The sequence below is a fragment of the Cobetia sp. SIMBA_158 genome, assembly GCF_046566945.1.
Classification (GTDB): domain Bacteria; phylum Pseudomonadota; class Gammaproteobacteria; order Pseudomonadales; family Halomonadaceae; genus Cobetia; species Cobetia amphilecti.
The window spans coordinates 113987-344672 of the sequence record NZ_JAWJYL010000005.1 but is presented as its reverse complement, the minus strand read 5'-3'; the positions used below and the strand labels follow the sequence as shown (position 1 = coordinate 344672).

The window sequence follows — 230686 nt, the reverse complement described above, 5'->3', positions numbered from 1 at the left end:
CAAGCGGGCAGCGCCGGCAATCAGATCGTGCTGGAAGTCCACGACAACGGCCCCGGCCTCGAGCCATCGCAACTGGTACGCGTGTTCGAACCCTTCTATACCCAGCGTGCCGACGGCCAGGGACTCGGGCTGGGGTTATCGATCAGCGCGCGTATCGTCGCCGACCTCGGCGGCACCCTCGAGGCGTATCCCTCGCCGCTGGGTGGCGCACTGTTCCGGCTGACGCTGCCGGCACTCTCGATGCACTCACTGGCGATGCCCTCACATCAGCCGTCGCCCTCACAAACCCCGATGCCCTCACAAACCCCGATGCCACCCACCGCCAACCATTCACAGGAGCCGTCATGAGCGACGTCACGAATACCGACATGCAGGTGCTGGTGGTGGATGACGAACCGCACCTGCGCGACAGCCTGAGCCAGAGTCTGATGCTGGCCGATTACCGCACTCGCCCGCTGGCCAGTGCCGAGCAGGCACTGGCGATCCTGCGCGCCGAAGCGCCCTTCGAGGGTGTGGTGGTCACGGACATTCGCATGCCGGGCATGGATGGCCTGAGCCTGCTGCACGCGGCGCATGCCGTGGATGACGAGCTGCCGGTGATCGTGATGACGGGGCATGGCGACATCGATACCGCCGTCGCGGCCATGCAGGCCGGTGCCTGGGATTTCATCGAGAAGCCCTTCGATCGCGAGCGCATGCTCGATGGCGTGCGGCGTGCGGTGGCCGCCCGCCGGCTAGCGCTGGAGAACCGCTCGCTGCGCGAACAGCTGGATACCCAGCGCAACAGCGCCGGCCCCAGGCTGGTGGGCAGCAGTGACATCATGCAGCGCCTGGATGCTCAGGTATCACGCCTGGCGGCGGTCGATGCCGACACCCTGCTGTATGGCGAGACCGGCGCCGGCAAGGACCGTGTCGCCCGCTGTCTGCACGAACGCAGCGCCCGCGCCAGCAAGCCCTTCGTGGCGCTCAACTGTGGCGGCATGCCGGAGACATTGATCGAGTCGGAACTGTTCGGCCATGAGAAAGGTGCCTTCACCGGTGCCAGCGAGCGCCGCATCGGCAAGCTGGAACACGCCGACGGCGGCACCCTGTTTCTCGATGAGATCGAATCGATGCCGATGTCGTTGCAGATCAAGCTGTTGCGGGTGCTGCAGGAGCGCAGCATCGAGCGGCTCGGCAGCAATACGCCACGCCCCATCGACATCCGCGTCATCGCCGCCACCAAGCGGGATCTGCGTGAAGCGGCCAGCGCCGGCGAGTTTCGCGAAGACCTCTACTACCGCCTGAACGTGGTCACGCTGTATCTGCCGCCACTGCGCGAGCATGCCGAGGACATCCTGCAGCTGTTTCGGCACTTCGCGATTCTGGCCAGTGAACGCACCAGTCTGGAAGTCCCGCCGCTGGATGCCACCACCCTGCAGGCACTGCTGGCGCATGACTGGCCGGGCAACGTGCGTGAACTGAGAAACTGTGCGGAACGCCATGTGCTGCTGGGCGGGCTGGAAGGCAACATCGGCGACAGCATGGCGGAAGGGCGACCGCTCACTGCGGACACGAGTGGCCCGGCCGTGAACAGCACGGAAGCCGCAAGAGAGGCGGACAGAGTAGACATCACCGCCGGCACGGGCGAGCGGCATGCTTCAGGCGCACCGGGGGAATCAGGCGAGCTGGGGGAACTGGAGCACAACGTGAAGGCAGCCACGCAGGCGCAATCGCTGCCGCAGCGCATGGAGGCGTTCGAGGCCGCGCTGATTCGCGAAGCCCTGGCGGCCAGCAAAGGTCAGGTGGTGATGGCCTGCGAACGACTGGGACTGCCGCGCAAGACACTCTACGACAAGCTCAAGAAGCACGGCCTGAGTGCCGAGCCCTATCGTGCCTGATGCATCACAACCAATCACAACAGCAACTGAGATTCGCGCCGGCCTTCAGCCAGACGGCATCAGACGCCGGCCATCAACCGCGACAGACCCGCCCCGAACACGGACAGCGGCCCCTGCAGATGCATGATGTCCACCAGCACCGACAATGGTGGCAGCCAGGGCGTCATGGCGGCGATCACCGCCACCATCGCCAGCGAGTTGCCCGGCTCACGATAATCGAACAGCTTGAAGGCGGTGCCGAAGCTGCGTTTCAGGCGTGCGCCGACCATGTCGACGCTGTACATCTCATCGAGCAGCAGGTGAATCATGGCGCCGAACAACAGGGCCGCGCCCTGCCACCAGGCCTGCTCTTCACTCTGGCCCAGCACATGCAGGCTGGCGGCCGTCACGCCCAGCGAGCACAGCAGTGACGCCAGCAGCGAGTGCCAGATACCGCGATGGACGGTGAAGCGCTTGAAGATGGCGCTGGCCACATAGCGCACGCCCAGATAGGTGGCGCCGCCCGCCATCATCAGCGGCCCCGCCAGCAGACGGTCCTGCAGCAACAGCACGCAGGCCATGGTCGCCAGTACCGCAAACAGCGTGAACAGGATACGGATGGCACGCGAGTTGTCGGAGTCGATATCCGGCAGGATACCGCCGAAGGTGGTCAGGCTCGCCAGCGGAACCCCCTCCGCCAACGACCACAGGCCGCCCTGCCAGCCCGCCGCCGCGACGATGCCGCCGGCAAAGGCCGCTACGGTGATATGGGTACGAAAATTGGCCATGAAATACGGGTCGCGAGCCCTCGACGATGTCACTGGACCAGACGCCACACGCAGGCACTGGATATACGTCCAGATTATGACGCAAGCATTTCATGAAAAACAATGGCTTGTCCTGGTTTGTGCGCGCCACTGCCACATCTGCCTTCTTAAGCTCGTGGAAAAACCGATCCTGGCTTGTGGAAAATCCGCCCCTGGCTTGCGGCAAATCCGGCCCTGAAACGAGCACTCCCCCGCCGGCCTGAGCCAACGGGGGAGTGATCATTGCTACGTCTGCCGCTCTGTGCGAGGGAGATTCAGTCGACGTAGTCTTCGGCCAGATGCTGATCCTTCAGCTTGACGTAGTTCACCGCCGAATAGGTGAAGAACTCACGCTCACTGTCCTTGATCGGGCGCAGTGCCTTGGCCGGGTTGCCGGCATACACATGCCCGCCCTCGAGGCGCTTGCCCGGCGGCACCAGCGCACCCGCCGCGATGATGACTTCATCTTCCACCACCACGCCGTCCATCACGATGGCGCCCATGCCGACCAGCACGCGGTCGTGAATGGTGCAGCCATGCAACACGGCCTTGTGACCGATGGTGACGTCATCGCCGATTTCCAGCGGGTAGCCGCCCGGATTGAAGTCACTGGCGTGGGTGATATGCAGTACCGCGCCATCCTGCACGCTGGTACGCGCACCGATACGGATACGGTGCATGTCGCCGCGAATCACCGCCAGCGGCCATACTGAGCTGTCATCCCCGAGGGCGACATCACCCAGCACCACACTGGCCGGATCGACGAAAACCCGCTCGCCCAGTCGCGGCGTCAGGCCCTTGAAGGATCTAATGCTCATGCCTTACCTCCTGAATTAGGCAACCAGCCTACTGCGCCAAACACCGGGATGCCAATAGCGCAACGGCCTGACTCGCGTTGCGATGTTTTCGACACCCCGTCCCGACGCCCCGCTTGCAGGCTCGCCATGCCCCACGCATCGCGCCACGCCGTGCGCTGACTCAACGCCAGATTCACGCACCGATTGCGCAAGCGCGCTTACTTGAAGAAGCTCCAGCCCAGCACGACGACGACCAGCGGAATCGAGATCCAGCGCAGCACCCAGCGCCAGGTACGGAAGAAGCCACGCGAGGTGCCGAGGCCTGCCAGCGCACGATTCTGCGGCATCACCCAGGCCGCGAAGATGGCGATCAGCAGCCCGCCGATCGGCAGGAAGAAGTCCGGCGGAATCGTCGTCACCGCATCGAAGACATTCATCCCGCCCAGCACGTGCACGTCCTTGAGGCTCGAGAAGGACAGCACCGACAACAGCCCCATCGCCCACACCGAGACACCGACTGCCAGTGCCGCGTGGCGACGCTTGAGCCCCCAGCCCTCCAGCACCTCGACGATGGGCTCGGCGATGTTGATCGAGCTGGTCCAGGTTGCCAGCAGCAACAGCAGGAAGAACAGCGCCAGCAGCACGCTACCGCCCGGCAGATTGGCGAAGGCGATCGGCAGGCTGACGAACATCAGGCCAGGGCCGGAGGCCGGGTCCATGCCCTGGCTGAAGACCGCCGCGAAGATGGCGATACCCGCCAGCAGCGCCACACCGATATCCAGTGCCGCCACGGCGATCGCGGCCGTCGGCAGACTCTGGCGCTCCGGCATGTAGGCGCCGTAGGCCATCAGGGCACAGGCGCCGACCGCCAGAGTGAAGAAGGCATGCCCCATGGCATTGAGCATCACATCCAGCGTGATGGCGCTCGGGTTGGGCATGAACAGCCAGCTCAGTGCGGGGCCGAAGCCGGGCGTGCTGATGCTGTAACCGGCCAGCGCCAGCAACAGCACGTAGAGCAGCGGCATCATCAGGTTGTTGAGGCGCTCGAGCCCGGAAGAGATGCCGGCGGCCACCACACTCATCGTCATCAGCATGAAGACGGTGTGGTTGAAGGTCATCGTGACCGGGTCTTCCAGGAAGGCACCGAAGGAAGCGCCGATCTCCGGCGGGCTCATGCCGCTGAAGTCACCCTTCAGCGAATCGACCAGATACTCGATCGACCAGCCCGACACCACCGAATAGAACGACAGGATGAAGAACATGGTGATGGCGCCGAACAGCCCCAGCCAGCGCCAGTGCGGGGTGCGTCCACCGCTGACGGCCAGATGGGCCAGCGCCTGCATCGGCCCACGACGTCCGGCGCGCCCGATCATGATCTCGGCCATCATCACCGGCAGGCCCAGCAACAGCACGAAACCGATATACAGCAGCAGAAACGCGGAACCGCCGTTCTCGCCGGTCATGTAGGGGAAGCGCCAGATATTGCCCAGCCCTACGGCGGCGCCGGTCACGGCCAGAATGAAGGCTCGGCGACTGCCCCAGCGTTCGGTGGTTTCGCTCATGTCTGCTCTCGTGGTCTCGGTACGGGGGAAGGATACGGGCCCCACTCAGGGGCCAAGGCCAGCAAGATAGCAGCCGTACCGGCCTCGGCCAATGCGACATGCGCGTGGCAACGCCCGCCTATCGAGGCGATAGATTGAATAACACGCGCCGAGGCCTCACATTCTAGGTATCCCCGCGGCAGCGGTGACGCCGTTTTCACGGCGCAATCGATGCGCAAGTTCTCCTTTACCGCTCACCGCTGCCGCCCACCCGAATGACGCGAGGTACATGATGTCGATCAATCCCCTGCTGGAACGCAACACCCTGCCCCCCTTCGACACCCTCAAGGCCGAGCATGTCGAGGACGCGATCAGCGAGCTGCTGGAGCACAACCAGCAGGAGATCGAACGCCTGATCGAGGCCACCCGCGATGACACGCGCTGGGACAACTTCGCCGCGCCGCTGGAAGCGCTGGGCGATCGCCTGAGCCAGGCCTGGTCGCCGGTCTCGCACCTCAACTCGACCATGAACTCGCCCAAGCTGCGTGAAGCCTATCAGGCCTGTCTCGCCAAGCTGTCGGCCTACTCCACCTGGGTGGGTCAGAACAGCGACCTGGCCGCGGCCTATCAGCGCCTCGCGGACAGCGATGAGTTCGCAAGCCTCGATGAAGCCCAGCAGAAGGCGATCACCAACAGCCTGCGCGACTTCCGCCTCGCCGGTGTCGACCTGCCGCAAGACAAGAAGCAGCGTTACGGCGAGATCCAGGCGCGCCTGTCCGAGCTCTCCAACACCTTCTCCAACCATGTGCTGGATGCCACCCAGGCCTGGCACAAGGATGTCGGTGAAGAGGCACTGGCGGGCGTACCGGAAAGCGGCCTTGAAGCGCTCAAGGCCAATGCCGAAGCCAAGGGCCTGGAAGGCTATCGCATCACCCTGGACTTCCCGAGCTTCTTCCCGGTGCTCAGCTATGCCGACAACCGCGAGCTGCGCGAGGAGGTCTACACCGCCTTCGTCACGCGCGCCTCGGAGAAGGGCCCCAACGCCGGTGAGTTCGACAATGGTCCGGTGATCGAGGAGATTCTGGCCCTGCGTCAGGAGCTGGCCGCGCTGATCGGCTTCGACGACTACGCCTCGCTGTCGCTGGCGACCAAGATGGCCGACTCGCCGGCGCAGGTCATCGCCTTCCTGGATGACCTCGCCACCCGCGCCGTGCCGCAGGCGCGTGAAGAGTTCAACGAGCTGGCGGCCTACGCCACCGAGAGCCTCGGCATCGACGACCTGCAACCGTGGGATGTCGGCTATGCCAGCGAGAAGCTGCGCGAGTCGCGCTACGCGATCAATCAGGAGCAGCTGCGCCCCTACTTCCCGGCGCCGCAGGCCATCGACGGGCTGTTCGAGGTCGTCAACCGCCTCTACGGCATCACCTTCAAGCAGCGCGAGGTGCCGGTCTGGCACGAGGACGTCAGCTACTACGAGGTGATCGAGAATGACACCCCGATCGCCGGCTTCTATCTCGATCTCTACGCACGTGAAGGCAAGCGAGGCGGTGCCTGGATGGATGAGTGCCGCGTCCGTCGTCGCCGCGAGGATGGCAGCCTGCAGTTGCCGGTCGCCTACCTGACCTGCAACTTCACCCGCCCGGTGGGCGATCGCTCGGCGCTGCTGACCCACGATGAAGTGGTCACGCTGTTCCACGAGTTCGGTCACGGCCTGCATCACATGCTGACCCGTCAGGAAGTCGCCGAAGTCTCCGGTATCAATGGCGTGGCCTGGGACGCCGTCGAGCTGCCCAGCCAGTTCATGGAGAACTTCTGCTACGAGCGTGAAGGGCTGGATCTGATCGCACGTCACGTCGACACCGGCGAGCGTCTGCCCGATGACATGCTCGAGCGCCTGCAGGCAGCCCGCAATTTCCAGGCGGCGATGACCATGGTCCGCCAGCTGGAGTTCTCGCTGTTCGACTTCCGCCTGCATCATGAGCTCGACAAGCCGTCGGCCAGCGATGTCCAGGCACTGCTCGACGAGGTGCGCAGCAAGGTCGCCGTGGTGCCGGCGGTCGAGTTCAATCGCTTCCAGAATGGCTTCAGCCATATCTTCGCCGGCGGTTACGCCGCGGGTTACTACAGCTACAAGTGGGCCGAAGTGCTGTCGGCAGACGCCTTCAGCGCCTTCGAGGAAAGCGCGGTCTTCGATACCGCCACCGGCCAGCGCTTCCGTGACGAGGTACTGGCACGCGGTGGCTCGCGTGACGCCGCCGAGCTGTTCCGCGCCTTCCGTGGCCGTGACCCGCAGGTCGATGCCCTGCTGCGTCACTCCGGCATCGGTGCCCAGGCGGCCTGATCTCGCCCCATCTCGTGATGGCGCAAGCCTGACCACGAGCTGCTGAGCTTTCGCCGCGGATCGTATGCCACGAACCATGCGCCCCTGACCTTTACCGGTCGGGGGCGTATCATATGGCGCATCATCCGCCCGAGGCGGGATTGCCAGACCTACCCTGACCCTGACTGGAGGCACCATGTCTACCATCAAGCGCTTCATCGCCGGTGCCGTCTGCCCGCGCTGCGGAGCAATGGACCGCCTGCGCACCTGGGAGCAGAACGAGACCCGCTACCGTGACTGCGTGTCCTGCGACTTCTTCGAACAGCAAGCCATCGAGGAACCGCCGACCCTCGCCGAGATTTCCACGCGCGTGAGCGACCCTCGCGAGACGCCGGCGAGCGATGAGGTTCAGCCGGTGCGCATTCTGGATCCCGGCAAGCTGCACTGACATCTGCTGTAGCGCTGCGACATGAAAAAGCCCCGCCAATTGGCGGGGCTTTTTCATGTCATCTCGGCAGGATGATCAATTGATCACAGATCATTTATCACAGGTCAGTCGACCACACCGCAGGCGACGCGCGAGCCGCCACCGCCCAGCTTGGGCGTATCGGTATAGTTGTCACCGCCGGAGTGGATCATCAGCGCATGGCCGCTGAGATCGCTTTCCTTGAGGCGCGGTGCCAGCACCGGCAGCGCGATCTTGCCATCGGCATCGACGCTCAGCGCCGGAAGGTCACCGAGGTGGCCATCACCGTAGGGGCCTTGGTGGGTGCCGGTCTCTTCTGGATCGAAGTGGCTACCTGCCGCGGCGGCGGCGACGGTCTCGCCATCCTTCTCGGCCGGTTCGCAGCTGGCATTGGCATGCAGGTGGAAGCCGTGGATGCCGCTCTCGAGCCCCTCGATCTTCGGCGTCAGCAGCAGACCATCATCGGTATCCTCGGCCATGACACTGCCGACGGTCTCACCGACGCCATCACTGCTGACGCGATGCATTTCCACCTCGGTGGCGGCCTGGGCGACACCGCCGAACAACCAGGCGCCGAGCGCCACCATCGCGGCGGTCTTGAGGGGCTTTCTGGACGAGGTCGTAAAGGATGCCGTGTGCTGTGTCTCGTGATTCATGAGCAATCTCTCCATCACTGAGGCCGGCGTCACTGCCGACGCCTTGAGTGGCTTGCGGGCCGCTGTCACTAGCGGCTACCCGTCAGACCTCAGGGCGAGCGACGTCACATTCAATGGCGCTCTTCCAATTACTTGCCGTGCACGCCCGGCGCGCGTGACTCAACGAGAAGAGATCCCCAGATTTTCCAGCACCTTGAGACACGGTTCGGCCTGATTGAGGGTATAGAAGTGCAGGCCCGGCGCGCCGCCATCCAGCAGACGCTGACTCATGCGCGAGATCACCTCGGTGCCGAAGGCCTGAAGGCTCTCGCTGTCATCGCCATAGCTCTCGAGCTGCCGGCGGAGCCAGCGCGGGATGTCCGCCCCGCAGGAATCGGAGAAACGCGCCAGCCGGGTGTAGTTGGTGATCGGCATGATCCCCGGGATGATCGGCTGCTGAATACCGGCGGCACGCGCGCGCTCCACGAAGTGGAAGTAGGCATCGGCATTGAAGAAGTACTGGGTGATGGCGATATCGGCGCCGGCCTGCATCTTGCGCGCGAAGTTCTCGAGATCGCTGTGGTAGTTGTCGGCCTGCGGATGGCACTCCGGATAGGCCGCCACCGCGATCTCGAAGTGATCGCCGGTCTCCTCGCGCACGAACTCGACCAGCTCGTTGGCGTAACGCAGCTCGCTGCGCGAGCCCATTCCGGAGGGCAGGTCCCCGCGCAACGCCACCAGGCGCTTGACGCCCTGCTCGCGGTATTGCGCCAGGATCTCGCGCAGCTCGCCGCGGTCGCTGCCGACACACGACAGGTGCGGCGCAGTGCAGATGCCGCTGGCGCTGACCGACTGCACGGTGTTGAAGGTGCGCTCACGCGTGGAGCCACCCGCGCCATAGGTGACGGAGAAGAACTCCGGCTCCAGCGCCGCCAGCTGATCGCTAACCCCCTTGAGCTTTTCACGCCCGGCCTCGGTATTCGGCGGGAAGAATTCGAAGCTGATCCCTGACGGATGTTCGCTTGCACTCATGGGGCGGCCCTCGTGGTCGTCGTGTCCGGCATTGATGTCGTTATCGCCGCACACTTCGCGGTGCGCGTGCAGCAATACACGTCCGGCGCGTCACGCCACCGCCCCTGTACTGCATGTCGAGCATTCTGACCGCCGCCGCCGACCCCGGCCAATGAAAGGTTTTCGCCTCAACTTCAATACCATTCATATAAGAAAGTGCGTGTTTATAACCATTGCTGACAGTGGCGTCCTGCCCCTTAGTCCTGTCCCTCAGTCCTGCCCCTCACCAGCCGCGCAACCACGCGATCCGCAGCCGAATAAGGAAAGACGCAATGCGCGACATTCATGGGATGACGCTGACAGGGGCCACACGGCATGATGAGCCAAAAGGACAATGACGCTTCACAAGGAACCGTGATGGACCACATCGATCTGCAGCAACCGCTCTGGATGCTGATCACCTTCGTCGCCCTCGGCGCCCTCTGTGCACGCCGCCTCGCGATCGACCCGCGCCCCATCGCCACCTTGCTGATCTACGTGATCGCGCCGCTGACCTTCTTCCGCGGGCTGGTGCTCGGCGAACCATCGCTGAGTGATCTGGGCCTGACACTGGGACTGTTCTCGCTGGCCAGCAGCATCTGCCTGCTGGTGCGCCCGCTGGCCGCGAAGTTCTTCCCGCCGCAGGAGGCCGCCCTGCTCGCCTTCTCCTCGGGCACCGGCAATACCGGCTACTTCGGCCTGCCGGTCGCGATGCTGTTGCTGCCGCCGGAAGGCGTGACCCAGTACCTGTTCTGCCTGCTCGGCATCACGCTGTATGAGTTCACGCTGGGCTTCTACGTCAGTGCGCGCGGGCAGTTCTCGATGCGCCAGAGTCTGGTCAAGATCGTGCGTCTGCCGCTGATCTACGCCTTTCTGGCCGCCCTGCTGGTGGGGACGCTGGGGCTCGAGGTACCGGGGGCGGTGATGGAGGGACTCGACTACTTCAAGTACAGCTACACGGTGCTGGGCATGATGATCATCGGCATGACGCTGGGCGGTGTCAGCCTGCGCGAGATCGACCCGCGCTTCATTCTGGCGGCAACCGGCCTGCGCTTCGTGATGTGGCCACTGCTGAGTCTGGGCAGCGTGATGCTGCTGGGCAGCCTGTTCGCCCTCGACCCGGTGCTGGCGCAGGTGTTGCTGCTGCTGGGCGTGGTGCCGATGGCCGCCAATGTGGTCGTGCTGGCCATCGAGCTGAATATCCAGCCGGCCAAGGGCGCGATCGCGGTGATGCTGACCACCCTGGCGGCGCCGCTGATCATCCCGCTGTATCTGTCATGGATGCTGGCGATCAGCGGCCTGGGGTGAGGCTCAGGCGCCAGCCATCTCGGGCGTGACGGCGTCGGGCGTCGCGGCCGGCGCCGGACGCGGCATCAGATGGCGCGGCGCCGTCTCGAGGATCTGACCCTGCCAGTCGATCAGGTGCAGCGCGCCTTCGGCATCTTCCGCCAGCGCGGTGCAGTGCTCGACCCAGTCGCCGTCGTTGCAGTAGAGCACGCCTTCCTCGACCCGGAAGCCCGCCTGGTGGATATGCCCCCCGACATAGCCATCCAGCCCTTCGAGACGCGCCTGGCGCATGGCGGCTTCCTCGAACTGGGCCACATAGCGCTGGGCGGTGCCGCTACGACGCTTGAGCGCGCTGGCCAGCGACCAGTACGGCAGCCCGAACATGCCACGCGCGCGGTTGCACCAGCGATTGAGCGACAGGATGAAGCCGTGCATGCCATCGCCCAGCTTGAGCAGCCACGGCGCGATGCGCACATGGGTGTCGAATTCGTCGCCGTGGGAGACCAGCAGGCGGCGACCGCTGCCGGTGGTATGGATCGCGCGCCGCTCGATGCTCACGTTGTGCAGCTTCAGGCCGCACAGGCGACGGAAGGCGGCATCATGATTGCCGGGAATGTAGATGACCTCGCAGCCACTGCGCGCCAGACGCAGCACCCGTGCCACCAGCGCCTGCTGGTCCTTGTCGAGCACCGCACGCTTGCGCATCGCCAGCAGGTCGACGATATCGCCGACCAGATACAGGCGTTCGGGGCGCACACGACGCAGCAGCTTCGCAAGCAGCGCCGCCTGGCAGTCCGGGGTCCCCAGGTGCACATCGGAGATGAACAGCGTGCGAACCTGACCGAGAGCGTCGGGAGCAGGCGGCATTTCAGCACGGGGAGCCGATTGCGGAGCGGTCATGTCAGTCACCTCTGGGTTGCCAGGCGGAATCGACAGGCGAGGCCCAGATGGCCCCTGTCGTTGCCCAGCAAGACTGAGGGGAGGCGATGACATACCCGTAACAGCGACATGAAAAAGCGATGACAGCCATTGCCATCAATCACTTGCAGCATGAAAGAAGGGAAGATCGCGGGCTTTTTTACGCCTGAGGGTCGTTGGCGCCCGCCATGGTCCGCCGCCGAGCGCGCTTCTGACGATACATGCGGTCATCCGCGATATGGATCAGATCATCGACATCCACATCGCCCTGCAATACCGGGTCGTGGGTGACGCGCCCGATGCTGACCTCGACCGGGAAGGGAATTTGCTGCTCCAGGCGTTGCTCCTGAAGATGGCGCATCAGCTGGGTCGTCGCCTGCTGGCTGGCCATATCACAGGCACCGGGCATCACGACCAGGAATTCATCGCCGCCCAGGCGGCATGCCAGCCCGTCTTCACCGGCCGCCTGGGCGACACTCCGGGCCACCAGCTGGATCAGGCGATCCCCCTCGGCGTGCCCGAAGCTGTCGTTGACGTGCTTCAGGCGATCGACATCCACGAACAGGATCGACATGCATTGCCGAGTGCTCGTGCTCTCGGCCAGCATCCGCTCGAGAAAATCAAAGCCGAAACGGCGATTGGGCAGCCCCGTCAGCAGATCATGATTGGCGCGATATTCCAGCTCGTTCTGCTGGGTGAGCAACCGCTGATTCATGTCGTGCAATTCGAGATTGCGCGCCTCCAGCGTGCGCTGCAGCCGGATGGTGCGATGGAAGGTCGAGGCTCGGGCGTGCGCCAGTGCCGGCGCAATGAAGAGGGTTCCCAGGATGTAGGCACCGCCAGCGCCGGCCAATGTCGTCAACGACAAGGGACTCAGCCACACATAGATGGGCACATAACACAGTATCAGCGGCAGGCTGCTGGCCAGCTGGTAGCGCCAGCCCCACACCAGCCAGGCGGGCATGGCGATCAGCATGCAGGTCGAGAAACTCAGGTTCCACAACGTCAGTGTCAGCGCATCCGGAATCAGCGCGGCACCGAAGCAGAAGAACAGGTTGGCGGGTATCGCACCGGCCAGCAGGATTCTATCCGCGTACGCATCGCCGCGGCGCAGCTGGAGGATGCATAGCAGGCAGCAGAGGAAGATGATCAGCCGCCCCACCCACAACGCCTGCCAGGCAGACGGCACCTGGAAATAGTCAAACAGCAGGAAGCAGGCGAAGCACGCCATGGCGAACATGATGAAGGTATTGTTGATTCGCGTGCGATAGTGCTGCGCTTCGATATCCGAACCGTCCCTGCCCGGCAATATCAGATGTTCATGAAGCGGCATGTTCCATCCTCGACACTCGGTAGCATCAACCAATGTTACACCGCGCGCAGAGCACACCTCACTGGAATAAAGAGTTGATCAGTAAACGCAAGATTACCGTCTGCCTGATAGAACAATGTGCTGCGTCATCAGGCCGGCCAGGCGAAGCAAGGGCAAAGAGGTGTCGGCAACAAGAATGTGCCGGCAACACGAACGAAAGCGCCCTGCTGTCGTCATCCATCTCGGTGGCGACAGCAGGGCGCTGAAGGTAAAGCCAAGGCAATACCAGGTCACGGCCAGGTCATGGCCTGAGCGTCATGACATCTTCTGGCGTACCCCAGCCGGCACATAGATGCGTGCAGAGGCGGCATCTCCCAGCCAGTACCCCGAGAAGATGCCATACAGCCCTGCCGCCATCAGCCCGCCGATGAACAGCGTGAAGTGGGTGATGTCGCCCAGCGGCAGGAAGCTGATGATCAGCGTCACCGCCGAGGAGACCAGCAGCGCCTTGACCGCCGCGACGTTGACGCCCTTCTCGAAGAAGTACTCGCCTTCCGCGCTGTCGGTAAACAGCGCCTTGGTGTTGATGCCGCCCTTGTTGACCAGATAGTGGTCAAACAGGATCACGCCATACACCGGGCCGATGGCCGCGGCGAGGATGCCCACGGTGTACTGGATGATCTCCGGGTTGTTGAACAGATTCCACGGCGTGATGAAGATGGAGCCGACGGCGGCGAGCATGCCGCCCATGCGCCAGCTGATGCGGGACGGTGCCACATTGGAGAAGTCGAACGCCGGGGACACGAAGTTGGCCACGATGTTGATGCCGATGGTCGCCAGCACCAGGGTCAGGATGCCCAGCGCTGCCGCGACGCCATTATCGATGCGGGCGACGGTTTCCATCGGGTCATGCAGCATCTCGCCGAAGATGGGCTGCGTGCCGGACACCACCACCACGGTGATGACGGCAAACAGCAGGAAGTTGACCGGCAGGCCCCAGAAATTGCCACGTTTCACATCACCGGGGGTAGCGCAGTAGCGCGAGAAGTCCCCGAAGTTGAGCGTCGGACCCGCGAAGTAGCCCGCCACCAGTGCCGCGGCGATCACCATCTGCCACAGGGCGTCGCTGCCAGAGAGCGTCTTGCTGCCCAGCGTGAAGCTGATGTTGTCCCAGCCGGCCTGCCAGACGATCCAGCCCGCCAGCGCGAACATCACCACATAGACGGCTGGCCCGGCGAAATCGATGAAGCGCCGCACCGCATTCATGCCCCACCAGAACACCAGCGCCTGCAGCACCCACATGAACAGGAAGCAGTACCAGCCCAGCTGCGAGAGCCCGAACAGCTGGGTCTCGGTCAGCCCTTCCAGCGACGGCACGTAGCGCAGCAGCACCAGCATCAAGGCATGCGCCGCCAGATACGTCTGGATGCCGTACCACACCACCGCGATCAGCCCGCGGATGATCGCCGGAATGTTGGCACCATAGATGCCGAAGGACTGACGGCAGACCACCGGGAAGGGCACCCCCGTCTGCTGGCTGGGCCGCGAGATCAGATTGGCGAACACCTGCACCACCAGAATGCCGACCAGCATCGAGACCAGAATCTGCCAGCTGGCCAACCCCAGGGTGAACAGACTGGCGGCAAAGACGTAGCCACCGACGCTGTGCACATCGGACATCCAGAACGAGAAGATGTTGTACCAGTTCCAGTTCTGCTCGCAGGGGGCGAGGTCCTCATTGATGAGCCGCTTGCTCGCGTTGCTCAGATCAGGGGGAGTCTGGGGTGTCATTGTTGTCTCCAGAGGGGCTTGTGGGCCATGGGCCAGTCACGAGGCGTCATGCCTCGCCATACCCTCCCCTTATCAACAAGCGTGCCAGTGAAACACTTGTTGCGGATTTTCAATCTCCAAGCGTTTTCCCCAGGGCCCGCTCTGCGCAACACCCCTGCCAGTAATGCCATGCGCGCGGCAACCCCTGAGACATCAGGCACCATCAACTTCCGCTGTATTAGCCATATGCACCACTGAAGCGCGCCGCCAATGAAACGAACGTTGCGACAGCGGGTACCCCCGGACTGGCACGGATGCTGCTCGTGTTTTGTGTGCTCCGCTCGCACAGCCTCGCATCCGGCGCGCGCCGTCACGAGAAAGCCCATCACGAGAAAGCCCGTCACGAAAAAGCCCGTCACGCGAAAGTCCATCACGAGCCCACCATCATGAGAGAGCCCGCCATGTTGCGTCTCAAGGTCATCAATCCCAACACCAGCCAGGCGATGAGCCAGCAGATGGCGCACTCGCTGCAACGGCAGCTCGCCCGGGACGTCCACCTCGAGGTGCTGACTGCCGAGCATGGCGCCCCCAGCATCGAGACCGCCGTCGAGGAAGCCATGGCGGTGGTCGCGCTGCTGGCGCTGATCGCCCGTGATCGTGAGGGCTTGCTGAAGACTCCGCCCGCCGATGGCTATCTGCTGGCCTGCTTCGGTGACCCCGGCCTCGAGGCCGCACGCGAACTGAGCCCCGTGCCGGTGATCGGCATCGCCCAGGCCGCCATGCACATGGCCACGCTGGCGGCCCCCTCCTTTGCCATCGTCACCAGCATGACCAGCACGCTGCCGATGTCCGAGCAGCTGCTGGAGCGCTATGCGATGCGCCCTCTGTGCAAGGCGCTGCTGGCCTGTGACGTACCGGTACTCGCGCTGTCCGAGGCGCGCACTCCCCCCGTGCCATTGCTGGAGCGCTGTGAACACGCCAGAGCCAGCGGTGCCGGCAGCATCGTGCTGGGCTGCGCTGCGATGGAGCCGCTGCGTGATGCCATCGCATCAGAGATCGGCCTGCCGGTGGTCGACCCGCTGCTGGCGGGGCGCGACCTGCTGCTGACCCTGATGCGCCAGCCCGCTGTCGCTCGCACGAAGCAAGCGGGTGAGGTGAAACCCCTCAGCGGTGTCTTTGCCCAAGGCCTCGCGGCCCTTTGACCCGCAGGCGAGCTGCCCTTGGCTGGCGCCTCGCGACCGAAACGCAAACGCCCCCTCACTGCTGCCAGTGAAGGGGCGTTTGCTTTGGCAGGCTCTGACTCAGTGCTTGTCGTTCGACTCTCCCGAGTGGCTGCGATCGCCGACCACCGCCGTCACCAGCTTGCCGATGCTCAACCCCTGCACGAGGATCGAGAACAGCACGATGATGTAGGTGGTGACCACCAGCGGCTCGCGGAAGTCGCCTTCGGGAATCGCCAGCGCCAGCGCCACCGAGATGCCGCCGCGCAGGCCGCCCCAGGTGAGCACGCGCGTGGTGCCGGGGCGGAAGGTGTACCAGCGACGCAAGAGGCTCAGCGGAAGACCGATCAGCGCCAGACGCGAGAGCAGAATCACCGCCACCAGCACCAGCGCGATGCCGATCGAGGTCAGCGTGATCGGCATCAGTACCAGTTCGAGGCCGATCAGCACGAACAGCACCGCGTTGAGGATCTCGTCAACCAGCTCCCAGAAGCCGTCCAGATAGCGGCGGGTGTTGTCGGACATGGCGCCATCACGCGCCATGTTGCCGATGATCAGCCCCGCCACCACCATCGCGATGGGGCCGGAGACATGCAGCGCCGAGGCCAGCGCATAGCCGCCCAGCACCAACGCCAGACTCAGCATCACCTCGACCTGATACTGGTCGATGCTGCGCATCAGCTGGTAGACCAGCGCGCCCAGCGCCAGCCCGAGCAGAATGCCGCCGCCGGCTTCCTCGAGGAACAAGAGCCCCATGTGGCCAAGTTCGACCTCGCCGCTGCCGGCCGACGCCGCGCTCAGCAGCGCGGTGAACAGCACCACCGCCACGCCATCATTGAACAGCGATTCGCCGACGATGCGGATTTCCATGTCGGCAGGTGCGCCGGCACTGCGCATGATGCCGAGCACGGCGATCGGGTCGGTGGGCGAGATCAGCGCACCGAACACCAGGCAATACAGGTAGGGCACCTCGATACCGGCCCACTGGAACAGCCACCAGGCAGCGGAGCCGATCACCAGCGTCGAGATCAGCACGCCCAGCGTGGCCAGCAGGCCGATGGAGCGCCGGTAGGCCTTGAGGCGCGAGAGGTCCACGTGCAGCGCGCCGGCGAACAGCAGGAAGGACAGCATGCCGTCCATCAGCAGGCTGTTGAAATTGATGCGCCCCAGCCAGTCTTCCGCGGTATCGGCCACGACGGTGGTCACCGCGAAGTGATCGAGCCCGATCACGCCCAGCGACAGCACCAGGCCGATGGCCATCACGCCGATGGTCGGCGGCAGGCGCAGAACGCGATGATTGAACCACATGCACACGGCAGTGATGGTGATGAACAGAGCAGCGAGATTGAGCATCCGAAAACGGTCCTTTGCAGTGGCGCCGATACCCCTGATGGCATGACGTCCTTGTCATTCATTCCAGTTCTTCTGTCGCGTGAGCGGCCGCGTGGCTGTCTGAACGCATCGTGGCTGCCCAGAGCGGCTCATGGCTACCAGAACGGAGCGCGGCTACCAGAGATCGCCGTGGCGTTCACGGTGGCAGAGATAGAGACGCAGCTCGAACTCACGTTGATGATACTCCGGCTGCATGTGACAGCAGAGCCGGTAGAACGCCTTGTCGTGGGCCTTCTCGCGCAGATGCGCCAGCTCATGCACCACGATCATGTTGAGCAGTGGCTCCGGCAGGCGCCGGAACAGCGACGAGATACGGATCTCGTTCTTGGCCTTGAGCTTGTTGCCCTGCACCCGCGACACGAAGGTGTGCAGACCCAGGGCGTTGTCGATGACGTGAATCCGGTCGTCGTAGATCACCTTGCTGATCGGCGCCGAGCTGCGCAGATACTGATTCTTCAGCGCCATGGTGTAGTCATGCAGCGCCCGCGCACCCTGCAGCTGATGAGGCTCGGGATACTTGCCGAGAAAGAAGGCTGCCGTCTTGCCCGACGCCAGCAGTTCACTCGCCTGCTGTTGGATCTCGGGGGCGTAGCCCTTGAGATAGCGTAGATCAGCCACTGGGCATCTCTCCTGTTGCTGTCCGAAGGAGGGCCAGAGACAAGAAAACCCGCCGAGGCGGGTTTTCTTGTCATGGCGCCGAAAGCGAGGGGCGGGACGTCCGCCACCTGCCAGGCCTGTCGAGCTAGCGAATTTACAGGCCAGCGGCAGCCTTGAGGCCAGCGGCACGATCGGTCTTTTCCCACGGGAAGGCGGTGAAGGTTTCGGTCTTCTGCTCGCCGCTCACGTCGGTCCAGCTGTAGCTGTGCTCGAACGGCTCACGACCGAAGTGGCCGTAGGCAGCGGTCAGCTGATACATCGGGTGCGCCAGGTCCAGCATGGTGGTGATGGCGTACGGACGCAGGTCGAAGTGCTCGCGCACCAGCTCGACGATCTTGGCATCGCTGATCTTGCCGGTGCCGAAGGTGTTGATCGAGACGGAGGTCGGCTCGGCGACGCCGATGGCGTAGGAGACCTGGATCTCGCACTTGTCGGCCAGGCCACTGGCAACGACGTTCTTGGCCACGTAGCGACCGGCATAGGCGGCGCTGCGGTCGACCTTGGACGGGTCCTTGCCGGAGAAGGCACCACCACCGTGACGGGCCATGCCGCCGTAGGTGTCGACGATGATCTTGCGACCCGTCAGACCACAGTCACCCACCGGGCCGCCGATGACGAAGTTGCCGGTCGGGTTGATGTGGTATTCGGTGGTCTCGGACAGCCACTCGGCCGGCAGCACCTGCTCGATGATCTCGCGCTTGACCATCGCGCGCAGGTCTTCCTGGGACACTTCCGGGTCATGCTGGGTCGACAGCACGACGGCTTCGACGGCGACCGGCTTGCCGGCTTCGTCGTAGCGGAAGGTGACCTGGCTCTTCGCATCCGGACGCAGCCACGGCAGCATGCCGTTCTTGCGCAGTTCCGCCTGACGCTCCACCAGACGGTGAGCGTAGTGGATCGGCGCCGGCATGAAGGAGTCGGTCTCGTTGGTGGCGTAACCGAACATCAGGCCCTGGTCGCCCGCGCCCTGATCTTCCGGCTTGGTGCGATCGACGCCCTGAGCGATATCGATGCTCTGCTTGCCGATCAGGTTGAGGACACCACAGGTCTCGCCGTCGAAGCCAACGTCGGAAGAGGTATAGCCGATATCGGTGATGACACGACGTACCAGCTCCTCGAGATCCACCCACGCGCTGGTGGAGATCTCACCGGCCACGATGGCAACGCCTGTCTTGACGAGCGTTTCGCACGCCACGCGTGCCTGCTTGTCGCGCGCGATGATGGCATCGAGCACGGCGTCGGAAATCTGGTCGGCAATCTTGTCCGGATGCCCTTCGGACACGGACTCGGATGTGAAGAGTGAGTATTCGCTCATTGGTCCTCGACCCTCTTTTCGGATGCGGGGATGATTCGGCCACTGACGGCAGACTGCGTTGACGACCGAGTAGAAACACGCTTGCGGCGCACGATGAAGCTCAACACGGGCGGTTGAGCCTCGGGGGGGCGAGTTTACACGCCACTTATGTGAGTTCCTAGCGCAATGGGGCCCATGGGGCCGTCCAATCGAGACCTTTTTGCGACAAGCGCTGCACACAGGGTAATAAGCCGTTGCCACCTTTGGACGAGCGCACATCCCGGATGCGATTTGCCGCGCCCTGTCATCTCGGTGACAATACCCGCCCGGAGATCACGCTCGGACGCGAGTCCGCGCGTACAAGGTTCACGCGACGCACTGTCCTTTCCGGCGCACTGTTTCAGGCGCACAGTCCTGAAGGAGACCCAGGCAGCAGCATGCCCTGGCTCTCGGGATGCACTGAGCGTCCGGCGCAGCACGCCGTGATTCATTGCCCCACTCTTGACGCCCGCAGGCGAGGAGCTACTGCATGCCTTCCCGTTTTGACCTGGCCAACGCCATCCGTGCACTTTCCATGGACGCCGTTCAGAAGGCCAAGTCTGGCCACCCCGGCGCCCCCATGGGCATGGCCGACATCGCTGAAGTGCTCTGGAACGACCACCTCAAGCACAACCCGGCCAACCCGAACTGGGCCGATCGTGACCGCTTCGTGCTGTCCAACGGCCATGGCTCCATGCTGCTCTACTCCCTGTTGCACCTCTCGGGTTATCAGCTGAGCCTTGAAGACCTGCAGAACTTCCGCCAGCTGCACGCCAAGACCGCCGGTCACCCGGAATACGGCTACGCGCCGGGCATCGAGACCACCACCGGCCCGCTGGGTCAGGGTCTGGCCAATGCCGTCGGCATGGCGATCGCCGAGAAGACACTGGCGGCGCAGTTCAACCGTCCGGGTCACACCGTCGTCGACCACACCACCTGGTGCTTCCTGGGTGACGGTTGCATGATGGAAGGCATCTCCCACGAGGTCGGCTCGCTGGCCGGCACCCTGGGTCTGGGCAAGCTGATCGCCCTGTATGACGACAACGGCATCTCCATCGATGGCGAAGTCGAAGGCTGGTTCACCGATGACACCGCCAAGCGTTTCGAGTCCTACGGCTGGCACGTCGTCTCCAACGTCGACGGCCACAAGCCGGAAGAGATCAACGCTGCCATCGCCCTGGCCAAGAGCCACGACGACAAGCCGAGCCTGATCATCTGCAAGACCGTGATCGGCTTCGGCTCCCCGAACAAGGAAGGCACCGAGTCCTGCCACGGCGCGCCGCTGGGTGATGACGAAGTCGCTGCCACCCGCGAGAAGCTGGGCTGGACCCACGCGCCCTTCCACGTTCCGGAAGACATCTATCAGGGCTGGGACGCCAGCGAGCGCGGCGCCAAGCTCGAGAGCGACTGGGATGCACGCTTCGCCCGTTACGCCGACGCACACCCGGAACTGGCCGCCGAGTTCACCCGTCGTCTGGAAGGCAAGCTGCCGCACGCCCTGACCAGCGAGAAGATGATCGAGGATGCTCAGGCCGCCGGCGACAGCCCGGCCTCGCGCAAGGCCTCCTTCGAGTGCCTGAACCAGCTCGGCCCGCAGCTGCCGGAACTGCTCGGCGGCAGTGCCGACCTGGCTCCGTCCAACCTGACCTTCTGGAAGGGCGCCCAGGCGATCACCCGCGAAGACTTCAGCGGCAACTACCTGCACTACGGTGTGCGTGAGTTCGGCATGGGCGCGATCATGAACGGCGCCGGTCTGCACGGCGGCTTCATCCCGTACGGCGCGACCTTCCTGATCTTCATGGAATACATGCGCAACGCCGTTCGCATGGCCGCCCTGATGGGTCAGCAGGCCGTCTACGTCTTCACCCACGACTCCATCGGTCTGGGCGAAGATGGCCCGACGCACCAGCCGATCGAACAGCTGACCAGCCTGCGCACCACGCCGAACCTGTCCACCTGGCGTCCGGCGGATGCCGTGGAGACAGCGGCAGCGTGGGATGCGGCCATCAAGCGTCACTCCGGCCCGACCGCGCTGATCCTGTCGCGTCAGAACCTGCCGCACCAGAACCGCGACAAGGCCCAGCTGGCCAACATCAGCCGTGGCGGTTACGTGCTGAAGGACGCCGCCAACGGCCAGCCGGAAGTGATCCTGATCGCCACCGGCTCCGAAGTCGGCCTGGCGATGGATGCCGCTGCCGAGCTGGAAGCCGCCGGTCGCGCCGTGCGTGTCGTGTCCATGCCGGCCACCGACCTGTTCGATGCGCAGGACGCGGAATACCGCGAATCCGTGCTGCCGTCTTCCGTCACCGCGCGCGTGGCGATCGAAGCCGGTCATCGTGACTACTGGTTCAAGTATGTCGGCCTGAACGGCGACATCATCGGCATGGAGACCTTCGGGGAATCCGCGCCGGCTGGCGACCTGTTCAAGCACTTCGGTTTCACGGTCGAGAACGTGGTCGAACGCGCCAACAAGCTGCTGGGCTGATCACCGCCTGACCCACCCTGTCGATGACGGAGTGGGATGCAGATCGACGCCGCCGCCTCCCGCTGGGAGCGGCGGCGTTTTCGTCTGTGCGACACTCGAGGAGCCCTCAAGCGTCACCGGCTGTCGCCTGTAGTCGACGTGGCTCACACGAGTCGCGTCTTGATGACACGATTCATCCTGCATGAGCGGTCATTCTCCGGCGATCATGCCCGCGACAGACAGCGCAGACGGCGACTACACAACCCCTCCAGTTGGGTAGTGTGACTACGTGTCCTTAGACGAAAAAAACCAGAAATCAGGCGCTTGCGCGCCTTTCGCTCCCTCCGCCCAGCAAAGCGATGCGCTACCATGGACCCCCTGAAAAACACTCGGAACACGACATCCTTGAACCACCAGCCGCCTCTGCCCACCGCCGATGCTCCCCAGGGAGACAAGGCGTCCCGACGCCAGGGAAACGCTCCCTTGCGAGTGGCCATCAATGGCTACGGACGCATCGGTCAGTGTGTGCTGAGAGCGCTGGTAGAACGTGAAGCACGCAGTGAGGCACTGCCGCTGGAAGTGGTCGCGATCAACGAGCTGTCAGACCTGGACACCATCACCTATCTGACCCGCTACGACACCACCCACGGCCGCTTCCCCGGCACGGTGGAACAGCGCGACGGCCAGCTGGTCGTCAACGGCCATGCGATCAGCATCCTGTCCGAGGCCAATCCAGATTGCCTGCCCTGGCGGGCATTGGGGATTGACCTGGTGCTGGAGTGCTCCGGCAGCTTCAAGGACCGCGCCACCGCCGAGCGTCATCTAGCGGCAGGCGCCGGACGGCTGCTGTTCTCCCAGCCCGGCGATACCGACGCCGATGTCGATGCCACCATCGTGTGCGGCATCAACCAGTCGGCGCTGGCCCCCGCCGAGGCGGGACAGGCAGGCAGCGGCATGCGCATCGTCTCGGCGGCGTCGTGCACCACCAATTGCCTGATTCCGATTCTGACGGTGCTGGAAGAGGCCTTCGGACTGGAGCGCGGCGTCACCACCACGGTGCACTCGGCGATGAACGACCAGCCGGTGATCGACGCCTACCACCAGACGGACCTGCGCCTGACGCGCTCGGCGATGAGTTCGATCGTGCCGGTGGACACCGGCCTGGCCAAGGGCATCAACCGCCTGATGCCGCACCTGGAAGGACGCTTCGAATGTCTGCACCTGCGCGTGCCGACCATCAACGTGTCCTGCATGGACATGTCCATCGAGGTGAAGCGTGACGTGAGCGCCGCTGAGGTCAATGACCTGCTGCGCGAGGCCTGCGCCCAACGACTGCAGGGCCTGATGGGATTGAGCGAGGAGCCGACGGCCTCCATCGACTTCAACCACGATCCGCGCTCGGGTATCGTGGATGCGACCCAGACCCGTGTTGCCGGCGGCCGGCTGATCAAGATGCTGTGCTGGTTCGACAACGAATGGGGCTTTGCCAATCGCATGCTGGACGTCGCCACCCATTGGCACGCCTGCGAGATGACAACGCCTCTGGCGAGGGAAGCTCTCTCCACCGATTCACGACCAAGGAACCCGTCATGAACGTGCAAACGATGACCGCCCTCGACCTGTCCGGAAAGCGTGTGCTGATCCGCGAAGATCTCAACGTGCCGATCCGCGACGGTCAGGTGACCAGCGACGCGCGCATCCGTGCCAGCCTGCCGACCATCAAGGCGGCACGCGACGCCGGCGCACGCGTGATGCTGATGAGTCATCTGGGCCGCCCCACCGAGGGTGAGCCGGAAGACCAGTTCTCGCTGGCACCGGTCGCGGCACATCTGGGCGAGCTACTGGGCAGCCCGGTGCGCCTGATCAACGACTACCTCGACACGGCACCGGATGTCGCCGAAGGCGAGGTCGTGCTGCTGGAGAACGTGCGCTTCAACAAGGGCGAGAAGAAGGACGAGGAATCCCTGTCCCGCGCCTACGCCGCGCTGTGCGATGTCTACGTGATGGATGCCTTCGGCACCGCGCACCGTGCCCAGGCCTCGACCCATGGCGTGGCACGCTTCGCCCCGGACGCCTGCGCCGGCCCGCTGCTGGCCGCCGAGCTGGAAGCCCTCGAGAAGGCACTCGCCGCACCGCGTGCGCCGATGGTCGCCATCGTCGGTGGCTCCAAGGTCTCCACCAAGCTGGACGTGCTCAAGGCGCTGTCCGACAAGTGCCATCAGCTGATCGTCGGTGGCGGCATCGCCAACACCTTCATCGCGGCGGCCGGTTACAACGTCGGCAAGTCCCTCTACGAGGCTGACCTGCTCGATACCGCTCGCGCACTGATGGACAAGGTCGAGATCCCGCTGCCGACCGACGTCGTCGTCGCCACCGAGTTCTCCGACAAGGCCGAAGCCGTCGTGCGCGCCGTCGCCGACGTCCAGGACGACGAGATGATCCTGGATATCGGTCCGGAGACCGCCTCGCGCTTCGGTGCACTGCTCAAGGACGCCGGCACCATTCTGTGGAACGGCCCGGTCGGCGTGTTCGAGATCGAACAGTTCGCCAACGGCACCGAACAGCTGGCGATGGCCATCGCCGAGAGCGACGCCTTCTCCATCGCCGGCGGTGGCGACACCCTGGCGGCCATCGACAAGTACGACGTCGAGTCGCGCGTCTCCTACATTTCTACCGGTGGCGGCGCCTTCCTCGAATACGTGGAAGGCAAGGTACTGCCGGCCGTTGCGGCATTGGAAGCCGCAGCAAGCTGAACCCGCCTGTGTCCTCATTGGCGCAGGCTTAGAGTCACGGCCACAAGGTCGCTCCCCGTCAGCTGACGGGGGGCACCCGACGCTTCTCCACTCGATTCCTCAAAAAGACAGGTGATGTCATGGCATTGATCAGCATGCGCCAGATGTTGGACCACGCAGCCGAGTACGGATACGGCATCCCGGCGTTCAACGTCAACAACCTCGAGCAGATGCGCGCCATCATGGAAGCCGCCGATCACACCGATTCTCCGGTGATCGTCCAGGCCTCCGCCGGCGCACGCAAATACGCGGGCGCGCCGTTCCTTCGCCACCTCATCCTGGCTGCGGTGGAAGAATTCCCGCATATCCCGGTGGTCATGCACCAGGATCACGGCACCTCGCCGGCAGTCTGCCAGCGCTCCATCCAGCTGGGCTTCAGCTCGGTGATGATGGACGGCTCGCTGGGCGAAGACGGCAAGACCCCGACCAGCTACGAATACAATGTCGATGTGACCCGTCGCACCGTCGAGATGGCCCACGCCTGTGGCGTGTCCGTCGAAGGCGAACTGGGTTGCCTCGGCTCGTTGGAAACCGGCATGGCCGGTGAAGAAGACGGCATCGGTGCCGAAGGCAAGCTGGACCACGACCAGATGCTGACCGACCCGGAAGAAGCCGCCGACTTCGTCAAGAAGACCCACGTCGATGCCCTGGCCATCGCCATCGGTACCTCCCACGGCGCCTACAAATTCACCAAGCCGCCGACGGGTGACACCCTGTCCATCCAGCGCATCAAGGAAATCCACGCCCGCATCCCCGAGACTCATCTGGTGATGCACGGCTCTTCCTCCGTGCCGCAGGACTGGCTGGAAATCATCAACGAATACGGCGGCAAGATTCCGGAAACCTACGGCGTGCCGGTCGACGAGATCGTCGAAGGCATCAAGCACGGCGTGCGCAAGATCAACGTCGACACCGATCTGCGTCTGGCCTCTACCGGTTCCATCCGTCGCTTCATGGCGCAGAACCCGTCTGAATTCGACCCGCGCAAGTACCTGAAGGAATCCGTGAAGGCGATGCGCGACATCTGCATCGCCCGCTACGAAGCCTTCGGTGCCGCCGGTCATGGCAGCAAGATCGACCCGATCAACCTCGAAGCGATGTTCGAGCGTTACAACCGTGGCGAGCTGGACCCGAAGATCAACTGATCGGGCGGCACCCGCCAAGGTCTCCCTGCCAGCCTGCCCGCACGCAAGCAGGCTGGGAAAGAAGAGAAAGGCGACCCTTCGGGGTCGCCTTTTTTATGCGCCTCAGGGTGCCAGCCTCTCGCGCACGCAGGTATCCTTTCGAGATTCCGTTTGGCATTGATCATTCATCACCGTATCGCAGGAGACATCATGGCCTCGCTCAAGGATCAACTGTCCGGGCTTGTCTATTCCACCGAACATGGCGCAACCTGCCCTGAGTGTCGGCGTGCCGAAGCCGAGTGCGAATGTGCCGACCTCGCCGAGCGTGAGCGCCTGGCAAGCCTCGATGGCGTGGTGCGTATCCGTCGCGAGACCAGCGGTCGCAAGGGCAAGGGCGTGACCACCGTGAGCGGGATTCCGCTCGCCGAGAAGGAACTCAAGGCCCTGGCCAAGACTCTCAAGCAGCGGTGCGGCACTGGCGGCAGCCTCAAGGATGGCATCGTGGAGATCCAGGGCGATCACCGCGAGACGCTCAAGGCTGAACTCACGCGGATGGGCTATACCGTCAAGCTGGCCGGTGGCTGAACGCCTGCTGCACGCACCTTTGCCTTCCATCTCGCTGCACAAGGGATTTCCATGCTGAACTTCATCACGCCACGCCGGCCTTCGGCTCGCACGCTCTCGCTCTCTGGCCTGCTGCTGGCCACGCTCGGGCTGGGTGGCTGCATGACCGGCCCGGACTTCACGCAGCTGGAGGCACGCGTGGTGCCACAGCAGACCTTCACCGCACCACCGGATGCGATGCTGGAAGTGCGCCTGGTGGATGTCTCCCGCGCCGACGCCGAGGCCGGGCTGATTGCCAGTACCCGCTATGGCGGCCTGCGTGAAGGGCCTTTCCCGGTCAGCCTGCAGTACGACCGCAATGCCATCGAGGAGGGCCATCGCTATGCGCTGCAAGCCGATGTGCGCAGCGAGGGTCGCCTGTATTGGATCAATGACAGCGCGGTGCCGGTGCTGGGTGACACCAGCACCTCACAGGGCGAGGTCGAGATCCCGCTCACGCCGCTGCCGCGTGCGCTGGGCCACTGATGGCGCGTGCGCCCGGCCCGATCAGTACGTTCGACTTGACCAGTACGTTCGACTTGACCAGTACGCTCGACTTGACCTGTAGGCCCGTCTCTCACCGATAGGACACCCCAATGGATTGGCTGGAATACCTGTTACCTGTCTTCTTCCTTACCCCTCTGGGTGCCATCGCACTGGTGGTGCTGGGCATGCGCGGCCTGCATGAGCGGCGCATCCAGTCGCCGCTGACCCGCCGCCAGCTGCGTGAACCGGGCCAGAGCCTGCGCGATCGTCTCGACGAGGCCTTCCAGGCGCTGTTTCTCGACGGGGCGCTCGGGCCGCTCATCACCTTGAGTCCGCTGGTCTACGGCATGGGGCGCATGGTGTTCGGCGAAGAGCAGAACTGGCTTGAGTGGGCCGCCTACGGTCTGGCCTGTGCGCTGCTGGTGCTGGTGTTCGCGCTGCGCCTGACGCGTCACTTCCAGCGCATCCGCAAGCTCAAGCTGGGGCTGGCCTGCGAGCTGTCCATCGGTCAGGAACTCGACCAGCTGATCCGCCCGGAACAGCTGACCAGCATGGTCTATCACGACGTGCCGGCCGATGGCTTCCATATCGATCATCTGGTGGTCACCCCCGCCGGCGCCTACGCCATTCGCACCAAGGCGCGCTCGCGGCCGCTGGATGCGCTGGGCGCACTCAAGGATGAGGTCAAGCTCAAGGATGGTCGCCTGTACTTCCCGGGCTATCGCGAGCGCAAACCACTGCGCGAGACACGTACCGCACGCGACTGGACGGCCGCCTGGCTGAAACGTGAATGCGGTGTCGACGTACCGGTGCAGGGGCTGCTGGCACTGCCGGGCTGGCAGATCGTGCGCGAGGGAACCCAGCGCGAGAATGACCCCGAGGTCGTCAATGGCGAGGGCCTGGCCGAGTGGCTGAGCACCCATTGCATGGCCCCCGAAGAGGGGTGCCCGAGCCTGGATGACGCCCTCAAGCAGCGCATCAACGAGGCGATTCTCGACCGCGTTCAGGCCGAGCGCCTCGCCACCAACTGATCCTCCGCCATGCTCCGGCCCCTCGGAGCATGGCCGCGCCAGACAAAGGCTTGCCAAGGCGCCCCGCCCGGCGTTAAATACGCGCCGGTCCAGCCTTGGCAACCTTATAGCGCTATCGCAATGATGGCGCTCTTGGCGACATATCCCGCATGAAACTCATCACCTTCGACGCTTTTCGTACCCTCGGCATTCCCGGTGTTCGTTATATCAAGCCGGAGCGCATGCTGGATCACCTCGACGAGATCCGCGCCGCCGATATCCTGCTGTTTCCCGAATACTGGCAGATCACCACCCTGGTCTACGGCCTCGGCAAACGCATCTTCCCCAGCCTGCCCAGCTACGCGATCGGCCACGACAAGGTCGAGCAGACACGCGTCTTTCAGGCCATCTGCCCGGACAATGTGCCACCGACCGAGATTCGCGGCGCCAGCCGTCAGGCAATCGACGATATCGAAGCGCGCTTCGGCTACCCGCTGATCGTCAAGGAAGTCAAAAGCTCGATGGGCGTCGGCGTGAAGCTGATCCAGTCGCGTAGCGAACTGGAAGCACATGCGGCGGAGCATCCGGTGCTGTATGCCCAGCCGCGCCTGGAGATCGACCGCGACCTGCGCATCGTGGTGGTGGGTGGCGAAGTCATCACCGCCTACTGGCGCGTCACGCCGCTGGGCGGCTATCGCTCCAATGTCAGTCAGGGCGGCGAGACGGCCTACGACAATATTCCGGCGCCCGCCATCGCCCTGGCCCTGCACCTGGCCGAGGCATTGAGTGTCGATCATGCCGGCTTCGATATCGCGATGGTCGATGGCCATCCGCTCGTGTTCGAGTTCAACCGCCTGTTCGGCAATCAGGGCATCCCGGACAGCTCGCGGCGCATCGGTGCCGCCATCCTCCGACATCTGGCGCTCGACAGCAGCGACAACGACCCGACACCACCGCTACTGACGTCGCGCCGGGTGCGCCGCGCGACACTCGAGGAAACCGGCTGACATCTTGCGGGCGTGCCACGCGCTGCGCCCTTGCCTGCCCTGAACGACAAGACGCCGCCCAATGGGCGGCGTCTTGTCGTCTGGTACTGGCCGTTCAACCGGCCAGGCGGCTCATCTCCTCAAAGGCGTGAGGGACGGCTGTGCGGGTCGCCTTCGATATGATCCTTGGGCGGGTCCTGCACCGGCTTGCCGGCGGCGGGAATGTCATCTTCCGGCAGATCCCATGAGCCCTCTTCCGTCCAGGGGTCATCTGCCGGGAATTCCTCGATGTTGATTTCCTTGACCGTGTAATCCGGCTGGTAGCGCAGGTCATAGTGCGCGGCACGCACGATGGAGATGCACAGCATCAAGGCCACTGCCAATAGCGGCACACCCCCGATGATGGAGGCCGTCTGCAGGGTCTCCAGCCCGCCGATGAACATCAGCACGATGGGCATGAACGACAGGGCGAAGGCCCAGAACAGGCGGTTCCAGCGCATCGGCTCTTCATCGACTTCCTTCTGGACCACAGCGGCCAGAATGTAGGAGATGGAGTCGAAGGTGGTCGCGGTGAAGATCAGCGCCAGCAGCGTGAAGGCGAAGATCACCACGTAGTCCAGCGGCAGCGTGTGCAGCATCGCGAAGATGGCTGCGGTCGGGCTCTGGTCATTGAGGATGGTGACCACGTCCAGCTCACCGGACAGCTGCAGGTAGAGGCCGTAGTTACCCATCACCATGAAGAACAGGAAGCAGCCCATGGTGCCGAAGAACATCGAACCGGCGACCATGGCGCGGATGGTGCGGCCCCGCGAGATACGCGCGATGAACAGCCCCACGCTGGGCGCGAACACCAGCCACCAGGCCCAGTAGAAGATGGTCCAGTCCTGCGGGAAGTGCGTGTCCTCGAAGCCCTTGAACTCGGCGAACGGTTCAAGCCAGGTGGCCATGTGGATCAGATTGCTCATCACGCGGCCCAGCGCATCCAGGCCGGTATTGGCCATGAACAGGGTCGGCCCCGCGATGAAGATGAACAACAACAGGCCGACCGCCAGCCAGAAGTTGATGTCTGACAGCAGCTTGATGCCCTTCTTGAGGCCCACGTAGGCGCTGTAGCCGAACAGGGCGGTACACACCAGCAGCACCACGATCTGCGTGGTCAGCGACTTAGGCACCCCGAACAGCTCGTGCACCCCCTCGTTGATCATCGGTGCCGCCAGACCCAGGGTGGTCGCACCGCCGCCCAGCATGCCGAAGATGAAGCTGATATCGATCAGCTTGCCCAGCCAGCCATGCGCCAGCTTTTCACCCAGCACCGGCATCAGCGCCTCGGAAATCTTCAGCACGCTGTGGTGACGCACGTAGTAGAAGTAGGCGATCGGCACGGCGGGAATCAGGTAGATCGCCCATGCCAGCGGGCCCCAGTGGAAGATGCCGTAGGCCGCGGCCCATTCCGCTGCCTCCGGTGTCTGGCCTTCCACATGGAACGGGGGCGACTGATAGTAGTAGACCCACTCGATCATCGACCAGTACAGGATGGAGGCCCCGATACCGGCACAGAACAGCATCGCCGCCCATGAGACGATGGAGAATTCGGGCTTCTCCTCGGCATCACCGAGCTTTATCTGACCGATATCGCTGAAGATGATGTAGATCATGAAGCCGCCGGCCCCCACGCCGAGCAGCAGATAGAGCACGCCGAGCTTGCTGGTGACGAAGTTCTTGGCCGCCGATACCCACATCGCGCCCTGCTCGGGGAAGATGACCAGGGGCAGCGTCACTGCCAACAGCAGGAAGATCGAGCCGAAGAAGGTCGGCTTGTCGATCATGTCGAAGGGCTTTTCCGGCCGATCCCCCGCCGCCCTGGCGGATACCTTTCGGGTTTCCTTGCTCATATATAAGCCTCACTTATCGTTATTGCTATGCATGATAACAGCTTATCATGAGTGATTGCGATACACGCATCCCCACTGCGTACAATCCTAGTACAACGATCCAAGCGCCTACGTAAAGTTAATTTAACGCAAGCAAGTCATTTATTAGCGCTTGGCAGGCCGTGGCGTTCAGGCCAAGAGAAGAGCAGGAAGCACGACGACAGGGCTGGCAGCGACAGGCAAATCAGCGGGAAAGGCACAGTCAGCACGACCCAGAACAGGCAGCGCAGAGGTGGATAGCAGCAGGAGAGAAGGCCCATAGGGGTCAGACGCAGGAAAAGCGGCAGATGTCAGGCCGGAAAGCAGGCATCCACCAGGGAACGGCACGGCTGCCGTTCCCTGGTGGGAGTAATCAGACTGGAGATGATCGGGCTGATGGCGCCTCGGGCTCAGTCGCCGCGCAGGCGCCCGCCCATCTCCTGGGCGAGATCCACCGCGAAGTGATCCGTCATGCCGCCAATGAAATCGAGCATGCGCCGATAGCTGCGGTAGAGATCCCAGTCCTTGCTCGGCGTGTTCTCGCCGATCAATGCCAGCACACGTTGATGCTTGAAGCTGGAGCGCCCCTTGGTATGCAGCTCATGCGCAGCGCCGATGAAGGCCTCGAGCAGGATACCCAGCGTGGTGTAGGCGCCGATCTCTAGCTTGGCCTTGCGCTCGTTGCGGAAGATCTTCTGGCGCGCCAGATTCTTGGCTTCCCGCACGCCCCAGCCGAGGTCGGGGTGGCAAAGGTCGAGCAGGTCTTCACTGAGCGTGCCGGCCAGCAGTTCCGTCTCGCGCTGCACGAAAGCCTCGGCGACATCATTGACGGCACGCTCCATCGCCGCGCCTCTCAACGCCGCCACCTTGCGACGCTGGGAGGTGCCGCGGGCGACCATCTCCTGGTATTCGCGCGGCTCGCCACCGCTGATGCCGGTGAGAATCTCGAACACTTCCTCGAACTGCAGGATGCCCATCTCGAGGCCATCTTCCAGGTCCAGCAGCGCATAACAGATGTCATCGGCGGCCTCGACCAGCCACGCCAGCGGGTGACGGCACCAGCGGCCATCGGCCCGCGCCAGCAACCCGCAGCGCTCGGCGACCTGATCCAGCAGCACGCGCTCGCTCTGATAGCAGCCGAACTTGCCGCCCGCCGTGGCGTGCTCCACCGTCCACGGGTACTTGAGCAGCGTGCCCAGCGTCGCCGCCGTCAGGCGCATGCCGCCATGGAACTGGTTGTACTCGATCTGAGTGACGATGCGAAAGCCCTGGGCATTGCCTTCGTAGGTGAGCAGATCCTCGCGCTCGGCATCGCTCAGCCCGGCCAGCCGACCGTGATCACTGGCGGCCTCGGCGGCGAACCAGTCGCGGATGGCGTACTCCCCGGCATGCCCGAAGGGCGGGTTGCCGATGTCATGTCCCAGGCAGCCGGTCTGGACGATGACGCCGAGATCCGACGGCGTGATCCAGTCGGGCAACTGCTCCTTGAGCTTCTCGCCGACCATCATGCCCAGCGAGCGACCGACACAGCCGACCTCCAGCGAGTGGGTCAGTCGCGTGTGGATGTGGTCGTTGTCGGTCAGCGGGTGGACCTGGGTCTTGCGCCCCAGGCGACGGAAGGAGCCCGCGAACACGATGCGGTCGTGGTCCTTGTGGAAGGGAGTCCGCCCCATCTCACGCGATACGGTGCCCGGTGCGTCATGCAGGCGACTCGGTTCCAGCAGTCGCTCCCAGCTCATCGATGACATCAGGCAACTCCTTGGCAGGCGCCAAGCACTGGCGCCGGCGAGCAGATAACAGGTGAATGACGCGCATAAAAAAGAGAACAGGGATTGTGGCACCCTGTTCTCCTTGTCTCCAGCCCGCTCAGGCCTTCCTCAAACCCGCTCAGGCTGTCCTCAGTCCTCGGCCAGCGCCGGCAACAGCACCTTGAGCTTGCGGGTCAGGGTGTTGCGGCCCCAGCCCAGCAGCTCGGCGGCTTCGCCCTTGCGACCACCGGTATGCTTGAGGGCCGTCTCGATCAGGATGCGCTCGAAATCGGGCACCGCCTCTTCCAGCAGATGGGTGTGGCCGGCGGCGAGTGCGCGGTCCGCCCACTCGCGGAAGGCACCACGCCAATCGCCGGAGGCCGCCTCGGTGCCGCTGGCATCGCGCAGCTCCGGCGGCAGGTCCTCGATCATCACTTCACGCCCCGAGGCCATCACCGTCAGCCAGCGACAGGTGTTCTCGAGCTGGCGCACGTTGCCCGGCCAGTCGAAGCGCGTCAGGTGTTTCTCCGCGGCCTCCGTCAGCACCTTGGGCTCGGTCGACAGCTCACGCGCGGCCTCGCCCAGGAAGTGGCTCATCAGACGCGGAATGTCTTCGCGGCGCTCCGACAGGCGCGGCAGATGCACGCGAATCACGTTGAGGCGGTGGAAGAGATCCTCACGGAAACGCCCATCCTCGACCAGCTTTTCCAGGTGCTGGTGCGTCGCGGCGATGATGCGCACGTCGACCTTGACCGGCGTGATGCCACCGACACGATAGAACTCGCCATCGGCCAGCACGCGCAGCAGGCGAGTCTGGGTCTCGGCGGGCATGTCACCGATCTCATCGAGGAACAGCGTGCCGCCATCGGCCTGCTCGAAGCGCCCGCGGCGCAGCGCCGTGGCGCCGGTGAAGGCGCCCTTCTCATGGCCGAACAGCTCCGATTCCATCAGGTCCTTGGGAATCGCCGCCATGTTGAGTGCGATGAACGGCTTGGCGGCGCGCGGCGAGTGCTGATGCAGCGCCTGGGCCACGCGCTCCTTGCCGGTACCGGACTCGCCGTTGATCAAGACGGTGATATGCGACTGAGACAGGCGGCCGATGGCGCGAAAGACTTCCTGCATCGCCGGCGCTTCGCCGATGATTTCCTTGGTCAGCCCTTCCGGCACGGCGGCGGGCGCCTTGGATTCACGGGCATGCGCCACGGCGCGCCGTACCAGCGCCAGCGCTTCATCGACATCGAACGGCTTGGGCAGGTATTCGAAGGCGCCGCCCTGATAGGAGGCCACGGCGCTGTCGAGGTCGGAATGCGCCGTCATCACGATGACGGGCAGGTCCGGGTACTTCTCGCGCACGCGCGCCATCAGGTCGAGACCATCGGTTCCGGGCATGCGGATATCGGTGATCAGGACATCCGGGCACTGACGCATGATGCTGGCTTCGGCCTGATCGGCACGCTCGAAGGTTTCCACCTCGAGGTCGGGTTGTGCCAGAGCGCGCTCCAGCACCCAGCGAATGGCACGGTCGTCATCGACGATACAGACGCGGGCAGTCTCGCTCATGTGTGATCTCCAGAAGTGCCGGCTAGCGGAATGAGTAATCGGAATTCGGTATGGCCGGGGCGCGAGTCACACTCGATCAGCCCCTGATGCTGGTGCAGGATGCCCTGGGCGATCGACAGCCCGAGCCCTGAGCCTTCGGCGCGCCCCGAGACCATCGGGTAGAACAGCGTCTCGCGCAGGCTCTCCGGAATGCCGGGGCCGTTGTCGATGATCGCCAGCTCGCAGACCAGCCGGTGGCGCTCATGGCCCAGCGTGAACTGACGGCGAGCGCGGGTCCGCAGCGTGATCTCGTAGGGAGCGGCGTCAGGCTGCGGTGAATCGGGCTGTGGCTGCTCATTGAGGGCCTGGGTGGCATTGCGCGCGATGTTGAGCACCGCCTGGATCAGCTGACCTTCGTCGCCGATCACCTCCGGCAGGCTCGGGTCGTAGTCGGCGCTCAAGGTGATGGCGCTGCCTTCCGCCTGCAGCAAGGCCCGCACCCGCTCGGTCACCGCATGCACATTGACCGGCGCCTGCAGCGGCGGCCGGTTCGGCCCGAGCATGCGATCGACCAGATCACGCAGGCGGTCCACCTCCTCGATGATGATGCGCGTGAACTCCACCATCTGCGGTTCGGGCAGGTCACGTTCGAGCAGCTGGGCGGCGCCACGAATGCCGCCGAGCGGATTCTTGACCTCATGCGCGAGACCACGCGTCAGCACCTTGACCGCCTCCTGGCGGGCGATCAGCGCTTCTTCGCGCGAGATCTGCATCAGGCGGTCACGCGGTTCTATCTCGACCAGCAGTTCATTGGCGCTGATGGGCGTCGCGGTGAAATCCACCGTCAGCGCTTCATTGGCCGCGTTGATGATCTCGGCCTCACGCTGGGTGTAGGGGTGCTGCTCCTCCAGCGCCTTGCGCAGCACATTGATCAGGGTGTCATCCAGCCCGGTCATGTTGTCGGGCGTACTGCCCTTCACGCGCACCAGACTCACCGCCAGCAGCGTCTCCGCGGCGGGATTCATCCAGACCATCTGCAGCTGTGAGTCCAGCACCACCACGGCAGTGTTCAGGTGTTCGAGCAGTCGTTGATGCATGGGTTTGTTCGCCATCTGCAGTACGTCTCCCTGTTCTGCAATAACCGCGCCAGTCTGGTGCAGGCACCGAGAACACGGCGTCCGATGCTGTGCAACCATTTCTGGCCCCTCATATTGGCACCAAAATGGTGCAGACGAAAAATCGCGCTCGAACTCGCGTTGCCTCGCTTCACCGCCAGGCGGCCCGACATCGACTGTCCCAGACACGAAAAAGCCGCCCGAAGGCGGCCTGTCAGCGAAGGAGAAACGCGCGAAGAAAAAGGCCGCCCAGACGCTGCTAGCCACCGCCAGCATTGGCAGGGTTGTTGGGGTTGCGAGGCAGATTGACGCTGGCGCGCTGCACATAGACCACCTTCGGCTCGCTGGTCTGGCGCACGCGGCCGGTGGAATCCAGCAACTCCGCCTGGATGACATGCTTGCCACGCTCCAGCGCCGGCACCATGAAGACGGTGCTGTGCATGGCGGATTGAGACGGCGCACCGTCCACGGTCACGCGCACCTTGTCTTCCGGGCGCAGCTTGGGCTCGATCCCCAGGCGCACCGCCAGATTGCCCGCCTGCCCGGTCTGCAGCGTCTCCTCGTTGGACGGGCTCTGGATGGTGAAGGTGGTATAGCCACGGAAGGCCACATCCACCGCAGGCGCCCGGGTGCGGGTGCTCTCGCTGGATGAGGAAGAACTCACGCGCGACGGCGTGCTGCGCCGCGGCGGCAGGGATTCCGTCGACGGCACCACGCTGAGCGGCGTCAGCTGCACCTTGCTGCCGCCCGCAGGCTGATCACTGAAGACCACGTTGCCGTTGGCATCGACGTGACGATAGACCTGGGCCGCCTGAAGATCGAACGACAGGCTCGACAGCATCAGCGTCGCTGCCAGCAGCAGGCACTGCAGTGGCTCGGGGCGCGCTGCAGGCAGTGCACGCGAGTCAGTCGCGGGGTTCGCGACGCGCAGGGAGGATACGAAGGGCCACATCCGAAGATTCCTGAAGAGAGTCATGGGAGGCCAGAAGCCGCAGGCAGCTCCAGCGGGTTGGGTCTATCGACAGGCGATCCTGCTGCCTGATGACAAGGCTAACAAGTTACAAAGCTTACCGCGTTGATGCCAGCATTTGGGGCCTTCGACAAGACGCCTGTGTGCATTGACTGTCACGCAAGGCTACCACCGCGCCCTGCATATCTGTCAGCAGCATGGCCGTTCTCAGGGAAAAGGATCAGGGGCAGAGCAAAGGATCAGAGCAAAGAGATAGAACGAAACAGGGCCATGATGAAAAACAGGGCCACAACGAAAAACAGGGCCACACCTGTCGGTATGGCCCTGCTGTCGTCATCGTCCGGGGCTTGCCTTCACCGGGAAGGCACTCCGTCAGATGGCGTGGCTAGCGAATGGCTGCCTCAACCTCTGCAGCGCTTGGACGCTGCTGTACTTAGGCGTTGCAGTACTTAGACGCTGTAGTACATGTCGAATTCGAGCGGGTGAGTCGCCATGCGCAGGCGCTGGATGTCTTCGCCCTTCAGCTCGAGGTAGGCATCGATCATGTCGTCGGTGAAGACGCCGCCCTGGGTCAGGAACTCACGATCGCCGTCCAGCGCGGTCAGGGCCTGTTCGAGGCTCTCGGCCACGGTCGGGATGGACTTGGCTTCTTCGGCCGGCAGGTCGTAGAGGTTCTTGTCCATCGCGTCGCCCGGGTGGATCTTGTTCTTGATACCGTCGATACCGGCCATCAGCATCGCGGAGAACGCCAGGTACGGGTTGGCCGTCGGATCCGGGAAACGCGCCTCGACACGCTTGCCTTTCGGGCTGGCGGTGTACGGGATACGGATGGAAGCGGAACGGTTGCGGGCAGAGTAGGCCAGCATGACCGGCGCTTCGAAGCCCGGCACCAGACGCTTGTAGGAGTTGGTGGACGCATTGGTGAAGGCGTTCAGGGCACGAGCGTGCTTGATGATGCCGCCAATGTAGTAGAGGGCCATTTCGGACAGACCCGCGTACTCGTCACCGGCGAACTGGTTGTCGCCATCCTTCCAGAAGGACTGGTGAACGTGCATGCCGGAACCGTTGTCACCGACCAGCGGCTTGGGCATGAAGGTCGCGGACTTGCCGTAGGCGTGAGCCACGTTGTGGATCACGTACTTGAGTTCCTGAACCTCATCGGCCTTCTTGACCAGGGTGTTGAACTTGACGCCGATCTCGTTCTGGCCGGCGTTCGCCACTTCGTGGTGGTGAACTTCGACTTCCTGACCGATGGCTTCCAGGGTGTTGCACATGGCAGCACGGATATCGTGGAAGCTGTCGATCGGCGGGACCGGGAAGTAGCCGCCCTTCAGACGCGGACGGTGACCCAGGTTGCCGCCTTCCGGCGTGGAATCGGTCGCCCAGGCACCTTCTTCGGAAGAGATCTTGAACATGGAACCGTTCATCTCGTTCTTCCAGTGCACTTCGTCGAAGATGAAGAATTCCGGCTCCGGACCGAAGAAGGCGGTGTCGCCCAGACCGGTGGACTTCAGGAATTCCTCGGCGCGCTTGGCGACGGAACGCGGGTCACGCTCATAGCCCTGCATGGTGGCCGGCTCGATGACGTCACAGCGCAGCACCAGGGTGGTGTCTTCGGTGAACGGGTCGAGGAAGGCAGTGCCGTCGTCCGGCATCAGGATCATGTCGGATTCGTTGATGCCCTTCCAACCTTCGATGGAGGAACCATCGAACATCTGACCGTTCTCGAAGAATTCCTCATCCACTGTACGCGCCGGGATGGAGACGTGCTGCTCCTTGCCCTTGGTGTCGGTGAAGCGCAGATCAACCCACTTGACTTCGTGTTCTTCAATCAGGGCAAGTGTCTTCTCAGCCATGGTAATTCTCCGATGGAGCCGGCGGCTCTGGTTACAGTTGGTGTCAGCGTTGTCTGGGGTTATTGCTCTATTTTGTAAGCCTTTTCTCTCATGGTCGGCGTCGTTATGCCAGCCATCAGACAGGATGCTCTAACAATGCAGCGAGCGTGCCAGAATGGCGCACGCCACATCGCTCATTTCAGTAAGCTCATGAATATGCTGAAAAAAAACATCACCATCTTCATGCATGCAGCACGAAAACCCGACCAAAGATGGGCCGACAAGGTGCAAAAATTCTTGCCGCGCAGTGCAGATTCATCATTTGAGTGCACCAAAAAACGCCATTGCTCCACATTGGTGCAAAACGCTGAATCCCGGGAATTTCTCCGCTCACATCCGATGATCACGTCAGCATCACATCGCGGTCATTTCTTTCTTTCATCCTCATGTTTGCCTCGACTCACAAGTTTTTTTCATCCGCGACAAGGGCGCGGAAAAGACTTGAGAGACAACCATTTGGGCACTTCAGGCCAATTGAAGGCACTCGCTGACTCGCCTCGTGAATGCACGATGCTGGCAGGAGGCATGCCATGCCCCCTATAATGCGCCCCAAATCACAAGCGCCCGGTACGCGAGCGCCCATTTTCCGCACAGGTTCCCGTCGTGATCGAGAAACTTCGCAACATAGCCATCATCGCCCACGTTGACCACGGTAAAACTACCCTGGTCGACAAGCTCCTGAGTCAGTCTGGCACCCTGGACCGCAAGGCCGAGGGTCAGGAACGCATCATGGATTCCAACGACCAGGAAAAAGAGCGCGGCATCACCATTCTCGCGAAGAACACCGCGATCCAGTGGAATGACTACCACATCAACATCGTGGATACCCCTGGGCACGCTGACTTCGGTGGCGAAGTCGAGCGCGTGATGTCCATGGTCGATTCCGTGCTGCTGCTGGTCGATGCCGTCGATGGCCCGATGCCGCAGACTCGCTTCGTGACCCAGAAGGCATTCGCCCAGGGCCTGAAGCCGATCGTCGTCGTCAACAAGATCGACCGTCCGGGCTCTCGTCCTGACTGGGTCGTTGACCAGATCTTCGATCTGTTCGACAACCTGGGCGCGACTGACGAGCAGCTCGACTTCCCGATCATCTACTGCTCTGCCCTCAACGGCATTGCCGGTATGGATCCGGAAGACCTGAAAGACACCATGGACCCGATGTTCCAGTCCATCGTCGACATCGTCGAGCCGCCGAAGGTCGAGCTGGACGGTCCGTTCCAGATGCAGATCTCCGCACTGGACTACAACAGCTACGTCGGCGTCATCGGTCTGGGTCGCATCAAGCGCGGCGCCGTCAGCCCGGGTCAGCAGGTTTCCATCATCACCAAGGAAGGCGCTGTCCGTAAGGGCAAGATCGGCCAGGTCATGACTCACATGGGTCTGGACCGCGTGCAGACCGACAAGGCGACTGCCGGCGACATCGTCTGCATCACCGGTATCGAGAACCTCGCGATCTCCGACACCATCTGCGACACCGCCACTGTCGAGGCGCTGCCGCCGCTGACCGTCGATGAGCCGACCGTCTCCATGACCTTCCAGGTCAATGACTCTCCGTTCGCCGGTCAGGACGGCAAGTTCGTCACCAGCCGCAACATCCGTGAGCGTCTGGACCAGGAACTGATCCACAACGTCGCACTGCGCGTCGAACAGGGCGAGACTCCGGAGAAATTCGTCGTCTCCGGTCGTGGTGAGCTTCACCTCTCCGTTCTGATCGAATCCATGCGTCGTGAAGGCTTCGAGCTGGCCGTGGGCCGTCCGGAAGTGATCATCAAGGAAATCGACGGCAAGAAGCAGGAGCCGTACGAAGAAGTCATCATCGACTGTGAGGAGCAGCACCAGGGCTCCATCATGGAAGAGCTGGGCTACCGCAAGGGCGAGCTGACCAACATGAACCCGGATGGCAAGGGTCGTGTGCGTCTGGACTTCATCATCCCGTCTCGCGGTCTGATCGGCTTCCGTGGTCAGTTCCTGACCCTGACCTCCGGTACCGGCATCCTGACCAGCCGCTTCGATCACTACGGTGATCTGAAGGAAGGCGCAGGCGTCGAGCGTCGCAACGGCGTCATGATCTCCATGGTGCCGGGCAAGGCGCTGTCCTACGCCCTGTACACCCTGCAGGAACGTGGCAAGCTGATCATCGGTCACGGTACCGAAGTCTATGAAGGCATGCTGGTCGGTATCCACAACCGCGCCAACGACCTGGTCGTGAACCCGACCAAGGCCAAGAAGCTCGATAACATGCGTTCTACCGGCAACGATGAAAACATCGTGCTGACGCCGCCGATTCGCTTCACCCTGGAACAGGCGATCGAGTTCCTGGATTCCGATGAGCTGGTGGAAGTCACTCCGCTGCACATCCGTATCCGCAAGAAGTACCTGAAAGAGAACGAGCGCAAGCGCGCCAGCAAGTAAGCTGGCCCAGCCTGCCCCCTGCCCCCTGCCCCCTGCCCGATGGCAGGGGGCATCGTGCTCAAACGCAAAAGACCCGCCAACTCGGCGGGTCTTTTGCGTTTGAGCACTTTTCACTGTTGCCGCAAAGGGCAGCATGACCATCTCTCTAATACTTATGAATGTCATTGCAGGAAGTGCGTCGCTATTAGGGCTCGCAGAATAAGGGAACTTTGCGCGATACCTTGGCCTGAGGCATCTCTAACACTTAAATGAGGGTTATATGAGGCATATTCGTGTTGCGCATATAGCGTCTTCATTCAGAGCATGCCACACGCGGCCAACGCCCCTGCGCAACGTAATGTCTTGATCTATTGATAGCGCGCAATCACACGTCACCGAGCGAGGATAAATCGTCGAATTCTAATGATGCGTCGCGTTTGGACGACGCAAAAACGAGACGTCGATGCGCAGTCACTAGGGTCAACGCAACGGAGCAGGTATCTTCTGCCGGAGCTTTCTTTATGCATATCCTGCAGTTAACGAAGACTTGTTCGCCACACGCCACCCGGAGCAGGGTCCTCTTACCGATCCTCGTGAGCACTCGCCATGTGTCGCCATTGCCAAGCCCGGTGTGTGCAATGCGTCACGAATACGCTCCAGAAGACCCGTATGAAAGGATTCAGCAATGAGCATCAAGCAACGCCTCGAAGTCCTGCCATGGGACACGCTGGCGCGTTACCGCCTGATCGAGATCATCGCCTTGTGGGAGGGGCGAGTCACTTCGCGCCATCTGGGCAACGCCTTCGGTATCGCCAGACAACAAGCCTCGCGCGTCATGAAGACCTACCGCGAGACGGTCGCCGAGAACAATCTCGAGTATGACCCCGTCATCAAGGGCTACCGTCCGTCGGCGAATTTCTGCCCCATGCTGACGCGGGGTGAGGTCGATGAATACCTGCAATTGCTGGGCAATCACGACAATCTGAATCCGCATTTCACCGGGTTAGGGCTAGGCCAGGCAAACACCGAGGCCCTGCGCCTGCCGTCACGCAGCGCCAGTCCGCCGGTGGTCAGGGCCTTGATCGAAGCCGCCAGTCAGGGCGCGCGTCTCGAAGTGACCTATGCCTCTCTCAACTCTCCCCAGGGGGAGGAGCGCATCCTGTGTCCGCATACGCTGGTCTACGCCGCTGGCCGCTGGCATGTGCGCGCCTTCTGCGAGAAGAACCGGGCTTTTCGTGACTTCGTGCTGTCTCGATTCCGCGCGGTGCCGGAGCTATTCGGTGAAGCCCTCGAGGGCAGCCAGCGCGAGTGCGATGAAGGCTGGGAGACGCGCGTCACCTTGAAGCTGGGCGCCGACCCGCGCCTGACACCCGCCGAGCGCGGCCTGATAGAGCAGGACCACGGCATGGTGGATGGCGAGCTGCACCTGCCGACACGCGGCGCTCTGGTGCAGTACGTCCTGCGCGAGCTGGGCATCAATCCGGACCATCTGGAAGAGTCTCCGCGCGCCCAGCAGCTGGTCGTGCTCAATCGCGACGAGATCACTGACTGGCTGTTCGTCAGCTCCAGCGCCTGACGCGGGAGTGAGCGGGTCTGCCCTCGCGCTGACCTCAGTTGCCTGAATGGGCTATCCATCGCCGAGCGAAGTTTATATGATGACTTCTGCACACAGTCCTTCGCCCTTCCCGGCGGAGGGCTGTTTTTTTGGTGTCCCGCAAGGCCTTGCTCGCAAGGGGCTGACACCACGACTGACAGGAGGTCTCATGGCCACACTTCCCTCGATCATCATCAATCGTCTGGACGCCGAGCGCCTCGAGCGCCTGATTGATCACGTTTCCGCCGCCGACCGTCAGGTGGCAGAACAGCTTGAGGATGAGCTGGAGCGCGGCGAGGTCGTCGAGCCTCACGAGGTGCCCGCCGATATCGTCAGCATGAACAGCCGCGTAGAGTTCACGGACCTGACCCGCCAGCAGACTCTGGTGCGCACGCTGGTCTATCCGCACGCGCTGCCCGGCCAGCAGGATGGCCTGTCGGTGCTGGCGCCACTGGGGGCTGCCCTGCTCGGCCTCAAGGTCGGCAGCCTCATCGAGTGGCGGCTGCCGGATGGCAGCCTGCATGAGGTGCGTATCGAGGCGCTGCATTACCAGCCGGAAAGTGCTGGCGACCTGCACCGCTGACAGCGCCTAGCGCATCAGCAGGCGGCGGATAAGACCATGGATGGCGCGCGCAGTCGGCCCATCGGCATAGGGCGGATACATCAGTCGCGCGCCATTCATGCGCCCCTTGGCGAAGATTCCCTTGGCCTTGCTGAGCGCCTGGAAGCCTTCCTTGCCATGGTAATGGCCCATCCCGGATGGCCCGATACCGCCGAACGGCATGTCATCCTGCGCCACATGCAGCAGGGTGTCGTTCAGACACATTCCGCCCGCATGCGTGCCTTCGGTGACCCGCTGCTGTTCGTGCTTGTCGTGGCCGAAGTAATACAGCGCCAGAGGCCGGGGCCGGGCGTTCACATAAGCCATCGCGACGGACAGCGTATCCGCCGGTGCCTCCAGCAACGTGTCCTTCACACTCGTCTCGCCCTCCGCCTCATCCACTGCCCCCGGGTCCGACAGGCCGACGATCGGCAGCAGCGGGCCGAAGATTTCCTCCTGCATCACGCGCATCTCATCCGTCACATCAAGCAACGCCAGCGGCGGCATCAGACGCTTCTCGGCCAGCTCCGGGTCATTCCAGTCGGGGCTGTCGACCAGCGGCCTGAGTGTCGCGCCCTTTGCCAGGGCGTCCTCGAGCACCTCTCGCAAGCGCTGGTACTGACGCTGATTGATGATGCGCGAATAGTCCTGCGTCTCGCAGAAGCGCGGATAGAAGCGCTGGAAGGCCTCGCCCAGCGCCGTGACCAGCAGCGGGACCTGGTCCTCACTGCACAGCACATAGTCCGGCGCGACGCAGGTCTGGCCGGCGTTCATGCCCTTGCCGAAGGCCAGCCGCCCCGCCGCTTCACGACGCTGGGCCTCATCCGCCATCAGCTCACGCGACATGATCACCGGCGACTTGCCGCCCAGCTCCAGCGTCACGGGGGTCAGGTTGTCCGCCGCGGCGCGCATCACATGCTTGCCGACCGCCGTGCTGCCGGTGAACAACAGGTGGTCGAAGGGCAAGGCCGAGAAGGCCGCCGCCACATCGGCCTCACCGATCACCACGGCCACCTGCACCTCATCGAAGGCATCGAGCAGCATCACGCGCAGCGCCTCGGCGGTCTCGGGGGTGAACTCGCTCATCTTGATCATCACCCGATTGCCGGCACTCAGGGCGCTGATCAAGGGGCCGATCGCCAGATAGAGGGGATAGTTCCAGGGCGCGATGATGCCGACCACGCCCAGCGGCTGATAGACGACGCGCGCAGAGGCCGGCTGGAAGGCGGCGCTGACATGGCGCTTCGAGGGCTTCATCCAGCCCTTCAGGTGACGGCGTGCATGACGAATGCCTTCGTAGCTCGGTACCAGTTCGGCCAGACGCGTCTCATGGGCGCTGCGGTGACCGAAATCGGCGCTGATCGCCGCGATCAGGGCCTCCTCGTGTGACTTGAGCGCATCACGCAGCGAAGTCAGCCAGGCTTGGCGCTCGTCGGCACTGGGCATCGGCGACAGACCGTAGGCGGCGCGCTGGTCTTCCAGCAGCGCCTGCATACGCGTGATTTCCCGGGTAGCAGCCTCGCTGATCTCATTAGACGAGCCAGCAGACGGGACAACAGACTCAGGCGAAGCAGGATCAACAGGGGCGGCAGTCGTCATGAGAACATCCAGTGAGGGCCGGCGAAGCCAGCAGCGAAGGCAGACAGCCACGAGTATGGCGTACCAGGCGGTAGCGACCGGCGCGAGCAGAAGCGCCGGCGTAGCTCATCCCGTTTTAGAACACTCGTTTGATGACGTCAAAGAAAGTCGCCTGCGCCGCTGCCGCACGCCGCAATGCAAAAAGCCCCCGCACCGTGAGGTACGAGGGCTTTTCGGGTGTCGACCGGCAATGGTGCCGGTGACAGGAATTCGTTGGCGCGCCCAGCAGGATTTGAACCTGCGACCCCTGCCTTCGGAGGGCAGTACTCTATCCAGCTGAGCTATGGGCGCGCATGCCAGGGTTGCAGTGAACCGAGGCGCGCTTATGGTAACGTCTTGATTCTACGATGTCGAGATATCCCGCCAGCCACGCGGTTGCTGCGCCTCCGGCGAGCGCTATACTGGCTCGATACACAGCCCCAAAAGGTGCACGCCATGCAAGCTCGCCGGCCAGCTGCTTTTCCCCTCAAGCGCTCTTCCCTGTCACTCTCGTTGAGCGCGATGCTGTTCAGCGTGCTTGTGAGCGCGTCCGCACAGGCCGCAGACAACTCCCGCGAGGCGATTGCCGAGCGACTCAAGCCGGTGGGCGAGCTATGCGTGAAGGGCGATGCCTGCGCCGGTGATGGCTCGGCAGCGAGCTCGCCGCCGGCGGACAGCGGCGCTGGTGGGCAAGCCAGTGCCGCCAGCGCGATAGACGGCGAGAAGGTCTACGGTGGCATCTGCATGGCCTGTCACACCACTGGCGCTGCCGGTGCCCCGCGCCTGGGCGAGGCCGGCGACTGGGAGGGCCGCCTCTCCAAGGGCGACGAGACGCTCTACACCCACGCCATCGAAGGCTTCAATGCCATGCCGGCCAAGGGCGGCAACCCGGCGCTTTCCGATGAGGAAGTGAAGGCCGCGGTGGATTACCTGCTCGACTCCGTGCGCTGAGTCTCAGCGCACAGTACCCGACAATCAACATCAGCCCAGCAGCGAACGCAGGCCCGCGATGGCATCCCGCCCGCGGGCCACTTTCTTCTCCTGATCCTGCGGCTTGTCGGCCCGCCCTTCCCACTCGAGGTCTTCCGGCGGCAGCTCATCCAGGAAGCGGCTCGGCACGCAGTCCATCATCTCGCCGTAGGTCTTGCGCTGGCGCGCCAGCGTCAGCACCAACGTACGGCGGGCACGAGTGATACCCACGTAGGCGAGGCGGCGCTCCTCCTCCACTGTCTCCATCTCGATGGAGTTGCGGTGCGGCAGCAGGTCTTCCTCCAGCCCCAGCACGTAGACATGCGGAAACTCCAGGCCCTTGGAGGCATGCAGCGTCAGCAGCTGCACGCGGTCGGAGTCATCTTCCTCGGCCTGCTGCTCGAGAATGTCGCGCAGCACCAGGCGTGAGATGGCCGCCGCGACATCGCCAGTCTCGGTATCGCCGATCATCGCCTCGCTGCCCTCCAGCTCCTCCACCTCTTCCTGTGGATTGCCGCTGATCGACTTCTCGAGCTGATCGACCAGGATCCAGACGTTGGCCATGCGCCGCTCGGCGATCTTGGGCGCACTGGCGTTCTGATACAGCCAGCCTTCGTAATCCACCTCGCGGAACAACTCGCGGATCGCGCTGATCGACTGGCCGGCGTCCATCTCGCGGCGCACGCGGTCCAGCGTATGGGTGAAGCGGCCGAGGCGGTCCAGCGCACGCTCGCTCAGCTGCTCGCGCAGGCCCATCTCGCTGCAGGCGGCGTAGAGCGACACGCCACGCCCGGTGGCGTAGTTGGCCAGCTTCTCCAGCGTGCCCGGCCCGACTTCCCGCCGCGGCACGTTGACGATGCGCAGGAAGGCGTTGTCGTCCGCCGGATTGATCAGCAGACGCAGGTAGGCCATCGCGTCCTTGATCTCGTTGCGTCCGAAGAAGGAGGTGCCGCCGGAGAGCTTGTAGGGAATCTGGTAGTGCTGCAGCTTGAGCTCCAGCAGGCGCGCCTGGAAGTTGCCACGATAGAGCACCGCGAAGTCACGCCATTCGGCGCCTTCCTTGATACGCCGCGTGAGAATCTCGCCCGCCACGCGCTCGGCCTCGGCCTCTTCGTTGCGATTCATGATGATGCGGATCGGGTCGCCATCGCCCATCTGCGACCACAGCGTCTTGTCGTAGACGTGGGGATTGTTGGCGATCAGGGTGTTCGCCGCGCGCAGGATGATGCCGGTGGAGCGATAGTTCTGCTCCAGCTTTATCAGGTTCAGGCGCGGGAAGTCCTCACCGAGGGTGACGAGGTTCTCCGGGCGCGCGCCGCGCCAGGCGTAGATCGACTGGTCATCGTCGCCCACCACCGTGAAGGTCTGGCGCTCCTGCATCAGCATCTTCACCAGCAGGTACTGGCTGATGTTGGTGTCCTGATACTCATCGACCAGCATGTAGTGGATGCGCCGCTGCCAGCGCGCCAGCACCTCGGGGTGATCACGGAACAGCACCACCGGCAGCAGGATCAGGTCATCGAAGTCGACCGCGTTGTAGGCCTTGAGGTGCCGGTTGTAGGCCTCGTAGATCACCGCGGCGTACTGGGCGTCTTCGTCCTCGGCATGCGACAGCGCCGCCCCGGGCAGGATCAGGTCATTCTTCCAAGTGGAAATCTGACTCTGCACCGCGTTGATCTGCTCGGCGTCGGTGTCGGCTTCCTTGTGCATCAGCTCCTTGATCAACACCTTGGCGTCATCGGTGTCGAACAGCGAGAAGCCTGGCTTGTAGCCCAGTGTCTTCAGCTCGCCGCGGATGATGGTCAGACCGAGGGTGTGGAAGGTCGAGACGATCAGCCCGTGGCCCTCGCGACCCTTGAGCATCTTGCCGACACGCTCCTTCATCTCGCGCGCCGCCTTGTTGGTGAAGGTCACGGCGGCGATGTTGCGTGCCTTCATGCCGCATTCCTGCACCAGATAGGCGATCTTGGTCGTGATCACGCTGGTCTTGCCTGATCCGGCACCGGCCAGTACCAGACAGGGGCCATCGATGGCGCGCACGGCTTCCTGCTGGCGGGGGTTGAGCTTGGCGAGGCGATCACGGATCTCGGTCATCACGGTGTCCTGCTGGGCGAGGGGAAGTAGGTCATCTCAAACACGATGCGTTTGATCAATCGAGCTGTACGGCACCGGAAAAATCCAGCTGACGCCAGCTTTCGTAGACAACCACGGCGACGGCATTCGACAGGTTCATGCTGCGGCTGTCGGCCAGCATCGGCAGGCGCAACACCTGCTCGCGGGGCAGGCTGTCGAGCATCGCCTGTGGCAGACCGCGTGTCTCGGGGCCGAATACCAGCGCATCACCGGCCTGGAAGCTGGCCTCATGCGGCGCGGTGCGACCACGCGTCGAGAGCGCGAAGACCCGCGAAGGTGTCACGCTCGCCACGAAGTCATCGAGGCTGGCATGGCGCTGCACACGTGCCCACTCATGATAATCGAGACCGGCACGGCGCAGGCGCTTGTCATCCAGCTCGAACCCCAACGGCTCGATCAGATGCAGGCGGTAACCGGTGTTGGCACACAGCCGGATGATATTGCCGGTATTGGGCGGAATCTCGGGCTGATAGAGCACGATATCGAGCATGAGCAGACTCGCGGCAGAAGGCGAAAACAGGGAGCTGGCCGGCGATTCTCACCTGGCCATGACAACGCAAAGCGGGCCCCGAAGGGCCCGCCATCTTACCGCAATGCGTGACTCACGCGGAGCACGCGTTGCCGAGAACCCGCCTCAGAACTGCAGACGCATGCCGACCAGCGGGCCGGAATCCAGCGTGCGTTCGTCACGGTTCTCGAAATCAGCCTTCACCTTGCGGTAGCCGACATAGCCTTCGACGTTGTCGATGACCTGATACCGTGCGCGCAGGCCGTATTCGTAGCTGTGCTCGAGGTCGTTGCTGGTCGCGACGTCCGGGGTCACGTAGCCATAGCCACCCAGCGAGACGCGCGGTGCGCCCGGCAGGTAGTAGTAGCCGTAGCCGCCGAGGCCCAGACCGCCGCCGTCACCGTGGTCGGTGTCGTACTGACTCCAGCGTGCGCCGAGGCCCACGTCGTATTCACTGGTGCGCTCGGTGCCCAGCAGCTGGACGTGACCAGCCGTGACGTCGTCGTGGTCATCGCTGGACAGGATACCGCCGCCGAGCTGGACGCCATTGCCGATCTCGCCATTGATTTCGCCCTGAACGGCTTCAGTATTCAGGTTGAGGTCAGCGTTGCCGGCCATGGCCGGGGCGGACAGACTGGCAGCGAGGATGGCTGCCGAAAGGCCGAGAATGTTACGGTGAGCTGTCATGTATGCACCTCTGTACGTGACTGGGAAGGTAATGCTGCGCGGGTCATGAACGCTCTCAGGCGCCCTGGAGACCGTATTGCGCACGGTAGTCGCGAATCGCGACCGCATGCCCAGACAGTTCCTGCTGTGCGTATTGTTCCAGATATTCGAGCACCTGGTCGAGCGTCACGATACTGACCACAGGCATGGAGAAACGTGCCTCCACTTCCTGAATGGCGCTGTTCGCCTTCAGGCCTCCCTGGCCATCGGGAGCGCGCTCCTGACGGTCCAGTGCGATCACGACGCCCGCCGCCTTGGCACTCTCGGCGTGGATGATCTCCATCACTTCGCCGATGGCGGTGCCGGCGGTGATGACATCGTCGATGATCATCACGCGGCCTTCGAGGGGCGCGCCGACCAACGAGCCCCCTTCACCGTGGGTCTTGGCTTCCTTGCGATTGAAGGTGAACGGCATGTCACGATCATGATGATCAGCCAGCGCCACGGCCGTCACTGCACCCAGCGGGATACCCTTGTACGCCGGGCCGAACAGCACATCGGCCTCCAGGCCTGATTCGACGATGGCACGCGCATAGAAGCGTCCCAGACGCGCCAGGGCCTGTCCGGAGCGGAATAGACCAGCATTGAAGAAGTAGGGGCTCACCCGCCCGGACTTGAGCGTAAACTCGCCAAACCGCAGCACGTCCTGCTCGATGGCAAACTCAATGAACTCCCGCTGGTAGTCCTGCATCCGATATCACCTTTGAATTCGTTAGCCATTTACCAAATCGTCTAAAGCTCGGGTATCATACAGGCGCGACGAACCAGGGACCACGTATGAAAATCGCTACAGTTAACGTCAATGGTATTCGAGAAGCGGTCAGCCGCGGCTTCCTCGACTGGCTTGCCAGTCAGGACGCCGACGTCGTCTGCATCCAGAACCTCAAGGCCAAGAGCTTCGAGCTCGACGACAGCATCCTCTACCCGGAAGGGTACGAAGGCTACTTCCTGGACGCCGAAAAAGACGGCTTCTCAGGGGTTGGCCTCTATTGCCGCCAGATTCCCAAGGCCATCATGTATGGACTGGGCTTCGAGCAGTGCGATAACGAAGGCCGCTACCTGCAGGCCGATTACGACCGCTTCAGCATCTGCTCTTTCCTGATGCCTGACGGAAGTGATCCGGCTGCCAAGGGCGCCTTCATGGAGCAGTATCAGGAATACCTCAGCAAGCTGCGCCGCAAGCGTCGTGATTACATGATCTGCGGCACCTGGCATGTGGCCCACAAGACTGTCGACCTCGCCAACTGGTCCGACAATCAGATGACGCCGGGCTTCAAGCCGGAAGAACGCGCATGGATGGATCAGGTCTTCGGCCCGATCGGCTTCATCGACGCCTTCCGCGAAGTCAATCGCGATGCCGACCAGTACTCCTGGTGGCCAGCGCTGGACAGTGACCAGCCGCGCGCCCGTCAGGAAGGCTGGCGCCTCGACTATCAGGTCATCGACCCGAACCTGCGTCGTCACATCAAGGACGCCTGGATCGACACCGATGCCACCTTCAGCGAGTTCGCACCGGTCATCGTCGAGTACGACCTCGAGCTGTGATGCACGCTGTCACCCCTTGAGCGTTCGGCCTCGGGCCACCCTGCCAGTCGCATGATGTGCCTTCGGGCACTGACGAAAACGCCCCCATCGCGCAAGCGGTGGGGGCGTTTCTGTCTGGCATCAAGCGCTCATGACGCAGCGCTCATGACATGACACTCTCGACACAGCACTCATGACATGGCACTCATGACACAGCGGCCGTGTCGCAGGGCTCAGGCGTCGGCCGGCATGCCGAGTGCGGCGCGCTGCGCGGCGAACAGCTGCTCACCGGTACGCTCGGCGAGATCCAGCAGGGCATTGAGCTCGGCGCGATCGAAGGCCGCGCCTTCGGCAGTGCCCTGCACCTCGATCAGCCCCTTGCCTTCGGCCATCACGACATTCATGTCAGTATCGGCCTTGCTGTCTTCCGGGTAGTCGAGGTCGGTGACCGGCACACCCTTGTAGATGCCGACCGAAACGGCGCTGACCAGACTCACCAGCGGGTCAGTCTTGATCTTGCGCTCACGCTGCAGGCCCTGCAGCGCATCGACCAGTGCCACACAGCCACCGGTGATCGCCGCGGTACGCGTGCCGCCATCGGCCTGCAGCACATCGCAATCGATGGTGATGGTGTATTCGCCCAGCTTCTTGAGATCTACCGCGGCGCGCAGCGCACGGCCGATCAGACGCTGGATCTCCACCGTGCGGCCACCCTGCTTGCCACGCGCCGCTTCACGATCATTACGGGTATGGGTCGCACGCGGCAGCATGCCGTACTCGGCGGTCAGCCAGCCCTTGCCGGAACCACGCAGCCAGCGCGGCACGCCCGCCACGACAGAGGCGGTGCACAGCACGCGGGTCTCCCCGAACTCCACCAGCACCGAACCCTCGGCGTGACGAGTGAACTCACGGGTCAGGCGGATCTCGCGCGGCTGCTCCGGGGTACGGCCACTGGGACGGGTCACGTTGGCTTCGCTCATGGGGATTCCTTGTTGCAGTATTCGGGAGGCCAGAGTCTACACGCCGCAGCCACGGGCGACGACCTTCGCGCCGCGCGGGCCAGACCGGCTCCTGATCACTGGGCGCTCAAGAGCGGCACGCGTACACTTCAGGCTATCAGCGCGGTCGCTCATGCACCGCCTCTCTTCTGACAGCCAACCGACAAGGAGCACGTCATGGTCCACAGCATGACCGCCTTCAGCCGCCAAACCCATGAAGCCGACTACGGCACCCTGACGCTGGAGCTGCGTTCGGTGAACCAGCGCTATCTCGAACCGCACTTCCGCCTGCCCGACAGCCTGCGCGAACTCGAAAGCGCCTTCCGCGAAGGCCTGCGCAAGCGCCTCAACCGCGGCAAGGTCGAACTCTCGCTGCGCTTTGACGCCGAAGCCGGTGCCGACAGCCTCGCCGTCGATGCCAGACGCCTGGGCGAACTCAGCCGCGTGCTCGCCGAAGTCGGCCAGCACTGCCCGGACGCCCCGCAGCCCTCACGCCTCGCCCTGCTCGACTACCCCGGTGTGCTGGTGCGCGAAGGCGCCGATCAAGAACGCATCAAGGCCGATGCCCTCAGCCTGTTCAAGCGCGCGCTGGACGAACACATCGAAGGCCGCGCCCGCGAAGGCGAACGCCTCGCCGAACTGATCAGCGCACGCCTCGATGGCGTCGACACCCATGTCGCCGAAGTCCGCCGCCTGATGCCCGACATCCTCGCCCGTCAGCGCGAGAACCTGCTCGCCCGCCTCGAAGAAGTCCGCGCCACCCTCGACCCGCAACGCTTGGAAGCCGAACTGACCCTGATGGCCCAGAAGGCCGACGTCGACGAAGAGCTGGACCGCCTCGACACCCACGTCGGCGAAGTCCGTCGTCAGCTCACCCAGAAAGGCCCCATCGGCCGCCGCCTCGACTTCCTAATGCAGGAACTCAACCGCGAAGCCAACACCCTCTCCTCCAAGTCCGTCGTTGCCGACACCACCCGCTGCGCCGTCGAGCTCAAGGTACTGATCGAACAGATGCGCGAGCAGATTCAGAATATTGAGTGATATCCCGCCAAAGGAGTTAGCCGGATGAGCAGACCCGAACCATGGAGTGGTGAAGAAGTCACAGCGATTGTCGAAACGTACAAGAAGATGCTGGTTGCAGAACTTTGCGGCCAGCATTACGTGAAAACGGACCACAATCGTGAGCTTGCCAAGAAATTAAATAATCGCTCAAAGGCTTCTATCGAATTTAAGCACCAAAATATTAGTGCCGTGCTGCGCGATGCCGACTGCCCCTATATCAACGGCTACAAGCCGATGAGTAATTATCAGGGCATGCTGGTCGATGTTGTTGAGCGCCACCTACTGAGTACTGAGCTATTCGATCAGGCAGCACGCAATGCAGCAGACCGACCGGTCATTGATGCACCGGCCCCAAAAGATACTTCCATCATTGTCACACCACCGGAATCCAAGACGCCTCAGTCCAGCGTGCAGGAAGCCAAACAGCGTTACGCGCCGCCCACACCGGTTAAGCGCGATTACCTGGCGCGAGAAGCCCGCAACCATGCACTGGGGAGTGCTGGCGAACGCTTTGTGGTGGCCTTTGAGAAGATGCGCCTTAGAAAAGAAGGCCTGACATCGCTGGCCGAGAAGGTCGAGCATGTGGCGGAAACCCTGGGCGATGGCTTGGGCTATGACGTCCTGTCCTTTGATGCGGATGGACGAGAGCGTTGGATCGAGGTGAAGACGACGGCATTTGCCAAAGAGTGCGCTTTTTTCATCACGCCAAATGAACTCAAGTGCTCGCAGGCCAATCCTGAGCACTACCACCTTTTCCGTATCTTTAGCTTCTTAACCCAACCCAACATGTACTGCTTGAGGGGTGACCTCTACCCGCAATTGACGCTCAACCCGCAGAGCTATCGCGCGCACCTGCTGTGAATGTCTGGCGCCCGCCTCTCATCAATTGAAACTCTGCCCGACAGGCGCCATCTTGTCTGCATCCCTCAACTGAGGGCTTTTCCGCTCAAGGAGTCAGGCATGTCTATCGAACAAGTGCTGTACCGTGCAGAAGCCACTACCACTGGGGGGCGTGAAGGCAAGTCGCGTTCTTCCGATGGGGCGCTGGATGTCACCCTGAGCACGCCGAAGGAGCTGGGCGGTGGTGGCGGTGAAGGCACCAACCCGGAGCAACTGTTCGCGGCTGGTTATTCTGCCTGCTTCATCGGTGCCATGAAGCACGTGGCCAGCACTGACGGCGTGACACTGCCGGAAGGCCTGGAGATCACCGGCAAGGTGGGCATCGGCCAGACTCCGGCCGGTTTCGGTATCGAGGTGGCGTTGGATATCAGCCTGCCGGGCATGGACAAGGCCGAGGCGGACGCGCTGGTCGAGAAGGCGCACCAGGTGTGCCCGTACTCCAACGCGACGCGTGGCAACATCGATGTGACGCTGAACGTCAGCGTCTGATGACTGACGACTGATTGCCAGACACGAAAACGCCGCCCCTCGGGGCGGCGTTTTTGATGGTGCGAGACGCGCATTGCTTTCGAGCGCGCGGGCCGATCAGACGCCCTGCTCGCGCGCCATGCGGCGGGCAATCAGCGGAGCGTTCCACAGGCTGGGCAGCAGAATCAGCGACACCGGCACGGCGGTGACGACGATGAAGGATTGCAGCGCGTTGATGCCGCCATCGCCCATCGAGATCAGCAGCGCCGCGACCACGCCCATCATCAGGCTCCAGAACACGCGCACGCCACGCGGCGGATTGTCGTGACCGCTCATCACCATCGAGACCGCATAGGTCATCGAGTCACCGGTGGTGGCGACGAACAGCGTGGTCAGCACCAGGAACAGCACCGAGATGGTGAAGCCGAACGGCAGCTGCTGGGTGATGGCGATCAGCGCTGCCGGCAGATTGAAGCCGGTGAACGGGCCGGAGACGCTGCCCGGGTTGCTAAGCTCGAAGGCCAGGCCGCTGCCACCGATGATGGTGAACCACAGGCAGGTGACCAGCGGCGAGATGACCGCGATCAGCAGCACCATCTGACGCAGGGTGCGGCCACGCGAGATACGCGCGACGAACATCGCCATCAGCGGACCATAGCCGATGAACCAGCCCCAGAAGAACAGCGTCCAGCCATTCAGCCAGCCATCGTCACCCCGGAAGGAGGACATGGCGACGAAGTCACCGACGTAGCGCACCAGGCCCTGCGGGAAGGCTTCGAGCAGGAAGCCGGTCGGGCCCATGATCAGGATGAACAGCAGCAGCGCGCCGCCGAGCAGGACGTTGGTGCTGCTCAGGAACTGGATGCCACGGGTCACGCCGCTGACGGCGGACAGGGTGTAGATGACCGTCAGCACGAGCAGCAGCGTGAGCTGGGTTGCGTAGGTGTCGGGAATGCCGAACAGCGCATTGAGGCCATAGCTGACCTGCAGACCGAGAAAGCCGATGGGGCCGACGGTACCGGCCACCACTGCCAGCACGCAGCAGGCATCGACCAGCGCACCGATGGGGCCACGCATGACGCGGTCGCCGAACAGCGGATAGAGCAGCGTGCGCGGCTTGAGCGGCAGGCCCTTCTCGTAGTGCAGGTACATGAAGATGATGCCGGTCAGGCTGCCGAGCATCGCCCAGGCCAGAAAGCCCCAGTGCATGAAGCTCTGCGCCAGCGCGTTGTAGGCGGCATCGGCATTGCCTGTCGGGGCGTCCGCGCCGAACACCGGCGGCGGCGAGGTGAAGTGAGCGATCGGCTCTGCCGCTGCCCAGAAGACACCACCGCCCGCCAGCAACGTGCACAGGATGATGGCCATCCAGCGCAGCGTCGAGATATCCGGCGCCGCCAGCCCGCCCATACGCACCCGTCCGGTACGGCCGATGGTCAGCACGATGGCGATGACGAAGGTCGCCAGCATCAGCGCTTGCCAGTAGGCACCGAAGTATTGGGTCGAGACACCGAAGGCACTCTGGATGAGCGCGGAGACAGCGTCGAGATCCACCAATGCGGCGATGGCAAACACTGCCAATACGCCACCACTGATGATGAAGACGGGCCAGTCGATACCTTGCGGGGTGTGTGCGGGTTCAGCGGGGGGATTTACCGGTGTGGCGGAGCCGGACGAAACAGTCCGGGAAGAATCCGTCATTAGTCAGCCTCTGGGCATGATCTGAGTGACGGTGCAGTGTATCAGCCGTAAAACGCTGAACTATGACACAAGCCGTTGTTTTTACACCTATGTAACGCGACGTATCACCAAGCCTACAGCCGTTTTACATCCGGGCATCGGTGATAACAACTCATGACCTCCCTCGGCTGCCATCTTCGGGCCATGCCAGACTGATCCGTGCATGACGACATGAAAAGGCCGCCCGAGTGGGCGGCCTTTTTCACATCAGCCAGTTACAGCCCTTGCTCACGCGCCATCTGCCGCGCGATACGTGGGGCATTCCACAGACTGGGCAACAGCACCAGCGAGACAGGCACCGCGGTCACCACGATGAAGGATTGCAGCGCATTGATGCCGCCATTGCCCATCGAGATCAGGATCGCCGCCACGACACCCATGATCAGGCTCCAGAACACACGCACGCTGCGTGGCGGATTGTCGTGCCCACTCATCACCATCGAGATGGCGTAGGTCATCGAATCCCCGGTCGTGGCCACGAACAGCGCCGACAGAATCAGGAACAGCACCGACATGATGAAGCCGAACGGCAGCTGCTGGGTGATGGCGATCAAGGCCGCCGACAGATTGAAGCCGCTGAACGGGCCCGAGACGCTGCCGGGGTTTTCCAGCTCGAAGGCCAGGCCGCTGCCGCCGAGAATGGTGAACCAGACACAGGTCGCGAGCGGCGACAGGATGGTGATCAACAGCACCATCTGACGCAGGGTGCGCCCCCGAGAGATACGCGCGACCAGCATCGCCATCAGCGGACCGAAGCCGATGAACCAGCCCCAGAAGAACAACGTCCAGCTATCCAGCCAGCCGCTATCGCCGCGGAAGACCGCCATCGGCACGATATTGTCCAGGTAGTCGACCATGCCCAGCGGGAAGGCCTTGAGCAGGAATTCGGTCGGCCCGAAGAGCACGATGAAGAACAGCATCGCGCCGCCGATCAGCACGTTGGCACTGCTCAGGAACTGGATGCCACGCATCACGCCACTGACGGCGGACAGGGTGTAGACGAGGGTCAGGATGGCCAGCAGTACCAGTTGCGTCGCGTAGGTATCGGGAATGCCGAACATCGCATTGAGACCATAACTGACCTGGATGCCGAGGAACCCGACCGGCCCCACGGTGCCCGCGATGACGGCCAGTACGCAGCAGGCATCGACCAGCGCGCCGATCGGCCCACGCATCACGCGTTCTCCGAGCAGCGGATAGAGCAAGGTGCGCGGCTTGAGCGGCAAGCCCTTCTCATAGTGCAGGTGCATGAAGACGACGCCCGTCAGACTGCCCAGCACCGCCCAGCCGAGAAAGCCCCAGTGCATGAAACTCTGCGCCAGCGCATTGTAGGCCGCATCGAGATTGCCGACCGGTGCCTCCGGCCCGAAGACGGGCGGAGGCGAGGCGAAGTGCGCGATGGGCTCTGCGGCGGCCCAGAACACGCCACCACCGGCCAGCAGGGTGCACAGAATGGTCGCCATCCAGCGCGGCGTGGAGATGTCAGGCGTCGCCAGCCCGCCCAAGACCACGCGCCCCGTGCGCCCGAAGGTCATGCCGACGGCGACGAGGAAGGTCACGATCATCAAGCCCTGCCAATAGGCACCGAAGTAGGTGGTCGAGAAATCGAAGGCGTGATTGATCAGGGCCGACACGCCGTCCAGGTCGATGAGCGCGGCGGCGACGAACAGCGCCATCACGCCTCCACTGAGGAGGAAGACCGGCCAGTCCAGACTGCGGGAGCTGTTGAGCGCTGTGAGCTCGGAATCAGGAAGTGCTGCTGCTTGATCGGGAGAGGATGTGGTGTGATCAGCAAGAGATGCGGCGTGATCGGAAAGGGGAGCTGCTTGGGTTGCGGAGCCGGACAAGGCAGTCCGGGTGGTATCCGTCATTAGTCAGCCTCGGGGCATGATCTGAGTGACGGGGCAGTCTAACAGGCGAGAAAGCGCCGAATATGACACAAGTGATTGTTTTTACACCCATGTAACGCGACGTATCATCAAGCCAACAGCCTCATTACATGCCTGCCACCCCGTAACTGCCAGCGAGAGGCTCGCCGCGGGAGCGCGCAGCTGCGAGGATGGAGTCTCACGGTGGCCAGCCTGCCGGTCGCCTTCGATCCACTGCCGCTCGCGGCCCCTGCAACGAACGCAAGCCATGACCTCGCCCCGTCGCCGCGACTTCACCCCCGCGATGAAGCGTCGCAACCAGCATCTGCTCAAGGATGTGACCTGTGCCCAGAGCGCACCGCTCAATGTCGCCTTCATTTTACTGGAGCACTTCTCGATGCCCGCCTTCACCAGCGCCCTCGATGTGCTGGTCACGGCCAATCTGCTCCGCGATATCCCCTTCTATCGCATTCACACCTTCGGGGTGACGGCGGGCAGCGTACGCAGTGATCTGGGCATCGACATCATGGCCAGCGCCGGGCTCGAGTCGCTGGGGCAGGCACAGATCGACATGATCATCGTGTGCGGCGGCTACCGGGTGCAGCTGGACGAGATTCCCTTGCTGAGCGAGGTCTTGCGGCGAGCCGACCACCAGAGCTGTCGCCTCGGCAGCCTGTGGAATGGCAGCTACTTTCTGGCAGCCGCCGGCGTGATGGCGGGCCATCGCTGCACCATCCATCCCGAGAATGCGGCGCTGTTCAGCGAGTCATTCCCCCAGCTGGAGCTGTCGCGTGCCCCGCTGGTGGTGGAAGCGGCACGCTTCAGCTGCACCAATGCCGGCAGCGCGTTGAACATGATGCTGGAAGCCATGCGCCAGCGTCACGGCGATGACCTGGCGCGCAGTGTCGAGGAAATCCTCGCCTGCGAGCGCCCCGCGACGCCCAGCCCCTGGCATCCGGACCAGACGCTGCCCGCGCCGGACAGCCAGCACCCGGAGGCCCTGCGCACCATCCTCGAGCTGATGAGCAACAACCTCGAGGAGCCTTTGAGCATGAGCGAGATCTCGCACTGCGTGACGCTGTCACGCCGCCAGATCGAGCGCCTGTTCACCCGCCATCTGGATACCACGCCCTCGCGCTACTATCTGGAGCTGCGCCTGACCCGGGCACGCCAGCTGCTGACACAGGGCAGTGCCAGCATCACCGAGGTCACCGTGGCCTGTGGCTTCGTCAGCACCACCCACTTCAGCCACTGCTTCCGTGATTACTTCGGCATGTCGCCGACACGCGCGCGTCAGCAGCGCTGACGATGCCCTATCGCTGACTTGCCGGCGCCGCTCCACAGACATTCCGCCACGGAAACGCAAGACGCCGCCCCGAAGGGCGGCGTTTTGCGTTTCGGCTTGTGCTCACGGGGGGGCTTGCCCCGCGCTCACAATCTCGCTTCAGGCCCACATCAGGCAGAAGCCGTCTGCAGCTCGCGGCGCTCATGACGCTGACCGAGCAGGAAGACGATCAAGCCCGCGATGGCCATCGCCACCCCGACCAGGCCGATGGAGGAATGCGACGGGCCATAGGCGAAGGCCATGCCGCCACACCAGGCGCCCAGCGCATTGGCGATGTTGAAGGCCGCATGATTGAGCGTCGCCGCCATGGTCTGGGCGTCTTCCGCCACATCCATCAGGCGCATCTGCAGCGCCGGTGCCAGGCCGATGCCGGTACCGACCAGCCCGACGAACAGGATGCCGCTCCAGACGCCATCGGCGGCGAAGTAGAAGCCGCCCTGCACCAGCGCGCTCCAGATCAGCACGGCAGGAATGGTGCGCATCAGGTCGATGTCCGCGGCACGGCTACCGATCAGGTTGCCGATGATGGTCCCCACCCCGAAGACGGCCAGCACCATCGGCACCAGGTTCTGGGACAGCCCGGCCTGGACATTGAGCGTCTCCACCGCATAGCTGTAGACACTGAACATGCCGCCGAAACCGATGCAGGCGATGCCGAGGGTATAGAGCACCCGCGGCTTGATCAGCGCTGCCAGCTCGGTGAGCGGGGTCGCGTCCTGATTGCCGGCCTGATAGGGCACGAAGCCGCGCACCAACATCGCCGTGGCCAGCGCCAGCAGGCCGACGACGAGGAAGGCGGAATGCCAACCGAACAGGCTGCCGAACCAGGTCGCCGCTGGCGCCCCGATCAGAATCGCCACCGTCAGGCCCAGCATCACGCGACCGACGGCCCGCCCGCGCTCGCCGGCGGGGGCAGCATCCGCCGCCACCAGGGCCGCGACGCCCAGATAGACCCCGTGCGGCAGGCCGGCGATGAAGCGCAGCGCGGCAAAGCTGGTCAGCGACGGTGCCAGCAGGCTGGCCACGTTGCTGACCGCGAACAGCAGCATCAGGCCGATCAGCAGCCCGCGACGCGGCAGGCGTGCGCCCAGCGCCGAGATCAGGGGCGCACCGACCACCACGCCCATCGCATAGGCACTGATGGCGTAGCCGACCTGCTGCGAGGTCACATTGAAGTCCGCCGCGATGTTGGGCATCAGGCCCATGATCACGAATTCGGTAGTGCCGATGGCAAAGGCACCGAGCGCCAGCGCCAGTTCAGCGATGCGCGGATGGCGCGCAACGGGGGAGGCAGACATGTCCAGGTCTCCTGAAACTTGAAAAGGGGGTATCACCCGTGGCCGTACTCAGCCGTGGCGCCGCTGTCAGGGGCAGGCCACGGCTGACATTGCCCGCGCATGGCTGGCGCTACGCAGGGCAAAAGACCGCGCGCCATTCATCATCAGCCGGAAGGCGGGAATGAATGGCGCGCGGGACAGGTAACGGGTGATGCGCTCGTGCGCGGCCTCTCTGGCGGAGGCCTGCGGCACGTCTGGCGCTGCTCTATCGACTTATGTACGCGGCTTGCGAAGCACGGTTCACGAACCTCGTCTGACAAGACGCGAGGGGAATCACGGGAGTGCGTAAGCTCAGGCCAGCGTGGCGAGGCGGCGGCAACCGTGTGTCCCTTCAAGACCCCAGGCCGGCGCGAGAACTTGCTGACGCGAGAACTTGCTGACGCGAGAACTGGCCGACGCTTGAGTGATAACTGAAATATACGACCATTGTTGCAGATAACGCCACGCCAACCCAGCCACTTCGCGACGACAACTGTGATGCCCGAGCTGCAACATTGCATCACGGGACTGTCATGCGCGCGTGCAGCGGAAGCGGGGTGGATTATGCGATAATGCCGCGATTCAGCGACAGCAAGCGGATCACTTCCATGTCTTCGACTTCTTCAGCATCTTCCTCGGCGGCCAGCAACGCACGTGGCACGCTCTACATCATTTCCGCGCCGTCCGGCGCCGGCAAGACCACCCTGGTCAAGGCACTGCTGGAGCGCATGGACGGTATCGGCGTGTCCGTCTCGCACACCACCCGCGGCCAGCGCCCGGGCGAGCAGGATGCCGTCAACTACCACTTCGTGGATGTCGATCACTTCAAGACCATGATCGAGCAGGGCGACTTCTTCGAGCACGCCCAGGTCTTCGACAACTTCTATGGCACCTCGCGTCCGGCGGTCGAAGCTCGCCTGAGCAAGGGCGAGGACGTCATCCTCGAGATCGATTGGCAAGGCGCCCAGCAAGTGCGCGCCCAGGTGCCGGAGGCCGTCTCCATCTTCATCCTGCCGCCGTCGCGTGAAGCGCTGCTCGAGCGTCTGTCCGGCCGCGGTACCGATGGCGAGGACGTGATCGCGCGTCGCATGCGCGATGCGGTCAGCGAGATGTCCCACTACGACGAATACGACCTGATCGTCATCAATGATGACTTCGAGCAGGCCCTCGACGAGCTGTGCGGACTCGTCAATGCCCAGCGTGCGCGTCTGCCGCGCGTGCAGCATCGCCACGCGGCACTGCTCGATTCCCTGCTGGCCGACTGATGACGGCAGCGGGAATCCCGCTGCTCGCTCAGACGCTCAGTCAGCCGCGCGGCCGGCCGTTCTGACAGCAGTCCGGACAGCCTGACAGTCGGGCAGGACTTGCCGGCTTTCGTCCTGATCATGCGCGCTGTGGTCGCGTACGCCGCCGACAGACGCGTCAGGCGAAGGAGTTGATCGCGCCTGACTTGTCATGTAACAACGGCGTCGAGTAGACTCGATTCCCTTTCAGAATCATTGGCCGCTGAGCCGTCTCGCCCCTGGCGGGCCGGCTCAGCGGCATTGTGCTTGCGTCGTGTGCGAGATACTGTCAGATGATCAGGGTAAGTGACCCCTAGCGGTCGCGGCACTCTGCGCTGATTACACGCCGACAGCGAACCCCGAATATCCCGCTATTGATAGGTGCACCGCCATGGCTCGCGTAACCGTAGAAGATTGCCTCGAGAACGTCGACAACCGCTTCCAGCTGGTGATGATCTCCACTCGTCGTGCCCGTCAGCTGTCACGCGGCAGCCGCAACGCCCAACTGCCGTGGGAAAACGACAAGCCCACCGTCCTCGCCCTGCGCGAAGTGGCGGCGGGTCTGGTCGGTCGTGACATCCTGAATGAGCCGGTCGAAGCTCCGATCCAGCGCAAGCCGGTAATGCCGCAGATCGAAGACTGAGCCCACGCTCAACCTGCCGACTGCATGTGTGCTTCCGCACCTCTGCCACTCCCGCCCTCGCGGCCGGAGCACGGGGTGCGGGCCCGGAATCACTCTGAGCCAAGGCCGCTGAATGTTCACGATCGATGACCTGGCAGACCGCCTGGGCGGTTATCTTCCCGAGGAAGAGATCCGTCAGGTTAGGCGCGCCTTCTATTACGCCGAGCAGGCCCACGACGGCCAGCGCCGGCGTTCCGGTGAGCCCTATGTGACCCACCCGCTGGCGGTGGCGAACATTCTCGCCAATATGCACATGGACCATCAGAGCCTGATGGCCGCCATGCTGCACGATGTCATCGAAGACACCAGCGTGACCTTCGAGGCACTGGCAGGCCAGTTCGGCGAACCCGTCGCCCTGCTGGTGGATGGCGTCTCGAAGCTGACCCAGATCACCTTCGAGGACAAGGCCGTCGCCCAGGCCGAGAACTTCCAGAAGATGGTGCTGGCGATGTCCCAGGACATCCGCGTCATCATCGTCAAGCTGGCCGACCGTCTCCACAACATGCGTACCCTCGGCGCCCTGCGCCCCGAGAAGAAGCGTCGCATCGCCCGTGAGACGCTCGAGATCTACGCCCGCGTCGCCAACCGTCTCGGTATCAACACCATCCGCGTCGAACTGGAAGACCTCTCCTTCCAGGCGCTGCACCCGATGCGTTCCGAACGCATCAAGCGTGCCGTCACCGCCGCGCGTGGCAATCGTCGTACCCTGATGCGCGAGATCCAGGCCAGTCTGCAGAACGCGCTGGAGCGCGATCAGCTGCCCGGCTCGGTGATCGGTCGTCAGAAGCATCTGCTGTCCATCTATCGCAAGATGCGTGACCAGCAGAAGCCCTTCAATGAATTGATGGACGTGTTCGGCTTCCGCATCATCACCGATGACGTGGACAGCTGCTATCGCATCCTCGGCGTGGTGCACAATCTCTACAAGCCGGTGCCGGGTCGCTTCAAGGATTACATCGCGATCCCCAAGGCCAACGGCTACCAGAGTCTGCACACCACGCTGTTCGGCATGAACGGCATGCCCATCGAGGTACAGATCCGTACCCGCGAGATGGAAGCGATGGCCAACAACGGCATCGCGGCGCACTGGCTGTACAAGGCCGGCCAGACCGACCGTCCCATCGGCGCCGGCAGCCATGCGCGTGCCCGCGAATGGGTGCGGGGTCTGCTCGAGATGCAGCGCCATGCCGGCAACTCCCTCGAGTTCATCGAGCACGTCAAGAACGACCTCTTCCCCGACGATACCTACGTGTTTACCCCCAAGGGCGACATCATGGAATTGCCGCGCGGCGCGACGGCGGTCGATTTTGCCTATGCGGTGCACACCGATGTCGGCAACAGCTGTATCGCCTGCCGCATCGATCGTCATCTGGCGCCACTATCCTCGCCGCTGGAGAGTGGCCAGACCGTCGAAGTCATCACCGCGCCGGGCGCCAAGCCCAATCTGGCGTGGCTCAACTTCGTCACCACGGCCAAGGCGCGTTCTGCCGTGCGCCATTACCTCAAGCATCAACAGCGCAGCGAATCCGTGACCCTGGGCCAGCGTCTGCTCAACAAGGCGCTCTCCGGGCTGGACTCTTCCCTCGAGCAACTGCCGCCCAGGCGTCTCGATACGCTGGCCGCGGAGCTGGAGCTGGAAGGCGGGCGTGATGATCTGCTCGAGTCCATCGGGCTCGGCACCCGCGCCGCCTACAGCGTGGCCCAGAGCCTTCTGAGCGACACGACTAGCACCACGGCCCAGCAGCCCAAGTTCTCGGCCAAGGACGGCAACGTCCAGGCGGAGAACAGCGGCAACAGCCCGATGCAGGTCAGCGGTGGCAACAGCATGGTCACCAGCTACGCGCGCTGCTGTCACCCGCTGCCCGGCGAGCCGATCATGGGCCATCTGTCGGCCGGCAAGGGCCTGGTGGTCCATCGCCAGGAATGCAGCAACATCACCGAACTGGCCAGCGATCCGGAACGCGTCTTCCCGCTGACCTGGGCCGATCAGGTCGAAGGCGACTTCACGGTGGCGCTGCGTATCGAGGCACAGACCCAGCGCGGCCTGATCGCCGAGCTGGCCGAACTGGTCACCGATGCCGAAGCCAATATCGAACGCATCGGCATCGAGGAACGCGACGCCCATCTGGCCATCGTCAATCTGACGCTGGCCGTGCGTGATCGCATTCATCTGGCGCGCATCATCAAGCGCATGCGCAACCTGTTGCACGTGGAGCGAATCACCCGCGTCCTCAGCTGATCTACCGTACTGGCCGCGTCGTCCGCCACTGGCGGGCGGCGCGGTTTTTGTTTTCAAGGCTGCCGCAGAGCGGCCATCGGACACGTTCTTCTGAACACCCGTGTCGCGGCCAAGGCCGACTGCAGTGCAGGACCTTGACCGCGACCGAACTCGCCGTGGACGGCGAGACCCTATAACCACAATCGTAACCCGCTGCTGAAGGCCGCCACCGCACAACACTCGCAACCGGCAAGGCTTGAGCGCAGTCACAAGGAGCATGTCATGAGCAATCGCGCGATCATCAACACCGACAAGGCCCCTGCTGCCATCGGTCCGTATTCCCAGGCGATCAAGGCGGGCAACACCGTCTATCTGTCCGGCCAGATTCCGCTGGACCCGCAGACGATGGAAGTCGTCGAAGGTGGTATCGAGGCGCAGGCGCGTCAGGTCTTCACCAACCTGAATGCCGTGTGCGAAGAAGCCGCCGGCAGCCTGGGCGACATCGTCAAGCTCAACCTCTACCTGACCGATCTGGACGACTTCGCGCGCGTCAACGCGGTGATGGAAGAGTTCTTCACCGCGCCCTTCCCGGCGCGTGCCGCGGTCGGCGTCAAGGCGCTGCCCAAGGGCGTGGCCTTCGAAGCAGAAGGCGTGATGGTCATCGGTGACTGAGCACCCGCTCACTGACGATGGCAGGTCATCCGCGAGGAGTGGCTGACGCAGAGACGACAGTGCCCGCCCCGGGATTCCGGGGCGGGCACTGTCAGTTGGCGCTTCATCTGGGCACTGCGTCGCTCAAGAACTGGCCGCTCGTCAGCCAGTCTCGGCGAGCAACTTATCCACACCCGGTCAGACGGCTCGGCGCGCAACCGCATGTGGATAAGTGGAAGCGGCGGTGATCAGCGGCCCGACAATTCGCTCCTCGGCACCGTCACGCCGTGCTCCTTGAGCACCTCGGCATAGCCTTCGCGGAAGGTCGGGTAACGGAAGGTGTAGCCGCTCTCGAGCAACAGGGCATTGCCGCAGCGCTTGCTGGAACGCCGCCGCAGCGGTGACTGGATCACCTCGGTGGACTCGACCTTGAGCTGACGCGCCAACCAGGCCATCACTTCGTGCAGCGGTGCGCCATCGCAGTCGGTGGCCAGATAGATCGGCTCGACCGGCTTGCCCTCGAGGCTAAGCGCGATCAGGTGCGCCAGCACGCCCGCGCAGTCGTCACGGTGGATGCGGTTAGAGTAGAGTGGCGGGTTGCTGGCGGCGATGCGACCATCACGCGCCTGGCGGATCAGCATGTCGCGGCCCGGCCCGTAGATGCCGGAAAAGCGCACCACGGTGCCGTTGAGCGAGGAATCGAGCAGTGCCTGCTCGCCTTCGCGCATCAACTGGCCCGAGAAGCTGGTGGCATCGGTGGGCGACTGCTCGTCGACTTCCTCGCCATCCTTCTGGGCGTAGACGGAGGTCGAGGACACGAACAGCACGCGGGTCGGCGGTTTGGCGCGCGACTCGAGCTCCGCCACCAGCGCCCGAATGCCATCGACGTAAGCGGCGCGATAGGCCTCTTCGTCGAAACGGTCGGCGCTCAGCACATGTACCACCGTGTCGGCATCTGGCAAGCTGGCCAGTGCACCTTCGGCAGTGATGTCCAACGCCAGCGTCTCGATGCCGAGATCCGCGAGCTTGGACACATCACGCCTGACACCAATTACGTGCTGACCGGCCTTGAGCAGTTCGCGCGCCAGCGCGCTGCCAACGTCGCCACAACCGAGGATGAGACTCGTCTTCTTCACCTTTGCCGTGCTCCTTGGTAAAACGAATCGGTACCCACCGCATCCCAGGATGCCAGTTCCGGGCAGGAATCATGACTCTAACAGAACTCCGCTACATCGTAACCTTGGCCCAGGAGCGTCATTTCGGACGCGCCGCAGAGCGCTGCTTCGTCTCGCAGCCCACCCTGTCGGTGGCCGTCAAGAAGCTTGAGGAAGAGCTGGGAGTCGCACTGTTCGAGCGTTCCAAGTCCACCGTACAGGTCACACCGCTCGGCGAGAAGATCGTTCAGCAGGCTCAGCGCGTGCTGGAGCAGTCCAGCGTGATCAAGGAACTGGCCAATTCCGGCAAGGATCAGCTCTCCAGCCCGTTGCGCATCGGCGCCATCTATACCATTGGACCGTATCTTTTCCCGCACCTGGTGCCGGAACTGACGCGGCGTGCGCCGAAGATGCCGCTCTACATCGAGGAAGGCATGACCGGCGACCTGCGTCGCAAGCTGCGCAATGGCGAGCTGGACGTGATCATCGTCGCACTGCCGTTCACCGAGACCGACGTGCTGACCAAGATCCTCTACGAAGAGCCCTTCGAAGTCCTGCTGCCGGCCGGCCACCCCCTGCTCGAGCAGGACAGCATCGCCAAGGAGCAGTTGATCAACGAGCGTCTGCTGATGCTCGGCGAGGGCCACTGCTTCCGTGATCAGATTCTCGAGGCCTGCCCGGCCATCGGCAATCAGATCAACAACCCCGAGAATACGCTGATCGCCGAAGGCGGGTCGCTGGAAACCATTCGCCACATGGTCGCCTCCGGTCTCGGTATCACCGTGCTGCCCTACTCGGCGACCGGTACCGGTCATTACGAGAGCGGCGTGCTCGAGACGCGTCCCTTCAAGGACCCGGCGCCCAGCCGCAGCGTGGCGCTGGCATGGCGGGCCAGCTTCCCGCGCCCCAAGGCGATCGACGTGATCAGCCAGGCGATCGCCGAGTGCTCCAATCGTGCGCGCCAGAGCAATGAGAACGGCATGCAGGGCTCCGCTTCCCAGAGCCACGAACCGGCATGAGCAGGGCGGGCACGGAAGCCTCATCTGCCGGGCCCGCCAGCGCCGGTGTCTTTGCCACCGGCGCGCTGGCCCAACCGCTGGACAGCCTGAGCGGCGTCGGCCCCGCGCTGAGCGAGAAGCTGTCGCGCCTCGGACTGGAGCGCGTCGCAGACCTGCTGTTCCATCTGCCACTGCGCTATCAGGACCGGACCCGCGTCACGCCCATCGGCACGCTCAAGAGCGGCATGGAAGCGGTGGTCGAAGGCGAGGTGACGGCCTGTGACATCGTCAAGGGCCGTCGCCGCAGCCTGCTGGTACGCCTGCGCGATGGCAGCGGCATCCTCAGTCTGCGCTTCTTCCACTTCTCCCCTGCCCAGCAGCAGCAATTCCAGCGTGGCCACAGCGTGCGCTGCTTCGGCGAGGCACGCGCCGGGGCCACCGGTCTCGAGATCTACCATCCGGAATACCGCCTGCTCAGCCAGGGGGCCGCGCCGGTGGAAGACCACCTCACGCCCATATATCCGGCTACCGAAGGTCTCAATCAGGCGCGCCTGCGTGCCCTGATCGCCCAGGCGCTCAAGCAGCTCGAGGAGACGCCCCATGAGCTACCGGACCTGATCCCCGAGGCGCTGCGCACGCGCTTTCGCCTGCCCGGCGTGATCGAGTGCCTGCGCTTTCTGCACGAGCCACCGCCGGATGCGCCCGTCGACCAGATGAGCGACGGCGTGCACCCGAGTCAGCGCCGCCTCGCCCAGGAAGAATTGCTCGCCCACCAGCTGAGCCTGCGTCAGGTGCGCGCGCGTATCCAGCAGGATGGCGCGCCCTCGCTGAGCGCCAGTGGCGGCCTCAGCACGCGCTTTCTCGCCCAGCTGCCCTTCTCGCTGACCGGCGCCCAGCATCGCGTGCTGGAAGATGTGCGCCGCGACCTGGCGCGCGAAGTGCCGATGCTGCGCCTGGTGCAGGGCGATGTGGGGTCGGGCAAGACGGTGGTCGCCGCACTGGCGGCGCTGATCGCGATCGGCGGCGGCTGTCAGGCGGCCTTGATGGCGCCTACCGAGATTCTCGCCGAGCAGCACTATCGCAACTTCCGCGAATGGCTGGAGCCGTTGGGCATCGAGGTGGCGTGGCTGGCCGGCAAGCTCAAGGGCAAGGCGCGGCTGGATGCCAAGGCCGCCATCGCCGATGGCCGGGCCCGCATGGTAGTCGGCACGCATGCGCTGTTTCAGGCCGATGTGACCTTCCAGCGCCTGGGGCTGGCGATCGTCGATGAGCAGCACCGCTTCGGCGTGCATCAGCGCCTCGCCTTGCGGGCGAAGGGGGAAGCCGGTGGCCTGACACCGCACCAGCTGATCATGACCGCGACGCCGATTCCGCGCACCCTGGCGATGAGCGCCTACGCCGACCTCGATCTGTCGGTGATCGACGAGCTGCCGCCGGGACGCACCCCGGTGCAGACCGTCGCGGTGGCCGACCCGCGCCGCCCCGAGGTGGTCGAGCGCATCCGCGCCGCCTGCTCCGAGGGCCGCCAGGCCTATTGGGTGTGTACGCTGATCGAGGAATCCGAGGTGATGACCTGCCAGGCCGCCGAGGTGACGCGTGACGAGCTGACCGAGGCGCTGCCGGAGCTGTCCATCGGCCTGGTCCATGGCCGCATGAAGGCAGCCGAAAAGGCCGAGGTGATGGCGGCGTTCAAGGATGGCGAGCATGACCTGCTGGTGGCGACCACGGTGATCGAGGTCGGGGTCGATGTGCCGAATGCCAGCCTGATGGTGATCGACAATCCCGAGCGTCTCGGCCTGTCGCAGCTGCACCAGCTGCGTGGCCGTGTCGGGCGTGGCAGCACCGAGAGCTTCTGTGTGCTGCTCTATCATCCGCCGCTGTCGCAGCACTCCAAGCAGCGCCTGGCGGTGATGCGCGAGACCACCGACGGCTTCAAGATCGCCGAGAAGGACCTGGAGCTACGCGGGCCCGGCGAAGTGCTGGGCACGCGTCAGACGGGGCTGGCGGGGATGAAGATCGCCGATCTCGAGCGTGACAGTGACCTGATCGCCCCGACCACCACACTGGCCGATGCCATCCTCAGCGAGGCCCCGCAGGCCGCGGAGCCCTTGATTCGCCGCTGGCTGGGCGAGGCGGCCGGGCAATACGGCGCCGTCTGAGCGCGCTGCCCGCTGCTTCTCTGTTCATCCAGGCACTCGATCACCCGACCCGCCGCGCCAGTCGCTCAGACAGTACTTGTCTTACAGCACTTGTCTTTCAGTACCGGTCAGTCAGGACAGGTCAGCTGGCGCGGCTGGCCTTGATCAGCTGGGTGCCGGCGCTTTCCAGTGGCTGCAACAGCCGCAGCACCAGAATCAGCTGTGACAGCGCCAGGCGTCCAGTGGTGGATTCGACCTGCTCGACCTCGGCTTCCAGTGCCGCGATCTCATCTTCGCTGTCCAGCGTGACGGCGATCTCACCGCCCGCCTCCAATTGCTCTCCCAACGCCGTCAGCTGCTGACTCAGGCGCTCGCCATGGCGCAGCAGCGTCTCGATGCCACTGCTGGCCGAGGCGGTCGATTCCAGTTCGCCACGATGCGCTGCCAGTGCCGAGAGATAGCCGAGCACGGTATGCGCGTGGAGCAGGAAGCCGAAGCCCGGCTCGACATCGCGACGGAAGTGGCCGGGCTCCTTGCGCGCGGTGGCCAGCAGATTGGAGAAGGCCGCGTCGGCGTTGTGGGCATTGCGCCGCGCCAGACGGTAGGCCAGATCATCGCGCTTGCCATGGCGGTACTGGGATAGCACCTCGCCCAGATAGCGGCCGCTGGTCTTGAGGCTGACGCCGGCCTGACGGTAGAGCTTGCGGCCCTGCCAGTCCGGCAGGATCAACACCACCGACAGCCCGGCCAGCAGGCCACCGACCAGCGTATCGAACAGCCGCGGCCAGATGAGATCGAAGCCATCGCCGACCTGGTTGAAGCACGCCAGCACCATCAGCGTGATGGCGGCGGTGGCCAGGGTATAGCGCGAGCCACGGGTGGCGAAGAACAGCACCCCCGCGACCACGGCGATCCCGGCCTGGATCGTGGGCGCCGGGAACAGACTGATCAGCGCCCAGCCGGCGACCAGACCGATCAGCGTGCCCAGAATTCGCTGCGCCAGCGTGCGGCGCGTATCACCGTAGCTGGGACGACACACGAACAGCCCGGTCAGCAGTATCCAGTAGCCCTGGGTCGGGTGTACCGCCAGCAGCACGCCATAGCCGGCCACCAGCGTCGCGGTCAGGCGCAGCGCATGGCGGAAGATCGGCGAGCGCGGCGTCAGGTGGCTGCGGATACGCTCGAACATGTCGCGCGTGCCGTGGGGCGAGCGGTCCAGCAGGCTGTTGTCGCTTTCATTGCTGACGGCTTCGAGATCATTCAGGCGCGCGATCTGGCCTTCGATCAGGCGCAGGTTGCTGGCCAGTGCCTCCAGCGCCTGCATCAGATGGTGCCACTCGGGCCGCTGCTGTTGCTTGAGATAGACGAGCGAGGCATTGAGGTCTTCCAGCGCCTGCTGGCTGTCACTGGCATCGAAGAGCTGGCGCATCAACAGCGCCTTGCCGAGCCCGCGACAGGCGCGCCCCTGCTGCTCCAGCAGGCGCTGACAGCGGAACAGGATGTCGTGATGGAAGAAGGCGTCGGTGAGCTGGCCGTAGGGATAATGACTGGAGCTGGCGCGCTCGTGGAGGTCCTGGGCGATGAAGTAGAGGCGCAGGTAGCGGTCGAGCTTGGTGGTATCGCGCCGCCCGGCGAGACGCCGGAAGACCATCTCCTTGGTCTGGTTGAGCGCCACCACCACGCGACCGTTCTGCTCGGCCAGCGCCAGACGCCGGGCAGACTGGTCGACATTGCGCAGCGGCTCGAACAGCTGCGCCTTGAGAATCAGGTAGCGCCCCAGCTCACGATAGAGCGTCGCCATGCTGTGCTTGAGCGGCTGGCGCGAGAACAACGCGCACCACACGACCGAGAGCAGGCCATACCAGGTCGCGCCCACCACCAGCAGCAACGGCTGAACCAGATTGATGCCCAACCCCGGCTCCCGCAGCCATTCGGGCAGGCTGCGCTCCAGCACCGCGATCTGACCATCTCCATGCTGCTGCTCGAGGCTGATCATGGTGTAGACAGCCAGAATCAACGAGGCGCGCGCGATGGCGCCGTAGCGGGCATCGATGGCGCCCAGCATCGGCATCGCGAAGGTGGCCAGCGCCAGCCCGATCACGAAGGGCAGCGGCATGCCGAACAACAGCTCCACCGAGACGGCGGCGATGCTGAAGCAGGCCAGCGTCATGCCCAGCGCGCGCAGTCGGCCGCGCCAGTGATCATCGGTTTCCGCCAGCCCCGAGGCGATCACGCCCAGAAACAGCGGAATCACCACCGCCATCTCGTCGAGCCAGAACCCCACCGCCATCACGCCACCCAGCGCGATCAACATGCGTAGCGAATAGCTGAAGGCATCCAGCGTCCACAGACGACGCAGGGAGTGCATGAGGGAGTCCAGGAGAGAGCGTGTCATGAAGTGTTCCGTGACCAGGGCGCCGGGCAGCGCATTAGACTTTAGATTTATATCGCTAGCATAACACCCCGTTCTGCCGTGTCCGAGAGCCATGGCGCATGCAAGCGTTGGCGGGCGCGTCGAATGTCGAATCGCCGCGACGTGCCACTCTGAAGACTCCTGACCTCATTGGCTTTCATGGAGAATACCGATGCATCCTCTAATCGAACGCGTCACTGGCTCCCTCGGGCTGTCACCGGAAATCGCCGAGCAGGCGGTCGGCATGGTTCTCAAGTTCGTGCGTGAGCAGGGGCCGGATGGCCCGGCCGCTTCACTGCTGGGCGCCATTCCGGGGGCGGAAGGCCTGATCGGCAGCGCAGGCGAGGAAGCCGCCGAGTCCGGTGGCGGTGGCCTCATGGGCGGCCTGATGGGCGCCGTCAGCGCCTTCACCGGCGGCAGCGGTGGCGGTGCGCTGGAACTGGGCCAGAAGCTGATGGGGCTGGACCTGAACATGGACCAGGCGCGCGGCGTGGCCGATGAGACGCTGAGCTATGCGCGCGAAGAAGCCGGCGATGGCGTGGTCGACCAGGTGCTCGAAGGCATCCCGGGCCTCAAGCAGTTGCTGTGACGCCTCGAGGGCGTTGAGAGGGTCTTCTCGAACAGCCCCTCGCAAGTAAAGGCTCGCAAGAAAGGCTCGCGACAACTGCTCGCGACAACTGCTCGTGACAACTGCTCGTGACAAAAGAACGCCCCGCTGATTCTCTCAGCGGGGCGTCTTTCGTTCATGCAGGCACGGCACAGGATCATTCAGCGAATGCGCTTGAGCAATGACTGCAAGCGGTTGAGCTGGGCCGAATCGCCGACCAGACGCACGCGCTGGTCCATCAGGCCTTGCAGGAAGGCACGCGGCGAGGGCTTGAGCAGAAAGGCCACCGCACTGTCGCTATCGGCGAAGCGCAGCTCAAGCTCGGTATCCACCGGCAGGCCACTGCCCGTGCTGACGCCCGCGTGGGACATGCGGTAGTGACGCGCGATGCTCATGTCTTCGGTCGCGACACCCCAGTCCAGCGGACGCTTTTCCAGCTCGGCACGAAATTCGGGGTCGCGCTTGAAGGCCCGCTTGAGCAGCAGACCCAGCACCCACAGCAATATCTTGAGCTTCATGGTGTCATTCCTTGAATCGCGAAGCGTCGGTCACGCAGGCCATATGAAAATGCCACCGGCCCCGCAGGGCGGAACCGGTGGCATCAGCATGACAGCCGACAGGGCTTTTGATGACGACGATTGAAAGCCATGGCGACAGCCACCCCGGGTCTGCGCTGAAGCACGAGCCGAGGTTACTTGGTCACTGCATCCTTCAACGACTTGCCGGGTTTGAAGGCAACGGTCTTGCTGGCCGGAATGGTCAGCGGCTTGCCTGTCTGAGGATTCTTGCCGGTACGCGCCGCACGCTGGCGCACGGTGAATGACCCGAAACCGATCAGTGAGACGTCATTGCCTTTGGCCACGGTATGAGTGATCTCGTCGAGAATCACGTTCAGTACCTGACTGGCCTTGTCCTTGGATAGATCCGCACGCTCGGCGATGGCCGCAGCGAGTTCTGGCTTGCGCATGAAAAGCCCTCCTGGTTTGGCATTCTGCACGGGCGGCCAAGCCGCCGTTTCCATTGTTGTTCTTGCACTTGCTAGCGGTGGCGTATGGCGGCGACGCAATCCGCTCCCGGCAAGCTTTGCCGTATCAAACCTGTCGATGGCAGCAACCTGTCAGACGACGCTCGCTGAGCAGCATGTCTGACGGAGCATTCACTATCGTGCCTGACCGCGCTGGCAGCAAGGGATTTACGACCATCGATCATGGCATCGCCTAGCCTAGCAACGGCGGCGCCTGCCGCGCTAGCTCGACTTTCCTGCGAACGGCGGCGCCTGTCAACGCATATCCAATCAAGCGTTCGTTCATATCCAGTGCACGCGCTTCGAGGTCATCGCCTTCACCGGTGATTTCCCAGCGCGCCACGGCCGAACGCGGCGGATAGGCCACCACCGGCAAGACCGGTGTCTTGACCAGCACCGGCCACGCCTTCCAGTCGAGTACGCTCGGCTCACCACACAGGTTGGCCGCCAGGGTGCGCGCGGCCATCTGCAGCGGCTGGACATACATGGCATTGACGCCCTCGACGCTGGCGCAATCGCCCAGCGCCCAGATATGCGGCTGGGAGGTGGCCAGGTGGCGGTCGACACGGATGCCGTCGCCGCCGGCGCTCAGGCCCGCGGCCTGCGCCAGACGAATGCGCGGCGCCAGCCCGGTGGCCAGCAGAACCACGGAGCCCGTCAGGCGACGACCGCTCTGCAGGCGCACCTCGACCGGCGCGGCCTGACGCTCGGCCTCCTCGCCCGAGCTGGCGGCGATGGTCTCGACCATCTCGCCCTGGCGACGCGTCACACCGAGCCCATCCAGCGCCGCGCCCAGACGCTGCCCCAGTGCTTGCGGCAGCAGCCCATCCAGCGGAGTTTCCTCCGGCGCGACCAGCGTGACGCGGTGGCCGGCGGCCGTCAGATCATTGGCGTATTCACAGCCGACCAGTCCGGCACCGACAATCACCACGTGCCCGTCTTCCCCACGCTCGCGGGCCTTCGCCAGCGTCGCGCAGAAGGCCGCATAGTCGTCGAGATCATTGATGCTCTGCACGCGTGAGGCCACTTCCGCGGCGACGGGGAAGGGACGACGCGGCGCGGCGCCGAGTGCCAGCACCAGCTCGTCATAGGCCAGACACTCCTCGCCCAGCCATAGCTGGCGGGCATCACCGTCGATGGCAGTGACGCGTTGATGGGTACGCAGCTCGGCATTCAGCTCGTCCACCAGCGCCACCGGCGCCTGACGCGACAGATCGGTGGCCGACATCTTCTTGGCGAAGGCGGTGGACAGCATGGGCTTGGCGTAATCGTGGCCGCTGTCCTGGCTGATGAGGATCAGCCGGCTGTCCTTGTCACGCGCACGCAGCGCGCGCGCCAGACCAATGCCCGCCATGCCGGTACCAATGATGACAAGGGTGCGAGGGTCGCGCATGGCACCATCTCCTGAGATCGATCCGAGGGAAGCGCTGATGAAAGAGCGCCAGCAGCGTCCGTCATGAACGCCGATGAATGCGCCCAGCATACCAGCCCGCCAGCAGTGCAGGCATGCCTGAGCGGGAGGCCTTGCCGCCCGGCCATGCTAGACTCGCCATTTCGTCATCCTGACAGGGAATTCACCGTGGTCCGATGCCCAGCAGGCGAGCCTCATCGCGCAGCGCTCACGCCACAGACCTCCACCTGTGAGGCGCCTCATTCGTCAACCGAGACTCTATGCCAGCCTGCGCCTCGCTGGCCTTCGCACATGCGCGCCGCACCCGCTGCTTCGGCGGCGGTGCGCCGCCATTGGCAGCCGGCTGCCACGCTGCAAGGTGTCATGCCGGCCGGCTGGTGGGCGTGGCTCTCCTCGACGGACTCGCTGACCCAGCGTCTTGCCAGCGCCATGCAGCAGCAGGATGAACGCGATGGCCAGCCAATCCAGGGCCTGCGCGTGCGCCTGCTGCTGCAGGACACCGGCCCCGCGCGGCTGGATGAGGCACGCCTGCTGGGCATCGGCTCACGCCGGCATGTCTGGCGGCGCGAAGTGGCGCTCTGTCATGGCGATACGCCATGGGTGATCGCACGCTCGCTGGCGGCGCTGGACCTGACCCACGGTCATCGCCTCTCGACGCTGGGTGAGCGCTCGCTGGGCCATTGGCTGTTTCGCCAGCCCGACCTGACCCGCAGCGCCATCGATGTCAGCCGTGCCCCGCTGGTGCTTTCGAGCCCCAGGCCGCTGGCCCGCACCACCAGCCTGTGGATGCGCCGCTCGATGTTCTCGCATGGTCGCTTCAAGGTGCTGGTGCAGGAGGGCTTCACACCGGCCTTCCAGCACGCGCTGCAGCTGGCCTGAGCCTTGCGCCCGACTGGCCTCGTTTCCCTCTCTTCCCTTGCCCACTACCACCCGCCCAGGAGCCCCGATGACCGCGTCATCCACTTCCGCCGCTTCGCGTCCTTCCAGACTGGCCGACTACCTCGCCCTGACACGGCTGGACCGCCCCATCGGCACCTGGCTGCTGATGTGGCCGACCCTGTGGGCACTGTGGCTGGCGGCAGATGGCATTCCCGAGCGCACGACCCTGCTGATCTTCATCGCCGGGGTCTATCTGATGCGCGCCGCCGGCTGCGTCATCAACGACTACGCCGACCGCCATTGGGACAAGCATGTCGAGCGCACGCGAGACCGGCCGCTGACCTCGGGTCGCATCTCGGAGCGCGAGGCGCTGACGCTGTTCGGGGGGCTGGTCGCGGCCGCCTTCGTGCTGGTGTGCTTCACCAACCTGACCACGGTGCTGCTGTCGATCGTCGCCGTGCTGCTGGCGGCCAGCTATCCGTTCATGAAGCGCTTCCATCATCTGCCCCAGGTGGTGCTGGGCGCCGCCTTCGGCTGGGCGATTCCGATGGCCTTCGCCGCGACGCTGGAGGAGGTACCGACCTACGGCTGGTGGCTGTTCGCTGCCAATCTGATGTGGACGGTGGCCTACGACACCGCCTATGCGATGGTCGATCGCAACGACGACCTCAAGGTGGGCATCAAGTCCACCGCCGTGCTGTTCGGGCGTGCCGACAAGCTGATGATCGGTCTGTTGCAGCTGGGCATGCTGGCGGTGTTGATCGGCATCGGCCTGCAGCTGGTGCTAGGCATCTTCTACTGGCTGGGGCTGGCCGCCGCCGCCGTCACCTTCGTCTGGCAGCAACGTCTGATCCGGGAGCGTGAGCGTGCGCCCTGCTTCCAGGCCTTCCTCAACAATCATTGGACGGGTCTGCTGATCTTCGCCGGTATCGCCCTGGCGACCTGGCCGATGAGCTGACGCCTGCATAAACATTAGTATTATTTAATTTAAAGCGACCCCTGCCCTCTGTTGCTCCCCAGCCCACGGTTCATGCCTGCCTGCCGCGCCTCCAAGGTGGCTGGCAGGCTTGCGTGCAAGCTGCCATGCTGGCAGTTGTCATCTCGTTGTCATATAAGCGGGTTGTAATCGTCATCGACTTGTCATTCTGGCGCGTGCGCCGACTGCTGCATGGGATCTAGCGATGAGCTCCAAGACCGTACTGATTGTCGACGATGAATCCTCGATTCGCGAGATGATCGCCGTTGCCCTCGAAATGGCGGATTACCGCGTGCTGGAGGCAGACAATGCCCAGGACGCCCACGCCATCGTCGTCGATGAAAAGCCCGATCTGCTGTTGCTGGACTGGATGATGCCGGGTACCAGTGGCCTGGAGCTCGCGCGGCGTCTCAAGCGTGACGAGACCACCTCGGAGCTGCCGATCATCCTGTTGACCGCCAAGGGCGAGGAAGACAACAAGATTCAAGGCCTGGAAGCCGGTGCCGACGACTACATCACCAAGCCCTTCTCGCCGCGCGAGCTGGTCGCCCGTCTCAAGGCCGTGCTGCGTCGCACCACTCCCAAGGGGGTCGAGGAGGCGGTGGAAGTCGAGGGCCTGATGCTCGACCCGGCCAGCCACCGCGTCACCGCCCATGGCAACTCGCTGGATGTCGGCCCGACCGAATATCGCCTGCTGCAGTTCTTCATGACGCATCAGGAGCGTGCCTACACGCGCAGTCAGCTGCTCGATCAGGTATGGGGCGGCAACGTCTATGTCGAGGAGCGCACCGTGGACGTGCACATCCGTCGCCTGCGCAAGGCGCTGGGCACAGGCCATCAGCATCTGATCCAGACCGTCCGCGGCACCGGTTACCGCTTCAGCGCTCAGGCCTGAGGGATTCATGCGCTATTGGACCAACGAGCTATGGCGCCTCGGCTACCTTGCCGGTGGCTTCGGCCTGATCGGTGGCCTGCTGGGCCATCTGGGCTGGGGCCTGGCGCTGGGTCTTTCGCTGTATCTGTTCGTCCATCTCAAGCACTTGAAGAGCCTCTACACCTGGCTGATCACCAATCCCCATGAAGAGCCGCCGCCCGGCGATGGCGTCTGGGGAGACCTGCTCGATCGTCTCTACCGCTACCAGAAGGGCCAGCGTCAGGCTCAGGAGCGACTGCGCAGCATCCTCAACCGTATCCAGGAATCCTCCGAGGCCATGCGCGACGGCCTGGTGATGCTGGACAACCACGGTGACATGGAATGGTGGAACAGCGCTGCCGAGCAGCTGGTCGGCCTCAAGGCCAGCCACGACCGCGGCCAGCACATCACCAACTATCTGCGTGACCCCGTCTTCATCGACTACTTCAATCGGCTGGCCTACCGCGAGCCGCTGACGCTCCAGTCGCCGCTGTCTGACAACCTGACGCTGCAGATCTCCATCACCCTGTTCGGTGACAACGAGCGTCTGGTCATGCTGCGTGACGTCACCCGCCTCTATCGTCTGGAAGAGATGCGCCGCGACTTCGTGGCCAATGTCTCCCATGAGCTGCGCACGCCGCTGACGGTACTGGCCGGCTATCTCGAGACCTACTCCGATTACGCCGATGACCTGCCACCGCGCTGGCAGCGTGGACTGGGCCAGATGCAGAGCCAGACCGACCGCATGCAGCACCTGGTCGAGGACCTGCTGACCCTGTCACGCCTGGAAACCGACGAGCTGTCCGACAATGGTCGCTGCATCGACATGAGCGCCCTGCTCGGCCATATCCGCGACGACGCCGAAGGCCTGTCCCAGGGGCGCCACACCTTCTCCATCGAAGCCGATGCCAGCCTGTCACTGCGCGGTGAGGAGCAGGAACTGCGCAGCGCGATCTCGAATCTGGTCTTCAATGCGGTGCGCTACACCCCCGAAGACTGCCATATCACCCTGCGCTGGAAGGCGGATGACCAGGGCCTGCTGGTCGAGGTGGAAGATGACGGGGATGGCATCGACCCGGTGCACCTGCCGCGCCTGACCGAGCGCTTCTACCGCATCGACAAGGGCCGCAGCACCGCCACGGGAGGCACCGGCCTCGGGCTTGCCATCGTCAAGCATGTGCTGATTCGCCATCAGGGCCATCTGGAGATCGACAGCCACCCCGGCGAGGGTGCGCGCTTCCGCTGTCACTTCCCCGACGAGCGCGCCTGTCAGGCAAGCGCTCCCCAGGCCAGCAGTGCGCTAGCCCAGTGATGGGCTGATTCCGTGATGATCTGACCCGGACGCCAGCCCAACGCAGAACGCCCCGCAGCCACCTCGAAAGGAGGCGACTGCGGGGCGTTTCGTTTGGTCAATCAGACGACACTGCGGCTATTTCAGCGACGTGCCAACCTAGCGACGAGTCAGTTCAGCGACAAGCCAGCTCTGCGACAGGCTGTCTCAACGACGCGGCGCCGGCAACTGACGGTAGTGGCTCTGCCACATCAGTACCGCCCCGGCGACGGCGCCCGGGATGAACAGCAGATTGGCCAGCGGCACCAGCGTCATGACGAACACCGCGGCGCCGAAGGTCAGTGAGGGCCACCAGCGCGCCTTGAGGCGCTGCTTCATGTCACCGAAGCTGACCTGATGGTTGTCCATCGGGTAGTCGAGGTACTGGATCGACATGCTCCAGGCCGAGAACAGCCCCCACAACAGCGGCGAGAGCAGGTTCAGGCCCGGGATGAAGCCGATGATGAACAGCGCGATCATGCGCGGGATGAAGTAGCCCAGCTTGGCCATTTCACGCCCCAGCGAGTCGACGCCGATCTTCATCAGGCCGCGATCATCATCGATCAGGGTGCCATCCAGACGGTGCTCGACCTTCTCGGCCAGAATGCCGTAGAAGGGCGCGGCGATCAGGTTGGTCACCAGGCTGAAGGTGAAGAACACCACCAGCAACAGACTCACCACCAGCACCGGCCAGATCAACCAGCTGAGCCAGTCCAGCCACGCCGGTACCTTGAGCATCCAGTAATCGATCCAGCCACCGAACTGGTTGAACAATACCCACAGCGTGATGCTGTAGAGCACCAGGTTGATCGCCAGCGGTACGAATACGAAGCGGCGCAGCCCGGGGGTATAGACCATGCGGGTCCCGCGGACCAGCGCCGATACGGCATCAATCATGCGACGTCCTCGTCATCTCAAAAGAACCGGCCAGCCAGCGGGCTGACCGGAGCCACACCCTAGCACTCCCGCCTGCGCGGCGCAGCTGTCGGCCGCCTGACATCGCTCGCGCTCCCACGACGCAATCGCCCCGCGGCCTGCCGGTGGGCAGGTGCGGGGCGAAAGAGGCGACACAGGGGCAGAGAAGCGCGTCAGCTCACTTCTTGTCCAGGTCCTGCGGCTTCAGGTCATGGGTATCGGTGTGACGCACGTCCACGCCCTTGACCAGGAAGATGACGTACTCGGCCAGGTTGTCGGCGTGGTCACCGATGCGCTCCAGCGCACGCAGAATCCACATCACGTTGAGCACCGGCGTGATCTGGCGCGCGTCTTCCATCATGAAGGTCATCAGCGAGCGCATCGCGCTCTGATATTCCAGATCCACCGAGGCATCTTCACGCAGCACCTTGAGGGCAAGGTCGGTATCGAAGCGCGCGAAGGCCGTCAGGGAGTCACGCACCATGCTGCGCACGTGCTGGCTGAGATGACGCACCTCGACCATGCCGCGCGGGCTCTGGCCATTCTCGACCAGCGAGATGGCATTGCGTGCGATCTTGCTCGATTCATCACCGATACGTTCGAGATCGGAGGTGGCGCGGATGACGGCCAGCACCAGGCGCAGGTCGGAGGCCGCCGGCTGACGGCGGGCCAGCACCCGGGTGCACTCGTCATCGATCTTGAGCTGCATGTCGTTGACAGCCTTGTCGTTGTCGCGCACCCGCGTGGCGGTTTCACTGTCGCCTTCCAGCAATGCCGTGACGGCATCCTGCAGCTGCTTCTCTACCAGTCCGCCCATGGCCAGCAGGTGTGTCTTCAGTGCATCCAGCTCGTGATTGAACTGCTCTGAGATATGCTTGCCGTGCGAATCGCTGGTGATATCCATTTCCCTCTCCCGGAAAGTCGCCCACCGAGTCAGGGGGCGTGACATGAATGACGTGACAAGTATGGCCCACTACTGACTGACACAGCGGGCTCCCCCTCAGCATGCCGACACTTGATTGCAGTTATGTTTCACCCATGGCGCAAAGGCGGTATCTGGCCGCCATCGTCAGCAATATCAGGGCGAAAAGGCTACCTGGCTGCACGTTCGCGCATGAGAGCGCTAACCGAAACGCCCCGTGATGTAGTCTTCCGTCTGGCGGCGCCGCGGGTTGGTGAACAGCTGATCGGTCGGGGCGAATTCCACCAGGCGGCCCTCATGCAGGAAGGCGGTATCGTCTGACACCCGCGCGGCCTGCTGCATGTTATGCGTGACGATGATCAGCGTCAGGCGCGAGCGCAGCGATCGGATCAGCTCCTCGATCTTGAGGGTCGAGATGGGGTCCAGCGCCGAGGCCGGTTCATCCAGCAGCAGCACCTCCGGCTCGACCGCCAGTGTCCGCGCGATCACCAGCCGCTGTTGCTGGCCACCCGAGAGCCCCAGCGCGCTGTCGTGCAGGCGGTCCTTCACTTCTTCCCACAGCGCCGCGGAGCGCAGGCAGGATTCGACCTTGTCATCGAGGTGGCGCTTGTCATTCTCGCCGACCAGCCGCAGCCCGAAGGCCACGTTCTCGTAGACCGACATCGGAAAGGGATTTGGCGTCTGGAAGACCATGCCTATCCGGCGGCGCAGCATCGGCACGTCCACGCCGCGCGCATGAATGTCCTCGCCCTCGAGCAGTACCTTGCCGGAAAGACGTGACTGTTCGTCGAGATCGGTCATGCGATTGAAGGTACGCAACAGACTCGACTTGCCGCAGCCGGAAGGGCCGATGAAGGCCGTCACGCGCTTGCGTGCGATCTGCAGGCTGACATCCTCCAGTGCGCGTCGCGTCTGGTTCTCCTTGCCGACACGTGCCTGATAATCGAGGCTCAGGTGGCGGGTTTCCAGGCAGATGTCCTCAGCCGGCCGCGCAGGCGTCTCCTGAAGAAACAACTGGGGCTTGGGCTGTTCAGAGTCACGCCTCATTCGGTGGCTCCCTTGTAACGTTGTGCCAGCATGTGACGCAGGCGAATGGCACTCAGATTGAGGCATAGAATCACGACCACCAGCACCAGCGCGGTCGCGTAGACCAGCGGCCGACTGCTGAAGGCATCGCTGCTCTGGAAGGCCAGATCATAGACCTGATGCCCCAGATGCATGAATTTGCGGTCCAGATGCAGCCACGGGAAGCTGTCATCCAGCGGCAGGTCCGGGGCCAGCTTGACCACTCCGACCAGCATCAGCGGCGCGACTTCACCCGCCGCACGCGCCACGGCCAGAATCAGCCCCGTCATCAGCGCCGGCGAGGCCGCCGGAATCACCACGCGCTTGAGCGTTTCCAGACGTGTCGCCCCCAGCGCCAGCGCGCCTTCGCGCAGACGACGCGGCACGCGCGCCAGCCCCTCTTCCGTGGCGACGATCACCACCGGCAAGGTCAGCAGGGCCAGCGTCAGCGAGGCCCACAGAATGCCGCCGGTCCCGAAGGTCGGCGTCGGCAGCCGCTCGGAATAGAACAGCTCGTCAATTCCGGCGCCCAGCCCATAGACGAAGAAGCCGAGACCGAACACGCCGTAGACGATGGAGGGCACCCCGGCCAGGTTGCGCAGCGCGATGCGCGTCAGGCGCGTCAGGCGCCCCTGATGGGCCACCTCGTGCAGATAGAGCGCCGCCATCACGCCGAAGGGCATCACCATGATCGACATCAGCACCACCATCAGTACGGTGCCGAAGATGGCGGGCCAGACGCCACCGAAGCCCTCGGTAGGCGCGCCGGCCACGAAGTCGCGGAAACGCTTGAACGTCATCATCAGCCGGCCGCTGAAGCCCATCGCATTGGGCCGCCAGGCATTGCGGATATCATCGAGCGCGATGCGGCCTTCGTAGCCGCCATTGCCGCCCAGCAGCAACTGACCGCCCGCCAGGGCATCACGCAGGGCACTCAGCTGACCTTCACGCTCGATGAAGGCGCTGCGCACCTCTTCCAACTCCTCCTGCATCTCCTGCTCGAGCTCAGCATCCTCATGAGTCTGCGCCGCTGCACCGTCAGCAGTGGCGCTGCGCCGGGATTCGAGCGACTGCTGCAACGCCTGATAGCGACTGCTCAAGACTTCACTGTCCAGGCGTAGCGCCTGCAGCTGACGGCGCTCGCTCTCGATCATCTTCAGGCGGGAAAACAGTGGCTCGGCGTCCTCGGACAAGGGCCGTGCAGGCCCGTCGCCGACATCGGGCGTGTGGTCCATCTCCCCCGTCATCGGGTCACTCAGCGCCCGTGGCATGCCGTAGAGAGTGCGGCCATCGCGCATTTCAAGCATCAGCGCCTGGCTGGGGAAGGTCATCCTGTCGAGCAGCGTCTCCGGCAGCCACTGCCAGCTGGCCGCGGCCCCGTCACGTGAGGATGTCTGCAGCAACCACCATTGCTGGCGAGCGTCATCCCCCTCACCCGAGGCGACACGGCGCACCTCCTCGTGCATCAGCTCGCCGAGCAGATGGCGATTGTCGGCCGCCGGCTCACCGCGCGTGGTAGTCAGGGCCGTGGGACTCTGGCCCGGCTGTGCCGTCAGCTCCACCTCGACCAGCCGTGAGGGCCAGAAATGACTGAAGGAGCCCACCACCAGCAGGCTGAGCAGGCCCAGCACCAGCACCAGCGAGACACTGACCGCCATGGCATTCAGCCAGCCCCACGGGCCGCCGTCGCGCCAGTAGCGCTGCAGGCGCCCGACCAGCGGCTCGCGCGGGCGCAGCAATGAGGAGCTGGCGCGATTGGTGTCAGGGTGACTCATCCCCAGCTCCCCTGATTGGGCGGCGTGAAGCGCTGTCGCAGCACTTCCGCCAGCGTGTTGACCACGAAGGTGAAGACGAACAATGCCAGGGCAGCGAGGAACAACAAGCGGTAGTGGCTGCTGCCGACCTCGGCCTCCGGCAGCTCGATGGCCAGGGTCGCGGCCAGTGAGCGCAGGCCCTCGAACAGGCTGGCATCCACCAGCGGCGTATTGCCGGCCACCATCAGCACGATCATCGTCTCACCGACGGCGCGCCCCATGCCGATCATCATCGCCGAGAACAGCCCGACGGCGGCGGCAGGCAGGATGACGCGGCGCAGACTCTGCCATGGCGTCGCGCCAAGCGCCGCGGAGCCGGCGGCCAGACCGCGCGGCACCGACGAGAGGGCGTCCTCGCTGAGCGTGAACAGGGTCGGCATCACCGCCAGCCCCAGCGCCATGCCGGTCACCAGGGTGTTGCGCTGGGCGTAATCGATGCCGTAGTGGCTGAACAGCCACTGACGGAGGTCGCCGTCGAACCACCACTGCTCGACCTGGCCGGCGATGGTCACATCCAGCCACAGCAGCACGAACAGCAGCGGCAACAGCCCGAAGGCCGCCATGTTTTCCGGCAGCAGATTGCGCCATATGCGCGGCGACAGGGTCCACAGGAAGCCGGCCACCATGGTGCCCAGCGGAATCAGGACCAGCCCCAGCAACACCGCCATCAGCTCACGCTCGACGAAGGGCGCGACCACCAGGGCGGCGATGAAGCCGATCACCACGGTCGGCAGTGCCTCCATCATCTCCAGCAGCGGCTTGATGCGGGAACGCTGGCGCGGCGCCATGAAGCAGGCGACATGGATGGCACAGCCGAGCCCCAACGGCACGGCAAACAGCAGCCCCACCAGCGCCGCCTTGAGCGTGCCCCACATGATGGGCACCAGCGACAGACGGGGTTCGTGGGTACCGGTGCTCTCCAGCTGCCAGATCCACTCCGGCGCTGCGCGCCCCTCATACCAGACCTTGCCGAAGATGGCGTCGAGCCCGACGGCCTGATGAGGATCGTGTATCGCAAGCCCGGCATAGGCCTTGCCGAGCGCCCCCAGCGGCGCGTCCTGAGCGAGCTGCCCGGGCAGCCTTGCTTCCCGGGCCGCCGACGCCAGCAAGCGGCGGTCATCACTGTCAAATTCCAGCGCCACGCCTGCCGCGACCCGAGAGGCATCCAGCCAGTCCAGCACCTGACGGCGACGCTCGCTGGTGGCCAGATAGAGGCCAAGGCGGCCGTTGGCGTCCAACGCGGCAAAGCCGAGGCTGTGATGGGCGGCCGCCATCGTCACCACCGGCGCCGACAGGCCACTGTCAAAGACGCCGGCCTTGACCAGCGGCTGCGCGTGCGCCGGCAACAGGTAATGGGTCAGGCCACCTGCGGCGTCTCCGACGATCAGGCTTCTACCGCCACGCAGGACGCTGATCGCGGTGATCGCCGGCGATGACGCGGAGGCAGAAGAGCTCACAGCGTGATGTGCCAGCTTGCGCGCCAGCGGCTTGGTTCCGGTGGAGGCCTCGCTCAGTTGCCACTGGGTGAAGCCATCGCGGTCAGCGGTGACCAGCAGACGCCCCTGCTGCGAAGACAGCCTGGCCGTGCCCGGCAACCACTGCTGCTGCCACTCGGAGAGCGGAGTCTGGCTTGCTGCATCGTCCTCCAGCGCGCCTGCGGAGGCGTGTGGAGATGACAAGGCCAGACGCGCCAGCCACAGGCCATCGCCCTCCTCGTACGGAATGCGCAGCCACAGCTGGTCACGGCTGAGCACCAGGCTTGCCTGGCGGCGCTCAAGCCCTGCGGGAACCTCGATGGCACTGCCGCGCAGGCGAACGCCAGCGGCGGACTGCTGAACCACCTGCAGGCGATCATCCGCGAGCCAGACACCTGCCAGCGGCGAGGTGCGCGAATCCGCCGTCGAATCATCACTGGCCAGCACGGGAGGCAGCCCGTCACGCGCGGCAAGCGGCATGTCAGGCAAGGCGCTCAGCCAGTCAGGATCGGCCAGCCAGTCAAGGTCGGTCTGAGCGGCAGGCATCTGCTGGTCGCTCGCTTGCTGTTCGAGCGCCTGCTGAGGAAGCGACGTGACGCTGGCGGGCTTGAGCAGCGGCCACGACACGCTGACCAGATAGGCCAGCATCACGACGACGATGACCATCACGCCCAGCCCGGCCGCTGTCAGCCACAGACTGGCAAGACGGTCATGCCGCAGACGACGACGCTGCATTCGGGAGGCATCAACTGCCGACATGAAATATCACCACGAAAGGATTCGCGCCCTGGAGTGTCGACTCCGCAGACGCATGAAGCGGGTATGGCACCGAGATTATGTCCAAGTGATGACAGAGAGATGACAAAGGCGAATCAAAGGGCATCCACATCCTCCAGCCCCAATTGCTGACGCCAGTGCAGCAGCTGCTTTTCCGGCAGTGGCACATAGCCATCGCGCAGGATGGCCTGCTGGCCCTGACGCGACATGATCAATGACAGGAAGGCCTGCTCCAGCGCCGGGAGCGGCTCGTCAGGCACGCGATTGACGTAGATATACAGCGCGCGGGTCAGCGGATAGCGGCCATCGCGAATGCTGGCCCGGCTCGGGAAGACGGCGTGGCCACCCGCCTCACGGCTGACGGACAGCTGCTTCACCAGCGGCGAAGAGGTGCTGAAGCTGGCATAGCCGATGCCATTGGGCGAGGAGCCCACCGCACCGATGATGGAGGCCGAGCCCGGCTGTTCGCTGACATCGAGGCGGAAGTCGCCATCGCACAGCGCGATACGGCGGAAGGCGCCGTAGGTGCCCGAGGTGGCACTGCGCCCGAAGCGCGTGATCTGGCGGTCATTCCACTCATCACTCAGCCCGAGCTGGCCCCAGCGATTGGCCGCCTGGCCACCACAGTTGTGCGTGGCGGAGAAGATGGCATCCAGCTGCGCGATGCTGATCTCCTCCAGCGGATTGCTGCGATGCACGATGATGCCCATCGCATCCAGCGCCACGGGCACCCCCAACGGCGGATAGCCGAATTCACGCGTGAAGTCCTGACGCTCCTGATCGCTCATCGGACGCGACATCAGCCCGATGCGGGTGGTGCCGGCGATCAATGCCGGCGGTGCCGTCGAGGAGCCCGCGGCCTGCAGCTGCACGCGCACCCCCGGATGATAGCGGCGCAGCTGGGCAGCCCAGCGCGTCACCAGCACCGACAGGGTATCCGAGCCCACCGCCGTCAGGTTGCCCACCACCCCGGACACCGGGCGATATTCGGGCACCTTGTCGGCCAGTGCCGGAGCCGAGAGCGTCGAGAGCCCCAGCAGGCAGGCAAGCGACATCAGCCGCAACGACGGCAGCCCTGAGCGCAGGCGGGGCGCGCATGAGGAGGGCATGCGTGAGGAGGACGCGGATGACCCGCGACGCGACGCGAACACGGCGCGAAAGCCTGAACGGACAAGCGACCCGACGGAAACTGACATGGCGACTTCCCACCAGAGAATGAACAAGATGACGATGCGACACGGAGCTGGCCGCTGCTTGCCACGCCCGTGGTGACGGGCAGGCGACGGTGGAACAAGGCGGCCCATGCAGCATGGCGAAAGACAGCGAGTATCCGTCATTGCTGCGTTGAGTAACGATACTCCATGCTGCAGCGCAAAAAATCTCCTGACAGTCCCTTGTCAGTGAGGACAGTGCTTTGTCCGCCGGAGTAGGATACAGGAGATGATGAAGCCGCTGCGGCTCATCCGCCATGGTCTGCGTCGCGCTGATGCTATCGATGGCACCCGGTGACTTTCTTCGGCGATTGCCGAAGTGCCCTGTATAAGGCCCCCTGTACAAGGCAGCGCCCTGCGCCAAAAGACGCACCTTTTCAGACGCAAGGGTGCAGAAATGAAATGACCATTTTATAACAACAAGATAGCGAGTCATGACATGCAAGCTCTGGATGATATCCCGACGCCGAACGGCACACTGACGCTCAAATTGATCGCCCAACGCCAGGACACCAATCTCTATGGCGACATCAGCGGCGGCTGGCTGATGCACCGCATGGACGAGGCCTGCGAGCTGGCCGCCGGGCGCGTCGCCCACGGTCGCACTGCCACCGTGGCCGTCGAAGGCCTCGATTTCCTGTCGCCGGTGCGTATCGGCTCGGTGGTCAATATCTTCACTCAGGTGGCCGAGGTCGGGCGCAGTTCGATCAGGCTCTCCGTCGAGGTCTGGATCCGCCCGCCGCAGGAGCGCAATCAACACGCACTGACCAAGGTGACCGAAGCCTGCTACGTGATGGTGGCACTCGATGACAATGGCCGCATCCGTGCCGTACCGGAGCAGGCCAGCACCGCCATCATCGAGGAGCAGGACTGATCCTGAGCAGGACTGAGCCTGGCGCCTCGCCTCTCTTCCTGTCAGCCACACGCCAAGAAAAAGCCGCCCTCGAGGGCGGCTTTTTCGTCAACAATCAGTCACGCAGTCAGGCAGTCAGGCAGACAGTGCGGCAGGCAGTCCGAAAGAGACTCGCTCAGGCTTCGCCGAGCACCCGACCACGCGCATCCAGATAGGCCTGCTCACCGATACGCGACCAGGGGGCGACCTGCTGCTGGAAGGCGCGGTAGGACTCATAGACGCGCCTGGCGTCCTCATCCTTGGCGATGAACTCGTCCAGCACCTCGTTGGAGGCATCGAACAGCGCTGCATAGACGTCCTGGGGGAATTCACGCAGCTCTACACCGTGCTCCTCGACCAGCGAGGTCAGCGCGGTGGCGTTGCGCAGCGCGAATTCATCCACCATGGCGTGATTGGCGATTCTGGCCGCCTGGATCACCACCTGCTGCAGGTCTTCCGGCAATGCCTGCCAAGCCTCGAGATTGACGGTGCCTTCGAGGATGGCGGAAGGCTCGTTCCAGGCCGGCGAGTAGTAATACTTGGCCACCTGATGCAGGCCGAAGGCCAGATCATTGTAGGGGCCGACCCAGTCGGTGGCATCGATCACGCCGGTTTCCATCGCGGTGAAGATCTCGCTGCCCGGCAGATTGACCGCGCTGGCGCCGATGCGATTCATCACTTCGCCCGCCAGCCCCGGCAGGCGGATCTTCAGGCCCTTCATGTCCTCGAGACTGTTCACTTCCTTGTTGAACCAGCCGGCCATCTGGGTGCCGGTGTTGCCCACCGCCAGCGGCTTGAGGTTGTGGCGTGAGTAGATCTCGTCCCACAGCTTCATGCCATCGCCGTGATACAGCCAGGCGTTGGTCTCGGTGGTGTTCATGCCGAATGGCACCGCAGTGAAGAACTGGGCCGCGGGCACCTTGCCCTTCCAGTAGTAGGAGGCCGAGTGGCCCATCTGGGCGGTACCGGAGGACACGGCATCGAAGACTTCCAGCGCCGGTACCATCTCGCCGGCACCATAGACCTTGACCTGCAGGCGACCACCGGAGAGCTGGCCGATCAGGCTGGCGAATTCATTGGCACCGGTGCCCAGTGCCGGGAAGTTCTTCGGCCAGGAGGTGACCATCTTCCAGTGGATGGTCTCGCCCTCGGCGGCATTGGCGGTGGACACGAAAGGCGCGGCGGCGAGACCGGCAGCACCGGCCCCCAGAGCAGAGAGAAAACGGCGGCGTTGCATGGGACTTTCCTTGTTCGAGTTGTGGGCAATGCATGACGCGGCATCAAGACAGCATGTCTGCCACTATGCCGCGACCCATGGATGGCCCACAACTGCACCAAGGCCGTAATGGCGAACGAATACCGCGCCCCCTGCCCCGCGCTACACCTCTTGCCAGCGCCTGCTGTCAGCGCCTCATGGCTGCGTCTGCCATCAATGCAGGATCAGCTCAGCACTTCCAGCTTGGCAAAGCCCAGCACCAGCCACTTGTCGCCTTCGCCCTCGAAGCTGATCTGCACGCGCGCACGCTCGCCCTGGCCTTCGGCATTGATGACCACGCCTTCCCCGAACAGCGGATGCCGCACCAGGCTGCCGAGCGAGAGTGCCGGCATGTCGCCATTGGCCTCGACACTCTCCTGACGCGGACCGGAAGGACGGCGATTCGGCGTGGCGCGCTGGGTCGAGACCGGACGCGAGACCTGGCCACGCAGACGCACCTCTTCCATCAGCTCTTCCGGCAGCTCACGCAGGAAGCGCGACGGCCGCTGGAAGGTCTCCTTGCCGTGCATGCGACGCAGCTCGGCGTAGGTCAGGTAGAGGCGCTGCATGGCGCGGGTGACACCGACGTAGCACAGGCGACGCTCTTCCTCGAGACGCCCCGGCTCTTCCAGCGACATCTTGTGCGGGAACAGCCCCTCCTCGACCCCGGCGACGAATACCACCGGGAATTCGAGCCCCTTGGCGGAGTGCAGCGTCATCATCTGCACGCATTCCTCGCCTTCGGCGGCTTCGTGATCGCCGGCATCCAGCGCGGCTTCGGCGAGGAAGGGCTCCAGCGCCTCGGCCCCTTCGCTGGGGGCTTCCGGGTCCATGCGCTCGCCCTGACTGAAGGCACGGCAGGCGTTGACCAGCTCCGAGAGGTTCTCGAGGCGCGCCTGGCCCTTCTCGCCCTTCTCGGCGGCGTGATGCTCACGCAGGCCGGAGACGTGGATGACGTGCTCGACCAGCTCATGCAGCGCCATGCCGGCGGTGTCGTTGTCGAGGCCATCGATGATGTCAGCGAAGGCTCGCACGGCGGTGGCGGCGCGTCCCTTGAGGGCGCCATCGGAGACCGCATCGCTCATCGCCTGCCACATGGTCAGGTTGCCGTAGCGTGCGCGCTCGCGCAGCTGCTCGACGGTGCGCATGCCGATGCCACGCGCCGGCACGTTGATCACGCGCTCCAGGGCGGCATCGTCCTCGCGGTTGTTCATCAGGCGCAGATAGGCGAGCGCGTTCTTGATCTCGAGACGCTCGTAGAAGCGCTGGCCGCCATAGATGCGATACGGCATGCCCTGGCGGATCAGCGTCTCCTCCAGCACGCGTGACTGGGCGTTGGAGCGATACAGGATCGCGATCTCGTCGCGGCTGTAGCCATGCTCATTGACCAGTTCACGGATGGTGTCGGCGATGTAGCGCGACTCGTCGATGTCATTGAAGCCGGCATAGACACGAATGCGCTCGCCGCGGCCGCTGTCGGTCCACAGCTCCTTGCCCATGCGCCCGCCGTTGTGGCTGATCAGGGCGTTGGCGGCCTCCAGAATGGCGCTGGAGGAGCGGTAGTTCTGTTCCAGACGCACCACGCGGGTGTTGGCGAACTCCTCGGTGAAGCGCTGGATGTTCTCGACCCGCGCGCCACGCCAGCCGTAGATGGACTGGTCATCATCGCCGACCACGGTCATGCACTCGCGATCACCGGCCAGCAGCTTCAGCCAGGCGTACTGCAGGGTGTTGGTATCCTGGAACTCGTCGACCAGCAGGTGGGCGAAGCGCTCGCGGTAATGCGCCAGCAGGTGCGGCGTATCGCGCAGCAGCTCCAGCGAGCGCAGCAGCAGCTCACCGAAATCGACCAGGCCGCCGCGTTCACAGGCGAGCTGATAGAGCTCATACATCTCGACCATCTTGCCCATGTAGGCATCGCCATGGGTCTGCACCTGATGGGCGCGCAGACCTTCCTCCTTGCAGCCGGCGATGAAGTACTGGACCTGCTTGGGCGGCCAGCGCTCGTCATCGACGTTGTGCTCCTTGAGCAGCCGCTTGACCATGCGCAGCTGGTCATCGCTGTCGATGATCTGGAAGTGCTCGGGCAGGCGCGCCTCCTGCCAGTGGGTGCGCAGCAGACGGTGACTGATGGAGTGGAAGGTGCCGACCCACATATGGCGCAGGCTGCTGCCATTGAGCGCCTCGAGACGCGTGCGCATCTCCCGCGAGGCCTTGTTGGTGAAGGTCACCGACAGGATGGCGTAGGGCGAGAACTGATATTGGTCCATCAACCAGGCGATGCGGTGAACCAGCACGCGGGTCTTGCCGGAACCGGCCCCCGCCAGTACCAGCATGTTGCCCGGCGGCGCGGACACGGCCTCACGCTGATGCGTGTTGAGGTGATCGAGGAGGGGCGATTCGGACATGCAGGGCTCACCACAGGGCAGAGGAGTCGAGGAGCGGAGCAGCGTGAGATTCGCTGCCCCTGTTCAGGCATCCACCTTATCACAGCGGCCTGCCCTGCTCTTCCCCGCGCCGGCCTTCCTTGCACATACGTACCTTGCACTTGCCTTCAAGACAGATGATGCCCGGGCGGTGCTCAGTGGGTATCGAAGTCGTGGTCGTCGATGCGCAGGGTGGCGAGGCTCTTCTTGACCGCCTCCAGCTGCTCCTTGAGCTTGGGTCCGCGCGCCTTGGCGACACCGACCGCCAGCGTATCGACGATCACCAGGTGCGCGATACGCGAGCTCATCGGGGTGTAGATCTCGGTGTCTTCGTGCACATCGATGTGCAGCGGCAGCGTGACTTCATCCGCCAGTGGCGAGCCACTCGGGCACAGCCCGATGACGGTCGCGCCGGCGTCCCGCGCCAGACGCACGCTGGCGATCAGCGCCTTGGTGCGGCCGGTCTGGGAGATGGCCACCACCACGTCGCGCGGCCCCAGCGTCACCGCTGACATGTTCTGCATGTGCGGGTCGGTGTAGGCGGCGGTGGAGATCTGCAGGCGGAAGAACTTGTGCTGGGCATCGTGAGCCACGGCGCCCGAGGCACCATAGCCGTAGAACTCGACCCGGCTGGCGGAGGCCAGCGAGTGGATGGCGCGCGCGACGGCTTCGGCGTCCAGGCGGTCACGCACCGACAGCAGGGTGCCGATGGTGGAATCGAACAGCGAGTGCGAGAACTCGGCCACGCTGTCGGAGTCATTCATGGAGAACTGGGCGAACTGGGTGCCGGTGGCGAGGCGTTGCGCTAGCTGCAGCTTGAAATCCTGAAAGCCGGCAAAGCCCATTGCCCGACAGAAACGCACGACCGTCGGCTCACTGACCGATGACTCGCTGGCCAGATCGACGATCCGCATGTGAATCACTTCCTCCGGATGGCGAAGGACATAGCGTGCGACCTTTTGTTCAGAGCGGCGGAAATTCTCCATCCGGCTCCTCAGGTCGTCGAAGATGGCATGGCTCACGGCACACTCCTTGCAGACTTCATGGGCATGCCTGAGCTTACGTCATCCCCCCAGGGGTGTCGCCTGCACAGGCAGGCTATAGTCACAATTTTGTCAAGTGAGCTATAGTAAAACGGTGTGGCGCCAGTGAAAGCCCACATCCTTTGGATGCCATGGAGGTCGAATCATGCGTAATTCAGAGCAGGTAGATACGCTCAAGAAAGAGCTTCTCGATATTTTCATGACTCTCGGTGCCGACGAACATCAGGCCCGCAAGAAACAAAGCGCAGTCCGCCATCTCCGCGCCCGTCGTGGAATAGAATTGCACAACGAAATCAAGCGCCTAAGCGAGGATTTAAGCGACATCGAAGTGCTGGAAATGGATACTGAAAGCGATATCGACACCCACTGATTCCAGGCGGGGAGGCGATACGCTCCCCGCCGATCAGTGATGTTTTCACGCTCTGATCCGCCAGGGTTCGGGCTCCATGCGGCACCCTCCACCATCTCTTTCGAGCATGGTCGTACCCCCCTCTCGCGCAATTTCAGCATCATCACCCCTGACTGAAGTGCCTTCTTCGCTGTCATGCCCGGTGTCCTGCTCATCAATCCCGAAATATTCGTTTTTTCTCACCTCATTTTCCGCCCCACCGCTCTTCTTTTGTTTGTCACATTTCTCCTCTATCGCGTGCCGCCATCATCCTTGATGCACCATTTCAGTGCGTATCCGCCGCCATGCGCCTCTCAATACCTGAAACCAGGCTCACGCCTGATGGCGACTTTTCCTCTCGAAAAGGATGAATCTTCTACGTCAAACGAATGACAGACAACGGCCACGCAACGCAGCGCTACCCAGCCATGACGCCTGCCAGGCAAGCGCGCGACCGGGTTGAGATTCTCCAGGCTCAGAAACAGGAAAGGCCCGCCGGATGGCGGGCCTTTCGCATTGCCTGCCATGACAGGCCTGAGGCATGTCATGGCAAGTGTTTCACGAGATCTCTCTATATCTCTCGAGATCTCACGAGACCTACAGGCTGGACGCGAACACCACGACCACACCGATCGGGGCGATATAGCGCGCCACGAAGCTCCACAGCGAGAAGGCCGAGTCGCTCATGTTGAGCTGGCTGCGCACTTCGTCACGGCCCATGAACCAGCCGACGAAGACGATGGTCGCCAGACCGGTCAGCGGCAGCATCAGCTTGCTGGTCGCGTAGTCGAGCAGGTCGAAGATGGTCATGCCTTCGAACTTGGCGAACATGCCCAGCGGCGCCACGTCACTCCACAGGTTGAAGGACAGGATGGTGGCGATGCCCAGCAGCCAGGTGGCGATACCCGCGACCCAGGCCGAGCCGACGCGCGACATCGGCGTCTTCTCTTCCAGCCATTCGACGATGGGCTCCAGCAGCGAGATGCCCGAGGTCCAGGCCGCGAATACCAGCAGCACGAAGAACACCACGCCGAAGACTTCACCGCCCGGCATGTGGCCGAAGGCCAGCGGCAGGGTCTGGAAGATCAGGCCCGGGCCCGCGGCGGCGTCGAGACCGTTGGAGAACACCACCGGGAAGATGGCCAGACCGGCCAGCAGGGCAATGACGGTATCCAGCACCACCACGACCAGCGCGGTACGCCCGATGTTGACGTCATCGGACAGGTAGGAGCCGTAGGCCATCATGATGCCCATGCCCAGTGACAGGGTGAAGAAGGCATGCCCCATGGCCGCCAGCACGCCATCCTTGTCGAGCTTGGAGAAGTCCGGCGTCAGCAGCCAGGCGGCCGCATCAGCGAAGCCATCGGTGGTGGCGGCGTAGCCGACCAGCACGATCAACATCACCGCCAGCAGCGGCATCAGGATCTTGGCGGCACGCTCCAGGCCACCGGCGACCCCGCCGGCCACGACCAGGATCACCATCAGCATGAAGGCACTGTGCCAGGCCAGCAGTGTGGTCGGGTCCCCCAGCAGACCGCCGAACAGGCTACCGGCCGTCTCAGAGGTCAGGGTTTCGAAACTGCCGCTGGCCGCGTCGGCGATGAAGGCCAGCGCCCAGCCGCCGATGACGCTGTAGAAGGACAGGATCAGGTAGGCGCCGAGCACGCCGGCTACCCCGATCAAGACCCAGGCGGGACTGCGTTTGAGCCGGGCACTGATGTGGCTCATGGTCGAGATGGGGTTCTTCTGCCCCAGGCGACCCAGCAGCCATTCCGACATCAGGATCGGCAGACCGATCAGCAGGATGCAGATCAGATAGACGAGGACGAAGGCACCGCCGCCGCTCTCACCTGTCATGTAGGGGAATTTCCAGATATTGCCCAGACCGACGGATGAACCGACGGCAGCCAGGGTAAAGGCCAGGCGAGAAGACCACTGTGCGTGGGAATGCGGTTTGGATGACATGTGAATCCCTGATTCGTCGCGAGGGTGCCAGTCGCTGGTAGCGACTTCGGGCACCTTGTTGTGCTTGTTGCATCATGCTGCCAATGCGGACGGATCATCCGTGGCCAACACGATGGCGTCGCAGGATCACTGCTGTGGTGCTCCCGGCATTCACGCCGACCGGGTAGGTCGTGGGGAATGACAGGCAAGTGCCGATAGGCACGCCGGAACGGGCAGACTGCCCATCTCCGGTAAATATCGCCGCGGTAACGGCAACATGTGGCTAAAGCTACTCGATTGAGGGGCCATCTGCCAGCAAGCCACCATCAGACCATGGCCTCACAGGAGAAACCTCACGGCCAGGTGGAGCGTCAGAACAGGCTGCCCTGCCCCTCTCCCGGAAAGGCCCCGATCAAGGGGCGGTCCAGTTTCGCCAGCACCTGGTTGGCCAACAGGCGTGCCAGCGCGGGTGCTGCCTTGTTGTCCGGTGTATGCACGAAGAGGAACGGACTTTTCCCCTGACTTATCCACAAGAAAAGTCGCTCTACCCAGGGAGCGAACAGTGCCCGGTTGGTAGCTTCATCGTAATGACCGATGAAGCGCACCACGGGATGTTGTCCGCTGGAGAACACATGCAATGGGCGGTGAGGCTTTTCCGAGCGCGCCACCGCAAGGCCCGGATGTGCGGTGGTAGGGCCACTGAAGAGTGGACGCACATCCAGCATCACGCGATCGACTGCGTGAGTTATCAACAAGCGATTCAACTGTCGTTCCGCCTCGCCCTTGGCGAAGAATACCGGGTCGCGGGGCTCCACCGACCAGGCAAGCCCTGCTCCCTTCACCGACTGCAGGAATTGCTCGAGGCGTGGCAGGACTTCCGCCCCGAGGTCACGCGGCAGCTGAATCATGATCGGACCGAGGCGGTCCTTTATCGGCGCCAGGCAATCGAGAAAATCCGCCAGCTCCTGCTCGATGCCCTGCAGGCGCAATTCATGAGTCAGTCGGCCCGGCAACTTGAAGCAGAAGCGAAAATTGGCCGGCGCCTGACGTGCCCAGCTGGCGATGGCAGCAGGCGTGGGTTGGGCATAGAAGCTGGTATTGCCCTCGACGCTATCGAAGACCCGGGCGTAATCCGCCAGATGTTCCCGCGGGCCGCTGCCCGGCAGCAGGCTGCCGCGCCAGTCGTCATTGGCCCACATCGCGAGTCCGAGATGAAGATGCCCCGCCGAGTGCGAGGCATCCGACGGTGCGGAGGCTGCATGAAAATGGTGCATGAAGAGGCCAGAACTAGAGGAATATAAGGGTCAAATAGCCAACAAGCCGAAGAATATCGTCTGCCAGAGCGACGTAAGCACAATAAAAACTGTCATCACGGCGTGCTATGGTCCGCATCCTGCATGACACGTCATTAGGCGGTCCACCCACCGCCCTGACTCCGCTTCCTGCCAGCCACAAGCCGCGCCGGAAGACACTCTTGTTGACTGCCCATACCCCGGAGCCTGTCATGACTGCTTTCCAACGACTCATTCTGCGCGCCAGCGGCAGCCGCTCTCGCGCGGCAAATGCCATCACCCTGCGCAGCCTGATCACGCTCATCGAGGGCTGCCTGCTGGTGGCGCTCGGCGTACGCCTGCTGCAGGCCGGTGGCCTGCTGGTCAGTGGCACTGCCGGCATGTCGTTGCTGGGTGCCGACCTGACAGCACTGAGCTTCGGCAGCCTGTTCTTCCTGATCAACCTGCCCTTCTACGGCCTGGCCTGGAAACAGCTGGGGCTGAATTTCACCCTGCGCACGCTGGGCTGCGTCAGCCTGCTCTCCGTGCTGTCCGATGTGCTGGCGGTCAGCTTGCCGCTGGGCGCCGTCAGCCTGCCGGTCGCGGCGATTGCCGCAGGCCTGTTGATCGGCCTGGGCATCACGCTACTGTTTCGCGAGAACGCCTCGCTGGGCGGCCTGAATATTCTGGCACTACATCTGGAGCGACGCTTCGGCATCCATGCCGGTCGCACCACCTTCGCCTTCGACCTGCTGCTGATCGCGATCGCCGCGCTGGTCTACCCCTGGCCACAGGTCATCTGTTCGGCGCTGGCATTCGCGACACTGTCCTTCGTGCTGGGCCGCTATCATCGCCGCACGCCTCATACCGCACAGCCTGCCTCGCCGGCGCATGACAAGCAGGTGCAGACGGCTCACTAGCGGCGACCGCGCCCCCCATTGGAGGAACCGCGACCCTTGTACGAGGCGCCCTTGCCGGCCGAGCTGTTTTTCCCCGAGCTCGTGTTGCCGTAACTCTTGCTGCTGCCGCCCTTGTTGGCAGAGGTCTTGCTGTTGGCAGAGCCCTTGTTGACAGAGCCCTTGCTGTTGGCCGCGCCCCGCTCATTGCGGCCATCACTGGCATTGCCACGCGTGCGCGGCTTGAGTCCGCTGGCGAGCTTGCCGGCGCCGCCCGCACTCTTGGTGGCATTCCTGCTGGAATTCCTGCCGTCGCTTCTGCCTTCCTGATTGCCACGCCCCGTGGTGCGCTCGTCAGAACGCTCGCGACGCCCTGCACCCTCTTGCTTGGCTCCTGCCTGCTTGGCCCCTGCCTGAGAAGCGCCTGAACGCTGGCCCGCATGGCGTTGATCAGCACCGCGCTGACGTGGCTCGCGTTTATCAGGGCTGCGCTGATCTGAACTGCGCTGACGTGTGTCGCGCTGGCCGGATCCGCTCTTGCCGCCCTCATGACGTCGAGTCCCGCTACGCCGGCCAGCGTCCGTATCCTGGGCGGCGCGCTGATGGCGCGCGGCCGTCGCATGCTGGGAAGGAGGCGGTGCCGCCGCCAGGCGCGAGGCTTCCTCAGTGCCGCTGGAGCCCTCGATCATCTGCTGGATATCCGCCATCTCGCGCTGGGTGAGATACCGCCATTCGCCGACTCCCAGCCCGTCCAGGCTGACATTCATGATGCGCACCCGCTTGAGCTTGAAGACCTCATAGCCCAGCGCCTCACACATGCGACGGATCTGACGGTTGAGGCCCTGGGTCAGGATGATGCGGAACACATAGGTCGAGATCTGCTCGATGCGACACGGCTGGGTGATGGTGTCCAGAATCGGCACGCCAGCGGCCATGCGCTTGAGGAAGTCGCCGTTGATCGGTTTGTCGACCCGCACCACGTATTCCTTCTCATGGGCATTGCCGGCACGCAGGATCTTGTTGACGATATCGCCGTCACTGGTCAGGAAGATCAGGCCATCGGAGGGCTTGTCGAGGCGACCGATCGGGAAGATGCGCTTGGGATGACCGATGTAATCGATGATGTTGCCATCGACATGGCGCTCGGTGGTACAGGTGATGCCCACCGGCTTGTTGAAGGCCAGGTAGACCGCTTCCTGCTTGGCTTTCAATGGCTTGCCATTGACCAGCACCTCATCGCCCGGCGCGACCTTGGTGCCCATTTCGGGCACGACACCATTGATGGTCACTCGTCCTTCGGCGATGTAGCGATCCGCCTCGCGCCGCGAGCAGAAGCCCGTTTCGCTGATGAACTTGTTGAGGCGGGTAAGCGATGCGTCGCGATCAGTCATGGCAGGTCACGTGCGTGCGCCGGGCGATGAACGCGCAGCGGACGGAAGGGGATAAGAAGGCAGGCGCACAGGATACCAAAAACGGCAGCCCTGAGGCTGCCGTTGGCACAATGAGACTGGGCTCATCTGCTGCTGCGCCAGATATGGCGCAGCAGTCTTGCATCGCAAATTACTCGACCGTGACACTCTTGGCCAGGTTGCGCGGCTGATCGACATCGGTGCCCTTGAGCACGGCGACGTGATAGGACAGCAGCTGCAGCGGCAGGGTGTAGAGAATCGGCGCCAGCACTTCGCTGACATGCGGCATGCGCAGCACGCGCACGCCTTCGCTCTCTTCAAGGCTGATGTTCTCATCAGCGAACACGTAAAGCTCGCCGCCACGCGCGCGCACTTCCTGCAGGTTCGACTTGAGCTTCTCGAGCAGCTCGTCGTTCGGTGCCACCGCCACTACCGGCATGTCGGCATCGACCAGTGCCAGCGGGCCGTGTTTCAGCTCACCCGCCGGATAGGCCTCGGCGTGGATGTAGGAGATTTCCTTGAGCTTGAGCGCGCCTTCCAGTGCGATGGGGAACTGGGTACCACGCCCGAGGAACAGCGCATTGTGCTTGTCGGCGAAGGCCTCGGAGAGACGCTCGATCTCGCTGTCCATGGCCAGTGCCTTGGTGACCAGCGACGGCAGCTGACGCAGCTCGCGCACCACCTCGGCTTCACCGGCCTCATCACCGCCACGCACACGACGCAGCGACAGTGTCAGCAGCATCAGGCCGACCAGCTGGGTGGTGAAGGCCTTGGTGGAGGCGACGCCGATTTCCGGGCCGGCCATGGTCATCAGGCTGAGGTCTGACTCCCGCACCAGCGAGCTGCCCGGGACGTTGCAGATCGCCAGACTGCCGAGGAAGCCACCCAGCGACTGGGCATAACGCAGCGCGGACAGCGTATCGGCGGTCTCGCCGGACTGGGACAGAGTGACGAACAGGGTGCCATCGGCGACCACCACCGGACGGTAGCGGAACTCGGAGGCAACCTCGACCGCCGCCGGAATGCCGGCCAGGCGCTCGATCCAGTAACGCGCGACCATGCCGGCGTGGTAGCTGGTACCACAGGCGACGATCTGCACCTGCTTGACCTGGCGGAAGAGGTTTTCCGCCTCGCTGCCGAAGCTGCGCACCAGCACGTGATCACCGTTCAGGCGGCCTTCCAGCGTGGCGGCCAGCACACGCGACTGCTCATGGATTTCCTTGAGCATGAAGTGACGATAATCGCCCTTGGAAGCGGCATCCTGTGCGTGCTCGAAGGTCTGCACCGGACGCTCGTTGGCCTCGGTGACCAGACGCTCGCCCTGCTCGAAGATCTCGATCTGCTCGGCGGTCATGCGCACCAGATCGCCTTCCTTCAGGTAGATGAAGCGATCGGTGACCTGTAGCAGCGCCAGCTGATCGGAGGCCAGGAAGTGCTCGTCGATCCCGACACCGATCACCAGCGGGCTGCCCTGACGCGCGCCGATCAGCACGTCCGGCTGGGCACGATGCACCACGCCCAGCGCGAAGGCGCCATCGAGCAGCGCCACGGCTTTCTGCACCGCGGTCAGAAGGTCCTGACTCAGGGTGTATTCCCGCGCCAGCAGGTGGGCGACCACCTCGGTGTCCGTCTCGGAGGTGAAGACATAACCCTGACCTTCCAGCTCGCGCTTGAGTGTCTCGTAATTCTCGATGATGCCGTTGTGGACCACGGCCAGGCTATCGCCGGACTGGTGCGGGTGGGCATTGGCTTCGCTCGGTGCGCCATGGGTGGCCCAGCGGGTGTGCGCGATGCCGACACGGCCCTTGAGCGGAGCTTCCTCGAGGCGGCTCTGCAGCGCCCCGACCTTGCCCAGCGCGCGCACGCGGTTCAGGCGACCTTCTTCGGAGAGGACGGCCATGCCCGCACTGTCGTAGCCACGGTATTCGAGGCGGTGCAGGCCCTCGAGCAGGATGTTCTGGACGTTACGACTGGCGACGGCGCCGACGATGCCACACATGAGCGATCTCCTTATGCAGTTGCTGGCTCGATGAGCGGGGCGATCAACACCTCGACGCCATGAGCACGAATCTGGTCACGCGCAGCATCAGGCAACGCGTCATCGGTTATCAGGGTACTGACGCTGGACCAGGCCAGCTCCAGGTTGGGAATGCGGCGGCCCAGCTTGTGGGATTCCGCCATCACCACCACTTCACGCGACACCTCGGCCATCACGCGCGACAGGCCGATCAGCTCGTTGAAGGTGGTGGTGCCACGCTCGAGATCGAGACCATCCGCGCCGAGAAACACCTGATCAAAGTCATAGCTGCGCAGCACCTGCTCCGCCACCTGACCCTGGAAGGAATCGGAGTGCGGGTCCCAGGTGCCACCGGTCATCAGCAGCACCGGCTCGTTTTCCAGCTCGCGGATGGCATTGGCCACGCTCAGCGAGTTGGTCATCACGATCAGGTCATCCCGGCCCTTGAGCTCGGGAATCAACACCACCGTGGTGGTGCCGCTGTCGATGATGATGCGCTGGTGCGCGCGGATACGGCTCGCGGCGAGACGGGCGATGGCCTGCTTGGCGGCGCTGACCGGCTCGTCATGCACCAGCAGCTCACGCGGCATGGCCACGGCGCCGCCATAGCGTCTGAGCAGCAGGCCACTCTTCTCGAGGAAGGCCAGGTCCTTGCGGATGGTGACCTCCGAGGTGGCAAGCTCCCGCGCCAGTGCCTCGACACTGACCTCACCGTCACGCGCCAGCTGATCAAGGATCTGGTGACGCCGTTGTGGTGTCAGTCGCTTTGACATCGGGGATCCCCATAAAGTTTCGAACCGAAAGATAAGAGAGATGAATCGAAACATCAAGTGAAAGGCGCTTGAGGATGAGACGATTCACTCCCGGCAGGCCGTCCAGTACAACCGGCCGTGACGAAAAACGGGGAGACACCTGTCGGTGCCTCCCCGCCGGTGATGCTCATCTCCCCTCAGGGGCAAGCATCGCTACCACAGCTGCCGATCACTTCTTGGTCGGACGCGGCCATTCCGGCTTGTCGATACGCTTGCCACGCGCCACGCTCAGCGCGCCCTCGGCGACATCGCGGCTCAAGGTAGAACCGGCACCCACGGTGGCACCGGCACCGATCTTGAGCGGTGCCACCAGCGCCGAGTTGGAGCCGATGAAGGCATTGGCGCCGATTTCGGTGCGGAACTTGTTGGCACCATCGTAGTTGCAGGTGATGGTGCCGGCGCCGACATTGACGGCCTCACCGAGGGTGGCATCGCCGACATAGCTCAGGTGATTGATCTTGGCATCGACACCGACCTGGGCATTCTTGGTCTCGACGAAGTTGCCGATGCGTGCGCCACGCGCAAGCTCGGTGCCCGGACGCAGACGCGCGAACGGACCGACATTGTTGTCGCCTTCCAGCACGGCGCCGTCGATGACGCTGTGCGGCGCGATGTTGGCGCCGGCACCGATGGTGGCATTGCGGATCACGCAGTGGGCGCCGATGACCACATCATCCGCCAGGGTGACGTCGCCTTCGAAGATGCAGCCGACATCGATGCTGATGTCAGTGCCGATGGTCAGATTGCCGCGCACGTCGATGCGTGACGGATCGGCCAGGCTGGCGCCTTCGGTCATCAGGCGGTTGGCCTCACGACGCTGGAAGGCACGCTCGAGATCGGCCAGCTGCAGGCGGTTGTTGACGCCTTGCACTTCCTCGACCGCCGCCGGCTGGGCGGTGGCGATGTTGACGCCTTCGCTGGCTGCCATGGCGATGATGTCGGTCAGGTAGTACTCGCCCTGGGCATTGTCGGCGGACAGCGCCGGCAGCCAGCGCTTGAGCTGGGCACCGGTGGTGGCGAGGATACCGGTGTTGCCTTCCTGGATGGCCAGCTGCTCCGGCGTGGCATCCTTGTGCTCGACGATGGCGCTGACGCGGCCTTCGGCGTCACGCACGATACGGCCATAGCCTGTCGGGTCTTCCAGAATCACCGTCAGCAGGCCCAGAGTCTGCTCACTGACTTCGGCCAGCAGCGCTTCGAGGGTCTCGCGACGAATCAGCGGCACATCGCCATACAGGATCAGCACCTTGCCATCACCGATGGCGTCGAGTGACTGGGCCACGGCGTGACCGGTGCCCTTCTGCTCTGCCTGCACCGCGAAGCTGGCACCGGTATCGGCCAGCTGCTGCTGGACGCGCTCACCACCATGACCGATGACGACATTCAGATGCGCACCGTCCAGGCCTGCAGCGGTGTCAGCCACATGACGCACCATCGCCTTGCCTGCCAACGGGTGCAGCACCTTCGGCAATTTGGAACGCATGCGGGTGCCCTGGCCTGCGGCAAGAATGACGACGTCGGTACGCTCTGCGCTGCTCATCGGTGAACTCCTGTAGAAAGCGGGTCTTCATACCTGAAGCCCTGAAAATAGTGGCGCCATGATAGCAGCTGATCCGTGACCTGCCAGTGACGAGGTTTACCCACGGGACTGTCGCCGAGAACAGACCCGAGAAAGTAGCAGTGCTCCCGCAAGAGCTCTCAGCCAAGCGGCTCAGTACTCAAGGCACTGGCGAATGAGCACGCTCAGCCCTGAATCGCGCCAGGCTGCCCCAGTGGCAGACGGGTAATCCCCTGGTGACGAGCACAAAAAAAGGCGACCCGAAGGTCGCCTCTTTCCTGTCACTGGCCGTCATGGCCCAGTGCATCTCAGCGCGTGTGACGACGCATCTGCTGCACGGTGCGCAGCTTGGCCATCGCCTCGGCCAGTTCGGCCGTGGCGCGTGAGTATTCCAGTTCGGAAGCCTGGTCGTTCATGGCCTTCAAGGCCACTTCCTTGGCTTCCTGGGCTGCCGCCTCATCCAGATCGTCGGCACGTACTGCGGTGTCGGCGAGGACTGAAACGAGGTTCGGCTGCACTTCGAGGAATCCGCCACTGACGTAGTAGATTTCCTCGGCCCCACCCTGACGCTGAACGCGAATCGGGCCGGGTTGCAGCTCGGTCAGCAGCGGAGCGTGACTCGGCATGATGCCGAGGTCACCTTCGCTGCCGGCAGCCACGAGACGCTCGACCAGGCCGGAAAAGATGCCTTTCTCAGCGCTGACGATGTCGCAATGGACGCTCATAGCCATACCTGTTTCCTCATGCCTGAACAGGGAAATTACATGCCCTTGGCTTTCTCGACAGCTTCGTCGATGGTGCCGACCATGTAGAACGCCTGCTCCGGCAGTGCGTCATATTCGCCGTCCAGGATACCCTGGAAGCCGCGGATGGTGTCCTTGAGGGACACGTACTTGCCCGGCGCGCCGGTGAAGATTTCCGCAACGAAGAACGGCTGTGACAGGAAGCGCTGGATCTTGCGCGCACGTGCCACGGTCTGCTTGTCTTCGTCAGACAGCTCGTCCATCCCGAGGATGGCGATGATGTCTTTCAGCTCCTTGTAGCGCTGCAACACACCCTGAACGTTACGGGCAGTGTTGTAGTGCTCTTCGCCAACGACCAGCGGGTCGAGCTGACGAGAGGTGGAGTCGAGCGGGTCAACGGCCGGATAGATACCCAGCTCGGCAATCTGACGGGACAGTACGACAGTCGCGTCAAGGTGCGAGAAGGTGGTCGCCGGAGACGGATCGGTCAAGTCATCCGCGGGGACGTAAACGGCCTGCACGGAAGTGATCGAGCCAGTCTTGGTAGAAGTGATGCGTTCCTGCAGGACGCCCATCTCTTCCGCCAGAGTCGGCTGATAACCTACCGCGGACGGCATACGACCCAGCAGTGCGGACACTTCGGTCCCCGCCAGGGTGTAACGATAGATGTTGTCGACGAACAGCAGAACGTCACGACCTTCGTCACGGAACTTCTCGGCGATGGTCAGACCGGTCAGTGCCACGCGCAGACGGTTACCCGGCGGCTCGTTCATCTGGCCATAGACCAAGGCAACCTTGTCGAGAACGTTGGATTCCTTCATTTCGTGGAAGAAATCGTTACCTTCACGAGTACGCTCACCCACGCCCGCGAACACGGAATAACCGCTGTGCTCGGTGGCGATGTTGCGGATCAGCTCCATCATGTTGACGGTCTTGCCGACACCGGCGCCGCCGAACAGACCGACCTTGCCGCCCTTGGCGAACGGGCAGACCAGGTCGATGACCTTGATGCCGGTTTCCAGAAGCTCGTTGGACGCTGCCTGTTCCGCGAAGCTCGGGGCTGCACGGTGAATCGGCATGTGCTCTTCAGCACCCACGTCGCCAGCTTCGTCGATCGGCTGACCCAGCACGTTCATGATGCGACCCAGAGTCGCCGTGCCGACCGGCACGGAGATCGGAGCACCGGTGCTCTCAACTGCGAGACTGCGCTTGAGGCCTTCGGTCGAACCCATTGCGATAGTACGGACCACGCCGTCGCCCAGCTGCTGCTGGACTTCGAGTACGGTCTCGCTATCGGCGACGTTCAGGGCGTCGTAGACCTTGGGCACTGCGTCCCGCGGAAACTCGACGTCAATCACCGCGCCGATGATTTGTACGATACGTCCGCTCATTCCTGGTTCCTCTTAAACCTGCGATTGAAACCTGCTTGCCTGTTGCCACGCTGTCATCAGACGGCGGCGGCACCGGATACGATCTCGGAGATTTCCTGAGTGATCGCTGCCTGGCGGGCCTTGTTGTAGACCAGCTGAAGGTCGTCGATCAGGTCGCCGGCGTTATCGGTCGCACTCTTCATTGCGATCATTCGCGCTGCCTGTTCGCAGGCGATGTTCTCGACCACGGCCTGGTAGACCTGGGCCTCGACATAGCGCTTGAGCAGCTTGTCGAGCAACGAGACGGCATCCGGCTCATACAGGTAGTCCCATGTAGTGGGACCGGTTTCTTCGTCATTCAGATCAGCTTCGAGAGGAAGCAGCTGACGCACGACCGGCTTCTGCGTCATGGTGTTGACGAACTCGTTGAACACCACGTACAGACGGTCGAGGCTGCCCTCGTCGAATGCGTCCAGCATGGCCTTGACGCTACCGATCAGATCCTGGGTACCCGGGGAATCCCCGAGACCGGACTTGGCGGCAAGCAGGTTGCCACCGTAGTTGCGGAAGAAGGTACCGGCCTTGGAGCCGAGGGCACAGAAGTCCACCTCGACACCCTGGTCGCGCCAGCTCTTCGCATGCTTGGTGACAGCCTTGAACAGATTGGCGTTCAGGCCACCACACAGGCCGCGATCACTGGAGACCACGATATAACCGACACGCTTCACATCGCGTTCCATCAGATACGGATGGCGATATTCCGGGTTGGCCCGGGCGATGTGTCCTACAACCTTGCGGATCTGATGAGCATAAGGCTGGCTGGCCGCCATGCGATCCTGCGCTTTACGCATCTTGGACGCAGCCACCATTTCCATGGCGCTGGTGATCTTTTGCGTATTTTTGATGCTCCCGATCTGGGAGCGAATCTCTTTTGCAGCTGCCATAGCGATCTGCCTTATTCATGCCACCCGAAGGGAAACGACAGGGCCCGAACTGGCCGGGCCATGCCACTTACCAGCTTTGAGTCGCCTTGAACTTCTCGACGCCAGCCTTGAGACCATTCTTGATCTCGTCATCGTAGCCGCCGGACTGATTGATCTTGTCCAGAAGATCCGCGTGCTCGGAGCGCATGAAGTCCAGCAGCGCCTTCTCGAAGCCCAGCACCTTGGCGACGTCGACGTCATCCAGGTAGCCTTCGTTGGCCGCGAACAGCGAGATCGCCATGTCGGCCACGGACATCGGAGAGTACTGCTTCTGCTTCATCAGCTCGGTGACACGCTGACCATGCTCGAGCTGCTTGCGGGTCGCTTCGTCCAGATCAGAGGCGAACTGGGAGAAAGCTGCCAGCTCACGGTACTGAGCCAGTGCCAGACGCACACCACCACCCAACTTCTTGATGATCTTGGTCTGAGCAGCACCACCGACACGGGAAACAGACAGACCCGCGTTGATGGACGGACGGATACCGGAGTTGAACAGGCTGGTCTCGAGGAAGATCTGACCGTCGGTGATGGAGATCACGTTGGTCGGAACGAACGCAGACACGTCGCCACCCTGGGTCTCGATGATCGGCAGCGCAGTCAGGGAGCCGGTCTTGCCTTTCACTTCACCCTTGGTGAACTGCTCGACATAATCGGCGTTGACGCGTGCGGAACGCTCAAGCAGACGGGAGTGGAGATAGAAGACGTCACCCGGGTAGGCTTCACGGCCCGGCGGACGCTTGAGCAGCAGGGAGATCTGACGATACGCCCATGCCTGCTTGGTCAGATCGTCATAGACGATCATCGCGTCTTCACCGCGGTCGCGGAAGTACTCACCCATGGTGCAACCGGCGTACGGTGCCAGGAACAGCATGGCAGCCGGGTCGGAAGCGCCAGCAGCGACGATGATGGTGTGTTCCATCGCACCGTGCTCTTCGAGCTTGCGCACGACGTTGGCAATGGTGGACTGCTTCTGGCCGACGGCGACGTAGACGCAGGTAATGCCCTTGCCCTTCTGATTGATGATGGCATCAATCGCGATGGCGGACTTACCAATCTGACGGTCACCGATGATCAGCTCGCGCTGACCACGACCGATCGGCACCATGGCATCGATGGACTTCAGACCTGTCTGCACCGGCTGGTCGACCGGCTCACGGGCGATGACGCCCGGAGCGACCTTCTCAACCGCGTCAGTCAGCTTGGCGTCGATCGGGCCTTTGCCGTCAATCGGGTTACCCAGCGCGTCGACCACACGGCCGACCATTTCCGGGCCTACCGGCACTTCGAGGATACGACCGGTGCACTGCGCGGTCATGCCCTCTTCGAGCTGGAGGTAGTCACCCAGAACGACAGCACCGACGCTGTCGCGCTCAAGGTTAAGCGCCATACCAAAGACGCCACCCGGGAATTCAATCATCTCACCGAACATGACGTCTGCGAGGCCGTGGATCTGCACGATGCCGTCGGAGACGCTGACGATGGTGCCCTGATTACGGGCTTCGGATGCGACGTCAAGCTTTTCGATACGCTGCTTGATGATGTCGCTGATCTCGGAAGGATTCAGTTGCTGCATGCCATGTCCCTCGGACTCAGGAGTTCAGTGCTTCGGAAAGCCGGGCCAGCTTGCCGCGCACGGAGCCGTCAATGACGGTATCTCCGGCACGGATGATGACGCCGCCGAGCAGCGTACTATCCACCTGAGTGGTAATGGAGATGTCGCGGTTCAGACGCTTGCGCAGGGCAGTGGCGAGCTTTTCTTCCTGCTCACTCTCCAGTGCAAAGGCAGACACCAGGGTCACCTCGACACGCTGTTCCTGCTCGGCCTTCTGGGCCTCGAACAATTCGGCCACGGAGGGCAGGGCCGCAAGGCGGTCCTGCTCACCGAGAGTCCGGATGAAGTTGCGGGCGCTGTCATCCAGCGCCTCACCGCACACGTCCAGGAAGGTGCCAACCTTGTGCTCGGTGGAGAGCTTGGGGTTGTCGAGCACCGCCTTGACGTTTGCGTCGACAGCGACGAGTGCCGCTGTCGACAACATGCCGGACCAGGCCTCTAGCGCCTGCTGGCCGCGTGCAAACTCGAACGCCGCCTTGGCGTACGGGCGAGCCGCGGTGGAGGTAGACGTTTCAGCCATGGAATCAGTCTCCTCAGAGCTCGGCAGCGAGCTTGTCAATCAGCTCGCGGTGCTTGGCTTCGTCGATGGAGGATTCCAGGATGCGCTCGGCGCCGACCACTGCAAGAGCAGCGACCTGACCACGGAGCTCGTCCTTGGCCTGGTTGATCTCCTGGGAGATTTCGGCACGGGCCTGCGCAACGAGACGCTCGCCTTCCGCACGTGCAGTTTCACGTGCTTCCTCGATCATCTGGTTGGAGCGCTTATGGGTCTGCTCAATGATGCGTGCTGCTTCATCCTTGCTTTCCCGCAGAGTCTCGGTGGCTTTTTCCTGCGCCAGTTCGAGGTCACGGGTAGCACGGCTGGCAGCATCCAGACCATCTGCAATCTTCTTCTGACGTTCTGCCAGAGCCTGTGTGACCGGCGGCCAGACATACTTCATGCAGAAATAAACGAAGACCGCAAAGGCGATGGCCTGACCAATCAGGGTTAAGTTCAGATTCACGCCAGCACCTCTCGCTTCACGATTGTTGGGTCAAAAACACGGTAGGCCGGAGGCCAGCCGATGTTTAACCGACAAACGGGTTGGCGAAGGTGAAGAACAGCGCGATACCAACACCGATCATGGTCACGGCATCCAGCAGACCAGCGACGATGAACATCTTGACCTGCAGCTGCGGGATCATTTCCGGCTGACGCGCTGCGCCTTCCAGGAACTTGCCACCGAGGATACCGAAACCGATGGCGGTGCCCAGGGCGCCCAGGCCGATCAGCAGGGAGACGGCGATAGCGGTCATGCCAAGAACTTGTGCTTCCATTGTGGAACTCCAGTTTTAGTCAAGTTTAAGTCAAGGGTTGAGGGTGTGAGCAGAGCTCGGAAATCTTGCCCCACGCCACGGATGGCGTGGGGCGAATTACATCAGTGGTCTTCGCTGGCCATGCTCAGGTAGACGATGGTCAGCATCATGAAGATGAATGCCTGCAGGGTGATGACCAGGATATGGAAGACCGCCCACGGGAAGTGCAGGGGCAGCTGCCAGATACCGACCAGCGAGATCAGGATGAAGATCAGCTCGCCTGCATACATGTTACCGAACAGACGCAGCGCCAGAGAGATCGGCTTGGCGATCAGCGTCACGAACTCAAGCAGGAAGTTGACCGGAATAAGCGCGATCTGTGCCAGCTTGTTCGGGGTGTTGAACGGGTGCAGCGTCAGTTCGGCCAGGAAACCCTTGAGGCCCTTGACGCGAATGGAATAGAAGATGATCAGCGCGAACACGGACAGTGACATGCCCAGCGTGGCATTGATGTCAGTGGACGGCACCACCTTGAAGAACACGTGAGCCGGATCGGCGCCGAACATCTCACCGACCTTGGCAGCAACGCCAGGCAGCCAGTCGACGGGGATCAAGTCCATCAGGTTCATCAGGAAGATCCAGCAGAAGATCGTCAGTGACAGCGGTGCGATCAGGCGTGAACGACCGTGGAAGGTCTCACGCACGGACTGATCGACGAACTCGACCATCAATTCGACGAAGTTCTGCAGACCGCTGGGAACGCCAGTGGTGGCGGACTTGGCGACCTTGCGGAACAGGCACAGGAAGATCAGGCCCAGACCGATGGACCAGCCCATGGTATCCAGGTGAATGGCCCAGAATCCCATGTCGGCCGCTTCCTGAGCGCTGTGCGCCAGTGACCATCCGTGTTCCGGGTGGTTGCCGTACGTCAGATTCTGCAGGTGGTGCTGAATATATTCGGAGGGACTCGGGTTGGTGCCTGCCATGACTCTGCCTCAGGTTCGTGTGTACGGTGTTCGCTTCACCAGCCAGGGGCCCAGCCAGTGAACCGCCATTGCCGCCACGTAAGCGCAAAAAAATAAAGCGGGGTTTGAGGGCGGCACTGCAATGAAGAAGAACGCAAACAATACGGCCGTCAAACCGAACTTACCGGCCTCGGCCTGATAGAAGGCCTTGACCATTGCCTGGGCGTAGCGTGCACCGGTCACACGCAGTGAACGCCAGGCGAAAAACAGATTGGGCAGCAGGCAGACCAGCCCACCACACAGCGCGGAAAGCGCCGCACCACTGCCTTTCATAACTCCCGCCAGCAAGACGGCAATCACGATGACCAGCGCCTGGCCCCAGAGCAATCGAGCCACCTGAGGGCGTTGTAGAGCAGCGGGTGTCGTCTTGTGCATCTTGGACCTGTGTCTCGCAATGATGGCCTTCGCCATTTCTGGCGCTGCGCTGGACACAGCCCGGGAGCAAACTCGCCGGATTATAGGGGAGCGCTTCACCGCCATCAACCAAACGACAAGCTAAATTCCTTGATCTTTCGCAAGCTTACGACCAAAGCCTCACTATCTTGCGGGAAACCGATGACAGTTTGCTTACGTTGACAGTCGCTTGCGGTGCGAGCGACACAGGGTTGCATGAATCACAACCTGACGTCAGCAACATCCTTCAATATCTTGAATGTCAGATGCATTTCGCGCCCCTGCGACAATGAGTCACAGGGGCGCGAAAGAGGATCGTGATCCGTCATGCGGAAAATTGCCGCCAGGGGAGGTGTGACGCACGGTCAGCCCTCCCCTGCTCACCCACTAGTGGATATGGCCGAGAATGCCGTCCAGCTCATCCAGACTGGTGTAGGAGATGGTGACCTTGCCCTTGCCGCTCTTGCCGTGACGGATATTGACGGCGGCGCCCAGTTGCTCCGAGAGGCGCGTTTCCAGACGCTGGATGTCGGCGTCCGGTCGTGCCGGTGCCGGCTTGGGCTGCTCACCCTTCTGCACGCTTTTCACCAGCGCTTCGGTCTGGCGCACGGTCAGCTCGCGCTCGACGACTTCATGGGCCAGCTTGCGCTGACGTGCCGGGGTCAGGCCGATCAGGGCACGCGCGTGCCCCATGTCGAGCTCACCGCGCTCCAGCAGGGTCTGCACTTCCTGTTCCAGCGTCAGCAGTCGCAGCAGGTTGGTGACCTGGGCGCGTGAACGCCCGACGGCGTCGCCCACCTGCTGCTGGGTCAGCTCGAATTCCTCGAGCAGGCGCTTGAGCGCCAGCGCTTCCTCGACCGGATTGAGATTCTCGCGCTGGATGTTCTCGATCAATGCCAGCGCAAGCGCGATCTCATCGCTGATGCCTTCGCGGACGACGGCGGGGATGGTATCCAGCTCCGCCAGCTGCGAGGCACGCCAGCGGCGCTCGCCGGCGATGATCTCGTAGCGCCCCTCCCCCACCGGCCGCACCACGATGGGCTGCATCACGCCTTGAGCCCGGATGGAATCCGCCAGCTCCTCGAGCGCTTCCGGCTGAATGTCACGCCGTGGCTGATACTTGCCACGCTGCAGCTGCCCGAGCGGCAGGCGCTCGAGGCGCTCGCTGGGCAATTCCGCCGTGGCAGCGGCCGGATTCGCGGCCAGCGCGGCATCCGGTGACGCATCGATGGAGTCGCCATCGACAGCTTCTATATCGGCTTCGACATGGCGGCGGCGGTTTCCGGCGCCAATCAGGGCATCCAGGCCCCTTCCCAGGGCACGCTTACGCGTCATGGACCTTCCTCGGTGAAGTTACAGCGAGAGACGACGAATCAATTCCTTGGCGAGCACCCGATAGGCCTGGCTGCCACGCGACAGACGCGCATACTTGGTCACCGGCAGGCCGTGGCTCGGCGCTTCCGCCACCCGCACGTTGCGCGGAATGGTTGCCTTGATCAGGGTATCGCCAAAGTAATCGGAAAGTTGCTTGCTGACATCGCGGGTCAGACTGTTGCGAGCGTCGTACATGGTACGCACGATCCCGAACACGTCGAGGGCCGGATTCACGTTGCCTTGAATCTGCTCGACGGTATCGAGCAGCGCTGACAGACCTTCCAGTGCATAGAACTCGCACTGCAGCGGGATCAGCACGCCATGGGCGGCGGTCAGGGCATTGACGGTCAACATGTTGAGCGAGGGCGGGCAGTCGATCAGTACCACGTCATATTCTGCGGCGATCGGCGCCAGAGCTTCCGTGAGGCGGCGCTCACGCCCCTCGACACCGAGAAGATCGACCTCGGCGGCGGTAAGGTCGCCATTGCCGGGCAACAGGGCGTAGCCGGCATCGGGACAATCGAGAATCACGTCACTGGCACGCAGCTCACCCAGCAGCACATCCAGCACGCTGCCTTCGAGGTCGTGCTTGTCGATGCCGCTGCCCATGGTGGCATGGCCCTGCGGGTCGAGATCGATCAGCAGAACGCGGCGATCGAGTGCCGCCAGCGACGCCGCCAGATTGACGGCAGTGGTGGTCTTGCCGACGCCACCCTTCTGGTTGGTCAGCGCGATGATCTTGGTCACGAGCGACTTCCTTGGTTCCTTGAGAAGCGGGGCCATTGGCACCAGCCACATGCTCACGAGGACAGATCAATGATCTGCCCTCGTGAAAACATCAGGCTGCCTGCCTTTTGTGCCCGGCACAATCCCTGCGCACGCCTTGAGGCGCTTTATCAGTCGCGCTTGAGGCGCAGAAGGTGACGCTCCCCTTCCTCGCCCGGCACTTCCAGCACCAATGTCTCGACCAGCGAGACACCCATCGGCAGGCGGGCAATCTCATCACTGGGGATGCGCCCTTTCATGGCCAGCCATTCGCCGCCCTCGGCGAGCAGGGCCGCCGACAGATTGACGAAGGCATCGGTATCGGCGAAGGCACGCGAGATGATCTGCTCGAACGGCGCGCCATCATAGGCTTCGATGCGTACCTGGGTCGGGCTCAGATTCTTGAGGCCCAGTTCATGGCCGGCCTGAATCTGGAAGCGCACCTTCTTGCCATTCGAATCCAGCGGCACGACGGCGATGTCGGGACGCATGATCGCGATCACGATGCTGGGCAGGCCCGGGCCGGCGCCGACATCCAGAAGGCGTGGCCCACTGATATAAGGCAGCACACTGAGGCTATCTAGCAGATGGCGAGTCACCATCGCCTCCGGCTCACGTACCGCGGTGAGGTTATAGGCGCGATTCCACTTGTGCAACAGCACCAGGAACGTCATCAGCTGGGCGTGCTGTTCCTCGCTCAGCGCCACTCCCATGGCGCTGGCACCACGACTGAGCAGCTGAGCGCAACGTTCACGCTGTGTCTCGTTGAGCGTCTGGCTCATTGCGCGACTCCCGTGTCAGTCGTTGCGGCATCTGCGGGTGTCTCCGCCTTGATCAGCTGACGCTTCTTCAAGTGAATCAACAGGATAGAGACAGCTGCCGGCGTGACACCGGAAATGCGACCGGCCTGGGCCAGCGTCGCCGGGCGCGCTTCGTTGAGCTTCTGCTTGATCTCGTTGGAGAGACCATCGACGGAATCATAATCGAGGCTGGTCGGCAGTTCGGTGTGCTCGTGACGGCGCAGGCGATCGATCTCTTCCTGCTGACGCTGGATATAGCCTGCGTACTTGGCAGTGATCTGCACCTGTTCGGCGATGCGCCAGTCGTCGACCCCTTCCCCTTTCAGGCCTGCCACATCCGGATACTCGAGCTCCGGACGCTTGAGCAGCTCCATCAGGCTGGCCTCGCGCTTGAGCGGCGAGCTGAGCTTGTCGCTCAACGGGGCCAGTTCCGGGCTCTTCGGCGTCAGCCAGGTGCTCTCGAGACGCGCGGTCTCGCGGGCGATGGCTTCACGCTTGCGATCGAAGGCTTCCCAGCGGGCGTCATCGATCAGGCCCAGCTCGCGGCCCTTGGCGGTCAGACGCAGATCGGCATTGTCCTCACGCAGCAGCAGGCGATATTCGGCACGCGAGGTGAACATGCGGTACGGCTCGCGCGTGCCGAGGGTGATCAGGTCATCGACCATTACACCGGTATAGGCCTCGTCACGCAGCGGATGCCAGGACTCGTCGTCAGTGGCGCGCAAGGCGGCATTGACGCCCGCCAGCAGCCCCTGGGCACCGGCTTCTTCATAGCCGGTGGTGCCGTTGATCTGACCGGCGAAGTACAGGTTCTTGATGAAACGCGTCTCCAGGGAGTGATGCAGGTCCTGGGGATTGAAGAAATCGTACTCGATGGCGTAGCCGGGACGCGTGATATGCGCGTTCTCCATGCCACGGATCGAGCGCACCACCTCGAGCTGCGTATCGAAGGGCAGCGAGGTGGAGATGCCGTTGGGATACAGCTCATGGGTATTCAGGCCTTCCGGCTCGATGAAGACCTGGTGGCTGTTCTTGTCGGCGAAGCGATGCACCTTGTCCTCGATGGACGGGCAGTAACGCGGCCCGATGCCATCGATGACGCCGGAGTACATCGGCGAGCGATCGAGATTGGCGAAGATGATCTCGTGAGTGCGCTCGTTGGTGTGCGTGATGTAGCAGTTGACCTGCTCCGGCTGCATCTCACGGCTGCCCATGTAGGACATCACCGGACGCGGCGTGTCGCCCGGCTGGGCTTCCATCTTGCTGAAGTCGACGCTCTTGGCATCGATGCGCGGCGGGGTGCCGGTCTTGAGGCGATCGACCCGGAACGGCAGTTCACGCAGACGCGATGCCAGGCCATTGGCGGGGGGATCACCGGCACGGCCACCGGCATGGTTGTCCAGACCGATGTGGATCACGCCGCCGAGGAAGGTCCCGGTCGCCAGCACCACCGTGGTGGCGTGGAAGCGGATCCCGGTCTGGGTGACGACACCCCGCACGGTCTCGCCTTCGACGATCAGGTCTTCCGCGCCCTGCTGGAACAGCGTCAGGTTCGGCTGGTTTTCCAACACGTTGCGGATCGCGGCCTTGTACAGCGCCCGGTCAGCCTGTGCACGAGTGGCACGTACTGCCGGCCCCTTGCGGGCATTCAGGGTGCGGAACTGGATACCCGCCATGTCGGTGGCCAGGCCCATGGCACCGCCCAGCGCATCGATCTCCTTGACCAGATGGCTCTTGCCGATCCCGCCGATGGCGGGATTGCAGGACATCTGGCCCAGCGTCTCGATGTTATGGGTCAGCAGCAGGGTCTGACGGCCCATGCGGGCAGCAGCCAGTGCGGCTTCCGTACCGGCATGACCGCCGCCGATGACGATCACGTCAAAGCGGTTCGGGTAATCCACGTTGGCACCTCGGGGTATCACGAAACTTGGGTGAAGCGCTGTTCGCTGGTTGGCGAAGCAGGCAAATCGGCCAGGCAGGGCGATGAATCGATGCCTGGGTGAATCAAGGACTGCCAGACGGCATGGCGAATGATGTCCGTCGCCGAAGGCATGTGCTCGACCGGTGAGGGAGCTTGCAAGCCAGCAGGATGACGTCCGGGCCGCACAGTATAAACCGCCTGTGGGTAAGCGTCAGGAGTTTTCCACAGAGCCTTGTCCTGGCAGCCCATGAGCGAATGCCCGGGTTGTTTCTTCTGGGGCATCAATCCACGCCGTGACGATTCACGAGTCTTGCGGATACGACGCGTCGATTTTTCGGCGAGGGATGCGCTACCCAGACAGCCGTTCGTTATCCCGAACACTTCGGGTTCGGCGAGTTCACGTCAGGTCGATCGTGAGGTCTCGGTCCGTCCTTCGGGTTTCCGGATAACAAGATTATATAAAGAAAAGAAAAAGGGGTTCTGTTGATGTTGTAACTACTGTTGTGGACAAAATCAGTGGGAAATCGACTTTATCCGTTACAAATCAAAAGCTTACGATGTTGATATAGTTGGGGAGAAAATGCGGAGTACCTGAGGACGCCACCGGTCGCTTCCTGTGGATGAAATGCGCCCTTGTCCACAGCCCCGATTATCCCCTGATTCATACCGAGCTGGTACCCGACTTTTCTGCCCTGCTGTGCACAAGTGGCGTTGTTACCCACAACCCCTAGTGCTGCATGGCCTGAAGGTAAGAAGGCCGCGGATAATGCCGGAAAATGTCCACAGAGGCAAATGTCGATTTCCTGCGCTGCCCAAGGCTGTAGACAGTCATGGGATAAGTGGTGCATGAATGGCTACAGCCTTCGCCAATGGTGCCAATGACGCGACGCGACCCAGCCTGTGGATACTTTTTCGCTTGTTTTGCCCGTGTCGGCCGCTGAGATTGTCTGAACGCTGTCCCGGCGGCTCACGGTGCACGTTATCCTCGTGTGGTTTTCCGGCTAGGCCCCTGATTTATCCCTGTTTTCCACACGCTAAAGCGACGCCTCAGCGATGACTGCCAGGCGGGGAAAGCGTCATTCGTTCGAGCGCCAAGGCGTGTTTGCGTGACCTGGCAAGGGGGTGGCCGGGGCCAAAAAAATTCGTTTTTTTCTTCTCGAAATGCCGACAGATGGCACGGGGAGAGAAGATTTTTCATCGTTTGGCGATCCGCAGGGCTCGCGAGGGCCTCTGAGGACAAAAAAATGCCCCGACCTGACGGTCGGGGCATGCCCGCTGCACGCATGGCAGCGGGTAGGGTCTTCACGTGCTCAACGCTTGTCTGGGCAGTGGCTCAGCGAGCCTTGTGGAAGGCGCTCAGTGGGACAGTACGCGGGCCAGGAAGCTCTGGGTGCGTGGATGTTGCGGCGTATCGAAGACCTGCTCTGGCGTGCCTTCCTCGACGATGCTGCCCTGATGGATGAACACCACCCGGTCTGCCACTTCACGGGCAAAACTCATTTCATGGGTGACGATCATCATCGTCATGCCTTCGCGGGCCAGCTTGCGCATGACATCGAGCACCTCGCCGATCATTTCCGGGTCCAGTGCCGAGGTGGGCTCATCGAACAGCATCAGGCGCGGTTCCATCGCCAATGAGCGGGCAATGGCCACGCGTTGCTGCTGGCCGCCGGAGAGTTGCCCCGGGTACTTGTCGGCCTGCTCGAGAATATTGACCCGCTCGAGCAGCGTATCGGCTTGCTGCTCGGCCGCCGGTCGCGAGGTACCGCGGACCTTGATGGGGGCCAGGCTGACGTTGTCACGCACGCTCATGTGCGGGAAGAGGTTGAACTGCTGGAAGACCATGCCGACTTCGGTGCGTATCGCCTTGAGCGCCCTGTGGCTCTTGCCGTGGGGGATCAGCGAATGCCCATCCACCTCGATGTTGCCGTCCTGAAACTCCTCCAGGCCGTTCACGCAGCGAATCAGTGTCGACTTGCCGGAGCCACTGGCCCCGATGATCACCACCACCTCCCCCTGGGCGACCTCGAGCTCGATGTCCTTGAGGACATGCAGGCTGCCGAAATGCTTGTTGAGCTTGTGCATCTTCACGATGGCAGTCATGGGGCACTCCGAACCGGCGCTGCATGCCGGAAGGTCGTCAGAGAAATGAGATCAGGCAGAAGGAGAGATGGCGCGGCTATATCCGTCACGTGTGGGGGGCAGAGAGACATCATTGGCCCACCAACCCGCGGCGCTCGAGCATCCGCAAGCCAAATGACAGGCTGAGGGTGATCACCAGATATAGCAGCGCGACCATGAAGTAGGTTTCCAGCGCATTGAAGGTCGTGGCGATGTAGATCTGCCCCTGACGCACCAGCTCACCGACGCCGATCACCGAGAACAGCGAGGTGTCCTTGATCGAGACGATGCCCTGGTTGCCCAGCGCAGGGATCATGCGGCGCAGCGCCTGGGGCCAGATGACATAGCGGAAGGTCTGCGGGGTGGAAAGACCGAGTGACAGGCCGGCTTCCCGCTGGCCACGGGCGATGGACTGCACGCCACCGCGCACGATTTCCGAGATATAGGCCGCCGAGTTCAAGGCGATCGCGGCGATGCCGGCGGTCAGGGCATCGATGGGGCCACCGATGATCTGCGGCAGGCCATAGAAGATGAAGAGCACCTGGACGAGCACCGGGGTGCCACGGAAGATCTCGATATAGGCGGTGGCGATCCAGCGCAGGAGGCGGCTGGGAGACAGGCTCAGCAGTCCGAACAGGATGCCGAGCACGAAGCCGATGGCGAGGCCACCGAAGGAAATGGCGAGGGTCCAGGGAATGCCCTCGAGCAGGTAGGGCACCGAATCGAGTGCGGCCTGCCAATCAAACTGGAACTGAACGTCCACGGGGGGCTCCTTGGCACGAACCTCTCATGCGCCGCTGGGCGCGCCGGAGGTTCGAGACGACCGACATTCCGGCAGGCTGTCGCTGCCGAAATGTCGTGATGATGATCTGCACTACGCGACGTGAGGCGTCTGAGGCGAGTCGAAAGCGGCTTACTGGCTGTCGCCGGGCATGGCGCCGAACCACTTCTGGTAGATCTCGGCATAGCTGCCATCGGACTTCATCTCGGCCAGCGCCTCGTTGGCGGCCTCGGTCCACTCGCTGCCTTCGGTGAAGGCGATGCCGTATTGCTGGCCTTCATAGAGCGGCCCCACCGTCTTGACGCGTCCATTGCCCTTGGTCTTGGCGAAGTAGCCGACGTTGGGGGCATCGTAGAAGACGGCATCGACGCTGCCGGACATCAGGGCCATGTACATGTCGGCACTGCCCGGGTAAGGCGTGATGGTGGAGTCACCGAGGTTGGCGGTGAGGTAGTCGTAACTGGTGGAGCCGATCTTGGTGCCGATCTTCTTGCCTTCCAGGCCTTCGATATCCTCGATGTCGCCGTTGTTGGCCGAGGTCAGAATCTGCAGGCCGGAGTCATAGTAGGGATCGGTGAAGTCGACGATCTTCTCGCGCGCCTCGGTGATGGTGATGCCGGCGATGGCGACATCGACACTACCGGTCTGCACGGCCGGGATGATGCCATTGAAGTCCATGGTCTTGAGGTCGATATCGAAGCCGGCGCGCTCGCCGATGGCATTGAGGATGTCGATATCGAAGCCGACCATCTCGCCGCTTTCCTGGTCGAGCATCTCGAAGGGCACGAAGCTCGGGTCGGTCGCCGCCTTGAGGGTGACGGCATGGGCAGCGCTGGCCATGAAGGTGGCGGCCGCGAGGCCAGAGAGGGAGGCCAGCAGGTGAGATCTGCGCATTTTACATTCCTCTTTATATTTAGATTTTAGGATGTATAGCGTTTTTAGATTGACGAGCACACCGGACCCCGTCAAGTTTCCCGCTGCTGCCATGCGGCGAAGGGAAGCTTGCAAGCCACTGAGATGACGAAAAAAAATCGCCCCCTACCGGTTCCCGGTAGGGGGCGATCAGGCGTCAACAAGGCGCCAATGTCGTGCGCGGGCCTGTCAGCCCTGACGGTCATACGCTCTCTGGTCAGACCCTCAATGATCAGACCATGAAGGAAGACCCGCAGCCACAGGTGCTGGTGGCGTTGGGGTTCTGGATCATGAAGCGGGCGCCCGCCAGACCTTCCTCATAGTCGATCGTCGAACCGACCAGATACTGGTAGGACAGCGGGTCGATCACGATGGCGGCTTCGCCCAGCTCGACCACGGTGTCGTCATCGGCCAGATCGGTGGCGATATCGAAACCGTACTGGAAGCCGGAACAGCCGCCGCCAGTGACGTAGACCCTGAGACGCAGCTCCGGGTTGGCTTCTTCCGCGCGCAGCGCTGCAATCCGGGCACTGGCGCGCTCGGACAGGTACAACGGCGTCGGGATGAAGCTTTGTGCTTCGCTCATGCGGGCCTCCTGGAAGGAGTCGGAGGCCGGACGCTGAAGACAGCGCCCGGCACGGTATAGAGAACGGAATGACGCCTATTATCCCTATATCCGAGCAAAAGGGTCAACTTTGTCTGACGTGCTGCCTTGCGGGCGTACGCTGGCGGTTCAGGGCATCATCGCCGGCGCGCCGATACCCATCATCTCATCGAGACCGAACATCAGGTTGAGGTTCTGGATGGCCTGACCTGATGCGCCCTTGACCAGGTTGTCGATCACCGACAGCACCACCAGGGTGTCGCCGTTGCCCGGACGATGCAGGGCGATGCGGCACAGATTGGTGCCACGCACGCTGCGCGTCTCCGGATGGCTGCCCAGCGGCATGACATCGACGGCGGGGTGATCGGCGTAGCGCTGCTCGAACAGCGCCTGCAGATCTTCCAGCGTGCCGCTGAAGCCGCTCAGACGCGGATAGAGGGTGGAGTGGATGCCGCGGATCATCGGCGTCAGGTGCGGGACGAAGGTCAGACCGACCGCGCTGCCGGCTGCCAGGTCCAGCCCCTGGGTGATTTCCGGCAGGTGACGATGGCCGGAGGCGCCGTAGGCCTTCATGGACTCGCCGGCTTCACACAGCAGCGAGCCGACCTTGGCACCGCGACCCGCGCCGGAGACGGCGGACTTGCAGTCGGCGATGATGTTGTCGGTCTCGATCAGGCCGGCTTCCAGCAGCGGGATCAGGCCCAGCTGCACGGAGGTCGGGTAGCAGCCCGGCACCGCGATCAGGCGCGCTTCGCGGATGGCATCGCGATTGACTTCCGGCAGGCCGTAGACGGCTTCGCCGAGCAGCTCCGGCGCGCCATGCGGCTGGCCATACCACTCGGCCCAGACGTCGGCGTCCTTGATGCGGAAGTCCGCGGACAGGTCGATGACACGCGTGCCGCGTGCCAGCAGATCGCCGGCCAGGGCGTGAGCGACACCGTGAGGCGTGGCGAAGAACACGGCGTCACAGGCGGCCAGCACGTCGGCATCCGGCTCGCTGAACGCGAGGGTGTCGTAGTGGCCGCGCAGATTGGGGTACATCTCGTCGACACGCACGCCCTTCTCGCTTCGCGAGGTGATCACGGTCACTTCCACCTGCGGATGGCTGGCCAGGAGCCTGAGGAGTTCCACTCCGGTGTAACCGGTGCCGCCGACGATACCTACCTTGATCATGCTGCCTCCCCGCCTTCGGGCGGTGTCCTGTTGATGCGAGATGTAATCTTGTGTCCGATCTGCTGCTGCGACCTTTGGTGGCCTGTGCGCGAGACAGGCGTTGCGCCATGCTGTGCCGAGGTTGTCGGATTGCGCACGGTCGCGACGGTTCGCAATCGATATGATACACAGGTGTCAGGCGGGCAGTAATGCGCTGCCGACATGGATGTCCTCTGTCATTGCCAGTGCCTTCAAGGAGTCGTGAGTGTCACGCCTGACGCGTCCGCATCTGCCTCGTCCCAGTCTCGACAATTTTCGGCGCAAGCTGGCGGCGGTCGATGCACTCCCGCAACTGTGTCTGCTGGGGCTGGTGGCAGGGCTGCTGACCGGCTCATTGATGGTCGGTTTCCGCCTGCTGTTGAGCGCCGGTGCCCTGGGCTTCATGCCCGATGACAATCCGGAGAACTTCGAGGGACTTGCCCCCTGGGTGCGCGCCTCGCTGCCGCTGCTGGCGGTGCTGGTGATCGGCATCGTGCTGGGGCGACAGCATCCGGCGCAGCGCAAGCTGGGCATCGGGCATGTCATCGAGCGCCTGACCTACCATCAGGGCAAGATGCCGCTGCGTGCCTGGCTCAATCAGGTCGTGGTCGGGGTCGTGAGCGTGCTCGGCGGTCTGTCGGCGGGGCGTGAGGGTCCGGCGATCCACCTGGGCGCCGGTGCCTCGAGCTGGATCGGCGAGCGCCTCAAGCTGCCCAACAACAGTCTGCGCGTGCTGGTCGCCTGTGGCACGGCGGCGGGCATCTCCGCCTCCTTCAATACGCCGATCGCGGGAGTCATCTTCGCCATGGAAGTGGTGATGATGGAGTACACTCTGATGGGCTTCATGCCGGTGATTCTGGCCTCGACCACCGGCGCGGTGGTCACGCAGATGGTCTACGGCTCGGCGCCGGCCTTCGCGGTGCCCTCTCTGCTGCTGCATTCCCTGCTCGACCTGCCCTGGGTCATCGTCACGGCGCTGGTCATCGGCCTGCTGGCGGGGGGCTTCGTGCATCTGGCGCGTCAGCAGGCGCGCGTGGCACACCTGTCATGGGGGATGCGCATGGCGCTGGTCGGGATCTCGACGGCCGCCGTGGCGTGGTGGTATCCCCAGGTGCAAGGTATCGGCTATGACAGCCTGGCCCAGCTGCTCGACGGCCAGCTGGCGCTGGATATCCTGTTGGCGCTGGTGATCGGCAAGCTGGTGCTGTCGGCCCTGTGCGTGGCCTGTGGCGTGCCGATCGGCATCATCGGTCCGGTGGTGGTGGCGGGCGCCGCTGCCGGGGCCTTGATGGGCATGCTGGGCGGCTGGCTGTTGCCGGACCAGGCCTCGGACATCGCGCTTTACGCCCTGCTCGGCATGGCGGCGATGATGGGCGCGGTGCTTCAGGCGCCACTGGCTGCCCTGATGGCACTGCTCGAATTGACGCATTCGCCGAATATCATCCTGCCCGGCATGCTGGCGGTGGTGGTGGCAGGCCTGACCTGTCGCCAGCTGTGTCACTGCCAAGGCTTCTTCATCTCGACGCTGACGGCGCAGGGCCTGCATCCGCTCCAGCAGCCATTGATGCAGGCGCTGTCGCGGGTGGCGGTGCCGGCGGTGATGGAGCGCTCGCTGGTCAGCGTGCCGCGCCGCATCACGCGTGAACGCGCTCGCGCCCTGCTCGACAGCAAGCCGGTCTGGCTGGTGGTCACGCGCTCGACGCCGGAAAAGCCGATGGTCGCGCTGCCGGCGGCGGATCTGGTGCGTGTGCTGATGGATGAGCACTGGCGGGAGCAGGAAGAGCTCGACCTGCTCGAGATCCCGGCTCAGCGTCTGGATCTCGCGCCCATCCACCTGCAGGCTACCTTGTCCGAGGCCTATGAGCGGCTGCTGCCCAGCGATGTCGATGCCCTCTATGTCGAGCACACCACCGCACCGATGATTCGCAAGATTTCAGGTATCATCACGCGGGATGCAATAGAGAGCTACTATCGCTATACGCCCTGACGCGCGCCATGGCACCTGCTTCTCAGGCGTGAATTCGCTCTGCGCGCGCCTGGCCGCGACCGCATACCGCATGGGCCTTGGCGGTGCCACATGCCATCGTGGCGATCCGATTGCTTCATCCGCGCGTCCACTTTCTGACCTTCCCGACCCTGACTGACGGAGCTCCCTCATGTATCTGTGGATCAAGGCTTTCCATCTGATTGCCGTAGTGTGCTGGTTTGCTGCCCTCTTCTATCTGCCGCGCCTGTACGTCTATCACGCCCAGGCGCGTGATGCCGGCGACCACAAGGCCATCGAGTACTTCAAGACCATGGAGCGCAAGCTCTATCGCGGCATCATGATGCCGTCGATGATCGCGACCCTGGTGCTGGGGATCTGGCTGCTGGCGCTGGTGCCGAGCTTCATGAGCATGGGCTGGATGCACCTCAAGCTGACCATGGTCGTGCTGCTGGTCGGCTATCACCATGCCTGTGGCCTGTATCTGAAGCAGTTCGCCGCCGATACCTGCAAGAGAACCTCGCGCTACTTCCGCTTCTTCAATGAAGTGCCGGTGCTGATGCTGGTGGTGATCGTCATCTGCGTCATCGTCAAACCGTTCTGAGGGTTGGTTCCGCCATGACCGAGTGCTCAGCGCAATTGCCCTACGTACTGGTATTGGCGGGGCATGATCCCAGTGGCGGCGCGGGTCTGATTGCCGACAGCGAGGCGATCCGCGCCGGTGGCGGCTGGGCGCTGACGGTGCCGACGGCACTGACGGTGCAGAACTCCTGCAATGTGCAGGCGGTGATCCCGCAATCGGGCGAGTCGATGCTCGCCATGGCCCGCACCCTGTGTGAGGACTTCCGCCCGGGCGCGCTCAAGATCGGTCTGCTCGCCAGCGAAGCGGCGCTCACGGCGTGCGTGACGCTGATCGAGGAACTCCAGCAGCGCTGGCCGGGGTTACCCGTAGTATGGGACCCGGTGCTCAAGGCGGGCGGCGGGCTTGAGCTTTCCACCGAGTCGCTGATCCATCAGGCGCGTGAGAGCTTGCTGCCGCATGTGGATGTGCTCACGCCCAACCGCGCGGAGCTTGCGCGGCTGGCGGCCTGTCCCACGGGGACGGGCGACGGCCGACTCGCCGAGCATCTGCTGGCGGCAGGCGCCGGGGCCGTGCTGGTCACCGGTACCGATCCTGTCGAGCGCGATGCTGACCCGCAGGGACACGGTGCTGATTCGCTGGCTGAGCCGTCGGTGATCCATCGTCTGTATCGCCGTGACCACGCCACGCTCGCACTGGACTGCCCGCGACTGACGGGCAGCTTCCATGGCAGCGGCTGCACGCTGGCCTCGCACCTGGCGGTTCGTCTGGCACGCGGCATGACGTTGCCATCGGCATGGCAGGCTGCCCAGCAGGCCACCTGGCAGAGTCTCGTCGATGGCCAGCAACGTGGGCGGAAAGGTGCGCTGCCCGAGGCCCAGTTTCTGCCCTGGCGATAGCGCTATTGCCCCTTTCGACGCCGGCACCCCTTGCGCTCGCGCGGCTGCAACTCACCCGTGAGTCGCGTTAAGCTGTCGCCATCGACGGCATTCGGGTTATCCACACCCCCTTGCCGCCCCGAGGCTATCGGGCCGTTTCATCGCCTGTGGACAAGCTGCATTCACGTTATCCACAGCGTCTTTATGTCTGATCCCCCTTTTCTCCATTTTCGCGGCCGATGGGCCGCTCGCCGCTTATCAAGAGGTATGTCATGACCACGTCCGCTGCCCAGTTCGAACGCGCCAGCCGTCATATTCCCGGTGGCGTCAACTCGCCGGTCCGCGCCTTCAAGGGACTGCATCGTCCGCCGGTGTTCATCGACCATGCCAAGGGCGCGTATCTGTTCGATGTGGAGAACACGCGCTATATCGATTACGTCGGTTCCTGGGGACCGATGATCACCGGCCACGCCGATGAAGATGTGCTCAGCGCCGTGCGCGAGCGTCTCGAAAGTGGTCTGTCCTTCGGTGCGCCCACCGAGATCGAGTCCGAGATGGCCGAGCTGATCTGCGAGATGCTGCCGAGCCTCGACATGGTGCGCATGACCAACTCCGGCACCGAGGCCACCATGTCGGCGATCCGCTTGGCGCGGGGCTTTACCGGTCGCGACAAGATCGTCAAGTTCGAGGGCAACTATCACGGTCACTCCGACTCGCTGCTGGTCAAGGCCGGCTCCGGCGCGCTGACCCATGGCGAGCCCAGCTCCCCGGGCGTGCCGGCCTCGCTGGCCGAGCACACCATCACGCTGGACTACAACGACGCCGAGGGTGTGCGCCGTTGCTTCGCCGAGCTGGGTGACGAGATCGCCTGCATTATCGTCGAACCAGTCGCCGGCAACATGAACTGCATTCCGCCGGTTCCAGGCTTCCTCGAAAGCCTGCGTGAAGTGTGCGATGCCCACGGCAGCGTGCTGATCCTCGATGAGGTGATGACGGGCTTCCGTGTTGCCCTGGGTGGCGCTCAGGCACATTACGGCATCACGCCGGACCTGACCTGCCTGGGCAAGATCGTCGGCGGCGGCATGCCGGTGGGTGCCTTCGGCGGCAAGCGCGAGATCATGCACCATCTCTCGCCGCTGGGGCCGGTCTACCAGGCCGGGACGCTGGCAGGCAATCCGCTGGCGATGGCCGCTGGCGTCGCGCTGCTGCGCAAGCTCAAGGCGCCCGGCTTCCACGCCGAGCTTTCACGCAAGGTCGAGATGCTGTGTGAAGGTCTGGAAAGCCGTGCCAAGGCGGCAGGCATCCGTCTGATTACCCAGCATGCCGGTGGCATGTTCGGTGTCTTCTTCACCGATGACGCAGAGGTCAGCAATTTCGCCTCCGCCACGCGCTGTCGTCAGCAGGATTTCGTGACCTTCTTCAACGCGATGCTCGCCGAAGGCGTCTATCTGGCGCCGTCCGCCTATGAAGCCGGCTTCATGTCCGCGGCGCACACCGATGCTGATATCCAGGCCACGCTGGATGCGGCTGAGCGGGTCTTTGCGCAGATGTCCGCATCGAACTGAGTGAGACGCGAGACAGTACCTGAGTCCGCGGGTTGGCCAACGCAGACAGGAACCCGCTCGGCAGGCTGCCGGGCGGGCTGCCATCCGGTACACTTGTCGCCAACGATAGCGATTGCGCTAATGACCTTATAGCCAGCTTGCCTTAGCGGAGACGACCTTGAGCCAGGCCTTGATTCGAGCCCTTCACACAGCCGATTGCTTCGATCACCCCGTGAAGGATATCGAAGTGCACGAGACGCATATCTCGTGGATCGTGCTGACCGGCGACTACGCCTACAAGATCAAGAAGCCGCTGGATTTCGGCAGCTTCCTGGATTTCTCGACCCTTGAGCGCCGCAAGCTCCTGTGTGAACAGGAAGTGCGCCTCAACCGCCGTCTGGCACCGACGCTGTACCTGGATACCGTGGCGATCTCGGGCACGCCCGAAGCTCCGCGCATCGGAGACGACAGTGCTGTCTTCGAGTACGCGGTCAAGATGCGCCAGTTCTCCAATCGCCATCTGTTCAGCGCCCTGCAGGCCAGTGGCGAGCTGTCGCTGGAATTGCTGGACGATCTGGTCGACCAGCTGGTGGCCTTCCACGAGCAGGCCGAGCGCATCCAGGGCGATAGCGAGCTGGGTAGCCCGCAGATGGTCAGTCGTACCATCGACAACGAGTTCGAGCTGATTCGTCCGCGCCTCGGTGATGATGCCGAGGCCATCAAGCGACTCGCGCTGCTCAAGCAGTGGACCGAAGAGACCTTCCAGCGCCTCAATCCCGAGTTCGAGCGTCGCTGGCAGGAAGGCTTCGTGCGTGAGACTCACGGCGATATCCACTTGGGTAACGCCGTGCGCCACGAAGGCCGTGCCCTGCTGTTTGACGGCATCGAGTTCAATGAAGAGTTGCGCTGGAATGATGTCGGTTGTGATCTGGCCTTCCTGGTGATGGATCTCGAAGCGCGTGATGAGCAGGCCTTTGCCCATCATGCTCTCAACCGGTATCTCGAGCTCTCCAGCGATTACTCGCTGGTGCGTCTGCTGCCGTACTACAAGATCTATCGCGCACTGATCCGGGCCAAGGTGGCGATGATTCGCTATCATCAGCCGGACCTGTGTGAAGCGGATCGCGCCGATGTGCTGGCCGAGTACGAGCGCTATATCGGGCTGGCGGAGCGCTATAGCGAGATCCGCTTCCCTTATATGATCATCGGTGTGGGTGTCTCCGGCAGCGGCAAGAGTCGCTTCACCGAAGAGATGGTGCGCGAGCTGGGCGGTGTACGCATTCGCAGCGATGTCGAGCGCAAGCGCCTGTATGGCTTTGCGGCGGATGCCGATACCGAGTCCGGGCTCAATGGCGGCATCTATACCCCCCAGGCCACCCATGCGACCTACGAGCGACTCTCGAATCTGTCAGCCACGCTGCTGGAATCGGGTATCCCCGTCTGCATCGATGCCACCTGCCTGAAGAAGGTGCAGCGTGATCGCCTGCGTCATGAGGCAGAAGCCCGTGGCCTGCCGGTACTGATGATCAGCTTCGAGGCCGATGACGAGACGCTGCGCAAGCGCATCATCAAGCGTAGTCAGCGCAGTGGTGAGGCTTCCGAAGCAGGTCTGGAAGTGCTCGACAAGCAATTGGCCAATCGCGAGCCATTTGCGCCAGAAGAGCATGGTCAGCTGGTCCATATCGACACGACAGCGCCCAACGCCAATGTCACCTTGGCTCGCCTGATTCGTGAGCAGCTCAGGCTGCATTGAGACGAGCGATAGTTGTCATGGGGCATGGCGGGATGACCGCCATGCCCTTTTTTGTATTGCATAGTGCGCTCCCGAGTGAGCCTTGGCTTTCGTTGGGAAGCTATGCATCTGGAAAGGAAATATCATGCGCCAACAATGGGTAAATACCGCCGCCGCTGCCATCAGTCTGGCACTGCTCGCGGGCTGCTCCAGCCAGCCGACAACCGCTGATCTCATGCGCGGTCAGGCTGAGGAAGCCAAGGCCGTCGCCAAGGTGCGTGATCAGCTGGCCGATAATTGGGAGAGCGGCAAGTCTCTGGTGGCCGCGGGTGAGAAGCAGGTCGTCAGTGGTGAGAATCTGGTCAATGATGGCGAATCCAATATCGCCAAGGGCCAGGCGCTGATCGACAAGGGCAATGGTCAGATCAAGAAGGGCAAGGCGCGGATCACCAGCGGTAACAAGCAGGTCAGCAAGGGCCGCCAGATGGTGGATGAAAGCCTTGAGAGTTATCGCAAGTCCTTCCCGGAGAATTCCGTGACACCGCCAAAGAAGTAACTTGCCGCTGCGATAGATGTTTCGCGGCTGGTACTGGAAGGCCGCTGACAACCCTGTCAGCGGCCTTTTTCATTATATGGATCCACCGGGCGGAAAAACGAAAAACCCCGCTTGCGCGAGGTTCTGTAAGACATCCTGGCTGGGGCGTGATCAGTACTGCATCACGTTGGCTACGTTGCCACCGCCAGTCTGGGTGATGGTGGAAGAGTTGGTGAAACCAGTCTGCGTCACATTGGCAGTATTCGGCGCAAAGCTCATGAAGCCGCCAGCCTGCTGCAGAATGGTGGATTCGTTATGTCCGCCTACCTGCAGCACGGTCGCACTGTCGTTGTAACCGGTCTGGGTAATGTAGGACTCGTTCTCAAAAGACAGATACTGCGCGACATTGGCATCGTTGTTGATGCCGCTTTGCTCAGTCATGGCCAGATTGCCTGAACCGGCCTGCTTGATATCAGAGTCATTGAAGGCGCCGCTCTGAATGACCATGCTGCGGTTTCCGTAACCGTACTGGTCTATCTCGGAGTCATTGTGGAAGTCCGACTGGGTGACGTTGGCACGGTTGTGGCCACCCGCCTGATTGATCTCGGAATCATGTAATTTTCCGCTTTGCATGACTTGAGCTAGCTGATGCTTGCCGGATTGTGCGATGTCCGAGTCACTGAAGGCCCCCGTCTGCATGACACGTGCCTTGCTGTACTTCCCGCTCTGCAACACGCTGGAGTCATGGTAGATGCCGCTCTGGCTGACGGAAGCGACGTTGTAGTCACCGCTCTGTTCGACATCCGAATCATGGCCGAGGCCCATCTGGTTCACGGTCGCTTTCTCGTGACTACCGCTTTGCGTAGCGATGGACGAGTTGAAGGCGCCTGTCTGGGTCACGGTCAAGTCATTGAAACGACCGCTTGAGTTCCGGCCGCTATCGCCCTGCTTGGAGACGGAGTTGTTGTGCTGGCCTTCCTGGGTGATGGTGGCCGTGTTCTTGAAGCTTTTCTGGTCGACATCAGCGTGGTTGCGGCGGCCATCCTGGTAGACAGTTGCTTTCTGTGCCTGCCCCCTCTGCAGGACATCCGCCATATTGGCCAGGCCTTGCTGGTTGACACTGGCAATGCTCGCGACGCCGCTCTGGTAGACAGTGGCGCCGTTGAAGGCCCCTGTCTGATCGATATCGCTGGTATGCTCGCCGGCGTTGAACGGGTTTCCATTGCGATCACCTTGGGTGACCGTCGCGCCATTGGCGAAACCGGTCTGATCGATGTCTGAAGCATTGTCCACTGCCATCGCATGTGAAGAGAAAGCGACAGCGGCAGCCAGCAGGCTCATTTGGATTTTCATGGTTTGTTCCCTTGTGTAGATCGTTTTTTGAGTTGTGTTTTTATTATTGATTTGCTTCTGGTCGTGCATCCCCTGACATGATGGCGGTCTGGTTTTCGTGATCCGCGACATCATGTTGTACTGCTACTGCTCTTTTATGGCCTTGCCAGAAGGTTGTATTCGTCATGCAGGACTCTTGACTACATGTAAGTGAGAACCTCTCCTGGCCAGGCAAAATTCGTATTGTCGATTCGACGAAAGCGAATATTCAGCCACCACCTTCACAAGCATCATTGTCATATAGCGATGTCATGCGAGCCATCGTGGTAGAGATCACTGTTGTATGACCTGGACACGCATATGGCCCCGTGAATATTGAGTGATACTTGCCGGTATCTGACTACTGGCCTGTTGTAGAAGCGTGGCGCTTCCCCCGATGCCTGTCTGCTGAATGCTGGCGCTTTGCCCAACACCTTGCTGAATGATCAGCGCATCATGATATTGCCCATGCTGAAGAATGCTGGCCTCATGCAGGGCGCCCTCTTGCAGCGTGTACGCCGTGTTTCCATTGCCATATTGGTCGACACCTGCTTCATTCAGGACACCGCTCTGGTCAATCAATGAGGCGTTGCCATTGCCATGCTGAACGATCATCGCCGAGTTATAAGCGCCAGATTGCTCGATGACCGCCACTGAGTGGCTGCTCCCCAATTCGGAGGTGGTCGCCAGGTCATAGGCCAACACCCACAAGCTGAGTGTCAGTGATGAAAAGAAAAGGCAGGCCTGTAGCATTCTTCTTTGTTGATGCTTTGCCGAAGCCATGGCGTGAGTCCATCCAGGTGACCGTCTAAGTGCACTAACTATTGGTCTTTATCGAGGCCATCACCATCAGTCCTTTTCGGGTTTATGAGGGCTAGAGATTGCTACTCATAATGTCTTGGACAATAGCGGTGAGTAATGACAAAGGGTGGCCAGATTTTCAGCACCGTTTAGGGAGGTATTACTGTTGACGGTATTAGGCGCATGATATTTCATGCTTTGTTGTTTTAATTGTTTCTTATGTTTTGCGCAGGCACGAAAAAAGGCAGCCACCTCTTGTGAGGTGACTGCCTTTTAAGGAAGAGATAAACACCGCGAATACCACGATGCTCTCTACGGGGTCTTGAATGTGGGCTGGCTCTACAACATCGGGGTCGGGGCTTGCAGGTAATCCATCAGCTCTGATGTCTGAAGGCTGTCCGGGTCCTGGAGAACCCAGAGCTGGCGTTCGACGCCTTGCGCAATCAAGTGAATCACGGCAGATTCGATGGCGGACATGACCGCCATCTGTACGGGTTCATTGCTGGTATACCCCGCCTCCATCTCCAGCAAGCGACTGAAATCGATGAAGCGATAGACGCCCGCCCTCAGCTCGCGTGAGTAGATCGTCTTGCTGGTATTGACGTTGGCGATGACCTGCCCCGTGGTGATATCGACAGCGCGCAGATTGACCGTCACCTGGTCCACCTGATACTGACCAGAGGCACCGATACCGAAGTATTCCGCGCCTGCCCCGCCTGTTCTGACATTGGAGTCGAAGGCAATGATGCCACCCTCGAACAGCAGGTTGGCAGCTTGCAGCGCGGCAAGATCATTCTGGCCCGTGCGTTCCATGTTGGCGCGGATGATCTTGCGCTCTGTCAGCAGGTTCTGCAGTCCTACGCGCTCGAGGGGGATGAACCAGCCGGAGTCCGACAATGCGGCACTCAGCATGGCGGCGCCGCCCTGGGTGACCGCCGTAGAGAAGGTACTGGCAGGGGCAGGCCGGTATTGGCCCGTCTGGTCACGGAAGTCATAGATGGCGACCGGAATACGTCCGGCGGGAGGCGGTAGACTGATCAGGTCCTGATAGGTGGCGGTTCTTGGCATCAAGGTGCTGGGCACCCCTTCAAGACCCTGGGTATTGGCGACCATCGGCGCACAGCCAGCAAGCGCCAGGCTGGCAACGGCCAGCATGGAAGTGAGTGTCTTCATTGAGCGAAACCCTTCATCAGTAGCGGATCAGAATGTATTGCCTGATGTGCCGAGGTTGATGACGGTGGTTTCACCTGTGGCGCGGTCAAGCACCTGCATGGAGAAACCGCCATTGCCGTTACTGATGACTTCGACACGCAGCTGAGCGCTGTCGATCACGCTGGAACGGCCGGGCTCTGTGGAATCGACAGCATCGGTGATGGCATCGGATACCAGGCTATTGCGCAGGTCGCTGATGAAAAGTTCTGTTTCGGAAAGACTATCGAAGGAGTAGGCATCAGGATCCTCGTGGGTGTCCTGGGCCTGGGCCTTGCCAAGCAGGTAGCTGCCATTGAGAGGATTGCCACCGAAACTCGGGTTGATGGGCTGATAGATGAGTTCACCGGCATATAGCGGCATCGCCGATAACAGCAACGACACCGCGAGTGTCTGATGCTTCATGATGTTCCCCTGTTCCCTTGCGTATTGTCAGGGTCTCCGTGTCCGGAGCCCATTTATTATGTCGGTCTTCAATACATCAGAATTCGTCACCGGCCATGTCCGGGTCGTTGCGCAGGGCTTCCATGACCTTGCGACGCAGGAACTGGTCGGAGACGCTTGATACCGCGGCGCTGGCGTACATATCCACGTCATTAAGGCGCGGAGGGAGCGTCGCTTCGTACAGAACGTTGTTGCCTTCGGTGATCCAGATGAGGCTGCCCCAGCGTGCTGAGGGGCGTTCATGGATGCTGAGGGATGTGTTGCGGATGGCTGGGCTATCGAGGCGTTGCTGGCTGAACTGGCGGAAGAAGGTCTTGCCGATCATGGTCATGGTGCGATCGATCATCACGCCGCTGAGACCGTCGGAGAGCGTGGGGCGCGCGCGCTGGATGGCGACCCCATCTTCCCCCTGACGGCGAGCCTGCTGCTCTTCACTGGCAACGGATACCTCGGGTCGCACCGCCTCCGGCGCGGATTGCGCGAAGGCGGGCGACAGACTGAAGCATGTCAGTCCCCAGGCGACCACCTGGCGGCTTGTCATGCCCCGACCGTTCACGACATCTGTGCTCTGCGAGCGATGCGTGGGGTGCGCGAGACAGGCATTGCCAAGTTCTGACGTGCCCAGTTCATGGCCTGAATGCGGTTATGCACCTTGATCTTGCGGAAGATGTTGTAGAGATGTGACTTGACCGTGTGTTCACTGACGAACAGCTGGTCAGCAATCTCGGTATTCGAGGCACCCGTGCCCAGCAAGCCGATGATTTCCACCTCACGCTGGGTCAGACCACAGACCGGGCGATAGGCGTTGAGCTGCTGACGGCGATAGAAATCCAGCAGGCGGGTCATCAGCGGTCGGGACATCCACATGTCGCCTTCCAGCAGTTTCGCGATGCCCTTGCTGATCAGTGAGAGGCTGTCCTGTCGGTAGAACACGCCTTGAAGATGGGTGCTGACCAGCAGGCTGGCAGCTTCCTCTTCATCACTGATGTTGATAGCGGCCAGCTCTGCGCTGGCATCCTGGCTGGCATCTGCATCCCAGCGTTGCATCGTGCCTTCATCGACATGGTCGGTGTCCAGCAGCACTATCGTTCTCTCTGCCTGCCCGGGTGTGTAATCCTCGTCGGGGCTTGCGGAAGCCACCTGACACTCAAGCTGCTGGCGAATGTAATCCATGAAAAGCGCTGACTGCGGATTGCAGTCAGTCACCAGCAGCACCATTGCGTTCCCTGTAATCATGGTGCGAGACCTCTGAGTTGTCGTACCGATTTTTCTTGGCGGAGCCATATCTGAAGTGTGGTTGGGTGGGTCGTGTAGCACTGCACTCATTCACGTCGGGCATTACGCGCTGAGCACCTTTATAGGATTGCGCGATAGTGGGGATAAGGCAACCTCTAATCAGTACTTGCTAAAATAACCAGTTTATCCTTCCCCTCCAGTCCTGATTTGACCCAGAAAAAGAATAGGAAAAACAGTACGTAAACCCGATGAAAATAGCGCTGGTCATGATGACCCTTCTCGAGAGTGCAATGAAAACCAGACCTTTGCGCTTTTTTTACCAAGCTTTCCACTGGTTCAAAGGTACCATGAATCTAATGCCGGGAAGCGTCTCTTCAATGTCATTATGTAACCGGGCTTGTCTTTTTGTATCTCTTGATTCGAAGGGTGTCAGGAATGCGACGCGGCTCCGAGCATGAGCCATTTCACTCTTGATAAGTGAAGCGTTTACTACGCGTAGCCGGCGTGGGACATGCTCTGCCGCGGTGATGACCCCAAGGCCCCATCTCCTGGTGACAGTACTCTTCCAGCGTCATCTGGGCCTCAGGATTCCGGCTCCGTCGTGCGCTTGGGGATGTAAAGGTTGAGGTGCTCGTGGGCCCATTGGATCGCCTGATGGCGGTTGTGGACTCTGATCTTGCGAAAGATGTTATATAAATGAGACTTCACGGTGTGCTGGCTCAACATCAATCTATGCGCGATATCTGCATTACTTTGCTGTGACGCAATGAGTGACAATATTTCCAGTTCCCGTTGTGTCAGTCCCATGACAGGCTGGAAGGCAATCTGTTGTTGTTGACGATAATGACGAATCAACGTCTGCATGATATTGCGAGTCAGCCAGTTTTCATTCTCGAGTATCTTGCCGATACCCTTGCTGATTTGTTCAAGGCTGTCCTGGCGATAGAAGATTCCGCTGAAGGGAATATTCAGAAGTAGTGAGATGGCATCGTCTTCATGTTCGACATTGAAGGCAGCGATCTTGTCGATATGGCTCCATCGCATCATCTGGGCCAGACTGCACTGGGTGCTGTCGATCAGCACCAGGCAGGGAGATGACGGCAGTGGGGCTTCATGGTGGCAGGCCTCGACGACACATTTCAGTGTCTCTTGCAGGTACTCGACGAACAGTTCGGTCTGCGGTGAAGGGCTTGTCACGAACAGGACTCTGGTAGCAGTCATGGGGCGCTCCTGTCGCAAGCGTTTTGGGGGCTCATCATCAGCAGGCTGAGGCGGAGACATGAATCCACGGTGATTCGATGGTTGTCTTGAAGTCTAGTCGAGTGACACCTGGGGGCTGGCGCTGCGCATAGTGTTAGATGGCATAACGCACATTTCTTTTATTTCCCACTTAAAGGCTATACAAAACATCGAGTTACGGGATTTTTTCGGTTGATGTTTACTTGCTTGAGCCGCGAGGCACAGACAAATCCTGCACAGGCATTAGCCCGCGCTGAGGCAGATAGCCTGTATCGGCCTGTCAGTCATCAAGTTGAGCACATGAGTGACATCGGCCCATGACATCATGGATCTCAGTCGTGCCTGGCGCAGACCCCTCGCGTGTACGCACCGGACTCACGCGCTAGAATGGGGTGCTGCAAGCGCCTCGCCCGTGTGACTCACACGCGGCCGCATTCTCGTTGTTCCTATCCCGGAGATTCACATGTCCGCTTCTTCTCTCGTACTGGCCAGTGGCAATGCCGGCAAGCTACGTGAATTTTCCCACCTGCTCGCACCGCTGGGGATCGAACCGATGCCTCAAGGGCAGCTGGGAGTGAGTGACGCCGAAGAGACAGGGCTGACCTTCGTCGAGAATGCGTTGATCAAGGCGCGCCACGCCGCAGAGGTCACCGGCCTGCCGGCGCTGGCAGATGATTCCGGGATCGAAGTCGATGCGCTGGGCGGGGAGCCGGGCATCTATTCCGCACGCTTTGCCGCGCGGCGTCAGCAAGGTAGCGGTGATGGTGACAACAACGCCGCCCTGTTGGCAGCGCTTGAGGGCGTGCCTGAGCAAGCGCGTACGGCGCGCTACTGGTGCGTGCTCGTCTATCTGCGCCATGCGGCAGACCCGGTGCCGATCATCGTTCAGGCCAGTTGGGAGGGACGTGTCCTTGACGCGCCTCAGGGCGAGGGTGGCTTCGGCTATGACCCGCTTTTCTGGCTGCCGGAACATGGCATGACCGCCGCAGCCCTGGATGCCGAGACCAAGAACCGTCTCAGCCACCGGGGACGCGCGATGCAGCAGTTGCTCGAGGCGCTTGCTGCGCAGAGCGGTCAGGCGTGATGTCCGCCGCGAACCTGCCGCCTCTGTCGCTCTATATTCACGTGCCGTGGTGCGTGCGCAAGTGCCCTTACTGTGACTTCAACTCCCACGGGGTCGGGCGTGATGCCGGCTTGCCTGAAGAGGAGTACATCACGGCACTGCTGGCCGATCTCGATCAGGACCTGCAGTTGCTGCAGGGCCAGCCCGAGCGTGAATTGCACAGCATCTTCATCGGCGGCGGCACGCCGAGTCTGCTGAGTGGGGCGGCTTACCAGCGGCTGTTCGACGGCCTGCGCGAGCGCATGACGTTCTCTGCCGACTGCGAGGTCACGCTGGAGGCCAACCCCGGCACGCTGGAGCAGGGCCGCTTTGCCGCCTATCGCGCCGCCGGCATCAATCGCTTGTCATTGGGCGTGCAGACCTTCCAGCCGGAGCAGCTCGAGGTGCTGGGGCGCATCCACTCCGCTGAAGAAGCCGGGCGCGCGGTGGCCAGCGCACGGGCGGCGGGCTTCGACAATTTCAATATCGATCTGATGCATGGCCTGCCGGGCCAGACATTGGAGACCGCGTTGGATGATATCCGGCGTGCGCTGGCACTCAAGCCGACCCATCTGTCCTGGTATCAATTGACGCTGGAGCCGAATACCGAGTTCTATTCGCGCCCGCCGGTACTGCCGGAAGATGACCTGCTGTGGGATATCCAGGATCACGGTCACGCCGAGCTGGAGGCTGCCGGTTTCCGTCGTTACGAGATTTCCGCCTATGCCCTTGAAGGGCGCAGCGCGCGTCATAACCTCAATTACTGGAAATTCGGCGATTACCTGGGCATTGGAGCGGGCGCGCACGGCAAGTTGACGTTGTTGAAGACCGACTCGGCAGGGAACTTGAACGGCGAGTTGCAACTCCAACGCCGTTGGAAAAGTCGTCAGCCTGAAGCGTACTTGCGCAGGATGCAGGACCCTCGCGGGTTCGTGGCGGGTCAGCAGGAAATTGACCGCGATGAGCTGGCGCTGGAGTTCATGATGAATGCACTGCGCTTGACCGAGGGTGTCAGCTTCGAGGATCTGCGTCGCACGACCGGGCTGGATCGCGAGGCATTGGAGCCGGGCCTGAGCCAGGCGCGCTCGCGCGGGCTCATCGTTGAGGATGACGTGCTGTTGCGCGCCACGCCCCAGGGCTTATTGTTCCTCAATGACCTGCTGGCCATGTTCGACACCTGATTGATCAGGCATTATCGGAGGCATGACGATTATTTGCGCAATTGTCGTCTTGCCTTTAATGAGTGTGTAGATAGGGAGCGTTACCATGAAGAAGTCTGTACTCCTGGCCCTGCCGTTGGCAGCCGCCGTCGCGATGGCGGGTTGTTCCACGACCAACCCGTATACCAATGAGCAGCAGACCTCCAGTGCGGCGAAGGGCGCCGGCATCGGTGCGGTCGTCGGCGCAATCGCCGGGGCGACCAAGAGTGGTAACCATCGTCTCGACAAGGCGCTGATCGGCGCCGCTGCGGGTGCCGCCGCGGGCGGTGGTATCGGCTATTACATGGATGTTCAGGAAGCCAAGCTGCGTGATCAGCTGCAGGGCACCGGTGTCAGCGTGACCCGTGTCGGCGACCAGATCATCCTCAACATGCCGTCCAACGTCACCTTCGGCTCCGACTCCAGCACCCTGTCCGGCCAGATTCAGCCGGTCATGGATGGCGTCATCACCGTGCTCAAGGAATACGACGAGACTCGCGTCAACATCGCGGGCTATACCGATTCCACCGGTGCCAGCAACTACAACCAGAACCTGTCCGAGCTGCGTGCCCAGGCTGTCGGCAACTATCTGGCCAGTGGTGGCATCGCCTTCAACCGTCTGAACATGCGCGGTTATGGTGAAGCCAGCCCGGTGGCATCCAACGACACCGCCTCCGGGCGCGCCCAGAACCGTCGCGTCGAGATCACGCTGACGCCGATGGAAAGCTGAGACCCATCAGCTGTCATGGCGACATGACGGTGAATGACCACGAGGCCTGCGCATTTGCGTGGGCCTCGTTGCTTGGCAAGCACGGCTTTTGGGGTGACAAGTGATCATCTCTGCTATCCTTCAGCCCCTTCGGCGGCCTTGTCTGGTTTTCCTCTCGTCGCCGCCCCCCGATTTCTATCTGCTGCCTCGCTGGATGTGGCAGATATCGCCGTATCAAGGAGGCGCTCTTGCTCGCCTATCAGCACGCCTATCACGCTGGCAATTTTGCCGACCTGCACAAGCACCTGCTCGCCACCACCCTGGCCGAGCAGCTATTACGTAAAGAATCTCCCGTTACGTTTATCGATACTCACGCCGGTCGTGGCTGGTATCCGCTGGCGGCCCGCGAGACGGAACAGCTGCGCGAATACGAGCAGGGCGTTCTGCCGTTGTGGCAGGTGCGTGATCGCTGGTTGACCGATGCGGGTGAGCCGAAGTCCCCGTCAGCTGACAAGCCGCTGGCTCGCTGGCTGGCACGGCTGGCGGACATGCAGCCGGATGCCGCCAAGGGCAGCGCCAGCGAGCTGAGCGTCTATCCCGGTTCGCCCTGGTGGCTGAGCCAGTCGCTGCGTCGCGGCGATCGCCTGTTGGCCTATGAGCTGCATCCGGGCGAGATCTACCACTTCGATCAGGCGCCGGTGCAGCGTGACAGCCTCGGCAAGGTCATGCGTCGTCAGCAGGATGGTCTGTCCGGTCTGTTGGCGGCCGTGCCGGTCACCACGCCGCGCGTCGCCGTGCTGATCGACCCCAGCTATGAGCTGAAGAATGATTACCGTGATGTCGCCGAGGTCGTGGTCGAGACCCTGCGCAAGTCACGTCATGCCACCATCATGATCTGGTATCCGCTGCTGCCGGCGGGTCGTCAGCATGATCTGCTCGAGCGTCTCAAGAAGCATTCGCCGGCACCGATGTGGCGCAGTGAGCTGACCATCGATTCGCCGGAAGGCGAGCACGGCATGTACGGCTCCGGCATGCTGGTGATCAATCCGCCGTGGCAGTTCGATCGTCAGTTCTCTATCGCCATGCAGGAAGTGGTCGAGGTGCTCAAGGGCGCGTTGCCGGCTCCGCAGTCGGTTGCCGTCGAGCACAAGGGCCTGTGGTGGCTGTCGGAGGAAGTCGCCCGCGAACGCAACGAGCCCAAGCCGATGCCGCGTGAGCGACTGCTGTCACTGCGCAAGCTCAACCAGAAGGTCAAGCGCGACAGCGATGTCGAGGTGACCCAGGCCAAGCCCAAGCGCGAGAAGCTCAAGCGTGGTGAAGGCTGGGCCAAGCCTCGCGTGCGCAATGACAGTGCGACGCCCAAGGCCAAGGGCAAGCGCCATTCCGCGACAGCCAAGCCCAAGACCAGCATCAAGGCGCAGGTCAAGGACGAGGTGCATGGGCATTCCGCGCCGAGCCAGAAGCGCGTCAGCGAGAAGCCTGCCGAGCGCAAGTCGACGGCCGCTGTCGAGCCGACTCGTCCGCGTGGCAAGGGCGAGACGGCAGGCAAGGGGGCGGGCAAGGACTCTGCCAGCTGGAGCGACTGGTCCTCCAGCGTGCCGGGCAAGGGCCGCCGCGAAGGTTCCACGCGGGTCAGCATGCGCAGCACGCCGGCGATCGGTCGTGATGGTCAGGTCAACCCGAACAGCACGACCAAACTGCCCAGAAAGTACGCGGCCAAGCAGCGTCCTGAAGACAACAAGGATGTCGGCAAGCCGCTGGATGCGCGTGAAGCGCGTGCCCTGCGTGAGAAGCAGGAAAGCAATGCCATGAGAGGCAAGGCTGCCAAGGGCGGCGCCAGCAAGGAAAGCTCTGGCAAGTCAGCAGCTGGCAAGACGAATTCAGGCAAGTCAGCGCCTGGCAAGACGAATTCAGGCAAGTCAGCGCCTGGCAAGGACAGCTCTGGCAAGACTCAGAGCAACAAGCCACGCGGCCCGCGCAAGCCGTGATGACAGGTGTGAATGCAGAACGCTGAGCGCCATATTATGAGCTCGGATTGCAAACGCCCCCACAGGCCATGCCTGTGGGGGCGTTTGCATTGTGGGGCGTCTAGATTGTGGGGCGTCTAGATCGCGGGGCCGCTTGCATCGTGGGGCGTTTGTATTGTGGTGACCAGTGGCCTGATCAGTGTGCGATGTCTTCCCGCCATAGCCGCCGATAGAGGCCGGGTTCTGCCATCAGGGCATCATGGCTCCCCAGCTGGGTGATGCGGCCCTGTTCCAGCACCAGCAGGCGGTCCGCATCGCGCACCGTGGCAAGCCGGTGTGCCACCACGATCAAGGTCACTTCGCCACGCAGCTCATGCAGTGCCTGCTGCAACAGGGCTTCGGTATGGCTATCGATGCTGGCGGTGGCCTCATCCAGCAACAGCACGCGTGGTGTCGTGACCAGTGCGCGTCCGAGCGCCAGCAATTGGCGCTCACCCGTGGAGAGACTGAGGCCGCGCTCGCCCAGCAAGGTGTCGAGTCCCAGCGGCAGACTATCGACCAGCGGCGCCAGATGCGCTTTGTGCAGGACCCGTGACAGGTGCTGCTGGCTGATCTCACGACCCAGCAGCAGGTTGTCGCGCAGTGTCGTGGCGCGGATGAAGGGCTCCTGCGGGACGACGGCTATCGCGGTAGCGCGTTGTTGAGCCGACCACTCCATCAGCGGCCGACCATCCAGCAGCAGCTGAGATGCCGGGGCAGGGCGCTGTCCGCTGAGCAGGTCGAGCAGGGTGGACTTGCCGCTGCCCGTCGGGCCGACCACGCCGAGAAACTCACCGCTCTCGATGGCAAGCGTCAGTCCATTGAGGGCCGGGCCCTCCGCACCCTGATGGCGGAAACTCAGCTGCTCGAGTTGATAGTGACCACTCGCTATCACGGCATTGTCCGTGTGCCCACGCGTGGCTTTCCTCGCGGCGCGCGTGTCTGGCTCAGGCGTCTCGCGTGGCCGGTCCAGCACCTCTTCCAGCCGGCCTGTCGCCACCAGCGCCGACTGGAAGACCTGCAGTCGCTGCGTGATCTGGATCAGGGGCTCGCTGATGCGCCCCAACCAAGCGATGAACGCGTAGAGCACCCCCAGTTCCGCACCGCCCCCCAATTCGCGCAGCCCGAACACGGCGACCAGCGAGAGCGTGATCAGCATCGCCATCAGGTCGATGGCCGAACGCAACAGCAGCCCCGACACACGCACCGTGCGCATGCGCGCCTGATACTGGGAGACGTTGAGGTGGTGATAGCGCCGACTGAAGCGTTCGGTCTGGTCGCTTGCCTGCAGCACACTCATGCCGCCGATCGCCTCGGCGATCCTGGCATTCTGCAAGGCACGCAGGCGGCGCACCTCGCGTGCAGCGCGCCCGGAGAAGCGCTGATACAGCCAGATCATGCCGATGGAGAGCGGGACCAGTGCCGTCGCGATCATCGCCAGGGTGCCATCCATCAGGGCCATCGCCGACAGGATGCCGATCAACAGCACCACATTGCCGATCAGTGTCGCCAGCACCCCGATATACAGCTCCTTGAGCGATTCGGTGTCGTTGGTCACGCGGGCCACCAATTCACCGGCGGCGATATTGTCGAGAGTCGATAGTGGTTGATGCAGCAGGTGTGTGAAGACTCGCTCACGGATGTCGCGCACGCTGGCGAGGGCCAGACGGGCAAAGCGCAGTTGCTGGAAATAGCGTCCGGCGGCGGCGCCCAGCTGGGTGATCACGTAGATGGCCACCAGTCCTGCCAGAGCCTCGGGAGCGAGGTTGCCGGGAATCAGGTAGTCATCCAGATAGCGCTGGGTCAGCCAAGGGCCGAGCACATCCAGTACGGTCGCCGCGATCAGGATCAACAGCGCGCGCAGGACCTCTGCGCGGCGCCTGCCCAGCGGTTGCCAGAGCAATGCCAGCCGCCGTCGGCTGAGCAGGCGAGTGCCGCTGAGGGGGTCGGGCCGTGTCGCGGCATCGTGGCTCATGAGCGCTCCGCCTTGGCATCGTCTTCGCGGTTGATCTGCTGGGCCTGCCATAGTCGCCAGTAAGCGCCGCGCGCGGCCAGCAGACTGGCGTGATCGCCCTGTTCCAGGATGCGCCCGTCCTCGAGCACCAGAATCTGCTGGCAGGCCTGTACGGCAGACAGGCGATGGGAATTGATGATCAGCGTGCGCTTGAGGCCGTGGTGATCGGGTTGCTGCAGGCGCGCGAGAGTCTTCAGCAGGGTGCGTTCGGTGACCTGGTCGACCGCCGACAGGGTGTCGTCCAGCAGCAGGATGGGCGCCTCGCTGAGCAGGCTGCGTGCCAATGCCAGCCGCTGACGCTGGCCGCCGGAGAGCGTGATGCCTCGCTCACCCACCAGCGTTTCCAGTCCCTGGGGGAGGCGGCGCAGATCTTCCTCGAAGGCTGCGGCGCGCAGCGCCTCTCGAATTCGCTCGTCGGAGGCCTCGGGGCAGGCGAGGGCGACATTGTCGGCTACCGAGAGCGCAAACAGGAACGGGTCCTGGGGGACCAGTGATAACTGCTGGCGCCAGGCCGATAGTGTGTACTCACTCGCCTCTCTGCCACCGAGCGTCAGGACCCCTTGCTCAGGCGTCAGAGGCCAGCTGCGCGACAGCAGACGCAGCAAGGTGGACTTGCCACTGCCGGTCGCGCCGACGATCCCCAGACTGCCCCCTGCCGCCACCTGAAGGGAGAGGGGCCCTAGAGCACGTTGCTGGCTGCCCGGGTAGTGGAATTCATTGATTTCAAGGCGTAGTGAATGGTTACTGACCTCGTCCAGAGTGCCGCTGTCCTCAAGGGCTTCTGGTGCGGCGTGGAAGGTGGCCAGCCGCCGTGCGGCTGCCGCGCCGCGCTGCAGGATATTCAGGCACCAGCCAAGCGCGAACATCGGCCAGATCAGCTGCGCCAGATAGAGCGTGAAGCTGGTCAGTTGGCCCAGGGTGATGGCGTCATCCAGATAGCGCCAGCTACCCACGCCCAGCGTCAGCAGCGTCGCTGCCGAGAGTGCAATGAACACCACCGGATCAAAGGCCGCCTCCAGCTTCTGGACGCGATAATCGACGGCTTCGGCGGCGGCGGCACGCTGCGAGAATCTTGCGCCTTCATCCTCCAGCAAGGCATGGCTTCTGAGCATGCGAATGCCGGCGAAGGCTTCCTGGGTCTGGTCATTCAGGTCCGAGAAGCGCTCCAGCGATTCGCGGAAACGCTCTCCGATCCTTCGCGAGATGCGTGCGAAGGCCCAGGCCATGAAGGGGAAGGGCAACAGGGCGAGCAGCGTCAGCGGTACATCGATGGCGATCAGCATGATGCCGAGCACCAGCACGAAGGTCATGGCGCCATCGACGCTGGACAGTACGCCTTCCGCGGCGGCCATCTCCACGGCATCGATGTCCTGACTGGCGTGCGCCATCAGGTCTCCGGTGCGATGGCGCTGATAGAAGCCGGGGTCCAGACGCGTCAGCTTGGCATGGAAGGCATCACGCTGCTCCGTCCCCAGCTGATAGGCGGTGCCGAACAGCGTCACGCGCCAGGCATAGCGCAGTGCATAGAGCGCGAGCCCCGCGCCTACCATCCACAACAGGCGGCTCAGCAAGGCGTCGTGGTCGAGGCTGCCATCACGCAACGCATCGATGGTGGCACCGATCGCCCACGGCAACAGCAGATTCAGCCCCGCGACCCCGATCAGGAACGCGATGGCCAGCAGATAGCGGGGCCAATGGCGAGTGAAGAAGTCGAGCAGCAGGTGGCGCAACGGGGCCTCGGGGAGAGGCCCGGAAGTCAGTTCGGCGGCGGGGGCCGGCGGGGGAGAGGCGCTGGAGTCACGGGACTCGCGATGGGCATCCTGCGGTCTGTTCGATGTCGCGCGTCCCGCCATGTCGGCTCCCGGTCTGCCCCTGCCCGCCTCCGCCACTCGGAGGGGTCGGCAGAGGCAGTATAACGAGAGGGAGACAGCCAGACGCAAGCACTGTCGGCAAGAGAGCCCGCCTGCGGACGGGAGTCAGCTCGGCGCGATCACTTCAGTGCGATCACTTGCCGATGCAGAAGCTGCCGAAGATTTCCCCGAGCAGATCATCGGCGGAGAATTCGCCGGTGATCTCGGACAGCGCCATCTGGGCGGCGCGCAGGTCTTCGGCCAGCAGCTCGCCGGCGCCGGCGCCATGCAGCTGGGCCTCGCCGTTGTCGAGATATTCGCCAGCGCGCTCCAGCGCATCCAGGTGGCGGCGGCGGGCGCTGAAGCGCCCCTCTGCCGTGCCGGTGAAGCCCATGATGTCCTTGAGGTGATCGCGCAGCGCATCGAGGCCCTGATTGTCGCGCGCCGAGATGCGCACCACGCTGGCCTGGTGGCGTGCCAGCTCGGCATCGCCATCCTGTGTTGCGGTGATGGCGGTCAGCCCCGGCGTCTCGCCGCTGGTGTCGATCTTGTTGCGGACCAGCGTCAGGCGGGACGGGTCCGGCAGGCGCGCGACGAATTCCGGCCAGATCTCCATCGGGTCCGTCGCCGAGGTGGTGGCGGCATCGACCAGCAGCAGGACGCGGTCCGCCTTCTCGATCTCGTCCCAGGCGCGCTGAACGCCGATACGCTCGACGGCGTCCGGCGTGTCGCGCAGCCCGGCGGTATCGATGATATGCAGCGGCATGCCATCGAGATGGATGTGCTCACGCAGCACGTCGCGGGTGGTGCCTTCGATATCGGTGACGATGGCGGTGTCCTGCTCGGTCAGCGCATTGAGCAGGCTCGACTTGCCGGCATTCGGGCGGCCGGCGATCACCACCGTCATCCCCTCGCGCATCAGAGCGCCCTGGTTGGCAGCGGCTCGCACGCCCACCAGCTCGGCCTTGACCTCATCGAGGCGCGCCGCGACATGGCCGTCGGCCAGGAAGTCGATTTCCTCTTCGGGGAAGTCGATGGCGGCCTCGACGTAGATGCGCAGCTCGATCAGACGCTGCACCAACGCGCTGACGCGCGTCGAGAACTCGCCCTTGAGCGAGCGCAGCGCATTCTCGGCCGCCGCACGTGAGCTGGCGTCGATCAGGTCGGCGATGGCCTCGGCCTGGGCGAGATCCAGTTTGTCGTTCAGGAAGGCGCGCTCGCTGAATTCACCGGGGCGTGCCAGACGCGCGCCCAGCTGCACGCAGCGCTCCAGCAGCAGGTCCATGATCACCGGGCCGCCGTGCCCTTGCAGCTCCAGCACGTCCTCGCCGGTGAAGGAATTCGGGCCCTGGAAGTAGAGCGCGATGCCTTCGTCGAGGGCGATGGGGTTGCCCTGGGTATCCAGTCCCATGAAGGGACCATAGTGGGCACGGCGGGCCGGCGGGCATTGGCCCAGCATGGCCTGGGCGATGGCCTGACAGGCCGGACCGGAGACACGGATGATGCCGACGCCACCACGGCCGGGCGGAGTGGCCAGGGCCGCGATGGAGTCAGGCTGGTAGGCGGTAGACATGCACAAACCTCGGGCGCGAAGCCGGAATGAAGATGAAGGAGATGGCCGCTATTGTCGCGGCTGGAGGCCCGTGACAGCAAGCGGGGTGACGGGAAAGGCGCCTTGCGGCGGGAGTGTCGGCGCAGCCCCCGGAATCAGGGCCCTGAAACGCCACGACCCCCGCCGAGGCGAGGGTCGTGGGTGAGTCATGTCAGGCGAACCTGAAAGGCATCATGCGCCTTTCTTGGTTGGCTCGGCATTCTCGATCTGACGGGTGATGACGTACTGCTGAGCGATCGACAGCGTGTTGTTGACGATCCAGTACAGCACCAGACCTGCCGGGAACCACAGGAAGAAGAAGGTGAAGACGATCGGCAGCATCTTCATGATCTTCGCCTGGGTGGGATCCGGAGGCGTCGGGTTCAGCTGCTGCTGGATGAACATCGTCAGGCCCATGATGATCGGCAGGATGAACAGCGGGTCCTTCACTGACAGATCCTGGATCCACAGCATGAACGGCGCGTGGCGCAGTTCGACGGATTCCATCAGCATCCAGTACAGGGCGATGAAGACCGGCATCTGGATCACGATCGGCAGACAGCCCCCCAGCGGATTGATCTTCTCCGTCTGGTAGAACTTCATCATCTCCTGGGAGACCTTCTGGCGGTCGCTGCCGTACTTCTCCTTGATGCGCTGCATCTCGGGGCCCATCTTGCGCATCTTGGCCATCGAGCGGTACGCGGTCGCGGACAGCGGGAACAGCACGACCTTGACCAGAACGGTCAGCAGGATGATGGAGGCACCCCAGTTGCCGACCAGCGCGTGGATGTGCTCCAGCAGCCAGAACAGCGGGTTGGCCAGGAACCACAGCCAGCCGAAGTCGACGACCAGTTCCAGGTAGGGAGCGGTCGCTTCCAGCTGGTCCTGATCCTTCGGGCCGACGAACAGGGTCGCGCCGAGCTCAGCCTGCTGACCCGCGGCGATCTGGGTCGTCGGGCTCGCGAAGGCGGCGACATTGCGGTTCTGCTTGTCGACGTTGGCGTAGTAGAGGTTCTTCTGGTTGTCAGCCGGCACCCAGGCAGACACGAAGTAGTGCTGGATCATGGACACCCAGCCACCCTGGACGTCGACATTCTTGAAGCTGCCGTCCTGGATGTCTTCGAAATCGACCTTCTGGTAGTGGTTCTCTTCAGAAGAGAACGCCGCACCCAGATAGGACTTCATGCCCATGCCGCCACCGGAGGTCGGGTCCGCGCTGTTGTCACGGGCCAGCTGACCGATGAAGCGAGCATTGACCGGCTGCTGAGACTGGTTGTCCAGCAGGTAGTCGACCTTGATCTGGTAGCTGTCCTGGCTGACGGTGAAGCGCTTGATGACCGCAACACCATTGATGTCGGCCTTCAGGTCCACTTGCAGACTGTCGTCACCCTCGGCAAGGGTGTAGCTGTTGCTGTCGGCAGAGAAGGCGATACGGCCCTTGTGGCCATCCAGCTGCAGGCCGGACTTGGCCACGTAGCTGCGTGACTGATTGTCGGACAGCAGCACGAAGGGCGACTCGGAAGCGTTGTTCTGCTTGTGCTCGAGCAGCGCTGCATAGACCACGTCACCGCCCTGCGGATCGATACGCAGGTCCAGCACGTCAGTCTTGACTTCAATCAGGTTGTTGCTCGGGGTGCTTGCTGCGCTATCCGGCGTGGAGAGGCCGGTATCGCCATTGGCAGTCGTGCTGCTGCTTGGGGCTTCAAGGCCTTGTGCAGTGGCATTGGCGGCCTGAGAGGCAACCTGGGGGGCCTGTGTTTCCGCAGCCGGCTGGTCGTAGTCCTTGTTCCACTGGACCACCATCAGATAGGCGACAACCGCAAGCGGAATCACGAGGAGTAATCGTTTGACGTCCATGGTGTATACCCGTTGGAGGGTGAATCAATCTGGCGGGGAGTCAGATGAGTCCGGTCACGAACGGTAGGGCGTATAACGAAAAAAACGCCACATGCCGGACGCACCGGGCAGGTGTCGCGTCAGGCAGGTGGCGTTGACTTGGCCGCTTTCTGGCGTCTGGCGTCCTTCTCCAGACGAGCCCACATGCCGTCCAGCTGGCGATGCAGAGTCTCGTTGTCCAGCTCGGTCACGCCTCGCTTGGCCAGTACGACGATGTCGACGGCCGGAAGGCGCTGCTGGCGGAGGCGAATGGATTCGCGCGTCAGACGTTTGAGGCGGTTGCGATCTACGGCACGGCGCACGTTCTTCTTGCTGAACACCAACCCCAGGCGGGCATGTCCCAGGTCATTCGGACACGCCAGGGCCAGAAGCCCCTTGCCGTGTACCTTGAGGGTGGTGTGATCGAAGACGTGCCGGTAATCCCCGGCAGTCAGCAAGCGAAGCTGCCGGGGAAATCCCTGACGGGACATCCGGGCCTCGATCAGGCGCTCAGACGCTTACGGCCTTTCGCACGACGACGCTGGATGACCTCACGGCCACCTTTGGTCGCCATACGAGCACGGAAACCGTGTGTGCGCTTGCGCTTCAGGACGCTCGGCTGAAATGTGCGTTTCATAGCTGCTTCTTCCCACGTGGTTGTTTGGAAAAGGTCAACGAATGTTGCCCTGTATCCACATGAGGACAGGGCAGATTGGTCAGGGGCAGGGATTCTAGTGAATCTGCAAGTGGCTTGCAATGTCGCGTTGGAAGTTGTCCACAGCCCGTTCGCGGCATTTGACGACAGATATCGTCTACGCCGCCCGCCATATGGCGCTTCGTGTCTCACGCGGATCACGTGCAAGACAGGCCTTCGGGCACAAAAAAATTCCATTTGGCGTCCTTGAGCCAACAGGCGCCGCTCGCCAGGCAAGCGATCAGCGCTTTTTCAGCGCTCAGTGGGGCTGAGTGATTGGCATCGCCCGCCATGGCGATGCACGGGAAGGCGCAAGTCCTGTGTTCGGTCGTGAGCCTCAAGGACTCGCGTTTCTGACGAGCGGTTGTGCACTCCCGCCCCCTGACGTGTCAGGCGTGCCGAAAAGTCGCAGTGGATAACCCGGGATTCTGTCGGCGCGATCAGAGCCCCTCGCACCTCGCGTGATTCGAAGATCGCGGGGCTGCTGTCATTACTACAGAGAAGTAGTTCTGAATAACCAATAACTATTAAGGAAGGCAGTTGCTGTGGATAACCTGTTTTTTCCTATCTTGCTCAATTGCATGTCGATAGGACAGCTCTGGCGATAAGTGGTGGGCAACCTGCGTTCAGCCTGTGCATGGCCATGTGCATAACTGTCGTCTTGTCCACAGTCGAAATCTTGTGCGCGGATACTCCCCAGCCTGTCCCGATGCGGATACTTGAAGAATACCGATGTTGTCCACAGTGCTTTTTGCGGCAGATGTCGTGTGGATAACTCGTGGCTTGGCCTATACAATGGCCGCCCCTTCGACAACTGGATGTGAGGTCGCGTGTCGCTCGCACTTTGGCAACAATGTCTTGACGCCCTGCAAGACGAGCTGAATTCACAGCAGTTCAATACCTGGGTTCGTCCCCTGCAGGCTGAGGAAGGCGACAGCGGAGAGCTGTGCCTGCTCGCCCCCAACCGCTTCGTGCGTGATTGGGTCAATGACAAGTACCTCAAACGAATTCACGAGCTGCTGCGTGAGCTGGCACCGGGCAAGCCGCCCAAGGTCGAGCTGAGCGTCGGTAGCCGCCGGACCGTCTCGAACCCGCGTCCGGAAGGCGCGGCTGCGTCGCCGGTATCTGCCCAGGCGCAAGCGCCGGGCCAGATGCCGAGCCCGCGTGCCCCTTCCGTGCATACGCCACCGCGGGGCAATTTCGCGGAAGAGCGTGAGATAGCCGGCGATGGCGCCCGGGAACAGGCACCGCGTCGCAACACACGCCAGGTGCAGGTAGAAGGTAGCCTCAAGCATTCCAGTGGCCTGAATCCGAACTTCACCTTCGAAACCTTTGTCGAAGGCAAGTCCAACCAGCTGGCTCGCGCGGCCTCGCGTCAGGTCTCCGAGAATCCCGGCGGCGCCTACAACCCGCTGTTCCTGTATGGCGGCGTGGGTCTGGGCAAGACCCACCTGATGCACGCGGTGGGCAATCATCTGGCCAAGCAGGGCGGCGAGAATGCCAAGGTGGTCTACCTGCATTCCGAGCGCTTCGTGGCGGACATGGTTAAGGCGCTGCAGCTCAACGCCATCAATGACTTCAAGCGTTTCTACCGTTCGGTGGATGCGCTGCTGATCGATGACATCCAGTTCTTCGCTGGCAAGGAGCGCTCCCAGGAGGAGTTCTTCCACACCTTCAATGCGTTGCTCGAGGGTGGTCAGCAGATGATCCTGACCTCGGATCGCTATCCGAAGGAGATCAATGGGGTCGAGGAGCGTCTCAAGTCACGCTTCGGCTGGGGACTGACCGTAGCCATCGAGCCGCCGGAGCTCGAGACACGCGTCGCGATCCTGATGAAGAAGGCCGATCAGGCCAAGGTCGATCTGCCTCACGATGCCGCCTTCTTCATCGCGCAGAAGATCCGCTCCAACGTGCGCGAGCTGGAAGGTGCCTTGAAGAAGGTCATCGCCGATTCCCACTTCATGGGCCGCGCGATCAATCAGGACTTCATCCGTGAATCCCTGAAGGACCTGCTGGCACTGCAGGACAAGCAGGTGGGTGTGGACAATATCCAGCGTACCGTGGCCGAGTATTACAAGATCAAGATTTCCGATCTTCACTCCAAGCGTCGCTCGCGCTCCGTCGCCCGTCCGCGTCAGGTCGCGATGGCGCTCGCCAAGGAGCTGACCAACCACAGCCTGCCGGAAATCGGCGATGCCTTCGGTGGGCGAGACCACACTACGGTGCTGCATGCCTGTCGCAAGGTGGCCTCGCTGCGTGAAGAGAACGCCGATATCCGCGAGGACTACAAGAATCTGCTGCGTCTGTTGACCAGCTGATCGAATTGCAGCGGCAGGTCGGGTTGGCGACAATCACGCTATCGGCCTGCTGTGCTCCGGGCTTGCCTGTCGCGGCCCCGAATTTCTTTTGCGTGCGCGCTGCCTGTCAGCGAGCATTGCCCCGTTTCCAGAGAGTGGAGTCTCCATGAAATTTGCCATTTCGCGTGAAGCCCTGCTGCGCCCGCTGTCCCTGGTGGCGGGTGTCGTCGAGCGTCGCCAGACACTGCCGGTGCTGTCCAATGTGCTGCTTGAAGTGTCCGATCAGCAGCTGTCGCTGACCGGGACTGACCTTGAGGTCGAGCTGATCGGGCGCGTCGAGCCCAGCCGTGTCGATGAGCCGGGTTCCGCGACGGTGCCGGCGCGCAAGCTGATGGATATCTGCAAGTCACTGCCCGAAGGCAGCGAGATCATTCTCGCGCTGGAAGAAGGGCGTGCCATTCTGCGCAGCGGCCGTTCACGCTTCACCCTGTCGACCTTGCCGGTGGCCGAGTTCCCGAACATCGATGATGGTCAGGGCGATATCACCGTCAGCCTGCCTCGCGGCACCCTCAAGCATCTGATCGACGCGACCTCCTTCGCGATGGCGCAACAGGATGTCCGTTATTACCTCAACGGCATGCTGCTGGAACTGACCAGCAACCTGGTGCGTACAGTGGCGACCGATGGCCACCGCCTGGCTGTCTGCGAGCAGGCCGCTGACATCAGCGTGCCGGAAGCGCAGAAGCTGATCATCCCGCGCAAGGGTATCCTTGAGCTGACGCGCCTGCTCGATGGCAGCAATGAGCTGATGACATTGACGGTCAGCGGGACGCACGTGCGTGCCCAGACCGGCGACTTCACCTTCACCTCCAAACTGGTGGACGGCAAGTTCCCGGATTACGAGCGTGTTGTCCCGCGTGGCGGTGACAAGGTCATCGTGGCCGAGCGTGCCGAGCTGCGTCAGGTACTGTCGCGCACCGCGATCCTCTCCAACGAGAAGTACCGTGGCGTGCGCCTCTATCTGGAGGCAGGCAACCTGCGTGTGCTGGCCAACAACCCCGAGCAGGAAGAGGCCGAAGAGAATATTGCCCTTGATTATCAAGGGGCTGGCCTCGAGATCGGCTTCAATGTCGGTTACCTGATCGATGTGCTGGGAGTGCTGGATGCCGATCGTGTGCAGCTGACGCTGTCCGATGCCAACAGCTCAGCGCTGTTGGAAGAGCCGGGTGGTGGCGATGCGCGTTACGTAGTGATGCCGATGCGTCTGTAATATCGTAATTGCTATTTAAATCAGTACCTTGAATCGTAATTGTGGCGCGATTGACGCGCGCAATCGCAGAATGAGCCTCGACAACACCCGCCATTTTCACTCCTGAATGGCGGGTGTTGTCGTATTTGAGCCCCGAAGGCGGCCATGGCTCTTTTTCTCTATCGAATGAGGCCGTCATGGCGCTTGAACGACTCCAATTCCAGAATCTGCGCAACCTGGCGACAGTCGATATGGCGCCGGGAAAAGGGGTGAATCTGGTCAGTGGTGCCAATGGCAGTGGCAAGTCGAGTCTGCTGGAAGGTATCCATGTACTGGGGCTGGCGCGCTCTTTTCGCACGCACAAGCTCAAGCATGCCATTGCGCATGACACGGCGGGAATGACGCTGTTTGGCCGCCTGGCAGGCGATCCGCCGCGCCCCCTGGGGGTAAGGCGGGATCAGGCCGCAGATGGGCTGGAGATGCGGCTGGATGGCGAGAAGGTAGAGCGAGTCGCCCAACTGGCTCAGGCCTTGCCGTTGCAGCTGATCAATCCGGATGCCTTCCGGTTGCTGGAGGGGTCGCCCTCTGCCCGACGTGAGTTCCTCGATTGGGGTGTGTTTCACGTGAAACACGACTTCTTCGACGTCTGGCGCCGCGTGCGTCGGGCGCTCAAACATCGGAACGCACTGCTCAGGCATGGTAAGATGGACGTTCAGGCACTTAACGTCTGGGATCGAGAGTTTGCTCACTGGAGCGAGCGTCTTGATGCCCTGCGCATGGAATATATGCAGGCGCTGGCGCCTCTGTTTCAAGCCACGCTTGCCGAGCTGATTGATTTACCCGAGCTGACTCTGCGCTATCAGCGCGGTTGGGATGCCAAGCGCCCTCTGGGCGACGTGCTGGCAGCAGGGCGCGACAGTGATAGCCATATGGGCTTTACCCAGACTGGCCCACAACGCGCCGACTTGCGTATTCGCCTGGGGCGACGCCCTGCAGTCGAGGTGTTGTCTCGCGGCCAGCAGAAGCTGGTGGTCAGCGCTCTCAAGCTGGCTCAGGGTCGCTTGCTCGGAGAAATGAACGGACGTACCTGTGTCTACCTGATCGACGATCTGCCGGCGGAACTGGATGGCGAGCATCGCCGTCTGTTCTGCCAGCTGTTGGCAGGCCTCGAGTGCCAGGTCTTCGTGACCTGCGTCGAACCCGAAACATTGGATCGGGTATGGTTGCCGAACACTGATGTCAGGATGTTTCACGTGGAACACGGGCGACTGCACACGGAATGATTTCACGACGGAGAAGCCAATGAGCGAACAGGCTTACGACTCATCAAGCATCAAGGTCCTCAAGGGCCTGGATGCCGTACGCAAGCGCCCCGGCATGTATATCGGTGATACCGATGACGGCACGGGGCTGCATCATATGGTGTTCGAGCTGGTGGATAACTCCATCGACGAGGCGCTGGCCGGTCACTGTAGCGAAGTCCGGGTCGTTATTCATGCCGACGAGTCAGTTTCCGTCAGCGACAACGGTCGTGGTGTGCCGACCGAGATCCATGAAGAGGAAGGCGTCAGCGCAGCGGAAGTCATCATGACCGTGCTGCACGCAGGCGGTAAGTTCGATGACAACTCCTACAAGGTCTCCGGCGGTCTGCACGGTGTGGGTGTCTCGGTCGTCAACGCGCTATCCGAAGAGCTCAAGCTGACCATCTGGCGTCAGGGCAATGTCCACGAGCAGATCTATCGCCATGGCGAGCCGCAGTCGCCGCTGGGCATCGTGGGCCAGACCGAGAAGACCGGTACCCTGGTGCGCTTCAAGCCTTCCCCGCTGACCTTTGCCAATATCGAATTCCACTACGAGATTCTGGCCAAGCGTCTGCGCGAGCTGTCCTTCCTGAACTCCGGTGTCGCCATCCGTCTGATTGACGAGCGCAGCGGCAAGGAAGAGCTGTTCCATTACGAAGGTGGCCTCAAGGCGTTTGTTGACCATATCAACACCAACAAGGCGCCCTTGAATCCGGTGTTCCATTTTGAGATGGAGCGCGAGGATGGCATTGCCGTCGAAGTGGCGATGCAGTGGAATGAAGGCTTCGCCGAGAATATCTTCTGCTACACCAACAATATTCCTCAGCGCGATGGCGGGACGCACCTGGCCGGCTTCCGTGCGGCACTGACGCGTACGCTCAATAGCTATATTGAGGCGGAAGGTCTGCTCAAGAAATCCAAGGTCGGTACGACCGGGGATGATGCCCGTGAAGGTCTGACCGCGATCATCTCGGTCAAGGTACCGGACCCGAAGTTCTCCTCGCAGACCAAGGACAAGCTGGTCTCTTCCGAGGTCAAGACAGCCGTCGAGCAGGAAATGGGCCGTCTGTTCTCCGAGTATCTGATCGAGAAGCCCAACGAAGCCAAGGGCATCGTCAACAAGATGCTGGATGCGGCGCGGGCGCGTGAAGCTGCACGCAAGGCGCGTGATATGACGCGTCGCAAGGGCGCCCTGGATATCGCAGGTCTGCCGGGCAAGCTGGCTGACTGTCAGGAGAAGGACCCGAGCCTCTCCGAACTGTACCTGGTCGAGGGTGATTCCGCTGGTGGCTCCGCCAAGCAGGGGCGTGATCGTCGTACCCAGGCGATCCTGCCGCTGAAGGGCAAGATCCTCAACGTCGAGAAGGCGCGCTTCGACAAGATGCTGTCGTCTGCCGAGGTTGGCACGCTGATCACCGCGCTGGGTTGCGGTATCGGCCGTGAAGAGTTCAACCCCGACAAGCTGCGCTATCACTCCGTCATCATCATGACGGATGCCGACGTCGATGGTTCGCACATCCGTACGTTGCTGCTGACCTTCTTCTTCCGTCAGATGCCGGAGCTGATCGAGCGCGGTCATATCTTCATTGCCCAGCCGCCGCTCTACAAGATCAAGCGTGGCAAGCATGAGCAGTATCTGAAGGACGAGCAGGCGCTGCAGGACTATCTGACCGCCACGGCGCTGGACGGCGGCAAGCTGCACGTCAACGCTGATGCCCCGGGTATCGCCGGCGCTCAGCTGGAAGCACTGGTCAACCAGTATCGTGGCGTGATGAAGCGCATCGATCGTCTGGCGCGCGTCTATCCGTCTGCCGTGCTGCGCAAGATCGTGCACGCTCCGCATCTGGATGAGGCCGCTCTCGCGGACCAGTCTCAGGTGCAAGGCTGGATCGACGGTCTCCAGAAGGAAATGGATGACCTGATTGCCTATGAGGGTGGCCCGCACTACAGCTTCACTCTCAGCTACGACGGCGAGCGCAATCTCTATCTGCCGGCGGTGACGCTGACGGCACATGGTGTCAGCAGCGATTACCTGTGGGATGTCGACTTCTTCAAGTCCGCCGACTACCGCGAGATGAGTGAGCTGGGCAACATGCTGGAAGGCCTGCTGGAAGTTGGCAGCTACGTCTCGCGCGGTGAGCGCAAGAAGGAAGTCGTCACCTTCTACGAAGCCCTCGACTGGCTGATGAAGGAAGCGGCACGTGGCTTCAGCATTCAGCGCTACAAGGGGCTGGGCGAGATGAACCCGGATCAGCTGTGGGAAACCACCATGGATCCGGAGTCCCGTCGCATGCTGCGTGTGACCGTCGAGGATGCGATCGGTGCCGATCAGATGTTCAACACCCTGATGGGTGATGAAGTCGAACCGCGCCGTGACTTCATCGAGCGCTTCGCGCTGGTGGCCAACCTCGACGTCTGATGGCGTTGAGCTAGCGCTTGGCGGATGTCTTGCCAAGCCGGGCTAGAAAACGGCCCCTGATCTTCGATCAGGGGCCGTTTTTGCATGTGCGTGTTGCCGCAATCAGGGGAAAGGATAACAGCGAGGGGCTCGGCTCGGTCACGGCCGAGAGTGTCGTCTCAGCCGGGCGTGTCGTCCTGATCGGTGCGTTGCTCGGCCAGCCAGGCGGTGATTCGCTCTGCCGTGATGGAGGACGTCGCAAGCCCCAGGTGATCGATTGTCTCGAGGACTTCCACCTGCGCCGCGGGGTGGTGGGGTTGCAGACATTGAGCAAGTCGCTCGGCATGAAACGCCTCGTCATGCTCGCCAATCAGCGCCAGCACTGGCAGCTGATGGTGGGCGAGCGCCTTGAGGTCACTTTGATAGTCGCGAGGATTGAGGCCCGTCATTAGGCGCCACGAGTAGGCGTCGGTGGTATGTGCATCGCGGTACTCTGGCGGGATATTGAAGCCGAGGACCTCAATATGATCCAGGCGATGGATGCCGAGCCGATTCAGGAGTGCGCAAGCCAGCATCCGCGCGATGCGCGGCTGTGCCCAGCGCGAATCACGTCGCATGTTGGGCGCGATATGATGCAGGTACGGCGCCAGCAATATCACGCCGTGCAGCGGAATATCGGCACGCTGGCGCTGACAGACAGCGGCCGAGAAGCGCAGTGCCAGGCCGCCTCCGGCAGAGTGACCAGCGACAATGACTCTGGCATCGGCTGGTAGCTCTAGCGATAGGATCAGGTCCTCGAGGTCTTCCTCGAGCTGGAGCAGGTGGTCGATGTCGCCACGTCGCTGCGGGGCTGGGCCGTGGCCGCGCAAGTCCGGCGTATGCACATGATGACCAGCCTCAGCCAGGCGCGTTGCCAGCGATGCGAGATAACGGCTGTCAGCGCTGGAGCCATGCAGCAGGATGAGGTGTGAGCGGCTCCCTGACATGCCTGCTGCGGGATAATGGCGACAGCCCAGGCTGCTGTCATCGCGGCAGCGGTAGGGGACGAGTTCATTCGGCGCTGACCACGCTTCCTTGTCTGCCAGGAAGGTTGTGAAATCAAAGGCATGGCTGCTGGAATCTGGCATTGGCTACACTCGCTCGGATGTCACGTCATGAAAAAAGCCCGCTATCTGATCCGGTCAGATAGCGGGCTTTTTCGTTCAAGTGCTCGGCGCACTCGACAGGCTGATCAAGCCCCGTGCCTCAAGGCTCGATGTCTCAAGGCTTGCTGCCTCAAGGCTTAGTGCGCCTGATTGAGGAAGCCTTCATCCAGCTTCAGCTCGTCATTGCGGTTGACGCCGATATCGCGGGACAGGATGTTGCTGGCGATCTGCTTGGCTTCTTCCAGAGAGTGCATCTGTGCGGTGCCGCACTGATAGACGTTGAGCTCCGGAATCTCCTCCTGACGCGCCACGTTGAGCACGTCCTGCATGGCAGCAGACCAGGCAGCGGCAACGCGAGCTTCTTCCGGTTCACCGATCAGGCTCATGTAGAAACCGGTACGGCAACCCATCGGTGAGATATCGATGATCTCGACGTCATCACCGTTGAGGTGCTCGCGCATGAAGCCGGCGAACAGGTGCTCGAGGGTGTGAATGCCTTTCTCGGAGAGAATCTCTTCATTCGGCACGCAGAAGCGCAGGTCGAAGACGGTGATGTTGTCGCCTTTCGGGGTGCCCATCTTCTTGGCCACGCGCACGGCAGGCGCCTTCATGATGGTGTGATCGACAGTGAAGCTATCCAGCAGTGGCATGTGAAGCCTCCAGCATGAGGAAGTGAGACAGGCAGGCAGTCGCCCGCCCGGATTCATGTCTGAAGGGTAGCATACCGCCGCTACTGATTAGAGAGGCAAGCGCGCCGTGCGCAGGGTTCTCGCCGGGCAGGCGCGCCTCACAGATAGCTTTCGGCAGCGGCTTCACAGCTCACGCAGCGGCGCTGGGACTTTCCCGGCTCACCATCCGATATGGGGTGATTGAGCTCACCATCGAGCAGGCGGTTGGTGAAGTCGGCCAGGTTGGCCACTACCAGCACGTCCTTGAGCCCCTCGCCATCTGCCAGCGTCTTCTGGCCCTTGCCGGTCATCACCAGCGCGGCGCGACAGCCGGCCTTCTGGCCCGCGATGAGGTCACGCAGACTGTCACCCAGCATCCAGGCCCCTTCGAAGTCGGGAATCTGCAGGGCATCCTGGATCTGATGGAGCAGACCGGGTTCCGGCTTGCGGCAATCGCAGCCGTCGTCCGGGCCATGCGGGCAGTAGGCAATGTGAGCGATATCGCCACCGGCTTCCTTCACCAGCTGCATCATCTTGGTGTGCATCTGGTCGAGTTCGCGGTGACCGAAATGGCCACGGGCGATGCCGGACTGATTGGTCGCCACGGCCACGGTATAGCCAGCGCGGGTCAGGCGGGCGATGGCCTGGATGGAAGTGGGGTATTCGATCCACTCCTCGGCGTTCTTGACGAAAGCATCGGAGTCTTCATTGATGACACCATCACGGTCGAGCACGATCAGTTTTTGCATGGTCAACTCTTCACTTCAGGGCAGTCAGGGGCGTCAGCCGGGCTGCTTGTCAGGGGTCGCCGCTTTGCCTGGAAAATTGTGAGCCGAGTCACAAGATGACGCTCGCACGTGGGGATGGGCAAATGGCGCCGAGTGGTCGAAGTGCGGGGTGCGACAGGCTGCCGCGCTTTTCGAACACTGTTTCTATACTGGAATACTAGTGCGACCTAGGTAGGGGATCAAGGCAGAAATTGTGACATCGCTGCCGTGTTGCGTGAAATCCTGTCACGCAACACGGCATTTCGGGACCCCGGATGCAAAAGAACCCCGCCGTGGCGGGGTTCTTTTGCAGCGACTGCGATTTACCGATGTCAGGGACAGCGTGGATCGGCAGTTCTTATTGGGTCAGCAGACTGATGTCGGCCACACCCATGAACAGGCCTTGCAGACTGGCCAGCATCGCCAGACGATTGGCGCGCACGGCGGCATCGTCGGCGTTGACCATCACCTGATCGAAGAAGGCATCGACCGGCTCGCGCAGGCTGGCCAGTGCATCGAGGGCCTCCTGGTAGCGCGCCGCGGCGAACAGCGGTGCCACTTCCGCGCCACGTGCCGTCAGGGCGTCTGCCAGTGCCTGCTCGGCCGGCTCGCTCAACAGGCTCGCATCCACCTCGGTGCGACCATCGTGCTCGGCTTTGGCGAGGATGTTGGAGACGCGCTTGTTGGCTGCAGCCAGAGCAGCGGCCTCCGGGCGTTCGCCGAAGGCGTGCACGGCACGCAGACGACGTGCGAAGTCCAGCGGGTTGCTGATCTTCAGGGTACGCACGGCCAGGTACAGCTCGGCACCCATGCCTTCATCGCTGGCCCAGGCGCGGAAGCGATCGAGCATGTACTCGAGCACGTCCTCGACCAGTCCTTCGGCCTTGGGCAGATCACGATGCTGCTCGGCGCTGACGGTCAGCAGCTCGCGCAGGTCGAGGTCCAGCTCACCCTTGATCAGGATGTTGAGCACCCCGATGGTGGCGCGACGCAGTGCGAACGGGTCCTTGGCGCCAGTCGGACGCTGACCGATGCCGAAGATGCCGGTCAGGGTGTCGAGACGGTCGGCCAGGGCAATCGCCATGCCGGCCTTGGTCGTGGGGATCGCATCGCCGGCGAAGCGCGGCAGATACTGTTCTTCCAGCGCGAGGGCGACGGTGGCATCTTCGCCATCGTGACGGGCGTAGTAGTGGCCCATGATGCCCTGCAGTTCCGGGAACTCCAGCACCATCTCGGTGACTAGGTCGGTCTTGGCCAGCTGTGCGGCACGTGCGGCGTGGTCGACATCGGCACCGATGCGTTCCGCGATGTGGCGTGCCACGGCTTCGCTGCGACGGGCCTTCTCGGCCATGCTGCCCAGCTTCTGCTGGAAGACGACGCTCTCGAGCTTCTCGCGACGCGATTCCAGCGTGCTGCGCAGGTCGGTCTCGTAGAAGAAGGCGGCATCGCCCAGACGCGGACGAATCACCTTCTCGTTACCGGAGATGACCTGTTGCGGGTCCTTGCTCTCGATATTGGAGATGGTGATGAAGGCCGGCTTGAGCTTGCCGTCGTTGTCCAGCAGGTGGAAGTACTTCTGGTTGGCCTTCATGGAGGAGATCAGACACTCCGCCGGCACTTCCAGGAAGCGCTCGTCGAAGGTGCCCGTCAGCGCCACCGGCCATTCCACGAGGCCGTTGACCTCGTTGAGCAGGGCTTCCTCGATGACGGCATTGGCACCATAGACTTCCGCCTCGGCCTGGACCTGTTCGCGGATACGCTCACGGCGCACCTCACGGTTGGCCAGCACGCGGGCATCTTCCAGCGCGTCGAGGTAGTCCTCGGCGTGCGCCAGCGTGATGGCCTGCGGCGCATGGAAGCGGTGGCCGAAGGTGGTGCGACCGGAGTCGAGGCCGAGCACGCTGGCCTCGATGACTTCGCTGCCGTAGAGCGCGACCAGCCAATGCACCGGACGCGAGAACTCGATGCGTGAGGCACCCCAGCGCATGTTCTTCGGTACCGGCAGGCGAGCCACGACCTGCTCCAGCATGGCCGGCAGCAGGGCGGAGAGATGCTCGCCCGGCTGGGTGTGACGATAGCCGAGCCAGGTGCCCTTGTCGGTTTCCAGCTCGATCAGGTCACTGACTTCGACGCCGCAGGAGCGGGCGAAGCCCTGCACCGCACGGGTCGGTTCGCCATCCTTGAAGGCGGCGGCCTTGGCCGGTCCGCGCTTCTCGATCTCGCGATCCGGCTGGCGCTCGGCTAGGGATTCGATCATCACCGCCAGACGACGCGGTGTGGCGTAGGCACGTACCTGACCGAAGGCGACTTCGGCGTCGCGCAGGCCATCGGCGAGGCCGTTGGCGAGGCTGTCAGCGAGTGCGTCGATGGCGCCCGGCGGCAGTTCTTCGCAGCCCAGTTCGATCAGCAGGGTATTCACGGAGGCCATGCTTACGCGTCTCCCTCGGTAGTGGTGTCATCGGCGGCGAGCAGCTCATCACGCAGCGCCTGCGGGGCCAGCGGGAAGCCGGCGGCCTTGCGCGAATCGTAATAGGCGTGGGCCACATCACGGGCGAGAGTGCGCACGCGCAGGATGTAGCGCTGACGCTCGGTGACGGAGATGGCGTGACGCGCATCCAGCAGGTTGAAGGTATGTGATGCCTTCAGGACCTGCTCGTAGGCCGGCAGCGGCAGGTTGGCGGTCAGCAGCTTCTGGCACTCGCTCTCGCAGTGATCGAAGGCCGCGAACAGCTCCGGCACGGCAGCGTGCTCGAAGTTGTAGGCCGACTGCTCCTTCTCGTTCTGCAGGAAGACGTCGCCATAGGTCACGACAGAGCCGTCCGGGGCGGTGGTCCAGATCAGGTCGTAGACGCTGTCCACGTCCTGCAGGTACATCGCGATGCGCTCGAGGCCGTAGGTCAGCTCGCCGGTGACCGGGAAGCATTCGATGCCACCTGCCTGCTGGAAGTAGGTGAACTGGGTCACTTCCATGCCGTTGAGCCACATTTCCCAGCCGAGGCCCCAGGCGCCCAACGTCGGAGATTCCCAGTTGTCCTCGACGAAACGGATGTCGTGGACCAGCGGGTCGATGCCCAGACGCTCCAGCGAGCCCAGATAGAGCTCCTGCAGGTTGGCCGGTGACGGCTTCATCACCACCTGGAACTGATAATAGTGCTGCAGGCGATTGGGGTTTTCGCCGTAGCGGCCGTCGGTGGGACGGCGGGAAGGCTGCACGTAGGCAGCGTTCCAGGTTTCAGGACCGATGGAGCGCAGGAAGGTCGCTGGGTGGAAAGTCCCCGCGCCAACCTCCATATCCAATGGTTGCAGGATGATGCAACCCTGTTCGGCCCAGTATTGCTGCAGGGCCAGAATCAGGCCCTGGAAGGTTTTCACGTCTGGCTGTGTCATTGGTGAAGCCCGTTGGCCCATGAATTCGAGAACTGCCGAGTATACAATCCCCGCTTATCGGGTTATAGGCCGCAGACGAAACCGAGTGCGTGCCATTTCCAAATTCTGATGTGTCGCGTTACTGAACGCGCGCGTTGCCTACAAGCCTCTAGAGGCTCTGGGAGCTCAAATGATCGTCGTTACCGGAGGCGCCGGTTTCATCGGTGCCAATATCGTCAAGGCACTCAATGACCGCGGCCGTACCGATATCCTGGTGGTGGATGACCTGAGTGACGGCACCAAGTTCGTCAATCTGGCGGACCTGACCATCGCCGATTACCTCGACAAGGACGACTTCCTGATTCGCGTCCAGTCGAGCCTGATGGGCGAGTATGCCGAGTTGCCGAAGATCGAGGCGATCTTCCACGAAGGCGCCTGCTCGGACACCACCGAGTGGGATGGCCAGTTCATGCTCGAGAACAACTTCGAGTACTCCAAGGTGCTGCTCAACTTCTGCGAAGCGAACCAGATTCCCTTCCTCTACGCGAGCTCCGCGGCGACCTATGGCGACAGCCAGGTCTTCAAGGAAACGCCGGAGTTCGAAGGTCCGCTCAACGTCTACGGCTACTCCAAGCTGCTGTTCGATCAGCACGTGCGCCAGCGCTGGGACAGTCTGACCACCCAGGTCGTCGGCTTCCGCTATTTCAATGTCTACGGCCCGCGTGAGCAGCACAAGGGCAAGATGGCCAGCGTTGCCTATCACCATCACACCCAGGTGAAGGCGGGCGAGAACCCCAAGCTGTTCGGCGCCTACGATGGCTACGATGCCGGCATGCAGAGCCGTGACTTCGTCTATGTCGGCGATGTGGTCGACGTGAACCTGTGGTTCCTCGATCACCCGGAAGCCTCCGGCATCTTCAATCTGGGTACCGGTCGCGCCGAGCCGTTCAAGGCGATCGCCGAGACCGTCATCGAGTACTACGAGAAGGGCGAGATCGAGTACATCGACTTCCCGGAAAACCTCAAGGGCCGCTACCAGAGCTTCACGCGTGCCGATATCGGCAAGCTGCGCAAGGCCGGCTGCAACGTCGAATTCAAGACCGTTGCCCAGGGCACGCGCGCCTATCTCGAATGGCTGAATCGCTGAGTCCGAGCACGTGGGGACTGAGCGCGTGTGGATTGAGGGTGAGCGCCTGCCTCGCAAGGGCGATGGGGCAGGGCAAGCGCACCCGCAAGGAGGATTGGCCGTGAAGAGGAGCAAGGCATGAGTGAGCGCATTCTGGTGGTCGGGCCCAGCTGGGTCGGCGACATGGTGATGGCGCAGAGCCTGTTCATGACGCTGAAGCAGCGCTCGCCCGGCTGCCGGATCAGTGTGCTGGCGCCCGCCTGGTCGCAGCCGATCATCGAGCGCATGCCCGAGGTCGAGGAGGCGCTGGCGTTGCCGGCAGGGCATGGTGACTTCGCCCTCAAGGCGCGCTGGCAGCTCGGGCGTTCGCTGCGTGGACGCTTCGACCGCGCCATCGTGTTGCCGCGCTCGTGGAAGGCAGCGCTGGTGCCGTTCTTCGCGCGCATTCCGGTGCGCGTCGGCTTCACCGGTGAGCAGCGCTACGGCCTGCTCACCGAGTGCCGCAAGCTCGACAAGTCGGTGCTCGACCAGACCGTCAAGCGCTTCACGTCGCTGGGCTTGCCCGTTGAGGAGGCCAATCCGCCGGTGGGCATCCCGGAGCCCGCTCTGGTCACTGACAGCGCCAATCAGCTGCGCTTGCGCGGCGAGTTGGGGCTGGTGGCGCCGCCGGCCCCCATCATCGGCATGATGCCCGGGGCGGAATATGGCCCGGCCAAGCAGTGGCCGCTGGCGCACTTTCGCGCGCTTGCCGAGTCATTGACTCGCCAGGGGGCCGAGGTGCGCATCTTCGGTGGCCCCAAGGATGTCGCGGCGGGGGAGGAGATCGCCCAGGGGCTTGCGGGCGTTCACAACCTGTGTGGCAAGACGCGGCTGGCGGATGCAGTGGACCTGATCGCCGAGTGTCGGGAAGTGGTCAGCAATGACTCCGGCCTGATGCATGTGGCGGCCGCGGTAGGGGCCCGTATCCAGGGCATCTACGGTTCCTCGTCGCCGCATTACACGCCGCCGCTGACGGCCAATCGCGAGATCCACTGGCTGGCGCTGGAGTGTTCACCCTGCTTCAAGCGCGTCTGCCCGCTGGGGCATACCAATTGTCTGAACCATATTGCTCCCGAGCGACTGTTGGCGGCGATCTCGCTGGATGAGGATGCGCGGTGAACCTGCCGAGAAACCGTACGACGGATGATCTGATCCACCCGCGCATGCGCGGGGCCATGCAGCGTGCTCAGCGGATCGAGACGCTACGTGCCTGGTGCGAGCACCACCTGATACTGCCGTTCAGTCGTTGCTGGTTGATGCGCTGGAAGCGCCAGCGCGCACGCCATCAGTTCCTTGAGCGCCGTGGCCTGCCGCGTCATGCGCTGGAAGACGTGATGGGGCAGGAGGCGTTGACGGTCTGGGTCAATCCGCGTGAGCTGGTGCGCGACGTCAACTTCGGGCGTGACAAGCGCAACCGGCCTTCCTCCAACGCCTTCATCTGGGATGGCGACTGGGACCTGCGGCGTGGCGCCTTCCGTTTCGGTTCACGCTCGCGGCTGATGCGGGACCTGATCGAGCATGGCGATGACCTGACGGTGACGGAGCGCTATCAGCACTTGAAGGCCTTGCTGGAATCGGGCAAACCGTGGTCGTCACCACGTGATGGGCTGTTGATGGACAGCGAGGAGCAGATTCTTGGCTATCTGCGCTGTTATCGCGGTTATCTGCAGGACATGGCCAGCAATGGTTTTCGTCAGGGGGTCACCAAGGACGAGATGGGCGTCGCGGTGACGCGTGAGGGTCGCCTGCTCAAGATCAACCGTGGCCTGCATCGTCTGGCCATGGCGCAACAGGTCGGTGTGCCCAGCGTGCCCGTCGTCATCAAGGCGGTACATCGGGAGTTCTGGGACAGAGTGACCGCTGGTGCCGAAGGCGATGAGGCCCTGCAGCGGCTGCAGGTTGCGCTGCGAGAGTGTCGCCCCGAAAGCGAACCAGGCCCGTTGGATCCCCGGACATATCCCGTGTTGGGTGTGGACGAGGGCTGGCCGGATCTGCGCGGCCTGGAGGACGGTGATTCGCGCGCCTGAGTTGCTGACCTGCTGTTTGGAAAAACGAAAAAGCCCTGTCTCATTGTGATGTTTCACATGAAACAGGGCTTTTTTTCGTTCTTTGGCCGAGCGATAGGTACCTGGATGATAGGTGCCTGGACGATAGATGCTTGTGGGCCAGGTGTCTGAGATGAAAAGCGGTCTAGCGTGCCAGCCGCTGATAAAGCCCCAGATAGGCCTCGCCCATGGCGCTGGGAGTGAAGCGTGCCAGATGCGCCCGCGCGCCCGCGACCAGCCGCTCCCGACGTGGTGCATCAGCGACGAGTGCCACGATGGCGGCAGCCAGTACCTGGGCATCGCCGGTGGGCACCAGCACGCCGGTGCTGTCGTCATGCACGATATCGGGGATGCCATCCACATCGCTTGCGATGATCGGGACGCCGTGATCCATCACGTCGAGCAGAATCGAGCCGAGACCCTCGTTGCGCGACGGGAAGGCGAACAGATCGAAGGCTTCCAGATAGTCGCCGACATTGGTGTGGAAGCCTTCCCAGACCAGATTGTCGAGATCGGCACTTTCCGCCTTGAAGGCCGCCTCATCCTCGCCGGCGCCCAGACAGACGAACAGCAGCTGCGGGTGGCTGTCGCACAGCCTGCGGGCCGCCTCGATCAGCACTCGCTGGCCCTTGTGGCGGTCCACCAGGGCGCCGACATGCCCGATGACAACACGATCTCCTGCGGGCGTATTGCCGAAGCGCTGGCGTAGCTCGGCCACGGCTTGCTTGTCGCTGGGCAGATGGGCGAGGGTGCTGGGGATCAACGCCGTCTCACCCCATTGGCGCTCCCGCAGGTGAGATTCGATCACCGACGAAATCGCCACCCGGCAGGCGGCAGCGCGATAGGTCAGGCGATTGAACTGCTTGTCCTTCACCGGCTGGGGCACCCGGCGTGTCAGCAGGTAGGGCGTGCCGGTGAGGCGCTGATGCAGCCATGCCCAGTGCACGGCCTTGGCTTCGTGAGCATGCACGATATCGGCGCGGGGCTGGCCGAGATGGCCCTTGAAGCGTCCGCTGATCTCGATCACTTCCACCGTGGCGGCAAGCTCGAGTGCCGCCAGTTCGCTGATCAAGGGCGAGCCTTGCAGGCACACCAGTGACTGGCGGATCGGCGCGCCGGCTTCGCCGTTCTCCCCCGGGCTTGCGCGTCGCGCCAGGTCCGCGATCAGGTTGAGCGTCTGGCGCTCCCCGCCGCGAAAGCCGCGTGCCAGATTGACATGGCGTACGTGAAGCGGGCGCGTCACACCTCGCGCGGCAGTCGGCTCACAGCTAGCGGTCATGGTCACCATACCTTGTTGAAATCTTCGGCCTCACGCACCTTGGCGTCGCGCTGGAATTCCAGCAGCTTGGCGTATTTCAGGTAGGCATTGACGCTGGCCGACAGCGCCACCGAGAAGCCATCGACGCCATCGCGGAAGCCGGCCTGGAAGACGAACTTGCGCATGAAGGCATTGCTGGCATGCAGGAAGGGAGTGAAGGCGTTGGCGCGTTTTCCCTTCTGATACATGATCTTGGCGGCGCGGTTCGAGAAACGGCCACTGGCCTTGACGAACAGTTCACCGAGATTGGCGAAGCTGTAATGCTCGAGATCGGCGTCCAGCTCGCAGGGGTGGTTGGCCTGTACCGAGCTGTGCTGACGCGAATCGCGGAAGGCGAGCTTCTCGCGGTCATACAGGCGCAGGCAGTAATCGGGGTACCAGCCAGCATGTCGCACCCAGCGCGAGCCGATGAAGTTGCGACGGCGCAGCGCGAAGCCATCGTGAGGCGTGCTGTCGAGTGCCAGTTCCCGGATGGCGCTGACGGCACCGTCGGTCAGGCGCTCATCGGCATCCAGAGACAGCACCCAGCGGTGGCTGGCATGGCTCGGCCCGACATTCTTCTGCGGCCCGTCGCCCAGGTAGGGTTGATCGATCACCACGGCACCCATGTTGCGCGCCAGCTCGCAGGTGGCATCGGTGGAGCCGGAATCGACCACGATCAGCTCATCGCAGACCTGGGCCAGCGAGCGCAGGCAGTCCTCGATGTTGTGGGCTTCATTGAGGGTGATGACACAGCCGGTGATGGGCACCGCGGTGCGCAGCTTGCCATCGGGTGAAGGGGCGGCCGAGGCCTCGTCGCTCGTGTTCATGACGGTCTCTGTCTGAAGAGCGCCTGCAGCACGACGGGGTGTGGCAGGCGCCGATGGGACTCAGTGGCAGGCTCAGTTCGCGTAGAAGCGGCGCATGGCCTCCATCACTTTCATGACGGGGTTGGCGCCTTCGCCGAGCGCCTGCCGACGATTCATCTCGCCATCGTACACTGCATAGCCGCCGGTGCCTTCCAGTGCATAGATGCGATCGCGCTGAATGATACCGAAGTCCTGATAGCTACCGGAGAGCACCCATTCGTTGTCGACCTCTGGCTGATGGTCGAGAGTGCGCAGCAGGTCATGGCCCATGCTGTAGTCGCTGGGGGGATTGCTGATGCCCATCACATGGCGTAACAGTGTCGGGACGACATCATAATGCGCGGTGACGGGCGGCAGGGGCAGCTGGCTTCCATAGTGGCCGGCAGGAATGCCTGGGCCGCGCAGAATCAGCGGTACCTGGGTCTGGTAGCGAGTGAAGTTGCCATTGTGTCCCCAGAAATTCTTGCCGCTGTCATTGAACTCCTGAGCATGATCGCCGGTGACGACCAGCACCGTATTGTCCCACTCGCCGTGTTCTTTCAGGTCCTGAATCACGCGCGCCAGTTGCCTGTCCAGATGATACAGCGAGTTCAGGTACAGGTTGTGCACAGGCGTCGGGTCGGTGTCGGGACCCAGTGTCAGATAGTCCATGCCGGTGGCGCTGGGCTGGAAGGGAGTACTGGCACCTCTGGGTAGCGAGTATCCATGCGGAGCATCGTAGAACAGCACGCCCAGCCACGGTTTCAGCGCGTGAGCGTCCTGCTGCAGCGCTGTCTGGCGGCGCTGGGCCTGCCAGGCGAGCCAGTCAGTCGTCATCACGCGGTCCCGCATGGCGGGGCTATCGCCCAGGGTGCGCAAGCGCAGATCTGGCACTTTCGGGAAGAGGCTGCGGTCCAGGCCGACACCATTGAAGCTTGCCGAGGAGAATAGCCCCAGCGGCCACTGGCGCTGCAGTGCCTGATTGACCAGCACGCTGCCCAGGCCGTCATTCTCCATCGGGGTGACGTAATTGGCGGTCAGGCCAGATAGCAGGCTGAAGAAACCGGTGCGGGTGCTGTTGCCGCCGGAGATGTGATCCGGGAAGTGCAGACCATCCGCCAGGGCGGCGTGCAAGTGGGGCATCGTCTCGGCAGTGAAGCTATCGGCGCGCCAGGAGTCGATCACCAAAAACAGGATGTTGGCAGGCTGGCCGTCGACACCTCTGCTGGTGATGACATCGTCATCCTGTTTAAGCGGTACGGCAGGATAGGCCAGCGAACCCGCCCCGAAATTCTGGATATGCACCTTGGCCGCTTCTGCAGTCCGGGCATCCAGCCACCCGTGGTCTTCCATGAAGTCGCGCGCTGTGGCGGGGAACAGCAGCGGGAAGGCTGGCGCTTCGCGTGTCACCTGCAGGTTGTGATGGGCATCCGACACGATGTGCTGGATGTGGCTTGCCAGCAGCATGAGGAACAGCAAGGCATGCAGCTTGCCTGTCGGCAAACGGTGAGCGCGCTTGACTGCCGCAGGCCCACTCAGTCGATAAGCCAGCCCGCAGCAGAGCGCGATCAAGCCGAGCAGGGTGCAGGCACCCAGTAGCCAGGTCGTGGCATCGAACTCGAAGATTTCACCGTTGCTGTCATTGAGGAACATCGACAGCATGAAGCCGTTGAGATGGAAGCGGTACTGGGCATAGACGAGGCTGTCGATGATGAGTGCGCTCAATGCACTGCCGGCCAGAATGCCCGCAGGGAGCCACAGCCAGCGGCGAGCGCTGCGCGCGGGCAATATCATGCCGAGCAGGCCAAGTGGCAGCCACAGTAGTTGGGCAAGCAGTCCGTAGTGACCCAGCCAGGTGGTGGCCAGGTAGGCCCAACCGCTCAGGCTGGCGGCACTCACTCCTTGCGGGAGTGGGGTAAAGGGCAGATAGCGGGTCGCGACCAGCCAGATCAACACCAGGATGGCGAGAGAGAAGGTGGCGCTGTCGCGAAGATAGCGGCGGCGGCTGTCACGAGGTCGGGCGTTGGCGGGCGCAGGCGAGTCAGGGATCTTTGCGGTCATCGGTCATATCCGGCGGATAGGAAAAAGCGCGATAACCCATCAAGCGTGGGGAGCGGCAAGATAGTTATCATGCATAACATATTGTTAGCATGATATCTTGTTTTGCGCGCCGGATGACCACTTTGTCAGTAATAGAGTTGAACGGAGCGTCAGCAAAGAGTGGAACGGAGCGGGCGCCTACCCTTGATAGGCGCTGCGGATGCGGGCCAGACACGCCGCATGATGTGTCGGGGTGAAGCGGGCCAACGAACGGCCCAGGCGGGAGAGATTGCTCTCGCGCCAGCGTGCATCCGTGGGAGCCTCGGCATGCAGCTGGCAGCGATCGAGATCGATCACGTAGACGCGTTCACTTTCATCGATCAGCAGGTTACGTGCGTTGAGATCGACATGCTCGAGCCCGGCGTCATGCACGGCGCGGATGGCGTGACCTGTCGCGTCGAACAGGCGGAGCAGGGCCTCGGGCAGCTCGGCCCCGGCAGTCGGGCGCTGTGCTTCGAGAGCGATCAGGTCATCGGCGAAGGCGCGTGCGCCGGGAATCAGCACCGTGATCAGGGCGGCCTCGTAGGTCAGGCCATGCCGCCATACACAGGCACCGACGGGCTCTGGCACCGGCAGCCCCTGGCGATACAGACGCTCTGTCAGGCGCAGTTCGGCGAAGGCGCGGGTGCGCTCAAGGCCGGTATAGAGGTAGCGCTGACTGGCGAGCTTCGCGATCAGGCCGCCGCGACGATAGGGGCGCAGTGCCCAGCGGCGAGCCGGTGTCGCGGTGGTATTGGCGGGTTGCAGTTCGGCGGGCAAACGACAGACATCGAGGAACAGACTCGCCCCGCGCCCCGGCGCTTCGCCGGTCACGGCGTCGTGTTCACGCCAGAACGATGGTATGAACCAGTCCGGCGTCATTTGTGGCGCTGTTTCGCCATCATATAGAATGTGGGCATTCTCATTTCGGAAAACTGCCATCCGCATGAAGCATCCTCTCCCTGCCCAGCCCGCACATATCTGCGTGCTCCGGCTCTCCGCTCTCGGCGATGTCTGCAATCTTGTGCCAACGGTACGCGCCTTGCAGCGTCAGTGGCCTGAGGCCCGCATTACCTGGATCGTCGGCAAGGGGGAGCACAGTCTACTGTCCGGCCTGACCGGGGTCGAGTTCGTGGTCTATGACAAGTCCACCGGTCTTGCGGGCATGCGCGCCATCTGGCGACAGCTCAAGGACACGCACTTCGATGTGCTGCTGCACATGCAGCAGGCACTGCGCGCCAGTGCGCTGTCGCTGGGCCTCAAGGCCAAGGTGCGCATCGGTTACGACCGTGCGCGCGCCAAGGACTGGCAGTACCTCTTTACCTCCCATCAGCTGGCCCCGCGAGAGCGCGCCCACGTGCTGGAGTCGTTCATGGACTTCGCGCGTACGCTGGGTGTCGAGGACTGCCGCCTCGACTGGCGACTCGATGTGCCGCCCGAGGCTTACACCGAAGCCGCACGCGTCACCGGTGAGGCGCCGTATCTGATCATCAGTCCGTGTGCCAATCCGCGACTGCGCAACTTCCGCAACTGGTCGCCGGAAGGCTATGCGGCGGTCGTCGATCATGCCTGGCAGCAATATGGCATCCGCAGCGTGATGACCGGTGGCGGCAGCCCGCAGGAACGTGAAATGGGCGCGCGCATCAAGGCGCTGGTCAGCGAAGGCGCGGTCATCGATGCCATCGGTGGCACCTCGCTCAAGGGCCTGCTGGCGATGATCGATCGCGCCGTGGCGGTGATCGCGCCGGATTCCGGCCCGGTGCATATGGGCAATGCGCTCAACACCCCGGTGATCGGCCTGTACGCCACCACCAATCCAGAGCGTGCGGCGCCGTACTGCTGGCAGCATCTGGTGGTCAATCGCTATCCGGACGCCGTGAAGACCTATCTTCACAAGCAGATGGACGAGATCAACTGGGGCCAGCGCGTGCGCCATCAGGACGCCATGAGCCTGATTCGCGCCGAGGATGTCATCGCGCGCCTCGCTGAGCTGCTGGCGGACACCGATGGCGTCATTCGTGGCCAGAGCTGCGAACGTCTGCCGGTCGCGGCTGTCTCCTCTACGGATACCTCTTCTTCCCAATCCCCCTCTGCACGCGGAGACGCCTGATGAAGCTTGATCTGACTGCGCTTGAACAGGCTCGCCTGCTGGTCGTGGGTGATGTGATGCTCGACCGCTACTGGCACGGTGGCACCTCACGCATCTCGCCGGAAGCGCCGGTGCCGGTGGTACGAGTCGGCGAGAGCGAAGACCGCCCCGGCGGTGCCGCCAACGTCGCGCTCAACATCGCCTCGCTCGGCGCACACGCCACCCTCGCCGGTGTCGTCGGTGAGGATGACAACGCCGCCATTCTCACCCGCGCGCTGGAAAACGCCAATGTCATCACGCGCTTCCAGGCCAGTGACAGCGTGCCGACCATCACCAAGCTGCGCGTGATGAGCCGCAATCAGCAGCTGCTGCGCCTCGATTTCGAGGAGCCGCTGCACGAGGTGGACACCAGCGCGCTGGTGAGCCAGGTCGAGGCCGAGCTGGGCGCCAGTGGCGTGATGATTCTCTCCGACTACGGCAAGGGCTCGCTGAATCAGGTCGAGGCGCTGATCGCCGCCGCGCGTGCGGCGGGCAAGCGTGTGCTGGTCGATCCCAAGGGCAGTGATTTCTCGCGCTATCGCGGCGCCAGCATCATCACCCCCAACCTGACCGAATTCGAGACCATCGTCGGGCCGTGCCGCAGCGACGAGGAACTGGCCGAGAAGGGCGAGGCACTGCGTGCCGAGCTCGAGCTGGAAGCCCTGCTGGTGACGCGCAGCGAGAAGGGCATGACCCTGATCCGCGAGGGCTATCAGCCTCTGCACCTGCCGACGCATGCGCGTGAGGTCTACGACGTCACCGGTGCCGGCGATACGGTGATCGGCGTGCTGGGTCTGGCGCTGGCGGCCGGTCACGCCTTCCCGGAAGCCGTGATGCTGGCCAACCTGGCCGCGGGCCTGGTGGTCGCCAAGCCGGGGACCGCGACCCTGTCGGTGGCGGAGCTCTACACCGCGCTGCACGGCGACAAGCTGGCAGAATTCGGCGTGATCCAGGAGTCCGCGCTCATCCCGGCAGTGAAGGCCGCCCAGGCACGCGGCGAGCGTGTGGTGATGACCAATGGCTGCTTCGACATCCTGCACGCCGGTCACGTGGCCTACCTGCAGGAAGCGGCACGCCACGGCGATCGCCTGATCGTGGCCGTCAACGACGACGACTCGGTGGCACGCCTCAAGGGGCCGACACGCCCGATCAACCCGGTACTGCGCCGCATGCAGGTGCTGGCGGGCCTCGGTGCGGTCGCCTGGGTGGTGCCCTTCAGCGAAGACACCCCGGCACGCCTGATCGAGGCCGTGCTGCCGGATGTGCTGGTCAAGGGCGGCGACTATCGTCCCGAAGAGATTGCCGGGGGAGAGGCGGTGATCGCCAATGGCGGTGAAGTCCGCGTGCTCGGTTTCGAGGACGGCGTCTCCACCACCGCGATGATCGCCACCATTCTCGATCGCGAGGACTAGGCGTGAGCCTTGCCCGCGGCCTCTACAGCACCGCGCTGACCCTGCTGTCGCCCCTCATCTGGCAGCGGGTCTGGCGCGAGCACGATGCCCAGCACCCGCGCCTGGAGCGGCTGGGTATCATCCCCTCCACGCCGAACACCACGCCCGACATTGAGCGCCCCATCTGGCTGCACGCCGCCTCGCTGGGCGAGGTGGTGATGGTGGCGAGTCTCGTCGAGGCGCTGCGTCAGCGTTACCCACGGCGCCCGCTGGTGCTGACGACCATGACAGCCACCGGCGCTGCACAGGCCGCACGTCTGCTGCATACGCCGCAGGGCTCGTCAGGGCTTGCCCCGGCCCGTCACCATTACCTGCCGCTGGATTTCCCGCTGAGCGCGCGGCGCTTCGTGCGTCGGCTGCGTCCGGCGCTGGCGATCATGGTGGAAACCGAGCTGTGGCCCAACCTGATGGCGGCCTGCGCGCGGGATGGCATTGCGCTGTGCGTCATCAATGGCCGCCTGTCGCCGCGCGCCTTCCAGCGCTATCGCAGGATCGGCGCCCTGATGCGCGACAGCCTCGCTCACGTCAGTGGTCTGTCGGCCAAGTCGCAGCAGGATCTGGAGCGCTTCATGGCGCTTGGCCTGCCGCCCGCGCGTGGCACGGCCGTCGGCTCGCTCAAGTTCGAACTGGAGATTGCTGAACAGGTCATTGCCGATGGCCAGGTGCTGCGCCAGTCATTCGCGCAGCGGCCGGTATGGATCGCCGCCTCGACGCATGACGGCGAGGATGGCCAGATACTCGCGGCGCATGCCGCGGTGCGTGACCAGCATCCTCAGGCCTTGCTGCTGTTGGTGCCGCGCCATCCGCAACGCTTCGAGGCAGTGGCCGCTCAGGCGGCGCAGTGGTGTCAGGCGCGCGGCGAGAGCAGCCTGCGGCGCAGTGCCATGTCAGAGAGCGGCACCGAGGTGGCTGACGCCGTCTCGGTGCTGGTCGGTGACAGTCTCGGGGAATTGCTGACGCTGTATGCGGCCAGTGATATCGCCTTCATCGGCGGCAGTCTGGTGCCCATCGGCGGGCACAACCTGCTCGAGCCCGCTGCGTTGGGGCTGCCACTGCTGAGTGGCCCATCGCTGGACAACTTCAGTGAGATCGCCGAGGTGATGACCGCGGAAGGCGCGCTCCAGGTCGTTGCGGATGACGCGGCATTGGCCGAGGCGGTGAATGCGCTGTTCTCGGATCAGGCCGCGCAGCAGATGGCAGGCCAGGCGGCCAGTCAGGTCGTGGAGCGCAATCGTGGCGCGCTGAGCGGTACCTTGGCGATGCTCGAGCACCACCTGCCGCTGTGACGTCCCCGCGCACGCAAAGTGTGCATTGACTGTCTGGTCAGACAGAAAACGCCGCACAATCGTGCGGCGTTTTCTGTTTGTCAGTGGTCTGGCGCTGCGAGCGGCCTGGCTCTTTCCTGCGAAGCAATCGACAGGCTCGGCAATCTGCAGCTCAGCAGTCGACAAGCTCGGCCGTCACACCCATTTCTGCCTCCAGCGCCCCCAGACAATCACGTGCGGCGGGGCTGGCATTGCTGATCACCACATCAAAGTCACTCAGCGGGGCGATGAAGGCGGGGCGCACCATCTCGAACTTGCGCGCATCGACGATCAAGAAGCGCTGCATCGCGCTTTCCAGAGCGGCCTGCTTGGCCGCGACCTCATGGAAATGGAAGCAGCTGACGCCTCGCTCGGCATGCACTCCGCCCGCCGAGAGAAAGGCCTTGTTGATGCCGAGACGGCGGATGGCCTCCGGCATGTCGGTGGCGGTGAATGACTGGGTGGCCGGGTGAAAAAGGCCCCCCAGCATCACCAGCCGCACCCCGGGCAGATGGCCGACCGCATTGGCCACATTCAAGGCGCAGGTCACCAGGGTCAGCGTCTGCTGGCGGTCGATGGCGGCCGCCAGATGGACCAGCGTGGTGCCGCAATCCACATACAGGGTGTCGCCGTCCTCGATATGACTGGCCAGCTGCTGGCACAGCGCTTGCTTGATCGGGGCGCTGGCGTCGATCTCGCGATCCAGGCGATAGACGCTGCCGGCGGATGAATCGACCAGCAACAGGCGGCCACCCAGAATTTCCAGCAGTCCGTTGCTGTGCGCCACGTCGCGACGAATGGTCATCTCCGAGACGGCGCATAGCTGTGCGGCGTCGCTCAGTTGCAGAGGGCTGCCTTCGCGCAGAATGGCCTGCAGGCGGTCGAGTCGGGCGGCGCTGTGATTGTTCATGCGGCTTTTGTCCTTTGGTGCCGGTTCCGATGAGGGAGCGTTGGCGAAAAACTGGGCTGAAGCGCCACGTCCCACGTCAGAAGCAGATGATAAACCACTGACACACAGGGAGAACCTCAAAAATGCCCCTGACATCGCCAGTCTGGCACTGGAAGACAAGTGGGCGTGAGGTAAAACGGACGTATTGACTATTTGGTCAGGCTGTGACTTTTTGAACATGGTGAGAATGCAGGATAACACTGCACGACGTTGAGAACGGGTCGTCGCAGCCCTGCACGCAGCACCCATAACAACCACAAGAACCCTCAGGATCTTCCCAATGAATCCCCTCATGAGTCTCGTCGGGATGGCTTCGCTCATCCTCATTGCCGTGGCGCTGTCGTCGAATCGACGCGCCATTCGCCTGCGCACCGTGGGTGGTGCCTTTGCCATCCAGCTGGCCATCGGCGCCTTCGTGCTCTACACCTCCTTCGGTCAGGGAGTGCTGGCCGGTGTCTCCGGTGCCGTCAGTCAGGTGGTCAACTATGCCGATCAGGGCATCAACTTCCTGTTTGGCAGCCTGGCCAATCCGGGCAGTGGTGTCGGCTTCATCTTCGCGGTCAAGGTGTTGCCGATCATCATCTTCTTCTCGTCGCTGATCGCGGTGCTCTACTACCTCGGCATCATGCAGTGGGTGATTCGCCTGCTGGGTGGCGGCCTGCAGCGTGTGCTGGGCACGTCGCGTACCGAGTCGCTCTCGGCCACGGCCAACATCTTCGTCGGTCAGACCGAGGCACCGCTGGTGGTCAAGCCGTATCTGGCCAGCATGACGCGCTCCGAGCTGTTCGCCGTGATGTGCGGTGGCCTGGCCTCCGTCGCCGGTTCGGTGCTGGGCGGCTATGCGGCGCTGGGCATTCCGATGGAGTACCTGGTGGCGGCATCGTTCATGGCCGCGCCCGGCGGGCTGCTGTTCGCCAAGCTGCTGTTCCCGGAGACGGAGAAGCCGGACGACTCGATCGCCCTCGCCGATGCTGCCCTCAAGGATGATGATGCGCCTTCCAATGTGCTGGACGCTGCGGCCTCCGGTGCGTCTTCCGGCCTCAAGCTGGCAGCCAATGTCGGGGCGATGCTGCTGGCCTTCATCGCGCTGATCGGCCTGATCAACGGCATTCTCGGCGGCGTGGGTGGCTGGTTCGGCATGGACACGCTGAGTCTCGACATGATTCTCGGCTGGTTGTTCGCGCCGCTGGCCTTCCTGCTGGGCGTGCCGTGGAGCGAGGCGACCCTGGCGGGTTCCTTCATCGGCCAGAAGCTGGTGGTGAACGAGTTCGTTGCCTACATCAATCTGGCGCCCTACCTCAGCGGTGACAGCATCGTCGCGGCCACCGGCGCGGTGATGACGCCCTACACCATGGCAGTGCTGTCGTTCGCGCTGTGCGGCTTCGCCAATCTGTCGTCGATCGCCATCCTGCTGGGGGGGCTGGGCAGCCTGGCACCGACACGCCGTCATGAGATCGCAAGCCTGGGGCTCAAGGCGGTACTCGCCGGTACGCTGTCCAATCTGATGTCGGCGGCGATTGCCGGTTTCTTCCTGGCGCTGGCGGCCTGATGCATTCCTCGCTCTCCGCCCGGTCAGTCGACGGGAGCCATCCTGCCGGCATGCGCCGGGCGGCAAGCGAGGAAACATCGGGACGTCATCTCGGGGAAGCCGAGGGTGACAAGGTGCCTGGCGAGAGTGTGAAAAGGTTCACATTGTCGTCGAAGGCACGTTGATCACCCCCGAAATGTCGCTCTGTCGTTTTTGCGAGGAAGTGCTAACATCGCCGCCTTTCCAGACTGGGCCCCGTGCGAGTTTCACTCCCGCGCCTTCGTCGGACTTCATAGCGACAAGACCCGCTCAGCGGGCAAGACCACAAGAATTCGAACAGTCTCAACATTCAGGACAGGATCGTTACGCGATGACCATGCTCAAGACCCTCGCGGCCAGCACTCTGGCTGCCACCACGCTGCTGACCGCTGCAGCACCGGCGCAGGCTACTGACTTCAATGGCGATATCCACGCCAATGATTACAAGTGGCTGACCTTCAACCTGATGCGCAGTGAAGACAACCGCCTGCCGTTCCGCAACAGCGAAGATACCTACCTGGAGATGGAATTCGGCGGCCGCTCGGGCATCGTCGATCTCTACGGGTATGTCGACTTCTTCGACCTGCTGGACGACAGCTCCGATGACCTGAACGACGGCGACAACTTCTTCGCCAAGCTGGCGCCGCGTTTTTCGCTGGACGCCATGACCGGTTACGACCTGTCGTTCGGCCCGGTGGATGAGCTCTACATCGCCACCGTCACCAACATCGGTGACAACGGCGCATTCGGCGGTCTCTGGGAGCACTACGTCGGTCTGGGCAGCGATGTGCAGGTGCCGTGGTTCGGCAAGATGGGCTTCAACCTCTACGCGCGTTACGTGCGTGAGAACTACGGCGGTGAAGACGAGAGCAAGTGGGACGGCTACATGGCCTCCACCAACTGGTTCAAGCCGTTCGTCAACTTCGATGATGGCAGCTTCATCGCCTATCAGGGCTATCTGGACTACAAGTTCGATGCCGACGAAGTGGGCAGCCAGGCGGGCCGCAGCGTCAACAGCATGGAGTGGTTCAACGGCATCTACTACCACACCCAGCGCTATGCGATCGGCTATGGCCTGAAGTACTACAACAACATGGCGTTCTTCACCGATGGCTCCACTGCTACCGGAGTTCGTCAGGACACCACCGGCTTCGGCAACTACTTCAGCATCAACTACAAGTTCTGATCACCGCTTCGCTCTCGCTGAGCGACCGGCGTTAAAACAGAAACGGGAAGCCCCTCAGGGCTTCCCGTTTTTCGTCTGGCTGCTGTGGCATCTGACACCTGAAATCCGGCATCTGATGATCAGCGGAACTCCACCTCGGTGACTTCCACGCGCACCAGCTGGCGTGACCACTCGCCCTCCGGCAGCGAGATGCGTACCTCGCGGCTATCGCGTGTCTGGCCGGGGCGCAGGTAGGTCTGGGGCAGGCGATATTCACCGACCCACAGCGGCACTTCACGCGTCGCGAGCAGATGGCCATCATCGGCATACAGGCGCAGTCTGGCCTGCACGCCGATGACACTCTGGCCGGCCGTGTTGTCGAGACTGAACTGCAGAAGCGCCTCGTCATCCTCTTCGCTCACCGAGGACAGACGCGCGACCAGACCATCGCGGTGGCCTTCACTCAACAGCCGCGGATTGGCCAGCGCGCTGCTGTTGAGGCGTGACGCGCTGTCAGGCGCTGTGTTGCTGGCGCTGGCAGAGGCTGCACTGGCTGATGGTGAGGCCGAGTCGCCAGCCGGAGCGACCGCCGCCGTCACCGGCACGGCCGTCGAGGTCGGCACCAGCGCGCTGCCAGCCTTCACTGAGGGCTGTGTGGCCGGGGCGGAAGCGGCCTGCACCTCATCCAGCTGATATTCCCAGCTGTGGTCCGGCTTGAGCAGGATCTTGACGCCACTGTCGAGCGTCACGGTGACTGGCTGGCTGATCGGCAGGCTATCGGCCAGCGCCAGCGGACTTGCGCTGGCTGCCAGCAGCAGTGCGGTCGCCAGGCGCAGTCGTGGGCGCAGATTCATCGTCATGCCAGCTCCTCAAGCAGTGATGCGTTCGACGCCACTTTCGCGTCCCACCAGCAGTACATCGGCACCGCGTGCCGCGAACAGGCCATTGGTGACGACACCGACGATGGCATTGATGCGCGCTTCCATGGCGATCGGGTCCTCGATCAGGAAGTTGTAGCAGTCGAGGATGCGGTTGCCGTTGTCGGTCAGCACGCCATCGCGGTAGACCGGGTCTGCGCCCAGCTTGACCAGCTCACGCGCGACATAGGAGCGCGCCATCGGGATGACTTCCACCGGCAGCGGGAAGCCGCCGAGAATATCCACCTGCTTGGAGCCATCGGCGATGCACACGAAGCGCTCGGCGCAGGCCGCGACGATCTTCTCGCGGGTCAGCGCGGCGCCGCCGCCCTTGATCATCGCCAGGCGCGGGTCGATCTCGTCGGCACCGTCCACGTAGACCGGTACGGTGCCGACATGGTTGAGTTCGAAGACGTCGATGCCATGGCCCTTGAGGCGCTCGGCAGTGGCTTCGGAGCTGGCGACGGCGCCGGCGAAGTCGTGGCGCACTTCCGCCAGCGCATCGATGAACAGATTGGCCGTCGAGCCGGTGCCGACGCCGATGATGGTGTCGCGGCTCAGCAGTGGGCGAATCTCGTCAAGGGCGGCGCGGGCCACGGCCTGCTTCAGCTCATCCTGGGTCATGTGATACCTCGGGTCGGTGGGGCGGTGGTGAAAGTGGACATTGGCGCGGTCTTCCCTACGTGGCCAGCAGTTTACCGCCGGCAGGCACTGGAAAACGGCTTGACGTGAAGCGCAACGCCGGAAAACGCCACATTATAACGGCAAACCCGGCGATGGCGCTGGACGCTCTCGCCAGCGGTCTGATAACAATGGGGGTTCGGTCGCGCTCATGCGGCCCGCGCTGTGACACATCAGGACATTCCTATAATGCTCGAACATTACGTCAAGAAAATCCTGTCGGCTCGTGTCTACGAAGCCGCCCATGAAACTCCGCTCTCGCCGGCACCCTTGTTGTCGCGTCGTTTCGGCAATCACATCTTCATCAAGCGTGAAGACCTGCAGCCTGTCTATTCCTTCAAGATTCGCGGCGCCTACAACAAGATGGCCCAGCTGACGGATGAACAGAAGGCGTGTGGCGTGATAGCGGCCTCGGCCGGCAATCATGCGCAGGGCCTGGCGATGGCGGCCAAGCTGATGGGCGTCAAGGCAGTGATCGTGATGCCGCGCATTACGCCGGAAATCAAGGTGCAGGCCGTGCGCGAGCGCGGCGCGCGGGTGATTCTCAAGGGCGACGCCTTCCCCGAGGCACTGGCCCACGCGCGTACCCTGATGGACGAGCACGGCTATACCTTCATCCCGCCCTATGACGACCCGGATGTCATTGCCGGCCAGGGCACCGTCGGCATGGAAATCCTGCGTCAGCACCCCGGCAAGATCGATGCGATCTTCGTGCCGGTCGGGGGCGGTGGCCTGATCGCCGGTGTCGCGGCCTACGTGAAGTACCTGCGCCCCGAGATCCGCGTCATCGGGGTCGAGGCGGAAGATGCCGCCTGCCTCAAGGCAGCGATGGAAGCCGGCGAGCGCGTGGTGCTGGACCAGGTTGGCGTGTTCGCCGAGGGCGTGGCGGTCGCGCAGATCGGCGCGGCACCATTCGAGCTCATCCAGCACACCGTCGATGAGGTCATCACCGTCAATACCGACGAGATGTGTGCAGCGGTCAAGGATATCTTCGAGGATACGCGCGCCGTTTCCGAAACCAGTGGCGCACTGTCTCTGGCGGGCCTCAAGAAATACGTCCAGCAGTCAGGCGCGGAAGGGGAGACGCTGGTCTGTATCAACTCCGGCGCCAACACCAACTTCGATCGCCTGCAGCACATTGCCGAGCGCACCGAGCTGGGCGAGCAGCGTGAGGCGATTCTGGCCGTGACGCTGCCGGAGCGCCCGGGGGCCTACAAGCAGTTCTGCAAGGTGATCGGCAAGCGCATGGTCACCGAGTTCAACTATCGCTATGCCAACCCGGAGGAAGCGCATGTCTTCGTCGGCGTGCAGGTCAAGCCGGGCGGTGAAGACCGCGCGGCTGTGGTCGAGAAGCTGCGTGAGGCGGGCTATGCGGTGGAAGACCTGACCGACAACGAACTGGCCAAGCTGCACACGCGTCATCTGGTCGGTGGGCGCACGACCAGCGATCTCGAGGAAGAGGTCTATCGTTTCGAATTCCCGGAGCGCCCGGGCGCCCTGATGAATTTCCTCACCCACCTGCCGGCGGACTGGAATATCTCGCTGTTCCACTACCGTAACCACGGCGCGTCGCATGGCCGGGTGTTGATCGGCATGCAGATCCCCAATGGCGATCGCGCGCGGGTCGAGGAATATTTCAATGAGATCGGCTATCGCTTCTGGAAAGAGAGCGACAATCCCGCCTATCGCCTGTTTCTGTCCTGAGCGAGACAAGCGGCGGGGCGATGATGGCTATATAAGTCATTGGCGTTGAAGGCGGCGGGCTGAGGCGCAGCTCATCATGCTTCATTGGTCACATTCGTGGATAGAAAAGCCCCGGCCTTCGCGTGGAAGGCCGGGGCTTTTTCATGCGTATCCGGCGGGCATGCCGCAGGAAATTCCACATTTCATGCCAGGCGCGAAAAAGAACGGTGTTTCTGGATGAAGCTCTTGTCGGCTGGGGTGACCAGACATCAAAAGCTGCGTGGAAAAGCGTCCATTCAAACGATTGCATGGTGATTGTCATACAGAAGTCAGATGCCTATCATCTGGTCACTGTCAGGAAGACAGTCATCGACAACCGTCACGCGAAAGCCACTGACGATATAAGAAGAAGCCCGCTCTCATGAAACGTAAGCCCGATCTGGTCATGGCCCTGGTATTCATCTTCGGGATTGGTGTAGTGGCAACCGGCTACGCCCAGACCGTAATGGGTTCCTGAATCCTGCGCTGCTGCCCTCACCGGCGGTAGCGGTGCTGCTGGCGTCAGTCTCTCTGGCGCCACGCACCCATGCCATGACCCTCCTGCCAGGCTTTCCAGCGTTTCTGCTCCCAGCTTTCCCTCAGCTTGCCCCCCCGGCTGGCCTCACTGCGTTGCTGCTTCTCCTTCTCACCGATAGCCCATTTCTGCCTGCTTTCACCCTCGACATCTCGTGGTCGTGCCATCGATCTCGTCATAAAGCCCAGCGCCTCATTCAGGGCGGGCAGGGCGCACGACTTCGCGATCACTGATGATGGCGTCCAGCGGGACATCCCAGGACTGTACCGGCAGGGCGGGGACTTTCTGACAGTGGTGGGCGAGGCCGATCAATAGTGGTCGGGGGCCGGGACGGCGGGTAAAGGCGAAGCTGCGATCGTAGAAGCCGCCGCCCATGCCGATACGAGCCCCGCGCCCATCGAAGCCGACCAGCGGCATCAAGACGACATCCAGCGCCCAGGCAGGCAGGCGCCGCACTCTGGAAGCACCATGACGGGTGTCCGGTTCGGCGATGCCGAAGCGGTTGCTGACCAGGGGTGTCTGATCGTCATAGCGCACGAACCATAGCGAATTGGCCGCGAATGGACGCAGTACCGGCAGATAGACCTTCGCCCCCCGTCGCTGCAGCCAATCGCACAGGCGCGTGGCATCGATCTCGCCATCGTAGGGCAGATACAGGGCGACGTGGCGGGCGCGCAACAGTTCCGGCAGTCGTTTCAGCTGACGCAGGAGCGCATCTTCGGCTTGCAGGCGAATGGCAGGTGGTAGCTGACGGCGGCGTTGGCGCAGCAGACGGCGAAGCGCACGGCGGTCGGCCTGAGGGTGATCGAGCTCGCTGGGCAGCGCCCAGAGCGTGGTATCGAGTGCTGCAGAAGGGAGTGGCGAGCGTGGGCTCGCGGGTGCGGCATAGACCGCGGGGGGCTTGCGCATGCCTGACAATCTCCGTCAGACAGGGTTCTCCAAGGTGCCGGTGTTACCGGGGGCCCTTGAACCCAGCGGTTCAAGGTGGGTAGTCCCGCGCAGCGCATCAGGCGTTCCGACGCACGGACATGCACACAGCACTGCGCAGTGGACTCCCTGGGAATAGCTTATAAGCTCGAGGGACATCGGCAACTGTCGTACACCCCAGAGAACTCATTCAGTCTACCAAACCCCGCCTGCCTGCCCAAGGGCTAATCCTGTCGGGAACAATCTGTTGCCTGAATGTATCAGTTGTTTGATTCTGAAGCGTTTTTACGCTCAGCAGCGCGCGCCTTCGCCTGATCGGCATAGTCGGCTGGCAGCTGACTGAGCGCGGCATCCAGTTGACGGTCCAGCGCGGTGAGGCGAGTCTCGAAGTCGCGCTGCAGGGCGCGCTCGCTGTCACGGCTGTTGATCAACTCATGCGAGATATTGAGCGCTGCCATCAGGGCGACCTTGTCGGCACTGATGGTGTTGCCGCGCTGCTGGATGCCTTGCATGGCGAGATCCAGATAAGCCGCCGCACGGGTCAGGCCATCTTCCTCGCCGGGCTGACAGCTGACGGTATAGCTGCGGCCGAGCAGGCTGATCTCGGTGGTATTGCGTGGGGTGGCGGAATCGCTCATGTAGATCCTCTCGGGCCTTGTCCGGCGTCATCCAGATTGATGCCGACGTCCTGCTGTCAGTGCGTCACCGTCGCAGTCAGGACGGCAAGCCAGAAGGAGGGCCAGTGCGGTAAGATGGGGGCATTCTCGAGCCACTATAGAGAGCCGCTTCTGGAGGGTCAACGCGCCGCGCGGCGCGGCTGCCTTGTGCTGCAGCACATCCTTCAGATGCCATTCTCCCGCTACAGAACCACTTCTCACTGACTCAATGGGGCCGCATCATGGCGATCATCAACGATACCTTCGACTTCTCGCTCGTCGCAGACCACTTCCTGGCTCACGGCAGCCTCAACAATCCCTCCTTCCTCGATGGTCAGCTGGTAGCCGCACTGGCGCTGGATGACATCAGTGCCGAGGATTGGCTGGCGCGCGTCTGCGCCTCGCTGGGGGTCGAGCAGCCGGCCACGCGTGAAGCAGGTGAAGTCTTCCTCACCTGGCGCACGCGCAATCAGGAGCGTCTGGCCGCCAGCGAGATGAGCTTCGAGCCGCTGCTGCCGGATGACATGTTCTCGCTGGCCGAACGTGGTCAGAGCCTGCGCGAATGGACGCTGGGCTTCCAGGAAGAGCTGGCCGGTGCCGATGACGATGTCCGCAGTGGCTGGAGTCAGGCGCTCAAGGATGCGCTGAGCGATGTCGAAGCCATCTCGAGTGGCCTCGCCAACGCCGAAGACCTCGACGACGACAACGCCGAGGACGAGGCCGACCTGTTCGCGCTGGCTGACCATGTGCGCATGGCGGCCTTGCTGCTGTATACCGAGCAGCACCCCGGCAACCCGGACGTCGAGAAGCCCAGCGATGACCAGCTGCCGGAAGGCGGTCTCGAGGGCAGCCTCGGCGTCAGCTCACGTACCGATACCCACTGAAACGATGGTCACCCACCGCTTGCGCCGCGTCTGATGCAAGGCTGGTACAAGAGGGCGGGTGACCCCATCTACAGCATCACGCCTGTTTGTCACTCGAACGCGCCATGCCCGGCGGGTTCTCGACGGAGATTGCCATGACTGCCCCAGCCATCCTGCCCGCACCTGCTGCCCTGACGGCAGAGGATTTTCGTGCACGCCGCCAGCGCCTGATCGCGCAGCTGCCGCAGGGGGCTGCCGCATTGGTGGTCTCGTCGGGCCTGGTCCAGCGCAACCGCGACAGTGAATACAGCTTCCGTCAGAACAGCGACTTCCACTATCTGACCGGCTGGCCGGAACCCGAGGCCGCCTTGCTGTTGCTGCCCGGGCGCGCCGAAGGGGAGAGCGTGCTGTTCTGTCAGGAGAAGGACCCGCTGGCCGAAGCCTGGACCGGCATCCGCATCGGTGCCGAGGGTGCCGTCGCCACGGCAGGCTTCGATCAGGCCTTCACCAATGAGGCCCGTGATGAAGTGATGGCCAGCCTGCTGGATGGCCGCGAGCGTCTCTATGTGCTGTTCGAGGATGACGAAGCTCTGGCGCTGGCTCAAGCGCTGCGCGATGAGCTGGCCGCCGCGGTGCGTCGCGGAGCACGGCCGCCGGCCGCCTTCGAGGATCTCGCGCCGCTGCTGCATGAGCAGCGCCTGATCAAGGATGAGCGTGAGCTGGCACTGATGCGTCACGCCGCCGAGATTTCCGCGCGCGCGCATGTGCGTGCGATGCAGATCAGCCGTCCCGGCCTGCACGAGTATCATCTGCAGGCCGAGATCGAGCATGAATTCCAGTGGCAGGGGGCGCCGGCTCCGGCCTACACCAGTATCGTCGGGGCGGGTGTGAATGCCTGTGTACTCCACTACATCGAGAATCGCGCGCCGCTGGAAGATGGTCAGCTGGTGCTGATCGATGCCGGCGCCGAGTACGCCCTGTATGCCGGCGACATCACGCGTACCTTCCCGGTCAATGGCCGCTTCAGTGAGCCGCAGCGCCGTCTGTACGAGATCGTGCTCAAGGCTCAGGAACGAGCGGTGGCCGCCGTGGTGCCGGGTGCAACGTTGGTGGGTATTCACCAACAGGTGGTGCATGACCTGACCACGGGGCTGGTCGAGCTGGGCCTGTTGCAGGGTGAGGTCGAGGAATTGATCAGCAGCGATGCCTACCGTCGCTACTATCTGCACTCCACCTCACACTGGCTGGGGCTGGATGTGCACGACGTGGGCAGCTATCGCGAAGCGGGTGAGCCGCGTCCGCTGGTGCCGGGCATGGTGCTGACCATCGAGCCGGGCCTCTACATTCCGCAGGACGGCGACATTCCCCTTGAGTATCGCGGGATCGGCATTCGCATCGAGGACGACGTCGCGGTGACTGCCGCGGGCCACGAGGTGTTGAGTCATGGCGTGCCCAAGTCCATCGAGGCCATCGAGGCGCTGATGCGCGCGGAGGCCTGACGCCATGAGTGAGCCTGAAGCCATGAGCGGGCGTGATGCCGAACACTTCGACATCGTGATCATCGGCGGCGGTCTGGTGGGTGCCAGCCTGGCCTGTGCGCTGGCGCCGCTGATGGAACGTGTGGCCGACGAGAAGGGCCGTGAGGCTGCAGCGTTGCGTGTCGCCGTGATCGAGGCCAATGAGCTGCCCGCGGCGACGGCAGATGCCCGGCGCTTCCAGCCCAGTTTCGATGCACGTGCCAGCGCCATCGCGGCGGGCTCACGCCAGCGGTTCACCGCCTTCGGGGTCTGGGAGGCGATGTGCGAGCACGCCACGCCGATTCGCACCATCCATGTCAGTGAGCGCGGCCACCTGGGCGCGACACGCATGCGGGCCTCAGAACTCGAGGTAGCCGCGCTCGGCCACGTGATTCCCAATGCCTGGATGGGTCAGGTGCTGCATCGCCAGCTGGCCGAGCTGCCGCTGGCCTGGTATTGCCCGGCGCGCGTGGCAGAAATCGCTGTCACGGCGCAAGGCCATCGCCTCACGCTCGAGGACGGTCGCCTGATCGAGGCTGAGCTGACCGTGCTGGCGGATGGCGGTCGCTCCGGGCTCAAGGAGCGTCTCGGTATCCACAGTGCGGCGCAGGACTATGAGCAGCATGCCTTGATCGCCACGGTGGAGATGGGCCAGCCTCATCAGGGAGTCGCCTACGAGCGCTTCACCAGCGAAGGCCCGATGGCCCTGCTGCCGCTGGCCGGCAAGCGCATGGAGCTGGTGTGGACACGCTCCCCCGCGGACACGGAAAGCCTGATGGCGCTGCCCGACAGCGACTTCCTGCAGGCGCTGCAGCGCGCCTTCGGTGAACGCGCTGGACGCTTTCGCCGCGTCGGGCAACGCCACGCCTATCCGCTGTCGTTGGTGCGTGCCAGCGAAGGCACGCGTCCCGGCCTTGCGGTGCTCGGCAACGCCGCCCACGCCCTGCACCCGGTGGCAGGGCAGGGCTTCAATCTGGCGCTGCGCGGCGTGACCGACCTGGTTGCGGCCATCGAGGCGGGCCTGACGCGTGGCGAGTCGCCGGGGGCCACCAGCGTGCTGAGTGACTTCGAGGAGCGGCGCGGCGCGGATCGCGACAATGTGGTGCTGTTCAGCGATGGCCTGATCCGCCTGTTCGGGGTCGAGAGTCGCTGGCTGGGGCATGCACGGGCAGCGGGCCTGATCGGGCTCAATCTGGTCTCGCCGCTCAAGCGCCTGTTGGCCAGACGCTCGATGGGCATTGAGCGCTGAGGTTGGTGGGTACTCACTGACTTGGCTCGTGGGCAGAGCCTCGCAGGCAGGGCGTCACTGACAGGGCCTCACTGACAGAGCCTTGATATCGAGCCACGCGACGGGGCTTCGAAATCAGGGCACGAGATTGGTCTTCGAGATCAGGCTACGAGACAGAACTACGAGACAGGGAGCAGGCATGAAGGACGGTCGATCAGCAGGTAGCGCACATGACGCCGATGTCGCCATCGTCGGTGCCGGTATCGTCGGTGCCACCCTGGCGCTGCTGCTGGGGCAGGCGGGAATGCGGGTCATGCTGGTCGAGGGGCGTGAGTCCGCGACCCGTTGGCAACCAGATAGCGCCCCCGAGCCACGGGTGAGTGCATTGACGCCGGTCTCTCAGCAGCTGCTGAGCGGTCTGGGTGTGTGGCCGACGATCGCCGCCAGTCGCCTGATGCCCTATACCGGCATGCAGGTGTGGGACGCAGAGGGCAATGGCGAGATCCAGTTCAGCGCCGAGGACAGCGGTGTGCCGGTACTGGGGCATATCGTCGAGAACCGGGTCACGCTCGCCGCACTGGAGCAGGCCATCGATGCCTGCCCGGCAATCACGCGCTGCTTCGGGGCGCGTGTGGCAGGCATGGCACTGCCACGCTCAGGAGCCACATCGGTAGTGAATGCTTACCAACTCGATGCAGCGGAAGCGACCAGCCTGACGCTGACCGATGGCCGGACAGTCACCGCGGCGCTGGTGGTCGCGGCGGATGGTGCGCGCTCACGGCTGCGCGAGCTGGCCGGGATCGCCACGCGGGAACACGACACCGGCCAGGTTGCGCTGGTGGCCACGGTGCGCACCGAACTCGCGCATCAGGCCGTCGCGCGTCAGCGCTTCCTGCCGACCGGGCCGCTGGCCTTCCTGCCGCTGGCCGTCAATGACGCCCTGGCTCAGCCGGCCGAGGGAGCCTCGGCTGCAGAGCGGCATTGCTCCATCGTGTGGTCGACTACGCCAGAAGAGGCCGAGCGGCTGCTGGCACTGTCACCGGCGGCATTCTGTAGTGAGCTGGAAGACGCCTTTGAAGGTCAGCTCGGCGCCATCGAATGGGCGAGTGAGCGCTTCAGTTTCCCGCTGCATCAGCGTCACGCCGAAGACTATGTGCTGCCGGGGCTGGCGCTGGTGGGGGATGCTGCGCATGCCATTCACCCGCTGGCAGGCCAGGGCGTCAATCTGGGCTTGATGGATGTGGCGGTGTTGGCAGACGAGCTGCTGGCAGGACATCGCCGCGGGGTGGCGCTCGGCGACGAGCGCTGGCTGGCGCGCTATCGCCGCCGGCGTCGCAGCGACAATGCCATGATGCTCAAGATGATGGATGGCTTCCGGCTGTTGTTCGGCAGCCGTCAGCCGGGCGTGCGGCTGCTGCGCAACTTCGGGCTTGGTTTCGTCGATGGCCAGGGCGAGCTGAAGCGTATCCTGATGCGTCAGGCAATGGGGCAGCGGGGTGAGTTGCCCGCCAGCTGCAAGCCGTAACAAGAGTGAAGGTGGTGTAATTCCTGCGCCATCGGGTATGTGAGCGCCTACTATCATCGCTTGGGCATAGGTGGTCACAGGATGGCCGATCGCTGCCACACATGCCGCTATATGCCTCTATACAAGTGCGCATGTCATGCCCCCTGCAACGACAAGGCCCCGCCAGATGGCGGGGCCTTGTCGTTGTGGCCTGATGATCAAACGATCATGGCGTGAGGCTTACTCGTCGCTTGTGGGCACGGTGGCCTTGAGTGCCGCGCTGCGCCCCAGCACGTTCATGCCCTTGAGCAGATTGAGCGCTTCACCCAGCTGATAGTCGCTTTCCGCCACCACCGGGCTGTCGGGTGCCTTGCTGCTGGCGGTTTCGCTGGCGGCGTTGGCATTGTCGAGGCGCCCGTCGAGGTCAGCCTCGCGCACGCTGAAGTCTCGCCGCGTGTCGCGCTCGAGACGGCCTCGCACGACCTCGACATCCGGGCGGATGCCCTCGGCCTGGATCGAACGGCCGCTGGGCGTGAAGTAGAGCGCGGTGGTCAGCTTGAGCCCATCGCCATTGCCCAGCGGCATCACCGTCTGGACCGAGCCCTTGCCGAAGCTGTCGGTGCCCATGATGATGGCGCGGTGTTGATCCTGCAGCGCGCCGGACACGATTTCCGCGGCCGAGGCCGTGCCGCCATTGATCAGCACCACCAGCGGGGTGTCGCCCGCCGGGGTATCGGGCTTGGCCGAGAAGGACAGCTCGCTGTCGGGCAGGCGGCCTTCGGTGTAGACGATGCGGCCGCTGGACAAAAACAGGTCACTGATCTCGACGGCGGCCGAGAGAAGCCCGCCGGGGTTGTTGCGCAGATCCAGCACCAGCCCCTTGAGCGGCTCGCCATCATTGTCTTCCCGCAGTCTGGCCAGCGCCGTGTGGGCCTCGTCACCGGTCGCGCTCTGGAACTGGCTGATGCGCAGATAGCCATAGCCCGGGTCCAGCAGGCGCTGACTGACGCTGCTGCTCTTGATGATGGCCCGCTCCAGCACCACTTCGCGCGGCATGTCGGCGCCCTCGGACAGAATCAGCAGCCGAATGCGAGAGCCTGCCTCACCGCGCATCAACTTGACCGACTCCGACATCGACAGGCCGTCCAGCGGCGTATTGTCGATCTTGAGGATGACGTCTCGCGGCTGCAGGCCCGCGCGCGCCGCCGGGGTGTCGTCGATGGGGGCGATGACGGTCAGCTGGCCATCGTCGCCGGTGCCGACCTCGATACCGATGCCGCCAAACTCGCCATCGGTATTCTCGCGCAGGTCCTGCCAGTCTTCCTGATCCAGATAGGCGGAGTGCGGGTCCAGCCCTTCGAGCATGCCGCGCATGGCATTCTTGAGCAGCGTGCGGTCATCGACCTGATCGACGTAGGTGCGCTTGATGCGCTCGAAGACCTCGGCGAAGGTGCGCAGCTCATCCAGCGGCAGGTCCGTGCCCTGGCGGGCATTCTGAGAGCTGTCGGATGGCGAGGCGACATCTTCTGCACTGGCCGGCAGTCCGCCGCCCAGCAGGGCAAGGCTCAGCGGCACGCTGACCGCCAGCTGACGCAGGCGGCGCGGGGCAGGACGGAACGGCGACATTGCAGACATGCGATTTCCTTCTCGACGGATACTGACTCGACTGGTACCGAAATGCGCTGAGCGCCGGGGCCGGATGTCGAGGCATGGCAGGGGGGAACACCGCCCAGCATGCTCGCAGTCACAGGCTACTGCGAGCATATCCCGCGCGAGTGCCTGGCGACTAGCCCGCTGGCTAGCGGTGGCGTTCAGCGCTGACTGACAATCAGACGCTGCGCGAGGTGCCGCTGCCAGGCACTTCAGCGGCGCGAGAGCCAGCGACTCGGGTCTGTCGGCTGACCGCTGCGGCGCACTTCGAAATAGAGCGCCGGGCCATCACGCCCGCCGCTGCTGCCGACACTGCCCAGCTGCTGGCCGCGTGACAGGCTGTCGCCCGGGCCCACGCTGAAGCTTGCCAGGTGGGCGTAGAGCGTCAGCACGTTGTCACCGTGGTCGAGTATCAGCAGGTTGCCATAGCCACGCATCCAGTCCGCGAAGACTACGCGACCGGCGTGCGGCGCCGTGACGGCGGTGCCCTGTGTCGCGCGAATCAGCACGCCATCACGGTTGACGCCCTCGCCACGCCCATAGGCGGAGATCACCTTGCCCGGCGCCGGCCAGTCCATCTTGCCCATCGCACGCGTGATGCGGGTCTTGGGTGGCGGCGCGCTCTTGATCGACTTGAGGCGCTTCTCGAGGGTCTGGATCAGCTGATTGGCATGTGCGCGGTCCTGGTCCAGTTCGGCGATCTTCGCCTCATGGCTGGCATAGCGCGCATCCAGCTTGCGCAGCAGTGCGGCGCGTTCATTCTGTTGCGCGATCAGCTGACTGGCCTGCCGCTTGAGGCCTGCCTGTACGTCATTCAGGCGTGTCTGACGGGCCAGCAGCTGTGCGCGGGTGTCGGCCAGTGACTGGTTCAGCTCGGCCAGGCGCTCCAGCGCTGCGCGTCGTGATTCGCTCAGGTGGTTCAGATAGACCTGCAGGCGCTCAAGACGTGCGGGATCATCCTGGTTGAGCAGCAATTTCAGTTCAGGCTGACGACCGAGGCGATAGAGGGCGGCCATTTCTTCGGCGACCGCCGCCTTCTGGGCCGTCTGCTGCTGACTGAGGGCTTCACGCTTGCGCGTCAGTGCCACCAGCTGCTGCTTGATGTCATCGCGCTCATCCTCGAGCTTGCCGGTCTGCTGGCGCGTGGCGTTGAGCTGGCGCTCGATCTTCTCCAGCCCGTTGCGCGTGTCGCTGCGCCGCGCTGCCGTGGCCTTGAGCTCGCCCTGCATCGCCTGGATCTCGCGCTTGAGGCGCTTGAGGTCTTCCTGGGAGGCCTGCTTCTTCTGGGTCAGGGTGGCGGTGTCGTCAGCGGCCTGCGCGGTGGTCGCCACCACGGGGCCGAGTGCCAGCGGGGCGAGACTCAGCAGCCAGGCAGACAGCACAACGCCGGAGACTCGGCTCCGGCGCTTGAAGATTCGGGGGCGGTCGCCCAGCCCGAGCGGCTTGCTCGGGCTGGGCGAGAGGCACGACGCACCGAAGGGTGCGCCATGCAGCCTGCTATCAGGCCTCGGCATAATCGACCAGCACCTTGCCATCCATCTCTTCCGGCACCGACTGGCCCATCATGGTCAGCAGGGTCGGGGCGAGATCGCACAGACGCCCGTCGGCGGCCAGCTTGGCATCGCGCTGCGTCACGTAGATCAGCGGCACCTCGAAGGTGGTGTGCGCGGTCTGCGGATTGCCGGTTTCCGGGTGCACCATCTGCTCGGCGTTGCCGTGGTCGGCGGTGATCAGGCATTCGCCTCCGACCTTCTCCAGCGCCTCGACCACGCGCGCCACGCACTTGTCGAGGAACTCGACGGCCTGGACGGCGGCGTCGAACTTGCCGGTGTGGCCGACCATGTCGCCGTTGGCGTAGTTGCAGACGATGAGGTCGTAGCCGCCGGACTCGATGGCTTCCACCAGATTGTCGGTGACTTCGCCGGCGCTCATTTCCGGCTTCTCGTCGTAGGTCTTCACGTCCTGCGGGGACGGCACGAGGATGCGCGTCTCGCCGGGATATTCCTCTTCGCGGCCACCGGAGAAGAAGAAGGTGACGTGTGCGTACTTCTCGGTCTCGGCGATGCGCAGCTGGGTCAGGCCACGGTCGGACACGACCTCGCCCAGGGTGTTGTGCAGTTCGAACGGCGGGAAGGCTGCCGGCGCCGGGATGTCGGCGGCGTACTGGGTCATCATCACCAGGCCGTCGTGGGCCAGCTTGGGCGGCGTACGCTCGAAGCCTGCGAAGTCCGGCTCGACGAAGGCGCGGGTCAGCTCGCGGGCACGGTCGGCGCGGAAGTTCATGAAGATGGCCGCATCGCCTTCCTGCATGGCGACGGAATCGCCGATGCGGGTGGCGGTGACGAATTCATCGGTCTCGTCGCGCTCGTAGGCGGCAGCCAGACCGGCGACGCCGGTGGCGGCTTCATGCTCGGCTTCGCCGTTGGCGATCAGGCGGTAGGCCTGCTCGACGCGGTCCCAGCGGTTGTCACGGTCCAGTGCGAAGTAGCGACCGACCAGCGTGGCGACACGCCCATCTTCCAGGCCCAGGCCCGCGAGGTGCTCATCGGCACGCGCGATGGAGGCCTCGGCGCTCTTGGGCGCGGTGTCACGGCCATCGGTGATGGCGTGGATATAGATGCGCTTGGCGCCCCGCTCGGCAGCCAGGTCGGCCATGGCCAGGGTGTGGTCTTCGTGGGAGTGGACGCCACCCGGAGACAGCAGGCCGATCAGGTGCACGGCACGCCCGGCCTTGACGGCGGCATCGATGGGCGCGGTCAGGATGTCATTGTCCTTGAGGGCATTCTCACGCACCGCCTTGGTGATGCGCGTGAAGTCCTGATAGACGATGCGACCGGCACCGAGGTTCATGTGGCCGACTTCGGAGTTGCCCATCTGGCCGTCCGGCAGGCCGACGAAGCCACCATCGGTGTGAATCAGTTCGCTGGGATATTCACGACGCAGGCGGTCCATCACCGGCGTGTCGGCGGCGAGGATGGCGTTGTCCTTCTCCTCTTCGCTGTGACCGTAGCCGTCCAGAATGATTAGGGCGACGGGACGCGGACCTTGTGCTTGAGCTGCCATGACTTCCTCGCTGTGATGACGAATGATCTGGGGTGAGCAGGGGCCGGGATGACAGGACGATGTTCGCCGGGTGACGCATCATGCAGCTGTCATGTCCTGCGGCCATGCTGTGGCGCATCCGTGGGGCAGAACCCTCGGCGGAAACGACATGTAGTGATAAAACTACCTGCTCGTTCTGCCCTCTATTAGAGGGGTGGTAAGGTGCCGAGTGCAAGTGCCGCAAGTGTATCGCCGGGATTGGGTTGCGCTATCGGTGGATCGTCCCGGCCCGGCTGAGCTGACAGCAGCCGGCGCATCGCCCGGCTACGCCTTTTTGATGCCATGCAGCGGCATTCATGCTTGGGCCTGTCATGTATAATGCTGGCTCCGTTACCTCAGGTAGCGGTCTATTTCCTTTGCCGCGTACGCGTCGGCATGCACGTCACAGCGGAGTTAGCCCGTCTCATGATCGAACAGCTGCTTCAGTTCGCGCAGAATCATCCCTTGCTGGTCGGCGCCTTCGTCGCCCTGCTGGTCGCCCTCATTGTCATGGAAACCATGCGTGGCAACCACGGCGTCAGCGTCAGCGAGGCCACGCGACTGGTCAATCGCGAAGAGGGTGTCTTCATCGACATCCGCGACAGCAAGGAATTCAAGGCCGGTCATATCGCCGGTGCCGTCAACGTTCCCAGCAGTCAGCTGACCAGCGAGACCACTCCGCTGGCCAAGTACAAGGAACGCCCGGTGATCATCGTCTGCAAGCACGGCCAGACGGCGGGGCCGCTGGTGGCGCGCCTCGAGAAGGATGGCTTCAAGCAGGCCGTCAAGCTCAAGGGCGGCATGGGCCAGTGGGAAGCCGACAGCCTGCCGGTCGTGACTCGCTGAGTCGCAGACTCGCACGTCGCGTGTCTGCCAGCTGTCATTGCCCCGCTGGCGGGGCAAGTTTGCGGGTCTGCTGGAGGCCGGCTCGCAACCAAGAATAAATCTCCGAACCCTCAAGGATATGTCTCATGGCTGAAGAACAGAACGCACAGGCTGCAGCAGGCGCAGAACAGGCTCAGGATCAGCTCCAGTTTGCCCTGCAGCGCATCTACGTGAAGGACGTGTCCTTCGAAGCCCCGAATTCTCCGGCGGTCTTCTCCCAGCCGTTCCAGCCGAAGGTCGCGCTGGAGCTGGATACCGAGCACCAGCAGGTCGGTGAGGAGCTGTTCGAAGTCTCCATCAAGGTCACTGCCCAGGTCACCAACGGCGAAGACAAGACCACAGCCTTCCTAGCGGAAGTCGAGCAGGCTGGCCTGTTCCGTATCGCTGGCCTGTCTGCCGAGCAGCTGGACCACACCCTGGGCGCCTTCTGCCCGAACGTGCTGTTCCCGTATGCGCGTGAAGCCATCGACAATCTGGTCAACCGTGGCAGCTTCCCTCCGCTGATGCTGGCTCCGGTCAACTTCGAGGCCATGTACGCGCAGCGCAAGCAGCGTGAAGCCCAGGGCGCCGCCGAGGCGACCGCTCACTGATCAGTGAGCCGGCCTTGATTGGCCACATGACAGGTACGACCAGCGACGGGCCCCAGTGGCCCGTCGCTGCGTTTTTGGGCGACAATGGCCGCCGCCTTGCCTGCGATGCTATATCGACTCATCGCGGCTCACTTTCACTGCTTCTTAGTCCGCGAGACCCCGTCCATGGCCATCCGTCTGCACTGCCCCGATCTTGATCTCAATGTCAGCGCCGGGGCGTCCTTCGCGCTCCCCGAGGGGCCTGCACGCCACCTCGGGCTGGTGCTGCGTGCCAAGGTCGGCAGTGAGGCGCAGCTGTTCGATGGCCGTGGGCAGGAGGTGCGCGTGTTGCTGGAGGAGGTGACCCGCAAGGGCGTCAGCGTGCAGGTGATCGAGGCGGTGCCCAATGACCGCGAGGCGCCGCTGGCGGTGCATCTGGGGCAGGCGATCTCCAAGGGCGATCGCATGGATTACGCCATCCAGAAGGCCTGTGAGATGGGCGTGGCTGCCATCACGCCACTCTATACCGCGCGGGGCGACGTCAAGCTCAAGGGCGAGCGCGCCGACAAGAAGCTGACGCACTGGCAGGGCGTGGCGGCCAGCGCCTGCGAGCAATGCGGAAGAAGCGTCGTGCCGGTCGTGCATGCCCCGGTGGCGATGACGCAGTGGCTGGCCGAGCGTGATGAGCCGCTGCGCCTGATTCTGCAGCCGGGCGGCGCCGAGGCGCTGAACGTGGCCGAGGCCGAGGCCGAGGGTGGCGTGACCCGTGCCAGCCTGCTGATCGGCCCGGAAGGCGGCTTCACGCAGGAAGAGGTGGCAGAAGCGGCCGCCGCCGGTTGTGAGGTGCTCGGCCTGGGGCCGCGTATCCTGCGCACCGAGACGGCGCCGGTGGTGGCGCTGACCTTGCTGCAGCAGCGATTTGGTGACCTGCCGCGCTGATCTCCCATCATCTGGCCCCCGGGCGAAATTGTTGATCTGCCGGCAACACAGCGTGAGCCGGCAAGGGCGTTTCGCCAGTGGTGAGCAGCACGGCGCTGCTGCATACTTGTCCCATCGCTCCCGCGCCATGGTGTCATGTCGCGACGGGAGTCTCCGTTATCCCCGCTGCCGGCCGCGTTCCGGGCTGGCAGTGTCGTCACAAGGTTGCCTCAATGACTGCTCGCAAGCTCAAGATCGGCGTGGTGATGGACCCGATGTCCAGCGTCGCCTACAAGAAGGACACCACTCTGGCCATGTTGTGGGCCGCCAGCCAGCGTGGCTGGTCGCTGCACTATCTCGAGCAGGAAGACCTCTATCTCGAGAATGGTCGCGCCATGGGCCGGATGCGTGATCTGGAGGTCTACCACGATCCGGACAACTTCTATCAGCTGGGCGAGGTCGTCGCGACTCCGCTGGCCGAGCTTGACGTGATCCTGATGCGCAAGGATCCGCCCGTCGACGAACACTTCCTGAATGCCGTTCACCTGCTGGGCTTTGCCGAGCGGGAAGGCGTGCTGGTGGTCAATCCGACGGCCGCGCTGCAGACCTGCAACGAGAAGCTCTTCGCTCAGCAGTTCCCGCAGTGCATCCCGCCGACCACCGTGTCGGCCAACGACAAGGTGCTGCGCGCCTTCCACGCCGAGCATGGCAACGTGATCTTCAAGCCGCTGGATGGCATGGGTGGCAGTGGCATCTTCCACGTCGCCGAAGATGGCCGCAATCTCGGCTCGGTGATCGAGCAGCTGACGCTGCGGGGCACCCGTCAGATCATGGCCCAGCGTTATGTGCCGGAAATCAGTGCCGGCGATACGCGCATTCTGCTGGTGGATGGCGAGCCGGTGCCGTTCGGCCTGGCGCGCATTCCCAGCGCCGGTGAGACGCGCGGCAACCTGGCGGCTGGCGGACGTGGCGAATCGCGTGAGCTGACCGACCGCGATTACTGGCTGATCGAGCAGGTCAAGCCGGTGGTGAAATCATTGGGTCTGATGTTCGTCGGCCTGGACGTGATCGGCGACTACATCACCGAGATCAACGTCACCAGCCCGACCTGCGTGCGCGAGATCGATACCCAGCGCGGCACTGATATCGCCGGTCTGTTGATGGATGCCATCGAAGCGCGTCTGGCGGCGCAGACGCCCGCCTGAGCAACGTCGCGATGAGGTCGGCACCAGTTGGCTGACCCGCAATGGATTCGCAGTAAACGGCAGGGAAGCCGAAGCTGCCAATGAGGTTCCGTGGACAGGGAGTGGGGTATGGCAGCACCCGTCGAATGGTGGGCAGGCAATCATAGCGTCACCGACCCGATCACCTATGTTCCGGTGACGCGGGTGCATCGCCGTGTGGTGGCATGGGGCGCGGCACTGGCCGTCCATGCCGTCATCGGCTGGTGGTTGCTGGGCAGCGGCCTGCTGACGCCGCCCGAGGTGCCACCCATGCCCAAGCCGGTGATGCTCGATGTGACGCTGGTCAGTCAGGCCAGCACCACTGCCGTCGACTCGCAGGTGGTGGCCGAGCAGGACCAGCAGGCCAGTGGCAGCGGGCGCGAGGCGGCGGTCCAGGCCGGGCCAACCAATCAGGCGCCCCCGCAGCCGGGTGAGCAGAGTGCGTCCGAGGCCAGCGAGCCGGCCGTGGCGGAAGCCCAGGCTCCGGCCACGCAGGCGCTGGTACTGCCGGAGCGCATCCCCGAGGTCATCGCGACCCAGCAGGCGTCGTCACAGCAGGTGACGCGTTCCGAACTGCTGCCGGATACGCCGGACAATGAACAGCAGGCCAGCGAGCAGGACGTTCAGCGAATCCAGGCCTCCGGCCAGTCGCGTGAGGTGGTGGGTGACACCGCCTCACGCAAGGCGGCGCGTGCCTCGGCCCGCGCGCGCTATATCAATGACTGGACCGGCACGGTGCAAGCATTCGGCAACCAGCACTATCCGGCACCTGCCCATCTGAGCGGCGAGCTGCGGATTCGCGCCGTCGTGCTGCCCAGCGGTCAGCTTGAGTTCGCGGAAGTGTTACAATCCTCGGGACATGCTGAACTCGACCAGGCGGCTCTGGATACGGTCTACGGCGCGGCTCCTTATGCGCCCTTTGATGAAAGTCTCAAGGGGATGAGCCAGCTGACCATCACCCGCATCTGGCGATTCGGCCCCGGCAACGATTCTGGCGCGCCCTGACGCCTCGGGAGGACCATGCAAAGTCTGCGAGACTATTTCCTGCTGGCGATGCCGCATCTCGATGATGACAATTTTTCCGGCTCGCTCAGTTACCTCTGTGATCATGATGACAAGGGCACCCTCGGTGTCATCGTCAACAAGCCGATCAAGCTGACCATGCGCGGTCTGTTCGAGCAGCTCGAGATCGCTGCCGACAGCTGTGAGCGCCTCGATGAGGTGGTCTATTACGGCGGCCCCGTCCACAAGGACCGCGGCTTCATCCTGCATCGCGGCAAGGCCAGCGAGTGGGATTCCAGCCTGCAGGTGACCGACGAGCTGGCGCTGACCACTTCGTTGGACATCCTGAAGGCGATAGCCGGCAACGAAGGCCCTGATGACTTCATGGTCTGCCTCGGTTGCGCTGGCTGGGAGCCGGACCAGCTCACCAACGAGCTGAAGGAAAACAGCTGGCTGATCGTCGAAGGCGACAGCGGCATCCTCTTCGATGCCGACAGCGAGTCCCGTCTCGAAGCGGCTGCCAGCAAGCTGGGCGTCGACATGAATCTGATGTCGCGGGAGATTGGGCATGGCTGAGCGGCAAGTCAGCCGTACGGCGCTGGCGTTCGATTTCGGCACGCGTCGCATCGGTGTCGCGGTGGGTACCGAGATGCTCGGCACCGCGACGCCTCTGGTGCCGCTGCATGTGCGGGACGGCATTCCGGACTGGAATGTCGTCAATCGCCTGATCGAGGAATGGCAGCCCGACCTGTTCGTGGTCGGCCTGCCCCTCGAGCTGGACGGCAGCGAGACACTGATGTGCAGCCGAGCCCGCAAGTTCGGCAAGCGCCTGTATGGCCGCTACGGCAAGCCGCTGGAAATGTGGGACGAGCGTGGCTCCACCAAGGCGGCCAAGGGCTTGGCGCGCGAGCGCGGCCACCGCGGCAATTATCGCGATGATGGCGTGGACGGCCTCGCCGCTCAGCTGATTCTCGAGAGCTGGTTTGCAAGCCAGCGAGGCGAGGGCGACCTTGTCGGTTACTGAATACTCCACCCGCTTCCTTTCCGGAAGCGGGTTTTTTTTGTCTGTTTGCCGCCATCCGGCAGGGAAGATAGGAAGCGATATCCATGCAAGAGTCTGAGATGCACGAAGAACATGAGGCACTGCCAGAGGTCGAGGCACTGCTCGAGGCCATGACCGAGGAGCTCGAATTGCTGTTCGAGCGCCGTGAACTCGATCGTGAACGTCTGATTCCGGTCGGCATTCATACCGGCGGTGTCTGGGTCGCCCAGGCACTGCGTGAGCGGCTGGGGCTGGAAGAGCCCCTCGCGACACTGGATATCGGTTTCTGGCGCGACGACTTCGGCCACAAGGGCCTGTCGGATGGCGGCCAGGGGTCACAGCTGCCGGATATCGAGAATCGCGATCTGCTGCTGGTGGACGATGTGCTGATGAGCGGGCGTACCGTGCGCGCGGCGCTCAATGAGCTGTTCGATTATGGCCGTCCGCGCCGCGTGCTGCTGGCCTGCCTGGTAGAGCTGCCGGGGCGTGAGCTGCCGGTGCAGCCGGACGCCCTGGGCGCCAACCTGGCGCTGGCGCCCGGCAAGCGCATCAAGTTGGAAGGCCCCGACAACCTGCGCCTGACACTGGTCGATACCGGCGAGGTGACGGCATGAACCTGTTTGATCTCTCGCAGGCCAGTGCGGATGTGCGGGCTGCCTCGCCGGCACAGGTCCAGCTGGATGAGCAGGGCCGGCTGCGCCACTTTCTGGATATCGAAGGCCTGCCGCGCAGCGTACTGACCGAGATTCTCGACACCGCCGATCACTTCCGTGGTATCGGCGATGCCGAGGTCAAGAAGGTGCCGTTGCTGCGCGGGCGCACGGTGGCCAACCTGTTCTTCGAGAACTCGACCCGCACGCGTGCCACCTTCGAGCTGGCCGCCAAGCGCCTGTCGGCGGATGTGCTCAATCTGGACATCAAGACCTCGTCGGCCGCCAAGGGCGAGTCGCTGATGGATACCCTGGTCAATCTCGAGGCCATGCAGGCGGATGCTTTCGTGGTGCGTCATGGCGACTCCGGTGCGGCGCACTTCATCGCCAGCCAGATCACGCCGCATGTGGCGATCATCAATGCCGGTGACGGTCGCCATGCGCACCCGACCCAGGCGATGCTCGATATGCTGACCATCCGCCGCCACAAGGGCGAGTTCGCCAATCTGCGCGTCGCGATCGTCGGTGACATCCTGCATTCACGCGTCGCTCGCTCGCAGATTCAGGCGCTCAATACGCTAGGCGCAGCGGAGGTGCGGGTGGTCGCACCGCAGACGTTGCTGCCCATCGGGGTCGAGACGCTGGGCTGCCAGGTCTTCACTGAGCTGGCAGCAGGGCTGAAGGATGTCGATGTCGTCATCATGCTGCGCCTGCAGAAGGAGCGCATGGATGGCGCACTGCTGCCCTCGGAATCGGAATACTACCGCCGCTATGGTCTGACCCGCGAAAGCCTGGCACACGCGCATCCTGATGCCGTGGTGATGCATCCGGGGCCGATCAACCGCGGTGTCGAGATCGAATCCGCCGTCGCGGATGGCCCGCGTTCTCTGATACTCGATCAGGTCACCAACGGTATCGCGGTGCGCATGGCGGTGCTGTCGATGGCGGTCTCCGGACAGATGAAGGCGCGCGCCGAGCGCAGGGGTGAACGTTCACGAGGAGCTGGCGCATGAAACGCAGCCTGATCAATGCACGGGTGATCGACCCGACCAACGGCCGCGATGGCCAGTACGACCTCCACCTCGACGGCGGTCGCCTGATCGCGATCGGCGAAGCGCCGGCGGACTTCAGCGCCGAGCAGCGCGATGACCTGGCGGGCAAGCTGGTCACGCCGGCCTTTATCGATCTTGGCGCGCACCTGCGTGACCCGGGCCCGCGCTACAAGGGCAGCCTGGTCAGTGAGTCGGCTGCCGCACTGGCGGGTGGCTACGCGACCATCCTGCCGCGGCCCGACACCAGCCCGGTGCTCGACAGCGCCTCGCATATTCGTACGCTGCTGGACCGCGCGCGTGATGTGGCGGGGGTGCGCCTTGCGCCGCTGGGGGCACTGACGCAGGGGCTGGAAGGTGATCTGCTCGCCAATATGGCCGCGCTCAAGTCCGCAGGCTGTGTGGCACTGACCAACCTGCGCCAGCCGATACGCGATCTCGGCGTACTGCGACGCTGTCTGGAGTACGCGCGGACCTTTGATATCACCGTCGTGTTCCAGGCCCAGGAGGCCGCCTTGGCCGGGCAGGGCTGCGCCCATGAGGGCGCCATTGCCTCGCGTCTCGGATTGGCCGGCATTCCGGAATCTGCCGAAACGGTCGCCCTGACCCAGTGGCTGCTGTTGATCGAGCAGACCGGCGTACGGGCGCATGTGTCGCTGCTCTCCAGTGCACGGGCCGTCGAGCTGGTACGTGATGCCAAGGCCAGAGGGCTGGATATCAGCGCGGATGTGTCGATGGCGCAACTGCACTGGACCGATGAGCAGCTGGAAGGCTTCAACGCCAACTTCCATCTGGAGCCGCCACTGCGCAGCGCGGCAGACCGGGATGCGCTGCGGGCCGGTGTGGTCGATGGCACCATCGACGCCATAGTCAGTAATCATCTGCCCCATGAAGCCGCTGCCAAGAGCGCACCCTTTGCAGTATCCGAGCCCGGCATGACCAGTCTGGAAACCATGCTGCCGCTGGGGCTGGCGCTGGTGAAGGCCGAGCTGCTCAGCCTGCCTCGCCTGATCGAGACATTGACGTTCAGTGCCAGACGCTTCGGACTCAAGGGCGGCATGCTGGAAGTGGGCGAGTACTGTGATCTGGCGGTGATCGATATGGAACAGGAATGGCGTGTCTCAAGCGAGACGCTGGCCAGTGCCGGCCATAACACGCCGCTGCTTGGCATGCTGTTGAACGGTCGCGTCGAAGAGGTGCTGCTGGGTGATTCCTGCTACGCCTAAGTAGTGTTTCACGTGGAACATGATGCTTGAGATATTTGGCTAAAGCGCGCCAAAAGACTGATAGCCAAGCGATTTTTTGAATGACGTATGGCGAGAATTGGCTGCTTTTTCGTAAAGCAGCCAATTTCTTTACCAGCCTATGGCGCAGAGTGACATCGCTGGGCTGCGCTCTTTGCTGCCGGCAGATGTTTCACGTGGAACAATGGCTTCAGCAGCGATTTGCGAGAGCCCATTGGCCACAGCGCCTTAAAGCGGCTGTGGCAATAGCGAGCAAGGCGGCTGGCCAGGCTGATCTGGCATGCAGGAAAAAAGATCTGAACAACAAGGAGAGAAAACCATGCCGATGATTCGTGCGGAATTTCTGACTGGCAAGACACAGGAACAGAAGCGGGAGTTGGTGGAGGCGTTGACGCGCGAGACGGCTCGCGTGCTGGGTGTGTGTGAGCAGTCCGTCTGGGTGATGCTGCAGGAAGTGGAGCCGGAAAACTGGGCCGTCGCTGGCACGCCATTGTCAGAGCGCTGAGAGAAGAAGTTTCAACTGGGCACTGGTTCTCAACTGTTTGATTCAGAGGGTGTTTTACGAGAATTTGAGATGTTCCACGTGAAACATGCCCTTGGGCTTGGCCCGGCATTGCCAGTCTATGGGAAACCGGCTGAGGCATGACAGAGGCATGACAGAGGGGAGTGGGAAGCAAGGCGCGGCGAGCAACGCGCCTGGTAATCCGGAACAAAAAAACGCCGCAGCCATTTCTGGCTGCGGCGTTTTCATTTGCCTGCCCTCTGCTCCACGGCCATGAAGCAGAGCACGGACTCAGTTCTCGAAATCAGCTTCCGAGTAGAGAGTCCGGATACGCAGGGTATGGTCGACGGTCTTGAGCGCTTCGAGCGCTTTCTTGCCGTAGGCCTTGTCGACATCGATGACCACATAGCCGACCGTGTTGTTGGTCTGCAGGTACTGGCCAGAGATGTTGATGCCTTCCTCGGACAGCACCTGGTTGATGCGTGACAGCACGCCCGGGACGTTGTCGTGGATATGCAGCAGACGGTGCTTTTCCGGGTGCGCCGGCAGGGCGACTTCCGGGAAGTTGACCGAGCCGATGGTGGTACCGTTGTCGGAGTAGGTCACCAGCTTCTCGGCGACTTCGACACCGATGTTTTCCTGGGCTTCCATGGTGGAGCCACCGACGTGCGGCGTCAGGATGACATTGTCGAACTCGCGCAGCGGAGACACGAACTCTTCGCCGTTGCCTTTCGGCTCTACCGGGAAGACGTCGATGGCGGCGCCCAGCAGCTTGCCGCTGGAGAGGGCTTCGGCCAGGTCTTCGATGACGACGGTGGTGCCGCGGGCCGCATTGATGAAGACGCTGTTCTGCTTCATCAGCGCGAACTGCTGCTTGCCCATCATCCACTTGGTGGAGGGGATTTCCGGCACATGCAGGGTGACGATGTCAGCGCGCGCCAGCAGCTCTTCCAGGCTTGCCACCTGACGGGCATTGCCCATGCCGAGCTTGGTGACGGCATCGTAGTAGATGACGTCCAGGCCCAGGGATTCGCTGAGCACGGACAGCTGGGAACCGATGCTGCCGTAGCCCACGATGCCCAGCGTCTTGCCGCGGACTTCATGGCTGTTCTTGGCGGATTTCATCCACTGGCCACGATGTGCCTTGGCGCTCTTCTCCGGCACGCCGCGCATCAGCATGATGGCTTCGGCCAGTACCAGCTCGGCGACCGAGCGAGTGTTGGAGTAGGGCGCGTTGAACACGGGAATACCGCGCTTCAGTGCGGCTTCCAGGTCGACCTGGTTGGTGCCGATGCAGAAGCAGCCGATGGCGGTGAGCTTCTCGGCAGCGGAGATCACGCGCTCGTTGAGCTGAGTGCGGGAACGAATGCCGATGAAGTGCACATCGCGGATCTTCTCGATCAGTTCTTCCTCGGCCAGCGAGGTCTGAAGTAGTTCGATGTTGGTGTAACCCGCGTTGAGGAAATTATCCACGGCGGATTGGTGGACACCCTCGAGCAATAGAATCTTGATCTTGCTCTTGTCCAGGGACGTCTTGGCCATTGTCGGATCAACCCTCTCGCCGGTCATGCCGGCGTTTCTGTTCGTTTGGTCTTTTTCATGACCTGCTGGCGTGTCACACCTCAAGAAAATGCCAGAGAAACAGCGGGGCGTGCTGTCAACAGGGGAGCAAAGAATATCACAGCCGACGGGGCCTCCGGATGAAATGTCCGCGTGCCGGGCATGAAAAATTCACAGCACAGCCGTTTGATGTGACTCTTCCTCCGTGCGCAGGGGGTGGGCAGCGTCGTGAAGCCCTTCGGGTTATACTGGCGCTCCACACAGAGACACCGGGCCCGCCCGGTCGGATGAGCGAGAGCACCCATGGCCGAAAAGGAAGTGCCACAGGATTTCGCCGCCACCCTGGCCCGTCTTGAAGGGTTGGTGACGCGGCTCGAGGCTGGCGACATGTCGCTGGAAGCGTCACTGGGCGCTTTTGAAGAGGGCGTGAGTCTGGCGCGCGAGGCGCAGCAGCGGCTCGACAGTGCCGAGTTGCGCCTGCAGGCATTGGTGGAAGGCCCGGAGGGAGCGCTGACGCCCACGGCGTTTACGGCGCCCGATGCCGCAGGCAGCATGGCGGGTGAAGCGGACGAGGAGAAGGACTGGTGATGTCAGGTGGATTGAATACGCAAGTCACGCCGACTGCATCGCAGGCCAGCGAGCTGATCCGCTCTGGACAGGCGCGCAGTGAGGCCGTGCTTGAGGCGTTGTTGACTCCCGGCAGTGCGGCGGTGAGTGAGCGTCTCGAGGACGCCATGCGCTACAGCGTGCTGGGTGGCGGCAAGCGTCTGCGCCCCGTGCTGCTGTATGCGGTGGGTCGTGCCCTGGGCTGCGATGAAGAGGCCGCTGACCGCGCTGCGCTGGACGCGGCGGCAGCGGCGCTCGAATTGGTGCATGCCTATTCGCTGGTCCATGATGACCTGCCGGCCATGGACGATGACGACCTGCGGCGCGGCCGTCCCACCGTGCATCGTGCCTACGATGAGGCGACCGCCATTCTCGCGGGCGATGCCCTGTTGACGCTCTCCTTCGAAGTGATGGCGACGACCGGCCATGTACGGACACCTGCCCTGGTGCGTACCCTGGCCGAGGCCTCCGGGCGGCGTGGCATGGTGGCCGGTCAGGCGCTGGATCTCGAGGCGGTCGGGCAGTTCCGTGAGGTAGAGGCGCTGTCACGCATGCATGCCTACAAGACCGGCGCGCTGATTCGCGCTGCGGTCCGTCTGGGCGGATTGGTGGCAGTCGACGAGCAGGATTCGCGTCTTGCTGCCCTGGAGCGCTACGCTTCGGCTATCGGCCTGGCCTTCCAGATCCAGGATGACATCCTGGACGTGACGGGCGACACCGCAACGCTTGGCAAGACGGCCGGTGCTGACGCTGCGCGCGACAAGCCGACCTACCCCTCGCTGCTTGGACTCGAAGGTGCTCAAGAGCGAGCAGGTCAGCTACTGCAAGAGGCCCTGGATGCCCTGGCACCGTTGGGAGAGGCCGCAGAGCCACTCGCGGTGCTGGCGCGCTACATGATCGAGCGAGACCACTGATTCCTGACGCCTATGAAGCTGTTTGACGAGATACCTCAGGCGCGCCCCGCGACGCCACTGCTCGATGCGGTCGAGACACCTCAAGCGCTGCGCGCCATGAGCGCGGCACAGCTGCGCCAATTGGCTGACGAACTGCGCGCCTACCTGCTTTACAGCGTCGGCTGTACCGGCGGGCACTTCGGTGCCGGGCTCGGTGTGGTCGAGCTGACTGTGGCCCTCCATCATGCGCTGGAAACGCCCCATGACCGTCTGGTGTGGGACGTGGGTCATCAGGCCTATCCGCACAAGATTCTGACCGGCCGTCGTGAAGCCATGTACAGCATGCGCCAGTACAATGGCCTGTCTGCCTTCCCCAAGCGTGCCGAGAGCGAGTTCGACACCTTCGGGGTGGGACATTCCAGCACCTCGATCAGTGCGGCGCTGGGCATGGCGCTCGGCGCCCGCACGGCGGGTGAGTCACGGCGCGCCTGTGCGGTGATCGGCGATGGTGCCCTGACGGCTGGCATGGCGTTCGAGGCACTGGCGCATGCCGGGCACGTGAAGGCCAATATGCTGGTCGTGCTCAACGACAACGAGATGTCGATCTCCGAGAACGTCGGCGGCCTGGCAAGCTATCTGGCACGTATTCTGGCCAGCAAGCCGTATACCCAGATGCGCGCCAACGGCAAGCGACTGCTGTCGCCCTTGCCGGGTGCGCTGGAGCTTGCCAAGCGTACCGAAGAGCACATGAAGGGCTTCATCAGCCCGGCGACGCTGTTCGAGGAGATGGGCTTCAACTACATCGGCCCCATCGACGGCCATGACCTGCCGGCGCTGGTGCAGACATTGCGCAACATGCGTGATCTGGATGGCCCGCAGTTCCTGCATGTGGTGACGCGCAAGGGCAAGGGCTTCCTGCCGGCGGAGCGTGACCCGATCGGCTATCACGCCATCACCAAGCTCGAGAAGGCCGCGCCTCAGGCAGCCGAGCAGGCGCCTGCCGTCACCGACGCGCCGGCTCCCAGGCCGCAGAAATACTGCAGTGTCTTCGGCAACTGGCTGTGTGACGCCGCCGCCGCGGATGCGCGCGTCATCGGCATCACGCCGGCCATGCGGGAAGGCTCGGATCTGGTGCGCTTCTCGAAGGAATATCCTGATCGCTACTACGATGTCGCCATCGCGGAGCAGCACGCGGTGACAGTGGCAGCGGGCATGGCCTGTGAGGGCATGAAGCCGGTGGTGGCGATCTATTCCACCTTCCTGCAGCGTGGCTATGATCAGCTGATCCACGATGTCGCGGTGCAGAAACTGGACGTGACCTTTGCCATCGACCGTGCCGGTCTGGTCGGCGAAGACGGCCCGACGCATCACGGCAGCCTGGACATGTCGTTCCTGCGCTGCGTGCCGGAGCTGGTGTTGATGGCGCCGGCCGATGAAGCCGAGTGCCGTGGCATGCTGAGCGCGGCACTGGCCCACCCCGGGCCGGCTGCGGTGCGCTATCCGCGCGGTACCGGGCCGGGGATGGCCACCGATGCCGACCTGACGCCAATGGCGATCGGCCAGGGGGAATACCGTCGTCGTATCAGTGGCAGCCCCGAGGTGCGTGTCGCCATCGTCGCCGTGGGCAGCATGAATACGCCGGTGGCCGAGGTCGCCGAGGCGCTGGATGCGACCCACTTCAACCTGCGCTCCATCAAGCCGCTGGACCGTGAGGCATTGCTCGAGATCGCCGCGGAGCACGACCTGGTCGTGACCGTCGAAGAGAATGCCATCGCGGGGGGCGCGGGAGCCGGCGTGGCCGAGCTCTACCTGAACGCGGGACTGGCTCAACCCATGTTGCTGCTGGGGCTGCCGGATGGCTTCGTCGAGCATGGCAAGCCGGTCGAGCTGCTGCGTGATTGCGGTCTGGATGCCGCCGGCATCCGCGCCAGTATCGAGACTCGCCTCGGCAGCTGATCCTGGTGGCATGCAATACCGAAACGCCTGTGGATGACTCGAGAGCTCGAGTTGTCCACAGGCGTTTTTCGTTGCGTGACTGCCTGCGGCGAGACGGCGAAGGATGCATGGAAACTCCGCGACTTCCCGCCCATGCTGGATGACCATCAAGCCCTCTGCTCAAGCAGCCAGGGCCTGGCTGGCGCGAAAGCTTTCACCTGCGCCAGTCACCACCGCAACGCCACGGAGTGCGCCCGACCATGTTGACTCTCTACAGCTATCCGAATTCCCGCTCGCTGCGGGTCGCCTGGACGCTCGAGGAACTGGGGCTCGATTACCGGATTCATAGTCTGGATCTGAAGGCCGGTGAGGGGCACAGCCCTGAATACCTGGCCATTCATCCCGATGGCAAGGCGCCAGCCCTGGTGGATGGTGAGCTGGCCCTGTTCGAGTCCAGTGCCATCTGTCGCTACCTGGCGGCGCGAGAAGGGCGCCTGCTGCCACAATCGCTGGCCGAGCAGGCACAGATGGATCAATGGCTCAGTTTCCTGACCACCGAGCTTGAGCAGCCGCTGTGGACATTGGCCAAGCACACCTTCGCGCTGCCGGAGGACCAGCGCTGTGATGCCATCAAGCAGACAGCCCAATGGGAATTCCAGCGTGCTCTCAAGGCACTTCAGCGCCGCTTCGATGGCCAGGGCTGGCTGGTGGCCGATGAATTCAGTGTCGCCGATATCTTCCTCGCCCAGACCCTCAGCTGGGCGCAGATGGCCGGGCAACCTCTGCCGGCCGTGCTTGAGCAGTGGGGCGAAGAGGTGCGGGCGCGTCCTGCCTGCGAGCGGGCCCGCCAGCGCGAGCAACAGGCTGCCGAGGAGCGTCAGCAACACTGAGCCCTGTTGCCGGAACCGTCATCGAACGCCGTCACAGGCCAAGCTGACGGACTGATCTGTCCTGCATGTTCTGCAATGAAGCCATGAGAGCGCGCTGAGAGCGCACACACGCCATGAGGCGCCATCCTGATATCAGGGTGGCGCCTTTGCGTTTCTGGGCCTCAGAGACGCTTGCAGGGCGCCTGACGAGGTTGAGAGGTCGCCTTGCTCGTTCAGCGGCGTCAACCGTCTGGGGCGCGCCCCAGGCTGTCTGGTGGCGGGCTGACTCAGGTCGGTTAGAGGCAGGCCAGTTCGAGACAGTGCGGCGCGAGGCAGGTCCTCGATCGAGGGCGGGTTTCAGGCATTCGGTGGTGAATGATGCGCTGTTGAGTCTTTTGCGTATCTATTAATGATTCGTTAATTGGTTGTTTTTGCCATGGTGGTCAAGCGTTGATCGAGATGAGATCGAGGGCAGCACTTATGCGATGTGAGTGGCGACATATTCGATGAAAATCATGGGGTTAAGAGGTTTATTAGATTTTCATGACATGATATTGGTCAAATCAAAAGCGATGATCGCATCTTGCCTACTTTACGCATCATTAAGTGATCCGATATGTGGTTTATTGCGGATCTTTTTGATAAGATGTTGGTGAAAACCTCAATGGGAATAACAACTTATGTGGATCTGGCAGCAGCCTGACTGGCCACGGGGGCGGTTGGAGGTCATGCCCTTGATGGGGCAGTTGGCGGCGACCCAGGCGGTGATGTCGCCGCTGGTCGCTCAGGGGCAGAATCTCTATCCCCGACAACGCCTGCGTCTCGAGGCGACGCTCCTCAGCGAAGAGATGGAAGCCAGTGCCCAGCTGTCCGGCGTGGTGCTCGGGCGGGCGGCGTTGCGTGATGCGCTGTATCAGGCGCTGGGGCTGGAGTCCGGCCATCAGGAGTCACCGCGCGGGCCGGCGCCTGGTGTCGACGTCTTCGTGGATGTGACGCTGGAAGTCGTGCGCACGGCATTTCAGCCGCTGACCCGCCAACAGGTGCTCGAGTGGCATCGGCGTCTGGGGCCTTTCCTGCCGCGCAGCAGTGGTCAGCCACTCGGTGCATGGCGCGAGGCGCGCTACGAAGCGGTCAGCGGTCGTTACGGTCTCAAGCGCTTGCGCTATCGCGCCCCAGCGGAGAATCCCGATGCGCTGGACCGGGAGCTGGATGTCTTCTGGCAGCGTCTGGCGACGGAAGAACCGGATGTGGATAACTCAGGGGTGTTGAATGCCCTGCAGCTGCATGCGCACTGGCAGGCGCTCGCACCGCTGGCCTTGGGCAACGGCTTGATCGGGCGCTTGCTGCTGATGCGCTGGCTGACACGAATCGATGCCCTGGCCGCGTTGCAGCAGCAGGGCGAGTTTGTCGGCAAGGTCGCCGAGCGCTGGGAGCCGGAAGCGCTGGAGCAACTCTGCTGGCGCCGCCAGGCGCTGTTCTCGGTGGTGCTCGAGCATCAGGATGAATTGCGCGAGCTGGAGCAGCGTTATCTCGGCAAGCCTCAGACTTCGGCCAGTGGACATCCGCTGCCGCCGCAGCTGGACCGCGCGCTCAATGGTGAGGTGGAGGATGCAGCGCCCGGTGACATGAATGTCTGGGCCGAGTGGTGGCTTTTGCGACTGCGCGACGCCGGTCGTCGGACGGCCTTCCATTATCAGCGCGTCCAGCGCGCCGAGCGTCTGTGGCTGGAGCACGCGCGTACGCCGCTGAATGCCCGCCAGCGCGAGCTGGTACTGACATTGTTGGAGCGAGATGACGAAGAGGGCGTGGGGCGCGCCGAATATCGCGCCCTGGTCGACACATCCGACCCTACCGCCGCCCGCGATCTCGCCGACCTGACCGCCAAGCAGGTACTGGAAAGTTACGGTGTCGGGCGCGGTACCCGGTATCGCTTGCCGGTCTTCGCCCCTCAGGGAGATAGCCCTGTGAGAGACGAGCCCTGAAGCGCCAAAAAAATCGCGAAAAAAAAGCGGGAAGGGTCATGACGACCCTTCCCGCTTTTTTGAGGTGGCTTGCCGGTGTTCTCAGTTCCTTGTTCTCAGTGCCGTGTTCTCAAGCCGGTGTGCTCAAGAGCGCCGGCCAGCGTGGCGGCCCCGATCACGTTATACGGAATACGGCAGCACTGCGGTATAGATGGCGAAGAAGTGGCAGGTACTGCCGCCAAGCACGAACAGGTGCCAGATGGCGTGGTGATAGCGCAGGCGCGTCATCAGAAAGAAGATCACGCCCAGGGTATAGGTGATGCCGCCGGCGACCAGCAGGATGAGCCCTGTCTCGGAGAGCTTCTCGACCAGCATCGGCGAGGCGAACACGATCAACCAGCCCATCAGCAGATAGACGCTCACGCGCAGGGCGCTGAAGCGTTCAGGCCAGCGCAGCTTGAGGAAGATGCCGCCCAGCGCGAGCGACCAGATGATGGCGAACAGCGTCCAGCCGGTCGGGCCGCGAAGATTGACCAGCAGGAAGGGCGTATAGGTGCCGGCGATCAGTAGATAGATGGCGCAGTGATCCAGCAGCTGGAAGGCATATTTCAGGCGCGGATGACGGATACCGTGATAGAGCGTCGAGGCCGCATACAGCACCACCAGGGTCAGGCCGTAGAGGCTGACGCTGACGATCTTCCAGGGGTCGACTTCGGCGGCTAGGCTGGCCATCACGATCAGCACGATCATGCCGACGAGGCCCATGACGGCGCCGATGCCGTGGCTGGCGCTGTGCAGCCATTCCTCCAGCCGGGTATAGAGAGCAGGCGTCGCGGCGGTGTCGCGTGAATCTGCGTCATCGGCAGGCGATGCGCTGGAAGAGGGTGATGCCTGAGGAGGTGTCGAGGCGGGCCGTGTTGACGAAGGCTGTGATGAAGAAGGCTGTGATGATGCAGCCGTTGAGTCTTTGCGCATGACGATGTCTCCGGCGCGGGTTCGACTCCAGCCTACTCTCTGGCGGGTGACGTCGTCATGTCACGCTCGCTGTGCCAGCCAGTCAATTTGCCTATAAAGGAAGGGGGAACCCATCAGGGCCCCCCTGCGCGCGGCTACTCGCTGCGCTCGATATCCACGTCGCTTGCCTGGGTGAAATCATCCAGTGCCATCATGTGGCCCAGCTTGCCCGCCTTGGTCGAGAGATAGTGCTCGTTGTGCGGATTCAGGCCGGTGGTGATCGGCTGGCGCTCACTGATGGTGACACCATCACGCGTCAGGGCATCGACCTTGCGCGGGTTGTTGGTCATCAGCTTGAGAGTGCTGACGCCGAGATGCTCCAGCATCGGCACACAGATATCGTAGCGGCGCATGTCAGCCCCGAAGCCTAGGCGCTCATTGGCTTCGACGGTATCGGCACCGCCATCCTGCAGCTCATAGGCGCGAATCTTGTTGAGCAGGCCGATGCCGCGGCCTTCCTGACGCAGATAGAGCAGCACGCCGCGACCTTCGGCGGCAATGCGCTTGAGCGCTTCCTGCAACTGATAGCCGCAGTCACAGCGCATCGAGAAGAGGGCGTCGCCGGTCAGGCACTCGGAATGCACGCGGCCCAGCACCGGCGCGCCGTCATCGATGTCACCCAGGGTCAGGGCGATGTGGTCCTTGCCGGTGGTCTCATCCTCGAAACCGTGCATGGTGAAGGTCGCCCAGGGCGTTGGCAGCCGCGAGGCGGCGATGAATCGAATGGTCACTGTTCACCTCGAACGCCCGGACAATCGCCGGGCTGAAAAAGCGCGGGCATGCGGTGGTCCGGCAATGTCTCGATGAGTCGCTCGAGATACCGGCGGCCAGCATGCAGTCATGTGGCGAGTTTACCAGTCTGTGGCCGATGACTCATCGCTCTGTATGGAAAAGCGTTGTTGCCGCCACCACCACAATGGTCGGATGACGCCAGCAAAGGAACTATAAAGGCGGGGCGATTTGCCAATGCATTTGTTGCATCACCACGATGGGCGGGATTTTTCTCAGGCTCTGATAGAATGCCGAGACATTCCCCGAGCTGATGTGTGATTCCGATGACCTTGAAGAATGATCGCTTCCTGCGCGCGCTGGCCCGTCAGCCGGTCGACCGTACTCCCGTCTGGATGATGCGCCAGGCTGGCCGCTATCTGCCGGAATATCGCGAAGTCCGCGGTCAGGCCGGTGGCTTCATGGACCTGTGCATGGACACCGCGCGTGCCTGCGAGGTGACGCTGCAGCCGCTGGAGCGCTTCCCGCTGGATGCCGCCATCCTGTTCTCCGACATCCTGACCATCCCGGATGCCATGGGGCTGGGCCTTTACTTCGAGACCGGCGAAGGCCCGAAATTCCGCAAGACAGTGCGGACTGCCGAGGAAATCGCGGCGCTGAGCGTGCCGAATGTCGAGCGTGATCTCGATTACGTCATGCGTGCCGTGTCCACCATCCGCCGTGAGCTGAACGGCCGCGTGCCGCTGATCGGTTTCTCCGGCAGCCCGTGGACACTGGCCACTTATATGGTCGAGGGCGGTTCCAGCAAGGATTTCCGTCACGTGAAAGGCCTGATGTATTCCAATCCGGAAGCCATGCATCAGTTGCTCGATACCCTGGCGCAGGCTGTCACCGACTATCTGAACGCCCAGATTGCCGCGGGTGCTCAGGCGGTGCAGATCTTCGATACCTGGGGTGGCACCCTGTCCACGCCGGCCTATCTCGAGTTCTCGCTGCGCTACATGGAGCAGATCGTCGCTGGCCTCAAGCCGGACAGCGAAGGCAACCGTGTGCCGGTGATCCTGTTCACCAAGAATGGTGGCCAGTGGCTCGAACACATCGCCGCCACCGGCTGTGATGCCGTCGGCCTCGACTGGACCACCGAGATGTCCAATGCGCGTGAGCGTGTCGGCCATCGTGTGGCCCTGCAGGGCAACCTGGACCCGAATGCGCTGTTCGGCACGCCGGCCGCCATTCGTGCCGAAGTCGGGCGTATCCTCGACAGCTACGGCCAGGGCCCGGGCCACATCTTCAACCTGGGGCACGGCATCAGCCAGTTCACCGACCCGGGCAATGTCAATGCCCTGATGGACGCGCTGCACGAGCTGAGCCCGGCCTACCATCAGGATGACGCCGCCAATGCGACACCGGTCGCCCGCGGCTGATGGGAGGGCCCTTCATGGTCTTCTCTGCTGCCACCCCTGTTGCTGCCTATAGAAGGTGGCAAGCAGCAGGGCGGCCAGCGGGGGTGTCAGCATGACGCCGGTCGAGCAGCGTCTCATCCCGCGCCGCGGTTGGGCATTCGTGGCGCTGCTGTGCCTGTTACTGATCCTGTTCGGCACGCTCTCCCCGGGCGTGCCGCATCCGGAGCAGACCTTCCCCTGGGACAAGCTGCAGCATTTCTCCGCCTTCGCGTTGCTGGCGCTGACGACACGGCTGGCGGGCTTGACCAGCTTGATCATCCTGCCGGCCCTGCTGCTGCTGGGCGTCGCCATCGAATGTCTGCAGCTGGCGATTCCCTATCGCGGCGCTGAGGTGCTGGATGCGCTGGCGGACCTCGCCGGCATCCTCATCGGGCTGGGAGTGTTCCAGTGCGTCCGACTGATTCTGCATCTGGTCCGCCTCGGGCCGGCCTCTCGCTGAGCCTCTCCCCCGGGCCGCGTGTCATCGATACGCGGCCTGTCTGAAATTGTCATGCATCAACACTTTCCACTCCGCCCGTCTTTGGCTATGGTGCAGCGCCTGCGCCATGTTGGCGCTTGCCCGGCATGTCGCGTATCACGACATCACGCCGCATGGTCGTCATGCGGGCCGTGAACTGCCGGCCTGACGCTGGCGCAGTGCTGATTGGCGCAATTTCCGATGGCCATCGTGCCGTCTCTATCCATACCTTGATATCCCGTCTGTGATATCCAATGCGAGGGTCCCCCATGACCGAACGTCTCGATGGCTCCTGGTTTACCGAAATCTTCGATCGCCACGGCAGCGCCTTCTCGCTCAAGGTCAGCCACAAGCTGCATGACGAGCAGACCCCTTATCAGCACCTCGAAGTCTATGCCACCGAGACCTACGGCAACCTGATGGTGCTGGACGGCTGCGTGATGCTGACTGACCGTGACAACTTCCTCTATCACGAGATGATGTCGCATCCGGCGCTGTTCGCTCATGCAGACCCCAAGCGTGTCGTCATCATCGGCGGTGGCGATTGCGGCACCCTGCGTGAGGTGCTCAAGCACCCGGGCGTGGAGAAGGTCACCCAGATCGATATCGATCAGGCTGTCACGCGTGCCTCCGAGCAATTCTTCCCGGCGCTGGTCGAGTCCAATGACGACCCGCGCGCCGAGCTGCTGTTCGAGGATGGCGTCAAGTGGGTCGACAACTGCCCCGACGAGAGCATCGACGTGCTGATCGTCGATTCCACCGACCCGGTCGGTCCGGCGGAAGGTCTGTTCAAGACCGACTTCCTCAAGCGCTGCCATCGTATCCTCAAGCAGGGCGGCCTGATGGTGCAGCAGAGCGAGTCTCCGCTCTATCACACCGATTCCATCATCAAGGACCTGCGCAACGACATGGGCGAAGCGGGCTTTGATAGCGTCGCGACCCTGCCGTTCCCGCAGCCGGTGTATCCGTCCGGCTGGTGGAGCTGCACCCTGGCGGGCAAGGGCTGTGACGTGAAGTCCTTCCGCGAGGAAGATGCCGCTGCCGCCACCTTCGCGCGTGACTTCTATACCGTCGAAGGCCATCGCGCCGCCCTGGTGCTGCCGCCCTTCATGCAGCGCCTGCTGGAGAAGTGATCTGCATGCACCTTGCGGTGGCAAGCAAGCCCCATCAGGCACGAAAACGTGCCTGATGGGATGAACAAGCGTTGAGTCAGTCAGACCGAGACATTGGTCGCAATCTGCCACTCGCGCCACATCGCTGCACCGCCAACGGCCGTTTCGCAATGAAACGGCCGTTTTTATTTTGCACCGATATGAGGCGAACTGGTCTCGCCATGAGCCTAACTGCGCGGCAATCGCGCGGAATGATCCGCCGCCCCACCCCGAGGCTTTGGTCTATATCACTGGGTTTTAGCGCTTTTTTCAGCGTTGAACGCAGCGGATCACGCGATAGGCGGAAATTGGAACGCGGCTTGCTATTGTCGATAGGTGCCATGCAATGCATTGCACCACTTCTGACTCGAGGCTGATCGAGCGGACTCCAGACTTTCGCGAGGGAATCACGATGCATAACAACAAGAAGCCACTGCTGATCGCTAGCGCCGCTGTCCTGGCCGCCTCCATGGCGACAGGCGCCAGTGCCGCGACCCTGGATAGCGTCAAGGAAAAGGGCTTTGTCCAGTGTGGCGTCAGCACCGGCTTGCCGGGCTTCTCGGCACCGGATGACGCCGGTAACTGGCAGGGCCTCGATGTCGACGTCTGCCGCGGCGTCGCGGCAGCCGTGCTGGGCGATGCCAGCAAGGTGCGCTATGTACCGCTGACGGCCAAGGAGCGTTTCACCGCGCTGCAGTCCGGCGAGATTGATGTCCTGTCTCGCAACACCACCTGGACGGCGACCCGTGACACCTCACTGGGCCTCAACTTCGCTGGCGTGAACTATTACGACGGCCAGGGCTTCATGGTCAGCAAGGACCTGGGCGTCTCCAGTGCCAAGGAGCTGGACGGGGCAGCCGTCTGCATCCAGTCCGGCACCACCACCGAGCTCAACCTGGCGGACTATTTCCGCATGAACGACATGTCCTTCGAGCCGGTCGTCTTCGATACCTCCGACCAGACCGTCAAGGGCTTCGAAGCCGGTCGTTGTGACGTCCTGACCTCCGACCAATCCCAGCTCTACGCGCTGCGTATCAAGCTCTCCGATCCGGCGTCCGCGATGGTGCTGCCGGAAGTCATCTCCAAGGAGCCGCTGGGCCCCGTCGTCCGTCAGGGCGATGACCAGTGGTTCAACATCGTCAAATGGACCCTGTTCGCCCAGATCAACGCCGAAGAGATGGGGCTGAGCTCCGACAACATCGAAGAGAAGAAGTCGGACACCAACCCGAACGTCGCGCGCCTGGTCGGTGCTGATGGCAACTACGGGGAAGCCATGGGGCTGCCGGCTGACTGGGCCTACCAGGTCATCAAGCAGGTCGGTAACTACGGCCAGATGTTCGAGCGCAACGTCGGTACCGGCTCCGCACTGGGTATCGAGCGCGGCTTGAACGCACTGTGGACCGATGGCGGCGTCCAGTACGCCCCGCCGGTTCGCTGATGCGCGGGCTCGCCCTGTACTGCGGGTGGGCCTTGCCCCTCATGACAGGCTGAGCAAGGACGCTGGCCAGGGGAAGTGAGCGTCTTGCTCCACTTCCTCTGGCCAGCGTCATGTGGGGCCCGGCAACAAGAAGTCCTACATGAGTCCCAGCCTGTGAGGCCCAGCCTGTTCCTCGTGACCCATTCATCGAGTGCCGAGAGATAACTGATCTGCCGTTCGATAGGACGGCAGGCGGAAGTCGCATAGCTTTCCGGCGGAGATTGCCTGTATGACACAACCTGCTTCTCGCCCGCCGGCCACGGTCAAGCCGCCATTCTGGCGTGACCCGGCCAAGCGGGCACTGATCTTCCAGCTATTGATGCTGGCAGGCGTGTTCGGTGTGTTGGCGATCATCGTCAGCAATACCCTGACCAACCTCGAAAGCCGTGGCATCACCACCGGCTTTGCCTTTCTGGACAACACCGCAGGCTTTGGCATCCTGCAGAGCCTGATCGACTATTCCGAGCAATCCACCTATGGCGATACCTTCATCGTCGGCCTGCTCAATACCTTGTTGATATCCGCACTGGGTGTCATCGCCGCGACCGTGATCGGCTTCGTCATGGGGGTCGCGCGTCTGTCCCCCAACTGGCTGATCTCGCGGCTGGCGGCGGTCTATATCGAAGTCTTCCGCAACATCCCGCTGCTGCTGCAGATCTTCTTCTGGTATTTCGCCGTCCTGAGAACCCTGCCGAGTCCGCGTGGCTCGCTGTCGCTGGGCGAGGCGTTCTTCCTCAACGTGCGCGGTCTGTTCGTGCCGGCCCCCATCACCTCCAGCGGTTTCTCGGTGGTGATTGCCGTGTTCGTGCTGGCCGTCGTCGCCAGCGGCATCTTCAGCTACTGGAACCGCCAGCGTCAGGCGCGTACCGGACAGCGCATGCCGGCAGGCTGGATCTCGCTCGGTCTGATCATCGTGGCGCCGCTGCTGGCCTACTTCGCGATGGGCATGCCGCTGAGCTGGGAGCTGCCGGAACTCAAGGGCTTCAACTTCCGTGGCGGCATCACGGTCGTCCCCGAGTTCCTCGCCCTGTGGGTCGCGCTGTCGGTCTATACCGCTGCCTTCATCGCCGAGATCGTGCGTTCCGGCATCGAAGCGGTACCGCACGGCCAGACCGAAGCGTCACGGGCGCTGTCGCTGTCCGGTGGCATGACACTGCGTCTGGTGGTGGTGCCGCAGGCGCTGCGCGTCATCATCCCGCCGCTGACCAGCCAGTACCTGAACCTGATCAAGAACTCGTCGCTGGCCACGGCTATCGGCTACCCCGATCTGGTCTCGGTCTTCGCGGGTACCACGCTCAACCAGACCGGTCAGGCCATCGAGGTGATCGCCATGACGATGCTGGTCTATCTGACCATCAGTCTGCTGGTCTCCATGTTCATGAACTGGTTCAACGCCCGCATGGCGTTGGTCGAGCGCTGAGGGTCTGCCCATGTCGATTGAAAAGACCCTGTCACGGGTCACCGAGAAGATGATCGATTCCCGTCCGGCGCCGAGCGACAGCATCGGCGCGGTGGCCTGGTTGCGCAGCAATCTGTTCGCCGGACCGATCAATACGCTGTTCACGCTGTTCGCGCTGTATCTGGTCTACCTGCTGGTGGTGCCCAGCCTGCAGTGGGCGCTGATCGATGCCAGCTGGAGCGGTACCTCACGAGAGGACTGCACGGGGGAGGGCGCCTGCTGGGTGTTCATCAGTGCGCGCCTCGATCAGTTCATCTACGGCTTCTACCCGAGTGAGGAAACCTGGCGGGTCGATATCGTCTTCGCCGTCTTTGCGGCTCTGATCGCCTGGTTGGCGATTCCAAAGCTGCCGGCCAAGGGCTGGGTCGCCATCGTCAGCCTGGCGGTGTTCCCCTTCATTGCCTACTTCCTGCTGCATGGCGGCAGCTTCGGCCTCGAGATCGTCGGTACCCACGAGTGGGGTGGTCTGATGCTGACGCTGGTGCTGGCGGTGGTGGGTATCGTGGCGGCACTGCCGCTGGGGATCCTGCTGGCGCTGGGGCGTCGCTCCGAGATGCCGATCGTGAAGAGCATCTGTGTGGTGTTCATCGAGTTCTGGCGCGGCGTGCCGCTCATCACGGTGCTGTTCATGGCCTCGGTGATGCTGCCGCTGTTCGTGCCTGGCGAGGTCAATCTCGACAAGCTGGTGCGCGCGCTGATCGGCATCACCCTGTTCCAGAGTGCCTACATGGCGGAAGTGGTGCGTGGTGGCCTGCAGGCGATCCCCAAGGGACAGACCGAGGCCGGCATGGCGTTGGGGCTGGGCTACTGGCGCAACATGGGGCTGATCGTGCTGCCCCAGGCGCTCAAGCTGATGATTCCTGGCATCGTGAATACCTTCATCGCCCTGTTCAAGGACACCTCGCTGGTACTGATCATCGGGCTCTTCGATCTGCTCGCCATCGTGCAGGCCGGTCTCGCCGACCCCAAATGGCTGGGCTACTCCATCGAGGGCTACGCCTTCGTGGCGCTGGTCTTCTGGGTCTTCTGCTTCAGCATGTCGCGCTACAGCCAGTATCTCGAGCGCCTGCTGCATACCGGTCACAAGAAGCGCTGATCACGGCGCCAAGGAATCTTCATCATGACAACGACAACATCCGCCTCGCAGGGCAACACCGGCGCCGATGAGCGCCCGATGATCGAGCTCAAGGGCCTCAACAAGTGGTACGGCGACTTCCACGTGCTGCGCGACATCAACCTGAGCGTGCGCAAGGGCGAACGTATCGTCATCTGTGGCCCTTCGGGGTCCGGCAAGTCGACGATGATCCGCTGCATCAATCATCTCGAGGAGCATCAGGAAGGCGATATCGTGGTCAACGGCATGCCGCTGACCCAGGACATCAAGCAGATCGAGGCGATCCGTCGCAACGTCGGCATGGTGTTCCAGCACTTCAATCTGTTCCCGCATCTGACGGTACTGGAGAACTGCTGTTTGGCGCCGATCTGGGTGCAGAAGCGGCCGCGCCGCGAGGCGGAAGCCGAAGCCATGAAGTACCTGGAGCGGGTGCGCATCGCCGATCAGGCCCACAAGTTCCCCGGCCAGCTGTCCGGTGGCCAGCAGCAGCGTGTCGCGATCGCGCGCTCGCTGTGTCTGAGCCCGGAGGTGATGCTGTTCGATGAGCCGACCTCGGCGCTGGACCCGGAGATGATCAAGGAAGTGCTGGATGTCATGGTCGAACTGGCCAATGAAGGCATGACCATGCTGTGCGTGACCCACGAGATGGGCTTCGCCAAGACCGTCGCCGACCGCGTCATCTTCATGGATCAGGGCCAGATCATCGAAGAGAACGCGCCGGAGCCGTTCTTCAACAACCCGCAGTCCGAGCGGACCCAGTTGTTCCTCAGCCAGATTCTGGGGCATTGAGGCCACGGACTGACTGGATGCTGTAAGCCGTAAACAGAAAACGCCCCGCGTGATTTCCATCACGCGGGGCGTTTTCGTGTGTGAGCCGCAAGGCAGTCAGTGGGTGCTCACTACCATCTAGCGCCTCTGGATAAAGAGGCTCGTTTAGAGGCTGGGCTCGGTGCGGCGTACTTCGCTGCTGTGGGTGTCTGGCAGCTCTTCATCGCTGCCCAGGCTTGGCTCCTGCGGCTTGGCGGCGGCCTTGGGCGATGCAGCGGCAGGTGTATCGGCAGATGTCGCCGTCGCTGCTGTGGCAGCGGGGGCTTCTTCGCCTTCGCGCGGCCAGGTGACGCTGCGCGGCTTGCCGACCCAGCTGTCGTCATTGTCGTGCACTGCCGGGCGGCGCGAGATGGAGCGCGTCACCAGCGCCGCGGCATCCAGGGTGTGATTGGCCCCGCGGATGCTCAGCAGGTGATGGGGCGCCATCAGCAACTCGAACAGCAGGCGCGTCATCACGAAGGCCAGCAGGAAGCCGCCGACACCCTGCGCCAGTACCGGCCACTGCGCGACCAGCGAATTGTCAGGCCCGATGGGCGTCAAGTGCTGCAGCGTCCAGCCACTGGCAGCCGCCAGCAATCCCAGCTGCAGCATCAGGTGAGCGGTGACCAGCACGCGCCGGGGCAGCGGGCGGCGCATCAGGAGCAGATTGCGCATCGAAACTTCTCCGAGAAAAGACCACAGGATGAGGGGAGCGGTGGCAGACGGGCAGGCGGCACCCCGCGTTGGGCGGATGTTAGCACGCACTTCGCCATCGACGTCATGTCCGGGAGTCGCGACGCCAGTGTCGGTTCCGGCAACGATGTAGGAGCGTTGCATGTGGCTGGCGGGGTAAAGGAAAGGCCGGGCATGCCGATACAGAGGGCGGCACGTACCGATGATGACGCCGGTACACCGCATGCCTGCATGCCTTGCCACCGAGGGGCAGACCGACGCGCTCTGCGCTGGCGCCCCCGGCCCCCTTCCCCATGGATTTGAACCAAGGAGTGGCGATGTTTGCCTCGTTACGTGCGCGCATCACGTTAGCCTGTGTGGCGATAGTGCTGGTGGCGCTGGTGGTCGTCAGCAGCCTGAATGCCTGGACCACGTTCCGCAATACGCATGCCGATGAGAGCGACTACCAGCAACAGTTGCTGAGATCGAACGCCGCCCAGCTGAGTCAGTGGTTCAGCGTGCATATCAATGCGGTGAGCGGCATCGCGGCCAGTAGCCTCGAGAACTTCCCCGATGCCGCCTTGACCCAGGCGATGAAGCAGGGCGACTTCAGCAAGACCTATGTCGGCTTCCCGGATGGTCGTTTCCGCTACTTCGATGGGCGCCCGGGGCGGGCAGGTTATGACCCGCGCCAACGTGGCTGGTATCAGGCGGCGGTGGCGACCGGCAAGCCCGTCATCACGGCGCCCTATGTCGGTGCCACCAGTGGCGAACTGGAAATCAGCGTGGCGGCGCCGGTCTATCGCGGCTCACGGCTGGTCGCCGTGGTCAGTGGTGATCTGCCGCTGGCGTTCATCACCCGCACGGTCGCCGAACTCTCGCCGACGCCCAACAGCTTCGCCTTCCTGATCGACGATACCGGCACGCTGATCGCCCACCCGGATGATGCCCTGGTGCTCAAGCCGATGAGTGCACTCGCATCGGCGCTGACGCCCGAGACCCTGGCCAGCAGCAATCGCCTGGTGGCCGCTGGCCAGTCGGCACTGGTGGTCGATATCCAGCAGCGTGATTACCGCATGTTCAGTGCCGAGCTGGATTCGGCAGGGCTAGGAGATACCGGTTGGCGTCTGGCGCTGGCCCTGGATGTGGCCGACTCGGATGCACCGCTTTATGCCCAGCTGTGGACCACGCTGGCCATGACGCTGCTGGTGTTGCTGGGGGCGGCCGCCGTGATGTCGTGGATCGCCAGCCGCAGTCTGCGCGGCCTGGCGCTGGTGCGTGATGCACTGGTGGATATCGCTGCAGGCGAGGGCGATCTCACGCGGCGCATTCAGGTCAGCGGGCGTGATGAAGTCGCCGAGATCGGCAATGCCTTCAATCGCTTCGTCTCGACCCTCAATGGCGTGCTCAGCGAGATTCGCCTCGCCAGCGGCGCGGTGCAGACTGCCGCCGCCGAGATCAGCCAGGGCAGTCAGGATCTGTCGTCACGTACCGAGCAGGCGGCGGCCAATCTGCAGGAAACTTCGGCCTCGATGGAGCAGATCTCCGGTACCGTCGCCCAGTCCGCGGACTCCGCACATGAAGCTGACGGTCTGGCCAAGTCGGCCAGTGAGGTCGCGCGTCGCGGGGGGGAGGTGATCGGAGAGGTCGTCACCACCATGCAGGGCATCGATGACGACTCGCGCAAGATCACCGAGATCGTCAGTGTCATGGACTCCATCGCCTTCCAGACCAACCTGCTGGCATTGAATGCCTCCGTCGAGGCGGCCCGCGCCGGCGAGCAGGGGCGTGGCTTCGCGGTGGTGGCCGGTGAGGTGCGTACCCTCGCCCAGCGCTCTTCCGAGGCCTCGCGGGAAATCGCCACGCTGATCAGCTCCGCCAACGAGCGCACGCGCAATGGTGCCGAACAGGTCAGGGTAGCCGGCAGCACCATGAACGAGATCGTCGCCAGCGTGATGCGTGTCAGTGAGGTGATCGGCGAGATCAGCCATGCCACCCAGGAGCAGAATCACGGTGTCGGACAGGTCTCCAGCGCCGTGGCCGAGCTGGACCAGGTGACACAGCAGAATGCGGCGCTGGTGGAGGAATCCGCCGCGGCAGCGGATGCGCTCTCCGAGCAGTCGGCGCGTCTGGCCGAGATGGTGGGCCGCTTCCGTCTGGATGGCCCTGCGCAGCCGCCCGCAATGGCGCCGCGCAGCGCAGGCACCCTGTCCGCACAGGGCTCCAGTCCTCGTGCTGCCAGCCCCGTCGCATCGGAGGAGCTGGATTGGCAAGCCTGGTAAGGCCGTCAGCACGCGAGCTGGCAGTCGCCAGTGACAGGCATCAGACGCCAGGGCCGCCCTTCGGGGCGGCCCTGGCGTTTTTGGTTATCTGCTTTCCTGTCGACCTTCAGGCGTCGGGCTGGCGGGGCGGTGTGCGGGAAATGAGCGGCAAGGGTTGAATGTGCGCAAGGGTGCCAGCATGTAGTCAATTGAAAGCGAAGCGATGATCGTCATTCTTCATCAACGACGCCTCACGAGAGACAGGGAGTGTGTAAATGGTTACTTACATCGTTGCTGCCGACGCCGCACGTGCACGTATCTTTGCCCGTGCCGCTGGCAAGGTCACCGAAGTGGAAAGCCTCGTACATCCTGAAAGCCGCCAGCATACCGGTGACCTGAGAACCGGTGGCAAGGGTGAATCCAGCGGCGGGCACGGCAGCCTGCATCAGACTGGCGATGATGGAGCGACCTCTGACAAGCATCAGGACTTCTTCGCCAAGGAAGTCGCGCAATACCTCAAGCAGACGGCCAATGACGGCAAGTTCGATCAGCTGATCATCGCCGCCGCGCCCAAGTTCCTGGGGGCGCTGCGCGACAAGCTCGACAAGCCGGTCGCCAAGCTGGTGACGGAAACCGTCGACAAGGACCTCTCCCACGAGAGCGCTGATGAGATCAAGGCACGTTTCACCGGCCTGACTCATTGATCACTCCCCCGTCATCCAGAGACCAGGACGCCGCCAGCGGAAACGCTGGCGGCGTCTGTGTGTGAGTGGTCACTATTATTATGATTCCCGTGACAAGAGGGATGGTGTCATCAGGGGTTGGTGTCTTGATGCTCTGTGCCATCAGGCTCGATTGCTGAAGGCCGAGCGTGTGCGAATCACGGCACCTGCGGCAGGATGATCTCGTCACTGCGTGAGGCGCTGCCGCTCAGGCTGCGGCAACCGGCGACGAATTCGCGCATCGCCTGGGTGATGAAGCGATCACGATGGTGGACGAAGCGATAGGCGCGCGTCAGCTCCAGCCATGGAGTGGGCAGCTCGACGAGGCTGCCGCGCCGAAAGGCATCTCTCAGCGCGAGGCGCGAGATGCAGCCGATGCCGAGCCCCGCTTCCACGGCGCGCTTGATGGCTTCGGTATGTTCCAGCTCCAGCATGATGTCGAGGCGCTGGGAAACGCTGGTCGAAGGCCCGTCCAGATGTGGGCGCAATGCCTGCTCGAAGGTGCCGCGTGTGCCGGAGCCACGCTCGCGCATGATCCAGCGAGCCGCCAGCAGGCGCTCAAGCGTGACCTCGCCCTGTGCCAGCGGGTGTGACGGCGCACAGAAGATGCTCAGCCGATCACTGACCCAGTGGGTCGCCTCCAGCAGCGGGTGCTCCACCTCGCCCTCCACCAGCCCGATGTCCAGTTCGAAGTGCACCAGTTTGTCGATCAGCTGATGGGTGTTGTGCACGTGCAACTCGACGCGGCTGGCTGGGTGATGATGCAGAAAGTCACCGATGATCTGTGGTGCCAGATAGTTGCCGATGGTCAGCGTCGCGCCGATCTCCAGCGAGCCGGTGGCGTCCTGCTGACCGAGCAGCTGCTCCAGCTCCTCGGCCTGGTCCAGCAGCGCGATCGCCTTGGGCAGCAGCTCACGCCCCAGGCCATTGAGCCGCAGGCGCTTGCCATGGCGATCGAACAGCCGGCAATCGAACTGACGCTCCAGCTCGGCCAGTGCCGTGCTGGCCGCTGATTGCGACATGGCCAGACTGTCGGCGGCCAGCGAGACATTGTCATGCCGCGCGACCGCCACGAAGACGGCCAGCTGGCGAAGGCTGTAGCGCATTCGACCTCCCGGGGCATGCAGTGAAGGAGCAGAGATGAGGAGGCGAAAGTGAACGCAACGCAGGATTCGCCGTCAGAGCGGGCGGACCCTGCACGATCAAGGTTGAAATGCGATTCATTCGCAACCAATATTGGTAAACTAGATAACCTATATCCAGATAAACCATTTAACGCATAACCCTGCAGTGACTACAATCGCTGCATAGTTCATTGGGTCATAAGCTGTTATTTGTTTATGCCAATAGAGAATATCGAATTCGAGGGGCCACGCCCCGGGAGGCCATCAGGTGAGCAGTCTGACCACAACCGAAGTCATCGACGTCCATCACTGGAACGATTCGCTGTTCAGCTTCCGCACTCAGCGTGAAGACAGCCTGCGCTTCAAGAACGGCCAGTTCGTGATGATCGGCCTGGAAGTCGAAGGCAAGCCGCTGATGCGTGCCTACTCGATCGCCAGCCCGAACTACGAGGAGCACCTCGAGTTCTTCTCCATCAAGGTGCAGGACGGCCCGCTGACCTCACGCCTGCAGCACCTGCAGCCGGGCGATCAGATCATGGTCTCTCGCAAGCCGACAGGCACGCTGGTACTGGACGATCTGCTGCCGGGCGAGAACCTTTACCTGTTCTCCACCGGCACTGGCCTGGCGCCGTTCTTGAGCGTCATCCAGGACCCGGAAACCTATGAGCGCTATGACAAGATCATCCTGATGCACGGCGTGCGCCATGTCTCCGAGCTGGCCTATGCCGACATGATCGCGGAAGAGCTGCCCAAGCACGAGTATCTGGGCGAAGAGATCGCCGAGAAGCTGATCTACTACCCGACCGTGACGCGCGAGGAGTTCCGCAACCAGGGCCGCATCACGGATCTGGTCGAGAACGGCAAGCTGTTCGAGGACATCGGCCTGCCGCCGCTGGACCCGAAGCGCGACCGCGCCATGATCTGCGGCAGCCCGGCGATGCTCGATGACATCAGCGCCATGCTGGATGCGCGCGGCTTCGCCATCTCGCCGAAGATGGGCGTGCCGGGTGACTACGTGATCGAGCGTGCCTTCGTCGAGAAGTAAGCTTGTCGAGCAGTGAGGCTCAGCAGAGCATGACCCGCGAGCATCACGCATGAACGGCAAGTGTTGAAACGAAAAAACCGCAGGCCGATGGCCTGCGGTTTTTTTGTGTGCTCATGTCACCCGTCGGGGCAGCACGTCAGTGCCAGGGGCTTGCGCCAGAGGCTCAGACGGCGTCCTTGCCGGTCTCGCCGGTACGGATGCGAATGACCTGCTCCAGCGGCGAGACGAAGATCTTGCCGTCGCCGATCTTGCCGGTGTTGGCGACATTGGTGATCGCCTCGATCACGGAATCGATCATGGCGTCATCCACCGCGACTTCCAGCTTCACCTTGGGAAGGAAGTCGACCACGTACTCGGCACCCCGATACAGCTCGGTGTGGCCCTTCTGGCGGCCGAATCCCTTGACCTCGGTCACGGTGATACCCTGCACGCCAATCTCCGACAGGGATTCGCGCACGTCGTCGAGCTTGAATGGCTTGATGATGGCAGTGACCAGTTTCATCGTGTCTCTCCTTGGGTGATGGTGCGGGTAACGAGGCCTGCTCGTCACGCCGGTCTCTGACTCAAGCATACACCGCTTATCCAGTCAGGAAAAAAGACTCCCGCCAGGTGGCGGGAGTCTTGATGCTGCAGGTGCTGTCGCGTCCAGGCTTACTTGCGGCTGGAGGTGAACTCCGGATAGGCCTCCATGCCACATTCGGCCAGATCCACACCTTCGTACTCTTCTTCCTCGCTGACGCGAATCCCCATGATGGCCTTGATGATCAGCCACACCACGAAGCTTGCGATGAACACCCAGGCGAAGATGGAGGCGGCGCCCAGCAGCTGTGCGGAGAAGGTGGCATCGTCATTGGTCAGCGGCACGGCCAGCAGACCCCAGAGACCGACCACACCGTGCACGGAGATGGCGCCGACCGGATCATCGATCTTCAGCTTGTCGAGACCGACGATGGAGAACACGACCAGCAGACCGCCGACGGCGCCGATCAGGGTGGCAGCACCGACGCTCGGCGCCAGCGGACCCGCAGTGATGGCGACCAGGCCAGCCAGCGCGCCGTTGAGGGCCATGGTCAGGTCAGCCTTGCGGAACCACAGACGGGCGAGGATCAGCGCGGCGATGACACCACCACAGGCGGCGGCATTGGTGTTGACGAAGACCTGAGCGACCGCGTTGGCCTCATCGATGTTGGACAGCACTAGCTCGGAGCCGCCGTTGAAGCCCAACCATCCCAGCCACAGGATGAAGGTACCCAGCGTGGCCAGCGGCAGGTTGGCGCCCGGGATGGCATTGATCTCGCCATTCTTGCCGTACTTGCCCTTGCGAGCGCCCAGCAGCAGCACGCCTGCCAGAGCGGCGGAAGCGCCGGACATGTGCACGATGCCGGAGCCGGCGAAGTCGCTGAAGCCCGCTGCGCTCAGGAAGCCGCCACCCCAGGTCCAGTAACCCTGCACCGGATAGATGACGCCGGTCATGACCACGGCGAAGGCCAGGAAGGCCCACAGCTTCATGCGCTCGGCGACCGCACCGGAGACGATGGACATGGCGGTAGCCACGAACACCACCTGGAAGAAGAAGTCGGAACGTGCGCTGTAGTAGATGTCGCCACCGGAAGCGAGCGCTTCCTCAGCGGTATTCTCGGCACCGATCAGGAAGCCCAGGCTCGGCAGGAAGCCGCCTTCGGCGCTCGAGTACATGATGTGGTAACCGACGACCATGTACATGGTGCAGGCGATGGCGAACAGCGCCACGTTCTTGGTCAGGATCTCGGTGGTGTTCTTGGCGCGGACCAGACCGGCCTCGAGCATGGCAAAGCCGGCTGCCATCCATAGCACTAGGGCGCCACAGACCAGGAAGTAGAAGGTATCAAGTGCGTACTTGACCTCGATGATCTCGTTCATGCGGGGTTCTCCTTGTTATTGTGCGCGGGGCTCAGACAGCGTCGGCGCCGCGTTCACCGGTGCGGATACGGATGACATCGTCCAGCGGAGTGACGAACAGCTTGCCGTCGCCGATCTTGCCGCTGTTGGCCGCCTGGGTGATGGCGTCCAGTACCGATTCCACACTGCTGTCATCGACAGCCACTTCAATCTTGACCTTGGGAAGGAAGTCGACGACGTACTCGGCACCGCGATACAGCTCGGTGTGCCCCTTCTGACGTCCGAAGCCCTTCACTTCGGTGACGGTAATCCCCTGCACGCCGTTGTCGGCCAGTGCTTCTCGCACGTCGTCCAACTTGAAGGGTTTGATGATGGCGGTGATCAGTTTCATGTGCTGCCCCCGTTCGCTACCGGAATGATCATTCTTGTTAAGCATGGCCAGTCAGATGAGCTGGCGGCCTGTTCCTGACAAGTGCATCGCACGAGATGTGCCATGCGGCTGAAAATCCTTGTAACTCATCTGGTTATCGCAGGATGACTGACAGTCTTTCGGCCTGTGCAAAGATGGCTGAATCCGAAGGTCACCTGGCATGCACCGTAATGGTGCTGTTTCTGCGCCTTTGGGTGTGGGGGCAAGTGCTAATGTGGTGCAGGTGTGTGCCTGCCGATGAGGATTGTCTGGTGCAGGACGATGCGGGGCATGCACCCGACTCCAGGGTTGCGTATCCTTGCAGCAGGACACGACGGCCCCATGTACAGGGGTGTCATCATTTTCTGACCGGCAGTCCGCACGACGCGGCCGCCGGCCCGCAACGGCTGAGGTGCAGCATGTTCAAGAATGACGTCATCGGGCGTATGGCCCAGCAGATCGGTGAGCGCCTGCAGGATGCCTCGCATGGCCCGGAAGAGCTGCAGAAGTCCGTGCAAGGGGTGATGCGCGGTGCCTTCGACCGCATGGAGCTGGTCTCGCGTGAAGACTTCGACATCATGATGGATGTGCTGACGCGTACGCGCAGCCGCGTCGAGTCGCTGGAAAAGCAGGTCATCGCCCTCGAGGCACTGCTGGAAAAGCAGGGGCTGGTGGCGGGCAATGCACCGGCTGCCGAGCCCACCACGCCAGTGGATGACGAGGGGGAAGCCGCGGTAGCGAAGCGTGAAGCCGCCAGTCACGCCGCGGAGATCGAGCGCCAGCGCGACGCCTGATTCCGTCAGGTGACGGCTGAACCAAAACCGCCACGCCCTTTCGGGGCGTGGCGGTTTTTTGCGTCATGGGCGCCGCTGATTCTGAGGGGCGGCCTCAGGCAGTCTGGGGGCGAGTGCCCAGCATCCAGCGCACCAGACCTACCACTGAGGCGATGATCCAGAAGATCTCGATCACGAAGCTGGCGAGGTTGAAATTGATGCACAGGCTGATCAACAGCAAGATCGCCCCGCTCAGATTCATCAAGTTGTAGGTCAGGCTGCGGGCATCGAGTCTGCCTATCTGCAGCAGGAAGAAGGCGCCGACGACCAGAGTGGTGCCTAGCATGCCGATCACATCCGCCAGGGATGCCAGCGGGGCAAGCATGTCTTGCATGGGTAGTGCTCCTGAAACAAGCCGAAGTCGTCCTGAATGGCTGGCCCTTTCCGTGGGTTGGACGATTCTCTGCCGCGCAGCGGCGGCGTTCCGTGAGACAGCTTGGCGGTCATCCCGGCAAGGCCGGGACAACCGATCAAATATACAGCAGTCCCCGTCCGGCGGCACTCTTGTGGCTCTCTCGAGGACGCTATCGCCCCTGTCTGAGCACTTTCTTGGTGCAGGCAGGTCTCGAGCTGGCCTCACACCTTGCCCATGTGACGAATGGTGGCGCTGAAATGCGCCAAAACAGGCGCTTTTGCGTGGAAAATGCTGCCAAAACCGCTACTTTTAACTCGCCGCGAGCGTTTGTCGGCAATGCTGGTAGCGTAAGCGTCATGCCGGCGAGAGATCCGCATCGTCAGCACCCAAGCGCGTCGCGGCGCGTGAAGCTGAAATGGCAGCCGCAGCCGCAGCCGCAGATGCAGCCGCAGCCGCAGTCGCAGATGCAGGGCACCAGACGCTCTCAATCACCAGACAGCAATAAGCCGTCACCTAGCGCCAGGTCCTCAGGCACCAATCCCCGGCATCAACGACCCGATGCTCGTGCAAATTCCTCGAACGCAACGCATGCGCCGTCGCTGATCTCTCCCTGACAGGCGGCTCATGAGCTCCTCTGGCTCAATCTGATCTCTGACATGGCTTTCATCACTCGACTGAGTCGATCGTTCAAGCACCCTGCCTGCAGTTATTGAGTTTAATTTCTGTTGGTTGGTGCTTGTGAGTTGAGGTCGGGCTGTGGGTGTCCTGGTCCGACGTTGGCTCGCTTGATCATCGATGGTATCAGTACCTTGAATGATGAAGTTTTGAGCGCTCAAAAAATGTCCACAAGCGATGATTATGTAATGTTATCCACATCCTGTATTTTTGTTACGTATTCAGTAATTGCGTGAGTATGGGGCGTAAAGAAATTTACGTTATAGGCGCGAGAATCGTCACCTGAACACGCATTTTCAGGTGACGCATGGCAGTGTCGTAGTGGTGTGCGAAGCCTTGCGGCAATTGTCGAGCGCCCGAGCGTTGAGGCGCTCGCCTTCTGGGGAGTATGAGGTTTGCCATGCTGGGAGGGTTGGCAGCGGTGTGTGCCTTCGCGCTCATGGCAGGCCAGTGCCTGCTCCGATTGCGCCGTGCAACTGAGAGGCGGCATCACGCAGGGAAGGCTCATGTCATTGGCAATGTTGCGCACGCGCGCGTCACTTGGTCTCGAGGCACCGGAAGTACAGGTCGAGGTACACCTTTCCAACGGCTTGCCGGGGCTGTCCATCGTCGGCTTGCCGGAAGCGGCGGTGAAGGAGAGTCGCGAGCGGGTGCGCAGTGCGCTGCTCAATGCCGGCTTCGAGTTTCCGGCGCGGCGCATCACCCTCAATCTGGCGCCAGCGGACCTCCCCAAGGAAGGCGGACGCTTCGATCTGCCCATTGCGCTGGGGATTCTGGTTGCCTCCGGGCAGATACCGGAAGAGGCCGTGGCAGCGATGGAGTGCCTTGGCGAGCTGGCGCTGGATGGCAGCATCCGTGCCGTCACTGGCGTGCTGCCAGCCGCACTCTGCTGTCGCAAGGCGGGGCGGACGCTGGTGGTGCCGCGCGGCAATGCCGACGAGGCGGCACTCGCCGAGGAGTTGGAAGTACTGGCGGTGGGCCATCTGCTGGAGCTGGTGGCTCACCTGCTGGGGCGCGAGCGCCTCACGCCGCATGTGTGTTCGATCATTCCCCAGGCGCGCCTGCCGGAGCCCGACCTGAGCGAGGTGCGTGGCCAGCATCAGGCACGCAGGGCATTGGAGATCGCCGCGGCCGGCGGCCACAACCTGCTGTTCGCTGGTCCGCCGGGCACCGGCAAGACGATGCTGGCCAGTCGCCTGCCCGGCATCTTGCCGCCACTGGGCGAAGGGGAGGCGCTGGAAGTCGCGGCGGTGCGCTCGGTCTGTGGTCTGCCGATCATGGAGCGCTGGGGTCAGCGGCCATTCCGCGCCCCGCACCACACGGCCAGTGGGGTCGCGTTGGTGGGAGGTGGCTCCAAGCCGCGCCCGGGCGAGGTGTCGCTGGCGCATCATGGCGTGCTGTTTCTGGATGAGCTGGCGGAGTTCGACCGTGGCGTGCTGGAAGTGATGCGCGAGCCGCTGGAGAGTGGCCGTATCCTGATCTCGCGCGCCAGCCATCAACGCCGTTTCCCGGCGCGCTTCCAGCTGGTCGCGGCGATGAATCCCTGTCCCTGCGGCTACCTCGGCGACAGTCGCCGCAATTGCAGCTGCACCCCGGCGCAGATCCAGCGCTATCAGGCGCGTCTGTCCGGCCCGTTGCTGGACCGCATCGACCTGCAGGTCGAGGTGCCGGGCCTGCCCGCCGAGGAGCTGACGTCCGCCACTCCCGGCGAGGCCTCGGCCGGCGTGCGCGAACGAGTGCTGGCCGCTCGCGCGCGCCAATTGGCACGCGGCGGCCTGAATGCCCATCTGGATACCCACGCGCTGGAAGCCGCCTGTCAGCTGGAAGACGGCGAGCGCCAGTGGCTGGCCGGTGTGCTGTCACGCCTCAATCTCTCGGCGCGCGCCTATCACCGGGTGCTGCGTGTCGCGCTGACACTGAGTGATCTGATCGACCAGGACGGTGTGCAGCGGCCGCAGCTGATGGAGGCCATCGGCTATCGCCAGCTGGACCGCATGATGGGCAGGGACCCGGCTCGCCCGGGCGCCGGTGCCCAGCAGCGCAGCGCCTGATGTCGGCGGGTCAGGACGTCAGCCCTGCGCGGGCTCAGTAGGAAGGTCTGTCCGCGCCGGGAATGCCCGCACGAATCAGGCGTGAGAAGTCGCCGTCCGGATGCTCATCGGCGGCGATGGCGGCGGGATTGATCAGGCTGCTGGCCTTGAGTTCCGCGAAGGGCGCAGCGTCACTCAGGGCATCCTGGTCCGCGACATATTCCGGCAGATAGCCGGAGAGCAGCAGACGGTAGTCCAGCGGCAGGCCGTCGGTCAGGCGCGTCATCATCGCGTAGACGAGGGTGGTGCAGTTGCTGGTGGCGGTATTGTAGAAGCGTGGCTGAGTGCGGAATGTCTCGGCTTCGTCGACGTAGGCCAGCAACAGCTCGCGGATCATCTCGCGCGGCATCTGCACTCGATAGAGGTGTACCTGCTCGCCGCGCACGTTGCTGCGCACGCGGATGATGTCGCGTTCGTCGGCGGCGATCACCGCCAGTTCGTACTGCTTGAACATGCCGCCGAGGGTCGAGAACTGCTCGGTGCGCTCCTTGCGGATCTCCACCGAGAAGGCCAGATAGCGGCCATCGGCAAAGCCGAAGCTGATCAGTGTGTGGGCGATC

Annotated in this window: 197 protein-coding genes, 1 tRNA gene and 1 other RNA gene (2 of these 199 cut by a window edge); 92 read left to right on the top strand and 107 right to left on the bottom strand. The window is 63.2% G+C overall.

Annotated elements, in window-relative coordinates:
• Positions 1-348, top strand: the 3' portion of a protein-coding gene (locus R2R70_RS10850; RefSeq protein ID WP_410977974.1) for an ATP-binding protein. It extends 2070 nt beyond the left edge of the window; the window shows 348 of its 2418 coding nt (coding positions 2071-2418); the start codon falls outside the window, past its left edge; it ends in the stop codon at positions 346-348.
• Positions 345-1880, top strand: a complete 1536-nt coding sequence (locus tag R2R70_RS10845; protein ID WP_410977973.1) for a sigma-54-dependent transcriptional regulator — start codon at positions 345-347, stop codon at positions 1878-1880. Before R2R70_RS10850 ends, R2R70_RS10845 begins: the two co-directional genes overlap by 4 nt.
• Before the next feature lie 59 nt (positions 1881-1939).
• On the opposite strand, the gene R2R70_RS10840 is transcribed toward R2R70_RS10845, so the two are convergent.
• From R2R70_RS10840 to R2R70_RS10830, 3 genes are all read right to left on the bottom strand, one after another.
• On the bottom strand, positions 1940-2647 hold the full coding sequence (locus R2R70_RS10840) for a metal-dependent hydrolase (RefSeq protein WP_052384803.1): 708 nt from the start codon (positions 2645-2647) through the stop codon (positions 1940-1942).
• A 293-nt stretch (positions 2648-2940) separates the two neighbouring features.
• Positions 2941-3483 carry a gamma carbonic anhydrase family protein gene (locus R2R70_RS10835; RefSeq protein ID WP_043335714.1) on the bottom strand — a complete coding sequence of 181 codons (543 nt, stop codon included), beginning with the start codon at positions 3481-3483 and terminating at the stop codon, positions 2941-2943.
• Between the two features lie 197 nt (positions 3484-3680).
• Positions 3681-5024 (bottom strand): sodium-dependent transporter, encoded by a 1344-nt coding sequence (locus R2R70_RS10830; RefSeq protein ID WP_410977972.1) that lies wholly within the window; start codon positions 5022-5024, stop codon positions 3681-3683.
• A 271-nt stretch (positions 5025-5295) separates the two neighbouring features.
• Here R2R70_RS10830 and prlC point away from each other — a divergent pair, with 271 nt between their 5' ends.
• Together prlC and R2R70_RS10820 are read left to right on the top strand one after the other, a co-directional pair.
• A complete protein-coding gene (gene prlC / locus R2R70_RS10825) occupies positions 5296-7344 on the top strand; it encodes an oligopeptidase A (RefSeq protein ID WP_410977971.1) in 2049 nt (682 codons plus the stop codon).
• Positions 7345-7519: 175 nt separating this feature from the next.
• Positions 7520-7771, top strand: coding sequence for a YheV family putative zinc ribbon protein (locus R2R70_RS10820; RefSeq protein ID WP_043335719.1), 252 nt, complete (start codon positions 7520-7522; stop codon positions 7769-7771).
• 104 nt (positions 7772-7875) lie between these two features.
• Here the strand turns inward: R2R70_RS10820 and sodC are convergent, their stop codons facing one another.
• Both sodC and metF read right to left on the bottom strand, forming a co-directional pair.
• Complete coding sequence (gene sodC, locus R2R70_RS10815; RefSeq protein WP_410977983.1) at positions 7876-8376, bottom strand: superoxide dismutase [Cu-Zn] SodC; 501 nt, start codon at positions 8374-8376, stop codon at positions 7876-7878.
• Between the two features lie 228 nt (positions 8377-8604).
• Entirely contained in the window at positions 8605-9456 is an 852-nt protein-coding gene (gene metF / locus R2R70_RS10810; protein ID WP_107336720.1) for a methylenetetrahydrofolate reductase [NAD(P)H], read from the bottom strand.
• A 396-nt stretch (positions 9457-9852) separates the two neighbouring features.
• On the opposite strand from metF, the gene R2R70_RS10805 reads away from it, so the two are divergent.
• Positions 9853-10782, top strand: coding sequence for an AEC family transporter (locus tag R2R70_RS10805; protein ID WP_054556323.1), 930 nt, complete (start codon positions 9853-9855; stop codon positions 10780-10782).
• Positions 10783-10785: 3 nt separating this feature from the next.
• Here the strand turns inward: R2R70_RS10805 and R2R70_RS10800 are convergent, their stop codons facing one another.
• From R2R70_RS10800 to R2R70_RS10790, 3 genes are all read right to left on the bottom strand, one after another.
• The gene (locus tag R2R70_RS10800; protein ID WP_234368078.1) at positions 10786-11661 is read right to left on the bottom strand and encodes a UDP-2,3-diacylglucosamine diphosphatase; all 876 of its coding nucleotides are present in this window, start codon (positions 11659-11661) and stop codon (positions 10786-10788) included.
• 178 nt (positions 11662-11839) lie between these two features.
• Positions 11840-13012 (bottom strand): GGDEF domain-containing protein, encoded by a 1173-nt coding sequence (locus R2R70_RS10795; protein WP_410977970.1) that lies wholly within the window; start codon positions 13010-13012, stop codon positions 11840-11842.
• A gap of 294 nt (positions 13013-13306) precedes the next feature.
• Positions 13307-14782 carry an NCS1 family nucleobase:cation symporter-1 gene (locus R2R70_RS10790; protein WP_131431037.1) on the bottom strand — a complete coding sequence of 492 codons (1476 nt, stop codon included), beginning with the start codon at positions 14780-14782 and terminating at the stop codon, positions 13307-13309.
• Positions 14783-15207: 425 nt separating this feature from the next.
• Between R2R70_RS10790 and R2R70_RS10785 the strand changes: the two genes are divergently transcribed.
• Positions 15208-15963: an aspartate/glutamate racemase family protein gene (locus R2R70_RS10785; RefSeq protein ID WP_410977969.1), complete on the top strand. Its 756-nt coding sequence runs from the start codon at positions 15208-15210 to the stop codon at positions 15961-15963.
• 99 nt (positions 15964-16062) lie between these two features.
• Here the strand turns inward: R2R70_RS10785 and R2R70_RS10780 are convergent, their stop codons facing one another.
• From R2R70_RS10780 to metK, 3 genes are all read right to left on the bottom strand, one after another.
• Positions 16063-17334, bottom strand: coding sequence for a cation:proton antiporter (locus tag R2R70_RS10780; RefSeq protein ID WP_054556326.1), 1272 nt, complete (start codon positions 17332-17334; stop codon positions 16063-16065).
• Positions 17335-17487: 153 nt separating this feature from the next.
• Positions 17488-17991 (bottom strand): M48 family metallopeptidase, encoded by a 504-nt coding sequence (locus R2R70_RS10775; RefSeq protein ID WP_043335730.1) that lies wholly within the window; start codon positions 17989-17991, stop codon positions 17488-17490.
• Between the two features lie 133 nt (positions 17992-18124).
• Positions 18125-19345 (bottom strand): methionine adenosyltransferase, encoded by a 1221-nt coding sequence (gene metK, locus R2R70_RS10770; RefSeq protein ID WP_043335733.1) that lies wholly within the window; start codon positions 19343-19345, stop codon positions 18125-18127.
• Between the two features lie 508 nt (positions 19346-19853).
• Here metK and tkt point away from each other — a divergent pair.
• The 8 genes from tkt (at position 19854) to R2R70_RS10730 (ending at position 28849) form a co-directional block, all read left to right on the top strand.
• Complete coding sequence (gene tkt / locus R2R70_RS10765) at positions 19854-21848, top strand: transketolase (RefSeq protein WP_284726544.1); 1995 nt, start codon at positions 19854-19856, stop codon at positions 21846-21848.
• A gap of 462 nt (positions 21849-22310) precedes the next feature.
• The gene (locus R2R70_RS10760) at positions 22311-23420 is read left to right on the top strand and encodes a type I glyceraldehyde-3-phosphate dehydrogenase (protein WP_410977968.1); all 1110 of its coding nucleotides are present in this window, start codon (positions 22311-22313) and stop codon (positions 23418-23420) included.
• Positions 23417-24580: a phosphoglycerate kinase gene (locus tag R2R70_RS10755; protein ID WP_043335739.1), complete on the top strand. Its 1164-nt coding sequence runs from the start codon at positions 23417-23419 to the stop codon at positions 24578-24580. Before R2R70_RS10760 ends, R2R70_RS10755 begins: the two co-directional genes overlap by 4 nt.
• Before the next feature lie 119 nt (positions 24581-24699).
• Positions 24700-25764, top strand: coding sequence for a class II fructose-bisphosphate aldolase (fba, locus tag R2R70_RS10750; protein ID WP_043335741.1), 1065 nt, complete (start codon positions 24700-24702; stop codon positions 25762-25764).
• Between the two features lie 189 nt (positions 25765-25953).
• The gene (locus tag R2R70_RS10745) at positions 25954-26328 is read left to right on the top strand and encodes a translation initiation factor Sui1 (protein WP_043335744.1); all 375 of its coding nucleotides are present in this window, start codon (positions 25954-25956) and stop codon (positions 26326-26328) included.
• A 51-nt stretch (positions 26329-26379) separates the two neighbouring features.
• On the top strand, positions 26380-26832 hold the full coding sequence (locus tag R2R70_RS10740; protein ID WP_054556329.1) for a YbaY family lipoprotein: 453 nt from the start codon (positions 26380-26382) through the stop codon (positions 26830-26832).
• Between the two features lie 110 nt (positions 26833-26942).
• Positions 26943-27863, top strand: coding sequence for a nuclease-related domain-containing protein (locus tag R2R70_RS10735; RefSeq protein WP_054556330.1), 921 nt, complete (start codon positions 26943-26945; stop codon positions 27861-27863).
• Between the two features lie 149 nt (positions 27864-28012).
• On the top strand, positions 28013-28849 hold the full coding sequence (locus R2R70_RS10730) for a RimK family alpha-L-glutamate ligase (RefSeq protein ID WP_410977967.1): 837 nt from the start codon (positions 28013-28015) through the stop codon (positions 28847-28849).
• Between the two features lie 119 nt (positions 28850-28968).
• Here the strand turns inward: R2R70_RS10730 and R2R70_RS10725 are convergent, their stop codons facing one another.
• The 6 genes from R2R70_RS10725 to glnA form a co-directional block, all read right to left on the bottom strand.
• Entirely contained in the window at positions 28969-30720 is a 1752-nt protein-coding gene (locus R2R70_RS10725; protein WP_054556332.1) for a BCCT family transporter, read from the bottom strand.
• A 428-nt stretch (positions 30721-31148) separates the two neighbouring features.
• Positions 31149-32486 (bottom strand): deoxyguanosinetriphosphate triphosphohydrolase, encoded by a 1338-nt coding sequence (locus R2R70_RS10720; protein WP_410977966.1) that lies wholly within the window; start codon positions 32484-32486, stop codon positions 31149-31151.
• A gap of 150 nt (positions 32487-32636) precedes the next feature.
• Complete coding sequence (gene ntrC / locus R2R70_RS10715) at positions 32637-34046, bottom strand: nitrogen regulation protein NR(I) (protein WP_043335756.1); 1410 nt, start codon at positions 34044-34046, stop codon at positions 32637-32639.
• Positions 34043-35137, bottom strand: coding sequence for a nitrogen regulation protein NR(II) (glnL, locus tag R2R70_RS10710; protein ID WP_264158090.1), 1095 nt, complete (start codon positions 35135-35137; stop codon positions 34043-34045). Before glnL ends, ntrC begins: the two co-directional genes overlap by 4 nt.
• Positions 35138-35399: 262 nt before the next feature.
• The gene (locus tag R2R70_RS10705; RefSeq protein WP_054556333.1) at positions 35400-36092 is read right to left on the bottom strand and encodes a DUF4124 domain-containing protein; all 693 of its coding nucleotides are present in this window, start codon (positions 36090-36092) and stop codon (positions 35400-35402) included.
• Between the two features lie 467 nt (positions 36093-36559).
• A complete protein-coding gene (gene glnA, locus R2R70_RS10700) occupies positions 36560-37966 on the bottom strand; it encodes a glutamate--ammonia ligase (RefSeq protein ID WP_131431042.1) in 1407 nt (468 codons plus the stop codon).
• 642 nt (positions 37967-38608) lie between these two features.
• Between glnA and typA the strand changes: the two genes are divergently transcribed.
• From typA to rnk, 3 genes are all read left to right on the top strand, one after another.
• On the top strand, positions 38609-40417 hold the full coding sequence (typA, locus tag R2R70_RS10695; RefSeq protein ID WP_043335760.1) for a translational GTPase TypA: 1809 nt from the start codon (positions 38609-38611) through the stop codon (positions 40415-40417).
• A gap of 664 nt (positions 40418-41081) precedes the next feature.
• Positions 41082-41972, top strand: a complete 891-nt coding sequence (locus R2R70_RS10690; RefSeq protein ID WP_043331776.1) for a WYL domain-containing protein — start codon at positions 41082-41084, stop codon at positions 41970-41972.
• A gap of 187 nt (positions 41973-42159) precedes the next feature.
• The gene (gene rnk, locus R2R70_RS10685; protein ID WP_284892930.1) at positions 42160-42573 is read left to right on the top strand and encodes a nucleoside diphosphate kinase regulator; all 414 of its coding nucleotides are present in this window, start codon (positions 42160-42162) and stop codon (positions 42571-42573) included.
• A gap of 6 nt (positions 42574-42579) precedes the next feature.
• Here the strand turns inward: rnk and R2R70_RS10680 are convergent, their stop codons facing one another.
• Together R2R70_RS10680 and R2R70_RS10675 are read right to left on the bottom strand one after the other, a co-directional pair.
• Positions 42580-44085, bottom strand: coding sequence for a coniferyl aldehyde dehydrogenase (locus R2R70_RS10680; RefSeq protein WP_410977965.1), 1506 nt, complete (start codon positions 44083-44085; stop codon positions 42580-42582).
• Between the two features lie 358 nt (positions 44086-44443).
• Positions 44444-44520: transfer RNA gene (locus R2R70_RS10675), tRNA-Arg, on the bottom strand.
• A 144-nt stretch (positions 44521-44664) separates the two neighbouring features.
• Here R2R70_RS10675 and R2R70_RS10670 point away from each other — a divergent pair.
• Positions 44665-45159, top strand: coding sequence for a c-type cytochrome (locus R2R70_RS10670; protein WP_082388674.1), 495 nt, complete (start codon positions 44665-44667; stop codon positions 45157-45159).
• Between the two features lie 30 nt (positions 45160-45189).
• Here the strand turns inward: R2R70_RS10670 and rep are convergent, their stop codons facing one another.
• The 4 genes from rep to pyrE form a co-directional block, all read right to left on the bottom strand.
• Positions 45190-47271 carry a DNA helicase Rep gene (gene rep, locus R2R70_RS10665; protein ID WP_043331771.1) on the bottom strand — a complete coding sequence of 694 codons (2082 nt, stop codon included), beginning with the start codon at positions 47269-47271 and terminating at the stop codon, positions 45190-45192.
• Between the two features lie 55 nt (positions 47272-47326).
• Entirely contained in the window at positions 47327-47800 is a 474-nt protein-coding gene (gene trmL / locus R2R70_RS10660) for a tRNA (uridine(34)/cytosine(34)/5-carboxymethylaminomethyluridine(34)-2'-O)-methyltransferase TrmL (protein WP_410977964.1), read from the bottom strand.
• Positions 47801-47944: 144 nt separating this feature from the next.
• On the bottom strand, positions 47945-48505 hold the full coding sequence (locus R2R70_RS10655) for a YfaZ family outer membrane protein (RefSeq protein ID WP_043331768.1): 561 nt from the start codon (positions 48503-48505) through the stop codon (positions 47945-47947).
• A 55-nt stretch (positions 48506-48560) separates the two neighbouring features.
• Positions 48561-49235, bottom strand: coding sequence for an orotate phosphoribosyltransferase (gene pyrE / locus R2R70_RS10650; RefSeq protein WP_107335804.1), 675 nt, complete (start codon positions 49233-49235; stop codon positions 48561-48563).
• An 86-nt stretch (positions 49236-49321) separates the two neighbouring features.
• Here pyrE and R2R70_RS10645 point away from each other — a divergent pair, with 86 nt between their 5' ends.
• Positions 49322-50089 (top strand): exodeoxyribonuclease III, encoded by a 768-nt coding sequence (locus R2R70_RS10645; protein WP_043331765.1) that lies wholly within the window; start codon positions 49322-49324, stop codon positions 50087-50089.
• A 212-nt stretch (positions 50090-50301) separates the two neighbouring features.
• Here R2R70_RS10645 and rph read toward each other — a convergent pair whose 3' ends face one another.
• Positions 50302-51048, bottom strand: a complete 747-nt coding sequence (gene rph / locus R2R70_RS10640) for a ribonuclease PH (RefSeq protein ID WP_043331764.1) — start codon at positions 51046-51048, stop codon at positions 50302-50304.
• Positions 51049-51243: 195 nt separating this feature from the next.
• Between rph and R2R70_RS10635 the strand changes: the two genes are divergently transcribed.
• The 3 genes from R2R70_RS10635 to R2R70_RS10625 all read left to right on the top strand — a co-directional run bounded on the left by R2R70_RS10635 (position 51244) and on the right by R2R70_RS10625 (position 53517).
• Positions 51244-52107, top strand: a complete 864-nt coding sequence (locus R2R70_RS10635) for a YicC/YloC family endoribonuclease (protein WP_107335803.1) — start codon at positions 51244-51246, stop codon at positions 52105-52107.
• A 24-nt stretch (positions 52108-52131) separates the two neighbouring features.
• Positions 52132-52989, top strand: a complete 858-nt coding sequence (locus R2R70_RS10630; RefSeq protein ID WP_410977963.1) for a DUF3883 domain-containing protein — start codon at positions 52132-52134, stop codon at positions 52987-52989.
• Between the two features lie 99 nt (positions 52990-53088).
• Positions 53089-53517: an organic hydroperoxide resistance protein gene (locus R2R70_RS10625; protein WP_410977962.1), complete on the top strand. Its 429-nt coding sequence runs from the start codon at positions 53089-53091 to the stop codon at positions 53515-53517.
• Positions 53518-53613: 96 nt separating this feature from the next.
• On the opposite strand, the gene R2R70_RS10620 is transcribed toward R2R70_RS10625, so the two are convergent.
• Together R2R70_RS10620 and R2R70_RS10615 are read right to left on the bottom strand one after the other, a co-directional pair.
• Positions 53614-55194, bottom strand: a complete 1581-nt coding sequence (locus R2R70_RS10620) for a BCCT family transporter (protein ID WP_153636711.1) — start codon at positions 55192-55194, stop codon at positions 53614-53616.
• A gap of 254 nt (positions 55195-55448) precedes the next feature.
• Positions 55449-57104, bottom strand: coding sequence for a BCCT family transporter (locus R2R70_RS10615; RefSeq protein ID WP_410977961.1), 1656 nt, complete (start codon positions 57102-57104; stop codon positions 55449-55451).
• Between the two features lie 265 nt (positions 57105-57369).
• Here R2R70_RS10615 and R2R70_RS10610 point away from each other — a divergent pair, with 265 nt between their 5' ends.
• Complete coding sequence (locus R2R70_RS10610; protein ID WP_303593540.1) at positions 57370-58407, top strand: GlxA family transcriptional regulator; 1038 nt, start codon at positions 57370-57372, stop codon at positions 58405-58407.
• 149 nt (positions 58408-58556) lie between these two features.
• On the opposite strand, the gene R2R70_RS10605 is transcribed toward R2R70_RS10610, so the two are convergent.
• The gene (locus R2R70_RS10605; protein ID WP_410977960.1) at positions 58557-59744 is read right to left on the bottom strand and encodes an MFS transporter; all 1188 of its coding nucleotides are present in this window, start codon (positions 59742-59744) and stop codon (positions 58557-58559) included.
• 626 nt (positions 59745-60370) lie between these two features.
• Here R2R70_RS10605 and gmk point away from each other — a divergent pair.
• From gmk to R2R70_RS10585, 4 genes are all read left to right on the top strand, one after another.
• Positions 60371-61027, top strand: a complete 657-nt coding sequence (gene gmk / locus R2R70_RS10600) for a guanylate kinase (protein ID WP_052384319.1) — start codon at positions 60371-60373, stop codon at positions 61025-61027.
• A 409-nt stretch (positions 61028-61436) separates the two neighbouring features.
• Complete coding sequence (gene rpoZ, locus R2R70_RS10595; RefSeq protein WP_043331755.1) at positions 61437-61688, top strand: DNA-directed RNA polymerase subunit omega; 252 nt, start codon at positions 61437-61439, stop codon at positions 61686-61688.
• Positions 61689-61800: 112 nt separating this feature from the next.
• Positions 61801-63966 carry a RelA/SpoT family protein gene (locus tag R2R70_RS10590; RefSeq protein ID WP_279836521.1) on the top strand — a complete coding sequence of 722 codons (2166 nt, stop codon included), beginning with the start codon at positions 61801-61803 and terminating at the stop codon, positions 63964-63966.
• Between the two features lie 261 nt (positions 63967-64227).
• Positions 64228-64617, top strand: coding sequence for a RidA family protein (locus R2R70_RS10585; protein ID WP_043331752.1), 390 nt, complete (start codon positions 64228-64230; stop codon positions 64615-64617).
• Between the two features lie 227 nt (positions 64618-64844).
• On the opposite strand, the gene R2R70_RS10580 is transcribed toward R2R70_RS10585, so the two are convergent.
• Positions 64845-65732 carry an NAD-dependent epimerase/dehydratase family protein gene (locus tag R2R70_RS10580; protein ID WP_410977959.1) on the bottom strand — a complete coding sequence of 296 codons (888 nt, stop codon included), beginning with the start codon at positions 65730-65732 and terminating at the stop codon, positions 64845-64847.
• Between the two features lie 71 nt (positions 65733-65803).
• On the opposite strand from R2R70_RS10580, the gene R2R70_RS10575 reads away from it, so the two are divergent.
• Together R2R70_RS10575 and recG are read left to right on the top strand one after the other, a co-directional pair.
• Entirely contained in the window at positions 65804-66769 is a 966-nt protein-coding gene (locus R2R70_RS10575; protein WP_052384315.1) for a hydrogen peroxide-inducible genes activator, read from the top strand.
• Positions 66766-68907 carry an ATP-dependent DNA helicase RecG gene (gene recG / locus R2R70_RS10570; protein WP_213115061.1) on the top strand — a complete coding sequence of 714 codons (2142 nt, stop codon included), beginning with the start codon at positions 66766-66768 and terminating at the stop codon, positions 68905-68907. Before R2R70_RS10575 ends, recG begins: the two co-directional genes overlap by 4 nt.
• A 121-nt stretch (positions 68908-69028) precedes the next feature.
• Here recG and yccS read toward each other — a convergent pair whose 3' ends face one another.
• The gene (gene yccS / locus R2R70_RS10565; RefSeq protein ID WP_410977958.1) at positions 69029-71281 is read right to left on the bottom strand and encodes a YccS family putative transporter; all 2253 of its coding nucleotides are present in this window, start codon (positions 71279-71281) and stop codon (positions 69029-69031) included.
• A gap of 190 nt (positions 71282-71471) precedes the next feature.
• Here yccS and R2R70_RS10560 point away from each other — a divergent pair, with 190 nt between their 5' ends.
• Complete coding sequence (locus tag R2R70_RS10560; protein ID WP_054556347.1) at positions 71472-71888, top strand: DUF2780 domain-containing protein; 417 nt, start codon at positions 71472-71474, stop codon at positions 71886-71888.
• A gap of 179 nt (positions 71889-72067) precedes the next feature.
• On the opposite strand, the gene R2R70_RS10555 is transcribed toward R2R70_RS10560, so the two are convergent.
• The 3 genes from R2R70_RS10555 to R2R70_RS10545 all read right to left on the bottom strand — a co-directional run bounded on the left by R2R70_RS10555 (position 72068) and on the right by R2R70_RS10545 (position 74323).
• Positions 72068-72424, bottom strand: a complete 357-nt coding sequence (locus tag R2R70_RS10555; RefSeq protein WP_216061084.1) for a hypothetical protein — start codon at positions 72422-72424, stop codon at positions 72068-72070.
• Between the two features lie 173 nt (positions 72425-72597).
• Positions 72598-72873, bottom strand: a complete 276-nt coding sequence (locus R2R70_RS10550; RefSeq protein WP_024952843.1) for an HU family DNA-binding protein — start codon at positions 72871-72873, stop codon at positions 72598-72600.
• Positions 72874-73123: 250 nt separating this feature from the next.
• A complete protein-coding gene (locus R2R70_RS10545; protein ID WP_410977957.1) occupies positions 73124-74323 on the bottom strand; it encodes an NAD(P)/FAD-dependent oxidoreductase in 1200 nt (399 codons plus the stop codon).
• Positions 74324-74632: 309 nt separating this feature from the next.
• Here R2R70_RS10545 and R2R70_RS10540 point away from each other — a divergent pair, with 309 nt between their 5' ends.
• From R2R70_RS10540 to phoR, 4 genes are all read left to right on the top strand, one after another.
• Positions 74633-75220: a chorismate--pyruvate lyase family protein gene (locus R2R70_RS10540; RefSeq protein WP_410977956.1), complete on the top strand. Its 588-nt coding sequence runs from the start codon at positions 74633-74635 to the stop codon at positions 75218-75220.
• A gap of 67 nt (positions 75221-75287) precedes the next feature.
• Complete coding sequence (ubiA, locus tag R2R70_RS10535; RefSeq protein WP_410977955.1) at positions 75288-76178, top strand: 4-hydroxybenzoate octaprenyltransferase; 891 nt, start codon at positions 75288-75290, stop codon at positions 76176-76178.
• A 223-nt stretch (positions 76179-76401) separates the two neighbouring features.
• A complete protein-coding gene (gene phoB / locus R2R70_RS10530; protein WP_043331741.1) occupies positions 76402-77091 on the top strand; it encodes a phosphate regulon transcriptional regulator PhoB in 690 nt (229 codons plus the stop codon).
• 7 nt (positions 77092-77098) lie between these two features.
• On the top strand, positions 77099-78421 hold the full coding sequence (gene phoR, locus R2R70_RS10525; protein ID WP_043331740.1) for a phosphate regulon sensor histidine kinase PhoR: 1323 nt from the start codon (positions 77099-77101) through the stop codon (positions 78419-78421).
• Positions 78422-78607: 186 nt separating this feature from the next.
• On the opposite strand, the gene cysZ is transcribed toward phoR, so the two are convergent.
• The 6 genes from cysZ to R2R70_RS10495 all read right to left on the bottom strand — a co-directional run bounded on the left by cysZ (position 78608) and on the right by R2R70_RS10495 (position 86603).
• On the bottom strand, positions 78608-79336 hold the full coding sequence (gene cysZ / locus R2R70_RS10520) for a sulfate transporter CysZ (RefSeq protein WP_107335789.1): 729 nt from the start codon (positions 79334-79336) through the stop codon (positions 78608-78610).
• 196 nt (positions 79337-79532) lie between these two features.
• Entirely contained in the window at positions 79533-80258 is a 726-nt protein-coding gene (phoU, locus tag R2R70_RS10515) for a phosphate signaling complex protein PhoU (RefSeq protein WP_043331737.1), read from the bottom strand.
• A 219-nt stretch (positions 80259-80477) separates the two neighbouring features.
• Positions 80478-81323, bottom strand: a complete 846-nt coding sequence (pstB, locus tag R2R70_RS10510) for a phosphate ABC transporter ATP-binding protein PstB (RefSeq protein ID WP_084589238.1) — start codon at positions 81321-81323, stop codon at positions 80478-80480.
• Complete coding sequence (gene pstA, locus R2R70_RS10505) at positions 81320-83116, bottom strand: phosphate ABC transporter permease PstA (RefSeq protein ID WP_410977954.1); 1797 nt, start codon at positions 83114-83116, stop codon at positions 81320-81322. Before pstA ends, pstB begins: the two co-directional genes overlap by 4 nt.
• Entirely contained in the window at positions 83113-85389 is a 2277-nt protein-coding gene (locus R2R70_RS10500; RefSeq protein ID WP_410977953.1) for an ABC transporter permease subunit, read from the bottom strand. Before R2R70_RS10500 ends, pstA begins: the two co-directional genes overlap by 4 nt.
• A gap of 113 nt (positions 85390-85502) precedes the next feature.
• A complete protein-coding gene (locus R2R70_RS10495) occupies positions 85503-86603 on the bottom strand; it encodes a PstS family phosphate ABC transporter substrate-binding protein (protein WP_410977952.1) in 1101 nt (366 codons plus the stop codon).
• A gap of 454 nt (positions 86604-87057) precedes the next feature.
• On the opposite strand from R2R70_RS10495, the gene R2R70_RS10490 reads away from it, so the two are divergent.
• A complete protein-coding gene (locus R2R70_RS10490) occupies positions 87058-87492 on the top strand; it encodes an acyl-CoA thioesterase (protein ID WP_043331734.1) in 435 nt (144 codons plus the stop codon).
• Between the two features lie 154 nt (positions 87493-87646).
• On the opposite strand, the gene R2R70_RS10485 is transcribed toward R2R70_RS10490, so the two are convergent.
• From R2R70_RS10485 to hexR, 3 genes are all read right to left on the bottom strand, one after another.
• Positions 87647-88747 carry a TRAP transporter substrate-binding protein gene (locus R2R70_RS10485; RefSeq protein WP_043331733.1) on the bottom strand — a complete coding sequence of 367 codons (1101 nt, stop codon included), beginning with the start codon at positions 88745-88747 and terminating at the stop codon, positions 87647-87649.
• Between the two features lie 203 nt (positions 88748-88950).
• A complete protein-coding gene (uvrD, locus tag R2R70_RS10480) occupies positions 88951-91173 on the bottom strand; it encodes a DNA helicase II (protein WP_043331731.1) in 2223 nt (740 codons plus the stop codon).
• Between the two features lie 173 nt (positions 91174-91346).
• Positions 91347-92213, bottom strand: coding sequence for a transcriptional regulator HexR (gene hexR, locus R2R70_RS10475; protein ID WP_043331730.1), 867 nt, complete (start codon positions 92211-92213; stop codon positions 91347-91349).
• 166 nt (positions 92214-92379) lie between these two features.
• Here hexR and R2R70_RS10470 point away from each other — a divergent pair, with 166 nt between their 5' ends.
• Entirely contained in the window at positions 92380-92604 is a 225-nt protein-coding gene (locus R2R70_RS10470) for a PA3496 family putative envelope integrity protein (protein WP_043331728.1), read from the top strand.
• 615 nt (positions 92605-93219) lie between these two features.
• Here R2R70_RS10470 and R2R70_RS10465 read toward each other — a convergent pair.
• Entirely contained in the window at positions 93220-94587 is a 1368-nt protein-coding gene (locus R2R70_RS10465) for a sodium-dependent transporter (RefSeq protein ID WP_410977951.1), read from the bottom strand.
• A gap of 350 nt (positions 94588-94937) precedes the next feature.
• Positions 94938-95840, bottom strand: coding sequence for a DUF72 domain-containing protein (locus tag R2R70_RS10460; protein WP_410977950.1), 903 nt, complete (start codon positions 95838-95840; stop codon positions 94938-94940).
• A gap of 230 nt (positions 95841-96070) precedes the next feature.
• Here R2R70_RS10460 and R2R70_RS10455 point away from each other — a divergent pair, with 230 nt between their 5' ends.
• A complete protein-coding gene (locus R2R70_RS10455) occupies positions 96071-96757 on the top strand; it encodes a YitT family protein (protein WP_084589236.1) in 687 nt (228 codons plus the stop codon).
• Here R2R70_RS10455 and rluF read toward each other — a convergent pair.
• From rluF to argC, 23 genes are all read right to left on the bottom strand, one after another.
• On the bottom strand, positions 96754-98124 hold the full coding sequence (rluF, locus tag R2R70_RS10450; RefSeq protein ID WP_410977949.1) for a 23S rRNA pseudouridine(2604) synthase RluF: 1371 nt from the start codon (positions 98122-98124) through the stop codon (positions 96754-96756). The two genes, R2R70_RS10455 and rluF, sit on opposite strands and share 4 nt — an antisense overlap.
• A 169-nt stretch (positions 98125-98293) precedes the next feature.
• A complete protein-coding gene (glmS, locus tag R2R70_RS10445) occupies positions 98294-100141 on the bottom strand; it encodes a glutamine--fructose-6-phosphate transaminase (isomerizing) (RefSeq protein ID WP_043331725.1) in 1848 nt (615 codons plus the stop codon).
• 11 nt (positions 100142-100152) lie between these two features.
• Entirely contained in the window at positions 100153-100932 is a 780-nt protein-coding gene (locus R2R70_RS10440; RefSeq protein ID WP_043331724.1) for a DeoR/GlpR family DNA-binding transcription regulator, read from the bottom strand.
• 208 nt (positions 100933-101140) lie between these two features.
• Entirely contained in the window at positions 101141-102511 is a 1371-nt protein-coding gene (gene glmU, locus R2R70_RS10435) for a bifunctional UDP-N-acetylglucosamine diphosphorylase/glucosamine-1-phosphate N-acetyltransferase GlmU (RefSeq protein WP_131431063.1), read from the bottom strand.
• A gap of 326 nt (positions 102512-102837) precedes the next feature.
• The gene (locus R2R70_RS10430) at positions 102838-103260 is read right to left on the bottom strand and encodes a F0F1 ATP synthase subunit epsilon (protein WP_410977948.1); all 423 of its coding nucleotides are present in this window, start codon (positions 103258-103260) and stop codon (positions 102838-102840) included.
• A 29-nt stretch (positions 103261-103289) separates the two neighbouring features.
• Positions 103290-104663: a F0F1 ATP synthase subunit beta gene (atpD, locus tag R2R70_RS10425; protein WP_043331716.1), complete on the bottom strand. Its 1374-nt coding sequence runs from the start codon at positions 104661-104663 to the stop codon at positions 103290-103292.
• A 56-nt stretch (positions 104664-104719) separates the two neighbouring features.
• On the bottom strand, positions 104720-105586 hold the full coding sequence (gene atpG, locus R2R70_RS10420) for a F0F1 ATP synthase subunit gamma (protein ID WP_043331714.1): 867 nt from the start codon (positions 105584-105586) through the stop codon (positions 104720-104722).
• 67 nt (positions 105587-105653) lie between these two features.
• Entirely contained in the window at positions 105654-107198 is a 1545-nt protein-coding gene (atpA, locus tag R2R70_RS10415) for a F0F1 ATP synthase subunit alpha (protein ID WP_043331712.1), read from the bottom strand.
• A 16-nt stretch (positions 107199-107214) separates the two neighbouring features.
• Positions 107215-107757 (bottom strand): F0F1 ATP synthase subunit delta, encoded by a 543-nt coding sequence (locus R2R70_RS10410; RefSeq protein ID WP_043331710.1) that lies wholly within the window; start codon positions 107755-107757, stop codon positions 107215-107217.
• A gap of 13 nt (positions 107758-107770) precedes the next feature.
• Positions 107771-108241 carry a F0F1 ATP synthase subunit B gene (locus R2R70_RS10405; RefSeq protein WP_043331708.1) on the bottom strand — a complete coding sequence of 157 codons (471 nt, stop codon included), beginning with the start codon at positions 108239-108241 and terminating at the stop codon, positions 107771-107773.
• A 64-nt stretch (positions 108242-108305) separates the two neighbouring features.
• Positions 108306-108554, bottom strand: a complete 249-nt coding sequence (atpE, locus tag R2R70_RS10400; protein WP_011508579.1) for a F0F1 ATP synthase subunit C — start codon at positions 108552-108554, stop codon at positions 108306-108308.
• 101 nt (positions 108555-108655) lie between these two features.
• Positions 108656-109519, bottom strand: coding sequence for a F0F1 ATP synthase subunit A (gene atpB / locus R2R70_RS10395; RefSeq protein ID WP_043331706.1), 864 nt, complete (start codon positions 109517-109519; stop codon positions 108656-108658).
• A gap of 9 nt (positions 109520-109528) precedes the next feature.
• Positions 109529-109894 (bottom strand): ATP synthase subunit I, encoded by a 366-nt coding sequence (locus tag R2R70_RS10390; protein WP_253063615.1) that lies wholly within the window; start codon positions 109892-109894, stop codon positions 109529-109531.
• Between the two features lie 444 nt (positions 109895-110338).
• Positions 110339-111286 carry a ParB/RepB/Spo0J family partition protein gene (locus tag R2R70_RS10385; RefSeq protein WP_410977947.1) on the bottom strand — a complete coding sequence of 316 codons (948 nt, stop codon included), beginning with the start codon at positions 111284-111286 and terminating at the stop codon, positions 110339-110341.
• An 18-nt stretch (positions 111287-111304) separates the two neighbouring features.
• Positions 111305-112072: a ParA family protein gene (locus tag R2R70_RS10380; RefSeq protein ID WP_043331702.1), complete on the bottom strand. Its 768-nt coding sequence runs from the start codon at positions 112070-112072 to the stop codon at positions 111305-111307.
• A gap of 149 nt (positions 112073-112221) precedes the next feature.
• Entirely contained in the window at positions 112222-112872 is a 651-nt protein-coding gene (gene rsmG / locus R2R70_RS10375) for a 16S rRNA (guanine(527)-N(7))-methyltransferase RsmG (RefSeq protein ID WP_410977946.1), read from the bottom strand.
• Complete coding sequence (gene mnmG / locus R2R70_RS10370) at positions 112869-114791, bottom strand: tRNA uridine-5-carboxymethylaminomethyl(34) synthesis enzyme MnmG (RefSeq protein ID WP_153636725.1); 1923 nt, start codon at positions 114789-114791, stop codon at positions 112869-112871. Before mnmG ends, rsmG begins: the two co-directional genes overlap by 4 nt.
• 17 nt (positions 114792-114808) lie before the next feature.
• Positions 114809-115093 carry a hypothetical protein gene (locus R2R70_RS10365; protein ID WP_213114851.1) on the bottom strand — a complete coding sequence of 95 codons (285 nt, stop codon included), beginning with the start codon at positions 115091-115093 and terminating at the stop codon, positions 114809-114811.
• A gap of 1074 nt (positions 115094-116167) precedes the next feature.
• Positions 116168-116914 (bottom strand): amino acid ABC transporter ATP-binding protein, encoded by a 747-nt coding sequence (locus tag R2R70_RS10360; RefSeq protein ID WP_054556363.1) that lies wholly within the window; start codon positions 116912-116914, stop codon positions 116168-116170.
• 109 nt (positions 116915-117023) lie between these two features.
• On the bottom strand, positions 117024-117695 hold the full coding sequence (locus R2R70_RS10355; protein WP_284726519.1) for an amino acid ABC transporter permease: 672 nt from the start codon (positions 117693-117695) through the stop codon (positions 117024-117026).
• Between the two features lie 150 nt (positions 117696-117845).
• Complete coding sequence (locus tag R2R70_RS10350; protein ID WP_213114853.1) at positions 117846-118607, bottom strand: transporter substrate-binding domain-containing protein; 762 nt, start codon at positions 118605-118607, stop codon at positions 117846-117848.
• Between the two features lie 250 nt (positions 118608-118857).
• Entirely contained in the window at positions 118858-119211 is a 354-nt protein-coding gene (gene erpA / locus R2R70_RS10345; protein WP_043331693.1) for an iron-sulfur cluster insertion protein ErpA, read from the bottom strand.
• 147 nt (positions 119212-119358) lie between these two features.
• On the bottom strand, positions 119359-120402 hold the full coding sequence (gene argC / locus R2R70_RS10340) for an N-acetyl-gamma-glutamyl-phosphate reductase (RefSeq protein ID WP_107335774.1): 1044 nt from the start codon (positions 120400-120402) through the stop codon (positions 119359-119361).
• Positions 120403-120655: 253 nt separating this feature from the next.
• Here argC and R2R70_RS10335 point away from each other — a divergent pair, with 253 nt between their 5' ends.
• The 6 genes from R2R70_RS10335 (at position 120656) to R2R70_RS10310 (ending at position 127694) form a co-directional block, all read left to right on the top strand.
• Positions 120656-122407, top strand: coding sequence for a chloride channel protein (locus R2R70_RS10335; RefSeq protein ID WP_410977982.1), 1752 nt, complete (start codon positions 120656-120658; stop codon positions 122405-122407).
• Between the two features lie 169 nt (positions 122408-122576).
• Positions 122577-123008 (top strand): protoporphyrinogen oxidase HemJ, encoded by a 432-nt coding sequence (hemJ, locus tag R2R70_RS10330; protein WP_043331686.1) that lies wholly within the window; start codon positions 122577-122579, stop codon positions 123006-123008.
• 14 nt (positions 123009-123022) lie between these two features.
• Positions 123023-123883 (top strand): bifunctional hydroxymethylpyrimidine kinase/phosphomethylpyrimidine kinase, encoded by an 861-nt coding sequence (locus tag R2R70_RS10325; protein ID WP_410977945.1) that lies wholly within the window; start codon positions 123023-123025, stop codon positions 123881-123883.
• A 251-nt stretch (positions 123884-124134) separates the two neighbouring features.
• Complete coding sequence (gene hemL / locus R2R70_RS10320) at positions 124135-125427, top strand: glutamate-1-semialdehyde 2,1-aminomutase (protein ID WP_043331681.1); 1293 nt, start codon at positions 124135-124137, stop codon at positions 125425-125427.
• 169 nt (positions 125428-125596) lie between these two features.
• Positions 125597-127159, top strand: coding sequence for an AAA family ATPase (locus R2R70_RS10315; RefSeq protein WP_410977944.1), 1563 nt, complete (start codon positions 125597-125599; stop codon positions 127157-127159).
• Between the two features lie 124 nt (positions 127160-127283).
• Positions 127284-127694 (top strand): hypothetical protein, encoded by a 411-nt coding sequence (locus R2R70_RS10310; RefSeq protein WP_213114856.1) that lies wholly within the window; start codon positions 127284-127286, stop codon positions 127692-127694.
• Between the two features lie 150 nt (positions 127695-127844).
• On the opposite strand, the gene R2R70_RS10305 is transcribed toward R2R70_RS10310, so the two are convergent.
• The 7 genes from R2R70_RS10305 to R2R70_RS10275 form a co-directional block, all read right to left on the bottom strand.
• Positions 127845-129095, bottom strand: coding sequence for a hypothetical protein (locus tag R2R70_RS10305; protein ID WP_410977943.1), 1251 nt, complete (start codon positions 129093-129095; stop codon positions 127845-127847).
• 243 nt (positions 129096-129338) lie between these two features.
• Positions 129339-129827: a hypothetical protein gene (locus R2R70_RS10300; RefSeq protein ID WP_410977942.1), complete on the bottom strand. Its 489-nt coding sequence runs from the start codon at positions 129825-129827 to the stop codon at positions 129339-129341.
• 357 nt (positions 129828-130184) lie between these two features.
• On the bottom strand, positions 130185-131018 hold the full coding sequence (locus R2R70_RS10295) for a CsgG/HfaB family protein (protein ID WP_054556370.1): 834 nt from the start codon (positions 131016-131018) through the stop codon (positions 130185-130187).
• A gap of 27 nt (positions 131019-131045) precedes the next feature.
• Entirely contained in the window at positions 131046-131459 is a 414-nt protein-coding gene (locus R2R70_RS10290; protein WP_054556371.1) for a curli assembly protein CsgF, read from the bottom strand.
• Positions 131460-131535: 76 nt separating this feature from the next.
• Positions 131536-132039: a CsgE family curli-type amyloid fiber assembly protein gene (locus R2R70_RS10285; RefSeq protein ID WP_192839021.1), complete on the bottom strand. Its 504-nt coding sequence runs from the start codon at positions 132037-132039 to the stop codon at positions 131536-131538.
• Positions 132040-132050: 11 nt separating this feature from the next.
• The gene (locus tag R2R70_RS10280) at positions 132051-132734 is read right to left on the bottom strand and encodes a LuxR C-terminal-related transcriptional regulator (protein ID WP_043331668.1); all 684 of its coding nucleotides are present in this window, start codon (positions 132732-132734) and stop codon (positions 132051-132053) included.
• Between the two features lie 582 nt (positions 132735-133316).
• Complete coding sequence (locus tag R2R70_RS10275) at positions 133317-133955, bottom strand: LuxR C-terminal-related transcriptional regulator (RefSeq protein WP_052384307.1); 639 nt, start codon at positions 133953-133955, stop codon at positions 133317-133319.
• Positions 133956-134436: 481 nt separating this feature from the next.
• Between R2R70_RS10275 and rdgB the strand changes: the two genes are divergently transcribed.
• From rdgB to R2R70_RS10255, 4 genes are all read left to right on the top strand, one after another.
• Entirely contained in the window at positions 134437-135057 is a 621-nt protein-coding gene (gene rdgB / locus R2R70_RS10270; protein ID WP_131431073.1) for an RdgB/HAM1 family non-canonical purine NTP pyrophosphatase, read from the top strand.
• Complete coding sequence (gene hemW, locus R2R70_RS10265) at positions 135057-136256, top strand: radical SAM family heme chaperone HemW (RefSeq protein WP_131431074.1); 1200 nt, start codon at positions 135057-135059, stop codon at positions 136254-136256. Before rdgB ends, hemW begins: the two co-directional genes overlap by 1 nt.
• An 85-nt stretch (positions 136257-136341) precedes the next feature.
• Positions 136342-137004 (top strand): OmpA family protein, encoded by a 663-nt coding sequence (locus R2R70_RS10260; RefSeq protein ID WP_043331663.1) that lies wholly within the window; start codon positions 136342-136344, stop codon positions 137002-137004.
• A 227-nt stretch (positions 137005-137231) separates the two neighbouring features.
• Positions 137232-138971 (top strand): 23S rRNA (adenine(2030)-N(6))-methyltransferase RlmJ, encoded by a 1740-nt coding sequence (locus R2R70_RS10255; protein WP_410977941.1) that lies wholly within the window; start codon positions 137232-137234, stop codon positions 138969-138971.
• Between the two features lie 175 nt (positions 138972-139146).
• Here R2R70_RS10255 and R2R70_RS10250 read toward each other — a convergent pair whose 3' ends face one another.
• The 6 genes from R2R70_RS10250 to rpmH form a co-directional block, all read right to left on the bottom strand.
• Positions 139147-140964, bottom strand: a complete 1818-nt coding sequence (locus R2R70_RS10250) for an ABC transporter ATP-binding protein (RefSeq protein ID WP_410977940.1) — start codon at positions 140962-140964, stop codon at positions 139147-139149.
• Positions 140961-142856 carry an ABC transporter ATP-binding protein gene (locus R2R70_RS10245; protein ID WP_410977939.1) on the bottom strand — a complete coding sequence of 632 codons (1896 nt, stop codon included), beginning with the start codon at positions 142854-142856 and terminating at the stop codon, positions 140961-140963. Before R2R70_RS10245 ends, R2R70_RS10250 begins: the two co-directional genes overlap by 4 nt.
• Before the next feature lie 151 nt (positions 142857-143007).
• Complete coding sequence (gene mnmE / locus R2R70_RS10240; RefSeq protein WP_410977938.1) at positions 143008-144426, bottom strand: tRNA uridine-5-carboxymethylaminomethyl(34) synthesis GTPase MnmE; 1419 nt, start codon at positions 144424-144426, stop codon at positions 143008-143010.
• Between the two features lie 210 nt (positions 144427-144636).
• The gene (yidC, locus tag R2R70_RS10235) at positions 144637-146301 is read right to left on the bottom strand and encodes a membrane protein insertase YidC (protein WP_043331659.1); all 1665 of its coding nucleotides are present in this window, start codon (positions 146299-146301) and stop codon (positions 144637-144639) included.
• A gap of 119 nt (positions 146302-146420) precedes the next feature.
• Complete coding sequence (gene rnpA, locus R2R70_RS10230) at positions 146421-146810, bottom strand: ribonuclease P protein component (RefSeq protein ID WP_052384306.1); 390 nt, start codon at positions 146808-146810, stop codon at positions 146421-146423.
• Between the two features lie 11 nt (positions 146811-146821).
• Positions 146822-146956: a 50S ribosomal protein L34 gene (gene rpmH, locus R2R70_RS10225; RefSeq protein WP_043331656.1), complete on the bottom strand. Its 135-nt coding sequence runs from the start codon at positions 146954-146956 to the stop codon at positions 146822-146824.
• 887 nt (positions 146957-147843) lie between these two features.
• Between rpmH and dnaA the strand changes: the two genes are divergently transcribed.
• The 4 genes from dnaA to gyrB all read left to right on the top strand — a co-directional run bounded on the left by dnaA (position 147844) and on the right by gyrB (position 154279).
• Positions 147844-149331 (top strand): chromosomal replication initiator protein DnaA, encoded by a 1488-nt coding sequence (dnaA, locus tag R2R70_RS10220; RefSeq protein WP_405282341.1) that lies wholly within the window; start codon positions 147844-147846, stop codon positions 149329-149331.
• Positions 149332-149476: 145 nt separating this feature from the next.
• The gene (gene dnaN, locus R2R70_RS10215) at positions 149477-150580 is read left to right on the top strand and encodes a DNA polymerase III subunit beta (protein ID WP_043331653.1); all 1104 of its coding nucleotides are present in this window, start codon (positions 149477-149479) and stop codon (positions 150578-150580) included.
• A gap of 176 nt (positions 150581-150756) precedes the next feature.
• Positions 150757-151842, top strand: coding sequence for a DNA replication/repair protein RecF (gene recF / locus R2R70_RS10210; protein ID WP_410977981.1), 1086 nt, complete (start codon positions 150757-150759; stop codon positions 151840-151842).
• Between the two features lie 19 nt (positions 151843-151861).
• Complete coding sequence (gene gyrB / locus R2R70_RS10205) at positions 151862-154279, top strand: DNA topoisomerase (ATP-hydrolyzing) subunit B (protein ID WP_410977937.1); 2418 nt, start codon at positions 151862-151864, stop codon at positions 154277-154279.
• Positions 154280-154437: 158 nt separating this feature from the next.
• Here the strand turns inward: gyrB and R2R70_RS10200 are convergent, their stop codons facing one another.
• The 5 genes from R2R70_RS10200 to glyQ form a co-directional block, all read right to left on the bottom strand.
• A complete protein-coding gene (locus tag R2R70_RS10200; RefSeq protein WP_410977936.1) occupies positions 154438-155385 on the bottom strand; it encodes an alpha/beta hydrolase in 948 nt (315 codons plus the stop codon).
• A 155-nt stretch (positions 155386-155540) separates the two neighbouring features.
• Complete coding sequence (gene luxS, locus R2R70_RS10195; protein ID WP_043331647.1) at positions 155541-156053, bottom strand: S-ribosylhomocysteine lyase; 513 nt, start codon at positions 156051-156053, stop codon at positions 155541-155543.
• A 137-nt stretch (positions 156054-156190) separates the two neighbouring features.
• Positions 156191-156820, bottom strand: coding sequence for a D-glycero-beta-D-manno-heptose 1,7-bisphosphate 7-phosphatase (gene gmhB, locus R2R70_RS10190; RefSeq protein WP_064503225.1), 630 nt, complete (start codon positions 156818-156820; stop codon positions 156191-156193).
• A gap of 376 nt (positions 156821-157196) precedes the next feature.
• On the bottom strand, positions 157197-159266 hold the full coding sequence (gene glyS / locus R2R70_RS10185; RefSeq protein WP_107335757.1) for a glycine--tRNA ligase subunit beta: 2070 nt from the start codon (positions 159264-159266) through the stop codon (positions 157197-157199).
• A 2-nt stretch (positions 159267-159268) separates the two neighbouring features.
• Positions 159269-160225, bottom strand: a complete 957-nt coding sequence (glyQ, locus tag R2R70_RS10180; RefSeq protein WP_107335756.1) for a glycine--tRNA ligase subunit alpha — start codon at positions 160223-160225, stop codon at positions 159269-159271.
• A gap of 169 nt (positions 160226-160394) precedes the next feature.
• Here glyQ and rfaD point away from each other — a divergent pair, with 169 nt between their 5' ends.
• The 3 genes from rfaD (at position 160395) to R2R70_RS10165 (ending at position 163396) form a co-directional block, all read left to right on the top strand.
• On the top strand, positions 160395-161351 hold the full coding sequence (gene rfaD, locus R2R70_RS10175; RefSeq protein ID WP_054556380.1) for an ADP-glyceromanno-heptose 6-epimerase: 957 nt from the start codon (positions 160395-160397) through the stop codon (positions 161349-161351).
• 117 nt (positions 161352-161468) lie between these two features.
• Positions 161469-162488 carry a lipopolysaccharide heptosyltransferase II gene (gene waaF / locus R2R70_RS10170; RefSeq protein ID WP_410977935.1) on the top strand — a complete coding sequence of 340 codons (1020 nt, stop codon included), beginning with the start codon at positions 161469-161471 and terminating at the stop codon, positions 162486-162488.
• Entirely contained in the window at positions 162485-163396 is a 912-nt protein-coding gene (locus tag R2R70_RS10165; RefSeq protein WP_410977934.1) for a hypothetical protein, read from the top strand. The genes waaF and R2R70_RS10165 overlap by 4 nt, the downstream gene beginning before the upstream one ends.
• Before the next feature lie 163 nt (positions 163397-163559).
• On the opposite strand, the gene R2R70_RS10160 is transcribed toward R2R70_RS10165, so the two are convergent.
• The 4 genes from R2R70_RS10160 to R2R70_RS10145 form a co-directional block, all read right to left on the bottom strand.
• A complete protein-coding gene (locus tag R2R70_RS10160; RefSeq protein ID WP_410977933.1) occupies positions 163560-164693 on the bottom strand; it encodes a glycosyltransferase family 4 protein in 1134 nt (377 codons plus the stop codon).
• Positions 164694-164695: 2 nt separating this feature from the next.
• Positions 164696-165541, bottom strand: a complete 846-nt coding sequence (locus R2R70_RS10155) for a glycosyltransferase family 2 protein (protein WP_082388690.1) — start codon at positions 165539-165541, stop codon at positions 164696-164698.
• A gap of 72 nt (positions 165542-165613) precedes the next feature.
• Entirely contained in the window at positions 165614-167620 is a 2007-nt protein-coding gene (locus R2R70_RS10150) for a DUF3413 domain-containing protein (RefSeq protein WP_410977932.1), read from the bottom strand.
• Between the two features lie 177 nt (positions 167621-167797).
• Positions 167798-168580 carry a 3-deoxy-D-manno-octulosonic acid kinase gene (locus tag R2R70_RS10145; protein ID WP_410977980.1) on the bottom strand — a complete coding sequence of 261 codons (783 nt, stop codon included), beginning with the start codon at positions 168578-168580 and terminating at the stop codon, positions 167798-167800.
• Positions 168581-168584: 4 nt separating this feature from the next.
• Here R2R70_RS10145 and R2R70_RS10140 point away from each other — a divergent pair, with 4 nt between their 5' ends.
• From R2R70_RS10140 to waaA, 3 genes are read left to right on the top strand one after another with little or no spacing between them, the layout of a single operon-like run.
• Positions 168585-169748, top strand: coding sequence for a glycosyltransferase family 9 protein (locus R2R70_RS10140; RefSeq protein ID WP_153635005.1), 1164 nt, complete (start codon positions 168585-168587; stop codon positions 169746-169748).
• Positions 169748-171178, top strand: a complete 1431-nt coding sequence (hldE, locus tag R2R70_RS10135; RefSeq protein ID WP_043331637.1) for a bifunctional D-glycero-beta-D-manno-heptose-7-phosphate kinase/D-glycero-beta-D-manno-heptose 1-phosphate adenylyltransferase HldE — start codon at positions 169748-169750, stop codon at positions 171176-171178. Before R2R70_RS10140 ends, hldE begins: the two co-directional genes overlap by 1 nt.
• A 2-nt stretch (positions 171179-171180) precedes the next feature.
• Positions 171181-172503, top strand: a complete 1323-nt coding sequence (gene waaA, locus R2R70_RS10130; RefSeq protein ID WP_410977931.1) for a lipid IV(A) 3-deoxy-D-manno-octulosonic acid transferase — start codon at positions 171181-171183, stop codon at positions 172501-172503.
• 151 nt (positions 172504-172654) lie between these two features.
• Here the strand turns inward: waaA and R2R70_RS10125 are convergent, their stop codons facing one another.
• Positions 172655-173431: a DeoR/GlpR family DNA-binding transcription regulator gene (locus R2R70_RS10125; RefSeq protein ID WP_054556386.1), complete on the bottom strand. Its 777-nt coding sequence runs from the start codon at positions 173429-173431 to the stop codon at positions 172655-172657.
• Between the two features lie 319 nt (positions 173432-173750).
• Here R2R70_RS10125 and R2R70_RS10120 point away from each other — a divergent pair, with 319 nt between their 5' ends.
• Complete coding sequence (locus tag R2R70_RS10120; protein ID WP_043331634.1) at positions 173751-175019, top strand: NupC/NupG family nucleoside CNT transporter; 1269 nt, start codon at positions 173751-173753, stop codon at positions 175017-175019.
• A gap of 349 nt (positions 175020-175368) precedes the next feature.
• Entirely contained in the window at positions 175369-176223 is an 855-nt protein-coding gene (locus tag R2R70_RS10115; RefSeq protein ID WP_082388693.1) for an outer membrane protein OmpK, read from the top strand.
• Between the two features lie 119 nt (positions 176224-176342).
• Here the strand turns inward: R2R70_RS10115 and R2R70_RS10110 are convergent, their stop codons facing one another.
• The gene (locus R2R70_RS10110) at positions 176343-177062 is read right to left on the bottom strand and encodes a DUF3157 family protein (protein ID WP_410977930.1); all 720 of its coding nucleotides are present in this window, start codon (positions 177060-177062) and stop codon (positions 176343-176345) included.
• 9 nt (positions 177063-177071) lie between these two features.
• Positions 177072-177743 carry a ribose-5-phosphate isomerase RpiA gene (gene rpiA, locus R2R70_RS10105; RefSeq protein ID WP_054556388.1) on the bottom strand — a complete coding sequence of 224 codons (672 nt, stop codon included), beginning with the start codon at positions 177741-177743 and terminating at the stop codon, positions 177072-177074.
• A gap of 237 nt (positions 177744-177980) precedes the next feature.
• Here rpiA and ilvA point away from each other — a divergent pair, with 237 nt between their 5' ends.
• Entirely contained in the window at positions 177981-179504 is a 1524-nt protein-coding gene (gene ilvA / locus R2R70_RS10100; RefSeq protein ID WP_263643043.1) for a threonine ammonia-lyase, biosynthetic, read from the top strand.
• Positions 179505-180249: 745 nt separating this feature from the next.
• On the opposite strand, the gene R2R70_RS10095 is transcribed toward ilvA, so the two are convergent.
• The 3 genes from R2R70_RS10095 to R2R70_RS10085 all read right to left on the bottom strand — a co-directional run bounded on the left by R2R70_RS10095 (position 180250) and on the right by R2R70_RS10085 (position 181622).
• A complete protein-coding gene (locus tag R2R70_RS10095; RefSeq protein WP_131431092.1) occupies positions 180250-180966 on the bottom strand; it encodes a 5-formyltetrahydrofolate cyclo-ligase in 717 nt (238 codons plus the stop codon).
• Between the two features lie 22 nt (positions 180967-180988).
• Positions 180989-181171: non-coding RNA, 6S RNA (gene ssrS / locus R2R70_RS10090), on the bottom strand.
• A gap of 73 nt (positions 181172-181244) precedes the next feature.
• Positions 181245-181622 carry a cell division protein ZapA gene (locus tag R2R70_RS10085; RefSeq protein ID WP_064503224.1) on the bottom strand — a complete coding sequence of 126 codons (378 nt, stop codon included), beginning with the start codon at positions 181620-181622 and terminating at the stop codon, positions 181245-181247.
• A 260-nt stretch (positions 181623-181882) separates the two neighbouring features.
• Between R2R70_RS10085 and R2R70_RS10080 the strand changes: the two genes are divergently transcribed.
• The 4 genes from R2R70_RS10080 to R2R70_RS10065 all read left to right on the top strand — a co-directional run bounded on the left by R2R70_RS10080 (position 181883) and on the right by R2R70_RS10065 (position 186773).
• On the top strand, positions 181883-182524 hold the full coding sequence (locus R2R70_RS10080; protein ID WP_064503223.1) for a UPF0149 family protein: 642 nt from the start codon (positions 181883-181885) through the stop codon (positions 182522-182524).
• 134 nt (positions 182525-182658) lie between these two features.
• Complete coding sequence (gene pepP, locus R2R70_RS10075; RefSeq protein WP_410977929.1) at positions 182659-184002, top strand: Xaa-Pro aminopeptidase; 1344 nt, start codon at positions 182659-182661, stop codon at positions 184000-184002.
• 4 nt (positions 184003-184006) lie between these two features.
• Complete coding sequence (gene ubiH, locus R2R70_RS10070; protein WP_410977928.1) at positions 184007-185269, top strand: 2-octaprenyl-6-methoxyphenyl hydroxylase; 1263 nt, start codon at positions 184007-184009, stop codon at positions 185267-185269.
• A 178-nt stretch (positions 185270-185447) separates the two neighbouring features.
• Positions 185448-186773: a UbiH/UbiF/VisC/COQ6 family ubiquinone biosynthesis hydroxylase gene (locus tag R2R70_RS10065; RefSeq protein WP_410977927.1), complete on the top strand. Its 1326-nt coding sequence runs from the start codon at positions 185448-185450 to the stop codon at positions 186771-186773.
• Positions 186774-186992: 219 nt separating this feature from the next.
• Here the strand turns inward: R2R70_RS10065 and R2R70_RS10060 are convergent, their stop codons facing one another.
• The 3 genes from R2R70_RS10060 to gpmI all read right to left on the bottom strand — a co-directional run bounded on the left by R2R70_RS10060 (position 186993) and on the right by gpmI (position 191465).
• Complete coding sequence (locus R2R70_RS10060; protein ID WP_410977979.1) at positions 186993-188378, bottom strand: S41 family peptidase; 1386 nt, start codon at positions 188376-188378, stop codon at positions 186993-186995.
• Positions 188379-188614: 236 nt separating this feature from the next.
• Positions 188615-189916 (bottom strand): murein hydrolase activator EnvC family protein, encoded by a 1302-nt coding sequence (locus tag R2R70_RS10055; RefSeq protein ID WP_410977926.1) that lies wholly within the window; start codon positions 189914-189916, stop codon positions 188615-188617.
• The gene (gpmI, locus tag R2R70_RS10050) at positions 189903-191465 is read right to left on the bottom strand and encodes a 2,3-bisphosphoglycerate-independent phosphoglycerate mutase (protein ID WP_410977925.1); all 1563 of its coding nucleotides are present in this window, start codon (positions 191463-191465) and stop codon (positions 189903-189905) included. Before gpmI ends, R2R70_RS10055 begins: the two co-directional genes overlap by 14 nt.
• Before the next feature lie 444 nt (positions 191466-191909).
• Here gpmI and R2R70_RS10045 point away from each other — a divergent pair, with 444 nt between their 5' ends.
• From R2R70_RS10045 to R2R70_RS09995, 11 genes are all read left to right on the top strand, one after another.
• The gene (locus R2R70_RS10045) at positions 191910-192329 is read left to right on the top strand and encodes a rhodanese-like domain-containing protein (RefSeq protein WP_043331622.1); all 420 of its coding nucleotides are present in this window, start codon (positions 191910-191912) and stop codon (positions 192327-192329) included.
• A 125-nt stretch (positions 192330-192454) separates the two neighbouring features.
• A complete protein-coding gene (secB, locus tag R2R70_RS10040) occupies positions 192455-192958 on the top strand; it encodes a protein-export chaperone SecB (protein WP_043331620.1) in 504 nt (167 codons plus the stop codon).
• Between the two features lie 165 nt (positions 192959-193123).
• Positions 193124-193876 (top strand): 16S rRNA (uracil(1498)-N(3))-methyltransferase, encoded by a 753-nt coding sequence (locus R2R70_RS10035; RefSeq protein ID WP_410977924.1) that lies wholly within the window; start codon positions 193124-193126, stop codon positions 193874-193876.
• A gap of 212 nt (positions 193877-194088) precedes the next feature.
• Positions 194089-195060, top strand: coding sequence for a glutathione synthase (gshB, locus tag R2R70_RS10030; protein WP_043331619.1), 972 nt, complete (start codon positions 194089-194091; stop codon positions 195058-195060).
• A gap of 108 nt (positions 195061-195168) precedes the next feature.
• Positions 195169-196083 carry an energy transducer TonB gene (locus tag R2R70_RS10025; RefSeq protein ID WP_131431099.1) on the top strand — a complete coding sequence of 305 codons (915 nt, stop codon included), beginning with the start codon at positions 195169-195171 and terminating at the stop codon, positions 196081-196083.
• A 15-nt stretch (positions 196084-196098) separates the two neighbouring features.
• Positions 196099-196656, top strand: coding sequence for a YqgE/AlgH family protein (locus tag R2R70_RS10020; protein WP_043331610.1), 558 nt, complete (start codon positions 196099-196101; stop codon positions 196654-196656).
• Positions 196649-197104, top strand: coding sequence for a Holliday junction resolvase RuvX (ruvX, locus tag R2R70_RS10015; RefSeq protein WP_054556397.1), 456 nt, complete (start codon positions 196649-196651; stop codon positions 197102-197104). The genes R2R70_RS10020 and ruvX overlap by 8 nt, the downstream gene beginning before the upstream one ends.
• Positions 197105-197202: 98 nt before the next feature.
• Positions 197203-197736 carry a bifunctional pyr operon transcriptional regulator/uracil phosphoribosyltransferase PyrR gene (pyrR, locus tag R2R70_RS10010; protein ID WP_410977923.1) on the top strand — a complete coding sequence of 178 codons (534 nt, stop codon included), beginning with the start codon at positions 197203-197205 and terminating at the stop codon, positions 197734-197736.
• Positions 197733-198785, top strand: coding sequence for an aspartate carbamoyltransferase catalytic subunit (locus R2R70_RS10005; RefSeq protein ID WP_052384301.1), 1053 nt, complete (start codon positions 197733-197735; stop codon positions 198783-198785). Before pyrR ends, R2R70_RS10005 begins: the two co-directional genes overlap by 4 nt.
• A complete protein-coding gene (locus tag R2R70_RS10000; RefSeq protein ID WP_410977922.1) occupies positions 198782-200047 on the top strand; it encodes a dihydroorotase in 1266 nt (421 codons plus the stop codon). The genes R2R70_RS10005 and R2R70_RS10000 overlap by 4 nt, the downstream gene beginning before the upstream one ends.
• 337 nt (positions 200048-200384) lie before the next feature.
• Positions 200385-200570, top strand: coding sequence for a tautomerase family protein (locus R2R70_RS09995; RefSeq protein WP_410977921.1), 186 nt, complete (start codon positions 200385-200387; stop codon positions 200568-200570).
• 288 nt (positions 200571-200858) lie between these two features.
• Here the strand turns inward: R2R70_RS09995 and serA are convergent, their stop codons facing one another.
• Entirely contained in the window at positions 200859-202109 is a 1251-nt protein-coding gene (gene serA / locus R2R70_RS09990; protein WP_043331602.1) for a phosphoglycerate dehydrogenase, read from the bottom strand.
• A gap of 321 nt (positions 202110-202430) precedes the next feature.
• Here serA and xseB point away from each other — a divergent pair, with 321 nt between their 5' ends.
• The 5 genes from xseB (at position 202431) to R2R70_RS09965 (ending at position 208412) form a co-directional block, all read left to right on the top strand.
• Positions 202431-202715, top strand: a complete 285-nt coding sequence (gene xseB, locus R2R70_RS09985; RefSeq protein ID WP_043331600.1) for an exodeoxyribonuclease VII small subunit — start codon at positions 202431-202433, stop codon at positions 202713-202715.
• Positions 202715-203647 (top strand): polyprenyl synthetase family protein, encoded by a 933-nt coding sequence (locus R2R70_RS09980; protein WP_107335736.1) that lies wholly within the window; start codon positions 202715-202717, stop codon positions 203645-203647. The genes xseB and R2R70_RS09980 overlap by 1 nt, the downstream gene beginning before the upstream one ends.
• 12 nt (positions 203648-203659) lie before the next feature.
• The gene (gene dxs / locus R2R70_RS09975; protein WP_410977920.1) at positions 203660-205582 is read left to right on the top strand and encodes a 1-deoxy-D-xylulose-5-phosphate synthase; all 1923 of its coding nucleotides are present in this window, start codon (positions 203660-203662) and stop codon (positions 205580-205582) included.
• Positions 205583-205821: 239 nt separating this feature from the next.
• Complete coding sequence (locus R2R70_RS09970) at positions 205822-206451, top strand: glutathione S-transferase family protein (protein ID WP_107335735.1); 630 nt, start codon at positions 205822-205824, stop codon at positions 206449-206451.
• A gap of 659 nt (positions 206452-207110) precedes the next feature.
• Positions 207111-208412 (top strand): DUF4172 domain-containing protein, encoded by a 1302-nt coding sequence (locus R2R70_RS09965; RefSeq protein WP_107335734.1) that lies wholly within the window; start codon positions 207111-207113, stop codon positions 208410-208412.
• A 159-nt stretch (positions 208413-208571) separates the two neighbouring features.
• Here the strand turns inward: R2R70_RS09965 and trhA are convergent, their stop codons facing one another.
• Together trhA and ribA are read right to left on the bottom strand one after the other, a co-directional pair.
• Entirely contained in the window at positions 208572-209366 is a 795-nt protein-coding gene (gene trhA, locus R2R70_RS09960) for a PAQR family membrane homeostasis protein TrhA (RefSeq protein WP_410977919.1), read from the bottom strand.
• Positions 209367-209500: 134 nt separating this feature from the next.
• Positions 209501-210136, bottom strand: coding sequence for a GTP cyclohydrolase II (gene ribA / locus R2R70_RS09955; protein WP_043331593.1), 636 nt, complete (start codon positions 210134-210136; stop codon positions 209501-209503).
• 324 nt (positions 210137-210460) lie between these two features.
• On the opposite strand from ribA, the gene hemE reads away from it, so the two are divergent.
• From hemE to R2R70_RS09920, 7 genes are all read left to right on the top strand, one after another.
• Positions 210461-211558 carry a uroporphyrinogen decarboxylase gene (gene hemE / locus R2R70_RS09950; protein ID WP_043331592.1) on the top strand — a complete coding sequence of 366 codons (1098 nt, stop codon included), beginning with the start codon at positions 210461-210463 and terminating at the stop codon, positions 211556-211558.
• Between the two features lie 91 nt (positions 211559-211649).
• The gene (locus R2R70_RS09945; RefSeq protein ID WP_303593432.1) at positions 211650-212036 is read left to right on the top strand and encodes a VanZ family protein; all 387 of its coding nucleotides are present in this window, start codon (positions 211650-211652) and stop codon (positions 212034-212036) included.
• Positions 212037-212323: 287 nt separating this feature from the next.
• Complete coding sequence (speE, locus tag R2R70_RS09940) at positions 212324-213187, top strand: polyamine aminopropyltransferase (protein ID WP_216061127.1); 864 nt, start codon at positions 212324-212326, stop codon at positions 213185-213187.
• A gap of 430 nt (positions 213188-213617) precedes the next feature.
• Positions 213618-214643 (top strand): amino acid ABC transporter substrate-binding protein, encoded by a 1026-nt coding sequence (locus tag R2R70_RS09935; protein ID WP_054556406.1) that lies wholly within the window; start codon positions 213618-213620, stop codon positions 214641-214643.
• A 268-nt stretch (positions 214644-214911) separates the two neighbouring features.
• On the top strand, positions 214912-216102 hold the full coding sequence (locus tag R2R70_RS09930) for an amino acid ABC transporter permease (protein WP_410977918.1): 1191 nt from the start codon (positions 214912-214914) through the stop codon (positions 216100-216102).
• Positions 216103-216112: 10 nt separating this feature from the next.
• Positions 216113-217237 (top strand): amino acid ABC transporter permease, encoded by a 1125-nt coding sequence (locus tag R2R70_RS09925; RefSeq protein WP_043331588.1) that lies wholly within the window; start codon positions 216113-216115, stop codon positions 217235-217237.
• Positions 217238-217315: 78 nt separating this feature from the next.
• Positions 217316-218044 carry an amino acid ABC transporter ATP-binding protein gene (locus R2R70_RS09920; protein WP_043331784.1) on the top strand — a complete coding sequence of 243 codons (729 nt, stop codon included), beginning with the start codon at positions 217316-217318 and terminating at the stop codon, positions 218042-218044.
• Between the two features lie 144 nt (positions 218045-218188).
• Here the strand turns inward: R2R70_RS09920 and R2R70_RS09915 are convergent, their stop codons facing one another.
• Positions 218189-218737, bottom strand: a complete 549-nt coding sequence (locus tag R2R70_RS09915) for a hypothetical protein (protein WP_410977917.1) — start codon at positions 218735-218737, stop codon at positions 218189-218191.
• A gap of 335 nt (positions 218738-219072) precedes the next feature.
• Between R2R70_RS09915 and R2R70_RS09910 the strand changes: the two genes are divergently transcribed.
• Together R2R70_RS09910 and R2R70_RS09905 are read left to right on the top strand one after the other, a co-directional pair.
• Positions 219073-221016, top strand: coding sequence for a methyl-accepting chemotaxis protein (locus R2R70_RS09910; RefSeq protein WP_165873865.1), 1944 nt, complete (start codon positions 219073-219075; stop codon positions 221014-221016).
• Between the two features lie 254 nt (positions 221017-221270).
• Positions 221271-221699, top strand: a complete 429-nt coding sequence (locus R2R70_RS09905) for a host attachment protein (RefSeq protein WP_043331587.1) — start codon at positions 221271-221273, stop codon at positions 221697-221699.
• 176 nt (positions 221700-221875) lie between these two features.
• Here the strand turns inward: R2R70_RS09905 and R2R70_RS09900 are convergent, their stop codons facing one another.
• Positions 221876-222823 (bottom strand): LysR family transcriptional regulator, encoded by a 948-nt coding sequence (locus R2R70_RS09900; protein WP_410977916.1) that lies wholly within the window; start codon positions 222821-222823, stop codon positions 221876-221878.
• Between the two features lie 286 nt (positions 222824-223109).
• Here R2R70_RS09900 and R2R70_RS09895 point away from each other — a divergent pair, with 286 nt between their 5' ends.
• Positions 223110-223886, top strand: coding sequence for a ferredoxin--NADP reductase (locus tag R2R70_RS09895; protein ID WP_043331585.1), 777 nt, complete (start codon positions 223110-223112; stop codon positions 223884-223886).
• 163 nt (positions 223887-224049) lie between these two features.
• Here the strand turns inward: R2R70_RS09895 and glnK are convergent, their stop codons facing one another.
• The 3 genes from glnK to R2R70_RS09880 all read right to left on the bottom strand — a co-directional run bounded on the left by glnK (position 224050) and on the right by R2R70_RS09880 (position 226155).
• Positions 224050-224388, bottom strand: coding sequence for a P-II family nitrogen regulator (gene glnK, locus R2R70_RS09890; RefSeq protein WP_024951507.1), 339 nt, complete (start codon positions 224386-224388; stop codon positions 224050-224052).
• 149 nt (positions 224389-224537) lie between these two features.
• On the bottom strand, positions 224538-225785 hold the full coding sequence (locus R2R70_RS09885) for an ammonium transporter (protein ID WP_216061131.1): 1248 nt from the start codon (positions 225783-225785) through the stop codon (positions 224538-224540).
• A 31-nt stretch (positions 225786-225816) separates the two neighbouring features.
• On the bottom strand, positions 225817-226155 hold the full coding sequence (locus R2R70_RS09880; RefSeq protein ID WP_043331582.1) for a P-II family nitrogen regulator: 339 nt from the start codon (positions 226153-226155) through the stop codon (positions 225817-225819).
• A 437-nt stretch (positions 226156-226592) separates the two neighbouring features.
• Here R2R70_RS09880 and R2R70_RS09875 point away from each other — a divergent pair, with 437 nt between their 5' ends.
• Positions 226593-226967, top strand: a complete 375-nt coding sequence (locus tag R2R70_RS09875; protein WP_107335729.1) for an accessory factor UbiK family protein — start codon at positions 226593-226595, stop codon at positions 226965-226967.
• A 94-nt stretch (positions 226968-227061) separates the two neighbouring features.
• Here R2R70_RS09875 and R2R70_RS09870 read toward each other — a convergent pair whose 3' ends face one another.
• The gene (locus R2R70_RS09870) at positions 227062-227340 is read right to left on the bottom strand and encodes a CBU_0592 family membrane protein (RefSeq protein WP_043331581.1); all 279 of its coding nucleotides are present in this window, start codon (positions 227338-227340) and stop codon (positions 227062-227064) included.
• Positions 227341-228542: 1202 nt separating this feature from the next.
• Here R2R70_RS09870 and R2R70_RS09865 point away from each other — a divergent pair.
• A complete protein-coding gene (locus R2R70_RS09865) occupies positions 228543-230087 on the top strand; it encodes a YifB family Mg chelatase-like AAA ATPase (protein ID WP_107335728.1) in 1545 nt (514 codons plus the stop codon).
• Positions 230088-230121: 34 nt separating this feature from the next.
• On the opposite strand, the gene R2R70_RS09860 is transcribed toward R2R70_RS09865, so the two are convergent.
• Positions 230122-230686 carry the 3' portion of a DUF4105 domain-containing protein gene (locus R2R70_RS09860; RefSeq protein ID WP_410977915.1) on the bottom strand. It continues 521 nt past the right edge of the window, so the window shows 565 of its 1086 coding nt (coding positions 522-1086); the start codon falls outside the window, past its right edge; it ends in the stop codon at positions 230122-230124.

Bases quoted from the DNA above. Each gene is read 5' to 3' on its own strand.
- R2R70_RS10845 (WP_410977973.1), top strand. From the start codon at position 345: ATGAGCGACGTCACGAATACCGACATGCAGGTGCTGGTGGTGGATGAC.
- R2R70_RS10840 (WP_052384803.1), bottom strand. From the start codon at position 2,647: ATGGCCAATTTTCGTACCCATATCACCGTAGCGGCCTTTGCCGGCGGC.
- R2R70_RS10835 (WP_043335714.1), bottom strand. From the start codon at position 3,483: ATGAGCATTAGATCCTTCAAGGGCCTGACGCCGCGACTGGGCGAGCGG.
- R2R70_RS10830 (WP_410977972.1), bottom strand. From the start codon at position 5,024: ATGAGCGAAACCACCGAACGCTGGGGCAGTCGCCGAGCCTTCATTCTG.
- prlC (WP_410977971.1), top strand. From the start codon at position 5,296: ATGTCGATCAATCCCCTGCTGGAACGCAACACCCTGCCCCCCTTCGAC.
- R2R70_RS10820 (WP_043335719.1), top strand. From the start codon at position 7,520: ATGTCTACCATCAAGCGCTTCATCGCCGGTGCCGTCTGCCCGCGCTGC.
- sodC (WP_410977983.1), bottom strand. From the start codon at position 8,376: ATGGTGGCGCTCGGCGCCTGGTTGTTCGGCGGTGTCGCCCAGGCCGCC.
- metF (WP_107336720.1), bottom strand. From the start codon at position 9,456: ATGAGTGCAAGCGAACATCCGTCAGGGATCAGCTTCGAATTCTTCCCG.
- R2R70_RS10805 (WP_054556323.1), top strand. From the start codon at position 9,853: ATGGACCACATCGATCTGCAGCAACCGCTCTGGATGCTGATCACCTTC.
- R2R70_RS10800 (WP_234368078.1), bottom strand. From the start codon at position 11,661: ATGACCGCTCCGCAATCGGCTCCCCGTGCTGAAATGCCGCCTGCTCCC.
- R2R70_RS10795 (WP_410977970.1), bottom strand. From the start codon at position 13,012: ATGCCGCTTCATGAACATCTGATATTGCCGGGCAGGGACGGTTCGGAT.
- R2R70_RS10790 (WP_131431037.1), bottom strand. From the start codon at position 14,782: ATGACACCCCAGACTCCCCCTGATCTGAGCAACGCGAGCAAGCGGCTC.
- R2R70_RS10785 (WP_410977969.1), top strand. From the start codon at position 15,208: ATGAGAGAGCCCGCCATGTTGCGTCTCAAGGTCATCAATCCCAACACC.
- R2R70_RS10780 (WP_054556326.1), bottom strand. From the start codon at position 17,334: ATGCTCAATCTCGCTGCTCTGTTCATCACCATCACTGCCGTGTGCATG.
- metK (WP_043335733.1), bottom strand. From the start codon at position 19,345: ATGAGCGAATACTCACTCTTCACATCCGAGTCCGTGTCCGAAGGGCAT.
- tkt (WP_284726544.1), top strand. From the start codon at position 19,854: ATGCCTTCCCGTTTTGACCTGGCCAACGCCATCCGTGCACTTTCCATG.
- R2R70_RS10755 (WP_043335739.1), top strand. From the start codon at position 23,417: ATGAACGTGCAAACGATGACCGCCCTCGACCTGTCCGGAAAGCGTGTG.
- fba (WP_043335741.1), top strand. From the start codon at position 24,700: ATGGCATTGATCAGCATGCGCCAGATGTTGGACCACGCAGCCGAGTAC.
- R2R70_RS10745 (WP_043335744.1), top strand. From the start codon at position 25,954: ATGGCCTCGCTCAAGGATCAACTGTCCGGGCTTGTCTATTCCACCGAA.
- R2R70_RS10740 (WP_054556329.1), top strand. From the start codon at position 26,380: ATGCTGAACTTCATCACGCCACGCCGGCCTTCGGCTCGCACGCTCTCG.
- R2R70_RS10735 (WP_054556330.1), top strand. From the start codon at position 26,943: ATGGATTGGCTGGAATACCTGTTACCTGTCTTCTTCCTTACCCCTCTG.
- R2R70_RS10730 (WP_410977967.1), top strand. From the start codon at position 28,013: ATGAAACTCATCACCTTCGACGCTTTTCGTACCCTCGGCATTCCCGGT.
- R2R70_RS10725 (WP_054556332.1), bottom strand. From the start codon at position 30,720: ATGAGCAAGGAAACCCGAAAGGTATCCGCCAGGGCGGCGGGGGATCGG.
- R2R70_RS10720 (WP_410977966.1), bottom strand. From the start codon at position 32,486: ATGTCATCGATGAGCTGGGAGCGACTGCTGGAACCGAGTCGCCTGCAT.
- ntrC (WP_043335756.1), bottom strand. From the start codon at position 34,046: ATGAGCGAGACTGCCCGCGTCTGTATCGTCGATGACGACCGTGCCATT.
- glnL (WP_264158090.1), bottom strand. From the start codon at position 35,137: ATGGCGAACAAACCCATGCATCAACGACTGCTCGAACACCTGAACACT.
- R2R70_RS10705 (WP_054556333.1), bottom strand. From the start codon at position 36,092: ATGTGGCCCTTCGTATCCTCCCTGCGCGTCGCGAACCCCGCGACTGAC.
- glnA (WP_131431042.1), bottom strand. From the start codon at position 37,966: ATGGCTGAGAAGACACTTGCCCTGATTGAAGAACACGAAGTCAAGTGG.
- R2R70_RS10690 (WP_043331776.1), top strand. From the start codon at position 41,082: ATGAGCATCAAGCAACGCCTCGAAGTCCTGCCATGGGACACGCTGGCG.
- rnk (WP_284892930.1), top strand. From the start codon at position 42,160: ATGGCCACACTTCCCTCGATCATCATCAATCGTCTGGACGCCGAGCGC.
- R2R70_RS10680 (WP_410977965.1), bottom strand. From the start codon at position 44,085: ATGCAGGCGCTGCTGGAAGACCAGCGCGCCGCCTACGGTCTGTCGCCG.
- R2R70_RS10670 (WP_082388674.1), top strand. From the start codon at position 44,665: ATGCAAGCTCGCCGGCCAGCTGCTTTTCCCCTCAAGCGCTCTTCCCTG.
- rep (WP_043331771.1), bottom strand. From the start codon at position 47,271: ATGACCGAGATCCGTGATCGCCTCGCCAAGCTCAACCCCCGCCAGCAG.
- trmL (WP_410977964.1), bottom strand. From the start codon at position 47,800: ATGCTCGATATCGTGCTCTATCAGCCCGAGATTCCGCCCAATACCGGC.
- R2R70_RS10655 (WP_043331768.1), bottom strand. From the start codon at position 48,505: ATGACAGCTCACCGTAACATTCTCGGCCTTTCGGCAGCCATCCTCGCT.
- pyrE (WP_107335804.1), bottom strand. From the start codon at position 49,235: ATGCAGGACTACCAGCGGGAGTTCATTGAGTTTGCCATCGAGCAGGAC.
- R2R70_RS10645 (WP_043331765.1), top strand. From the start codon at position 49,322: ATGAAAATCGCTACAGTTAACGTCAATGGTATTCGAGAAGCGGTCAGC.
- rph (WP_043331764.1), bottom strand. From the start codon at position 51,048: ATGAGCGAAGCCAACGTGACCCGTCCCAGTGGCCGTACCCCGGAGCAG.
- R2R70_RS10635 (WP_107335803.1), top strand. From the start codon at position 51,244: ATGGTCCACAGCATGACCGCCTTCAGCCGCCAAACCCATGAAGCCGAC.
- R2R70_RS10630 (WP_410977963.1), top strand. From the start codon at position 52,132: ATGAGCAGACCCGAACCATGGAGTGGTGAAGAAGTCACAGCGATTGTC.
- R2R70_RS10625 (WP_410977962.1), top strand. From the start codon at position 53,089: ATGTCTATCGAACAAGTGCTGTACCGTGCAGAAGCCACTACCACTGGG.
- R2R70_RS10620 (WP_153636711.1), bottom strand. From the start codon at position 55,194: ATGACGGATTCTTCCCGGACTGTTTCGTCCGGCTCCGCCACACCGGTA.
- R2R70_RS10615 (WP_410977961.1), bottom strand. From the start codon at position 57,104: ATGACGGATACCACCCGGACTGCCTTGTCCGGCTCCGCAACCCAAGCA.
- R2R70_RS10610 (WP_303593540.1), top strand. From the start codon at position 57,370: ATGACCTCGCCCCGTCGCCGCGACTTCACCCCCGCGATGAAGCGTCGC.
- R2R70_RS10605 (WP_410977960.1), bottom strand. From the start codon at position 59,744: ATGTCTGCCTCCCCCGTTGCGCGCCATCCGCGCATCGCTGAACTGGCG.
- gmk (WP_052384319.1), top strand. From the start codon at position 60,371: ATGTCTTCGACTTCTTCAGCATCTTCCTCGGCGGCCAGCAACGCACGT.
- rpoZ (WP_043331755.1), top strand. From the start codon at position 61,437: ATGGCTCGCGTAACCGTAGAAGATTGCCTCGAGAACGTCGACAACCGC.
- R2R70_RS10590 (WP_279836521.1), top strand. From the start codon at position 61,801: ATGTTCACGATCGATGACCTGGCAGACCGCCTGGGCGGTTATCTTCCC.
- R2R70_RS10585 (WP_043331752.1), top strand. From the start codon at position 64,228: ATGAGCAATCGCGCGATCATCAACACCGACAAGGCCCCTGCTGCCATC.
- R2R70_RS10575 (WP_052384315.1), top strand. From the start codon at position 65,804: ATGACTCTAACAGAACTCCGCTACATCGTAACCTTGGCCCAGGAGCGT.
- recG (WP_213115061.1), top strand. From the start codon at position 66,766: ATGAGCAGGGCGGGCACGGAAGCCTCATCTGCCGGGCCCGCCAGCGCC.
- yccS (WP_410977958.1), bottom strand. From the start codon at position 71,281: ATGACACGCTCTCTCCTGGACTCCCTCATGCACTCCCTGCGTCGTCTG.
- R2R70_RS10560 (WP_054556347.1), top strand. From the start codon at position 71,472: ATGCATCCTCTAATCGAACGCGTCACTGGCTCCCTCGGGCTGTCACCG.
- R2R70_RS10555 (WP_216061084.1), bottom strand. From the start codon at position 72,424: ATGAAGCTCAAGATATTGCTGTGGGTGCTGGGTCTGCTGCTCAAGCGG.
- R2R70_RS10550 (WP_024952843.1), bottom strand. From the start codon at position 72,873: ATGCGCAAGCCAGAACTCGCTGCGGCCATCGCCGAGCGTGCGGATCTA.
- R2R70_RS10545 (WP_410977957.1), bottom strand. From the start codon at position 74,323: ATGCGCGACCCTCGCACCCTTGTCATCATTGGTACCGGCATGGCGGGC.
- R2R70_RS10540 (WP_410977956.1), top strand. From the start codon at position 74,633: ATGCGCGCCGCACCCGCTGCTTCGGCGGCGGTGCGCCGCCATTGGCAG.
- ubiA (WP_410977955.1), top strand. From the start codon at position 75,288: ATGACCGCGTCATCCACTTCCGCCGCTTCGCGTCCTTCCAGACTGGCC.
- phoB (WP_043331741.1), top strand. From the start codon at position 76,402: ATGAGCTCCAAGACCGTACTGATTGTCGACGATGAATCCTCGATTCGC.
- phoR (WP_043331740.1), top strand. From the start codon at position 77,099: ATGCGCTATTGGACCAACGAGCTATGGCGCCTCGGCTACCTTGCCGGT.
- cysZ (WP_107335789.1), bottom strand. From the start codon at position 79,336: ATGATTGATGCCGTATCGGCGCTGGTCCGCGGGACCCGCATGGTCTAT.
- phoU (WP_043331737.1), bottom strand. From the start codon at position 80,258: ATGGATATCACCAGCGATTCGCACGGCAAGCATATCTCAGAGCAGTTC.
- pstB (WP_084589238.1), bottom strand. From the start codon at position 81,323: ATGAGGCGTGACTCTGAACAGCCCAAGCCCCAGTTGTTTCTTCAGGAG.
- pstA (WP_410977954.1), bottom strand. From the start codon at position 83,116: ATGAGTCACCCTGACACCAATCGCGCCAGCTCCTCATTGCTGCGCCCG.
- R2R70_RS10500 (WP_410977953.1), bottom strand. From the start codon at position 85,389: ATGTCGGCAGTTGATGCCTCCCGAATGCAGCGTCGTCGTCTGCGGCAT.
- R2R70_RS10495 (WP_410977952.1), bottom strand. From the start codon at position 86,603: ATGTCAGTTTCCGTCGGGTCGCTTGTCCGTTCAGGCTTTCGCGCCGTG.
- R2R70_RS10490 (WP_043331734.1), top strand. From the start codon at position 87,058: ATGCAAGCTCTGGATGATATCCCGACGCCGAACGGCACACTGACGCTC.
- R2R70_RS10485 (WP_043331733.1), bottom strand. From the start codon at position 88,747: ATGCAACGCCGCCGTTTTCTCTCTGCTCTGGGGGCCGGTGCTGCCGGT.
- uvrD (WP_043331731.1), bottom strand. From the start codon at position 91,173: ATGTCCGAATCGCCCCTCCTCGATCACCTCAACACGCATCAGCGTGAG.
- R2R70_RS10470 (WP_043331728.1), top strand. From the start codon at position 92,380: ATGCGTAATTCAGAGCAGGTAGATACGCTCAAGAAAGAGCTTCTCGAT.
- R2R70_RS10465 (WP_410977951.1), bottom strand. From the start codon at position 94,587: ATGTCATCCAAACCGCATTCCCACGCACAGTGGTCTTCTCGCCTGGCC.
- R2R70_RS10460 (WP_410977950.1), bottom strand. From the start codon at position 95,840: ATGCACCATTTTCATGCAGCCTCCGCACCGTCGGATGCCTCGCACTCG.
- R2R70_RS10455 (WP_084589236.1), top strand. From the start codon at position 96,071: ATGACTGCTTTCCAACGACTCATTCTGCGCGCCAGCGGCAGCCGCTCT.
- rluF (WP_410977949.1), bottom strand. From the start codon at position 98,124: ATGACTGATCGCGACGCATCGCTTACCCGCCTCAACAAGTTCATCAGC.
- glmS (WP_043331725.1), bottom strand. From the start codon at position 100,141: ATGTGTGGCATCGTCGGCGCCGTCGCCAGTCGTAACGTCCAGAACATC.
- R2R70_RS10440 (WP_043331724.1), bottom strand. From the start codon at position 100,932: ATGTCAAAGCGACTGACACCACAACGGCGTCACCAGATCCTTGATCAG.
- glmU (WP_131431063.1), bottom strand. From the start codon at position 102,511: ATGAGCAGCGCAGAGCGTACCGACGTCGTCATTCTTGCCGCAGGCCAG.
- R2R70_RS10430 (WP_410977948.1), bottom strand. From the start codon at position 103,260: ATGGCTATGAGCGTCCATTGCGACATCGTCAGCGCTGAGAAAGGCATC.
- atpD (WP_043331716.1), bottom strand. From the start codon at position 104,663: ATGAGCGGACGTATCGTACAAATCATCGGCGCGGTGATTGACGTCGAG.
- atpG (WP_043331714.1), bottom strand. From the start codon at position 105,586: ATGGCAGCTGCAAAAGAGATTCGCTCCCAGATCGGGAGCATCAAAAAT.
- atpA (WP_043331712.1), bottom strand. From the start codon at position 107,198: ATGCAGCAACTGAATCCTTCCGAGATCAGCGACATCATCAAGCAGCGT.
- R2R70_RS10410 (WP_043331710.1), bottom strand. From the start codon at position 107,757: ATGGCTGAAACGTCTACCTCCACCGCGGCTCGCCCGTACGCCAAGGCG.
- atpE (WP_011508579.1), bottom strand. From the start codon at position 108,554: ATGGAAGCACAAGTTCTTGGCATGACCGCTATCGCCGTCTCCCTGCTG.
- atpB (WP_043331706.1), bottom strand. From the start codon at position 109,519: ATGGCAGGCACCAACCCGAGTCCCTCCGAATATATTCAGCACCACCTG.
- R2R70_RS10385 (WP_410977947.1), bottom strand. From the start codon at position 111,286: ATGACGCGTAAGCGTGCCCTGGGAAGGGGCCTGGATGCCCTGATTGGC.
- rsmG (WP_410977946.1), bottom strand. From the start codon at position 112,872: ATGAGCCAGACGCTCAACGAGACACAGCGTGAACGTTGCGCTCAGCTG.
- R2R70_RS10365 (WP_213114851.1), bottom strand. From the start codon at position 115,093: ATGCCCCAGAAGAAACAACCCGGGCATTCGCTCATGGGCTGCCAGGAC.
- R2R70_RS10360 (WP_054556363.1), bottom strand. From the start codon at position 116,914: ATGACTGCCATCGTGAAGATGCACAAGCTCAACAAGCATTTCGGCAGC.
- R2R70_RS10350 (WP_213114853.1), bottom strand. From the start codon at position 118,607: ATGCGCAGATCTCACCTGCTGGCCTCCCTCTCTGGCCTCGCGGCCGCC.
- erpA (WP_043331693.1), bottom strand. From the start codon at position 119,211: ATGAGCGAAGCACAAAGCTTCATCCCGACGCCGTTGTACCTGTCCGAG.
- argC (WP_107335774.1), bottom strand. From the start codon at position 120,402: ATGATCAAGGTAGGTATCGTCGGCGGCACCGGTTACACCGGAGTGGAA.
- hemJ (WP_043331686.1), top strand. From the start codon at position 122,577: ATGTATCTGTGGATCAAGGCTTTCCATCTGATTGCCGTAGTGTGCTGG.
- R2R70_RS10325 (WP_410977945.1), top strand. From the start codon at position 123,023: ATGACCGAGTGCTCAGCGCAATTGCCCTACGTACTGGTATTGGCGGGG.
- hemL (WP_043331681.1), top strand. From the start codon at position 124,135: ATGACCACGTCCGCTGCCCAGTTCGAACGCGCCAGCCGTCATATTCCC.
- R2R70_RS10310 (WP_213114856.1), top strand. From the start codon at position 127,284: ATGCGCCAACAATGGGTAAATACCGCCGCCGCTGCCATCAGTCTGGCA.
- R2R70_RS10305 (WP_410977943.1), bottom strand. From the start codon at position 129,095: ATGCACGACCAGAAGCAAATCAATAATAAAAACACAACTCAAAAAACG.
- R2R70_RS10300 (WP_410977942.1), bottom strand. From the start codon at position 129,827: ATGGCTTCGGCAAAGCATCAACAAAGAAGAATGCTACAGGCCTGCCTT.
- R2R70_RS10295 (WP_054556370.1), bottom strand. From the start codon at position 131,018: ATGAAGACACTCACTTCCATGCTGGCCGTTGCCAGCCTGGCGCTTGCT.
- R2R70_RS10290 (WP_054556371.1), bottom strand. From the start codon at position 131,459: ATGAAGCATCAGACACTCGCGGTGTCGTTGCTGTTATCGGCGATGCCG.
- R2R70_RS10285 (WP_192839021.1), bottom strand. From the start codon at position 132,039: ATGACAAGCCGCCAGGTGGTCGCCTGGGGACTGACATGCTTCAGTCTG.
- R2R70_RS10280 (WP_043331668.1), bottom strand. From the start codon at position 132,734: ATGATTACAGGGAACGCAATGGTGCTGCTGGTGACTGACTGCAATCCG.
- R2R70_RS10275 (WP_052384307.1), bottom strand. From the start codon at position 133,955: ATGACTGCTACCAGAGTCCTGTTCGTGACAAGCCCTTCACCGCAGACC.
- rdgB (WP_131431073.1), top strand. From the start codon at position 134,437: ATGTCCGCTTCTTCTCTCGTACTGGCCAGTGGCAATGCCGGCAAGCTA.
- hemW (WP_131431074.1), top strand. From the start codon at position 135,057: ATGTCCGCCGCGAACCTGCCGCCTCTGTCGCTCTATATTCACGTGCCG.
- R2R70_RS10260 (WP_043331663.1), top strand. From the start codon at position 136,342: ATGAAGAAGTCTGTACTCCTGGCCCTGCCGTTGGCAGCCGCCGTCGCG.
- R2R70_RS10250 (WP_410977940.1), bottom strand. From the start codon at position 140,964: ATGAGCCACGATGCCGCGACACGGCCCGACCCCCTCAGCGGCACTCGC.
- R2R70_RS10245 (WP_410977939.1), bottom strand. From the start codon at position 142,856: ATGGCGGGACGCGCGACATCGAACAGACCGCAGGATGCCCATCGCGAG.
- mnmE (WP_410977938.1), bottom strand. From the start codon at position 144,426: ATGTCTACCGCCTACCAGCCTGACTCCATCGCGGCCCTGGCCACTCCG.
- yidC (WP_043331659.1), bottom strand. From the start codon at position 146,301: ATGGACGTCAAACGATTACTCCTCGTGATTCCGCTTGCGGTTGTCGCC.
- rnpA (WP_052384306.1), bottom strand. From the start codon at position 146,810: ATGTCCCGTCAGGGATTTCCCCGGCAGCTTCGCTTGCTGACTGCCGGG.
- rpmH (WP_043331656.1), bottom strand. From the start codon at position 146,956: ATGAAACGCACATTTCAGCCGAGCGTCCTGAAGCGCAAGCGCACACAC.
- dnaN (WP_043331653.1), top strand. From the start codon at position 149,477: ATGAAATTTGCCATTTCGCGTGAAGCCCTGCTGCGCCCGCTGTCCCTG.
- recF (WP_410977981.1), top strand. From the start codon at position 150,757: ATGGCGCTTGAACGACTCCAATTCCAGAATCTGCGCAACCTGGCGACA.
- gyrB (WP_410977937.1), top strand. From the start codon at position 151,862: ATGAGCGAACAGGCTTACGACTCATCAAGCATCAAGGTCCTCAAGGGC.
- R2R70_RS10200 (WP_410977936.1), bottom strand. From the start codon at position 155,385: ATGCCAGATTCCAGCAGCCATGCCTTTGATTTCACAACCTTCCTGGCA.
- luxS (WP_043331647.1), bottom strand. From the start codon at position 156,053: ATGCCACTGCTGGATAGCTTCACTGTCGATCACACCATCATGAAGGCG.
- gmhB (WP_064503225.1), bottom strand. From the start codon at position 156,820: ATGCAAAAACTGATCGTGCTCGACCGTGATGGTGTCATCAATGAAGAC.
- glyS (WP_107335757.1), bottom strand. From the start codon at position 159,266: ATGGCCTCCGTGAATACCCTGCTGATCGAACTGGGCTGCGAAGAACTG.
- glyQ (WP_107335756.1), bottom strand. From the start codon at position 160,225: ATGACACAGCCAGACGTGAAAACCTTCCAGGGCCTGATTCTGGCCCTG.
- rfaD (WP_054556380.1), top strand. From the start codon at position 160,395: ATGATCGTCGTTACCGGAGGCGCCGGTTTCATCGGTGCCAATATCGTC.
- waaF (WP_410977935.1), top strand. From the start codon at position 161,469: ATGAGTGAGCGCATTCTGGTGGTCGGGCCCAGCTGGGTCGGCGACATG.
- R2R70_RS10160 (WP_410977933.1), bottom strand. From the start codon at position 164,693: ATGACCGCTAGCTGTGAGCCGACTGCCGCGCGAGGTGTGACGCGCCCG.
- R2R70_RS10155 (WP_082388690.1), bottom strand. From the start codon at position 165,541: ATGAACACGAGCGACGAGGCCTCGGCCGCCCCTTCACCCGATGGCAAG.
- R2R70_RS10150 (WP_410977932.1), bottom strand. From the start codon at position 167,620: ATGACCGCAAAGATCCCTGACTCGCCTGCGCCCGCCAACGCCCGACCT.
- R2R70_RS10145 (WP_410977980.1), bottom strand. From the start codon at position 168,580: ATGGCAGTTTTCCGAAATGAGAATGCCCACATTCTATATGATGGCGAA.
- R2R70_RS10140 (WP_153635005.1), top strand. From the start codon at position 168,585: ATGAAGCATCCTCTCCCTGCCCAGCCCGCACATATCTGCGTGCTCCGG.
- hldE (WP_043331637.1), top strand. From the start codon at position 169,748: ATGAAGCTTGATCTGACTGCGCTTGAACAGGCTCGCCTGCTGGTCGTG.
- R2R70_RS10125 (WP_054556386.1), bottom strand. From the start codon at position 173,431: ATGAACAATCACAGCGCCGCCCGACTCGACCGCCTGCAGGCCATTCTG.
- R2R70_RS10120 (WP_043331634.1), top strand. From the start codon at position 173,751: ATGAATCCCCTCATGAGTCTCGTCGGGATGGCTTCGCTCATCCTCATT.
- R2R70_RS10115 (WP_082388693.1), top strand. From the start codon at position 175,369: ATGACCATGCTCAAGACCCTCGCGGCCAGCACTCTGGCTGCCACCACG.
- R2R70_RS10110 (WP_410977930.1), bottom strand. From the start codon at position 177,062: ATGACGATGAATCTGCGCCCACGACTGCGCCTGGCGACCGCACTGCTG.
- rpiA (WP_054556388.1), bottom strand. From the start codon at position 177,743: ATGACCCAGGATGAGCTGAAGCAGGCCGTGGCCCGCGCCGCCCTTGAC.
- R2R70_RS10095 (WP_131431092.1), bottom strand. From the start codon at position 180,966: ATGCGCAAGCCCCCCGCGGTCTATGCCGCACCCGCGAGCCCACGCTCG.
- R2R70_RS10085 (WP_064503224.1), bottom strand. From the start codon at position 181,622: ATGAGCGATTCCGCCACCCCACGCAATACCACCGAGATCAGCCTGCTC.
- R2R70_RS10080 (WP_064503223.1), top strand. From the start codon at position 181,883: ATGGCGATCATCAACGATACCTTCGACTTCTCGCTCGTCGCAGACCAC.
- pepP (WP_410977929.1), top strand. From the start codon at position 182,659: ATGACTGCCCCAGCCATCCTGCCCGCACCTGCTGCCCTGACGGCAGAG.
- ubiH (WP_410977928.1), top strand. From the start codon at position 184,007: ATGAGTGAGCCTGAAGCCATGAGCGGGCGTGATGCCGAACACTTCGAC.
- R2R70_RS10065 (WP_410977927.1), top strand. From the start codon at position 185,448: ATGAAGGACGGTCGATCAGCAGGTAGCGCACATGACGCCGATGTCGCC.
- R2R70_RS10060 (WP_410977979.1), bottom strand. From the start codon at position 188,378: ATGTCGCCGTTCCGTCCTGCCCCGCGCCGCCTGCGTCAGCTGGCGGTC.
- R2R70_RS10055 (WP_410977926.1), bottom strand. From the start codon at position 189,916: ATGCCGAGGCCTGATAGCAGGCTGCATGGCGCACCCTTCGGTGCGTCG.
- gpmI (WP_410977925.1), bottom strand. From the start codon at position 191,465: ATGGCAGCTCAAGCACAAGGTCCGCGTCCCGTCGCCCTAATCATTCTG.
- R2R70_RS10045 (WP_043331622.1), top strand. From the start codon at position 191,910: ATGATCGAACAGCTGCTTCAGTTCGCGCAGAATCATCCCTTGCTGGTC.
- secB (WP_043331620.1), top strand. From the start codon at position 192,455: ATGGCTGAAGAACAGAACGCACAGGCTGCAGCAGGCGCAGAACAGGCT.
- R2R70_RS10035 (WP_410977924.1), top strand. From the start codon at position 193,124: ATGGCCATCCGTCTGCACTGCCCCGATCTTGATCTCAATGTCAGCGCC.
- gshB (WP_043331619.1), top strand. From the start codon at position 194,089: ATGACTGCTCGCAAGCTCAAGATCGGCGTGGTGATGGACCCGATGTCC.
- R2R70_RS10025 (WP_131431099.1), top strand. From the start codon at position 195,169: ATGGCAGCACCCGTCGAATGGTGGGCAGGCAATCATAGCGTCACCGAC.
- R2R70_RS10020 (WP_043331610.1), top strand. From the start codon at position 196,099: ATGCAAAGTCTGCGAGACTATTTCCTGCTGGCGATGCCGCATCTCGAT.
- ruvX (WP_054556397.1), top strand. From the start codon at position 196,649: ATGGCTGAGCGGCAAGTCAGCCGTACGGCGCTGGCGTTCGATTTCGGC.
- pyrR (WP_410977923.1), top strand. From the start codon at position 197,203: ATGCACGAAGAACATGAGGCACTGCCAGAGGTCGAGGCACTGCTCGAG.
- R2R70_RS10005 (WP_052384301.1), top strand. From the start codon at position 197,733: ATGAACCTGTTTGATCTCTCGCAGGCCAGTGCGGATGTGCGGGCTGCC.
- R2R70_RS10000 (WP_410977922.1), top strand. From the start codon at position 198,782: ATGAAACGCAGCCTGATCAATGCACGGGTGATCGACCCGACCAACGGC.
- R2R70_RS09995 (WP_410977921.1), top strand. From the start codon at position 200,385: ATGCCGATGATTCGTGCGGAATTTCTGACTGGCAAGACACAGGAACAG.
- serA (WP_043331602.1), bottom strand. From the start codon at position 202,109: ATGGCCAAGACGTCCCTGGACAAGAGCAAGATCAAGATTCTATTGCTC.
- xseB (WP_043331600.1), top strand. From the start codon at position 202,431: ATGGCCGAAAAGGAAGTGCCACAGGATTTCGCCGCCACCCTGGCCCGT.
- R2R70_RS09980 (WP_107335736.1), top strand. From the start codon at position 202,715: ATGTCAGGTGGATTGAATACGCAAGTCACGCCGACTGCATCGCAGGCC.
- dxs (WP_410977920.1), top strand. From the start codon at position 203,660: ATGAAGCTGTTTGACGAGATACCTCAGGCGCGCCCCGCGACGCCACTG.
- R2R70_RS09970 (WP_107335735.1), top strand. From the start codon at position 205,822: ATGTTGACTCTCTACAGCTATCCGAATTCCCGCTCGCTGCGGGTCGCC.
- R2R70_RS09965 (WP_107335734.1), top strand. From the start codon at position 207,111: ATGTGGATCTGGCAGCAGCCTGACTGGCCACGGGGGCGGTTGGAGGTC.
- trhA (WP_410977919.1), bottom strand. From the start codon at position 209,366: ATGCGCAAAGACTCAACGGCTGCATCATCACAGCCTTCTTCATCACAG.
- hemE (WP_043331592.1), top strand. From the start codon at position 210,461: ATGACCTTGAAGAATGATCGCTTCCTGCGCGCGCTGGCCCGTCAGCCG.
- R2R70_RS09945 (WP_303593432.1), top strand. From the start codon at position 211,650: ATGACGCCGGTCGAGCAGCGTCTCATCCCGCGCCGCGGTTGGGCATTC.
- speE (WP_216061127.1), top strand. From the start codon at position 212,324: ATGACCGAACGTCTCGATGGCTCCTGGTTTACCGAAATCTTCGATCGC.
- R2R70_RS09935 (WP_054556406.1), top strand. From the start codon at position 213,618: ATGCATAACAACAAGAAGCCACTGCTGATCGCTAGCGCCGCTGTCCTG.
- R2R70_RS09930 (WP_410977918.1), top strand. From the start codon at position 214,912: ATGACACAACCTGCTTCTCGCCCGCCGGCCACGGTCAAGCCGCCATTC.
- R2R70_RS09925 (WP_043331588.1), top strand. From the start codon at position 216,113: ATGTCGATTGAAAAGACCCTGTCACGGGTCACCGAGAAGATGATCGAT.
- R2R70_RS09920 (WP_043331784.1), top strand. From the start codon at position 217,316: ATGATCGAGCTCAAGGGCCTCAACAAGTGGTACGGCGACTTCCACGTG.
- R2R70_RS09915 (WP_410977917.1), bottom strand. From the start codon at position 218,737: ATGCGCAATCTGCTCCTGATGCGCCGCCCGCTGCCCCGGCGCGTGCTG.
- R2R70_RS09910 (WP_165873865.1), top strand. From the start codon at position 219,073: ATGTTTGCCTCGTTACGTGCGCGCATCACGTTAGCCTGTGTGGCGATA.
- R2R70_RS09905 (WP_043331587.1), top strand. From the start codon at position 221,271: ATGGTTACTTACATCGTTGCTGCCGACGCCGCACGTGCACGTATCTTT.
- R2R70_RS09900 (WP_410977916.1), bottom strand. From the start codon at position 222,823: ATGCGCTACAGCCTTCGCCAGCTGGCCGTCTTCGTGGCGGTCGCGCGG.
- glnK (WP_024951507.1), bottom strand. From the start codon at position 224,388: ATGAAACTGGTCACTGCCATCATCAAGCCATTCAAGCTCGACGACGTG.
- R2R70_RS09885 (WP_216061131.1), bottom strand. From the start codon at position 225,785: ATGAACGAGATCATCGAGGTCAAGTACGCACTTGATACCTTCTACTTC.
- R2R70_RS09880 (WP_043331582.1), bottom strand. From the start codon at position 226,155: ATGAAACTGATCACCGCCATCATCAAACCCTTCAAGTTGGACGACGTG.
- R2R70_RS09875 (WP_107335729.1), top strand. From the start codon at position 226,593: ATGTTCAAGAATGACGTCATCGGGCGTATGGCCCAGCAGATCGGTGAG.
- R2R70_RS09870 (WP_043331581.1), bottom strand. From the start codon at position 227,340: ATGCAAGACATGCTTGCCCCGCTGGCATCCCTGGCGGATGTGATCGGC.
- R2R70_RS09865 (WP_107335728.1), top strand. From the start codon at position 228,543: ATGTCATTGGCAATGTTGCGCACGCGCGCGTCACTTGGTCTCGAGGCA.